The 168,442-nt window shown below is 45.5% G+C and carries 156 protein-coding genes, 1 pseudogene and 1 riboswitch (1 of these 158 only partly in view); of the genes and pseudogenes, 62 read left to right on the plus strand and 95 right to left on the minus strand.

Annotated features, from left to right (window positions below; genetic code table 11):
- The 3 genes from ACOV1R_RS00840 to ACOV1R_RS00850 form a co-directional block, all read left to right on the plus strand.
- Positions 1-958 carry the 3' portion of a VanZ family protein gene (locus tag ACOV1R_RS00840; protein WP_003646586.1) on the plus strand. 206 nt of this gene lie to the left of the window's left edge, so the window shows 958 of its 1,164 coding nt (coding positions 207-1,164); its start codon lies beyond the left edge, outside the window; the stop codon is at positions 956-958.
- A gap of 83 nt (positions 959-1,041) precedes the next feature.
- Positions 1,042-1,950: a magnesium transporter CorA family protein gene (locus ACOV1R_RS00845; protein ID WP_003646585.1), complete on the plus strand. Its 909-nt coding sequence runs from the start codon at positions 1,042-1,044 to the stop codon at positions 1,948-1,950.
- Positions 1,951-1,964: 14 nt separating this feature from the next.
- On the plus strand, positions 1,965-2,312 hold the full coding sequence (locus tag ACOV1R_RS00850) for a DUF1801 domain-containing protein (RefSeq protein WP_003642707.1): 348 nt from the start codon (positions 1,965-1,967) through the stop codon (positions 2,310-2,312).
- A 150-nt stretch (positions 2,313-2,462) separates the two neighbouring features.
- On the opposite strand, the gene ACOV1R_RS00855 is transcribed toward ACOV1R_RS00850, so the two are convergent.
- From ACOV1R_RS00855 to ACOV1R_RS00870, 4 genes are all read right to left on the minus strand, one after another.
- Positions 2,463-2,972, minus strand: coding sequence for a MerR family transcriptional regulator (locus ACOV1R_RS00855; RefSeq protein WP_003642706.1), 510 nt, complete (start codon positions 2,970-2,972; stop codon positions 2,463-2,465).
- A 48-nt stretch (positions 2,973-3,020) separates the two neighbouring features.
- Positions 3,021-3,845 (minus strand): SDR family oxidoreductase, encoded by an 825-nt coding sequence (locus ACOV1R_RS00860; RefSeq protein WP_011101829.1) that lies wholly within the window; start codon positions 3,843-3,845, stop codon positions 3,021-3,023.
- Between the two features lie 38 nt (positions 3,846-3,883).
- Positions 3,884-4,399, minus strand: a complete 516-nt coding sequence (locus ACOV1R_RS00865) for a polyketide cyclase (RefSeq protein WP_003644685.1) — start codon at positions 4,397-4,399, stop codon at positions 3,884-3,886.
- Between the two features lie 317 nt (positions 4,400-4,716).
- Complete coding sequence (locus tag ACOV1R_RS00870; RefSeq protein ID WP_003642703.1) at positions 4,717-5,778, minus strand: aspartate-semialdehyde dehydrogenase; 1,062 nt, start codon at positions 5,776-5,778, stop codon at positions 4,717-4,719.
- A gap of 230 nt (positions 5,779-6,008) precedes the next feature.
- On the opposite strand from ACOV1R_RS00870, the gene ACOV1R_RS00875 reads away from it, so the two are divergent.
- Positions 6,009-6,962 carry a linear amide C-N hydrolase gene (locus tag ACOV1R_RS00875; RefSeq protein ID WP_021357016.1) on the plus strand — a complete coding sequence of 318 codons (954 nt, stop codon included), beginning with the start codon at positions 6,009-6,011 and terminating at the stop codon, positions 6,960-6,962.
- Positions 6,963-7,010: 48 nt separating this feature from the next.
- Here ACOV1R_RS00875 and ACOV1R_RS00880 read toward each other — a convergent pair whose 3' ends face one another.
- Positions 7,011-7,229 (minus strand): hypothetical protein, encoded by a 219-nt coding sequence (locus tag ACOV1R_RS00880; RefSeq protein ID WP_003642701.1) that lies wholly within the window; start codon positions 7,227-7,229, stop codon positions 7,011-7,013.
- Positions 7,229-8,005: a TMEM175 family protein gene (locus tag ACOV1R_RS00885; RefSeq protein ID WP_015380681.1), complete on the minus strand. Its 777-nt coding sequence runs from the start codon at positions 8,003-8,005 to the stop codon at positions 7,229-7,231. The genes ACOV1R_RS00880 and ACOV1R_RS00885 overlap by 1 nt, the downstream gene beginning before the upstream one ends.
- 5 nt (positions 8,006-8,010) lie before the next feature.
- On the opposite strand from ACOV1R_RS00885, the gene ACOV1R_RS00890 reads away from it, so the two are divergent.
- Positions 8,011-10,695, plus strand: coding sequence for an MMPL family transporter (locus ACOV1R_RS00890; protein WP_217203180.1), 2,685 nt, complete (start codon positions 8,011-8,013; stop codon positions 10,693-10,695).
- Positions 10,696-11,156: 461 nt separating this feature from the next.
- Here ACOV1R_RS00890 and ACOV1R_RS00895 read toward each other — a convergent pair whose 3' ends face one another.
- Complete coding sequence (locus ACOV1R_RS00895; RefSeq protein ID WP_219033493.1) at positions 11,157-13,199, minus strand: SpaA isopeptide-forming pilin-related protein; 2,043 nt, start codon at positions 13,197-13,199, stop codon at positions 11,157-11,159.
- A 362-nt stretch (positions 13,200-13,561) separates the two neighbouring features.
- The gene (locus ACOV1R_RS00900) at positions 13,562-13,999 is read right to left on the minus strand and encodes a GNAT family N-acetyltransferase (RefSeq protein ID WP_003642697.1); all 438 of its coding nucleotides are present in this window, start codon (positions 13,997-13,999) and stop codon (positions 13,562-13,564) included.
- A gap of 190 nt (positions 14,000-14,189) precedes the next feature.
- On the opposite strand from ACOV1R_RS00900, the gene ACOV1R_RS00905 reads away from it, so the two are divergent.
- Together ACOV1R_RS00905 and ACOV1R_RS00910 are read left to right on the plus strand one after the other, a co-directional pair.
- On the plus strand, positions 14,190-16,340 hold the full coding sequence (locus ACOV1R_RS00905) for an LTA synthase family protein (RefSeq protein ID WP_054519243.1): 2,151 nt from the start codon (positions 14,190-14,192) through the stop codon (positions 16,338-16,340).
- Between the two features lie 382 nt (positions 16,341-16,722).
- Positions 16,723-18,516 carry a glycerophosphodiester phosphodiesterase gene (locus tag ACOV1R_RS00910; protein ID WP_003642695.1) on the plus strand — a complete coding sequence of 598 codons (1,794 nt, stop codon included), beginning with the start codon at positions 16,723-16,725 and terminating at the stop codon, positions 18,514-18,516.
- Between the two features lie 1,113 nt (positions 18,517-19,629).
- Here the strand turns inward: ACOV1R_RS00910 and ACOV1R_RS00915 are convergent.
- Complete coding sequence (locus ACOV1R_RS00915) at positions 19,630-20,625, minus strand: NAD(P)/FAD-dependent oxidoreductase (RefSeq protein ID WP_003642692.1); 996 nt, start codon at positions 20,623-20,625, stop codon at positions 19,630-19,632.
- Positions 20,626-20,748: 123 nt separating this feature from the next.
- Here ACOV1R_RS00915 and ACOV1R_RS00920 point away from each other — a divergent pair, with 123 nt between their 5' ends.
- Positions 20,749-21,510 (plus strand): alpha/beta hydrolase, encoded by a 762-nt coding sequence (locus ACOV1R_RS00920; protein WP_003642691.1) that lies wholly within the window; start codon positions 20,749-20,751, stop codon positions 21,508-21,510.
- A 272-nt stretch (positions 21,511-21,782) separates the two neighbouring features.
- Positions 21,783-23,399 carry an Ig-like domain-containing protein gene (locus ACOV1R_RS00925; RefSeq protein ID WP_128484973.1) on the plus strand — a complete coding sequence of 539 codons (1,617 nt, stop codon included), beginning with the start codon at positions 21,783-21,785 and terminating at the stop codon, positions 23,397-23,399.
- A 122-nt stretch (positions 23,400-23,521) separates the two neighbouring features.
- Here ACOV1R_RS00925 and ACOV1R_RS00930 read toward each other — a convergent pair whose 3' ends face one another.
- Together ACOV1R_RS00930 and ACOV1R_RS00935 are read right to left on the minus strand one after the other, a co-directional pair.
- Complete coding sequence (locus tag ACOV1R_RS00930; RefSeq protein ID WP_003642687.1) at positions 23,522-24,406, minus strand: polyphosphate kinase 2 family protein; 885 nt, start codon at positions 24,404-24,406, stop codon at positions 23,522-23,524.
- A gap of 20 nt (positions 24,407-24,426) precedes the next feature.
- Positions 24,427-24,987: a nitroreductase family protein gene (locus ACOV1R_RS00935; protein ID WP_011101839.1), complete on the minus strand. Its 561-nt coding sequence runs from the start codon at positions 24,985-24,987 to the stop codon at positions 24,427-24,429.
- A 199-nt stretch (positions 24,988-25,186) separates the two neighbouring features.
- Here ACOV1R_RS00935 and ACOV1R_RS00940 point away from each other — a divergent pair, with 199 nt between their 5' ends.
- Both ACOV1R_RS00940 and ACOV1R_RS00945 read left to right on the plus strand, forming a co-directional pair.
- Complete coding sequence (locus tag ACOV1R_RS00940) at positions 25,187-26,143, plus strand: nucleoside hydrolase (RefSeq protein WP_003644692.1); 957 nt, start codon at positions 25,187-25,189, stop codon at positions 26,141-26,143.
- A gap of 147 nt (positions 26,144-26,290) precedes the next feature.
- Complete coding sequence (locus ACOV1R_RS00945; RefSeq protein ID WP_128484972.1) at positions 26,291-27,187, plus strand: ribonuclease H family protein; 897 nt, start codon at positions 26,291-26,293, stop codon at positions 27,185-27,187.
- A gap of 86 nt (positions 27,188-27,273) precedes the next feature.
- Here ACOV1R_RS00945 and ACOV1R_RS00950 read toward each other — a convergent pair whose 3' ends face one another.
- Entirely contained in the window at positions 27,274-28,044 is a 771-nt protein-coding gene (locus tag ACOV1R_RS00950) for a Cof-type HAD-IIB family hydrolase (protein WP_003642683.1), read from the minus strand.
- An 18-nt stretch (positions 28,045-28,062) separates the two neighbouring features.
- Positions 28,063-29,001: a LacI family DNA-binding transcriptional regulator gene (locus tag ACOV1R_RS00955; protein WP_003646569.1), complete on the minus strand. Its 939-nt coding sequence runs from the start codon at positions 28,999-29,001 to the stop codon at positions 28,063-28,065.
- Positions 29,002-29,161: 160 nt separating this feature from the next.
- Here ACOV1R_RS00955 and ACOV1R_RS00960 point away from each other — a divergent pair, with 160 nt between their 5' ends.
- A complete protein-coding gene (locus ACOV1R_RS00960; protein ID WP_003644694.1) occupies positions 29,162-30,025 on the plus strand; it encodes a MurR/RpiR family transcriptional regulator in 864 nt (287 codons plus the stop codon).
- Positions 30,026-30,120: 95 nt separating this feature from the next.
- Here the strand turns inward: ACOV1R_RS00960 and ACOV1R_RS00965 are convergent, their stop codons facing one another.
- A complete protein-coding gene (locus ACOV1R_RS00965; RefSeq protein ID WP_225914096.1) occupies positions 30,121-30,600 on the minus strand; it encodes a hypothetical protein in 480 nt (159 codons plus the stop codon).
- A 50-nt stretch (positions 30,601-30,650) separates the two neighbouring features.
- Between ACOV1R_RS00965 and ACOV1R_RS00970 the strand changes: the two genes are divergently transcribed.
- On the plus strand, positions 30,651-31,574 hold the full coding sequence (locus tag ACOV1R_RS00970) for an IS30 family transposase (RefSeq protein WP_097558168.1): 924 nt from the start codon (positions 30,651-30,653) through the stop codon (positions 31,572-31,574).
- A gap of 30 nt (positions 31,575-31,604) precedes the next feature.
- Here ACOV1R_RS00970 and ACOV1R_RS00975 read toward each other — a convergent pair.
- Both ACOV1R_RS00975 and ACOV1R_RS00980 read right to left on the minus strand, forming a co-directional pair.
- Positions 31,605-32,143: pseudogene (locus ACOV1R_RS00975) on the minus strand (Gfo/Idh/MocA family protein); the annotation flags it as partial.
- A gap of 225 nt (positions 32,144-32,368) precedes the next feature.
- On the minus strand, positions 32,369-33,388 hold the full coding sequence (locus ACOV1R_RS00980) for a Gfo/Idh/MocA family oxidoreductase (RefSeq protein ID WP_003646566.1): 1,020 nt from the start codon (positions 33,386-33,388) through the stop codon (positions 32,369-32,371).
- Positions 33,389-33,609: 221 nt separating this feature from the next.
- On the opposite strand from ACOV1R_RS00980, the gene ACOV1R_RS00985 reads away from it, so the two are divergent.
- The 3 genes from ACOV1R_RS00985 (at position 33,610) to ACOV1R_RS00995 (ending at position 38,625) form a co-directional block, all read left to right on the plus strand.
- Entirely contained in the window at positions 33,610-35,613 is a 2,004-nt protein-coding gene (locus ACOV1R_RS00985; RefSeq protein WP_015825788.1) for a Na+/H+ antiporter, read from the plus strand.
- Positions 35,614-35,882: 269 nt separating this feature from the next.
- Positions 35,883-37,634, plus strand: coding sequence for a 1-deoxy-D-xylulose-5-phosphate synthase (locus tag ACOV1R_RS00990; RefSeq protein WP_097558167.1), 1,752 nt, complete (start codon positions 35,883-35,885; stop codon positions 37,632-37,634).
- 436 nt (positions 37,635-38,070) lie between these two features.
- Positions 38,071-38,625 carry a cysteine hydrolase family protein gene (locus tag ACOV1R_RS00995; RefSeq protein ID WP_003642674.1) on the plus strand — a complete coding sequence of 185 codons (555 nt, stop codon included), beginning with the start codon at positions 38,071-38,073 and terminating at the stop codon, positions 38,623-38,625.
- Between the two features lie 60 nt (positions 38,626-38,685).
- Here ACOV1R_RS00995 and ACOV1R_RS01000 read toward each other — a convergent pair whose 3' ends face one another.
- Genes ACOV1R_RS01000 through ACOV1R_RS01010 form a run of 3 tightly spaced genes read right to left on the minus strand, consistent with a single transcriptional unit; the run spans position 38,686 to position 40,529 of the window.
- Positions 38,686-39,459, minus strand: a complete 774-nt coding sequence (locus tag ACOV1R_RS01000) for an ABC transporter permease (RefSeq protein WP_003642673.1) — start codon at positions 39,457-39,459, stop codon at positions 38,686-38,688.
- The gene (locus tag ACOV1R_RS01005) at positions 39,449-40,159 is read right to left on the minus strand and encodes an ABC transporter ATP-binding protein (protein ID WP_003642672.1); all 711 of its coding nucleotides are present in this window, start codon (positions 40,157-40,159) and stop codon (positions 39,449-39,451) included. Before ACOV1R_RS01005 ends, ACOV1R_RS01000 begins: the two co-directional genes overlap by 11 nt.
- A complete protein-coding gene (locus ACOV1R_RS01010) occupies positions 40,140-40,529 on the minus strand; it encodes a GntR family transcriptional regulator (RefSeq protein ID WP_003642671.1) in 390 nt (129 codons plus the stop codon). The genes ACOV1R_RS01005 and ACOV1R_RS01010 overlap by 20 nt, the downstream gene beginning before the upstream one ends.
- Positions 40,530-40,716: 187 nt before the next feature.
- Here ACOV1R_RS01010 and ACOV1R_RS01015 point away from each other — a divergent pair, with 187 nt between their 5' ends.
- On the plus strand, positions 40,717-40,998 hold the full coding sequence (locus tag ACOV1R_RS01015) for a bacteriocin immunity protein (protein WP_003642670.1): 282 nt from the start codon (positions 40,717-40,719) through the stop codon (positions 40,996-40,998).
- A 354-nt stretch (positions 40,999-41,352) separates the two neighbouring features.
- Here the strand turns inward: ACOV1R_RS01015 and ACOV1R_RS01020 are convergent, their stop codons facing one another.
- Positions 41,353-42,276 carry an alpha/beta hydrolase gene (locus tag ACOV1R_RS01020; protein ID WP_054519118.1) on the minus strand — a complete coding sequence of 308 codons (924 nt, stop codon included), beginning with the start codon at positions 42,274-42,276 and terminating at the stop codon, positions 41,353-41,355.
- Between the two features lie 116 nt (positions 42,277-42,392).
- On the opposite strand from ACOV1R_RS01020, the gene ACOV1R_RS01025 reads away from it, so the two are divergent.
- The 3 genes from ACOV1R_RS01025 to ACOV1R_RS01035 are packed head-to-tail and all read left to right on the plus strand — an operon-like array spanning position 42,393 to position 45,487.
- A complete protein-coding gene (locus ACOV1R_RS01025) occupies positions 42,393-44,192 on the plus strand; it encodes a M3 family oligoendopeptidase (RefSeq protein WP_021357113.1) in 1,800 nt (599 codons plus the stop codon).
- Between the two features lie 17 nt (positions 44,193-44,209).
- The gene (locus tag ACOV1R_RS01030) at positions 44,210-44,626 is read left to right on the plus strand and encodes a helix-turn-helix domain-containing protein (protein ID WP_003642665.1); all 417 of its coding nucleotides are present in this window, start codon (positions 44,210-44,212) and stop codon (positions 44,624-44,626) included.
- A gap of 9 nt (positions 44,627-44,635) precedes the next feature.
- Entirely contained in the window at positions 44,636-45,487 is an 852-nt protein-coding gene (locus tag ACOV1R_RS01035; protein ID WP_217203105.1) for an SAM-dependent methyltransferase, read from the plus strand.
- A 127-nt stretch (positions 45,488-45,614) separates the two neighbouring features.
- On the opposite strand, the gene ACOV1R_RS01040 is transcribed toward ACOV1R_RS01035, so the two are convergent.
- The 3 genes from ACOV1R_RS01040 to spxB form a co-directional block, all read right to left on the minus strand.
- The gene (locus ACOV1R_RS01040; RefSeq protein WP_027822933.1) at positions 45,615-45,971 is read right to left on the minus strand and encodes a DUF6483 family protein; all 357 of its coding nucleotides are present in this window, start codon (positions 45,969-45,971) and stop codon (positions 45,615-45,617) included.
- Positions 45,972-45,985: 14 nt separating this feature from the next.
- Positions 45,986-46,300 (minus strand): LasU family protein, encoded by a 315-nt coding sequence (locus ACOV1R_RS01045; protein ID WP_003642662.1) that lies wholly within the window; start codon positions 46,298-46,300, stop codon positions 45,986-45,988.
- Between the two features lie 462 nt (positions 46,301-46,762).
- On the minus strand, positions 46,763-48,520 hold the full coding sequence (spxB, locus tag ACOV1R_RS01050) for a pyruvate oxidase (protein ID WP_011101858.1): 1,758 nt from the start codon (positions 48,518-48,520) through the stop codon (positions 46,763-46,765).
- A 232-nt stretch (positions 48,521-48,752) separates the two neighbouring features.
- Between spxB and ACOV1R_RS01055 the strand changes: the two genes are divergently transcribed.
- Positions 48,753-49,148 (plus strand): hypothetical protein, encoded by a 396-nt coding sequence (locus ACOV1R_RS01055; protein WP_021357055.1) that lies wholly within the window; start codon positions 48,753-48,755, stop codon positions 49,146-49,148.
- 58 nt (positions 49,149-49,206) lie between these two features.
- Here ACOV1R_RS01055 and ACOV1R_RS01060 read toward each other — a convergent pair whose 3' ends face one another.
- The 5 genes from ACOV1R_RS01060 to ACOV1R_RS01080 all read right to left on the minus strand — a co-directional run bounded on the left by ACOV1R_RS01060 (position 49,207) and on the right by ACOV1R_RS01080 (position 53,360).
- Positions 49,207-49,992: an alpha/beta fold hydrolase gene (locus tag ACOV1R_RS01060; protein WP_021357056.1), complete on the minus strand. Its 786-nt coding sequence runs from the start codon at positions 49,990-49,992 to the stop codon at positions 49,207-49,209.
- A 163-nt stretch (positions 49,993-50,155) separates the two neighbouring features.
- Positions 50,156-50,476: a thioredoxin family protein gene (locus ACOV1R_RS01065; RefSeq protein ID WP_003642657.1), complete on the minus strand. Its 321-nt coding sequence runs from the start codon at positions 50,474-50,476 to the stop codon at positions 50,156-50,158.
- Between the two features lie 71 nt (positions 50,477-50,547).
- Positions 50,548-51,669, minus strand: a complete 1,122-nt coding sequence (locus ACOV1R_RS01070) for a PLP-dependent transferase (RefSeq protein WP_217203103.1) — start codon at positions 51,667-51,669, stop codon at positions 50,548-50,550.
- A gap of 447 nt (positions 51,670-52,116) precedes the next feature.
- Positions 52,117-52,416: a hypothetical protein gene (locus tag ACOV1R_RS01075; protein ID WP_003642655.1), complete on the minus strand. Its 300-nt coding sequence runs from the start codon at positions 52,414-52,416 to the stop codon at positions 52,117-52,119.
- A gap of 281 nt (positions 52,417-52,697) precedes the next feature.
- Positions 52,698-53,360: a hypothetical protein gene (locus ACOV1R_RS01080; protein WP_021356250.1), complete on the minus strand. Its 663-nt coding sequence runs from the start codon at positions 53,358-53,360 to the stop codon at positions 52,698-52,700.
- A 440-nt stretch (positions 53,361-53,800) separates the two neighbouring features.
- On the opposite strand from ACOV1R_RS01080, the gene ACOV1R_RS01085 reads away from it, so the two are divergent.
- Positions 53,801-54,307 carry a DUF2798 domain-containing protein gene (locus ACOV1R_RS01085; RefSeq protein WP_003642653.1) on the plus strand — a complete coding sequence of 169 codons (507 nt, stop codon included), beginning with the start codon at positions 53,801-53,803 and terminating at the stop codon, positions 54,305-54,307.
- A gap of 589 nt (positions 54,308-54,896) precedes the next feature.
- Here ACOV1R_RS01085 and ACOV1R_RS01090 read toward each other — a convergent pair.
- The 9 genes from ACOV1R_RS01090 to ACOV1R_RS01130 all read right to left on the minus strand — a co-directional run bounded on the left by ACOV1R_RS01090 (position 54,897) and on the right by ACOV1R_RS01130 (position 63,496).
- Positions 54,897-55,346 (minus strand): hypothetical protein, encoded by a 450-nt coding sequence (locus tag ACOV1R_RS01090; RefSeq protein ID WP_003642652.1) that lies wholly within the window; start codon positions 55,344-55,346, stop codon positions 54,897-54,899.
- 33 nt (positions 55,347-55,379) lie between these two features.
- The gene (locus tag ACOV1R_RS01095) at positions 55,380-55,760 is read right to left on the minus strand and encodes a hypothetical protein (RefSeq protein ID WP_003642651.1); all 381 of its coding nucleotides are present in this window, start codon (positions 55,758-55,760) and stop codon (positions 55,380-55,382) included.
- Between the two features lie 13 nt (positions 55,761-55,773).
- Positions 55,774-56,787, minus strand: a complete 1,014-nt coding sequence (locus tag ACOV1R_RS01100; protein WP_097558166.1) for a lipoate--protein ligase — start codon at positions 56,785-56,787, stop codon at positions 55,774-55,776.
- A gap of 501 nt (positions 56,788-57,288) precedes the next feature.
- Positions 57,289-59,646: an SH3 domain-containing protein gene (locus ACOV1R_RS01105; RefSeq protein ID WP_054519116.1), complete on the minus strand. Its 2,358-nt coding sequence runs from the start codon at positions 59,644-59,646 to the stop codon at positions 57,289-57,291.
- Between the two features lie 479 nt (positions 59,647-60,125).
- Positions 60,126-60,548 (minus strand): PTS sugar transporter subunit IIA, encoded by a 423-nt coding sequence (locus ACOV1R_RS01110; RefSeq protein WP_011101864.1) that lies wholly within the window; start codon positions 60,546-60,548, stop codon positions 60,126-60,128.
- Position 60,549: 1 nt separating this feature from the next.
- Entirely contained in the window at positions 60,550-61,365 is an 816-nt protein-coding gene (gene agaD, locus ACOV1R_RS01115; RefSeq protein ID WP_011101865.1) for a PTS galactosamine transporter subunit IID, read from the minus strand.
- Entirely contained in the window at positions 61,355-62,164 is an 810-nt protein-coding gene (gene agaC / locus ACOV1R_RS01120; protein WP_011101866.1) for a PTS galactosamine transporter subunit IIC, read from the minus strand. Before agaC ends, agaD begins: the two co-directional genes overlap by 11 nt.
- Positions 62,165-62,647: a PTS galactosamine transporter subunit IIB gene (agaB, locus tag ACOV1R_RS01125; protein ID WP_011101867.1), complete on the minus strand. Its 483-nt coding sequence runs from the start codon at positions 62,645-62,647 to the stop codon at positions 62,165-62,167.
- Between the two features lie 30 nt (positions 62,648-62,677).
- Positions 62,678-63,496, minus strand: a complete 819-nt coding sequence (locus tag ACOV1R_RS01130) for a GntR family transcriptional regulator (protein WP_021356256.1) — start codon at positions 63,494-63,496, stop codon at positions 62,678-62,680.
- A 605-nt stretch (positions 63,497-64,101) separates the two neighbouring features.
- On the opposite strand from ACOV1R_RS01130, the gene ACOV1R_RS01135 reads away from it, so the two are divergent.
- Complete coding sequence (locus tag ACOV1R_RS01135; protein ID WP_003642648.1) at positions 64,102-64,563, plus strand: universal stress protein; 462 nt, start codon at positions 64,102-64,104, stop codon at positions 64,561-64,563.
- 85 nt (positions 64,564-64,648) lie between these two features.
- Positions 64,649-65,551 carry an RluA family pseudouridine synthase gene (locus ACOV1R_RS01140; protein WP_128484971.1) on the plus strand — a complete coding sequence of 301 codons (903 nt, stop codon included), beginning with the start codon at positions 64,649-64,651 and terminating at the stop codon, positions 65,549-65,551.
- Positions 65,552-65,715: 164 nt separating this feature from the next.
- Here ACOV1R_RS01140 and ACOV1R_RS01145 read toward each other — a convergent pair whose 3' ends face one another.
- The 3 genes from ACOV1R_RS01145 to ACOV1R_RS01155 all read right to left on the minus strand — a co-directional run bounded on the left by ACOV1R_RS01145 (position 65,716) and on the right by ACOV1R_RS01155 (position 68,993).
- Positions 65,716-66,870, minus strand: a complete 1,155-nt coding sequence (locus ACOV1R_RS01145; protein ID WP_217203101.1) for a DUF6287 domain-containing protein — start codon at positions 66,868-66,870, stop codon at positions 65,716-65,718.
- A 94-nt stretch (positions 66,871-66,964) separates the two neighbouring features.
- Complete coding sequence (locus ACOV1R_RS01150) at positions 66,965-67,840, minus strand: zinc ribbon domain-containing protein (protein WP_015380705.1); 876 nt, start codon at positions 67,838-67,840, stop codon at positions 66,965-66,967.
- Between the two features lie 34 nt (positions 67,841-67,874).
- Positions 67,875-68,993 (minus strand): zinc ribbon domain-containing protein, encoded by a 1,119-nt coding sequence (locus ACOV1R_RS01155; RefSeq protein WP_027822333.1) that lies wholly within the window; start codon positions 68,991-68,993, stop codon positions 67,875-67,877.
- Positions 68,994-69,395: 402 nt separating this feature from the next.
- On the opposite strand from ACOV1R_RS01155, the gene ACOV1R_RS01160 reads away from it, so the two are divergent.
- On the plus strand, positions 69,396-69,716 hold the full coding sequence (locus ACOV1R_RS01160; protein WP_003642643.1) for a helix-turn-helix domain-containing protein: 321 nt from the start codon (positions 69,396-69,398) through the stop codon (positions 69,714-69,716).
- A gap of 162 nt (positions 69,717-69,878) precedes the next feature.
- Here the strand turns inward: ACOV1R_RS01160 and ACOV1R_RS01165 are convergent, their stop codons facing one another.
- The 5 genes from ACOV1R_RS01165 to ACOV1R_RS01185 all read right to left on the minus strand — a co-directional run bounded on the left by ACOV1R_RS01165 (position 69,879) and on the right by ACOV1R_RS01185 (position 76,023).
- Positions 69,879-70,076, minus strand: coding sequence for a DUF2929 family protein (locus tag ACOV1R_RS01165; RefSeq protein WP_003645904.1), 198 nt, complete (start codon positions 70,074-70,076; stop codon positions 69,879-69,881).
- 209 nt (positions 70,077-70,285) lie between these two features.
- Positions 70,286-71,434, minus strand: a complete 1,149-nt coding sequence (locus ACOV1R_RS01170) for a glycosyltransferase (protein WP_043993034.1) — start codon at positions 71,432-71,434, stop codon at positions 70,286-70,288.
- A 404-nt stretch (positions 71,435-71,838) separates the two neighbouring features.
- Complete coding sequence (locus tag ACOV1R_RS01175; RefSeq protein WP_003642640.1) at positions 71,839-74,205, minus strand: phosphoketolase family protein; 2,367 nt, start codon at positions 74,203-74,205, stop codon at positions 71,839-71,841.
- Between the two features lie 229 nt (positions 74,206-74,434).
- Positions 74,435-75,283 (minus strand): alpha/beta hydrolase, encoded by an 849-nt coding sequence (locus tag ACOV1R_RS01180; RefSeq protein ID WP_015380709.1) that lies wholly within the window; start codon positions 75,281-75,283, stop codon positions 74,435-74,437.
- 14 nt (positions 75,284-75,297) lie between these two features.
- The gene (locus ACOV1R_RS01185; protein ID WP_003642638.1) at positions 75,298-76,023 is read right to left on the minus strand and encodes a GntR family transcriptional regulator; all 726 of its coding nucleotides are present in this window, start codon (positions 76,021-76,023) and stop codon (positions 75,298-75,300) included.
- Positions 76,024-76,147: 124 nt separating this feature from the next.
- Here ACOV1R_RS01185 and ybaK point away from each other — a divergent pair, with 124 nt between their 5' ends.
- On the plus strand, positions 76,148-76,651 hold the full coding sequence (ybaK, locus tag ACOV1R_RS01190) for a Cys-tRNA(Pro) deacylase (protein ID WP_003642637.1): 504 nt from the start codon (positions 76,148-76,150) through the stop codon (positions 76,649-76,651).
- 4 nt (positions 76,652-76,655) lie between these two features.
- Positions 76,656-77,435, plus strand: coding sequence for a hypothetical protein (locus ACOV1R_RS01195; protein ID WP_015380710.1), 780 nt, complete (start codon positions 76,656-76,658; stop codon positions 77,433-77,435).
- Between the two features lie 172 nt (positions 77,436-77,607).
- Here the strand turns inward: ACOV1R_RS01195 and ACOV1R_RS01200 are convergent, their stop codons facing one another.
- The 3 genes from ACOV1R_RS01200 to ACOV1R_RS01210 form a co-directional block, all read right to left on the minus strand.
- Positions 77,608-78,264 (minus strand): HD domain-containing protein, encoded by a 657-nt coding sequence (locus tag ACOV1R_RS01200; RefSeq protein ID WP_013355812.1) that lies wholly within the window; start codon positions 78,262-78,264, stop codon positions 77,608-77,610.
- A gap of 9 nt (positions 78,265-78,273) precedes the next feature.
- A complete protein-coding gene (locus ACOV1R_RS01205) occupies positions 78,274-79,023 on the minus strand; it encodes a LytR/AlgR family response regulator transcription factor (protein WP_003642634.1) in 750 nt (249 codons plus the stop codon).
- Between the two features lie 176 nt (positions 79,024-79,199).
- A complete protein-coding gene (locus tag ACOV1R_RS01210) occupies positions 79,200-79,724 on the minus strand; it encodes a DUF1836 domain-containing protein (RefSeq protein ID WP_003642633.1) in 525 nt (174 codons plus the stop codon).
- Between the two features lie 150 nt (positions 79,725-79,874).
- Here ACOV1R_RS01210 and ACOV1R_RS01215 point away from each other — a divergent pair, with 150 nt between their 5' ends.
- Positions 79,875-80,237 carry a hypothetical protein gene (locus ACOV1R_RS01215; protein ID WP_003644709.1) on the plus strand — a complete coding sequence of 121 codons (363 nt, stop codon included), beginning with the start codon at positions 79,875-79,877 and terminating at the stop codon, positions 80,235-80,237.
- A 270-nt stretch (positions 80,238-80,507) separates the two neighbouring features.
- On the opposite strand, the gene ACOV1R_RS01220 is transcribed toward ACOV1R_RS01215, so the two are convergent.
- The gene (locus tag ACOV1R_RS01220) at positions 80,508-80,927 is read right to left on the minus strand and encodes an Hsp20/alpha crystallin family protein (protein ID WP_003642631.1); all 420 of its coding nucleotides are present in this window, start codon (positions 80,925-80,927) and stop codon (positions 80,508-80,510) included.
- Between the two features lie 28 nt (positions 80,928-80,955).
- Positions 80,956-81,297: a hypothetical protein gene (locus tag ACOV1R_RS01225; protein WP_003642630.1), complete on the minus strand. Its 342-nt coding sequence runs from the start codon at positions 81,295-81,297 to the stop codon at positions 80,956-80,958.
- 238 nt (positions 81,298-81,535) lie between these two features.
- Between ACOV1R_RS01225 and ACOV1R_RS01230 the strand changes: the two genes are divergently transcribed.
- Both ACOV1R_RS01230 and nrdI read left to right on the plus strand, forming a co-directional pair.
- A complete protein-coding gene (locus ACOV1R_RS01230; RefSeq protein ID WP_003644710.1) occupies positions 81,536-82,903 on the plus strand; it encodes a hemolysin family protein in 1,368 nt (455 codons plus the stop codon).
- Between the two features lie 307 nt (positions 82,904-83,210).
- Complete coding sequence (gene nrdI / locus ACOV1R_RS01235; RefSeq protein WP_003642628.1) at positions 83,211-83,696, plus strand: class Ib ribonucleoside-diphosphate reductase assembly flavoprotein NrdI; 486 nt, start codon at positions 83,211-83,213, stop codon at positions 83,694-83,696.
- Positions 83,697-83,803: 107 nt separating this feature from the next.
- Here the strand turns inward: nrdI and ACOV1R_RS01240 are convergent, their stop codons facing one another.
- Together ACOV1R_RS01240 and ACOV1R_RS01245 are read right to left on the minus strand one after the other, a co-directional pair.
- Positions 83,804-85,396, minus strand: a complete 1,593-nt coding sequence (locus ACOV1R_RS01240; protein WP_011101877.1) for a cation:proton antiporter — start codon at positions 85,394-85,396, stop codon at positions 83,804-83,806.
- A gap of 157 nt (positions 85,397-85,553) precedes the next feature.
- Positions 85,554-86,717, minus strand: a complete 1,164-nt coding sequence (locus ACOV1R_RS01245) for an MDR family MFS transporter (RefSeq protein ID WP_003645896.1) — start codon at positions 86,715-86,717, stop codon at positions 85,554-85,556.
- A 331-nt stretch (positions 86,718-87,048) separates the two neighbouring features.
- Between ACOV1R_RS01245 and ACOV1R_RS01250 the strand changes: the two genes are divergently transcribed.
- The 4 genes from ACOV1R_RS01250 (at position 87,049) to zwf (ending at position 90,813) form a co-directional block, all read left to right on the plus strand.
- Positions 87,049-87,426 carry a MerR family transcriptional regulator gene (locus ACOV1R_RS01250; RefSeq protein ID WP_013355818.1) on the plus strand — a complete coding sequence of 126 codons (378 nt, stop codon included), beginning with the start codon at positions 87,049-87,051 and terminating at the stop codon, positions 87,424-87,426.
- 85 nt (positions 87,427-87,511) lie between these two features.
- Positions 87,512-88,456, plus strand: coding sequence for an NADP-dependent oxidoreductase (locus tag ACOV1R_RS01255; protein WP_015380713.1), 945 nt, complete (start codon positions 87,512-87,514; stop codon positions 88,454-88,456).
- 407 nt (positions 88,457-88,863) lie between these two features.
- A complete protein-coding gene (locus ACOV1R_RS01260) occupies positions 88,864-89,211 on the plus strand; it encodes an SdpI family protein (RefSeq protein WP_003642623.1) in 348 nt (115 codons plus the stop codon).
- Positions 89,212-89,328: 117 nt separating this feature from the next.
- Positions 89,329-90,813 (plus strand): glucose-6-phosphate dehydrogenase, encoded by a 1,485-nt coding sequence (gene zwf / locus ACOV1R_RS01265; RefSeq protein ID WP_217203100.1) that lies wholly within the window; start codon positions 89,329-89,331, stop codon positions 90,811-90,813.
- 223 nt (positions 90,814-91,036) lie between these two features.
- Here zwf and ACOV1R_RS01270 read toward each other — a convergent pair whose 3' ends face one another.
- Positions 91,037-92,401, minus strand: coding sequence for a PLP-dependent aminotransferase family protein (locus tag ACOV1R_RS01270; protein ID WP_003642621.1), 1,365 nt, complete (start codon positions 92,399-92,401; stop codon positions 91,037-91,039).
- 97 nt (positions 92,402-92,498) lie between these two features.
- On the opposite strand from ACOV1R_RS01270, the gene ACOV1R_RS01275 reads away from it, so the two are divergent.
- The 3 genes from ACOV1R_RS01275 (at position 92,499) to ACOV1R_RS01285 (ending at position 94,687) form a co-directional block, all read left to right on the plus strand.
- The gene (locus ACOV1R_RS01275; RefSeq protein WP_016527267.1) at positions 92,499-93,671 is read left to right on the plus strand and encodes an aminotransferase class I/II-fold pyridoxal phosphate-dependent enzyme; all 1,173 of its coding nucleotides are present in this window, start codon (positions 92,499-92,501) and stop codon (positions 93,669-93,671) included.
- Between the two features lie 4 nt (positions 93,672-93,675).
- Positions 93,676-94,482, plus strand: a complete 807-nt coding sequence (dapA, locus tag ACOV1R_RS01280) for a 4-hydroxy-tetrahydrodipicolinate synthase (protein WP_015380718.1) — start codon at positions 93,676-93,678, stop codon at positions 94,480-94,482.
- Between the two features lie 70 nt (positions 94,483-94,552).
- Complete coding sequence (locus ACOV1R_RS01285) at positions 94,553-94,687, plus strand: hypothetical protein (protein ID WP_003645890.1); 135 nt, start codon at positions 94,553-94,555, stop codon at positions 94,685-94,687.
- A 244-nt stretch (positions 94,688-94,931) separates the two neighbouring features.
- On the opposite strand, the gene ACOV1R_RS01290 is transcribed toward ACOV1R_RS01285, so the two are convergent.
- A complete protein-coding gene (locus ACOV1R_RS01290; RefSeq protein WP_003644715.1) occupies positions 94,932-95,705 on the minus strand; it encodes a sulfite exporter TauE/SafE family protein in 774 nt (257 codons plus the stop codon).
- 126 nt (positions 95,706-95,831) lie between these two features.
- Here ACOV1R_RS01290 and ACOV1R_RS01295 point away from each other — a divergent pair, with 126 nt between their 5' ends.
- Entirely contained in the window at positions 95,832-96,728 is an 897-nt protein-coding gene (locus ACOV1R_RS01295) for a LysR family transcriptional regulator (RefSeq protein WP_003642617.1), read from the plus strand.
- Positions 96,729-96,886: 158 nt separating this feature from the next.
- Here the strand turns inward: ACOV1R_RS01295 and ACOV1R_RS01300 are convergent, their stop codons facing one another.
- Entirely contained in the window at positions 96,887-97,528 is a 642-nt protein-coding gene (locus ACOV1R_RS01300) for an SDR family oxidoreductase (RefSeq protein WP_003642616.1), read from the minus strand.
- Positions 97,529-97,664: 136 nt separating this feature from the next.
- Between ACOV1R_RS01300 and ACOV1R_RS01305 the strand changes: the two genes are divergently transcribed.
- Positions 97,665-98,189, plus strand: coding sequence for a GNAT family N-acetyltransferase (locus ACOV1R_RS01305; RefSeq protein ID WP_003642615.1), 525 nt, complete (start codon positions 97,665-97,667; stop codon positions 98,187-98,189).
- 132 nt (positions 98,190-98,321) lie between these two features.
- Here the strand turns inward: ACOV1R_RS01305 and addA are convergent, their stop codons facing one another.
- The 11 genes from addA to pyrR form a co-directional block, all read right to left on the minus strand.
- Entirely contained in the window at positions 98,322-102,071 is a 3,750-nt protein-coding gene (gene addA / locus ACOV1R_RS01310) for a helicase-exonuclease AddAB subunit AddA (protein ID WP_015825811.1), read from the minus strand.
- The gene (locus ACOV1R_RS01315) at positions 102,064-105,666 is read right to left on the minus strand and encodes a PD-(D/E)XK nuclease family protein (RefSeq protein ID WP_097558153.1); all 3,603 of its coding nucleotides are present in this window, start codon (positions 105,664-105,666) and stop codon (positions 102,064-102,066) included. The genes addA and ACOV1R_RS01315 overlap by 8 nt, the downstream gene beginning before the upstream one ends.
- A gap of 397 nt (positions 105,667-106,063) precedes the next feature.
- Positions 106,064-107,173, minus strand: coding sequence for a DMT family transporter (locus ACOV1R_RS01320; RefSeq protein WP_011101884.1), 1,110 nt, complete (start codon positions 107,171-107,173; stop codon positions 106,064-106,066).
- Positions 107,174-107,188: 15 nt separating this feature from the next.
- Positions 107,189-107,827: an orotate phosphoribosyltransferase gene (gene pyrE, locus ACOV1R_RS01325; RefSeq protein ID WP_015380724.1), complete on the minus strand. Its 639-nt coding sequence runs from the start codon at positions 107,825-107,827 to the stop codon at positions 107,189-107,191.
- Between the two features lies 1 nt (position 107,828).
- Entirely contained in the window at positions 107,829-108,542 is a 714-nt protein-coding gene (gene pyrF, locus ACOV1R_RS01330; protein ID WP_003645882.1) for an orotidine-5'-phosphate decarboxylase, read from the minus strand.
- Positions 108,539-109,456, minus strand: coding sequence for a dihydroorotate dehydrogenase (locus tag ACOV1R_RS01335; RefSeq protein ID WP_003645881.1), 918 nt, complete (start codon positions 109,454-109,456; stop codon positions 108,539-108,541). The genes pyrF and ACOV1R_RS01335 overlap by 4 nt, the downstream gene beginning before the upstream one ends.
- Positions 109,457-109,498: 42 nt before the next feature.
- The gene (gene carB / locus ACOV1R_RS01340) at positions 109,499-112,675 is read right to left on the minus strand and encodes a carbamoyl-phosphate synthase large subunit (protein ID WP_003642608.1); all 3,177 of its coding nucleotides are present in this window, start codon (positions 112,673-112,675) and stop codon (positions 109,499-109,501) included.
- Positions 112,668-113,762: a carbamoyl phosphate synthase small subunit gene (locus tag ACOV1R_RS01345; protein WP_011101887.1), complete on the minus strand. Its 1,095-nt coding sequence runs from the start codon at positions 113,760-113,762 to the stop codon at positions 112,668-112,670. The genes carB and ACOV1R_RS01345 overlap by 8 nt, the downstream gene beginning before the upstream one ends.
- Positions 113,759-115,051, minus strand: a complete 1,293-nt coding sequence (locus tag ACOV1R_RS01350; RefSeq protein ID WP_003644720.1) for a dihydroorotase — start codon at positions 115,049-115,051, stop codon at positions 113,759-113,761. Before ACOV1R_RS01350 ends, ACOV1R_RS01345 begins: the two co-directional genes overlap by 4 nt.
- Before the next feature lie 3 nt (positions 115,052-115,054).
- A complete protein-coding gene (locus tag ACOV1R_RS01355) occupies positions 115,055-115,990 on the minus strand; it encodes an aspartate carbamoyltransferase catalytic subunit (protein WP_011101888.1) in 936 nt (311 codons plus the stop codon).
- A gap of 146 nt (positions 115,991-116,136) precedes the next feature.
- A complete protein-coding gene (gene pyrR, locus ACOV1R_RS01360) occupies positions 116,137-116,679 on the minus strand; it encodes a bifunctional pyr operon transcriptional regulator/uracil phosphoribosyltransferase PyrR (RefSeq protein WP_003639428.1) in 543 nt (180 codons plus the stop codon).
- 951 nt (positions 116,680-117,630) lie between these two features.
- Here pyrR and ACOV1R_RS01365 point away from each other — a divergent pair.
- From ACOV1R_RS01365 to ACOV1R_RS01375, 3 genes are all read left to right on the plus strand, one after another.
- Positions 117,631-119,220, plus strand: coding sequence for a PucR family transcriptional regulator (locus ACOV1R_RS01365; protein ID WP_003645875.1), 1,590 nt, complete (start codon positions 117,631-117,633; stop codon positions 119,218-119,220).
- Between the two features lie 101 nt (positions 119,221-119,321).
- Positions 119,322-119,420, plus strand: a riboswitch (purine riboswitch).
- Between the two features lie 59 nt (positions 119,421-119,479).
- On the plus strand, positions 119,480-120,820 hold the full coding sequence (locus ACOV1R_RS01370) for a nucleobase:cation symporter-2 family protein (RefSeq protein ID WP_003645874.1): 1,341 nt from the start codon (positions 119,480-119,482) through the stop codon (positions 120,818-120,820).
- 344 nt (positions 120,821-121,164) lie between these two features.
- On the plus strand, positions 121,165-122,472 hold the full coding sequence (locus tag ACOV1R_RS01375; protein WP_003644722.1) for an NCS2 family permease: 1,308 nt from the start codon (positions 121,165-121,167) through the stop codon (positions 122,470-122,472).
- A gap of 98 nt (positions 122,473-122,570) precedes the next feature.
- On the opposite strand, the gene ACOV1R_RS01380 is transcribed toward ACOV1R_RS01375, so the two are convergent.
- A complete protein-coding gene (locus ACOV1R_RS01380) occupies positions 122,571-123,473 on the minus strand; it encodes an NmrA family NAD(P)-binding protein (protein WP_003645872.1) in 903 nt (300 codons plus the stop codon).
- Positions 123,474-123,783: 310 nt separating this feature from the next.
- Between ACOV1R_RS01380 and ACOV1R_RS01385 the strand changes: the two genes are divergently transcribed.
- The 3 genes from ACOV1R_RS01385 to ACOV1R_RS01395 are packed head-to-tail and all read left to right on the plus strand — an operon-like array spanning position 123,784 to position 126,460.
- Positions 123,784-124,608: an EAL domain-containing protein gene (locus ACOV1R_RS01385; RefSeq protein WP_003642599.1), complete on the plus strand. Its 825-nt coding sequence runs from the start codon at positions 123,784-123,786 to the stop codon at positions 124,606-124,608.
- Complete coding sequence (locus ACOV1R_RS01390) at positions 124,601-125,119, plus strand: hypothetical protein (RefSeq protein ID WP_054519010.1); 519 nt, start codon at positions 124,601-124,603, stop codon at positions 125,117-125,119. Before ACOV1R_RS01385 ends, ACOV1R_RS01390 begins: the two co-directional genes overlap by 8 nt.
- Positions 125,120-125,131: 12 nt before the next feature.
- Positions 125,132-126,460: a glycosyltransferase family 2 protein gene (locus ACOV1R_RS01395; protein ID WP_015825817.1), complete on the plus strand. Its 1,329-nt coding sequence runs from the start codon at positions 125,132-125,134 to the stop codon at positions 126,458-126,460.
- Positions 126,461-126,649: 189 nt separating this feature from the next.
- Here ACOV1R_RS01395 and ACOV1R_RS01400 read toward each other — a convergent pair whose 3' ends face one another.
- The 16 genes from ACOV1R_RS01400 to ACOV1R_RS01475 form a co-directional block, all read right to left on the minus strand.
- Entirely contained in the window at positions 126,650-127,318 is a 669-nt protein-coding gene (locus ACOV1R_RS01400) for a methionine synthase (RefSeq protein ID WP_021357035.1), read from the minus strand.
- Positions 127,319-127,496: 178 nt separating this feature from the next.
- Positions 127,497-128,738: a phosphoribosylamine--glycine ligase gene (purD, locus tag ACOV1R_RS01405; RefSeq protein ID WP_027822325.1), complete on the minus strand. Its 1,242-nt coding sequence runs from the start codon at positions 128,736-128,738 to the stop codon at positions 127,497-127,499.
- A gap of 19 nt (positions 128,739-128,757) precedes the next feature.
- Positions 128,758-130,290 carry a bifunctional phosphoribosylaminoimidazolecarboxamide formyltransferase/IMP cyclohydrolase gene (purH, locus tag ACOV1R_RS01410; RefSeq protein WP_011101892.1) on the minus strand — a complete coding sequence of 511 codons (1,533 nt, stop codon included), beginning with the start codon at positions 130,288-130,290 and terminating at the stop codon, positions 128,758-128,760.
- 1 nt (position 130,291) lies between these two features.
- Positions 130,292-130,870 carry a phosphoribosylglycinamide formyltransferase gene (purN, locus tag ACOV1R_RS01415; protein ID WP_003645867.1) on the minus strand — a complete coding sequence of 193 codons (579 nt, stop codon included), beginning with the start codon at positions 130,868-130,870 and terminating at the stop codon, positions 130,292-130,294.
- Complete coding sequence (gene purM / locus ACOV1R_RS01420; RefSeq protein ID WP_015380733.1) at positions 130,863-131,888, minus strand: phosphoribosylformylglycinamidine cyclo-ligase; 1,026 nt, start codon at positions 131,886-131,888, stop codon at positions 130,863-130,865. Before purM ends, purN begins: the two co-directional genes overlap by 8 nt.
- The gene (purF, locus tag ACOV1R_RS01425; RefSeq protein WP_027822324.1) at positions 131,885-133,339 is read right to left on the minus strand and encodes an amidophosphoribosyltransferase; all 1,455 of its coding nucleotides are present in this window, start codon (positions 133,337-133,339) and stop codon (positions 131,885-131,887) included. Before purF ends, purM begins: the two co-directional genes overlap by 4 nt.
- Complete coding sequence (purL, locus tag ACOV1R_RS01430; protein ID WP_217203097.1) at positions 133,324-135,489, minus strand: phosphoribosylformylglycinamidine synthase subunit PurL; 2,166 nt, start codon at positions 135,487-135,489, stop codon at positions 133,324-133,326. The genes purF and purL overlap by 16 nt, the downstream gene beginning before the upstream one ends.
- Positions 135,482-136,162, minus strand: a complete 681-nt coding sequence (purQ, locus tag ACOV1R_RS01435) for a phosphoribosylformylglycinamidine synthase subunit PurQ (protein ID WP_015380736.1) — start codon at positions 136,160-136,162, stop codon at positions 135,482-135,484. The genes purL and purQ overlap by 8 nt, the downstream gene beginning before the upstream one ends.
- A complete protein-coding gene (gene purS, locus ACOV1R_RS01440) occupies positions 136,162-136,416 on the minus strand; it encodes a phosphoribosylformylglycinamidine synthase subunit PurS (RefSeq protein ID WP_003642588.1) in 255 nt (84 codons plus the stop codon). The genes purQ and purS overlap by 1 nt, the downstream gene beginning before the upstream one ends.
- Position 136,417: 1 nt before the next feature.
- A complete protein-coding gene (purC, locus tag ACOV1R_RS01445; RefSeq protein WP_003642587.1) occupies positions 136,418-137,149 on the minus strand; it encodes a phosphoribosylaminoimidazolesuccinocarboxamide synthase in 732 nt (243 codons plus the stop codon).
- Positions 137,150-137,151: 2 nt separating this feature from the next.
- Positions 137,152-138,282 carry a 5-(carboxyamino)imidazole ribonucleotide synthase gene (gene purK, locus ACOV1R_RS01450; RefSeq protein WP_027822323.1) on the minus strand — a complete coding sequence of 377 codons (1,131 nt, stop codon included), beginning with the start codon at positions 138,280-138,282 and terminating at the stop codon, positions 137,152-137,154.
- The gene (gene purE, locus ACOV1R_RS01455) at positions 138,266-138,748 is read right to left on the minus strand and encodes a 5-(carboxyamino)imidazole ribonucleotide mutase (RefSeq protein ID WP_003645861.1); all 483 of its coding nucleotides are present in this window, start codon (positions 138,746-138,748) and stop codon (positions 138,266-138,268) included. The genes purK and purE overlap by 17 nt, the downstream gene beginning before the upstream one ends.
- Before the next feature lie 569 nt (positions 138,749-139,317).
- The gene (locus tag ACOV1R_RS01460) at positions 139,318-140,613 is read right to left on the minus strand and encodes an NADPH-dependent oxidoreductase (protein ID WP_003644728.1); all 1,296 of its coding nucleotides are present in this window, start codon (positions 140,611-140,613) and stop codon (positions 139,318-139,320) included.
- A 14-nt stretch (positions 140,614-140,627) separates the two neighbouring features.
- Positions 140,628-141,236, minus strand: coding sequence for an NADPH-dependent FMN reductase (locus ACOV1R_RS01465; RefSeq protein ID WP_003642583.1), 609 nt, complete (start codon positions 141,234-141,236; stop codon positions 140,628-140,630).
- A gap of 230 nt (positions 141,237-141,466) precedes the next feature.
- Positions 141,467-142,477 (minus strand): lipoate--protein ligase, encoded by a 1,011-nt coding sequence (locus ACOV1R_RS01470; RefSeq protein WP_003644729.1) that lies wholly within the window; start codon positions 142,475-142,477, stop codon positions 141,467-141,469.
- A gap of 11 nt (positions 142,478-142,488) precedes the next feature.
- Positions 142,489-143,280, minus strand: coding sequence for a tyrosine-protein phosphatase (locus ACOV1R_RS01475; protein WP_015380740.1), 792 nt, complete (start codon positions 143,278-143,280; stop codon positions 142,489-142,491).
- 297 nt (positions 143,281-143,577) lie between these two features.
- Between ACOV1R_RS01475 and ACOV1R_RS01480 the strand changes: the two genes are divergently transcribed.
- Positions 143,578-144,213 (plus strand): carbonic anhydrase family protein, encoded by a 636-nt coding sequence (locus tag ACOV1R_RS01480; RefSeq protein ID WP_015380741.1) that lies wholly within the window; start codon positions 143,578-143,580, stop codon positions 144,211-144,213.
- A gap of 22 nt (positions 144,214-144,235) precedes the next feature.
- Positions 144,236-145,045 (plus strand): alpha/beta hydrolase, encoded by an 810-nt coding sequence (locus ACOV1R_RS01485; protein ID WP_011101900.1) that lies wholly within the window; start codon positions 144,236-144,238, stop codon positions 145,043-145,045.
- Positions 145,046-145,222: 177 nt separating this feature from the next.
- Here the strand turns inward: ACOV1R_RS01485 and ACOV1R_RS01490 are convergent, their stop codons facing one another.
- The gene (locus ACOV1R_RS01490; protein WP_003642578.1) at positions 145,223-146,197 is read right to left on the minus strand and encodes an asparaginase; all 975 of its coding nucleotides are present in this window, start codon (positions 146,195-146,197) and stop codon (positions 145,223-145,225) included.
- A 489-nt stretch (positions 146,198-146,686) separates the two neighbouring features.
- Here ACOV1R_RS01490 and ACOV1R_RS01495 point away from each other — a divergent pair, with 489 nt between their 5' ends.
- From ACOV1R_RS01495 to ACOV1R_RS01520, 6 genes are read left to right on the plus strand one after another with little or no spacing between them, the layout of a single operon-like run.
- Entirely contained in the window at positions 146,687-147,445 is a 759-nt protein-coding gene (locus ACOV1R_RS01495) for an ABC transporter ATP-binding protein (RefSeq protein WP_027822319.1), read from the plus strand.
- Between the two features lie 30 nt (positions 147,446-147,475).
- Positions 147,476-149,257 (plus strand): FtsX-like permease family protein, encoded by a 1,782-nt coding sequence (locus ACOV1R_RS01500; protein ID WP_021356952.1) that lies wholly within the window; start codon positions 147,476-147,478, stop codon positions 149,255-149,257.
- A 22-nt stretch (positions 149,258-149,279) separates the two neighbouring features.
- Entirely contained in the window at positions 149,280-149,555 is a 276-nt protein-coding gene (locus ACOV1R_RS01505; protein ID WP_003642575.1) for a hypothetical protein, read from the plus strand.
- Between the two features lie 27 nt (positions 149,556-149,582).
- A complete protein-coding gene (locus tag ACOV1R_RS01510) occupies positions 149,583-149,954 on the plus strand; it encodes a GntR family transcriptional regulator (protein WP_003642574.1) in 372 nt (123 codons plus the stop codon).
- Positions 149,951-150,829: an ABC transporter ATP-binding protein gene (locus ACOV1R_RS01515; protein WP_003642573.1), complete on the plus strand. Its 879-nt coding sequence runs from the start codon at positions 149,951-149,953 to the stop codon at positions 150,827-150,829. Before ACOV1R_RS01510 ends, ACOV1R_RS01515 begins: the two co-directional genes overlap by 4 nt.
- Positions 150,819-151,628, plus strand: a complete 810-nt coding sequence (locus tag ACOV1R_RS01520; protein WP_011101902.1) for an ABC transporter permease — start codon at positions 150,819-150,821, stop codon at positions 151,626-151,628. Before ACOV1R_RS01515 ends, ACOV1R_RS01520 begins: the two co-directional genes overlap by 11 nt.
- 115 nt (positions 151,629-151,743) lie before the next feature.
- Here ACOV1R_RS01520 and ACOV1R_RS01525 read toward each other — a convergent pair whose 3' ends face one another.
- On the minus strand, positions 151,744-152,214 hold the full coding sequence (locus ACOV1R_RS01525; RefSeq protein ID WP_003644733.1) for a universal stress protein: 471 nt from the start codon (positions 152,212-152,214) through the stop codon (positions 151,744-151,746).
- A 204-nt stretch (positions 152,215-152,418) separates the two neighbouring features.
- On the opposite strand from ACOV1R_RS01525, the gene ACOV1R_RS01530 reads away from it, so the two are divergent.
- Positions 152,419-152,655, plus strand: a complete 237-nt coding sequence (locus tag ACOV1R_RS01530; protein WP_003642570.1) for a hypothetical protein — start codon at positions 152,419-152,421, stop codon at positions 152,653-152,655.
- Between the two features lie 77 nt (positions 152,656-152,732).
- Positions 152,733-153,149, plus strand: coding sequence for a GtrA family protein (locus ACOV1R_RS01535; protein WP_003642569.1), 417 nt, complete (start codon positions 152,733-152,735; stop codon positions 153,147-153,149).
- A 138-nt stretch (positions 153,150-153,287) separates the two neighbouring features.
- Here ACOV1R_RS01535 and ACOV1R_RS01540 read toward each other — a convergent pair whose 3' ends face one another.
- A complete protein-coding gene (locus ACOV1R_RS01540) occupies positions 153,288-153,761 on the minus strand; it encodes a hypothetical protein (protein ID WP_003642567.1) in 474 nt (157 codons plus the stop codon).
- Positions 153,762-153,937: 176 nt separating this feature from the next.
- On the opposite strand from ACOV1R_RS01540, the gene ACOV1R_RS01545 reads away from it, so the two are divergent.
- Positions 153,938-154,264 carry a hypothetical protein gene (locus tag ACOV1R_RS01545; RefSeq protein WP_013355839.1) on the plus strand — a complete coding sequence of 109 codons (327 nt, stop codon included), beginning with the start codon at positions 153,938-153,940 and terminating at the stop codon, positions 154,262-154,264.
- Positions 154,265-154,632: 368 nt separating this feature from the next.
- Here the strand turns inward: ACOV1R_RS01545 and ACOV1R_RS01550 are convergent, their stop codons facing one another.
- The 3 genes from ACOV1R_RS01550 to ACOV1R_RS01560 all read right to left on the minus strand — a co-directional run bounded on the left by ACOV1R_RS01550 (position 154,633) and on the right by ACOV1R_RS01560 (position 157,503).
- Complete coding sequence (locus ACOV1R_RS01550; RefSeq protein ID WP_015380746.1) at positions 154,633-155,829, minus strand: MalY/PatB family protein; 1,197 nt, start codon at positions 155,827-155,829, stop codon at positions 154,633-154,635.
- A 327-nt stretch (positions 155,830-156,156) separates the two neighbouring features.
- Positions 156,157-156,657, minus strand: a complete 501-nt coding sequence (locus ACOV1R_RS01555; RefSeq protein ID WP_003645850.1) for a hypothetical protein — start codon at positions 156,655-156,657, stop codon at positions 156,157-156,159.
- Between the two features lie 207 nt (positions 156,658-156,864).
- A complete protein-coding gene (locus tag ACOV1R_RS01560; RefSeq protein WP_097558155.1) occupies positions 156,865-157,503 on the minus strand; it encodes an LVIS_2131 family protein in 639 nt (212 codons plus the stop codon).
- Between the two features lie 192 nt (positions 157,504-157,695).
- Between ACOV1R_RS01560 and ACOV1R_RS01565 the strand changes: the two genes are divergently transcribed.
- Positions 157,696-158,013, plus strand: a complete 318-nt coding sequence (locus ACOV1R_RS01565) for a hypothetical protein (RefSeq protein WP_003642562.1) — start codon at positions 157,696-157,698, stop codon at positions 158,011-158,013.
- 269 nt (positions 158,014-158,282) lie between these two features.
- On the opposite strand, the gene ACOV1R_RS01570 is transcribed toward ACOV1R_RS01565, so the two are convergent.
- Complete coding sequence (locus tag ACOV1R_RS01570) at positions 158,283-160,007, minus strand: glycoside hydrolase family 13 protein (RefSeq protein WP_015380748.1); 1,725 nt, start codon at positions 160,005-160,007, stop codon at positions 158,283-158,285.
- Between the two features lie 143 nt (positions 160,008-160,150).
- Between ACOV1R_RS01570 and thrC the strand changes: the two genes are divergently transcribed.
- The 3 genes from thrC to ACOV1R_RS01585 all read left to right on the plus strand — a co-directional run bounded on the left by thrC (position 160,151) and on the right by ACOV1R_RS01585 (position 163,163).
- A complete protein-coding gene (gene thrC / locus ACOV1R_RS01575) occupies positions 160,151-161,644 on the plus strand; it encodes a threonine synthase (protein ID WP_011101905.1) in 1,494 nt (497 codons plus the stop codon).
- Between the two features lie 14 nt (positions 161,645-161,658).
- Positions 161,659-162,456: a Cof-type HAD-IIB family hydrolase gene (locus tag ACOV1R_RS01580; protein WP_015380750.1), complete on the plus strand. Its 798-nt coding sequence runs from the start codon at positions 161,659-161,661 to the stop codon at positions 162,454-162,456.
- Between the two features lie 71 nt (positions 162,457-162,527).
- Positions 162,528-163,163, plus strand: a complete 636-nt coding sequence (locus tag ACOV1R_RS01585; RefSeq protein ID WP_015825830.1) for a pentapeptide repeat-containing protein — start codon at positions 162,528-162,530, stop codon at positions 163,161-163,163.
- Positions 163,164-163,342: 179 nt separating this feature from the next.
- On the opposite strand, the gene ACOV1R_RS01590 is transcribed toward ACOV1R_RS01585, so the two are convergent.
- Genes ACOV1R_RS01590 through ACOV1R_RS01610 form a run of 5 tightly spaced genes read right to left on the minus strand, consistent with a single transcriptional unit; the run spans position 163,343 to position 165,893 of the window.
- The gene (locus ACOV1R_RS01590; protein ID WP_003644736.1) at positions 163,343-163,945 is read right to left on the minus strand and encodes a sugar O-acetyltransferase; all 603 of its coding nucleotides are present in this window, start codon (positions 163,943-163,945) and stop codon (positions 163,343-163,345) included.
- 14 nt (positions 163,946-163,959) lie between these two features.
- Positions 163,960-164,526 carry an NUDIX hydrolase gene (locus ACOV1R_RS01595; RefSeq protein ID WP_043992886.1) on the minus strand — a complete coding sequence of 189 codons (567 nt, stop codon included), beginning with the start codon at positions 164,524-164,526 and terminating at the stop codon, positions 163,960-163,962.
- Between the two features lie 15 nt (positions 164,527-164,541).
- Positions 164,542-164,910, minus strand: coding sequence for an HIT family protein (locus tag ACOV1R_RS01600; RefSeq protein WP_003642555.1), 369 nt, complete (start codon positions 164,908-164,910; stop codon positions 164,542-164,544).
- A 15-nt stretch (positions 164,911-164,925) separates the two neighbouring features.
- On the minus strand, positions 164,926-165,672 hold the full coding sequence (locus tag ACOV1R_RS01605; RefSeq protein ID WP_003642554.1) for a 3-oxoacyl-ACP reductase: 747 nt from the start codon (positions 165,670-165,672) through the stop codon (positions 164,926-164,928).
- Positions 165,672-165,893 carry a DUF2829 domain-containing protein gene (locus ACOV1R_RS01610; protein WP_003642553.1) on the minus strand — a complete coding sequence of 74 codons (222 nt, stop codon included), beginning with the start codon at positions 165,891-165,893 and terminating at the stop codon, positions 165,672-165,674. The genes ACOV1R_RS01605 and ACOV1R_RS01610 overlap by 1 nt, the downstream gene beginning before the upstream one ends.
- A gap of 164 nt (positions 165,894-166,057) precedes the next feature.
- Between ACOV1R_RS01610 and ACOV1R_RS01615 the strand changes: the two genes are divergently transcribed.
- The gene (locus ACOV1R_RS01615; protein WP_027822737.1) at positions 166,058-167,149 is read left to right on the plus strand and encodes a DUF871 domain-containing protein; all 1,092 of its coding nucleotides are present in this window, start codon (positions 166,058-166,060) and stop codon (positions 167,147-167,149) included.
- Positions 167,150-167,176: 27 nt separating this feature from the next.
- Positions 167,177-168,358, plus strand: a complete 1,182-nt coding sequence (locus ACOV1R_RS01620; protein WP_015380756.1) for a GNAT family N-acetyltransferase — start codon at positions 167,177-167,179, stop codon at positions 168,356-168,358.
- The last annotated feature ends 84 nt before the right edge of the window (positions 168,359-168,442 follow it).

The following is a 168,442-nucleotide window of genomic DNA, read 5'->3' on the forward strand; positions in this document are numbered from 1 at the left end:
GGCAGCAGCCTACTTACTAATTATTCTGCCACTCCCGACTCGCTCATCCGTGGCTAGCCTAACAACTGCTGAGTATAATTTACAACCCTTCTACTTTCTCACCCAGTTGAAGGCACTCACGCCGTTTGAACTCGGGGACCCCAGTACTTGGTTAGCCGCCTTCAAATCTGACACGTTCTTCCAGCCGTTCTTCAATATTCTATTATTTATGCCGATCGGTGCCTACTTAAAGTGGCGGCACCGCTGGCCGCTCTGGTTGATCACCCTGACGAGCTTCTCGATTTCATTGTTCTTCGAAACCACGCAGTTAACCGGATTATACGGCTACTACTCACGAGCCTACCGGATGTTCGATGTCGACGATTTAATGATGAACACACTTGGTGGGATTGTCGGTGCTGGGTGTCTACATCTGATTCCTAATCAGTGGCGCAATCGCGACCACAGTACCCGGTTGAATTGGCAGGAACACCCCATCAATTGGCGCCGCATTGGGGCGTTGGTCATCGATTGGCTCGCAATTGCCGCCTTTGACACCGTCTACTTCGTCTTAGTCAAACATTTTAATTGGCCATTACCACATGATTTTCGCTGGCTATACCTGGCCGATATCATCCTCTTCTTCATTGGGCCCGCCTGGTGTTGGCATGGTAAAACCATTGGTGGTCGCCTGCTCAATAGTCAGATCGTAACCATCAGTGGTCACCAGGCCAATCTCTGGCAACTGCTTATCCATTACAGTGGGCTCTACCTAATCGGCCTGCCACTTTTATTCTTGGATTTATGGTTATTCAATCGTCTAGGCAACGTTCCTAGTGCCACCCTTAACCGCCTGGATGTCTACCTCGTCGTCGTTTCAGTCATTTTACTGATTATCAGTTATGATTTATTGTTAGCGCTTTTCAGTCGCAGTCACCAGTTATGGTGTGAAAAGTTAAGTAGAACAACTGTTAAATAATTAGGTGGCCTTAAAACTTCCTTTGCGTTGTCTCGCAACTCATGTTAAATTGAAGATATCTCAAAACGCTGGAAGTAAAAACAATGATAAAAGTCCATGAACTAAGCGACGATTTTCGCTGGGTCGCTGTTAATAATTACACTGAAAATGATTATCATCAACTCGTAAGTGAGGAACACGTTACCGACGAAATGTTAGGCTACGCAACCGATCAACACGAACGAGGCCGGTTGGAATATGACGCCAAAAGTGCCATCACGACCATTATTTTTGACGTGGTCACAGAAGACGTTGAGGAAGGTACTTATACCGCCCAAGTCAGTTTCATGTTGATTGACCACACCCTACTGACTTTTACGACCGATAACACAATATTCGTTGAGGATATGTTGGCAGACGAAATCGATGCCGATTGGGAAGATGTCCTGCATCCATACGACCATATCTTTAACGTCTTGTACAAGCTATCACGGCAATATTTTTCGGCCATCAACAAGATCAATAAACAACGCCAAGACATTCAGATGAAGATGAAAAAGCAAATTCAGCGTTCGGTCATTATTCAATTGATGGACTTAGAAACAACGCTAGTCTATTTCCTCACGTCCCTTAAAAGTAATAACGACATGTTGCAGTCACTCAAACGGTTTGTACCGGTCAAATTCTCGGCGGCCCAATTAGAACGGCTCGACGATATTATTGTCGAGGCACAACAAGGATTGGAAATGGCCAACATTGCCTCAGACATAATCGGCCGGGTGTCGAACGCCTACTCGAACATTCTAGACAACAGTTTGAACAACACGATGTGGGTGCTGACGATTTTCTCCATCGTCCTGACAATGCCCAACATTGTCTTCGGTTTTTTCGGGCAAAACGTCGACTTACCGTTCATGAAGAATCCATTCGGTTGGGAGATTACGGTATTCATCGCCGTTGCACTATGTGCCCTAACCATTTGGTTGCTACGACGCAATTCATTTCGTAAATAAAGGAGGTTTTAAAAATGCCTAGTCGAGTTAAAGTCACGGACACCAACGATTACATCAATAAAGCTGCAATCGCTGCACAACCAATCTTGAGCACCCTTGCCCAACTGATTACATCGGAATTGCTTGACTTTACTGCTAAAATCAAGTGGAATTTGCCGTTCTATGAACATGACAAACAATACGTTAGCATTGCTGCTTATCAGGCCCACGTCAGTCTAAGTATTTCAGCCGACCTTGACGATGCGACCCTCACTGCTGCTAAAACTGCTGGTTACGCAACCGGTCAAAAGCGGCTGAACATTGGCCTGGATCAACCCGTACCAGTGGCGCTAGTTAGACAAGTCTTACAACTAATTGCTTAAATATACGCTGCTTTTAATTTCAAAAGGTTCCGAACTGTCAAACAACTGACAATTCAGAACCTTTTATTTTGGTTATTCTTATCCAATATCCAAGCTATCAAAACCAGTTTTTCTGTACAGTTTCATCGATTAAACTGAAACTGCTAAGGACTATCGCTTGCGCAACCGATAATCCTTTACATTAGCAAATCGAGACAGCTCAACCAGTTGACCGGTCGCCTTCAAATACGCATCATATTCCTGGTCAAGACCGGGAAGAACTTCATTAGTACCCGGTACAAAATGAATATCCTCATGTCCGGCAGCCGTAGCGGTCTCATAATACCACTCCTTAAACTTCAAATAACTCATCGTATCCTGTAAGTCGGTAATCCGCTGTTGTAATTCCTGCTCATGCGTTTTGAGTAATTGGTAACGATCGTTTAATGTCGTATCACCTTCGAGTCTGAGCGCAATAAAAGTAGCAATGTCAGCTACTGACACACCCGCATTTTTGAGACATACAATGGTCCTCATCAAATGTAGATCATTATCAGTAAATTCACGCCGGCCAATTGAATTACGCTTCACGAATGGCAGTAATCCCGACTTATCATAGTAACGAATGGTATCAATCGTCACTCCTAACTTATCAGCTACTTGTCCGATTGAATAACTCATACTGAACTGAACCTCCTCGATTGTCGTTTAACCACTATCTTAACGCAGCTAATCGTCTGTCGATAATGAAAGGTCCTCACGTGACTTAATTTCACTAACAATGCTTTGTAAATTAGCGAGTCCACCTTGATAGGCAAATTCACCTAATGGCAAGTGTGCCGGTACTTCTGCCAAATTGGCCTGATCAAACATAACCTGAGCAATTCGGTGCGGATTGCCCGGTGCCTGAGTAACCGAGTCCGATACCGTCGTAATCGCGTCACTAAACGCGGCGTAATCTGCAATTGTCGGTACCATCTTTTGGGATGACCGCCCTGACCACTGCGTTCGAGCGCCACTTGGTTCAACCGTCATAATTTGAATCCCCAAGTCTTTTACTTCTTGCCGCAAGGTATCACTATACCCCTCAACTGCATACTTTGTCGCACTGTAAAAGCCCATAGTTGGTAGTGTCGTCAATGCCAACGCCGATGATAAATTAATAATTATCCCAGCATGGTGTGCCCGCATGGTCGGTAAAACGGTCCTAGTCACGTTAGCGAGTCCCATAACGTTAACTTCAAACATGTAGCGAACTTTCGCCATATCACTTTCTTCAATTGTTGAAAAATAGCCTAAGCCAGCATTGTTCACTAAAACATCAATAGTTCCAAAACGTTGAATCGCTTGAGCGACCCCAGTTTTAATTTGTGATTCATTTGTCACATCAATGCTTACTTTCTCAATACGCGTCGCGTCAAAAACATCTAGATAGGCTAAATCATCGGTGTGGCGGGCAGCCGCAATCAGCTGAGTGTCAGACTGCCGTGCAACAATTGTCGCGAGTTCCTTTCCAAAACCACTTGAAGTTCCTGTAATGAACCATGTTTTCATCTTTTAATCACTCCTATTAATCTTGCTGAGCTACTACTTTACTCGGTCATAGTCCTTTTAGCAGCCTTGACTAACCCATCTAACCAGCTTTGGTGACCATTTAACATCGGATTGGGTGTTTGATTAGCTAAGTCTTTAGCAGGCTGTCCAACTTGCGATTCTTGTGTTAATAATCGAATCCGGCCATCTGTCAACTTTTCAATTAGGAAAGCGTGATAGACATCAAACTGAGTATCTGCATCACCATTTTGCCAACCATGCCATGCTAGTCGTGCTGTTTCACCATCCGTCGGTTCAACGAGTTCCATGACCTGGGCATCGATAGGAAAACCAAATGTATCAAATCGGAAATGTTCCGCAAACTTTAGTTCAGTATTCGTTTGATCATCCAAAATAATGTTAGTCGCATTGTCATAATACGTCGTCCACTTCGATGTATCGACTAAGTTTTTCCAAACAGCCGCTAAAGTCACACCGTCTGTAATGACCTCGTTTGACACGAAATTATCAGTATGCCCTGGTAAATAGTCCGTTGACCAATTAATTGATTTCATTATTAATTCCTCCATATTTGCGTTAAAATTTTATTCTAGCTAGCAAATTAACATCATGACATCTCATTGACCATTCACTAACTTTGAATAAACTTAGCTTATATGCTGGAGCTGACTCCAGGACAAGGATAAAGGACACTCATCAGTTTTAGCTTAACAAATTCTTAATATTGCTTTCTAAAACGAACCTAATTTCAACATGACGCTTATTATATTTTATCTGACTCTAACGCTCGAATAATTCGACATCAAAAAAAGCTGGTCGCCAGAATATTGATTCTAGCGATCAGCTTTTCATTACCCTTAACAAATTAGTTTTATTGCATGTGCAATAAGCCCATCTTGTCCATTGTTTCCGCAATCTGAACTGAGTTCCAAGCAGCACCCTTTAAGAGGTTGTCGGAAACGTTCCACATGTGGAAGGCTTGTGGCGTTTCTTGATCAGGACGAACCCGACCAACGAACGTGTCTTTAGAACCTTCCGCATTATGCGCTTGCGGATAAATTTGGTTATCAGGGTCGTCTTGTAAGACCACGCCTGGTGCAGCTGCCAAAGCATCTTGAATGCCCTTGACAGTTGCCTTAGGATCTTCAACTTCAAAGTAAACTGATTCGGAGTGACTCACTGGCACCGGAATCCGCACACAAGTTGCCGTTACTTTGATATCCTTACTGTCCATGTCGCCGCCACACATAATCTTTTTGGTTTCATGGATCATCTTCCATTCTTCATGGGTGTAGCCATCTTCTTCAAACACGTCAATTTGTGGTAACGCATTGAAGGCAATTGGATAATGCTTTTTGTCGCCCGCAACAGGTAAGATATGAGCTTCCATCTCTTCACCTTTTAAGTAGGCTTCCGTCTCATCATGCAATTCCTTCAAGGCCCGGTTACCAGCACCACCAACGGCTTGATAGGTTGAAACAATGACCCGCTTCAAACCAAATGCCTTGCGCACTGGTTCCAAAGCAACGACCATTTGGATGGTTGAGCAGTTCGGGTTAGCCACGATTCCATGATGAAGCTTCAACGCTTCAGGGTTAACTTCAGGAACAACTAACGGAATCTTTGGGTCCATCCGGAAAGCACTCGTATTATCAACAACTACGGCACCCCGTTTGACTGCTTCAGGGGCGAACTTCTTAGATACTGAGCCACCCGCTGAGAAGAGGGCTAAATCAATTCCTTCGAATGATTCAGGAACGGTCTCTTCAACAGTTAAGGCTTGACCATTGAACTGTAATTGTTTACCGGCTGAACGGCTTGATGCCAAAAGTTTAACTGAGTTGACAGGTAAACTCGTCTGTTCCACCATTTTGATCATCCGCGCGCCAACTGCACCAGTTGCACCGACAATCGCGACGTTATATCCACTCACTATGAAGACCTCGCTTTGATAGTTATTGAAACCTCATTATAGCACGTTTGTAAAGATTAGAAAATAATGAGTTCCATCCGACCATAAATTAATCTGTCACTGATTGCACTGCCAGCTGTTTTGCACACGCAGATCATCAAAAAAGTAACCGTTACCATCGTTAATTAAACAGTCATTTAGCTGTCGCCCATTTTGACGTATAATGAACCTAATTAAAAGGAGGCCGCGCCATGTGTACCAGCTTAACTTATCTTGATACTGACAATCACCGCTACTTCGCCCGCACCATGGACTTTCCAACAACGACACCTTGGCGGCCAATTTTTTTGCCGCGCCGTTATCCGTGGCCAACTGGGTTAGCGACGACGCGTATGACGCAGTATGCCATTCTCGGTGGTGGTCGGCTACCTGACCACTTTAAGGCTTGTTTGATGGCTGACGGCATTAACGAAGCTGGTTTGGTGTGTGCTGAACTGTACTTGCCCCACGCCGTTGAATACGCCACTCAACCACAAGTCAACCAAATTAATTTAACACCCCAAGCCTTCATCAACTGGGCTTTAGGTGAACACCAATCAGTCGCAGCCGTGATCGCCGATCTGCCAAGTGTTAACCTGGTCGGTGCGTCCTGGGGTGATGACACTGGTGAAGTCTATCCCTTTCACTGGTATCTCAGTGATGCACACACCAGTGCCGTCATCGAACCCACTGGTGGCCCACTGACGGCGCAACCGAATCCAGCCGGCGTCCTGACCAATACACCAGTCCTAAGCGACCATCAGCGCCGACTAAATCGTTATTTAGCAGTATCTGGCAACCAGATTACAACTGCCACTCGTCAGGCTGCTCAGCACGTGATTCAGACTAAGCAACCATTACCGAGCGGGCCGATTCCCACTGATCGTTTCATTCACATGGCACTTCGACGACTGGGAACACCGCAGCTAGCACCGCAACAAGTGCCGACCACTTTATTCCGCTGGTTACAAGAAGTAAGCTTGCCATACCACGCCGACCGTCGCCATCTCATCAGCCACAACTACACGCACTATCGTTGTTTGATCACGTTAGCGACTCGTACTTACCGCTTTATTCCACGCACGACTGGTCACGAACAACGACTGACACTAACACCTGAAATGGCAACAACCTGGCGAACACCGTACCTCTTTCCTGCCGATTGAAACTAAAAAATCACGATGTTGAGACTGAACTCACATCGTGATTTTTAATTAATGACGCTGCTTCAAAAAATGATCAAATTCCTGATTGATTGCTGCTCGTACTTGGGGCTCATGTAAATCAGCTTGCGCTGCATTCGGACCACCCGTAACTTGACTAACCACTTGCAAATAGCCGAACAAGACCTGGCTGGGGTCAAGATGATACTGCTTGGCTAACGTCACGGCTAGATCATAACGATCAGGTCCTAATAAACTTGAATAATCCATTATGCCGTCCCTCCCTTCGCCTGTTCTAGCTGGCGACTCATCCGTAAGTAGGCCAAAAAGTGAAAAATGATGCCACCTGCTAGTAAGATTGCACCTAACCATACCGACCAAAACGTTGCCACGATGGCTAAGCCATAAATCGTGACACTTCGAACCGGATCAAACTTAATTGCGGTATAAAAAGCCATTGAGATTCCCGGCTTCTTTAGATCCTGGTGATGATGCAGATAAGCGTACATGAAATAAAATGTCGCCGAAATAAACAGGGCAACCAAATCATAAACAATAAATGCCGTTTGCATATCCTGTCGATTACCAGTTGTCAACGCATCTGCCACTAATGACATCGGGTAATCCAATAAGGTGATACTAAAGAGCATTAATAAGTTTAGCATATTAACGTTGCGATCAATTCGTTGTAGCATGTTGAAATAATCATGATGAAATAACCACAGCGTGCCAACGTAGAAATACGAAAAGACGTACGACAAGATCAACGGCCATTGCGCTAATAGTGCCGCCAGTAAATGTCCCGGTTGGTAATCAGGAATGTGAAATTCTAAGACTAAAATTGTAATTAAAATGGCAAAAATACCATCACTGAACGCCTGAAATCGATCTGTTTTCAAAATCAGCACCTCCCACAGCGTTTTAGGATACCATAACTCACAAGTAATTACTGTAATTAACTTTTCAAACTGACGACCAAACCGCTTCTCTAACACCTGATATGGTAAGATTAAGTCAAAATAAAGTAATTGATGTGGGGGCGTCAAGACGAATGCGAAAATTATTAAAACCAAAGTGGTTGTTCTTATTTTTCTGGGGAATCGTGGTGTTTGCAAGTATTCTGATTTTACCGAACATTACCACGTTTGTGAATGAACAAACCGCAATGCCACAAGATGCAACAACGAGTCCTAAATATCAACAACAATGGGGTCACGGGTTAACCAACAGCCAGTCCTTAACGTTAGTCTTCAACAATTCAAATGGTAAATTATCCAAACAGCAACGCCAACAAATCTCCACGACCCTAGCCAAACTTAATCGCCGAGCCGATGATTATGGCATTAACCAGCTTCGAACGCCAACCGGTATGACTAATGACCGGCACTTATTACGTTCCAATGATGGTTCCACCGAATTAGCCCTTGTCGCCGTTCAGACATCCCGGGCTGACCTATCTGTGATTGCAAATCAACTTAATAATGCGATTGCAATCGCCGACCTCAATACGAGTGTCACCAGTACGGACTTGATCTACCAACAACACGTGCAACAACAACGTCGCAACTTGCTGATTAGCATGCTTGTCGGTAGTCTGCTCAGTTTAATCATTCTCGGCCTCATCTTCCGCTCACTGTTAGTGCCATTACTGAACTTACTGTGTCAAGTGGTCACTCTGATCACAACGATTAGCTTTATCACTAACGCGCGTTTAGCTTGGCATTGGCCACTGACGGCTAATGCGCTGAGCCTTGCTAGTCTAATCAGTTTAATACTGACTAGTCTATTGACATGGCACTTTATGTACGCGTATTGGCAATCGAGCGCACCAACCGCACCGACCACTGTCAGTCTCAAAATTCTGACACTTCAATATCGACAGTGGGCACTTGTTTTTATCCCATTAATACTCATAACCATCACTTTACACTGGACTGCCTTCATCTCATTAGCCGCTGCTTGGGCCATTACTGTAGCGCTTGGAATCACCTTACTGGCGGTACCGCCGCTCAATTACGCCTTTACCGCTTGGCTCGGTGATAATTTATTTTGGCCAGGAACAACGGCTTGGCCGACCCGTCCACGCAATCTATGGGGCCAATTGAGCAAGTTCGGCTACTGGCAGCCAGCGCTTGGGAGCTTGGCCGTCGCACTGTTACTACTCCCCGGCCTCATTCTTGCTAACGGCCAGTTTGCCGATGACAACTTACGACCCTGGCGCCAAAATCAGCTTAGTAATGCTGAATTAGGTCAGCAATTAGTCCAAGCTCACTTCGGTACCGGTGCCACGGCGCCAATCACAATTACACTACGAGCACCGCAGAATTTAACGCAGCAGCAATCATTACAAACAATCGATCACCTGACGACTAAACTGCGGGCCGTACCAAATGTGGCTCAAGTCATCTCAGTGACCCAGCCCACCGGCCAACCACTAAGTAATTTCTACGTTAACCAGCAACTTGCGACTATCAACATTGATTTGGCTGGTAAACTGACGAGTATGGCGAAACTCAAGAGCCAACTCACGACTGACCAACAAAGTCTGGAACAAGCAGCGACTAGTCGCCATACCAAGTCGGTCGACCAGTTGTCCGACCGCATCAATGATTTGGCTGAACTGAATGATCAAGTGCAACGGCAATTACAGGCTATTGACACGACGCTAACGACATCAGCTGAGGCTGAACCCGATTTAACCAAAGTCAATCAGCAGGTCACCAAGTTAGATCACCTGACTGACCGCATGACAACCGCACTAAATCACGTGGTAACGGCCCAAACTACGGTCGCAACCGAAGCTGGACACGTTGATCAGCGTGTTCACCACGTCAACCAATCATTGAAGCAGACCGTTCAACCCTTAACCACCTTACTCGCTTCACTGAAAAATACGAAGACCTATCTACATGATTTAGCCGCTAGTCAAGTTGGCCGGAGTTTTTACCTGCCTGCTAACGCGGCTACTAATCAGGCCTATCAAAACAGTCTTTTTACTAATATTAGTAGTGATTTAAGCATGACACAGCTAACGGTCACTTTGAAATCAGCGCCGGCTAGTGCGGCTAGTCGCAGGACCCTGCAACGACTTCAGGCAGTCACCCACGACAGCCTACTCGCCACGCCCTTAGCGCACGCCAAAATCCTAACAACCGGGGTAACACAGCAACAGCACTATCAGCATACCCTGATTGCGACCCACGCACTGAGATGGCTCACACTCGGATTAATCATCGGCATAGTTGTTTTATGGTTCGGCCTGCGTTCATTGACCTTCAGTCTGTTAATGACCGCGTGCTTAACTGGCGTGACGTTAACTAGTTGGGGTTGGACTCAGTTAATATTAACACGCTGGTTGCAAACCGGGCCGCTCAGTAGCAGTGTCTTGCTTGGTAGCTTGATGTTGTTGACACTGCACTGGCTAATGATTACCACCGCAACCGGTCACCGTCAAAGTTGGTTACGGCACTTGGATCCCGCTCATCTGCAACAGCACTTTTATACTAGTGGACGATTCGTTTGCCCGGTAACAATGATTGAATTGACCTACTTACTGCCACTGCTTTTGACGACCGCACCAACCTTAAAGGGGCTTGCACTCATGAGTCTCATTGGGATTACGATAAGTAACCTCATCGTTCCATTGGGATTTTCAGGGTGGACACGTTGGGCTAATGAGCCACCAGCTATAGCCACGCTTTGGCAGCACTTTCGCCCATCATCTACCAACCGCTAGCAATTAGTTAGCCTAATCTTTGAGTAAAAAAAGTTGCGTTTCCAGACGTCAAATCTGGAAACGCAACTTTTTTACAATACTAAATTGAATCGTAGCAAACTGCCAGTCGTTTATACTTAATGATTGTGTGAGCACCGGTAATCTGATAGTCACCGCTGACTAACTCAATATCGTCATACTAGCAACGACAAAGACTAATAAGGTCATCGCCATCCGCCATTCACTGTGCCAAAGATTTTGCGTGTGCCACCACACGGCTAACAATCTCCACATCAGCTAGCTAGACCATATTGCTTAATCGTAACTCACACGATGATTCAAATTTATTGATTGAAATTCTGAACTGCCCCCGTAAACAATGTTAGCTCTACACATAACCAAAACAATGCCCCAGAAGCCATAAAATTTCTGGGGCATCATCAATCCCTACATGATACTTTAATAAATCAATTCATGCGTCTTCAAGCACGACGGCGATAACCGATTCCCACCGCGGCAATTAACAAGCCCAAAAGCCCGGCAAAAATCACCCAAATCGGCGACTGCTTCTCGCTGGTTTGCGGCAAAGTTCCGTGGTTATAGCCAGCTGATGTGCTTTGGTCACTACCAGTTGGCGTTCCAAAGCCGTTCATACCAGTTGTCACACCATTACCCACAGTGCCACCAGCACCATTGACACCCGTGCTTGGTTGCTTGATCAGTCCTGGTAATGCCGGTTGACCTAATCCAGATTGTCCCGGTTTAGGTGCAGCGGGTTGGCTTGGACCGGGTACAGCTGGTCGTTCCGGTTGTGGCGCGGTTGGCCCCGTGGTTCCAGGGTTACCTGGCTCAGTCGTTCCTGGTTCGCCTGGTTTGCCTGGTTGGCTTGGTTCAGTTGTTCCTGGTTCACCCGGTTTACTTGGCTCAGTCGTCCCTGGCTCACCCGGTTGGCTTGGTTCAGTCGTTCCTGGTTCACCCGGTTTACTTGGCTCAGTTGTTCCTGGTTCACCTGGTTTACTTGGTTCAGTCGTCCCTGGTTCACCTGGTTGGCTTGGTTCAGTCGTCCCTGGTTCACCTGGTTTGCCTGGTTCAGTTGTTCCTGGTTCAGTGACCGGTTCATCAGTTGCTGCTACCGTTACCACTGCCGTTTGATTCGGCTTGATTGTAAATGATAACGGTGCCGCATTAAGCTGATAACCACTAGGCGCTTTAGTTTCAACAAATTGATAATTGCCCGCGGTCAGACCAGATACGGTAAGTTGACCAGTGGTATCCGTCGTTAATCCCATCTTGAGCACTTTGCCAGTGGCATCTTGCAATTCATAAACGGCCCCAGCCAATGCCGCCTTGGTCGTGGCATCAGTCTTGGTTAACGTGACATCATCCTGACTTACCTGAAAAGCAACCTCTGACTTAATACCGCCGAGAGTAAATTTTACTGGGGTGGTATTAAGTTCATACCCAAACGGAGCCTTGGTTTCAACGAACTGATAATCACCAGCACGTAGATTTTTGACAATCAATTGTCCCTGCGAATCAGTCGTCAACCCAGTTTGGATTACCTTGCCCGTACTATCTTGCAATTCATAAACGGCTCCAGCCAACACGGCCTTGGTTGCCGCATCATGCTTCGTTAATTCGATGGTATAGGTCATCCCTGCTGTTCCATTGCCACCATAGGTAATATCGGCCGTCGCATCAACGCCTAGTCCGTCCAGTGCAGCCGTATTATGCCATTTAGCTGTGTCAGCCGGATTAAAATTCTCAACCTTAGTGTTATAAGTAATCACAAACGGCGAATGAATGTTGTTAAACGTAAAAGTAATCACGTTACCATTAGTTGCAACAGTCGGTGTTAACGGTTGCTGTGGCACTTGGATACCATTGATAATTTGCACGGCCTGTGCCGCAACCGAATCTGGAATGAATGTCTGATTGGGCCCTAGCGTATCTGTAACCACAACCGTCGAGTTATTGCCCGGTGTCACGGTAATGTGCCACCCCAATACCGTTGGCGCACCATCACTTCCCGACGAAACAACCAAGCCACTTTTAGCAATTTCGGCTGATCCTTCCGTCGCCGTCGCATTGCCCTTCGCATTCATGCTCAATGTGCCAGCCCGACTATTGAGTGTACCCAACGCATCCGTAAACGTGATTGTCCCAGTACTGGCACCTTTCGTATACGTAAACGTGCCCAAGGTTTGCCCGGCAGAATCTGTTAACGGCATCACAACATCATGATCGATACTGACGTACGTTGGAATCTCAACGGTTGCTGTATCACCGGCCTTAATCACTTCAGAATCTGGAATACTCCAATGATACGTTAATTGGTAGCCAGCCTTATCATTCAACGTACTTGTGTCAGTAACGGGCTTGCCATTCGCATCAAGTACGATGGCATTGCCAGCCGTTAAACCCGTAACACTGATTTCTTTAGCATGTGCAGTACTCCCCAGCATAAATAGCGCTAATATTACCGTTAACATGCTTAGCATATACCCAACTAGCTTTCTTCGCATACGCTCCTCCCCCATTCAAAAAAAGCTTTGTCTTTGTCATTCTCACAACCCAACACACCCTCACAGTCGCGTATGATTGTCAGGGTCGGCCACCAGTTAGTGATTCACGCTAATCAGCTCCATATGTACAATACTGCAACCAACTAGTTTACTACGAATCAAAACTTTTATTTGCGAACTATCCGAACTAATCGTTTAGCAAAAAAGGCCCCTAGAACTATGCCTAGAAGTCTACCGGAAATTCCATTTACATTGTCTCGCTAAAAAATAACCACAAAGCTAAGCCTTAAGCTGAAGGCCCCTTTATTCTGGAATATAACTCGAATCAACAACCTAACCAACTGAAAGTTAAGCCAATATGCTTACGACAATGTCAATATCATCGTCTGATGTCGCAAACCCGCCTCCATAAACGGGCGCCCTTGTGGCTGATACCCTAATTGTGTATAAAACCCTTGTGCAGTGACTTGAGCGCCTAGTACCAACTGTCGCCAACCACGGCTCAGCCCATCCGCTGCAATCCGTTGAAGCAATTGTCGTGCATAGCCCTGCCCTCGTGCCGCTTTCAACGTAGCAACTCGTTGAACATGCCCCGTCCATTGGTCGCTAGGTGTCACTCGCGCTGTGGCTACCGCCTGCTTTTGATCATCATACAAGACGTAGTGCCACGTCGCTGGAGTGACCGTATCAATTTCCAAAGTTTCATCGATATGTTGTTCCTGCACAAAGACTGCCCGCCGGATTGCAATGGCATCCGCATAAACTGATGAATCAACCTGGTTACTCATTTTTATCTGCATCACGTTATCACCCGTTCTTCTGAAATACTTTGAGAATACGCGTTTCACCGGTTATCGTCAAACTAACTCGAAACGAAATTAACGCATTCTTAAAATTGTTAGCGATTACGAGTTCCGATGTTATGTTAAAATGATTTGATGACTGGTTATCGAGTCATATCCAAATTTGTTAAAAATGAGGTCTTTATCGATGTTTACCAAATTTCGCCAATACGTTAACACGCGAATTGGATTTTTTTGGCTACTAGTCTTCTTATTCTGGGCCAAAACGATCTATGCGTACTTAACCGAATTTTCACTAGGCGTTGCCGATCCACTCCAGGCATTCCTGATGCTCGTGAACCCGATTGCAACGACGGTCTTTCTGTTTAGTCTGGCGTTCTACATTCGTAAAACCGGTGTATATTACTATATTTTGCTATTCATTGATGCACTCGACACCATTTTACTGTATGCCAACGTTATCTACCATCGTGAATTCACGGATTTCATGACTGTTAGTACGATTACCGGCGTGTCCAAGGTCAGTCAGGGACTTACCGGCTCATCGTTAGCCCTAGCGAGTTGGGGCGATGTTCTTTACTGGGCGGATATTATTGTCATTCTGGCCTTGGTCATTCTTCATCGGATTAAGCAAGACACACGACCAATTAAGAAACACACGGCCTTTGCGTACACCTCTGCCGCGATTGCAGGTTTCGGTCTTAACTTGACCTTAGCAGAATCCAACCGACCACAACTACTAACCAGAACGTTTGACCGCACTTATATCGTCAAATATCTTGGTATAGATGCTTTTACAGTCTATGATGGTATCAAGGATGAACAGACCAATCATCAACGCGCCAGCGCAAAGAAATCAGAATTAGATACCGTTAAAGATTATACTGAATCACACTATGCCGCGCCAAACGCTAAGATGTACGGTCTGGCGAAGGGTCGCAACGTCATTGTGATTCATCTAGAAAGTTTTCAACAATTTCTTATTGATCAGAAAGTCAACGGTAAGGAAGTTACGCCGTTCTTAAATAAACTGTATCATAGCAACTCAACTTACAGTTTTAAGAACTTTTTCCACCAAGTTGGTCAAGGGAAAACTTCTGATGCCGAAAATATGCTTGAAACTAGTACTTACGGGCTCTCAACTGGATCATTGTTCTCCCAATTAGGCTCAGATAATACGTTCCAGGCCGCTCCCGCGATTCTAAACCAACGGGCCAATTATTCCTCCGCCGTCTTCCACGGTAACGTGGCCAGTTTCTGGAATCGAAATAACACGTATAAGAATATGGGGTACCAATATTTCTTTGATGCCAGTTATTTCGATACGACTGGTGATAAATCAACTGGATATGGTCTAAAGGATAAGCTGTTATTTAAGAATTCAGTTCAGTATCTTGAACGGCTACAACAACCGTTCTACGTCAAATACATCACGGTAACGAACCACTTCCCATTCACACTTGATAAGGAAGACACGACGTTTAAGACAACGGATACTAGTGATTCCGCCATTAACGGTTACTTCCAGACCGCCCACTACCTCGATCAATCCGTCAAAGAATTCTATACCTACTTGCAAAAGGCTGGTTTATTAAAGAATTCGATGATCGTACTCTATGGTGACCACTACGGCTTATCCAACAGTGAAAACTCGACCTTGGCACCTATTCTCGGTAAATCTGCGGACGATTGGACTTCCTTTGATAGCGCCCAGCTTCAACGTGTGCCATTCATGATCAATATTCCAGGAATCAAGAGTGGTAAAGTCGAATCGACTTATGGCGGTGAAATTGACGTCCTACCAACGATTCTGCACTTACTAGGGATTTCAAGCAAACGTTATATTCAGTTTGGGACCGACCTCTTCTCTAAACAACACGATAGTACCGTTGCGTTTAGAAATCGCGATTTCGTCACGTCTAAATACACCGTCCTTAGCGGCAAAATTTATGACAACGCAACTGGCGAAACGATTGATGATGAGGCAGTTCAGAAGACTGTTGATAAAGATCAGAAGAAAGTCGACAAAGAATTAAGCCTCTCTGATTCACTTAACAATAAAAATTTGTTACGTTTCTACACCCCTAAGGGCTTCAAGAAAGTCGACGCTTCTAATTACAATTACGCCGATGGCCTTGAAAAAGAAATTCAGATTCAAAATAAATTAGCTGGCAAGTCAACCAGTCTCTACTCGAAGAATGGTAATAAGTCAACGGACTCGTTGTATACGACCGACGCACCGGAAGCTTCGCATAAGAAGACTGATTCTACTCGTATCAAGATTACCAACCCTGATGATACGGATAGTACCACGACTAGCTCTAGCAGTTCCAAATAGCAACAAGCATTCCATTTACAATGCAAGGCGCGACGGCAATTTATTTGCCATCGCGCCTTTTTATGATCTCCTTTAAATATGACGCTGCCCTCACCCATCTGGCATCGTTTTCATGATAAAATACTGATTACGGCTTGTCTCATGCTTGCGCATTAACGATGATTACACGTGCCATCTCTTAAGTTCAGTGGCCGTTCATCAGCCATTCGCACGGATTACCGAAACGTGCTCGGTAGCCCCATTATGCTTAGTTGAAAGTGGTTTCCTAGAGTGACTAATCTAAGCAATTATTTAGATAAAAATAACTAACACAATGCGTGTTACAATAAAATTAATAATGACTTGATTCGTCAATGCCGGATCAAGGGAGGAGGCACCACGCATGGGCGCTTGGCGTTTTTGGTGGGATAGTACCCGCCGCTTTTATAAGAACTGGGGCAGTTACGTTGCCCTGATATTTAGTACCAATTTGGTCATTAGTTACCTAGCAATTCCTTTTTTTAATTGGGTGCTAGAAATGTTACTCAAGTGGCAACGGGTCAGTTATGTCTCGTACACGAATATCGGTAGTATTATTATTCACCAACCACTGGCCGCACTCGGTATGGTGGCGATCTTATTAGCCATTATTATTTTAGTTTATTGGCAATTTGCGTTTCTGCTACTGGGTATTATGAATATCTTTCGTGGCCGACCACAAACTGTACGCGCGGTCTTGCGGTCAACGGTCACTAGTCTGACTGGCACCTCACCCAGCACTTTCTTATTCTTTATCGGCTACTTTATTGTGATTTTGCCATTTGGAAGTTTCATCTTTACAACACCATTACTCAACAAGGCCAAAATTCCAGCCTTCATTGTCAGCTATCTCATGGAAAACCCGTGGATGACGCTCGGCTTGGGGTGCTTCTACTTGCTGGCTGGTTACCTTGGAATTCGCCTAATTAGCCTATTACCGCTAATGATTGTCGATCGGCTTCCATGGAAAACGGCCGTTACTCGTAGTTGGCAACAAACGCGCCACCATCTTTGGCGCTACTTATGGACCATGATTGTGACCTTATTTATGATTTTTCTGATCGTCACGACCATTTATACGTTGATTTACGTAGCCCAGCTTCAATTCGATAAAACAAGTTTTGCCATGGCCGCTGCCACTGTTAATCTCTTTATCATGGAAGCAATCACCGAAATTATTATTTGTTATACCACGGCCATCTTCATGATGTTAATTATTGTTTGCTATCGTCAAGACTTTACACTCCTCCGCCAACAACCGCAATACTTTAACGAGGCACCACGGTTGCGCAAATTGACTCGGGCGAGTGTTGCAATTGGCTTGCTGTTAGCGACAAGTTTGCTAGTTGCCGTTAATTTAGTCTACTTAAATGGACTAGTAATTACCAAGCCAATCATGATTTCCCACCGCGGCGTCGATAACGGTAACGGCGTGCAAAACACAATTCCTGCACTGATCAAGACCAGCAAGGAACATCCGGATTACGTTGAGATGGACATCCAAGTCACCAAGGACCATCAATTCGTTGTCATGCATGATCCAACCTTAAAAGCCTTAGCTGGCGTTAAGAAAAAGCCATCTCAATTAACATTAAAACAACTAGAAAAAATTACTGTTCGTGAAAATGGCTATCAGGCAAAGATTCCAAGTTTCGATGCTTACCTGAAAGCGGCTCACAAGCATCATCAAAAACTATTAGTCGAAATCAAGACCAGCTCGGCTTACACCGCCGCCGATACTAAACGGTTCATCGATCGTTATGGTGCGACCCTACTGGCTCATCATGACCAAGTCCATACGCTTAGTTTCAAAGTCATGCGTGACTTGAAACGCTTAGATCAAAAACAATTCGTTAGTTACATCTTGCCTTATAATCTCACGTTCCCGCATACAGTCGCGAACGGCTACACCATGGAGGTCACCACATTAAACGACCAATTCGTTGACAAGGCTGACCGCAATCACAAGACGGTTTACGCCTGGGACATTGATAATACGGACCAAATGGATCAAATGATGTTCATGGGCGTCACCGGCGTAGTCACTGATAATCTAACGGAAATGCAGCAAGAAGTTAAGAGCAACACCGACCATCCCAGCTATGCCAAACTCTTATTGACTTTTATGAATGAATTAAGTCTAACTAGCAACGAGTAATCCACATTATTTCAAAGTTGCTGTCACAGCGAGTGCATAAATCATTCAGCAACCACGAAAATTCTGAATGATGTCGTTGCTGAAAAAGTGACTTCCAGCTGATGACGAATCGTAAGCGCCATCTGAATGCATAAGTGCATTTGGATAGCGCTTTTTTTGATCTGATTAGCCGTCGCGGTGATTGAGATGTTGGTAAAAAACTGTATTAAAGTGCTCAGCGCTCCGGGTTATCTGCCATTTTAATTTCTAAAGCGCACGAATGCCGATAGTTGATCAGCCACTGATTTTTAATACTTTTACCGCCAATTAGGTGCTCATATGGAATGACCCAGAAACAGGGTCTGAACCATGAAGTCCTTTGATGACAGTACGTTATCAGGGACGTCAATATTAGATAAAAACCAGAAAGAGCCATGAGTTATCATGACTCCGTAAGCAACAGATTGGTAGCAGTTCGTCCTACTTTTGCTTGTGTCTCAACACAACAACCGAAATACCTAAAATTCCAAGAACTATTGGAACATCGATTGCGGTAACCGGCAATCCAAATTGCGATAAAATGTAAATGAAGCATACTATTAATAAAACACCACCGTATTTTAAAAAAAACCGATAATTACATTGTCTGGATAACGCTTTTTTAAATACAGTAATAGAAAAATAAAACACAAATAAAGTATCGTATGCTTCACAACACTTAGTGACATATAAAATCTAATCATCTAAACTAACACACCATCAATAATGGAACCTTTTGCCATAAACAGAATCATCCTCTCAAATTCTACGTTAACAACAGGCAGTATGTTACGAATTTATCTTAACAACAGCGTTTCTTTATCGTTATCAATTTTCAGTAAATTTTGTGTATTTTTTTGTACAAACTTATACATTGTAAAAGTTTAGTCGGAGCGACCGGTTGTTTTTTTATTTTAAGACACACCAAAGCTATCTAGATTGAAAAAAACATTTGCCTTTCTACCACTTCATGGTACAACAGGCCGCCAATAAAGCGGGTTCTTAAAGGAACAAGCAAATAGGACGAGAAGCCAAGATTCGGTTTCTCGTCCTATTTGCTTGTATAGCGCCAGTTATATCGCAGCTCTTTTAAACTTACATTTTTTCAAACACGGTCGTACTATGCAGTGGACTCCGTCGTTCGGGATACAAGGTCATCATTAACTGATTGACCGCGTTAGGAGCTTCCCCGAAGCCACTGGCAATCAAGCCTAACTTGCCCGCGTAAGTCACCGTATCACCAATAGCCGCAATCCCAGGTACGTCGGTATTCATCTCCGTATCAACGGTGATGAGTCGGTGGGCCATGGTTGGGGTCACGTGCCAGTTTCGGATGACTTTATTATCCGCGATAAAGCCATAGTTAACAATCAAATCATCAACGGCCAATGTTTCTTCAGTTGTGCCGCGAACCTCTTTCATCGTCAGCTGTAACTGTCCGGTAGCCGTCTCTGCAAGTTGCTTAATCAAAAATGGCGTCTTGATTTCAACGGAAGACGCTTTTAACAAGTCCACATTGTGTTCCATCCCACGGAACCGATCACGCCGATGCATGATATAAACGTGCTTAGCAACGGGTTCAAGCATCAAGGCCATATCGATGGCTGAGTCGCCACCACCCGCAACTAGTACCGTTCGATCCGCAAATTGCTTGACACTTGGAATGTGGTAGAATAATTGCTTATTCTCAAATTCAGCCGCATTATCGACTGCTAAGCGCCGGGGTTCAAAAGCCCCACTCCCAGTCGCTACGATAATCGCTTTGGAATGTGACTGCTGTCCACTCGCCGTGGTAATCGTGAAATCACCCATCGCTCCCGTGACATCCGTCACCGGGCTCGCCAATTGAATGTCAATTGGAAATTGTGTGAGTTGCTTTTCAAGTTGTGCCACCAGTTCGCGGCCCTTGATTGCCGGATATCCCGCAACGTCATGAATGATCTTCTCAGGATACAAAGCCTGAACCTGCCCCCCTAATTCGGGGAGACTTTCTAATAACTGAACCCGTGCATTACGCATACCAGCATAGAAGGCTGCAAACATGCCGACCGGGCCACCACCAATAATTGTTAAATCATATTCTGCACTCATCGTTTCCCAGCTCTCTTCTATGTAGACTTATTGCTTCTCATTCTAGTGGATTCGGCGAAGGTTTGCAAAAGCAATTTTTACTAATTCGACTATAATAGGATTCAAAGGCGAGGTGGATCAGTGATGCGACGAATTAAAATTATTAAAATCATGGCCATTATTAGTGCGACCCTGGTCGTAGGGATTGGATCCTATTGGCAACATCGCTTGACCCCATTACGAAAAACGCGGGTCGCCCAAACGAGTATTCCGACCATCTTCGTCGGTGGCGATTACGCGCGCGCATTTTCTACCGACGGCTTTGTGCACCGCTTAACCGCGGCACACCTGATGACGAAAGGATTGGTCGTCCATGTTAGTCACGCCGGCCACGTGACTGTCCAACAGTTCGGACCACTAAAAAACAACCCAACGATTCAGGTTATCTTTGCCGATAATCATCATGCGAAACGTCAAGCTCGGCAGTTTGCTACTGTCATGCAAGGGCTCGCAAAACGCTACCACGTGACCCGCTACAATGCTGTCGGTCACTCATCTGGAGGTAATATCATCTTTGATTATCTGACAGCGCAAGTCCCCCAGCGCGCACAAATCAATAAGTTTGTGACCATTGGCTCGACCTATCCGGGCTTGACCACTCAGCAGTTAAACCGGTTACCACGGTCCTTGCCGATATTGAATATTGCCGGCCATGTTTGGCATACAAGTGGTGATGGCGGCGTCAATTTACAAGCCGTACTTAAATTCAGCCATCAATTATTGGCAGCTGGTTGGTCACCAAAAACCCAAATCATTCACGGTAGTCCCCTGACCGCCAGCCACTCAATGTTGCATATCAATCCACAGGTCGACTTACTCATCATCCAGTTCTTGTACGGCAACTGATCAATTCATCGAGGCGTGCTGCCAATCAACCTGAAGCACGCCACACTTCTAATTTAACAGGATTCGGACACCCTTACGTCCCTTGGATGGGATGGCAAATGGTGTCTTTTCTGGTATCCTAAAACATCACATATCAGTTAATAACGCAATCACAAAAAAGTCTGCTAAATCTGGCCGCATACCGTTAGTTAAGCTAGCAAACGGTGTTTTGTCAGCGATTTCCATGTACAATGGTGGTAATATATGGGTATATCTTAATGGAGGCGATTACCATGCGCAAAAAATGGCGATGGTTATTATTAGCACTCACTGGAATTTTCTTTTTGATGTTCGGGCCACCCTTAGTTAGTCAGGCCCGCAACGTAATTGAAGCAACGGGCAACGATGTTAATAGTGCGGTTATCAAAGATAGTAAGGGCAAGATAATGGCTCACGATGCACAATTGCCAGAAGACCAAGAATACACAGTCAATTACAACTGGCGCATCCCTGATAACCTCAAGATCAAGGTGGGCGACACGATGGCTTTCCAAGTCCCCGAAAACGTTCGTATTCCGCATGACGAGGCTTTTCCAATGAAAGGAACCACTGCAGGTAACATCGGAACCTTCTTCATTGCTGCCGGCGCACATACGGGTCTCGTCACATTTAATCAGGCCTATCAAACCAGACCACGTAATCGGAAAGGGTTTGTTCAATTGGACGCCTTCGGAACCGTTCCTAGTCATCCTGGTAACTTAGCCCCAATTTTATTAGAGAAATCAGCTGAATGGGCTGACGAAGCTAATCCACGGCGGATCAACTGGACAATTCGTGTCTTGCCTAATAACAATCAGCTCGTCGATCCCACCTTTGTTGATACGTTGAGTCCGAACCAAACGTATGTCAATGGCAGCGCCGTCCTACGCGATGAGACAGGTAATATTATTCCCGTCAATACGAGCGTGAATGGTAATCAATTGACGTTTAATGCCACAGGGTCGTTTACGTCAGAGTTAGCTTTGACCTACCAAACTAAGACTAACGAACCCACTGGCGACGCAACTTTTGAAAATAATGTCACCTATACTGACAAGAACGGCAACAAGGGATCCGCGACAGCCACGATTTCACGGCCAGTCACCGAACCGGACGTTCCCGAAAATCCAGGTATTTCGGAACCAACAGATCCCGATGAAGATGAGGAACCAGGAGTTACTGAACCGGAAAAACCTGGGACTACCGAACCCGAGAAACCCGGAGTCACCGAACCAGAGAAACCTGGGACTACCGAACCCGAGAAACCCGGAGTCACCGAACCAGAAAAACCTGGGACTACTGAACCAGAGAAACCCGGAGTCACCGAACCAGAAAAACCTGGGACTACCGAACCCGAGAAACCCGGAGTCACCGAACCAGAGAAACCTGGGACTACCGAACCTGAGAAACCCGGAGTCACCGAACCAGAAAAACCTGGGACTACTGAACCGGAGAAACCCGGGGTCACTGAACCAGAAAAGCCGGGTACCGTCTCACCAGAACAGCCGAGTGGTCCTAAGCCCACCAATCCAGGAACCGTAACACCTGAAAAACCAACGGCCGTCACTCCAGCCGTTCCAAATGAGTCGTCTCCATCGACCCCCGAACCAAGCGTCAGTGGTAATCTGTCAGCACCTGCCAATCCAGCGACAAATTCGACTAACACGACCGCCACAACGGTTCCGGCAACTAATCCCTTACCAGCATCGGCAGCTACAGCTTTTGCAGGCTCAGCACCGATGAATAAGTCGTTGCCACAAACTAACGAACACTCGGCAAGTTGGTCAGTAGCTATCGGTCTCGCCTTATTGATTGGATTACTCGGTAGCGCTTTTGTCCTGACACGCCGAACTAAGCATCGGCATTCATAATTAGCTTGTCACACCGTCAAAAAAATGAGCTGCTCACGTCGCGTTGAACTGACGATCAACGGTGTGAGTAGCTCATTTTTTATAATTTCAACTTGCTGCTAGTAACACTGCGCGATACTTTGTTAGTCGGTCTCACGATCTAGTTGCTCCAGCGCCGTTTTTAATTGTGCTTGCGCACTCGCATCCAGTGAGGGATACGCTAATGGCAATTCCGACAGGCGTTGATTGATGATTTCCGAAACACAGAGCCGCGAATACCACTTACTATCCGACGGAATGACGTACCACGGTGTCGCTTTAGTAGCCGTCTTGGTGATAGCATCATCATAAGCACGCTGATAATCATCCCAATACTGCCGTTCCTGAATATCGGCAGCTGAGAATTTCCAGTTGTGACTTGGAATTTCAATACGGCGAATAAAACGTTGCTTCTGTTCCGCCTTTGACATGTGTAAGAAGAACTTGAGCACTAAGTAGCCGTTGTGTTGCAAGTAATCTTCAAAGTACCGAAGATCGTTAAAACGACGTTCAAAAAAAGCATCATCCACTTGTTTCTTATCGTTAATCTCACCGACGTGCTCATTCACAATAATTTCCGGATGGACTCGACTAACAAGTACGTCTTCATAATACGACCGATTGAAGATCCCAATCATGCCGCGTTTGGGGACCCGATCATGAATTCGCCATAAATAATCATGCGCAATTTCTTTAGTAGTTGGTTGCTTGAACGATGTGACTTCACAGCCTTGGGGGTTGACCCCACTCATGATATGGCGAATCATACTGTCCTTACCCGCCGCATCCATCGCCTGAAAAATGACTAAAACACCAAATCGGTCTTGTGCATATAACTTACCTTGCAGTTCAGTCAGTTGCTTAATATTCTTGGCGATTTGCGCCTTGATGACCTTTTCGTCTTCAAATTCTGGATCAACCGCCGTTGCTAATTTAGTTAATCCTAATTTTTGCTTTCCAGTATATCGGTAGTGCTTTTCAAAATTCACGTTCTAGCTTCCCCTCAATATTATCGATAATCAACTAATGTCGCTAGCGGTTGATGATCTGCTGGCTTGCCAGCAACGGCCGCTTTGCCAATTGAAACGAGCAATAGTGGCCGATACCGCTGGGCGTCAAGTTCCAAAATAGACGTGAATCCGGCAGCATCAAACCCGGTCATCGGATTCGTATCAAAGCCATGATCTTTAGCCACTAACATAAATTGCATCGCAATCAGGCCAGCATCTAGGGCGCCAATGGTCTCGTCACCAGTATCAAATTGTTGCCCCTGACTGGCCTGAAACGCTGGCGCTTGGTGTTGGTTTTCACGATCCAGCACAAATAAGACGACGGCACTGGCCGTAGTTAACTGACTGGTATTACCAGTCGCGGCACACAACCGTTGTCGCAAGGCTGCATCCTCAATCACCAACGCCCGAATCGGTTGTTGATTCAATGCGGTTGGTGCCAAAAATGCGGTCTGTAACATCGCGGCCATTTCTTCACGCCCAATTTTAGTTTGGCCGTCATATTGCCGAACCGAATGGCGCGCATTCATGATTGCTTCTAATGGACTATTCGTCGTCATCAGCTTCACCTTCCTTAATTGTCAGTATAAAACAGCCTTCAACATTTCGCCAGTAAGCGTGGTCGTGAAATATTTCCGAACATTTTTCTGTTCAATGTTAATTTAATTCGCCGCTAGCCGTTGTCAGCATCAACTGAAACGTTTACAATTAAAACATAGCTTTATAGCGCTTCAGACCTAATCAGGGAGGATGTTTTACATGGCAAAACGTAAAATGATTTTAGACTTAGACACCGGGATTGACGACGCAATGGCCATTGCCTACGCAGTCGGTGCACCCGACGTTGATTTAATTGGGATTATCAGTTCTTATGGGAACTGCCTAGTGGATCAGGCGGCGATTAACAGTTTACAAATTCTAGAACTACTAGGTGCCACTGACGTACCCGTCTTTCTAGGTGAACCCCACTCCAGTACGACGGAACACTTTGACGTTATGCCGATTTCACAGCAGATTCATGGCATGAACGGTATCGGCGACGTGAACCTTCCTGAACCGAAACGCGCCGTGGAAAAGCAGTCCGGTGTCGACTTTTTAATTGATGCCGTTCACCAATATGGCGCCGATCTGACCCTAGTGCCAACCGGTCCCTTAACCAACTTGGCCGAAGCACTCGAAAAAGCACCAGACATTGCCAGCACCATTGGTAATGTGACCTTAATGGGTGGTGCACTGACTGTTCCAGGTAATGTCAGTCACTACGCTGAAGCCAATATTAATCAAGATGCCGAAGCGGCCAACGCCGTCTTCACCAGTACGATGCCTCTTACGATGGTCGGACTCGACGTAACGTTACGGACATTATTAACCAAGACTGAAACACAACAATGGCGGGACTTAAAGACAACTGCGGGCGAAAAATTTGCTGACATTGTTGACTATTACATTGCGGCTTACGATATTACGAGTCCTGACTTACACGGTTGTGCCTTACACGATCCACTGGCAGTCGGCGTTTCACTCGATCCAAGTTTTGTCACCACGTTAGACCTGAATATGTACGTCCAGGCTAGTGGTGAAGATTATGGCCGGACAATTGGTGACCCTGCGCGACTCAATGACCCAACTAACGTCACGGTTGCGTTAACGGTCGACAAGGATCGTTATTTGAAGACATTCATGAATTACCTGACGACATTATTTAAAGCCCATTAGTTATATTTCATCATGGCAACCGGATCACAGAAGTTCGCTTCCGTGATCCGGTTGTTATTATTTATTTACAAGTCTGCTAATTTTTCATTTTTCCCCGGCAATTTATGTTAAATTAGCAGTATCACCATTCAGAAAGTAGGTATCGCCATGGCACAAAAATATTACGCTGTTCGTAAGGGACGCCAACCTGGTATTTACCGCACCTGGCCCGAAACTCAAAAGCAAGTTAGCGGTTATCCACAAGCACAGTACAAGAGCTTCACAAGCGAGAAAGACGCTCAGGATTTTATGGCTGGTAAGGCCAGTCCAACCCGACTAGCTCACTCAAAATCAATATCTAATCAAACGCCGGTCAACGCAGCCATTACTGTTTATACTGATGGCGGTTCGCGAAATACCGGAAACGTTGCCGGTCAGCACGTGCACCAAGATGATAAGGCTGCCTGGGCTTATCGGATTGAAATGCCCGACCAACTCGTCACTGACTCTGCCGGCGAATGGGGTGCCACCAATAATCGCATGGAAATCATGGCCTTCTTACGAGCTCTTGAACAATTGCAACAGCTTGGCCAAACTAAGACTGGGATTCTGTTCGTACTTGATTCACAGTATGTCCTCAACGCAGTCACTAAGGGCTGGCTGGCTGGTTGGAAACGACGCGGCTGGAAACGCAGCAATGGTCCGTTAGTTAACGCTGAGTTATGGCGTGAAGTCGACCGGTTGCTTCCAGCATTCACTGCACTTAATTACCGCTGGACTAAGGGCCACGCTACCAATCAGGGCAATGTCTTTGTCGATCATTTGTTGAATCAAACTATGGATCAAATGCACGCTGGTCAGCCGGCTCAAGCCTCGACTGGTGCTAAAATTAGTCCACAGCCAGCTAAAACTAGTGTGCCACAGCCGACTATGTCGAACCCAACACCAACTAAGTCTAATCAATCGGCCACTGTACGCTCGACACCAGCTGAAAAAAAGCCAGTTGATCCCGAACAAGTCGCCCGTTCAGTAGCGGCGATCAAGAAGATGCTACGCAATAACTAATCAAAAACTGTGACCCCAACATACTGATTGCTGGAACCGAATTCCGCAAGTCAACTGTTTGGATTACAGTTTTATTTCATTAAAATTTATAGCCAACCAATTTTTTTTAGTCCATTGGCGATGCCATCGTGATCACAATCGGTCGTCGTAATGTCTGCTAATGCTTTAATCTCAGCTTTCGCGTTACCCATAGCGACCCCAATACCGGCGCTCTGAATCATCTCTCGGTCATTATCATTATCACCAAAGGCCGCAACGTTACTCGAATCGACATTAAGTGCCGCTGCCAGTTTTGCAATTCCTTGCGCCTTAGATCCCACTTTGGGAATGATATCAACCCCGCGTTCATGAAAACGAACAAAGGAAAACTCATCTGGATGCGGCAACAATCGATTTTGGACATCCGGGTAAAACATCATGGCCTGATACACATCATGGTGCTGATAGTAATCAGGGGCATAATCCAACTCAGGTGCCCGAAACGTGTTCAACACCTGGCGCGTCGTGGTGGACGGATGTGTGTGGATATGTAGCCCATCCAGTGATTCGACCACAATATCAATATTCTGTTTATCCGCCGCCGCAACCAATTTGCCAACATTGTCTTTAGATAAGGTGTGTTGATGAATTTGTTGGCGACCAGCAAACGCTGCTGAACCATTGCACAGTACATAATCTTGTAATTGTAAGGCATTAATAACTGGCCGGGCCATCGCTAAATTGCGACCCGTGGCGATGGCTACATGAATCCCGTCATCTCTAAGTGCTTGAATACTTTCAATGGTGCTCGGTAATAATTGCTTATTGCGAGCCAATAGTGTGTCATCAATGTCAAAAACTGCTAATCTTGCTACCATATTAATTGCTCCTCCAAGTTATCGCGGGATAAATTCTGATTTAATCAATTCATGGGTACGGGTCTTGCCGATTGCCAATCGAAATGCTGACTGACCCAATGATTCTAGATGATGGTCGATCGTCGAAAACTTTAATAGTCGACTCGTCAGCAAGTTCTCCTGCCCAATCACTGGAATGGGGGCTAACCCGTGATCCATAAAATATTGATAGGCGCCCGCCCCAATATCATCGCCATTTGCAAAAATCGCGGCCACGCGAGACGCTTGATTGGCAAAATACTTACCAGCGTGGTAACCGTCTTCATAAGTGGCAGCACCGGTATAGAGTCGCTCGTCATCCAACTGACCATATACTTCGTGGTAGGCTCGCCGCGTAACCCGTGTACTAGCACTAATGACGTTATTACGGCTCAAAATAACGCCCATCGTCGCATAACCTTGTTGCTTCGCCCACCGTAATGCCGTAACATATGAAGCCATGCGGTCCGTATAAGCTGCGGCCAATGCCCGGTCATCACCTGGATCTTCACAACAGACGATTTGACCATACTTGCGGTAACGTTCCAGTGTATCCAGTGAACTACTACGTGACGTAAAAATCAGCGCATCATAGGCTTTACTTCTTAAGTCTTCTAAATAATGGCGTTCAATCGTCATATCATAATTAGTCGGTAGCAACATGATTTTATAACCCGCCGCAAAGCCTGCACTGACGATACCATCAACTACCCGTGCGAAATACGGGTGATTCGCATACGGTAGTACCACGCCAATTGTCTTCGTCCGCCCCCGACTTAAATCACGAGCGACCCGGTTAGGTACGTAATCCAGTTCTTGCATAATAGCCTCAACTTTGGCCCGTTTATCATCCGCAACGTACTTCTGATGGTTAATTACCCGCGAGACTGTCGAAACGGAATAACCCGATAGTCGCGCAATATCATGTATATTCGTCATCACAGAACTTCCTCTCTCAATTGATGATACCACGTTGTTTCATATAATTACCATAATTTATGAAACCGGTACCAGGTCAAGCTGATTTTACTCAGTTTTATGATAATCGTCGCTTTTTTCCAATATTAACCGTATGATACTAACTATGGAGGTCGATGACATGTCAATATTAATTGCCTTGCAACAACAGTCAGACTTTACTAGTACTGAACAGCGGATCAGTAGCTATATTCTGGCACATCTAGATCAAATGCCAACTATTCTGATCAAAGACCTAGCCGCTAAGACGTACACATCCCATTCAGCAATCATTAGGTTGGCCCAAAAATTGAACTACCGGGGCTTTCGCGATTTCCAACGGAAATTGACTGCCGAAAGCATTGCCCAGGCACATCAAGCCGCCACTGTGGATGCCAATTTTCCGTTCTCGGCGACAGATTCGGTCGCCACAATCAGCCAAAAGATGGCCGCCTTGAATATTCGGGCCATTCAGACAGCCCAGCAGCAACTTGATACGAACCAATTAGCCCAAGCTGCTGACTTATTGACGCGATCAAAACGAATCTTTATCTTCTCGCAAGGTGACTCACAACTACGGGCCCGTAGTTTTCAAAATAAACTCGTCAAAATCAATCGTTTTGCTATAATCGCCGAAGAATATGCTGACGAATCCTGGAACGCAGCCAACTTAACAGCTGATGATTGTGCTCTGATTATTTCATATGCTGGTACTACTAAAATCCATCAGCAAGTTGCCACCTATTTTCACGCTCATCAAATTCCCATGATTGTCCTAACAGGTAATCCACAATCACCACTCATCAGTCAAGCGACCCAGCACTTGCTCACCGTTCAGAGTGAATATAATTTTGCCAAAATCGGTACTTTTGCATCCCAAGCGGCGTTTGAATACGTCTTAGACAGTCTTTTCGCAGTCATGTATGCACATGATTTTCATCACCATTTACAAGACCTGCGACAAAAACAGCACCTAATCCAGGACGGCCCGCTCACCACAAAATAACACATCTAACGGCTCAAAAGCGCGTCCTACAGTTTCTAGGACACGCTTTTTACAATCTCTTCTATTTATTGTGCAGCCACATTAGCAACGACGCATTAGCCCAATTGCAATCCCGCGCTCGCTAACGCTTGGTCAACAACTTCCATGACCGCTTGGGAATGATCTAATTGCCGCTTAACGGTTACCATATCGTGATTAGCAATAAGACGTTCAAACGCCACAAACTCAGCATACATCCGATGCTCAGCTTGATTAAGCGCTAAATCAGTTGTCGTTCCATCATGTGCAATTTCAGTGATACTTTCGACCGTATTAGTAGGACCGTTGACAATGATCGAACCAGTCGTCCCCTGAATCGTGGAACGTACCGGTGAAGTCGAATCCTTGGCACCGATACAAACGACTTTAACATTCGGATAGGTCAACACTAAGATGCCTGATGTATCAATATTTCGTTCAACATTAGCTAAATACTGCACGTGCGTTGGTGCGCCTAACAAGCCAACCACAAAATGAATATTATAAGGCAGATTGTAAAATTTAAGTTGAACATTTAAGTAGACAGAAAAACCCATCAAGGTCCTTAATGGTGTTACCACACAATCCATTAGAAAGAAGGACCTTGATGAGCACCACTATTTTATCATTCCAGAACCGTGTTGTCATTGAAACGCTTCATAATGAAGGACGTTCCTTGCGATACATCGCTAACTACTTAGGCTTTAGTAAGACCACCATCTTTAACGAACTTCACCGGCTAAATAGTGAGTACCAGGCTGGGCTAGCGCAAACTGACTTTGAACGAAAGGTTAGTCAACGGGGGCGGAAGTCTTCGCTCACTAAAAACCTTAAACACTTAATCGAGGAAAAAATTCAAGTCCAGAAGTGGTCCCCTGAACAAGTTGCCCATGTAGTTGGGATTGCCTACAAGACGGTCTATAACTGGATTGATCAAGGATGGCTTGATGTACAGTTACCCGATTTGCCTGATCATGGAATTCGTCGTCATCGTGCTAAAGAAAAGCGTGGTACGTTCAGTCACGGCCGCTCCATTGAGGAGCGTCCTCATAAAGTCGAAACTCGCCAGGAATTCGGCCACTTTGAAGCTGATACCGTACTTTCTGGCAAACGTAAAGGTCAAGCTGTGGCTACTTTTGTGGAGCGTAAGAGTCGCCTGACAATTGTTAAACGGCTCCATGGTCGCGATAGTCGGTCCATGACTCAAGCCGTACTTGAACTAGCTAGTCAACTTCAAGGCAAGCTCAAGACGCTTACCGTAGACCATGGTAAAGAGTTCGCTAACTATCAGACAATTGAGCGGCGAACTGGTACACAGGTTTATTTTGCCCATGCCTATTCACCACATGAACGAGGCAGTAATGGAAATCGCAACCGAGTACTACGCCGCTTCATTCCCAAAGGTCAACCGATTGATGAGATTACCGATGATGAATTGATTCAAATTAATTGGTATTTGAATTCACGGCCACTTAAATGTCTTAATTGGCATACACCAATCGAGATCTTCTTGCTTAATTTACGTCATTAAATTCGTTCAAGTTATTTCTTGCAATCTGCCATAAATATTCAAGTCCATCAGGGCGCCCCCACCAAGCTTAGGATTAAAAGCTGGTAAGATCGTTCCGGCTTTAAACTGATCATAACGTGATGAATACTGCGAATAGTTGCATTCGATAATTTTCAAGTCGCCCAACTTGGTCAAATCACGTTTGATTGCCTGATAGTTTTCCAAATACTGATTCGTAATTGCTTCGATTAACACTAAGTCTTGGCGACCTGCCAATTCGATTAGTTCCGTTAACTGAGATGCCACTAACGTAAACGGCTTCTCACAAATGACGTTCTTCCCCGCTTCGCATAGTCATAATGTAACGAATTCGGCAAAGCGACGTACACTGTATCAATTGTCGTATCGGCTAGCAAAGCTGCATAATCTGTGTAGACCGTTCCAATACGATACGTGGCTTGCAGCTCGCGTGCTCGCGCCACACTCCGCGGCGTTGACAGCAATCCCACCAATTCAATCACGGGAATGCTCTTCACCATTGGCAAGAAGTCCTGAACAATCTTGCCTGTTCCTAAAATTCCTAATCGCATCATAATCCTCCTCATAATTTATATTAACGAATTAATACCGGCCAAATGAAATCAGCTAAGGCCCACTGAAAAAAGCTCAAGTTTGCGTAAACATGCTTAGCCAGCGTCGGCTTGCGCCGACCGCCAACAATTGGCACCAACCTCCTAGGACGCACACCGGTAGCCGAACAACAATCTAAAGCTGACACGTACCAATAGCTGGGCTAGTGCAACACTCAAGAAGCGCTAATGTCGGCATTGTTGAATACCAGTTTCTAACATTTTCACTTGCAACAACGTTTCCTCATCTTTGACTAACTTAGGTTGTCCATTGATGATGCTGTCGTAAACGCCGGCGTAAACCCGACTGTAGTCACCAACTTCCGAAACGACTGCCTCTTCGTGATACTGACCCGCATCGTCGATATAAGTTAACGTGCCATAGTTTTCAGGTTGATCAATGCCAAAGTCAGCGTGATTCGGCATGTAAAAATGTTTCAGATCGTATTCCTGACGATCCTTAGTCGCCTTTACGAACATGCCCTTTTTGCCATAAACCACGAAGCTCGGCCGTGATTTAATGCGGAAATAGCTAGATTTTACAGAGACTTTCAAGGCACCGTAATACAGATCGATATCAAAATAATCATTCATCCGGTCACTTCCCAATAGTTGCCGAACATCATAGTGCACGTCATCCGGCTCCCCGAAGTATGCAATCACTTGGTCTAAAGTATGGCAAGCATGACCATATAAATAACTCGTATCTAATGAAAAATGGTCAACATTGGTTGGAACCTCTGGCCGGAAATAATCAAAGTGCATTTCGACTTCCAGCAAGTCACCGAGGACGCCGCTTTCAATGACCTTTTGTGTCGTCAAATAGTCCGAATCAAAGCGCCGATTCTGGTAACACTGAATAAACAAATGCTTTTGCTTAGCCAATTCAAAAAGTTCGCGGGCTTCCGCTGATGTTTCCGTAAATGGTTTTTCCACCAAGACATTCTTACCATGGTTCAAGACATCCTTAGCTACCGAATAGTGCGTATGACTAGGTGTTGAAACAACTACGAGCTGAATATCAGGGTCCTCATAAATATCTGCTAACGTAGTCGTGTAATGCACGCCCGCAATTGGTTGCCAATTCTGGTGTCCTGAACGTGAATAGATGGTCTTCACCTTAATTTGATCTTTGAGTTTCAGTGCAAATGGTAAGTGATAGCGGTTAGCACTCTTACCGTTGCCGATATAAGCAATTGTTAACATCGCGATGTCCTCCAGTTAAGTTGATAATTTCATTATACTGACTTAGAACGTCACGCCAAGCTAATGACATACTTTAGGTCAAAACGTTCAATAATTAACTTCTAATCGGTCTTTTTTTAAACATTAGGTCCAGCCCCAAATTAATCATTGCAGATAATACTTTTATTCATATGATTGCGTTAAAATTAAACTACTTTACAAAATCTAGGAGGAAATTTGGTTTGCAAACCGTTTTCTTAGTCTTATTACTCGTTGCGGCTGTCGTCGTTGCTAACGCCGTCTACGCACGTTTCAATCAAATTCCAGTCGCCTTTTTACAAATTGGGGCTGGGTTAATCTTGTCTCTGATTCCGTTGTATCGAAATTTTGAATTGGAACCTGAAATTTTTCTATTCGTCATTATTTCGATTTTAATGTTTAATGATGGCCAAAACACCAACATTCGCAAGCTCAGTCACCAGTTTGGCACGACCCTTTCGCTTTCGGTAGTGTTAGCCATCGTGACCATCCTAATTGTTGGTACGGTCACTCACTTACTGATTCCTGAGTTTTCGCTGGCACTTGCTTTTGCCCTTGGCGCTATTATTACGCCAACCGATGCCGTCGCGGTCTCATCGATTACGACTAAAGTTGCGATTCCAAGAGCAGTCATGACGACGCTTGAAAATGAATCACTGTTCAATGACGCCTCCGGAATCGTGGCCTTTAACTTAGCGATTGCTGCGATCGTCACTGGTAAGTTTTCAGTCTGGCACGGAATCACTAACTTTTTATATGTCTTTGCCGGTGGAATCTTCGTCGGCCTAATCATCGGTTATGTCATTGTTGCTGTCAGGATTATGCTGATTCGCATGCGGGTCGATACACCTTCTGTGATCGTCCCCTACACATTACTGACACCGTTTGTCGTCTATTTCTTAGCTGAATCGTTAGGCGTTTCCGGTATCTTGGCTGTTGTTGCCACCGGTCTCATTCATGGTGTCCAGTCCGATCAATTACGGTTGACCACTTCCCGGCTACAAATCGTGATGACAACGACTTGGTCAATCGTGGCTAGTATTTTGAACGGTATCGTCTTTGTGTTATTAGGTGTGTCGTTGCCAAGTGTCATCAACCACTTACAGCAACGTGATACTAGTTCGGTCGCGGTATTAGTCGGTCTGGGAATCTTGCTCTACCTAATCATGACGTTCGCCCGTTTTCTCTGGACGCGCTTCGACTTAGCCCGTATTCGCGCGTGGGATAATCATGAAAAGACCCGTAATGCATTCGTGATGGGTCTGAGCGGCGTTCACGGCACGATTACGCTGGCGATGGCTTTTTCATTACCACTAACACTCAACGGCAGTGCTTTTCCTTATCGCAACGATATTATTTTCGTTGCCGCAGTGGTCATTCTAACTAGTCTGCTGGTGCCAACACTTTTGTTACCGTTGACGTTGCCAAAACAAGTTGTTAAGGTCACTGAAGATGAATTGGCAACCGCCAAAGCTGACATGGTAACTCACGCTATTGATCTCATGCAAGCACGCCATGGTAATAATGCTGGCACTAGTAAAGTGATTGCGATTCTGTCCGGCCAACGAGTACTAGATGGTCGTCCTAAGCGCTCGCAACTGGCGAGCTTGTTCGACGCCACTTTCAAAGTTGAACAAACCACTATTGATGAAATGGTTGCCAACAATGAAATCACGCCCCATGCCGCCGAAAAGTACATGCGCGTCGCTAGTCAGACGCGTCTGCAGAATCAACAAACTTTCTTCGAACGCTTGAAATTATTTTTCCGGTTTACACTCAGCAAATGGTCGCTCAGCAAAAAAGCTCGTGCCCGACGTAAAATGTTCCGACAATACCGGCCCCGTGGTGGTCAGAGTCGAACTGAGCTCATGACTCGTAATCGGCAAATGTGGCAACAAATGCGACAGATCGAACAAAAGCCGTATGAGGCCGTGTTAGCTTATTTAGCCGACACGATTACTGCTGACAATCAGCAAGCTATCGGGATCGTTCGCCGCGCCTATGATGAACGTCATCGCCGCCTATCTGGTGAACGGGATTTCCAGGAAACTCAAAATGAGCTTCTAATTGAAGCATTCCAGTTGGAATATAACTTCATTCAGACCCAATTAGCCAATAAAACATTCAGCTCAGAACTTGGTAACCAACTCTATGAACAAATTTCAACTGATCAGTTAGTTTACTTGCAATCGATCAATACCGACTAAATTCGTTTAGTAATGTCAATAACGTGACCAACTGTCCACACCACTATTTGGGCATCGGGTCCGTTACACTAACGTTGTACCATTGGTCGAACTGCCAACTGAACGTCTCAACAAGCCCCCCAATCTTGTGACCATGGTAACCTAATGACGCCTGACAACTTGTCGGCGTCATTTTTTATGATATTTTTGAAACAAAACACTTGTCTTAGAGTGGCTCTAAGGTGCTAATCTATAAAAGTATTCATGAATGAGAAAGTGAGCGATAGATAATGGAAACACCGATTTTAGCACGCATTGATCAGCCGGCCGATCTGAAACAATTATCCTTGCCGGAATTAACACAACTCGCAAGCGAGTTACGTCACGTCCTACTCAATAAAGTTAGTCAAACTGGTGGTCACGTTGGCCCTAACTTGGGCGTAGTCGAATTAACCATTGCCTTTCACACCATTTTTAATTCACCAGTTGATAAGGTTGTATGGGATGTTTCACACCAATCCTACACACACAAGATTCTAACGGGCCGAAAGCAAGCTTGGCTTGACCCCGCTCATTATAATGATGTCAGCGGCTACACTGCCCCAGAAGAAAGCCCCCACGACTATTTCAATATTGGTCATACTTCAACCTCGATTGCCTTGGCAACTGGCATGGCTGTTGCTCGTGACCTTGAGGGCAAAACAGGCAATGTCATGGCAGTGATTGGTGACGGCTCATTATCCGGTGGTTTAGCATTGGAAGGTCTAAACATCGCGGCCACCTTAAAGTCTAACCTCATTATTCTGGTTAACGATAATGGCATGGCAATTGCAGAAGACCATGGTGGCATTTACCAAAATCTCCGTGAACTCCGCGAAACTAACGGCACAAGTTCCCATAACTTGTTCAAAGATTTTGGCCTCGATTATCGCTACGTTGATGATGGTAACGACCTTGAGACCATGCTAACGACTTTTAAGGAAATTAAGGATGTTGACCACCCAATCGTGTTGCACGTCCATACCGAAAAGGGTCACGGCTATCAACCCGCGATCACTAATAAAGAAGCTTTCCACTGGCACGTGCCGTTTGACCTAGCGACCGGTCAGACGTTGCATCCCAACACCAAGGAAACGTATACGGATGTCATTCATGCCACGTTAGCCGATGAGTTAGCAGCCAAGACGCCTATCACGGCAATTACGGCGGCTGTTCCAGGAACTTATGACCTCAAACGCTTTGCTCGCCAATATCCAGACCGGTACTTTGACGTCGGCATTGCCGAACAAGAATCGATTACATTTGCTGCCGGACAGGCCCAACAAGGCTTACGGCCAATCGTCTTCCATTCTGGTACCTTCTTGCAACGGGCCTATGATCAACTATCTCATGATCTTGGCATCAATAAATTGCCCGTTACGATCATGGTTGCCGGTGGCCGCATTAACGCAGGCGATCCAACTCATCAAGGTACCTTTGACGTTGCCATGCTCAGTAATATTCCTAACTTAACTTACTTAGCGCCAACGACCAAGGAAGAACTTCAAGCCATGATGCACTGGGCTCTCCATCAAAATAACGGTCCGGTTGCCATCCGGGTACCAAGTAATGACGTCCAGTCAGTACCTCTAGCGCCTGATTTTGACGCAACTAAGATGCACACATTACACGCTGGTCAGCAAGTTGCTTTACTCGGTGTAGGCAGTCTCCTGCCTTTAGCAACAGCCGTGCAACAACAATTAGCTGAGCAACACATTGACGCGACGCTCATTGATCCCCGGGACATTTCTGCCCCCGATACGACGACTTTGGCCAACTTAAAGGCCGACCATCAGTTAGTTGTCACGGTTGAGGAAGCCAGTCTCAGCGGTGGTTTTGGTGAAAAAGTTAGTCGCTACTATGGCAACAGCGCTATGCGCGTTCTGAACTTTGGTGCTGCCAAACGCTTTAATGACCGTGAAACAACTAATGAACTGCGGCATGAATTTAAGCTGACCCCTGACCAAATTGTCACGGCAATTACTGATCAACTAGCAGAATAATCATCAGGCCAGCGACTCAACTTTCGTTTACCCACCAAAAGTCTAGCCAGTATGTTGTCGAACTCAACACGCTGGCTAGACTTTTTATATTTAACTGACAATAACCCAATCTCAGTTTAACGATTGGGAAAACAGGACGGCGGCTACTGTGCCAATTTGGGGCAAAAATCAGCAATTAGCAAACAGAACACCGGCTAATAAGTCGCCATTCGCAATTATTTATATTAACGCCCGATACCTGGCGCCTTGGTCGGCCACAAAATATTATTAATATTTTATTGTTCAGAAAAGACTTTCAGCAAGCTGCTGTCCTTATAGCTCCAAATCTCATTAATATAATTATTTAGTCAATCCAACGCTAGTTAAACAATTGACAGTCCCATCAGAGTTGTTTACAGTAAAACCAATCTCAAACCTAATATTGGAGGCCTTTATTATGGCAAGTCACCAAGCCTTACTGATTATTGATTATACGAATGATTTTGTGGCTGACGGCGGGGCACTCACTTGTGGGCAACCCGGCCAAGCGCTCGCACCAACGATCGTCAAACTCGCCAACCAAATGGCTACGGCAAGCGACTGGGTCTTACTGCCAACCGATGTCCATACCCCGCATGATCCTTACCATCCCGAAAGCAAGTTGTTTCCACCTCATAATGTTCGGGGTACCTGGGGTCGTGAACTCTATGGGCCACTCAAAGATTGGTACGCTGATCATCAAGCCGCCGATAATGTTTGGGCATTCGACAAGACGCGTTACAGTTCATTTGCGGGTACTGACTTGGATTTACGTCTGCGAGAACGCCATGTTGACACCCTGCACTTAGTCGGTGTTTGTACCGACATTTGTGTCCTTCACACGGCTGTTGACGCCTATAATTTGGGTTACCAACTCGTCATTCATCAGGATGCCGTTGCTAGTTTTGACGCCGCTGGTCACGAATGGGCGTTGCGTCACTTCAAAAACAGCTTAGGTGCAACCATCGTTTAAAAAATGCGCAATAAAAATCACTCATTCAATACGAATGAGTGATTTTTTAGGATTACTAAATTAATTCAAGGTTGGCTCAACCCATTTTTGCAACATCAAGGTATTTAACACACCTTCAACTAAGATAACTGCCAACATGACGAGACTACCGACCCATAAAGAATCGATTTGTCCCTGGTTGACTAGCTGACTGGAGAGAAAGCTGACCATGCTAATCAACAAATTAGCTAAGCGGAAAGCTACGTAAATGACCACCACCGTGATAATCACATTGACGAACCGTTGCCGAAATCGTGGTAAAAAGCCCTTGGTCGCATTCGTAACAAAATGGCAAAGCGTTATCGTGCTCCAAATCAGAATCGTCACAAGAACTAAGACTAGCAACGTTCCGAGTGCGAACTGCACGGCACTACCCGCATCAAACTGGCTAAAGAACAGCGACGCTGATGTTAAGCCTCCCATCAGTTCATTCCAACCAATCCACAGAGTTAAGCAGAATAAAATCACTTGGACCAACCAAACATAAACAATATCAACCAACGAAACGACTAAATTAATCGTATAGCGTCGCCAATCGCTAATTGGCAATAACCAGAACGTCCCCGCCCGGAAGAATTTTTCATTTGAAACTGCCAATAAGATAAACCCAACGATTAAAGGTAACGCCATCCAAGCACATAAATTATAGAATAATGTGGCAGCTGTGAAGTTTCCTTTGATGGCAGTCCACAAACTAGTGACAATCACCGCCAAAGCTTCGATACCAATCAATAAACTCATTTGCTTAAAGCGTGGCCAACTGAGGGCCTTAAATAGTGACCAACTACTTGTCATCCGTCACACCTCCCATATATAAGCTCTCATAATAATCTTCAAGTTCCATGCCATGTTCGTCGCGAATCTCATCTGCACCCTGATGAACAACAATTGTTTGGTCCTTAACGACCACGATTTCATCAAGAATCGGCGCGATTTCAGTGACATAATGATCACTAATCAATAATGTCGCTTCGGCAGGCGTCCACTTGATAATACTGTTAATAATTTTTTTGCGGCTCATACTGTCGATCCCACTAAACGGTTCATCTAATAAGTACAAAGCCACTTTGCGACTCAGGGTCAGCGCAATGATTAATTTCTCGCGGGTCCCCTTAGACAACTCACCCAATTTTTGTTGTTGGTTGAGTTCCAGAAAGTCAACCAGCTCTTGATAGCGTTTGGCGTCAAAATCAGGATAAACAAGTTGATAAAATTGCGCGATTTGTTGTAATTTCATACCGGCACTAAAACCAGTCAAATGATCCGTGAAACTTACCTGCTGCTTACGGGCTACGGCAGTTGTCGCGCCATTGATCACAATACTGCCCTGACCCTTGGCACTACCCGTAATTAGTCGCATCAAGGTCGTTTTCCCCGCCCCATTTTCACCTAATAAACCGACAATCTTGCTGGGCGCCAGGGTTAATTGAACATTTTGTAAAATCATTCGTTGATTATGTTTATAACGTAAATCCTTAATCGTCAATGCTGTCATGATTGTGCTCCTCTCGTTGGGCAATGTATTGTTGCAGACTCGCCACGATTTCGGCGTCACTTAAATTTAGTGCGTGCAATTGGTCGTACGCTAATGCTAATTGCTCGTTCACCAGTGTAGTCCTCAATTGCATAATATGCGCCTGATCTTCCGTTACGAAATTCCCCTTACCTCGTTGGGACGTCAGAGTGCCTTCCGTAATCATCTCACTGAGTGCCCGCTGAACTGTATTAACATTAACCGTCAAGTCCAACGCAAGCTGCCGGACTGCGGGCAACTTTGCCCCTGGTGGTAACGTTCCGTCAATCATTTTATGATAAATATACTGTTTGATTTGATAATAAATCGGAACCTTGTCATCAAATTTCAATTTAACGGCCTCCTTAGTGTTCTATTTTTCTATTACAATATAACACAGCTGATACCAAAAGTACAATAATGATCTACCGTTACTTGTGATAGCGGTTACATTTGTAACTTGAATCTCAATTTAGGAGCGCTATACTTAAATTAGGACGTGGACTAAGTTCGCCACATCACAGGAGAGGGATGGTAGCATGTTAAAAAACGAAAACGCCATTGCGCTAATTCGCGCCATCGATGTCGCTTATAGTGACCCCGAAGTACGCGCAATTCCCGAATTACAACAAGCCTTAGCTAAGGCCGCACAAGACTTAGACTGTGTTGCGGACCACCATCAAGTCGCTAGCCGCCTAAACCAGTTGCTAACTACTTGGGGGGCTCGTCATTCACAAGGCCCCGCCGTGCTTGACCAGTTATACCTGATCACACTCAAAGATGGCGTCGATGTACCTTGCCAGGTCCCATACCGGGCATAATTATCTTAATATCACAAAAGCTCCCAGATCGAATCGATTTGGGAGCTTTTGTGATATTAGGATGCTAACTTTCAAGGACAAAAGCAGCCAGCTATGGACCACTGGAAAAAGTGCGAGTTAGCGTAACCTTGCTTAGTTAGTTCGTCCTACGCCGACTTCCAGGCATTTCTGCTAATTGCCGGAACGTGGCGGGTTGGGCACGGGCTCAAATCGACGTCGGCTTACGTTCCAGCAATTGTCACCCAGCCCCAGAGGTCGGAATCGGACGATTATTGCTGACGAACAGGAATCAAACAAACGGCCTCTTAATATCACGATTCATGACAAATCAGTGCTAATTCAAGCAAGCTAACATTACTGCACGTATTGTTCCAAGAATGCAGCGACGTGACGCTTGTAACGTTGGTAATTCTGAGTAATGGCCGTGGTGTGGCCGGCTCCCTTCACCAACCATAAAGACTTGGGTTGGTGAGCATTGCGGTACAGCGTCTTGCCCATGCTAGTCGGGACAAAATCATCCCGGGTGCCGCTGATAATCATGATAGGCAAGTGGTTTTTACGAATCTGAGCGATTGCATCCGCCTCTTTGAAGCTATAACCAGCACGTAATTTAGTAATGAGACTGGTTACGTTGACTAACGGAAACGCGGGTAAATGATAGAGTTGCCCCGCTTGATAACTAATAATCGCATCAGCACTCGTAAACGGACTATCGACGACGTACGCTTTGATCTGTGGCAACTGCCGTTCACCACTGGCCATCGTCATCCCGGCTGCACCCATACTGATACCGCTCATCACGATTTGAGTTGTGGCCGTTTTATGTACGACGGTTTTGGCCCACTGCAAGTCGTCGCGGCGCTCCAGCCAGCCGTAGCCGACCGCTTTTCCCTGGCTCGCACCACTTGCTCGGGAATCAGGAACCAGCACGTTGTAGCCGAGTTCATGATACATCCCCGCCCACGCACCCATCAAACCCTTATTCCCAGCAAATCCGTGTGCCAAAACAACAGTCCTCTTAGAATTTTTAACTGGAATATACCAAGCAACCAACCGTAAATGATCCGATGACTCAATAGTCCAAGTTTGCTTACGCGCATGTAAATACCAATACTTTTGGTGATAAACCGAACTTTTTTTCGATAGCTTTGTACTCTGCGTAACAAATGACTTATCACCACGGGCAATTGCCACGTGGTAAAAATAACTGCCAGCACCAATCACAGCTCCCGCTACCAGAACAACGAGTACCCCCAGTGTGTTCCACCATTTCTTCATTAAAATTCACTCCTTGATGAGACAAAAATCTGTTTTGAGCGGGAAAATTTCGCCACTACTTCATAATAACCGTTATAATTAAAGATAACTAGACCAGATTGAGGAGGCTTCTTTTTATGCACTATTCCGAAACGTGGGATTTGGACAGTATCTTTGCTGGTGGCATTGATTCCCCAGCACTAACTGCAAAAATGTCCACGATTAAACAGCAGTTGACCACGACAGCAGACACCTTAGTTCACTGGCGTGCTGCCGCTGACACACCAGACGCCGACTGGTTTACCCAACTCGTCAACAGTCTGCAAGCCATTCAAGCCGGTATTGACCAAGCTACCGTTTTCGTGGTTGCTTATCAATCCGCACATGCGGACGACACCAAAGCCGCCCCACTATTGAACCAAATTTATCAACTTGATAATCAGTTAAACAATTTATTAACCCGCTTCAAGAAGCAGCTCGTTAAGTTAGATCAAGCCACCTTTGACACGCTCGTGCAACAACCGTCACTACAAGCCATCGCCTTTAACTTAACCGAAATGCGTCAGCAAGGCTTAGCGCTCCTAGATGACGACACTGAAGCCCTAATCAATGACTTAGCACTCGACGGTTTTCAGGGTTGGAGTGACCACTACGACACGTTAGTTAGCCAAATTCAAGTGCCCTATACCGATGAAAACGGAATAACCCAGCAACTATCCGCGGGTCAAGCTCAAAACATGTTAGCAGCCGCCATGCCGAACGCTCAACGCGCCGAATTAATGCGCAACTGGGAGCACGCTTGGCAAACTCACGCCGCTCCCTTTGCTGATACGTTGAACCACTTGGCGGGCTTCCGACTTGCCAATTATCGTGCGCATGGTACGACGAACTTCCTACAAAAACCACTAGAACTCAACCGCATGAGTCAAGCGACACTAGACACAATGTACCAAGTTGTCGCTGACAGCAAGGACATTTTACTAAGTTACCTGAAGCGTAAGGCCCAGTTACTCGGTAAAGATCAACTAGATTGGCAAGATATTGAAGCCCCACTAACCTTGGGACAACTTCCTAACCAAACTTACGATCAAGCTGCCGATTTTGTCATTAACAACTTTCGCCAATTTAGTCCAAAGATGGGCGCTTTAGCCCAACACGCCCTTGAACATCGTTGGGTCGAAGCTGAGAACCGCCCTAATAAGCGGCCTGGTGGCTATATGGAAAATCTACCAGAGACCCACGAATCCCGAATTTTCATGACGTTTACGGGTTCACCTAATGACACAGCCACCCTCGCCCACGAATTAGGGCACGCCTTTCATGGCAGCGTCATTCAAGATCTGCCACTTTGGCGTCAAGATTACGCGATGAACGTGGCCGAAACCGCCTCAACATTCGCCGAACTGATTGTCGCTGACGCCAGTGTCAAAGCGGCCGATGATGCCAAAACCAAATTAACTTTATTGGATGCTAAAATGCAAAATCCGTTAGCCATGTTTCTGGATATTCGAGCCCGCTTCCTGTTTGAGACGCGCTTCTATGCCGCCCGTCAGCACGGGATCGTCACTCCTGATACTTTGTCAGACTTGATGCTAACCGCCCAAAAAGACGCCTATGGTAATGCCTTAAATACTTACCACCCGATGTTTTGGGCTAGCAAGTTGCACTTTTACATTGACGACGTCCCGTTTTATAACTTTCCATACACATTTGGCTACCTTTTCAGTCTCGGTATCTATGCTCAAGCTAAAACACAATCGGACTTTGAAGACCGCTACATTGCCCTATTGCGAGACACCGCCAACATGTCGACCGAAGCCCTAGCTGCCAAACACCTCGGTGTTGATCTGACCAAACCAGCCTTCTGGCAAGCTGGTGTAGCTTTGATCAAGCGGGACATCGATGAATTCATGGCGTTATCCGCACCGTTAATCTAAGGAATGGAAGTGAGCACATGTTTCCAGAACGTTTAAGAGCACTACGTCGGGGGCAAAAAATGACCCTCGCTCAACTCGCGGCGGCCCTCAATCAAATGCCGACCGCAGACAAGACGACTCGTCAAAATACCGCGGCTCAAATCGGTAACTGGGAGCGGGACTTACGGACCCCGTCCTACCTAGAAGTTCGTAAATTAGCCGAATTTTTCAACGTCACGACCGATTACTTGTCAGGTAAATCAGACCAAGAAGAGTATGACCTCGGTCGCATCTTTTTATCGGGCAAGCCGTTGACGTTTAATCAAGAACAATTATCCAGTGAAGACCGCTATGAACTGTTTCAGTTGATGGATGGTTACTTACATGGTCGCCAGCATCGAGTTTCAACGGATGCGACCGGCCAAGAAGAATTAGACTTACACTTTGATGACTAGGAGTTTTTTATGAATCCCAAGAAGTTAAAACAATTAAAAAAGCGGGTCAAAAAGCAAGCCGGTGCCCCGTATATTCAACAGTTAATGAAGTACCGCGACTTATTTAAGGATGATCCCCAAATTCTAGTGCTGATCAATAATGTCTTGGAAAGTGACCGCTTGCTGGCAACCGGCTTAGCTCCCCAACAATTGCCAGTCTTAGAAATCCCTGATGATTTTCAGGACCATCTCTTTGAGCGCATCAATCAGCAATATGCCATGGGTGATCCTGCTGGTGATGCGGCTTGGAACCAACTATCAGCCGCTCTCCCAAAAGTTGACCAACTTCTACGCAACTTTCGAGACTATATCGAAGATCAGTATGGGATGTGGGCCTACATCAGTGCGCCATTTCTGAAAGACCTAGCTGACTTCACCGGCAGCGCACCAGTTCTGGAAGTCATGGCCGGTAACGGCTATATTTCCAAGGGCCTCAAACGTCTCCATCCTGGTCAGCCAATTTATACCACGGATTCAAAGGATTGGACACACGAAACTGGCAATCAGACGGGACGCCACCCAGTCACGACGATTGAAGCGTTGGATGCCGTCAGTGCCTTCAATAAGTACGCCGCAACTATTAAATACGTCATTATGGCCTGGTCACCGGACAAATTGACTATTGATTGGGACTTGTTACAAGCTATGCGGCAAAGTCCTTACGATATCCCATTGATCGTCATTGGCGAAAAATACGGCGCCACGGGTTCCAAACAATTTTGGGACCACGCTAATTATCAGGATAACGAGGCCGTTACCAAGTTAAATGCTCATTTCCGACCATTCGACCTGATTCACGACCACGTCTATGTGATCCGATAATTGAACACGCGTTAAATTAAAAGTCGTGCTTTCAGGATTAAATTCTGAGAGCACGACTTTTAATTTTTCCGTCATAGCTGAATCTCTTTTTTGCCAAATTCATTCGTGATTTGCTTAAATCTTAGCATCACATTTTCAATTGTTGCAGTTGTTCCAATCCCGCCACCAACGATGTTCGTGAAATTCCCCCGGCAGCGAGACTTTGGTCGTCAAATTGATTAAGCGTCGCATAAAACCAAATTCCGAGCTGCAAGAATTCAGCTTCCGTCATTGCAAACTGCAACGCTAACAACCGCTGAGCGGCTTGAGCATAAGCCTTTCTGTCAATGAGTTGTGCCAATTCGACTTGATGTGGCAACGGCTGATTTTGATTTTGCGGAAACACCACCTCAGTTGTGCCTCCCTTATGACGACTAAGCGTGTACCCTAACCCCGTTGCGAACGCATGTAACTGCCGCATTAACCAATCACTTTCATCTTGCATTAGCATTAATCCCCCTAATTGTGTGCCATCCAATAAATCGCTAAAATTGTCAAAATGACTGATAACGTACACATATACCAGTAAAATTGTTTTTCCGGTACTGTTCGACCATGATTTCCCTGATAGGCATCCGCCATACTAGTGATAAACGTCGCCAAAATTGTATATAAGATCAATAACGTAAACGCGTAGGCCGTCCAAGCCGTCCCCATCGGTTGGTGCATTGCTTGCAAGCCCCAGCCAATCAACCATCCCACCAATAAAAGACCCGTAGGCGCTGCAATTAACCGTCGCTTCATCCTCATCACTCCCCCTAGAATTAGCTTCATTATCCGCTTTTAAAACTCCCAGACCAAGCAGAATGACGCCTAAAATTATATCCGCATAATACCAAGCCTTTTCTGCACGAAATATTGTTAAAAGGTTCCGGTTTAAGATCAAAAGTAACCAGTTAGGCCCGCTGGAAAAAGTTCGAATCAGCGTAAACATGCTTGGTTAAACGCGTCCTACGCCGACTTCCAGGCATTTCCGTCAATTGCTGGAACGCGGTGGACACAGATTTAAGCCGCAACCCACGTCTTAAATACTGGTCTTCCACTAACCAAGCAAAGGACGCTTGCTAAGTGAAATTTCACCGCTGAGCATTGACCGAAACGCCTTCCAGTCGGCATAGGACGCGCACCGGCTGACGAACAGGAATCGAGTTAACCGGAACCTTTTAACAATCATTCCTGACCTATCCTAGAACGAAAAAGCCTGCAATCAATTGATTGCAGGCTCGTTCACACTGACTATTCGACGTTGAACTCCTTGAAATAACTGGTTAGTGGTTTCAATTCGTTCGCGTCATATTTTTCTTTGAAGGCACTGACAGAAGCATCCGATGTCTTGGTTGGATCAACATCAAGGATTTCAACTGGTAACCCCCGTTTGTCCGTAATCTTGGCATCAATTAGGACCGGACGACCAGCCTTTAATTCGGTCATCGCAGTTTCGAAGGCTGCGTGCAGTTGATCAAAATGTTCAACACGGATACCTTTGACGCCCATTCCTTCAGCTATCTTAGCAAAATCAGCATCAATCAAGTCGATACCATAATATGGTTGCGGCACATCTTCTTGTTCTGATTTAATAAAGTTCAACGTTTGGTTAGACGTGACAATATTAAAGATTGGCAAGTGATACTTAACTTCGGTCAATAAGTCTTGCATGACCATTGAGAAGGCCCCGTCGCCAGCAATGTTGAAGGCTTGCCGATCAGGATAACTCATCTTCGCCGCAATCGCACCGGGAACACCGGCACCCATCGTGGCAAATAGTGCTGAAGTCAATAATTTTTGCTTGGGATTCATCTTTAGGAAACGGAAACTATTAATCGTATTGTCGCCAACATCCATTGAGAAAACTGCATCATCGGCAGCGACCCGGTTGATTTCTTGGTAGACTTGTTCGTATTCAAGTGGATCGGTCGTCCGTTCACTCAGCTTCTTCAAATACTGTTTCCAGTCAGCCATATCTGCTTTAGCCGCTTGGTAGTATGGCGACGGTGACGCTGGTTCACTTAATGCCAAGGCCCGTTTGATGAAGACTTTAGCATCGCCATTAACCCCGAAATCCAAATGATGGTGCCGACCAAACTTGCCAGGATCCAGTTCAATTTGCACATATTTGAAGTCGTGAGTCGTGTACATAATCTGTGCGAACGAATAATCTGCGCCAACTGAAACGACCAAATCGGTAATCCCCATCAGTTCATCCGCCGCTTTCGAGGCTGCCCGATAAGCGCTTCCCATATTACCATCAAAACTATCAGGAATGACGCCCTTGGCTAACCCAGTGATAATAATCGGTACTTGCAGACGCTCCGCTAACGCCATCATGTCCTCGGTTGCACCACGCGTCCCTTGACCAACGTGGAAGACGGGGTACTTGGCGTTCTTGATCATCGTTAATACCGTCTTAACTTGTTCATCATCAATAGTAGGAATGCCGGTCAGTTTAGCAGGGACACTTGCTGAATCGTAATTAAGATCAGGAATTTCAACATATCCAAAATCATTAGGAATTGTCACCACCGCAACCCCATTTTCACGATAAGCCGTCCGAATGGCCTTATCGACGACGTATGGTAAGCTTTCTGGTGTCATGACGGTTCGATTAAAGACCGCCACATCACTAAAAATCGGTTCTTCAGCGAATTCTTGGAAATAATCATAGTTCATATTAGTGTGAGCAACTTGACCCACCAAGGCAAGTACGGGCACGTGATCTTCCTTAGCATCATACAACCCGTTGAGTAAATTAACGGCACCAGGACCGGCCGATCCAAAGGCGACCCCGATTTTACCCGTCAACTTTGCATCCGCTGCCGCAGCGAGGGCCCCCACTTGTTCGTGACGTACCTGCACATATTGGAGCCGTTCTTGCTCAACATCCAACGCGTGCATGGTTGAGTTAAACGATCCACCAGCATAGCCGTAAATCTGTTTAACATCCCAAGCTTCAATAACTTTTAACATTGCAACAGACGCTTCAATCATCTTTGCCATAGTAAATGCCTTCTTTTTAAAATTATTGTATACGTTTTCATTTACGGTTATCAGAATACATCTAAATTGTTCAAAATTCAATTGTAAACAATCATTATTTTATAAATATTTTCTTAACTAACCAAATTCGATGACCTGACACTGGTCCGAAATCGTGTTAGCCTGCCGTTGTTCTGGAAAATATCGAACGCTTATCCATCGGCTTAATCTAACCAATCAGCAAGGTGAAATAATGATGAAAGATAAAGCAATTAATATTCTGACTGCCGAACTGTCAGCACTCCCCGTTTTAATAATGACGTACTATGCGCTTACCGCGAAACCGACCGGACAGTGGCAGCTGACCTTTAGTCTCCCCGTTTATTGGCTGATCAGTTCCGACCTGCTAGCCTATCCCTGGCTCCTCATCCGGATTCCCCGCTTGCGCCACAACCCTCTCAAAATGAATTCACTGGCTCTAAAGGCAAGCTCAAGATACAACTGCCGGCTCAACGAACGGGTCGCGCGCTGGGATGATGAGATGAATCTCGCGATTTTCTTACTGGAACGCGGTTGTCTAATGTTACTGTCAGAACCACTACTTTTAGGCGATTTAGGCTATCATAGTGTCCGACGGTTATGGTATTGATGGCAATAAAAAGCACCCATGCTGTTCAGTTTTATGAACAGTGTGGGTGCTGTGTGCATTATTTAAGAATGTTGGTCTCCAAGAAGGCGACAGCAGCTTCTTGAATCTTGTGAGGTACGTGGTGAACGCCACCTTCAGCGCGTTTAAAGACAGTTGCCTTCAGGGCTGGCTCATCTTTAAAACGGTGCTTAAAATCACGCATATACTGATAAGGTACCATTTGATCGGCCGTACCGTTGAAAAAGAACATTGGTCGTCCCGCCAGTGCTTCTGGGTGTTCAGATAAGTCAAACTTTGCCAATTGTTGATAAGTTTGTTCAATTAGTTCTGCTGGGAGCTTAGCTTGTAATGCCGCTGGTAATTGTGCAACTTGATCGGTTGCAAAGGCCACCGGTTCTGGTGAACCAATTAACGAGACACCAGCAACTACCGTGGGCTGCGTTGCCATAATACCGGCAGCGGTAATACCGCCCATCGAAGTTCCCATGACACCGATTTTATTAGCATCACTAATTCCAGCAGCCACTAAGGCCGCGACTAATTGTGGAAATTCCGCAACTGAATGTCCAACAATCGACCAAAAATGTTCAGGATGCCGATCGAGATCAGTCCCATCATTTCGACTGCCATGTAAATACGCTGTCGGGAGAATGACTCGAAAACCCGCGCGTACTAACTGATAAGCCGTACCCAGTTCAGTCGCTGTCTGATTTGTCCAACCATGATAATCGATGATCGTTGGTAATTTAGTTTGTGCTTGACTAGCTGCAAACACGTGTAATACGGGCAAATCACCAAATTTGTTCGTCCGCACCACCACATCTTCAAATAAATTTGTTGTCATGTTTATCACCGTTTCCAAAATTAATAGTTAATAGTGTAGCAGAAGCCCAAACGAAAACCAACCCAAACGCGTCCATCGTGGTTAAAGCTTAACCATCATGGACGCACTCGAGTTGGCTCGTTTTAACACGGTTAGTTATCAGCTAACGTCATGCCTTTCAAAACTACTTTTCAAGTGTATCTAAGAAATCTTCAACTTGCTTTTGGGTCTTACGGAATTTGTCAACATATCGACCAATTTCTTGACCATCTTCGATCCCAACGAAACTAGGAATCCCCATCACACCCATGTCTTGGGCAATTTCAATGTTGGCGTCACGATCAACCGTGATCCAGTCATATTGATCGTACTTCGCTTCGATTTGGGGCATTACTGGTTTAATAAAAGCGCAATCCGGGCACCAGTCCGCCGTAAAGAATAACATGTGTTTACCCGTCTTGATACGTTCGCGAATTTCTTCGTCGCTTAAAGTTGCAGTTGCCATGAAAAATGCCTCCAATATCTTTATAATAATTATAGTTTACCACATACTAAAAGTAAGTAAAGTCTTTTGCTTTATTTTGTTGCTCGGATCAGCGCTTGCTTGAGATCCGCTGCTAAATCGGCACTATTTTCGATCCCAACGGATAGCCGCAATAAGTTAGCGGTGATCCCCTTTGATTGTCGTTGCTCTTCCGTTAAATCTGCGTGTGTCTGAACTGCCGGAACTGTTAACAGGCTCTCGACACCGCCAAGACTTTCCGCAAACGAGATTACGTTCAATGCTCGTAAAAAGGTATCGACGTCGGTACCCGTAGCGAGATAAAAACTAATCATTCCACCACGTCCTGGATATAAGACACGTTCAACGTGTTCATCTGCCTCAAGGACCGTAACGAGTTCCTGCGCATTAGCCTCCTGCTGATGCAAACGTAATGGCAAAGTCTTCAAGCTCCGTAAGAGCAGCCAAGCGTCGAACGGGTCAAGGACCGCACCAGTCGTCACCAGATTAAATTCAAGCGCATCAGCATCCGCCTGCGACTTGACTACCACTGCACCGGCTAAAACATCATTATGACCGGCTAAATACTTAGTTGCGGAATGAACGACGATGTCTGCGCCTAGATCCAGTGGCTTTTGAATCAACGGTGTATAGAAAGTATTATCAACGATTAACTTGAGGTCATGGGCGTGTGCGGTAGCCGCTGTGGCCGTAATATCTATGACCTTCATGGTTGGATTCGATGGCGTTTCCAACCACAGGGCAACGGTTTGATCGTCTGCCAGTGCTGCCAATGTCGCTTGATCCTGCCCATCCCAGACAGCAAAATCCAAATGATAATGGTCGTGTAAGAGGTCAAAGAAGCGGTACGAACCCCCGTATAAGTCATCAGACACAATAATTTTGTCACCACTATTGAAAAGCGTGAAAACGAGCTGGATTGCCGCCATGCCAGAAGTCAGCACATACGCAGCGATGCCGTGTTCCATCTCTGCCAGCACTCGTTCCAAAATACAGCGGGTCGGTTGGGCCTCGCGCGGGTAGTCAAATCCCGTAGATTGTCCTAAACCAGCATGTCGATATGCTGTCGACAAGTAGATGGGCGCCGAAATTGCCCCGGTCTTCTCATCATCACTCCGATTACCAGCTTGTGCTAACCGCGTTTCAATGTGTAATTTCTCAGCTTGTTTTGTCATAATCTCAATCCCATCCAATCTAGTTATGGTCGGGCAGTCTACAGAGAGGCCAGTGTAAAAATGACTACAAAAAAAGCCGCCATCTTCAAGGGACGCCGGTCGCGTGTTACCACCCAAGTTCAATTACGGGTCACCCCGTTAAACTCATCAAGTCATTATTGACTCACTGGAGTATCGGCCAGTCCCGCCAGTACAGCCTTGCGACCGCAACTGGGCATTCCGAGTTCATCTTCATCAGGCGCTACCTTACCGCTTTACACTCCCCACGGCTCCCTGTCAAAGGTATAACCTGACTACTCTTCTCATCAACATGTTATTTAATGATATTTTCATCTTACTCTCATAATAATAGGAGCGCAAGCCCCAATCTTATTTCAGCACAATAAAAAATGGTGCCAGCATTATCCTGACCACCATTTTTACAGAAACGCATTCGACACTGCCTAGCTATCCCAATAATTTCAAGACAATCACAAAATATCCTAAAATCAAAATACTCAACCCCAGCGTCTTCAAGAGGGCTAACCACTGGCCCCCTGCAGTTCGACCTTTAGGGCCCAGACAAATCGCAACGCCGCCACAAATCACGGCCAAGGTTCCTAGCTCACGGCCCCAGTTTGCATTCAATAAGTAAATGAACGGTCCCACTAAGCCGCTGACAATCGCGACGATCCCCAGTATTTTCAGAATCAAGCGGCCCAGTCGCTTATCCTGTTCGTCATAAATTTCATGTTTCTCTTTTGCCATCAAACCAGCCACCAATCTTTATGAACTACTTTCAGTATGCCGTATTTGGTCACAATGAGCAAGAAGGCGGTTACAATATCCTGGTCAAATTACTGAGGCATCACTAGGCTAGCTTGTCATACCTTACCTTGGGCCCTGCCGGCACTTACCCGTGATAACAGCTGAATCAAGCTACCAAATTGACCATGATGATACTAAAAATTAGGTGTTCAAAATTGACACCCGCTGAACACCCAATTGGCAATAACTATTTTTCAATTGTAACCTGCTAAACGACGCCATTATGGCTGTGTTGCAACAACTTGCCATACGTTCCCCTTAGCCAACTGCTGTTGTTCCAATTGACCTTGGGCGTTAATCCGAAAACGACCCGCTAAGTGTGCGACATCGGCGTTGGTATTTTCATAAACTTCCACGTAAACTAAACCACCGCTTTGATACTGATTAAACACAAAGTTTTGCTTATTGGCGGTTGTTTGTTGATAGTCCTTAGCCACTTGTTGCCAAGCCCAATCATTAATCTGACTAGCTGTTAACTGCTGTGGATTGGTCGTTTGCTGGCCGCTAGTTGATGATGAGGTCGCGGATGCAGACTGCCCGGTAGTTGTTTGACTAGTTGCAGTGGTATTTGAATGTCCCTGCGAGCTAGCTGCAGTAGCTGTCTTACTACCCTGACTAGTCGTTGCACTAGCTTCGGATTGTGACTCATTAGCTGAAGTTGTGGAAACTGACGATGCTTTAGTTGACGACGATTTAGCAGCTGTCGATTGCTTCGTCGACTTTGCTGAAGATGACGCGTCTTTTTTAGCCTTAGTCTTTGACACAACTGATTGTGTTTCACTAACCCGCGACTGACTAGACTGATGGTCGGCTTCTAAGTAATAACCGCCTCCCAGCGCAATGATCCCAGCAATCACGGCTGAACTAACTAACATTTTTTTCAAGATAATCAACTCCCCAAAGATTAATTGTCTGATGCTAACTACAGCATACGCTATGTTGTCTCACTTTACCAACGTTTACCTGTTCTGGATCGAAATTTAACTTTAAATTATATTTGGCTCAGTTGGTCCATTTTTGGGCACCTAAGATTCATTGTGCCATCCTTTTCTTGACTACGTATCTCCTCAACAACAACCGTGGCATCAGCAGAAATGAATTTTGTTAACTTGAAAGCTGTTTCCACAACCTTATTTCTTTAAAGTTCATTTTGCCATCATACTGCCCCTTATAAGTATATCGTAAATGACACCCGACTACGGCCCAAAACAGGCTAACAATGTAACCGTTTCATAATTTGTCATCAAATTGTTACTTATGTGAGGCCCCCTTCGCATGCTATAGTAATCAACCGATACAAAAAAACTAGGAGTGTGTGAATAGAATGCCACGTAATTTAAAAGAAGAAGTTGTCTTTACCGCCATTATGGCCGGTTTAATGGTCTTTGTGATGACCGCCTATAACGTTACCCTTGCTCAAGGTTTCAGCAACGGGTTAGTAATGGCAATCCTTAGTGGCTACCCACTCGGTTTATTCGTTGCCATCATTTTAGACTTATTGGTCGTGGGACCAATTGCCAAACGATTAGCTTTCAAATATATCATTAATGATTACATGCGCAAACGGGTTGTCTTGATTGGGATTACCATCTCCGTCTTGATGGTTCTTGGCATGGTAACTTGCATGTCCCTCTTCGGGATTGCAGTGGAAGGTGAATTGTCCGGAAGTCACGTTTTAGCGACTTACGGTCACACTTGGATCTTTAACTTGATTGTTGCATTACCACTCCAACTCATCATCGTCGGCCCAATCGCCCGCGGTGTGCTTGGAAAAATGCAACGGGCAACTGCTAACACCGAGTCAGCAGCTGCAATGAACGAAGAGGACTAATCTTTCAGTCCATTGACGGACGGTCGCCGGGATAATCTTATCCTGATGGCCGTCCGTTTTATTTTACGACTATCCAGTCGACCACCGCTTTTGCCGAATAGTCCACCCTATGAAAGTCTTATGCGTGATCTGTACGCAAAAAAAACGCGTGTCAGCCATCCGAAAATGGTTAACACGCGTTCATCGCGGCACTGGTAAAACCAGCGGGAGTGACACTCCACAATGTCAGTGACCCAGACACTCTGAAATACGTCAGAGAAACGTGCCCCGCTATCAATATTAGTCACTAGCCGCTCGCGCGGAACCGTTATTGCTAACGATCTGACTCTATCGACTCATCGCATGGACTACCATATCATCTTCATTGATAAAATGCAAGTCGCACCGCCACAAAATTCGTGGCTCCTACTCACCACAGTTGGGCCGCAGTACTTAACTTTTCGCAACCAAAAAAATTGAGTATCCCGTTCGATTTAATGAACGACACACTCAATTCCATTGGTATTTTGATTTTGGCTTGGCTCCAATATCAATTCTTACCTTACCATAGTCATGTAAAGATTTAGTAATTAACTCGTAAAGATTACGTTTAAGCTTCCGCCGCCGTGATCTGGTCTAAGCGATCAGTCTGAGCCGTCAGCCAATCGGTTAATAACTTTTCAGCGTTGGCTTGATCAGCGAGCACGTCGGCAACGCTTCCCAGCTCATCAATTCGCAATCCTGACGGTAACGCATCGGATTCTGCAATCATGTAAACGTTGATTGGCAGCGTATCCTCTGCCGCCGTAACCTTTCCAATTTCGGTCAGATTAGCCAGTGGCAAATTAATAACACTCGTCTCCAACCGAAAGCTGATAGCTGGCTCATGCTTAGCCGTCAGCGTCACTTGGGCAAGCTGGTCGGCATTGAGTGCCGCTACCAGCTTCGCCAGCCAAGGCTTAACCTTGGTCGCTAGTTTGGCATAGGTACCAGTCAAGCTATCCTGCGTAACCTTGTCAGCCGTAACATCATCAATAAAAGCTTGTACGTTTCGTTGCATAAAACATTATCCCTCATTCATTATTCAATTTCGTTAATTTGCACGTCGCCAGCGAGTCAGTAACACCAACGTATAAAAGTTGATTCCCAATCCAATCACACCCATAACTTCTAACGCCAGTTTAATTTCCATGCCAGCCGTACTCTGATAGCCCGACATTAAGGCGCTGACAAGTCCTAAGCTATATATCAGTACAACTAACCCTAGGACGTAAAAACCCAGCATACGATTAATATACACTGCTAGAACGCCTAGAAAATATAAGACTAGGGCAATCAGCAACCCCTGCCACATTTCCGCTACCGAAATATTTTTTGCCTGCAGGTGAAAATGGCTAGTCGACATCATCCAATTGACGATACCGTAACAAAAAAAGGACACAAACGCAAATGCAACTAAGCGAGTCAGTTTCAACAAATCACTCCTATTATTGGGCAATTAAGTCAATAACGGCTGACCGTTCAATTCCCGTGAAGTACTGATTTAAATCAATATCTGCCAGCGCTTTAGTGATGGCCTCATGGTCGTACCGCACACCTTTAAGGGCGGCTTCAATATCTTGAACGTTGCCACTACCAAAGAAATCACCATAAAATTTAATGTTATTGATCAAGCCGTCATCAACCGAGATCCGCGCATCAATGGTTCCCATATCAAAGTGTTGACGCCGCTTAACCGAGAATTCCGGTGATTTACCGTAAACCCAATCCCAATTAGCATAATAGTCTTCGTAAATTTTATCAATAGCTTTTTGTTGTTCAGGTGTCACGTGATATTCCTTATCCGCAATCTGATCCAACGAATCAACATGGAACAACTCTTTTAACAGGGCATCCTGAAATTCTGGCACCGTGATATTCTGATATTCTGGCGCTAAATAAGGCCGTAAATTCGTGACCCGACTCCGAACGGACTTAATACCTTTGGAAGCAATCTTGTCGGTCGGGACTGTTAGCGCATGTGGGACAACGTTTAAATCAACATTCAACATCAAAGTGCCATGGGAGAACGTCTTGCCATTCCGTGAATACATGGCGTTACCGGAGAATTTCTTACCATCAACGAGCAAATCATTGCGACCACTGACCGTCGCTGTCGTCGCCCCCATATCGTGAAGCGCATCAATGATTGGCTTGGTAAATGTCTTAAAGTCGCCAAACTCTTGACTGTCACTATCCACCACAAAGCTGAAGCAGAGGTTACCAAGATCTTGATACACAGCCCCACCACCAGAGAGACGCCGCGTTACGGTAATGTGATGTTCCCGGACATAGTCGGCATTAATTTCTTCAAGGGTGTTCTGGTTCCGACCAACAATGATGCACGGTTCTTCATAGTAGAACAAAACTAATGGTTCATCGAAATCCACGTTATTCATTAAATATTGTTCGGTTGCCAAGTTACGGCCAATCTCATGATCTTTCATTGCGACATAATACATGTTTTAAAATCTCCTTCAGCTTTAGGTTACTTTAATCATACAGCAAGATGAAAAAAGGACCCACAATGTGAGCCCATTTTTTGGAAGAATCATACAAAAAGTTTGGCGTGGCATTCTTCACACCACAAGATGACTGATTCACTATCCACATCCGTGAACGTTTGATTGGCGGCAATCCGTTCTCCGTGGACATAACCGTGCCATCAATAGATGGAGGTTGGGCCAGTCAGTTATCCGAAATTAGCGGAAACGCTGCTATACTGCACTAGCTATCACTTGACGGGTTTGTTACAACAATTGGGTAACAGTTTGATACTGACCTGTGACTCTTCCGATAAATCCAATATAGCATACAATGTAAGCGATTGCAAACCGAGTAAAAAAACAACCTAGTCAGCCGAAGCCAACTAGGTTGCCGAAACATTAATAGCGGTCGTAATCGCTATTCCATTTCAATATCCTTAGTATAAAGCCATTTGGACGCCGGAACAACTAATATGCCTAGCCTTCAAGCTTAGCAACATAGTGCGTTGCACCGGAGCGACTCAGATATCGGAGCCACGTGTAACCCTCAGCTTGAACCGTCCCATTGTAATAAACCGTTTCACCTGGGTTATATTCACCGACAACGCTTGCGCGCGTACTTGGCGCCGTACGAATATTAGTCGTCGTTACGAAGCGGAACGCCCCTTGACTGTTTGTTACCGGCTTAGACGTCGTATTTCCGGTAGCGGCATTACCACTAATCGCTACGTAATGTTGGGCGCCCAAATAAGACAAATACCGTAACCAAGTCTGGCCGTTAGCCGTTACCTTAGCGTTGTAGTAGACTGTATCACCAGCACTATAGGTACCGACACTTGGGGCATTTCCGGCCGGTGTATTCTTAATCGCCGTTGTTTGCGTAAAGCGATAACTACCACTTTGAGGCGTTACTTGCGGTTTATCAACATTGGTCGACGTACTCTCACCACTAATTTGCACATAATGCTGGGCACCTGAGTAAGACATGTAACGTAACCAAGTCTGACCATTTGTCGTCACCTTACCATTGTAATAGACCGTATCGCCAGCATTATAAGACCCAACCGTTGTCGCACTAGTTGCAGGTGAACTCTTGATTGCTGTCGTTTTCGTGAAACGATACGACCCACTGGTTGCAACCACGTCCGGTTTAGCCACAGCACCAACCTCATCACCACTCATAGCCACGTAATGCTGAGCGCCTGAATAGGATAAATACCGTAACCAAGTTGTCCCACCCGTGGTAATCTTGCCATTATAGTAAACCGTCTCACCAGCATTATAAGTGCCGACCACTTGAGCCGTTTTGCTTGCGGCTGATCGAATGTTGGTCTTTGCGGTAAACTTATACGACCCACTAGCTGGCGTAACTGTCGCCTGGTTATTATTATCATTAGTTGTTGTTTGACTAATCATCACATACCGTGATACGCCAGAATAGGACTGATAGCGTAACCAAGTTGCATTACCGACCGTTAACTTACCATTGTAATTGACTGTTTCACCAGCGTTGTAAGTACCCACTACGGCACTCGTGGCGTCCGGCGCATTGTGAATTGTCGTTGTCTTAGTAAACTTATGTGTACCACTGGTTGGGGTGACGTCTTGATCAGGCTGAACTTGGTTATTATCATTTCCGCCACTTGCCTGACCACTGAGCGCTTCTTGATCCCACTCGTGTAGCTTGTTATATTCAATGATGCTGATCAGCGAACTCGCGTACGTTGGCGCGGTTGCGTAGCCGTCTTGTTGCAAGAGACTGGCAACGCGCCGATAATCGGTAACCCCAATTAAATTGCTGTAACGCGGATTGACAACCAAAAAGGCGCCATGATCTTCAACACTAGCTGACCAATTCGGGTACTTCCGAAAAGCGTCTTGAATCGTAATGTATTGTGAGCCATTCCATTCCTGGGTTGGGAAGTAGATTGATTGCCCTTGATAACTTCCCTTGATACCGAATAAGTTGTTTCCCTGAGTTGCAAGTTGTGATTGTCCCCAACCACTTTCCAGAATTGCCTGTGCGGCCGTGACTGATGGCAAGACTTGATACTTGTTCCAACCAGAGATTGCCCCCGCTTTAATCTGACTCAGGAAGATTTCCTGACTAGTCATTGCCCGCGTGGACCGTGCCATCATCGCTGATGACTGGACCGCATCAGCCGCCACAGCCGTCTCAATCTTTGGTGAGATTTTCGCGGCTACCGCCTGCTCAGTCGCTTGCTTAGGTGCGGCTGACGATGCGGCTGATTTGGCTACTTCACTCGTCACAGTCGCGCTGGATTGGTCCGTAGTGACATGACTATCCTGACTTGCGGCCGCGCTGGCTTTAGCCGTCTCATTAGTCGTACTGTGACTGGCTTGGCTCGTGGCTGCACTAGCTTTGGCCGTTTTATCAAGTTGATCAACAGCACTAGTTGTGGAGTCCGCCGTAGCACTAGCAGCCGCGTTATCCTTGGCAGCTTCACTGGCGGAGGACTGGCTTTGCGGTCCTGTACTGTCAGCTTTAGCGGCTTGACTGGCTGCCCGCACTGTGACACGACTTGTTGCACTGGTAGTAGCCGTCGTCGTGCTGGTCGATTCAGCTTGATCGTCAGTCTTGGCACCGTCACTGGCAACTGATTGGTCAGTCGCACCGGCCGCTGTCGTTTCCGTCTGACTGCCAGCACTTAAGGTCACTTGTTGGCTTGCAGCTGAAGCAGCGCTGTTTCCCTTAGTCGCAGCTGCCAGTTTTTGATTTGCACTTGCCGTATCAGCTTTACCACTCAACATCGGCAGCAAAGCGGTACTTAGCAATAATGAAGTTACTACTTTTTTTGTCATTCCAATTTTCAATTTTAAAATCCCCAAACTTTCCGTGAGTTAGCTGTTAACACAACCGATTTAATTCCCCTGTAGCACCTGCTATTACAGAATAATATTAGCATGTCGAAGAGGGACATTCAAACGAGATCGCTTCGAATTATTTTATTAATATCAATTGATTGACACCGTTATCATTTTAAATTATTAACCAATTACCAGTTAGTTATCATTATTAGTATCGTTACTTGCCTAAATCCCTTGATAATATTAACTTTGTTAAAATTAACTTCACTTTTAAACACTTGAAACTAATTAAAGATAGCTGGTTATCCAATAGACTTCACTCACAATTGTTAATTTTAAAAAAACACTCTGTAACCAAAAAAGTCATAATTCTTTATCTTCATCAAAATATTTATAATGTGCACTTTTTCTATTCAAAATAACATATTCCAAACAAAAAATCCGATCAACAGATAACTTGTTAATCGGACAATCTGTATATTTCGCTAAATACCTTCTACCCCATCATCAACTTGAATAGCTTGATGATGAAAAACTTTAGTTTGTACCTGGCTGATTTTAACTAATTTTTCAGCCAATTTTTTAGCCGGAGCTGAATATGTTGTAAGCTCAAAACCCACTTCAAGCAATGCACCAACATTGCAACCACTTGTAACCGCAATATCTTTTTCACTCACTTGACTTAACTTAACAGCTTCCTTGAATGGCGTACCACCTAGTAAATCGCACATAAAGACAACATTATTCTCACCAATTACAGCACGTTGAAATCGCTCACTAAGCTGAATATCATCCATGTTATCAGTAAAATCTATATACTCGATATTGGCAATATCACCTGCTAACAAATGAATTGTTGATTGTAGTCCACTTGCATAATTTCCGTGTCCACTAACTATTATCTTCATTCTAAAGAACCCCCATCCATGAGAAAAGGATTGCCAACATAAATGTTCCTAATATTAAGACTACGGGACTCACATTTTTCTTCTTTAATAGCCAATACAATAAGAAGGTATACCCTAATGGCAATAAATTAGGGAAAATCCGATCAAAAAATTGTGTTTGAATTGCAATCGTATGCCCTGCTGAAACTGGAATCTTTGTTTTAACCGCAATTTGTACATAAGTAGCAATTAATCCCCCAATAACAGTGCACCCCAGAATGCTAGCACAATGTGATACGATTCCTGAATTTTCGCGAATTTTTGAAATAGCTTTTGTGCCGGCGTTGTATCCCAATAATGCAATTGGCGCCCGTGCTACAAACATTGCTAAATAGACTAGGAAAAAAACTAATGGGCCAAGAATACTGCCCTGTTTAGCAAAAGACGCTGTAATTCCAGCAACAATTGGTAAGATTGTGAACCATGTAATCGCGTCCCCGATACCAGCCAATGGACCAAACAATGCAATTCTCAGTCCGTCAATTGTCGATCTTTTTTCGCCATGTTCTTCAAGAGATGCTTCTAAACCCATCAACAGCGGTGCAGCATAATTATTAGTGTTAATAAATTGCAAGTTTGATTCAAGAGCAGCAGCTAGGCCCTCTTTATCATTACCATAAATTTTTCTTAGTGATGGCAACATTGCCAATGTCCAACCATCTGCCTGCATCCGTTCATAGTTCATTGCAGACTGATTAAACAGTGATCGCCAACCAAGCATTCGTACATCATGCTTCGTTAATCTACCTCGTTCTGATATTGGTGAATTAGATGCCATCGCCATCATCTCCGTTTCCACTGGCACTTTCAATCATTGATTTAAGTTTTTTCTCGTTATCGGTTTGTTTTTTATTGTGATAAAACTCAATAAAAGCAAGTGAAATCCCAATTACCGCAACCGGCATCAAATTACCAAACTTAATAAAGCACGCCGCTGTAAAACCAAGTAATAAATATGGGACGTATTCAGCTTTTAACATACTTTTAAGCAACAATCCAAATCCAACTGCGGGTAAGATATTACCTGCAATTTCAAAGCCATGACTTAACCAGACGGGCATAGAATTAACCAATGCCTTCATTGGTTCTTGAGCACCATAAACACACAGAAAAGCAATCACACCATATGTTAATGCAACAAGTACTGTAGGTAACAGCGCTAATCTTGTGAATTTTTTAGTTTCAACATTCGCCGCATATGCATCTAATTTTTTAGTAAGGACTGAAAACGCCGAATAATAAAACAAAATGATATATTGCATTAAAATACTAAATGGGAGTGCCAACCCAATAGCCGTTGAAGGTGTTTTTCCGGTGGTATACGCCAATACGACTGTCATAATTCCTGCCATAATTGGATTAGGTGGCTGTGTCCCACCAACTGGTGTTAACCCAGCAAAAGCTAACTCTGTTAAACCACCAGCAATAATACCAAGAGTCAGATTACCTAAAATAGCACCAGTCACTGTACATACGATCATTGGTCGAAATATATACAAGCCCTCTAGCCAAAAATCAATACCTGCAATTAAAGCAAATAGTCCAATCAGGAGACCCTGAATTAAGGTGACTTGCATCTAGATCACCTCTTCCAAAGGTTGTTTTTTATCTTCCGGAACTTCTTGAACATAAACATTCACACCATGATCCGCACAATATTTTAAATCAGCCTTGTCCTGATCATCCATATAAGTATACTTGGTTACTTGGACCTTTCCCTTCGAAAAATGCATATTTCCAAGATTCAGATTTTTTACTGGAACACCACCCTCTACTAATCGACGAGCATCTTGAGCATTGCGAATCACCAAAAAGATATGTTGTCGCGGACTTGCTTTATGAATAGTACTGATAGTCTTGTCAATTGTCCAAAATCGAATTCCAACTCCAGATGTTTCAGCAGTTGCTGCCATCAGCTCTTGTTGCAATTGATCATTGGCAGTTTCATCATTAGCAACCAATAATAAATTGGCTCCAACAGAGGAAGTCCAAACAACACCAACTTGTCCATGAACTAGTCGGTTATCGATTCTTGTAAGCACAATATTTGGTTCACTCATATTTATCCCTCTATTCACAGCGGATAGTAATTAACCTACGATATACATAATCAGATTTCCTACCACGGCTGCTTTTCTATAGTAAATTATTTCTTTCTCTTCTATTCCACGTGTCTGCATATAAATCATTGGATCGCCAACATTTAAGTCAAATTCTTTCCGGTTACTTTTAGTAATTAACGCAGGTTGAGTATGTGAAAAGAAACTAGCCTTTAGTCCATACTTTTTAACCAAAAAAGGCATCAAATCATTATTAACAATCTCGCTGTTAAAAATACGTGGGAAGCGCTCAAAAGGTAAATAGACTTGTTCATGGAAGACAGGTCGATGATCTGCATAAACCATATAACGTAGATAATACAAATAAACATCGGAGTTTATTTCCATTACTTTTCGAACATCAGACTCCGAACCATCCACAATCAATTTAAACGCTTCAAGTCTTATTTCTGGAACAGCATTCATATTTTCAATTGCTTTGCGGACATCTAGGTAATGAATACCTAAATCAATGTCCTCTTTGTTTTTTACAAACGAACCTTGTCCTTGTTTTTTGTAAATATAATCTTTATTTTCCAGCTCTGCTAGTGCGCGTCTAACAGTAATCCGGGAAACATCATACTTTTCACCAAGTTTCTGCTCTGATGGTAACTTAGCATTTTCTACCAACTCACCAGACTCAATCTGACGAATCAAATCATTAAGCATGCTCTGATAAAGTGGAACAATTTTTGAACTAGCCATTTTGTTTTTATCTCCACGACTTGTCATGTTGTTATAACAACCTACATCAATATTAAACCACCCTATTCTCGATATGTCAACGCTTACATTGACGATCTTTTTCATGTTTTAGAGATTTCAGATGTTTTAATGCTAACAACAAACAAGTTTCTTTTCTTCGTTATAGTTATAAATACTTACATTTTACGTAAAGCAAACATATCAACTTTAGTTTAAACCTTATCACGGCCCGTTACGATTGCCAATTTGCGTAAAATAAAAGTCCAGCACTTTAATAGCCTAAATAAACTACTCACTGTTAATATTTATGATTAACAAAACATATAATGTTATTGTGACATCGTTTTGAGACGTCACAATTGCAAAATATAACACCATAACTATCCACTATTGTTAGAACATTCAAACAACCGTATCTCAATATATTAGTCGGTATTTCCTTAGTACATACTTCATAATTACGTATTTGTTTGCTAAAAGTTGAGTAATAACAGCTACATCAATCCCAATCTCTTCACTCGCAGATAATCATCACTGGTGCTAATACTCCTCGAAAAATGCTTTCCTTGCTATTGTTACTCAATTGCTACCTAACTTAGACACTCCAGCTAAACGTACCTAATCATAAATCGATTTTAAATGCTTACATTGCTGAAAATTAATGCTAAAATATAGTTATTAACTAGCCATATCAAACGGGGGTAACCATTATGTTACAACAATATCAAAATATCCTGGTACCAGTTGATGGCTCCAAGGCTACCGACGAAGTTCTTCGGCGGGGCATCGAAGTCGCTAAGCGTAACAAGACCCATCTCGACATTTTAAACGTGTTGGAAGTCAACCAATTTAGTGACACGTACGGCGGTGCGGTCAGTGGTGATGTCATCTACAAGTTGTCGGAAGACGTTCAAAAGCGCTTGGAAGAACTCAAGCAACAAACAATTGACGCTGGGGTGACCGACGTTGATGTCCATGTTCGTTTTGGTAATCCCAAAACGGTTATCGCGCGTGAATTTCCCGCTGACCACCATAATGAATTAATTATGATTGGTTCAACCGGCTTATCTGCCGTTGAACGTTTGATGGTCGGTTCCGTAACCACCTACGTCAGTCGCAACGCAATTTGTGACGTTTTGATCGTTAAGCCGACCGCTAAAAAAGAAGACTAACAAAAAAGTCTGGATACGTTCCAGACTTTTTTAGTGGTTTCCGTGCGTTGCCCGTCTTCTTCCCCGTTATAAAGGAGCTTTATTCATGACCTGGACTTATCAACTCACTATCCCGTCTAGTTTGAATCAACAGTCGATTCGGGCTTGCCTTCGGACTTGGCTGATTCCAAAGCGGATTCAGGGCCAGTTACGCCAAACGCGGCGGATTCAGCTGAACGGTACACCAACGTCGATTGCACAACTCGTCAATACTGGTGATTACCTGACGCTGACGTTTATCCCCAGTGACTTTCGGACTCCGACCTCGAACTATATTGCGGCTGCCACGGCCCCAGCCACGATTTTATATCAAAACAGCGATCTGTTAGTCGTTGATAAACCCGCTGGCGTGAAATCGCATCCTAATCAACCAGGTGAAACCGGATCAATTTTAAATGACCTAGCAGCCACACTCCAACCAACTCAGCAGGTGCCATACATGGTTCACCGGCTCGACCAGATGACTTCTGGTGCGATGCTAGTCGCATTGAACCCGGTCGTCGTCCCGATTTTAGACCGCTTAATCAGTGACAAGCAAATTCGCCGGACTTATTATGCCTGGGTACGTGGTCACTTTGCCACGCCAACTGGGCATTTCACCGCGCCAATCGGTCACGATGCTACCGACAAACGCAAACGCTGGGTCAACACGGCCGATGCCCAGCCAGCACTCACCGACTACGAAGTATGTGCAACAACCGCCCATCAGAGTTTAGTTAAACTGACCCTGCATACTGGCCGTACCCATCAGCTACGGGTCCACTTGGCCGCCAGTGACCACCCGATTATCGGTGATCCACTTTACGACTCGCAAGCGGAGTCGGCACCTCGGCTGATGTTACATGCCCAATTGTTGGATCTACAACTTCCATTTAGCACCACACGGGTGACGGTACCGGCCCCATTGCCAAGTTTATTTAATAGTCCGCATTTAATTGAGCGCTACTGACTAAGCAAGTTCAACTTCATTCAGCTGGCTACCGACGCTTGCCATCAAACTGTTATGAAAGTATCTATCTTGAAGGGTCCAAAAAGGAAGCTCAGTGAGCTTCCTTTTTTTGACACCTGCATATTTATCTTAGCCACAAAGAGCTTAATTATGCCTCTAAACTGTTAATTTGAGCGATAATAAATCTTATCACTTGGAATGTTTTGGGGATCATTTTGCGTTCCTAACGCCGCAATACGGTCCCGACTACTATCACCATTATTTAGGTCAGCATTATTTCCACCGGGCATAAATACCACATCATAAAGTCCGCCAGATGAGCCTGATATTGAAAAACTGCCTTGAAGCATGCTGGCACCGTTTGAGGTTTGATAAGTTAATTGTTGATGATACTTCAATCCATCAACCGTCTTAGAATTTCCTTGCTGATCATCTAATGATGGCACATCCATTTTGAGTTTAGTAATCGTCCCCGGAGTAGCGTCTTGCGTCAGGCCAAAATCTCTAAATTTCATCCGCTGATTATGAATCTTGATTTGATTTCCTTGTCCATTTTGCCAAGTCCCATTCAAACTTGAATAATCACCAGTTTTAATCTGGCCGAGCGCCATTGTCGACTTGCGGTTTCCCGTATTGGCGGCGGTCGTTTGACGTTCAAAAACTTTTACATAAGAATTATTACTTGTGCGCGTTATGATTCGCTCAGTATCCGTCTCAATGGTGGCAGGAACGTTATCACCCCAGCCACTGATTGCAACTCCCTTTGGATAAAACCAGTACGTGACGGCAGCTGCACCGATATCACCATCGATATGCAGTGCGCCTTTTTCCTGTTTGATGGTAGTAGTAACAGCCTCTTCATCACCATTCGCATCTTCAAATTTCCCGCTTGCTAAGGCCATTTCACCGTCACTGATTTTCGTGTCTTTTACGGTTAATTTAGCGCCAGCCTCGGGAGATTGCCAAACATCGCCCTTAGTATCATGCTTATTGACACTACTAGCAACTTCCTTCCAGTCACCTAACAAACTCCCATAGGAGCCCTGACTGATCTCATTAAGATTCATAGTCGTAGCCCCTCGTTGTTGAGACGTTATTTTTGTCGACTGAGAACTTGCGTTGACTGACGTACTCGTTGCCTTAGTTGCATCATTTGTTTTGTGCGCCTTATCAGTAATCACTTTGGGCTTCACTTTGACCACACTAACGCCATGCTTCTTATCCGCATGTGACGCTTGCGAGGCCTGCTGTGAGCTACCACAACCGCTAATAAATAACAGTAACAGCAGACTGATACAGACAGTTTCACTTTTTTTCAAAATCTGGTCCCCTTTTTTTCCGCTCTGAATCCATGGCATCGTCTCTTTAAAAATTAACTAATCCGTCACGGCGGTAATCCGACGGTACTAACGCTTACGAAAATAGTGACGATAGTTGTGAGAAAAGCATATTGCCACCTAAAACGGCTAATATCATGACATAAACAGATAGTGCAAAACCTAATGCGATTTCAGCAATGATTAACGCATAAAATTTGTCAATATGGGGCTTCACAACATTATCAATAATGATATAAATAAATGCCAGATTCATAATCCCGATGGTTGGGATCATAAAGAAGAACAATCCAGTCATGCCAGAAAAATTACCAGTTCCAGTGAGAATCGTCAAAAGCAACGTGAGTAGATTAAAGATTAGAATCAAATTCGTAATTGCTGCAAATTGATTGATAAAATCACTAAATTGCATCGAACCAGTATTAACAACGCGGCGAAAGGCATAGGCAATGCTAACATAAATCGCATATATCCCAAGAAACATGAAAAACACCAGCATACTCGTTTTTAGGATAAAGCTGCCAGCATGAATCGCAGCTTCCGAACTACCACCAGTCAATGAACTAGTAAAATCATTGGCGACATTTTGTGCCTTACGTAAGATTAACGCAATTGATAAAACCAGTAAAAAGGCCTCAAGACCGATCGAAGTTAGTCCAAAGTACCGATTAGTCGGTTCAATCGGATGACCGGGATGCCGGATCGTCATCTTAAACCACGAAAAGTAGCTTCCAGAGAACTTTTTGACATGTTGGACGGTATCTGTGGTCAAAATTTTATTGACGGTATCATCACTACTACGTTCAACCGTATTCTCGGATTCGGCAACTGACTGCCCTTGATCCGGAATTTCCTGGTTTGGGGCAACCACAGCACCACATTTCGGGCAAAACTTCGCCCCGGCTTTCAGTTGATTGCCACACTGCGAGCAAAAAAGTGCCTGCTTATTCATTTAAACATCCTCCAAATTAATCATAAATTTCTCGTTAATCATTTGAATCTACCGTTTCAAACTTACCGGTACTCGTGTTGTAGCGCGCTAGAATATCATTAACATCATCATATCGATAAGTATCTGCTAAATCATTAGTACCACTAACATAGCATTTAATTTCATACACATCCGTGTGTGGTTCACTCGCCGTATAATCATAATCACTAATATCCCCACCGGTAGCCGCGGCAATTTCTGACATAGCTGTCTGAGCTGAACTAGACAAATCATCATAAGCACTGCCCGTACCACTCTGCGATTCATTCTCGCTGTTGATTAAACTCGAGTCTGATTCATCACTGGCAGTGGTAGCTTTGGTGTCAGTATTCGCCGTTGACGTTGTCGCTGCCTTTTTATTCGCAACTAACGAAATTAATTCATGGACGTTCGCGTGCCCCATCAGATTAACCTTGTGCGTGATTGTCGTGTCAGAATTACTTAGTTTAAACATATAGGTCCCCGGAAACAGCGGACCAACCTTATAAGTGGCATGCGCACTTTCGGTGGTCACCAATTCGATGTCATTTGCTTCCAGTGTGGCATTTTTTAGATTGGTCGTGATTAACGGCTGCATCGTGGTGACGCGTAATTTGTAAGTTGGGAATAGTGTCCACTTAGTTCCGATTTGCTTAACAACAAACGTGTGATCACTAGAATAACCGTTATGCTGTAAGTCTGTTTTCAGATCTTGTGCGTACTGGGGATGTTTTTGGATATAGGTCATTAAGGGCTTTACGGACTGTTTTGTGATTTTTAACCCAGTATTATCGCTAACTAAGTGTTTCGACAATGTCGTGGGCTTATTACTAGTCATCATTTCGACTTCCGCGGCAATCTGCTGATTTTTACCAGTGTGATATTGATAAAACCCAAATCCACCTCCCACAATAATGACGACTGCGAGCACGTTTCCACTGATTCGCAACCACCTTGATTGCTGCGTCTTAGCTGGTTTATGAGCTTGATATTGCCTTGAATCCCCGAGTTTCTGCTCCGTTCCACTGGCTTGCGTTCGTTCAGCACTGTCAATATGAGTCAGATCCGCTCCGCAATTTTCGCAAAAAACATTATCAGCCTCATTTTCATGCTGACAATTTGGACATATTTTCATTTTTGGTACACTCCTCCATTAATTTGACATCCGATGAAATAAGCTCCTCCCAACACTCTGATTTCTATTCTGCTTTGCAAGCTATACTAATTATTTAATAGCGTTATAGCAAAGCTTTAATAACATTATATACGACTAAAAGAAGTATTTAAAGACCTTTATAGTATGTTGCTATTTTATCATTAACCGTAACCTAATAATTGCTTTGTCACATTCAACGGATCACAAATTCAGCATGAGTTCGATAACTGAAAGCAAAGTAACGTGATTTAATTAGCATCACGTATCAAAAGCTTTAATGACCTTATAACGGTACTTATAAGGTACTTACAGCTCTGTTTCAAGCATAGCGAAACCTCTAAAATTAGTGCTAAGACGCTTAATGGATTAAGGAGGATTCCCATGTTAACCGAGATAGGCAAAATCATTCGGCAACGCCGACAGCAACACGGCATCACCATCGAGCAATTGGCCGAACAATCGAATGTTTCAATCTCGCTAATTTCTCGACTCGAACGTGGTAAGGTCGATAACATTAAACTACAAAGTTTGACCGCAATCGCTGAAACTCTGAATTTAAAAATAGCGGACTTCTTTCGCGACGAGCTTCTCCAATCACCTAATGTTGTTGCATTACTCGACTACCTGAGTGATCTGCCAGCCCATCAACGTGAAGAACTTGCCGGTACGTTACTCAAACTACTCCGACTATCCAAATCGTGAGCATTTGCGCAACGCACTCCGGACAGTTAGTTCACCATTGAACCCCGTGATTCATCTACACTAAAAAATGATTCACCTTCCTCTGACAAGAAGGCGAATCATTTTTAATTTATCAAGCTTGTTAACGGTCGGCTAAGCGCCCTTAAAGCCAGCATACAGTTCTTAATGGTGCGTTGTCACTAATAACCCACTCATCACTGCCAATATGATACCCACCGCCATGGCTTTGAGTGGTTCACGAACGATGGGGGTGGCGGTCAAAGCCTCGACCATCGCCCCACCTAAATACGTTACAACGAGCCCCAATACGGCGCCCCAAAAGATTGTGACTAGTAAACTAGCCAGCCACGTTGTCTTCAATAGCAAGCTCCTCCAATGCGGTCAGGCACGGCTGACCTTTTGATTGAGTGTATCAAAGTCGTCACGCGTTTGCAAATTGATTAATAGAATTCATAATTTTTATATAATAGTTCTATCCAAAGAAAATCCCCACCATCAATGACAAAAAAGCTCAGCACCAACCATTCAGGTCCTAGGTACTGAGCGATTATCATGACCGCTATGACAGGCTAATGTCCCCCACTACTCAAATCCGCAGGCCAATTTGATTCGACGACCGTTTGCGGAACATATTGGCGATTCAATAGTGCCAGCCACTGCCGGACAATCTTGCTCAAGGTAAAGTCATGACTGCGTTGCCGAGCGCGCGCGGCATATTCAGCGCGACATTCAAAATCAGTTAACAGTGGCATTAAGCCAGTAATCAGAGCATTCACATCGCGGGCCGGAGTCAACACACCGTACTGGCCACCCTGCAAGTACTCGGCTGAGCCAGTATTCCACATTGAGACGATCGGTAACCCCATCGTCATCGCTTCCCCCATAACTAATGGCATCCCTTCCCAACGCGAAGTCATCATGAAGACACTCGCCTGTTGATAATGCGCCCGTAACTCAGTATCTTTCAGTGCACCCCGATAAATAATGCGGTCACGAACATCGAGTTCAGCCATCAACCGATTGAACGTTGCTAATTGGTCTTCGGGACCAGTCCCCGCGACTGCAATTTGCCAATCATCGGGCAAGGCTCGCGCAACTGTCAACAAATAATCGAGCCCCTTATGTTGCAGGTCAATACGACCAGTGTAGGCAATGATATGTTGCGCCAAGTCGGCCTGCTGACCATGAGCTTGCATGGTCGGTGGATTATAGAACTTGACCGTATGGGCGTTAAAACGTGAGTAGCCTTCCCAATCATAATCGGTCAATGTCACGACCGTATCAGCCGCTAAGAGCCCTGCGACCAGTTCATCTTGCATTTGGACGTAATACTGATTGAGGTAGATATCAACATTATTGTGCATCCACGCAATGACATTGACCCGTGGAAAACGCTGTTTGATTGCCGGAGCAAAACTCGTCAGTAAACCTCCCGGGAGAATAACGGCATCGTAAGCTCCCGACCCAATCGTCGTGAGTAAATCATCTATTTGAGGCGCATAAACGGTCAACGGATCAGCGCCAAAGTAATTAAGTACCGTCGCACTTGCAGGCCGGCGCGCCGTGATAAGCGGTGCGCTCAGTTCATAGAAAGACCGGGGTTGGGCCAAGGAGTAAAAGGCAACTTCGGCTTGCGAGGTCAACGCATTGCCGAGGACCGTCGCCGCTCGTTTGACACCATCCATCACTAAATTCTCGACTGTTATCAAAATTTTCATTAGCATCGTTGACTGGCGATTAAACAACCAGTCGCTCCTTTCCACATAAACTCGGTTCATGGAACCGGAATCGACGATGTTAGGCTGAGCTGATTGCGTCAGACCCGTTCATCCTTAACTAATCACCATCACTAGTATCAGCTTAGGTAGCGTTATTATAACAGGAATAATTAAAAACCAATTAAAATATGCTCACAATTCACATTATGCTAGTCATTGCAAGTTGCTTCTTGATTAAACGTCAGTTAGCTAGGTTCTGATTAAGACGTCATAGGCTACATTCCAGCACCAATCAGCACTTGTGACAGTATCCAATCGACACAATTAATAGCGCACAAAAATAGCGTTGCTACTGGAGGCACAGGCCAGTAGCAACGCTATTTTCAAATTAAGATTTTAACTGCTTATTTTAAACCCTTCCATTGCCAATCATTAACTTCTGGCAAGTCAGTTCCGGCATCCCGGATATAGGCATTGTGTTTAGCAAGCATATTATCCATGGATTGAACGAAGGCCGCACCAGTGTTTTCCATTGCTGGTTGCGCCGCAATTGCCGACTTAGCTAAGTCGAAGCGGTCCATCTGGTTCATGACCCGTACGTCGAATGGTGTGGTAATATCACCATTTTCACGGTAACCGTGGACGTATAAGTTATGGTTGTGACGATCAAAGAAGATGTCACGAACTAAGTCTTCGTAACCGTGGAAAGCAAAGACCACTGGTTTGTCCTTAGTAAAGTAATGGTCAAACTCAGCATCTGACAAGCCCCGCGGATCCTTTTCAGGACTACGTAACTTCAAGATGTCGACCACGTTCACGAAACGAATCTTCATCTCTGGAAAACTGTCGTGTAGTAATTGGATGGCAGCCAACGTTTCAAGCGTTGGTTCCGTCCCAGCAGCTGCAAAGACAATGTCTGGTTCGCTACCTTGGTCCGTACTTGCCCAATCAATGATACCAAGACCATTGTCAACTAATTGCTTAGCTTCTTCAATGCTGAACCATTGTTGACGTGGGTGTTTTGACGTAACCACGTAGTTGATCTTTTCTTGGCTCCGGAAAATGACGTCACCGACAGCTAATAACGTGTTGGCATCGGCTGGTAAATATTCACGAATGTATTCTGGTTTCTTTTCGGCCAAATGAGTTAATGCACCTGGATCTTGGTGGGTATAACCATTATGGTCTTGTTGGAATACAGTTGAAGCCGCGATAATGTTAAGTGATGGGTACTTTTTACGCCAATCAAGTTCATTGGCTTTACGTAACCACTTGAAGTGTTGCGTCAACATTGAGTCCACAACGCGTAGGAAGGCTTCATAACTGGCAAATAACCCATGACGTCCAGTTAAGACGTAACCTTCTAACCAACCTTCAGCTTGGTGTTCAGATAACTGAGCATCTAAGACCCGGCCAGCTGGTGCTTCATATTGGTCACTATCTGGATGAATGTCTTCCATCCATTGACGATTAGTGGTTTCGAAGACACCATATAAACGGTTAGACATGGTTTCATCAGGTCCGAACAACCGGAAGTTATCAGGATTTTTCTTGATGACATCCCGCAAATAGTCTGACCAAACGATCATATCTTGCTTAACATTCGCGCCTTCTTTGGACGTATCGACCGCATAATCACGGAAGTTTGGTAAGTTCAAGGCTTTCGGATCGACCCCACCATTGGTGATTGGGTTAGCAGCCATCCGACTGTCCCCAGTAGGAATAATTTCTTTAATATCATCCTTCAAAGAGCCATCTTCATTGAAGAGTTCTTTTGGTTGATATGATTCGAGCCAATCAACTAAAGCATCCGCATGTTCCATGTCATTTTGATCAACAGGAATCGGAATTTGATGAGCACGGAATGAACCTTCGATCTTATCACCGTCCCATGACTTCGGACCAGTCCAGCCCTTAGGTGCGCGGAAGACAATCATTGGCCATACTGGCAATGTCGCATCGTCATTTTCGCGAGCATGCTTCTGGATTGCCTTGATCTTTTCAACGGCTTCATCCATGGCCTTAGCTAAGGCTGGGTGAACCTTTTCAGGATCGTCACCTTCAACGAAGATTGGTTCCCAATTCATGCTTTCGAAGTATTCCTTAATCTTAGCATCAGAAGTCCGACCAAAAATCGTTGGGTTAGAAATCTTAAAACCATTTAAGTTCAAGATTGGTAAAACAGCCCCGTCGTTGATTGGGTTAATGAACTTCGTTGATTGCCATGAAGTTGCTAATGGACCCGTTTCGGATTCCCCATCACCAACAACAACCGCGGCGATTTCGTCAGGATTGTCAAGAATTGCCCCAACCCCGTGTGAAATTGAGTAACCAAGTTCGCCACCTTCATGGATTGAACCGGGTGTTTCAGGTGCCGCATGGGAAGCAACCCCACCTGGGAATGAGAATTGCTTGAAGAGCTTTTGCATCCCTTCAACATCCTGCGTAATTTCTGGATAAATATCGGTGTAAGTACCGTCAAGGTAAGAGTTTGAAACCATCACTTGACCACCATGACCTGGACCTTCAACGTAGAACATCTTCAAACCGTACTTGTTGATGACCCGGTTAAGATGAGCATAGATAAAGTTTTGACCGGCAATCGTCCCCCAGTGACCAATTGGATGAACCTTAACGTCACTGGCCTTCAATGGCCGTTGTAATAGTGGATTATCTTTTAAATAAAGTTGACCAACTGATAAGTAGTTGGCAGCACGCCAGTACTTATCAACTTTTTGCAAATATGCTGGTGATGAGTAATCTGTTGTCATTTCAAAAACACTCCTTAATTTGCTTTTCACTTGAACGCTAACTGTTTAAATGTTTTCGTTTACAAGTTCTATTTTAACAACTCATTTCAAAAAATCAACCTTTTTGTTAATTGGAACGGTCCAATTTTATAAATTAAAACAAAAAAACAAGGCTCATCCCTTGGGACACCTTGCTTTTAGATTAATATATTTTTTAATAATTTGTACGCAGAATGATTGAAGCAGCCCATCAATTAGCTTTAATATGCCCAGAATTAACACCGGCGCCCTGATTAGTTAGTGGCAACCAGTTCAGTGCTTTTAATAGATAGCGGTCCCAGAAATCCCACTCGTGCGCTCCAGAACCGACCAAATATTCATGCGAAACTTTTTTGGTCGTTAGAAAATGATCAAATTCATCATTCGCTGACTTTAAGCCGTCCTGATCGCCAATCGCCATAAAAATCGCGGGTAAAGCGACGTGAGCTGCCAGTAATTTAGTTACGAGCACTTGCAGGTTTAATTCCGAATGACCAGCAGCTGCTAGATCTGGGCCAAAAACGCCATGCTGATATGCGACTGTTTCCGCAAACCACTGAGGCTTTGCCGGTAACTTTTCCATTCCGGGTCGCACATTCAGTCCGGCTGATAAACTCACAATGGCCCCAAAAGTATCGTGAAATTTTAGTCCGTTATACAGCGCCCCGTAACCACCCATTGATAATCCGCCAATAAAAGTTTGGTCACGCTGGTGTGATAGTGGAAACGTCCGGCGTGTAAAATCAATCAATTCCTGACCAATAAATTGACTATACGTCTCCCCAGACCAAGGATGATCAGTATAGAAACTATTCTCGCCCGCTGGCATCACGACAGCCAGATTCCGTTCGTCGGCCCAGCGCTGGATTCGTGTGCCACTAATCCAGTCGACTTCACTACCTAAGATACCGTGCAATAAGTACAGGGTGGCAAACGGACCCTGAATCGGGCGCGGCACGCCCTGCTCATCTGGAACCAATTTATCAGTTGGTAAACACACCATCAGGGGAACGGTCCGGTGTAAACTAGCCGCCATAAAATTAATACGAATCAGTGCCATGACACCTCAGACTCCTAACTATTCGTTGACACAAACGTTGTATACTTCATATATTGATAATGTAATCGCATATTAGACACTTCAAAGGGTGTCCCATCATCTAAAAAGAAGATCCCACTCATCAGGCCCACCGGTTCATTCGGCTGCAAATGTAGCAACTCTTGATCAGTCGTATTGGACGCATCGGCCGCAATCGATAAGAATGATTTGGTCACTGCGGCGTGCAAGGTCTTTTGCACGTAATTAAAGATCGATCCACTGACCACTTGTCGGTTCAACTGGGGCACAAGCTTGATTGGAATATAGCCACTTTCAATCATGAAAGGCTGGTCATCCAGTAATCGCAGCCGTTTGATTTCATAAACAAACTCGTCAGCAGTTAAAAATAAGTCTTGTTGCAACTCTTGACTTGCAGGAATGACGCGAAAGTCTAATAATTGAATACTGGGCTTAGCACCCTCAGTATTTAAACTGTCCGTAATTCCTAGGTTAGTTCCTTCATACTTAAACGAAGATTGATTTTTAAGATATAATGGATTAATGAACGTTCCCGAACCCCGCTTCTTGAAAATCAGGCCCTTATTGGCTAGCACGTTAAGCGCGCGCTTAATCGAGCTACGACTTACCTGATACTGTTCGCTAAGACTACGTTCATCTGGAAGCTTCTTATCAACAAATTCATTCGCCATGATCCGTTTATTGAGATCATTGATGACTTGTTGATAAACTAGGTCAGCCATTGTAATCCCTCCTTTGAGGTTATTTCATACCTCAAGTATAGCAGAATTAATGGCGTTTGGGTGAATTGTTCCGGCCCATTTATAAAATTGGACCGTATTTTTAATAAATGTGAGGTTAACAATAATGTCAAAAAAGAAGAAAAAAGATCAATTAGGTAAAACACTTGTTGAAAAGATTTTGGATAAAGCAAATATCAGCTATCAACAATATGAATTCCCAACCGAAACGGAAGGCGACGTTCAACAATTACAAGTCGACCACCTCGGTGTTGACGAACATCATATCTACAAGACCTTAGCGCTGATTGGTAACAAGACCGGTCCCGTCGTCGGCGTCTTGCCGTTAGATGAGCACCTCAGCTATAAAAAATTGGCTAAGCTATCCGGCAACAAAAAAGTTGGCATGATTCCATTAAAGGACTTGGAACGGACTACCGGATACCAACACGGCGCCAACACACCAGTTGGTATTTGGGAAACTAAGAAGTTTCCCATCTACTTAGACGAGACCGCTAAGCAGCAAGGTAAGATTCTCGTATCTTCGGGTAAAATCGGGCGTTCAATTGAAATCGACGCTGATGATCTACGCAAGCTCGTGCACGGCACTTTTGGTCCAATAACGGAGTAGCCTCGTGGATAACTTGATCAAGAATAACGGCATCGTCTTGCTGGTCATCATTGGTTTACCCGGACTATTTGCTTGGTTACTGACGATTATCAACCGACAAACCAAAGCGAATCTGGTCAACCACTACGGTATTAACAGTCAGGTCTACTGTGGTTTTCTGGGCATCATCATCCACGAGCTTAGCCATCTAATCCTCGCACTGATTTTTCGCCACGGCATCCAATCGGTCCGGCTGCTCAAACGCCCTCACCTCCATCCTGAAGATGAGTCGGCGGATGATCTGGCACTAGGCTATGTTAACCATACTTGGAATCGGCACAGCCGGTATCAAGTCATTGGTAACCTGTTCATTGGTGTCGCCCCCATCTTCGGATGCACAGCGGCACTCCTTGGACTAGACTGGCTACTCGCTCCTGGCCTATTTCAAGCCATCTTCAAATTAGCTGATACACCCGAACAACCACAATGGGCTGCAAGTTTTCACTCGTTAACCAGTACGCCAACGAGTTGGTGGCAACTATTAATGTTGCTCTTTCTAACCCTCGTCATTGTGATTGGTGGCTTCGATCTAAGTCCCGCTGACTATCAGAATAGTGCGATCGGGTTGTATAGCACCATCGTCATCATTATCGTGCTGACTACCTTACTGACGTTCATCGGTATCACCGGTTGGATCCATACGTTAGTTACTTGGGGACTAATGGTCGCCATTATCTTGGGTTACTCACTACTCGTGTCCCTACTAGTCATGTTGGTAACCCATCTTCTGACCAACCGTGCCTGATTTAGATTGCCAGCCTTAAAACCAGAATAAGAGCTAAAAAGGCCATCACAAGAATTCACGATACATTCTTGTGATGGCCTTTTTCGTTAGCCAATATAAATGGTAATTGCATCATCTGATAACATGATCTCAGCTCAAAGAACTAGTGACTCAACTAGACGTAGGGATGCCATTACGCCTTATCATCCGCCGTCCACTCAGCCTTAAATTGGTCAACAAACTCGTGCATCACCGCTGTCCGGTGGGCTGCCAGTGCTTTGGCAGTATCCGTATTCATGAGAGCTGCTAACTTGAACAACTTTTCATAGAAGTGATTGATAGCCGTGCCGGGCTGGTGTCGATATTGTTCACGCGTCATATGTTCACGTGGCGCAATTGCCGGGTCATAGATTTTTTCACCGACATGACCTGAATAATACAACGCCCGGGCGATCCCGATAGCGCCAATCGCGTCTAACCGATCCGCATCCTGAACGACTTGCCCTTCAAGACTTAATTTTTGAGGGCCGTTGAAGGATTTGCTGAATGACATGTGATCAATAATTGCAAAAATAGCCGTTTGATCGGCAGCCGTAACATTTTGCGCGTTCAATTGAGCAATCAAATCTTGATGCGCCTTCGCTGGGTCGGCCATCAATTTATCGTCGATCACATCATGCAGCCAAGCTGCCGCTAAAGTCAGATTTAAATTTGCCCCTTCGGCTTTTGCCAGCCGGCGTGCTAGCCGGTTGACCCGCTGCAAATGATCGCGACCATGCCCACTATGATCGTGAGCAAGCTTTTGCAAAGCATACGTTTGAATTGCCGTTAATTGTGTTTCAGTTATCATACACTCATCCTATCCCTGGGTCTGGTAGTACGCCCGTAACTTCTTGATCGTTCCCCGGCTAAAGGTCAAGTGATCATGATTGTCCATACTAATCACGCCCTTATTAAAATCAACCGTAATCACATGGTCAAGGTTGAGGGCATAACTTTGAAACTCATTAAAAAAATGCATCGCTGTCAGTTGTTCCTTAATCGTATTTAAATTCTTATGTACGACATAGGACTGGGTCGTCGTCACGATTCGCGTGGTCCGCAGCCCATGTTCCTTCTCACAGTAGATGATATCTTTAAGCTTCAGCGTTAATAATAACGCACCACTTCGAATCGTTAAAGTCGGTTCAGCAGATTGCTGTAACATACCTAACCGTTTTTTTACGACTTGTAGGACTCTTTGTACTTCTGGAACAAACTTTGCCTTATCGAACATATTTGTTTTTGAAATAAACCCGGTTGGTGTTGTCATCGCACTCAACGTATCCGGGATCATGTCATCACGCACCGTCACATAGACAATAAACCCATCAGGATCATAATCACGAATCTTAGAGGCCAATTGAATGCCATTGATTTCGCGTTGTAAAACGATATCTAAAAAATAAAGATTTGGTCCGCCGCCATCCTTTACCGCCGCTAACACATCGGTCGGCTGCCATACTGAGACTAACTCATAATTAAAGTGCAATGCCTCCAGCTGTGCCGTAATGATGTCGTTTAACCAGAGACGCTGTTGTTCTTGATCGTCACTGATAAACACCTTCATATCAATCACTCTTCCCAATGTAAAGCAGATTAACAAACAAACCACTGTTGATCCACTCTATCCCAATTTAAATTGCTTACAATCATTTTATATGATACTAAAGCCCCGTCATTCCAGCAACCAAAAAAACACGTATGGACCAAATAACTGACATTACTTGGTCCACCGCATTCAGCTTATTTTTCAATTTGTTGTGGCTTGGTCTGTACTTGATTAAGTCGCAATAATTCATCCGTGCGCAATTTATTAACAATCAGTTGAGCCGCTGCGGTTGTTAAACTGTGACTGAGATCCTGATCAGAAATCGTAATTGGATCATCGGGATGATGAAGTTGATTCGTTAATACCGTAATAAAATTGTCGTAAGCTCGCTTGGGATAGCCAGTCGCAGTCACTTGGTCGATTCCCTGACGAATTTTATCCAGTGGATAACTCGGTTTTAGTAAGCTAATGACAATAATATCCGCCAATTGCATAATTTGATATTTCTTCTTGACTGGTGACAAGATCACTTTATGTTTGACATAATTATTGATCATTGCGGCAGTAACTGGATCAGCACCTAATGGCTGCAACGTTTCATTAATTAATAATAGGACCTGATCCATATATAAGTCAAAGTTCGGTAACTCGATCCACTTCGGCAGAATCACCTTTGCCATGCGGGCTTGCCAATCTGCATAAGTCTCATTAGCTGCCATGCTGCGTCCTCCTCTGATAAATAGGTTACATTAATTATACCTAGATTAACTAGTCTTGTAAACTAGATGACATTGTAAATCACATTAATTTCTGAATATGGTATCATTTATGGGTTAATGCAAATACAAATGAAAAGTAGGTTATGTAGTATGTATGAAATGACCAAAAAGCTCCGTGTCGGTGATGATGTTAAAGAATTGATTCCACAAGCAGTGATTGCCGGACTTTGGGACCGTCTCAAAGCGATGCGCAAAGAGAAATTATTGATTGATAGCACGATGGCCATCATGTTCAGTGACGACTACGAAGACAATAAAATTTTCTTCATGACACTTCAAAAATCCGGCTCATTCGCCAATGAATATGAAATGGCCTATGATGGGCCCAAAGACTTCCTCGGCCATGGGACGATTGTTATTATCAAAGACCGTCCCCGTACGATTCAAATGAGCATCTCGGACGCTAATAAAGCTGAAGACACCAATGACGATGCGACTGATGAGCAAAAGTAGGCTCGCACTTTAAATCACATCATGATTGCTAATAAGCTGCTCAGGTGGTGACCGATGTTCACTGACTACCCCGCGCTGAATTGGTACCTGGTTATGCTACAGACTTTCAGATTCGTGCTCACTAGGTTGTCACGACTGATTGCTAGCTCTGTCAACTAGTTGAGACAGCACCTTGCTAACAGCACCCCTAAGTGTGCAAAAAAATCCGTTGCCATCAATGTGTATGTATCGAATAAAAGCACCGTCAGAATTCGCTGACGATGCTTTTATTTATTGTATTTCTATCTTACCTTCGCTATCCGCAACGGTTTTTGGCAACGTCACGGTCAGCAGTCCTGCTTGATAATGCGCTTGAATCTCTTCGCGCACGACATTCGTTAGATGAAACTTCCGGGTAAAGTCCGCGTCCATCCGTTCGCGATGGAGTACGCGCCCGTCATCGTTACGATCGTCTTGCGACCGGTGCGCCCGAATAGTTAGCCATTCGTCAGCATACTTCACCGTAATAGCGTCCTTATCAAAACCGGGTAATTCTGCCGTTACGGTGTAATCATCGTCATGTTCAACCACGTCCGTTTTCATCCCAACGTGTGCGTTTAAGACGTTCTCTGCTTCCCGGTGAGCCCGCTTCAATAATTTGGTGGGCTTTAGTAGATCATCCAGATGATGACCGAATAATTGCTGGCGCATGTCAATAACCTCCGTATCAAATCAATTCTTAGTAAGCCTGTTGGTGAATGGCTTCAGCAAGTAAATCTAAGGCATGGTCACGCGTGCCAACTTGATCCATATCAAAGATGATTGAGTCAATGTCGCCACCCTTGAAATCAAATTGTTCGAAGTAGATGTACGGGTCTTCGCCTTCCACTTTTAGGAAAGCGGCTTCAATCTTTTGATCAAAACCGGCCGCCCAATCCGCATCGTCCATCTGATTGAAATCTGCACGGGTCACGTAACCACGGTCACGAATTAAATCCATCGCTTTTTTGACATCACTATCTTGATAAACCAATTTCTTCGAATCCTCATGAATCTTAGTTTTCGTTTCTACTGGCATCATTAAAGATCTCCCTTTACTTGGTATACCCTTAGTTTAGCACCATTCATTGGAAACGTTAACCATCTTTCTCGCGATTGCATTATTGGCGCTTAAAAGATTGCCAGCAGGCCCGCTGACTACGATAGACCAATTAATTAACCGTCACGGGGGCTGACAAAACGGGTGATAGGCCTTATAATATTAGCTACTTCGCGTTATACTTAAAGTAACTAATATTTATGAAATGAGGAATGTTTCTTTGGACAGTGGCCAGATAATTTTAAATTTAGTCATTATTGTCATTACGTTCTTCGTCGCAGCTTTCTTTGTGGCCTGTGAGTTTGCACTCGTTCAGACCCGCCCTAGCGCTCTCGAAGAAGAACAAAAAAAACGTGATAAACCGTCAAAACGGATCGCAACTTCTTTGCACATGGTCCGCAACCTTAACGAGTATCTTTCAACCACTCAAGTGGGAGTCTCGTTAGCTGGTATCATTTTAGGTTGGATAGGTGAACAAACAACTGAACATTTTGTGCTTGATTTCTTATCCCTCTTCAACCTATCCGTCTCAACCGCGGTATTACGAGGTATTAGTATCGTCATTGGGGTTTTCCTACTGACCTACTTAGAAGTGGTCTTAACCGAAATCGTGCCTAAAAATATCGCAATCGACATGCCACTCAAAGTAATGGCGGTTATTACGACACCATTACGGTGGTTCCACGTGATGTTCTACCCCTTCGTATGGTTGTTGAATGTCTCATCAGCTGGCGTCGTCAAAATGTTAGGCATCCCAGTTGCGAATGAAGATAACGATGTTTATTCACAAGCCGAAATTCTTAATCTATCACGAAATGCCGTAACTGGCGGTGAGCTTGAACGTAACGATTACCTTTACATGGAGCGGGCATTTGAGTTCAATGACAAGATCGCTAAGGATATCATGATCGACCGTACTCAGCTAGTTGTGATTGATATCAACGATACCGTCAAGCAAGCCATTCGCGTTTATTTACAGAAACGCTTTAGCCGCTTACCCGTCGTAGCTAACAATGATAAGGACAAGATTCTGGGTTACGTTTATAACTATGACTTAATTCGCCAAGGTGAAGTTGACGATGATATTCGGGTCAATAAGTTATTGCGTAATATCATTACAATTCCTGAAACTACACCGATTCAAGCCATTCTCCAAAAGATGATCGACAAACAAACGCCGATCGTCGTCGTGGTTGATGAATATGGTGGGACCAGTGGGATCGTCACTGATAAGGATATTTACGAAGAACTTTTCGGAACCGTCAATGACGAAATCGACAATGTTTCTAACGAATACATCGAAAAGCAGGCCGATGGCACTTACCGCATCAGTGGTAAGATGACCATCTACGACTTTGAACGCTACTTCAAGACCGACTTACAAGAATTTGAAGATTCCGATGTTGTCACTTTGACCGGTTATATTTTGGATAATTTTCCTAAAATCCAAGCCGGTGATACGATTCAAATCGGTAACTTCAATTTCAAAGCGCTTGATTTTGAAAATGCTTATATCAATTGGTTTGAGGTTAGCGCCCAGACGGATAGCACACCTGACGATCATAATGACGATCAAACACAAGACTAAATATTTACACGCACTACTTAAAATGGCACTTAAGAAAGTTGATTTCTTAGGGGCCATTTTTTTGTATCCGGCGAACTTCAACTGGTCAACTTTGGTACTTTTATATGATAAGTCGTGTGAATTGCCACTAACCTGTTGTACATAAATTGGATGCGGTTGATTTAAGGGAAAGCCTACTAAAAATTAAGTTTATCTTAAGCCGGCCGTTATCACGACAAACTGCGACGATTCGGAGCCGCAGTCGTTTGCAATTAAGTAGTGCCCAGCGTAAACTAAAACTAATGTAAAACAGAAATGAGGAACTGCTGTGAGTGAATCAACAATCAATATCATTTATATCTCCATTGAAGGCAATACCCGCTCATTTGTCACCGGTATGCAGGATTACGCCAAGACCCAGCATGCAGCTGATGATAGCAACCCGTTAATTACCTTAAAAGAAATCACCGAACAGTCAGACTTTGCCATTGAGACTGAACCCTACTTCGCCTTTGTCCCAACCTACCTTGACGGTGGTAACGGCATTGACAATGGGGTTAAGGAATTGATGACCAACGTGTTAGGTGAATATCTTAACTACGATCAAAACTCACGGTTCTGTCTCGGAGTTGTTGGTTCTGGTAACCGTAACTTTAACGATCAGTACTGTCTAACCGCTCGGCGTTATGCTGAACAACTTGACACGGACATGATTGCGGATTATGAGCTTCGCGGGACTGCCGTTGATACTGAACGCGTCTATAACGTGATGAAAGACCGTTTGGCCGCCTATTTAGACAATCAAACCTTTTAATCGAATTAACCAAACAATCAAGGTCCAAGTTAGTTTTCGCTAACTTGGACCTTGATTGTGTTCACAGCACGAAGTTGACCAATCGCCTCAGTAACGACGATTTCACGCTATTCCGTTGCCTTATCCTTATCAAATATCGTGGGGCCGATGACTAGTGATTCCGCTAATAAGGTTTCATTGTACAATTTAAAAACGTACTTCTGATACTTGACCTCTCGTTGTGAAATCATATCCAAATATTGCCGTTCTTGTTCGAGCGCATTCATAAATGCCCGCATCTCTAATTCTTTTTCTGCACCAGTAAATTCCGGTCGCCGAACAACGTCAACCCAGGCCCGTGCAAAATCACGAGTCCTAGTCCGTTGTTTCTGGGTCATCAAATCAAAAATGACGGATTCTTTCACATTCGGCGGCAAATACATTTTCTGAACTGTATCAATCGCGTGGTGAACCATCGCCACCCGAATCTGATCAATCTCACTAGTTGCCTCATCATCAGTCAACGCCGGCTTTAGCAACCAGCGAAAAATAATCGTCGGCACGACCATACTCAGAATAATCAACGTACTGGCAGCCATTAGAACCAAGTTAAAGTCACCACGTCCGACCGCAGTATCGGTTAACGTATAGGCTAAGGCCAGCGTTACCGCACCGTGCACGCCACCTAGCGCAAAAATCCATGCGGGCCGATTTTTGAAACTCAACCGCAACCGACCGTAGCTGTAACGCACCAGCACATTGCTAATATACAGAACAAGCCCAATCAACAAAAAGTTCAAGGACCCATGCCCGAATTGTTCGTTAACAAGAATTTTGATAAACATGAATCCAAGAACCACAAACACCATGCTATTAAAGATTTCAGTAATCATGCTCACCAAGTCAAAAGCAAAATGAACTTGTTGTGCATTAATTAACCGGCTTCGTTGGGCTTCCGCATTATGCACTAATCCCGCAACCACAACCGTAATGATTCCAGAAACGTGAATCGCCTCAGCAGCATAATACAAAATAAAGGGCGTAATCACGTACATCAACAGCGACGCATTCAACGAATTATACGAAGAGCGTAACAATACTTGCCGAAACAGAACCATGATCCAGGCACTGACAAAACCAAAGAGTACCCCACCCACAGCTGAAATAATAAAATCAATAATCGTTTGCCCATAGTTAATATAGCCATTAGCATACCAGAGAACCGCCATGTTCAATAAGATGATGCCAGAAGCATCATTAAACAACGACTCCATTTTTAAAAAAGTTCCCTCAGTTGATGGCATCTCCAAACCGTTCGTCACCGATTCCATTGCCGTGGCGTCGGTCGGCGTACTGATAGCCGCTAGAATAAAAGCTAACGGCAAGCCGACTAATCCCAGCCCTGCCAAGCTAAATCCCGCGACAATTAAGGCAAGAATGACTAGTCCAACTGTCGTTTGGATAATGTGCTTTAATTCCTTACCAACAGCATTCAGTCGAGTGGCTTGTCCTTCAAAAAACAGGAGTGGCGCAACAATCAGGCCAATAAAGATTTCAGAATTGAAGTTTTCAATATGATTGCTCAAAACTGGAATAAAAAACAAGCCAATACCGACGATCAGACTCAAGTAGTTCACAGATATTTGCGGCATTACCCGGGAAATAAAAATACTAACAACCGCAGCCAACACCAGAATAAAACTGGAAACCATCAAATTCACGTACTCACCTCATTTTATTAATTAATTCATTTATTCTATCCGATAATGCTCAAATTGTATCGTCAATCGTCTCCATCATCACTTTCAAAGAATCAAAAAAGCTTTCAAGGCATTTGACCTTAAAAGCTTTGTTAATATCACGGGGCCCACCTGCTCCTTAACCATTTAATAAGTGTTCTCGCCGGGCGCGCCACAAGACTAACGCCAAACTACCTAACATTAAGATAGTCACCGTAATAAACAATAACGAGTAGGAGAACTGAGCCACCATCATGCCACCGAACAATGGTCCCACAGCTCGTCCCAATGACAAAGCCATGTTGTATCGACCTTGATATTTTCCGCGCTGATCATCAGCCGCCATATCATCGACCCAGGCGGGTGCAATCGGTAAGCCAATGACCTCACCGATCGTTAAAACCACCATGATAATAATAAAATCAACGTATTGCCGGGCAAACACTAATCCCAAGAATGATAAGGCAAATAGCGTAATGCCCAAGCCAATCTGAGTGCCAATCTTAAATCGTTCGTTGAATAACGCCACGATCGGCTGACTCACAATAATTAATAGCCCGTTAATCGTCCAAACTTCACTATACCGGCGGAACGGAATCCCCAAGTTGGTCATGTGCACGGAAAGAATACTTTCCCATAAGGCATAACTCAGATAAATGGTGAAAATCATCAAACAAATCATCCAGATTAATTGACGGTGATTTTTAGGCGTCACATCCCGCTTCTGCGGCGCAGCTTTCTCTGTCCGAACAGTCGGTGTGACGTTAAAGGTACTTAGCGTAATCGCCATAAGGCCAAGGTAGCAAACTGTTGCCACCATGAACACCACATTGATACCTAGTTCCAACAAGTAACCGACCAATAATGTCCCAATAACGACCCCAACGTTGAGTGCTAAATAAAGCATGTTAAAAACATACCGGTTGGATCTAGTCGTTACCGTTGCGGCATAGGCATTGACGACTGTCATGCTGATACCATCACCAAAGCCGACAATGATCAAGCCAATCGCGTAAGGCCACAAACTATGCCAGAAAATCAACGTTGTTAAAATTGCGGTCGAAATACCACCACCAAGTAGCGCTGTATAATATGGTCGCCAGTGATCAAACAAGCGCCCGCCAATAAAGTTACCAGCAATCATAGCCAACGACATCAAAAAAAGAATAATTCCCGAAAACGTCAAGCTTTGTTTGAGATAATTATGCATGTAGACCGTTGTTAATGGCCACATAAAAGCGGCACCCGCATTATTCAGCAAATTGGCTAGAAACAGCCACCGTAACCGAACTTCTTTTTGCATCTCCTCACCACATTTCTGATTTAAGTTTATTCATTGAGAAAACAATACCCTAAATAGTATACGCCGCCTGACCGTTTTTACCTACCAATCAGGTCGCAAAAGGTGCTGAGTAGTCTACGAAATCATTTTTACTTAAGCCGCGCTTAGCATCAAGTCTTACACTGCATGTTGTTTACAATCGCAACGCTGTAGTCGCAGCCTAGGCCCGTGCTTTGACCATTTGGTGCATTCTAAATGCGGCCCCCACTCCGCGGATCCGTTTCATCCGTTTTAGTATTGTTCCGAGAAGCACTGACCACGTGTATACTAAAGTCAAAAAGGAGCAATTGACATGAGACTTTTCACCATTCCAGCCGAACAAACGGCATTTAGTACCAAAGAGGTTGTCGCCATCACCGGTATGACCAAGGACGCCCTCCGTTATTATGAACAACAACAGTTGATTGGGCCCGTACCACGCAACCACAACAACTACCGACAGTATTCACGTCAAAATTTAGAGCGTCTACAATTCGTTGCCACTTTTCGGCAATTAGGCCTTGATCTAAAACTACTCAGCGGTGACGGCAACATTCCAAACCGGGCCCAGCGAATCCAAGAACTGAGCGCATATCGTGCTACTGTGAAAAAGCAAATCGCTCAATTACAGGCAACTGATCAGTTTTTAGCACATAAGATTGCTTACTTTGAAGCTTCTCCAAATCATTAACCAACTTTTTTACTTTTTACTTGCTATCGTGTGGACACCATAGTTTATACTAACGGCACACTTAATCAAAGAAGGTTACGATATTATGAAAACAATTGCTATTAACCAATACGGTTCCGCAGATGAATTTACGATGGTCGACATGCCCACGACCGAACCACAAGCTGATGAAGTTCAAGTTGCGATTCACGCCTTTAGTCTCAATCCCATGGATATTGCTGGCCGGATGGGAGCCCTATCCTCACCTTTTACTGACTTATGGGCCTTTCCATTGGTCTTAGGTTGGGATTTCGCTGGTGTCATTACCAAAATGGGCAAGGCCGTCACTGGTTTTAACATCGGTGACGCTGTGTTTGGTTCCGCCGCGCCTGCCCACGCAGCTAATAACGGCACTTATGGTGAATTTATTACTGTTAATACTAAAGAATTAGCCCATCTCCCAGCAGGCTTATCATTTGATCAAGCTGCTGCTTTGCCAATCGCTGGGCTAACCGCTTATTACGGCATGAAGCACAATCTTAAGCTGCAATCCGGACAGAAGATTCTGGTGCAGGGTGGAGCTGGTGGTGTTGGCCTCTTTGCAATTCAAATTGCTAAAGCCTTTGGCGCTTACGTCGCGACCACCGCTAGTGCTAATCACCGTGACTTGTTAACTCGCCTAGGGGCCGATGAAGTCATTGATTACCATGAAACCGATCCTGCCGCCGTCTTGCACGACTATGATGCCGTTTTTGACACCGTTGGTGATATTGATACTGGTCTCAAGGTCCTAAAAGCTGACGGCCAGCTTGCAACCATTGCCGGTCAACCGACGGACGAGCAGCAACATGATCAACAGAAAAAAGTTGCCTTTCAGTTCACCCAAGGCTCATCACAAGACCTAGCCGACTTAGCCCACTTAGTTGTCAGCGGTCAAGTGAAGCTAACCGTTGCGACATTACCGTTCTCCGTAGCCAATGTCATTAAGGGTCATCGATCCATCGAAAGTCGCCATACGACGGGTAAAATCGTCATTCACGTGACGGATTAACCAATCCTGCTACTCAATAAATATCTTCCGGCACCATTCTTAGTAGCTAGTCCCACTGTAAAAATGAACGTTCAGAGTTCGAAGGACTTCTGAACGTTCATTTTTATTTTAGCGGCCCAATTAACCATGGCACACTTGGTAACAAACCAACCAATTTAATTTAATGAATCACTTTAAACTTCCCAGCACACTTAACAACCAGTTATAATTCACGATGCCATGATGAATTTGGACTAAGTTCAAACTGTCTCAACCAGGTTGTACTAATATTAATTCGACAATCCATAAAAATTAATATTGAAATGTCCGGTTTTTGAACCTGATTGTCGACTACCACCCCTGATGATTGTTATAATATAATTAAACACTGCCAACCGGTGTAATCTTTCAACAATTGAGGTGACAACATGGCGAATAACAACTTTGGCTTGGCGTTAGGCTTCCTAGTGATTCTGTTGCTCTGGATCTATCAACGCGTGCGAATGCCTAAGATGCGCTCACTCGCTGGCTACATGTCGCGACGTGCGATTGAAAATGAGGAAACATGGCGGTTCGCACAACGCTTCTATTCAATGTTTGGCATCGAAATCTTTTCCATTTTGTTAATCGGCGCGATTATTGGTGGTCTGTTCAAGATTCCGCTATTGCAAAGCTTTAATTTTCAAGCCATCGCCTTAGCGGTTGGTTTGATCATGCAAAACGTTGCAACTGAGCGTGAACTGAAACACCAGTTCCCAAAATCTCCGCAACATTAGTACTTTATAATTGACCATCACCACGTATGGTTTAATATTAATACGGTAGTTTAATCTGAATTAATGCTTATGAACAAGTACTTGGTTTAAAATATTCTTAGTAAAGAAGTGAAATTGATGAGTAACGAAAAAATTGCCTTATTCACCATCTTTGGCGGTACTGGTGACCTCGCACAGCGTAAACTGTACCCGTCACTATTTAAGCTCTATCAAAAGGGCTATCTCAAGGACCACTTTGCCGTTATTGGGACGGCTCGGCGTCCTTGGACTGATGATCACTATCATGAAGTTATTAGTGACTCCCTAGCTGATCTGAATGCTGATCAGGAAACGGTGACGCAATTTGCGAGCCATTTTTATTATCAATCGCATGACGTTACTGATGCTGAACATTACCGAACTTTGAAAAAATTATCAGAAAAGCTGGACGCCCAATATGGTTTACAAGGCAACCGGATCTTCTACTTAGCAATGGCACCAAACTTCTTCGGTACGATTGCCCAACACTTACGTTCCGAAAATATTCTGACAGATAACGGTTTTAACCGCGTCATTATCGAAAAGCCTTTTGGTTATGATTATGAAAGTGCCAAGGAACTTAACGACCAATTAACGGCTACTTTTAACGAAAATCAGATTTATCGAATTGACCACTACCTTGGTAAGGAAATGATTCAAAATATCACGGCCATTCGTTTTGGCAATAATATTTGGGAATCATTATGGAACAACCGTTACATCGACAATGTCCAAATTACGTTAAGTGAAAAACTGGGTGTCGAAGAACGGGCCGTTTACTATGATAACAGCGGTGCCTTGCGGGATATGGTCCAAAATCACATTTTGCAAATTTTGAGTCTGTTAACAATGGATCAACCAGTTGAATTCACTGAAAATGATATCGACGTGGAAAAGGTCAAGGCTTTACGGAGCTTACGACCACTTAAACCAGAAGAAGTCGCAACCAACTTTGTCCGTGGTCAATACGGTGCCGGCGATGATGCTAAAGCTTACCGCGACGAAGATAAGATTTCATCAGATTCTAACACCGATACTTTCGTCGCTGGTAAAGTCATGATCGATAATTATCGGTGGTCCGGAGTGCCGTTTTACATCCGGACTGGGAAACGCTTAGCCGATAAGTTCACGCGAATCGACGTGGTGTTCAAACGGCCAGTCGTCAATATCTTCAATCATGAAGACGTCCGAGCTAATGACGACGCAGCAACCAGTCTCGATCCAAACATCTTGACAATCAACGTTGAACCGACTGAAGGCTTCGAGCTCCGCATGAATGCTAAAGCAATCGGCCAAGGCTTCGCAACCACCCCGGTCAAGTTGAATTATTCTCACGATGCTGAAGCCACGGCTGGTAGCCCAGAAGCTTACGAACGTTTGCTTCACGATGCCTTAAATGGCGACGCAACCAACTTTACCCACTGGCAAGAGGTTGCCGATTCGTGGAAATTCGTTGACGTCATTCAAAAATACTGGGATGAACATCAACCCGAATTTCCAAACTACCGCCCTGGTACAATGGGACCAGATGCGGCCGATGAATTATTACGTCAAGATGGTCACCGCTGGGTCTACCGCAACTAGCCGTCCTAGCGTATTCACTTAAATGGCTTAATTAAAAGAACCAGTTACCAACACTTGCCTAACAACGTGTTGATAACTGGTCCTTTTTATATCGCTTTAACAATTGGATGGGTTGCTGCCCATCGGCAATACACGTTTATTTTGCTCTTCGGGATTGCGCCTGCGGATTAGCTTAACTAGCGTCGCAATAATCCCTAACACCACCCATTCCGCTTATAAACGCCTACCCTACCAGTTGTTCACAAACTTGAATCAACCGTTTGACACCGGTCGTCAACTCTGACAGTGTCAGCCCGGCAAACCCTAACAAGTAATAGTCCGCCGTGGGCATGTCGCGCCAATTGGAGTTAAGCGGATAAATCCGAACCTGTTGCCGTTCTAGGGCTTCTAATAATTTAGCCTGTGCAATGCCTGGAATCTGAACAACTAAGTGTACCCCCGCGCCGGTTGCAATTGGTCGGATCTGCTTAGTTTGCGCTAACTGGTGACAAAGTACCCGATACTTTTGTCGATTAGCAGCTCGGTTTCGACTAAGGTGCCGATAATACGCCCCATCTTCAAAATAATTAGCCATTGCTTGTTGTAACAGGCCGGCCACCATTTCAGCCCGATATTGATACCGTTGATGATAAGTTGCCACCAGTTGTGGTGGTAAGACCAAATATCCCATCCGTAATGTCGGATCAATTCCCCGCGAAAATGTCCCCAAATAAGCCACCTGATTAGCCGTTGCTAGCGACTGTAGCGCGGGTAATGGGTGCGCACTGTATCGGTATTCACTATCATAATCATCCTCAATGATGAGATGCTGAGTCCCCGCCCATTGTAACAACGCTAATCGTTTCTCGATGGGCAAGACGACTCCTAATGGAAATTGATGGCCAGGGGTCGTATAAATGATCTGAGGATTACGCGCACGAACTTGTGTCAAATCGAGCCCATCTTCCGTCACTCTGATGGGGACCGCCGTCTGTCCATAACTAGCCGCCAATTCGGATAAACCGCGGTAGCCTGGATTCTCAATTCCGACCGTTCCGCGTGGCAAGATACTAAGTAGAATACTGAGACCTGCCTTAGCCCCACTCGTGATGACAATCTGGTCCGCTGTGCACCGCACACCACGAGTCGTTTTCAAAAATCGAACCAAGTTTTCACGTAAAGCCGGTAAGCCCTGCGCATCCGGATAAACGGCCGTTGGTTGCTGCTCAGTCTGACGCAACGCTAGTCGGACAGCCCGTTTCCAAGCGTTCCAACTTGGCGATAACAACTGAGTCACACCATACCGAAAATCATAAGTGAACGCCCTGGGTTTAGTGGGCTGTGGCACAGTCTCCAGCGCCTGTTTAGCTGCTGGCCAGTGTGTCCGATCGCGATAAAAGTAGCCACTCCCGGGAACGGTATAAACATAGCCCTCTGCTAGCAACTGATCGTAAGCTTGTTCGACAGTGGTCTTGGAAACTCCCAAATTTTGTGCCATTTTACGAATTGACCATAACTGGTGGTTGGCTTGAGTAGCATCATAGTCATCACGCATCTGCTGGTATAACTGAATATATAACGGTGTCGTTGACTGACGATTTAATGGCATCACACAACTGTCCTTTCATTTTTATCAAAATTGTCTATTTCTAACCGGACGATTGTTGTTTATTATAAACGGTAATCACGTTGAGAGGAAGGTCCTAATGATGAATACAAATATTCGGATCCAACAAATTCAAGTCTCTGGCATCCGACGCTTCGATGAAGCAATCAGTCAAATTCCCGATATTATCAGATTAACGGTCGGCGAACCTGACTTACCCACCCCAAGTCACGTAAAAAAAGCGGCAATTCAAGCTATTCATAATGATTGGACACACTACTCGCCACTAATGGGATTTGCCGCTTTGCAAGATGCTGCGAGTCACTACTTTCAACAGAAATACCAACTCACCTATGCACCTGAGCAAATCATTGCAACAGTCGGCGCTAGTGAAGCCGTGGCAACGACCCTGCTCACTTTACTTAATCCTGGCGATACCGTCTTATTGCCAACACCGGCTTACACGAGCTATCAACCCGTCGTTGACATCGCAAACGCACAATTAGCTCCCATTGACACAACCGCAACGGGTTATAAATTAACACCCAGTGCGTTACAAGCTGCGCTAGATGATCACCGTCGCGACCACGTCAAGGCCTTAATTCTAAACTACCCGACCAACCCCACCGGCGTCACGTACACTGATGATGAATTACGGGCTTTGCAAGCCGTCATTGCTACCGCCGGAATCTACGTTATTAGCGATGAGATTTACAGTGAACTAACCTATGAACAGCCCCATACTGCTTTTGCCACACTATATCCAAGCAAAACGATCACAATCAATGGCCTCTCCAAATCGCATGCCATGACTGGTTGGCGACTGGGATTCATCATGGCCCCAAGTAACTTGATTACCGAGATGAAGAAGACCCACCAGTACCTCGTTACTTCAACGAGTTCAATCACCCAAGCGGCTGGTATCGAAGCACTTACCCATGGTCTGGATGATGGCTCAGAAATGCGTGACGTCTATCAAACACGCCGCGATTACGTCGTCAAACGTCTGAGTGAAATTGGATTCAATTATATCTATCCGACGGGCGCATTCTATATCTTTGTCCAGCTACCACAGGATTTCCAAGGCACCAGCTGGGACTTTGCGACCCGACTCGCACACGAGGCCCAAGTTGCTGTCGTTCCTGGCTCAGCATTTGGTACGAGTGGCGAGGGTTGGTTCCGGATAAGTTATGCAGCCAGTCAATCGGCACTACGCGAAGGGCTAAATCGTTTAGCCTTATGGCGCGCCCAAACTACCACACAGGAGGATTAGCCACATGAATTTAGCATCCGCACACCTGATTACCGCTATGGTCACCCCATTTGATGACCAACAACACATTGATTTCCACCGCTTAGAGCAACTGATCGAACACTTACTTGCAACTGGCACGGACGGCTTATTAGTCGGGGGCACGACTGGCGAAGGCCCCACGTTGATCATCGCTAATACGGGGACCAATGACACTGCCGCCACAATTCATTTCACCCACATTGTCAGTCAAATCGAGGGCATCGACGCCGCCCTCGTCGTTGTCCCGCCCTATAACAAACCCAACCAAACCGGGATGATGGCGCATTTTACAGCCATTGCCGAAAAATCAGACTTGCCCATTATAATTTATAATATTCCCGGTCGCGTAGGCGTTAAGATGACGGTCACGACGATTCTCACGTTGGCCCACAACCCCAACATTATTGGGATCAAACAATGTGGTTCCGATGAAGAACTGGCCGCAATTGTTGAAAAGGCGCCTAAAGATTTTCTCGTTTACACGGGCGAAGATGCTCAGAGCTTGACCACCCTCGTCTTGGGTGGTCAGGGAACAATTTCAGTGGCGAGTCATTTATTTGGAAATGAAATGGCGACGATGCGTCGCGCCTTGAACCACGGCGATATCACCCAAGCAGGGCAAATTCAACGACGTTTAATGCCGAAGATGGCAGCACTATTCACACAACCCTCACCGGCACCCGTCAAAGCGGCGCTGAACGCCCAACACTGGTTAGTCGGAAGCACACGCCTACCAATTTTACCGTTAACCACCAATGAACAAAGTCAACTACTCAACAGCTTAAAATAATGCAGAACGGTTGGTAGTACCTGGCAAAAGCGCGTATACTGAACCTAAAATAATTAGGAAAGTGGTGACCATGATGTGCGGTTGGGCTTTTACTGGCGGTATGCCCTTTATGTGGATGGGTGGCGGCTTGGGCATTATCAGCTTACTGATTCTGTTAGCCGTTGGTGCTTACTTTTTAGGGACACGTTCACGCCATCACGATTAAAGTTCTCATTGGGATAATCAAAAAAGACTTTCAAGGCACGGCTTGAAAGTCTTTTTTGTTTCATCATCAGGGATCAGCCAACCGGGTCAAGCCCTCCCCATTTCAGGTTACCTGCAGTTTTGCCTGATAGCATCAGCCCAAACGCTGATTTAGACTCGATGACTTAATTTCAAGACAGTAACGTAAGTAAGTTTACCAGCCTTAACATTGCTATTGAGTTTGTCCCCACTAACTTCATTTTCACTCACAATCCATAAGCCGATTTGAACAAACTGGCCGCCAGTCCCAATGCCCCGATTCCAATCACAATTTTAAGTAATCTGGCAGGTAAGTGGCGTACAATTCGTGGTCCTAGGCTACCACCAATCAGAAAACCAATGCCTAAGGGTAGTACATAGCGCCACTGAATTGGCGTTTGCAAGCCATAAACGACGGCTGAAACAATATTGGCTAATCCCAACGCCAGATTTTTCTGAGCATTATAGACGACGAATGGTGCGGCACTCGTGAAAGACAGGATCGACAACATCAAGACACCACCCGCAGCACCAAAATACCCCGTATAAGCCCCGACTAAAAAGATGCCCAACCAAGCTAAAGCCGTCATCCATTTAGGTGTCACAACAATTTCACCGGGCTGTTTAATATGAATATGACGAGGAATCAGCACTAAAATTCCCGCAATCAAAATAAAAAATGGGACGACCTTCGCAAAGGTCGCTGCCGGGATAATAAATAACAGAATTGCCCCAACAATACTCCCAACTAAAGTCAGCGGGATGAGCGTCTTCAATTCCTGACCATGCCCCCGTAGTTCCCGGCGTGAGGCCGGCACGGCTCCAAAGCTAGTAAAGACTAAACCCACGGTGTTAGTGACATTAGCCGTAACGGGCGGCAGTCCCAGCGCCAGTAGGACCGGGTACGAAACCAGCGACGCTAACCCCGCTGCAGTGCTAACGATACCCGCAACAATCCCAACAACGACTAAAATAACGATTAACTCTCCGAACGTAAACATGTACAACGTTCCCTTCTCTCTTAATAGCCCTACAATAGCCACAACGATTACCATAGTCAAATAACCATGTTATAATAACAAATCATAATACTAACAATTAAGCATCAATTAAATAAGGACTTTAAGATGAATATTAAAGATTTGCAATATTATGTTTCGTTAACTCAGCTGAAAAATTTTTCATTAGTTGCAGCCCAATTTCACGTTAGTCAACCGACCATTTCGGCTGCTATTCGGCGCTTGGAGACCGAACTGAAAACACAATTACTAATTCGGGCTAATCCCCACTTACCCGTAGCACTCACCACGACCGGGATTCAAGTCCAACGACACGCCAATCAGATCCTATTAGAGCACCAACTGATGTGCCAAGAAGTTGCCCACACCACAACCGATCAACTTGTTATCGGGATGCCGCCAATCATTGAAATCAACTACTTTCCCCGGATTGCAAGTCAATTACCACAGGCTTTATTCAGCCAGATTCAACCTATCAGTCAAGGTTCACTCGCGGCGCTCAAAGGATTAAAAAACGGACAATTAGACTTAGCCGTACTTGCTTACCTCAATGAATTCACGGATACGACCATTCAACTCACGACGTTTGACACCCAGTCATTTAGTATTGTTGTACCAACTGACGATCCGCTAGCAACCAACTCACAACTTCAGTTCAGATCGTTGCGTCATCAGCATTTTGTGGCGCTCAAAGATAACTTTGTCCACCGCCAGGCGTTTCGTCAACTCAGTCATCAAAATCATGTTCGGCCAACGATTGTCTTTGAATCCAACGAAATCGGCAGTATCTTAAACATGGTTCGTCAGCATGTGGGCATTGCCTTATTGAGTAACGCCGTCCAATTACCGGCGGGATTACAGCGGCTCCCCCTAACTGACGCGCAAGCGCCCACGTTCAATGTCGGCGTTGCGTACCGCCACTCAATGACGTTTAGTCCAACCCAAGCCGACCTGATCCAACGACTGACCGCTGCTTTTCAATCCGTCGATTGGCACGCATACTAACCAGCACCTAAAAATCCACCGTGTAAGTTTATCAATATGATAAGCTCACACGGTGGATTTTATAACGACTGTACGTCAAGTTAGGTCGCCAAATGCAGGTCATTAAACAGACAAGTTTTAGTAACCTATCATGGTCGCTAACCCGTCTCAACCTCAGATTAAGCTTGTTGAACAGCCTTTGAGATTGGGGTATCGCCATTGATCAACGCAATGGTTTTACCGACCGTTGCAGGGGTGTGTAGCGTTTGAACTGTAAAAGTTGCGACATCATCACGCGTAATCTCACCGCCAACGTCAGGGTTAACGGTTACTTTGCCAGTACCGGCATCATTGATCAGCGTACCTGGTTGTAAAATGGTGTAATCCAATTGGGTTCTGTTTTTTAACCATTCGTCAGCATAATACTTTGCCACGTAGTACGGTTGTAATGCTCGTGGCCAACGACTCCGATCCGGTGTAAATTCAGCACTAATAATTACGTAGCGTTTAACGCCGGCAATTTTGGCTGCGACCATTGATTTGACAGCCCCATCCAAGTCAATCATTAAAGTCATATCATAACCCGTTTGACCACCTGATCCGGCTGCAAAAACAATGGCATCCATACCATTAAAAGCCAACGCTAAATCTTCAGGCTGAGCCATCAAATTGAATTGTACTGGCTGCGCACCAGCATCCTCGAAAGCCTCAGCCTGTTCTGGTTGGCGAATACCCGCGTACACTTGGTCACCTTGGGCAACTAACTTGGAAACGATTTTCTTACCAATCTGCCCATGGGCACCAATCACAAAGATTTTCATCTGGGTCACTCCTGTCCTTTAGTTAAGTTTCATTATAAAGCTTACCAGGACAAAAAAGTATCATTCTGTTCCTGATTTGTCCAGTTTACAAAATTGGCTTATAATATGAGCATCTAAACGAGAGTAGTGATAATTCATGTCAAAATATATTCGTCAAGCTACTAGTGCTGACTTACCAGCCATGATGGCTATTATCGAACAGGGCAAACACGCCTTGGCTGCCGATCAGATTCCCCAATGGCAAGATGGTTACCCGTTAGCTGCTGATATTCAGGCTGACATTGATGCTAGAATTGCCTGGGTACTCATTGTCGATGATCAGATTGCTGGGACGGCTGCACTGCTAACAACACCTGACCCCAATTACGCTATTATTTATGATGGCAGCTGGGCGCCTACTGAGAACCACCGCTATGCCTCGATTCACCGTATTGCTATTGCCAATGGTTACCACGGACAACATCTGACTGACTTTTACTTTAGCAATCTCATTACCATGAGTTACCAACTCGGCTTTCGTCAACTCCGAATTGATACGCACTTGTTAAACAAGCGAATGCAACACATTATTACCAAAGCTGGCTTCGAATACCGTGGTATCGTCTACATGAATCATGACAACAACGATCAACGGAATGCTTATCAGTTACTACTATCCTAATATTTGTCAGCCACGCGGCATTTGGCTTTAAACATGACAAACGCTTTAATTAAGACCAAACTCAACAAAAAGCACGCCAGATTATTCTGACGTGCTTTTTCCAATTTTGTAAACACCACCTGACAGCCAAACTTAATTAACTGGCACAAACACCTGTTGTGGCAGTGAGTACAAATACTGTTTAGTCACCTTTCCTGGATACATCGACGCTAGCGCTGCTGCATATAGTTTAACTTGACCAGCGTAGCGCGTCTTCAATTCTTCAGGCCGCTTGACGTGGTCCGTCTTATAATCAAACAAGGTTAACCCATCAGCCGTTTCTAAATAGCCGTCAATAATTCCATGAATCAGGACTTTTCCCGTCTCATGTTCATCAACATCGAAAATCTGACGTGCTGGAATCAGTAACGAGAATGGCACTTCGCGGTGCACCTTCGCCGGATTATCCAAAATTTGACTGCCCAGCGCACTCTGGTAAAAAGCCACGATGGTGTCAACTGCAATCAATTTCGCGACATTGGTCGTTAAGACCCGGTTAGCCACTAACCCATCAATCGTACTTTGAACCGTCGTTTCATTGACCGGTTTGGTCAAATCAAGTTGTTCTAAAACTAAGTGGGTCGCACTCCCAACTTCCGCACTGGTTGGCGCCTGCATAGTTTGTAAAAATTGTGGTAACTCCAGTGACCCTGTCACAAACCGGGATGTCGGTCGTGAACGCCGCTGACTAACAGTCGGGTTCGCATTCATCAGCGGAGTATCCGGATCTTCAAAGATTCGTTTCACTTCTGATACCGATTGATATGCCGTCGTCGTCGTGGAAGCCTGGTGTGGATAATGAAAATTCAGTAACGTGGTCAGATAATCACGCGTTACTTGATCAACATCGATGGTGACTTGCTGTTCAACTAGTTCAAGCGCATCAGGTTGAGTATCCGTTACCGCTTCACTTTGCTCCGCCAGGACGGTGGTGGCATCTCCCAATTCAACGGCTAGCTTGGTCGGATCATCCGTCAATTCGTAATTGGGCCATTCATCTCCCCAATATGCCTTCATGGCCGGATGCCGTATCACGGCCATACCGACCCAATCTAATTGATTAGTCGCAGCAATTCGTGCCTGAGCACTCAAAACGCGCCCGTCGCTAGCAAAGGCCTGCCGCCATTTTTCGGTCGCGGTATCAATATCCTTGATTGTTCCAACCAAATAGAGCTGTTGTTGAGCTCGCGTCATCGCGACATATAGTTTCCGCATCTCTTCAGCGCGCATCTTCTTGCTGACTACCTGCTTAGTCACAACTTGTGGCAAGGTCGGGTACTTCACACGCGTTTCTGGGTCCAAATAAGTAATCCCAATCCCCGCTTCTCGGTCCAATAGCGCGCTCGAGCGCGTATCAGTCTGATTGAACTGCTTATCCATATCCATCACGAAAATCACAGGGTATTCAAGCCCCTTGCTACCATGAATCGTCATTACGTTGACCGCTTCCGCATCAGTCTCGGCCACGGCAGCTGCCAAGTCCTGATCCTTTTCCTGCATCCGGCGAATAAAACGAACGAACTGAAATAAGCCCTTAAAACTGCCCTGTTCATACGTATAAGCACGTTCATATAAAGCGTGGAGATTAGCCTGACGCTGTTTACCAGCCGGCATGCCGCCAACGTAGTCTAAAAAGCCAGTTCGTTCATAGATTTGCCAAATCAGGGTTACGATTTGATTACGTCGTGCCAGATCTCGAAATTCAGTCAATTGTGTCAAGAAGGTCTCGATCTTAGCATAAACTTGATCACCATATTCAGTCGCCGGACCAGTCGGATAATGATGATAAAAGTCCTGGACGGCTTGAAAATAATCACTCGTTTTATTCTGGATACGCAAATAAACTAATTGATTTTCGTCTAATCCGACAATTGGCGAGCGTAGAACCGCCACTAACGGAATATCTTGATATGGATTATCGATAATACTGAGTAGTGCCATCATGATTCGAATCTCAGTGGTTTGAAAATAATTCTGGGCATCATTGACCACAACGGGAATGTGATACCGTTTGAAAACATCAATAATTGTTAAATTATGATTACGTGTTGGTACTAGTAACGCCACGTCGCTGTAACGAAACGGCCGGTATTCCCCATTAGCACGTTCATAGATTGGCTTATCTTGGGCCTTAAGTGCCAAAATCTTTTGGGCGACCATCGTGATACTCCCAACGGCAGGATCATCAATTGAAAAATTGGTTTCATCCGTGGAGACATCTTCTGTCGACTTGTCAGTTTCCGTCTGGTAAAGTAATAGATTCGTCGTTTGTGGCATATCGGCCGGATAATCCTTGGGCCCATACTTGAGGTAAGCCGCTTCATCATAATCAATTTGCCCGACCGGCGCGTCCATCAGCTGACTAAAGATTAGGTTAGTCAAATGATCGACATTCGCCACCGACCGGAAGTTTTCAGCTAATACGATTCGTTCCCCGTGTTCGGGATTCGTCCCAAAATCGTGATACTTGTGCAAAAACAATAACGGATCAGCTAATCGGAACTGGTAAATCGACTGTTTGACGTCTCCCACCATGAACATATTTCCTGGCTGGTCGCGCGCCAACAGCTGCAAAATACTTTCTTGCAAAGAGTTAATATCTTGATATTCATCAACCATAACTTCTTCAAATTGGGCCCGTAACTGCGCCAAAGCTGCCTGACCACTTTCATTGTCACTCGTTAAGATTTGCAACGTTAGGTGTTCCAAATCCGAAAAGTCCAGGACGTGTCGCCGCCGTTTTTCAGCTGCAAAAGCCGTCTTAAACTGCTTGGTCGCATCCACTAGCTCAGTCACAATTGACTTTGCCCCTACCATAATATCTAAGACTTGCTGCTCATCGGCCGCAAAATAGGTCTCGCTAAGGGTGGTCATTTGTTTCTTGACACCGTCCACAAATGTGCCCATAGTTTTGGCCCGCGCAGTCTTCTCCGGCTCGTCCTTATAAGTTTTTTTGAGAGCTCCAATCTTGAAAGTAGCGACTTGAGTACGTAACTCATTCCAACTTGCCGTTGCCAATTGTTCACGGAGCGTCGTCAGCGTTTTTTGTGCTGTAGCGAGTACCTCAAGCGTTTTCGGGACTAAGTCAGCATCCGTCGCAACTTTTTGTGCCTGTCGTAATTTCATTTGCATCCCATCGACTTCATTAATGAGCAATGGTAATAATTGTTGTTGATAAAAGGCACTGGCCGTTAACGCTTCCTCATCCACCTGATAAGGTTCCGGTAACTTGCTCAGCCAGCCTTCCGGATCCGGGGTCGACTGGGCAAAATCAAATAACCGAAAAATCAATCGACTGAGACCATCATCACTTCGATCATTAGAAAAATTCGCTGTTAATAAGTCAAATAACGTACCATCTTCATCATATAATTGTTCACGAACACTGTCCCAAACCTGATCACGAATGAGTAACCCCTCAGTGTTGTCCGTCAATAGGCGAAAAACAGGATCCAAATCAATAACGTAGTAATAACGCTGAATCACGCGGAGACAAAAAGCATCCAACGTACTAATGTTGGCTACCCCGAGCAAATTTAATTGCTGCCGTAATTGCCGAATCGCTGGTGACGCCGTGGTTTGCGCCGGATTGTCCGTCATTAACTGTGATATTCGCTTATTGATTTGCGATTCCAGCTTTTGTTTCATATGCTTGGCAGCTAAGTTTGTAAACGTCACCACGAGTAACTGGTCAATATTCGTGCCGGCCAATATCTTGCGCATAATACGTTCGATCAATACGGTCGTCTTTCCAGAACCAGCCGAAGCTGAAACTAACAAGTTATTTCCCTGCTGTGCGATAACAGCTTGCTGGCTAGGTGTATAGTTTGTACCCTCACTCATGGTTTTCTCCACCTTTCTGTGTCTTCAGTAAATCAAGAACCTGTTTGGCTGATAATGGCGGTAGATCCCGATAAGCATTTTCTGCCAACATTGCATCAAACTGCATAATTGATAGATACGGCGAATACTGTAAAGCAGTTGTCTTATCGTTCAGCCGAATTGGATTTAGTTGAATTTCTCCAGCGAAAATCGCTTCAGCAGCTGCAATAATCAATTGACTATTATGCTGTAATAATCGTTCCAACTGGTCATTCGTCACCAGTGAAGCTGCACGCCCCCCACTATACGCCCCGTCCTTTTTACGTGCGAATGGGTAAACTTTCGAGGTCCCGTTACCTTGTTGTAGTTCGCTATCTAAATGTTCCAATAACTGCGGATCATCGAGCAAAATTCCCTTATACTTGTTCTTCTTTAGGAGTGCTGCTTCAAAACCGCCCTGAATATCTTTTGGTTTCAGAGTTGGATTTTGAATGTGCATGTAAAGTGCGCCAGCTAATTTAACCGCAGCTTGATCAGAACCGACTAAAGCTTGCTCGTTATGCAGCACAGCGTCCAAATAAGTTAACATTTGCATTGCGAGACCATAGTAAGCCTCTTGAAAATCAAATTTATGTTGGGATGACTTATAATCGACGATTCCCAGGTAACTTTGATCTGCCATTTGAATTTGGTCGAGACGGTCAATCTTCCCCCGCACGTGCACACTATGCGTTGCATCAATTTGAAAATCGAGCGCTTTTAATCCGTGTTCCTTGCCAACGTTACCAAATAAGACCTCGGTTTGCTTCGGTTCAGCGGCTGACAGTTTACTTTGATTGCGAATCGCAAATGCAATCTGCCGGACTGTGTTGATTAACTGCCGTTGCAAGTAAGCCATCCGGTTAGAACTCGTCAAAATTGTAAACTGTGGTTGATCTAATATTTGACGGGTCACAGTCTCTAAATACTGTCCTAACTGCTGATCACTGGCTTGGGCCAATGGGATTTGATCAGACCGTAACGCCTTGATGAGCCCATCTAAGACAGCGTGGAAAAACTCCCCAGTACTAGCAGCTGATAACTCGAACACATCACGCTCACGCAGTTTGAGCCCATATTTCAAGAAATAAGCGTACTGATTACGATAAAATTCTTCTAGTTTTGAAATTGACGTATAAATTTGATGCCCATACAAAGCCTCAACGCTGGCTGGTGTCAGCTTGACAGGTTGATTGCGATAGCTTAATCCAGCCATCAATTGACGTGCTAGCTCACCGAATTGGGGGTCACGCGTCAATTGTTGCCGTAACCACACCCACACCGGAGCAGGTTGTAATGGTGCGCCAACACGATTACGGTCAGTATTCGTCGTTAACACATCGCGGTAAACCTGAATCACATGACTAATCGTCCGGCGCTTAGTCCCAACAAATGGCCGCGCATCGGCATTAGTCGGATCAGGCGTCCCAAGATAAGTATGTTCTCGCAAATTGAACTGGCGTTGAATTCGCCGCACATAGTTGGACCAATTTAAATCTGTTTCTTGATCATCTTTTAACGGGGCGCTGAAAAACAAGTGTCGACGGGCACTTAAAAAGGCCAAATAATTCAGACAACTTTCATCACCGAGCTGAACGACAGCTGAATCATTTAAATAGTGGTCACCATCTAACGAACTGAGCGTTGGTTGCAAATTTTCTTTATCCACATCACTCAATAAGTTGTTCGTCATAATCCGGTCAGGCATCACTAAATCGGTTGCCCCAACCATGAAGACAACTTTATGGTCCTGACTTTGAACCATTCCGCTCTCTGAAATTAACACCTGGTCCAACGTCGACGGAATTTGCGAGTAACTAGCACCTTCAAAGCCCGCTTGTAATAGTGCCAAAAAGTCCGTAATTTCAAATGGCTCTGCACCTAAAATCGTCACGTATTCATCTAGCATCCCACAGAAAGTTTGCCAGGTCTGCTCAGGCTCGGCAGCTGCCCGGACATCTTGGCGATCCAAGGCTTGATCACGCCAAGCTAATAGCTGGTCCGTAACGCCCTGGCTTGTCAAAAAGTTGACCAGCAATGTCACGGCCGCTTTGCCATCCGGTGCTTGCCGCATTTTTTTAAAAAACGGTGGTAACGTTTCAGCAACAAAGTGATGAATCAAGTTGATTTGTCGCGAAATTTCAGCATTTTGGTCCGTCTCGACCCCGGCATCACCCTCGGTTAATTGAAAGTATTGCCAATCTTCCCTTTGTACCCACCGCTGGCCGTGATAACCACTTTTAAGGATAAAGTTTTCGGTCAGATCTACTGCTTGGCGGTAGGCTTGCCGATCCATCGGTTGCCCATTGATATTTGGCATCAACAGCTCGGTTTTCAACACTCGCATAACATCACGATATTGATACTGCTGTGCGTCGATATCAAACAACGCGTTAATCAACTCAACTAACGGATGGTCGGCCATTGAACGCTGTAAATCAACAAAGTATGGTATTTCTAATTCATGAAAAGTCGGCGCTAACATCGTTTGGTAGGCATCTAAGTGCCGTGTCATGATCAAGAAGTCCCGATAATGATAATCGTCGGCGGGATCGGCATGTTTTTTCGCGACCATTGCCCGAATCATGCGGCCAACTTGTGCCAATTCGGTCTGTCGACTATCGGTCCGGAATAAATGCACATTCGTATTCGGCTCCTCGTAACCGGTAGCCGCTTGGGGCTGACCACGCCAAAAATCATCGAGAGCCACTAAGCCGGGAGCCACGCGCGGCGTTTCAGCATAAATATCTTGGCTAACCGGAATCTGACGAATACGGGCATACTGATAAAGCCGATAATAAAGCCGACCAGATTGATAAAACAGCGTGCCATTTTCTGGCGCCCGGTCAACGACTTTGTGATCGAGCATCAAACTGATTGTCACGTCCGCGCCCTGTTCCAGCATAGTCGTGACGATTCCCTGTTCCTGGGCCGGTAATTGGGCAAAGCCAGCGAGTTCCACATAAACGTGCGTTCCGTGCAAGTCTTGACGCCGTAAGTAAGCATTCAATTGAACGAGAATATCAGCGGGCTTAAGATACTTATCTGCAGTCGCCGCCACGAAGTCTTTGTAAACGATCGCCAGATCATGTAGCTTAGCCTGCAAGTCACCCGCCTGAGCATTCGCTGCCAATTGAACCACATCTTCTGGTTGCAAATTAGCGGTCTGTAACTCATTAATTTCACGAGCTAGTTGAGTCACAAAACCCGTTTGCGAGATTTCACCACCAAACAATCGCAGCTCATCGGCATGTCGTTGTAGAATGCGATATAATAGCATGTCAATCCCAGCAGCGGAGAGTCGTGGTACTTGATAAGCTGCTTCGTTCTTCATCAAGTACCAAGCAAGACGGGTAAATGAAAAGACCTGAACCTGAGTCTGGGCATACAAATCTGGTTGCCCAAATGCCTGTGCCAAGCGGTTCAACACGTCAACTTCAGTATCGAACTTAATATGGTTCGGTACCAAATAAAAAAACTGATCTTGTGGCTTAGCCATCAAGGTTGCCACTAACTGCGCCACCATGGTACGGCGATGGTCCATCTTGGCTGGTCCCAATACAAATTGTAAGCTCACCACTAATTCCTCCTCTGAACTGAACAAACGTTCTCATTAAGTTAGTCTCATTATCGCATATTTAACCGGCTAAAAAAACACCTAACCCGTAAGTTAGATGTTTATTATCGCGTCCATTAAATACCACGTTATTCAGCCAGGCGACCCGTGTGCTGCACGTCTTAATTCTCAACGTTGACGGCCACTGCTGCCAGATGTGCGTCGGATTTATAATGGCTTATCGTGCCCGGCATCCAGTACCGTTTTGTCATCCTGATTTGAAATTTTAGAAGCTTTAACGAACGTGGTCACGGCTTAATGTGGTCAACTCGCACGGTCGCTTATTCATCCGGCTGCAAGTCTCGACCTCAAAACACCTTACCGATCACCCGGTGACACTCGCCAATCCTCAGAGTGCTTAAAAGACGCGAATTAGCACAACCCCCACAATCATGACGAGCAAGCCCATCAACTGGACCCCCGAAATTGGGTTCTTTTTTGAAGCAAACCAGCCAAATTGGTCAATCATTAAACTACCGGCCATCAGTCCGACTAAAACAATGACGACCGCTAAACCAGTGCCAACGACCGGAACCAAGTAAACATTACCCAAAACATACAGCGCGCCAATCATGCCACCAATCCACATCCACCAAGGATTAGGCGTCTTAGTTGGCCTAATCAATTTGAATTGAGGTCGCAAGACTAACACGATGACGATCAGCCCCAGAGTACCAACTAAAAAAGAAACAAATGCCGCGTGCACTGTGGAGCCAAGCACCCGACCTAGGTGCCCATTGACCGCAGTTTGCATCGCACTGAGCATTCCGGCAACCACACCTAGTGCACGCCAAATTCCAAGGCCACTTTGGTCAGTGTCAGTGTCAGTAGCTGTATCTTTTTCCGCTGTTTCAGTGATTCGATTATGCCGCTGTTCGAGCCACCCCTGAGCCGCAACGGTGATGATGACTCCCGCCAAGACTAAAATTGCACCCAAAAATCGGGTCATCGTCAATGTACTTTGGGGTGAGTCGAACCAACCAAAATTATCAATCAATAGCCCGGCCAAAATTTGACCAAGCACGGGCATAATAACGGTTTGAACACTACCCAGCTTCGGAAACAACAAGATATTGCCAGTTAAGTAGACGACCCCCAACAGCCCACCCAGCCAAATCCAAACCGGTTGACTCGTAAATAACGTCGTCGAAAATCCTAAAGTATGGACATCAATTAGTGTCATTATCGCCAAAAACAACGTCCCCACAGCAAAAGATATTAGGGAGGCACCAAATGGAGATCCCACTGAATTGCGCAATCGCGAATTAATACTCGTTTGCATTGGTAACCCAATCCCGATTGCTAAGCCAACTAAAATTGCTAACATCGAATATTCCCTCATTTCTTTATCTTGTCTTAACAATCTGTCACAGGTTAATATTAGCACGAGCCGGTAACTAAAATAGTCATGAAAATCATCTGGATAATCCAGCTTAATTTTCATGACTATTTTAAATATGCCAGCCATTTATGGCGCGTAATCCTAATCAGTCACTCCCCAGTGTTCTGGGTCCTGACGCCACGTATGCAGCGAAGCTAATTCCTCGTCATCAATGTAATCTGCTTGGCGAGCAACTTTGATTAGTTCAGGATAGTTGGACAAACTGAACAGCGGTAATGACACAACGGCAAAATTTTGCGTTGCCGCATCCAAGGCATAACTGAAGATTGCCCCAACAGCCTGAATATCGCCACCTGCTGCTTGAACGGCCTTGGCCGCCTGTAACACACTGCCACCCGTCGAAATCAGATCATCCAGCATGACAACTTTTTGACCGGGCTTTAACACCCCTTCGATTTGGCGTCCAGCACCGTGATCCTTGGGTTTAGCACGAACGTAGATCAATGGTAGATTTAACAATTCCGCCACCCAGGCTGCATGGGGAATGCCAGCCGTTGCGACCCCCGCAATCACTTCGGTCGCCGGGTATTCACGCTTGATGATGGCGGCGATTCCGTGCGCGATATGCTGACGGACCGCCGGATAAGAAATCGTCAGCCGATTGTCCGTATAAATTGGACTTTTAATGCCACTGGCCCAGGTGAACGGGTCGTTTGGTCGTAGTGTAACGGCTTTAATCGTCAACAAATCAGTGGCGATAGTTGCTGCAATTTCACTCATATTAGTTACTCCATTCTGTCATAATGTCTCGGTAAGCTTGAACTGGTTCTGCAGCCTGCGTAATTGGCCGCCCGATGACGAGACCGTTGCTCCCAGCCTTAGCAGCGGCAGCCGGTGTCATCACCCGTTGCTGGTCATCTGACTGCGCCGACGCTGGCCGAATTCCCGGCGTAATTCCGAGAAAATCGGCACCGACGGCCGTATGAATCGCCTGAACTTCTTGGGCGGAACAAATGACGCCATCACAGTCACTCGCCCGTGCTAGTTTGGCATAATGCACGACACTCGCCCGAATCGTTCCCATGATTTGCTGGTCCTGATTCAAAATAGCTTGATTAGTCGAAGTTAACTGCGTAATCGCTAATAACTTGGGGGCAGTGACTCCAGCGGCCATTGCACCCGCGACCAATCCTCGTTTGGCGGCTGAAAGCATCACGTGCCCACCCGCAGCATGAACCGTTGTATAGGTTACCCCTAACCGCCCGATCACCCGCATTGCGGATTCGACGGTATTGGGAATATCATGTAGTTTCAAATCTAAGAAAACCGCATGGCCGCGAGCTTGCACGTCCGTCACAATACTCGGTCCCGCTGCATAAAATAACTCCATGCCGATTTTGACAGTGACATGTAAATCAGCCGGAAATTGGTCTAAAAAAGCTAAGGCCCGTTCGGCGGTGGGAAAATCTAACGCAATGATAATTGGTCGCTTCATCCTTGGACCTCCTGAATCAACGCTTGCAAGCTGGTGATCCCGTACTGATCCATCGCCGCCGGTAATCCAGCAATAATGTCTGTACAAGCAGTCGGGTGACCATACGTTGCGGCCCCAACTTGAACAGCATTTGCACCAGCCAGGTAAAATTCCAACACATCAGCCGGCGTGAACACGCCACCAACGCCAATAATCGGCAACTTGGTATGTTGACGCACGTCATGGATCATCCGAACAGCAAGTGGATGAATGGCTTTTCCAGATAAACCGCCCGTACCATGCGCTAAGATCGGTTGACGTGTGGCTAAATCGATGCCCATACCCGTTAACGTGTTAATCATCGTCAGTCCAGCCGCTCCACCAGCTTCGGCAGCGAGTGCAATTGGGACAATATCAGTGACATTCGGGGTCAGCTTCATGAAAACTGGTTTATCGACCGCGGCAACAATCGCCTTAGTCAACGCCGTTACCGTCGCTGGATCAGTTCCAAATGCTAGGCCGCCATGGTCGACGTTTGGACATGAAATATTGATTTCCAATAATTTGACGTTAGGTGCCGACGCCATTTTTCGTGCGACTGCCACGTATTCATCAAAGCTCGCCCCCGCGACACTCCCAATAATCGGTAAATCCGGATAATGAGTCGCTAACCACGGTAATTTATCGGCCAGCACATTGTCAATTCCGGGATTTTTGAGTCCAATTGCATTGAGCCACCCCGCGGTTGTTTCCGCGGTCGTTGGTCGTGGGTTGCCCGCTTTCGGTTCGGCGGTGGTCGACTTGATGACCAAGCCCCCCAGCGCACTCAGGTCTAACTGTTGAGCCATCTGTTGACCATATGCCGCCGTACCACTAGCCGGCATAACCGGATTTTTGAACGTGACACCGGCTAAATTTACTGTTAATCGTCCCATCGTTTTCCTCCTATGATCAAGCTTATCGGCGGGTGTCCTGATTTAGAGCGCCTGCGTTACAAATGATTGTGATTCTCGTACTTGCAAAATTGCCGCGACCGTATCTAAGGCCGTAAACAACGGAATACCGTGCATAATTGACGTGTTTCGAATCAGGGTACCATCATTTTCAGCCTGTTCTTCATCCGAAACCGTATTAATGACGACTTGAATTTCGCCAGCTTCCATGCGATGCAGTAAATCATGCTCGCCACTATCGATCTTGTCGACGGTCGTAACGGGTAACCCGTGTGTGGTCAGAGCAGTCGCCGTTCCCCGAGTCGCTAGCAATTGGTAACCCAACGCATGGAACCGCTTGGCTAACGCCACTGTTTCTGGCTTGTCTTCATCCCGGACAGTCAAAAGTACGTTACCATGGCTCGGCACGTGTAGCTTAGCCGCTTCAAAGGCTTTGTAAAGCGCCTTTGCCATCGTGACATCGCTGCCCATGACTTCACCCGTTGACTTCATTTCTGGTCCCAACAAACTATCCACACGATTCAACTTTGAAAATGAAAAGACCGGCGCTTTGACGTGTACTAAGGGACCCGGTGTGACCAAGCCAGTCTGATAACCTTGTTCAGCCAATGACTGGCCAAGGATTGCCCGAGTCGCAACTTGAGCCATCGGAATGTTCGTGACCTTGCTTAAGAATGGCACCGTCCGGCTCGCGCGCGGATTGACTTCAATCACATAAACTTGGTCGTCGTGGATTACGAATTGAATGTTCATCATCCCGACACAGTTGAGCGCAATGGCTAATTTTTCAGTATAATCCACAATTTGTGCTTGGACCGCCGCCGAAAGTGACTGTGGCGGATAAACGGCCATCGAATCGCCAGAATGGACACCCGCCCGTTCGATGTGTTCCATAATTCCCGGAATCAAGACTGTTTGACCGTCACAAATGGCATCAACTTCACATTCCTTCCCGACCAAATAACTGTCCACTAAAACGGGGTGGTCGTGCGACACCTTGACCGCGTTATGCATGTAATAGTCTAAGTCGGTCCGCTTCTTGACAATTTCCATCGCCCGGCCACCAAGGACATAACTGGGCCGGACAAGGACGGGATAGCCCAACTTATCCGCAATAGCTAGCGCGGTTGCTTCATCACTTGCCGTATCACCAGCCGGTTGTGGAATAGCTAAAGCTTTGATGACCTTATCAAATTCGTCACGGTCTTCCGCGCGGTTGACATCCGCCACACTCGTCCCTAAGATTTTGATACCATGGTCAGCCAATGGTTTCGCTAAGTTAATCGCTGTTTGACCACCAAATTGCACAATCACGCCCACTGGTTTTTCAAGTTCGATCACGTTTAAGACATCTTCAATCGTCAGTGGCTCGAAGTACAATTTGTCTGATACTGAGAAATCAGTCGAGACGGTTTCCGGATTACTATTCATGATAATCGCTTCATAGCCAGCTTTTTGGATGGCTTTAACGGAGTGAACGGTAGCATAGTCGAATTCCACCCCTTGCCCAATGCGAATCGGCCCTGACCCTAACACTAAAACGGATGGGCGTTTCGTGACAATACTCTCATTTTCAAACTCATAAGTGCCGTAGTAATAAGGTGTCTCCGAAGCAAACTCACCGGCACAAGTATCGACCATCTTATAAACGGGCGCTAGTTTGTGCGCTAAGCGGAAGTCGCGAACCTGATCGATTGTTTCGTGCCAATAGTCAGCTACCGTTTGATCGGCGAAGCCATTGCGTTTAGCGACAGTTAGTGTCTCTATGTCATCCGTATGGGTACGCAAGGCTTGTTCGATTTCAATAATGTGTAATAGTTTATCCAGGAAGAACACGTTGATCTTGGTGAGTTCGGCTAATTCATCAATCGGGTAACCGCGGCGAATTGCTTCCGTTAAGTAGAATAACCGATCATCCTGCGCATGAATGAGCTTATCGCTGAGTACATCATCGTCAACACTACGCAAAGCGGGTTCTTCAACGTGGTGCACCCCAATTTCTAGTGATCGGACCGCCTTTAGTGTGGCTTCTTCAATATTGCGCCCAATCGCCATGACTTCGCCGGTCGCCTTCATCTGAGTGCCCAAACGACGATCAGCATGGGTGAACTTATCAAACGGCCAGCGAGGAATCTTGCAAACCACGTAGTCCAACGCTGGCTCGAATTCAGCGTAAGTGGTTCCCGTCACCGGATTTTTAATTTCATCCAAATGTAAGCCGACTGCAATCTTGGCAGCCATCTTAGCAATTGGGTAACCAGTCGCTTTGGAGGCTAACGCTGATGAGCGACTGACCCGCGGATTTACTTCAATAATATAGTAATTAAAACTATTCGGATCGAGGGCCAACTGAACGTTACAGCCCCCCTCAATCTTCAACGCCCGAATAATCTTCAAAGCAGCATCCCGTAATAATTGCACTTCGCGATCTGCTAACGTTTGAACAGGTGCATAGACGATTGAATCACCGGTATGAATCCCCACGGGGTCAAAATTTTCCATATTGCAGACGACCATCGCATTATCCGCAGCATCACGCATAACTTCAAACTCAATTTCTTTGTACCCGGCAATACTTTGTTCGATCAGAACTTGGGTCACTGGTGATAACGCCAACCCATTTTCGGTAATGTCGTGTAACTGTTGGGGCGTCTCGGCGATGCCACCGCCAGTCCCCCCCATCGTAAAGGCTGGTCGCACGATGACCGGATAACCAGCTTGCTCAGCGAAAGCCAACGCTTCGTCAACCGTCCGCGCAATACCAGAAGCTGGCACGGGTTCGCCCAATTCTTCCATCAGTGCCTTAAACTGTTCCCGGTCTTCCGCCTGATCAATTGCGCTGAGCTTCGTTCCTAACAGTTCAATGTGCAACTCATCGAGAATACCCGATTTAGATAATTCCATCGCCATATTCAAGCCCTGCTGGCCGCCTAAAGTTGGCAAAATCGCATCCGGATGTTCTTTGCGGAGAATCTGTGAAACAAATTCAAGTGTAATTGGTTCCAAGTAGACCTGGTCCGCAATTTCTTTGTCCGTCATAATCGTTGCGGGGTTAGAATTGACCAAGACCACTTCATAATCGAGTTCTTTTAATGCCAGGCAAGCTTGTGTCCCAGAATAATCAAATTCTGCGGCCTGACCAATAATAATTGGTCCTGAACCAATTACCATAATTTTATGAATATCTGTCCGTTTAGGCATTGAATTGGCTTCCTTTCTGGGTTGCTTGATTAGCCGCCATCAAATCAATAAATTCGTCAAAAATATGATCAGCATCGTGAGGACCCGGCGCTGCGTCCGGATGATATTGCACGGAAAAGGCCGCGTAGTCGCGATGCCGCAAGCCTTCCACGGTACCATCATTAATCTCCTCATGGGTGATTAACAAGTCAGTCTGCGCTAATGAATCCCGATCCACCGCGTAACCATGGTTTTGCGACGTAAAATCAATCCGCCCAGTTGCAATCTCACGAACGGGATGGTTAAACCCACGATGTCCGAACTTCATCTTGAACGTGTCCGCACCGTTTGCTAGCGCAAAAAGTTGATGTCCGAGACAAATTCCAAATAGCGGCACATGTTTTTCCACTTCTCTGATCATCTCTAAGGCTCCCGGAACATCTTTGGGATCACCAGGGCCGTTCGTCAACATCACACCATCCGGATTCAAAGCCATGATTTCACTCGCCGTGGTATTGTACGGCAACACCGTCAAGTTACATTGACGCTTTGCTAATTCGCGTAAAATCGAATGCTTCAACCCAAAGTCGACGACGACCACGTTGGGGCCTGTCGCTGGGTTGGGATAGGCGTTATTCGTTGAGCTCTGGGCAACAACGGCCCGATTTAATTCCGTGACTTTGAGCCGGTCAACCGTATCTGGTAAGACGTTATCGACGATGGTGGCCTTCATCGCGCCCTTCGTTCGGATATGTTTAGTGACCGCCCGCGTATCAATATCCATAATGCCAGGAATCGCATTCTGTTTTAGATAATCGTCCAACGACTGAGCATTACGCCAATTACTGGCTCGTCGGGCAACTTCGTGAACAACAACGCCCTTACAAGTTGGCTTGATTGACTCATGGTCATCCCGATTAATGCCGTAATTTCCAATCAAAGGATACGTAAACATCAAGATTTCGCCATTATAAGACTGGTCTGTGATCGACTCTTGATAACCACTCATGCCGGTATTAAAGACTAATTCACCAACCGTGGCCGTTGTCGCACCAAACCCCGTGCCGGGGTAAATCGTACCATCTTCAAGTACTAAGTATCGTTTCATGCTTGCGTTTCCTTTCCATATGCCAACTTACCGTCAACTAGTGTCATTAAGACGTTGCCATAAACGGGCCAACCGATAAACGGGGAATTGTGCCCCTTCGATAACATGGTGGCCGCTTCGATTTCATATTGATGATCTAAATCAATAATGGTTAGATCAGCCGGTGCCCCCACTACCAACCGGCCGGCTGTATTTAAGCCAAATAGTTCAGCCGGACGCGTGCTCATCAGTTCAATTAAACGACCGAGCGTCAGTAACCGGGTCTTGACCAGCGCCGTATATAGCGTGGCAAAGGCAGTCTCAATCCCAGTAATCCCGAAGGCTGCCGTCTTCATGCTGCCCTGTTTTTCGGCATCAGTATGCGGCGCATGGTCCGTCGCAATCATGTCGATCGTGCCATCCAACAATCCCGCAACTAACGCTGCGCGATCCTTGGCTGAACGCAACGGTGGATTCATCTTTAACATCGGGTTATCCATCGTAATATCTTCATCACAAAGGAGTAAATGATGGGGCGATACTTCACAAGTCACGTTGATGCCAGCTGCTTTCGCATTGCGAATCACGCGTAAACTTTCCGCCGTTGAGACGTGACAAACATGGTAGTGAACCCCACTCGCTTCCGCCAACATGACATCACGAGCCACTTGGGCCGCTTCTGAAACATTATTGATACCAGGCAATCCTAGCCGATCAGCAACGGGCCCCGCGTTCATCACGCCATGATGATAAAGCGAATCATCCTCAACGTGTGCCGCTAATGGCAACCCAACTTTAGCAGCACCTTGCATGGCTGCAAACATGGTTCCGGCCGTTTGAACACCGGAACCATCGTTACTGACGGCAAAGGCCCCCGCAGCTTTGATGCCGGCAAAGTCAACGAGCTGTTCACTAGTCCGCCCAGTCGTAATGCTGGCATATTGTGCGACGTGAACATGTGCTTCCTGCTGATTACGCGCCACCATCGTCGCGACCCGCTCAGGTGTATCGGGTACCGGATCCACATTAGGCATTGCTCCGACCGTTGTGAAACCGCCATGCGCCGCGGCTAACGTTCCGGTCGCAATCGTTTCCTTCGCTGTTTGACCAGGATCGCGTAAATGGACGTGTACGTCGACAAAGCCCGGACTAACAAAGTGCTGATCGGCACAAATGACGTGATCCGCCGGTCCAAACTGATCGTGCAGTTGATGCCCGATCGCCTTAATTCGGCCCTCGGCAATCAGGATATCCGTTGTTTGTAACTGCCCTGCTTGCCACACTTGAGCATTCTTAATTAATGTTGTCATGCGTTAAACCTCCACTTGAGTTGCTGAAATTAATCCTTGATGAGCGAGGACGCTCGCCACCATTGCCATCCGAATATAAACACCATTCGTCATCTGCTGAAAAATTCGTGATTGCGGCGCTTCAACTAAGTCACTCGCTAGCTCAACACCTCGATTAACGGGGGCCGGATGCATGATAATCGCATGCTTGGGCATTCGTGCGGCGCGCTCAGCTGTTAAACCATACTGTTGATGGTAGGCAGACGCATCGAAGGTCTGATTGTTCACTTGCGATAATCGTTCGTGTTGGACACGTAATAACATCATGACGTCCATCGTTGCGACTAACTGGTCCATCGTCTGATATTCGCCGTATGCTTCAAAGTCACGGCCATACCATTCTTTGGGGCCGCCAAAGTAAACCTGGGCTCCTAGTTGCGTCAGTAACGCCATATTGGAACGGGCCACACGTGAATGGGCCAAGTCACCCACAATAGCTATCTTTAAACCATCAAAATGACCAAATTCTTCATAAATAGTTAGCATATCCAACAACGATTGTGACGGATGTTGCCCACTACCATCACCAGCATTGATCAAACTCATGTCAAACCCGGCGTCGAGAAGTGGTTGATAATAACGATCGCGTGGATGCCGAACCACTGCCAAGTTGACGCCAATGGCTTCAATCGTTTTCAAAGTATCCAGCAAGCTTTCGCCCTTAGTCACGGAACTAGTCTTTGGGTCAAACGGAATCACCTGTAATCCTAATCGTCGTTCGGCCATCTCAAAACTTGTATGTGTGCGGGTGCTATTCTCAAAAAATAAGTTCATCGCAAACGTTGGCTGTGACAGTTGTACCGTTTTCCCATTCTTGAAAGCTTGGGCCAACTTCAAGTAGGCCATCACGTCCTGATTACTAAATTGTTCAACACTAACTAGGTTTTGACTCGTTTTCATGGCTATTGCCGTCTCCTTTGTATATAAAAAAAGTCTAGCTTCCGCAAAAATGTTTGCAAAGAGGCTAGACTCCGATTAAGTGGTCACGCATGACCAAACCGTTTCGTTCCTCTCTGGAAACAATTAAATGGTTTTATTCAATTAAATCATTCTTCTAATTTTTCAATACTAATTCCATCATGTCCGTCGTGTTCTTCAAGGGCGACACTGACTTGTTCATCCAAGGCCGTTGGAATATTTTTACCAATAAAATCAGGCCGGATCGGTAATTCACGATGTCCACGATCGACTAAGACCGCTAACGAAATCTTTGCGGGACGTCCATGGTCCATCAAGGCATCTAGCGCAGCCCGAACTGTCCGGCCTGTAAATAAGACATCATCGACCAAGATAACGTGTTTGCCATTGATATCAACCGGAATATCAGCACCATTTAGCTTCGCTTGACCGGCAACATCAACCGCATGATGATCATCCCGATATAACGTGATATCTAACGAACCAACTGGCACGTCAACGCCTTCCAACTGTTTCAATCGTTGCGCTAACCGTTGGGCCAAAAAAATCCCACGAGTCTTGATACCGATAAATACCAGGTTACCAACACCCTTATTCTGCTCAATAATCTCATAAGTGATCCGCGTCAGCGCGCGGCGCATGGTCATTGCATCAACGACTTCTCGTGCCATTAGTTTGTCAGCTCCATTTCTGTAATTTCACCTTAATCCACGGGGTAAAAAAAGAGTCACCCTGTTTTCCTGCGAAAAGCGTGGGAGACCCTACATGACCGTTCCCCTTGTTAGCCTCACAGGACTAAGTTAAAGGTGCTTGTTTAATTGGACTAAGTGTAACGAACTCCACCACAACTGTCAAGGACTAATCAACTTAAGTCGCGTTAATTATCTGACGACTTTGGTCATTTGCCCTTTATGTTGACAAGCATCATTGAGGAACCTGGCGAGTTCAATAGATTTCCAATCGTGACACGTGATCGTCTTATTCCGGCCTCTAAGAATAAATGATGAGCGGTCGCCTAATATTAGTACCATTGGTCGTTGAATCCGTTGATATTAGAACTTCAATTAAAGCTGGGAGACCATCAATTCACTTTAATGACTGTTTCAATCTTAACGTGCTAATTTAGCAACAAATGGTCTATCAAAATATCATTATATGCGAAATCTACCCTTTATGAGCAACAACAAACTCAGCAAAAGTTAAGTCCACCCATCACTTGAACACCACCTCGACTGAAAGGCGTTGCTGACAATACTCAGCACTGGAAGCCGGTGAAGTTCAGACGGGTTGAAACTGAAGATTATCTCAACGGCAACGTTGAGGGGTGAACTTTCACTTAGCTAACTGGAAGTCTCAACCCGAGCGAATCCCGTTTCTGTATGTCGGCATCCAACGCCCTAACCAGGTGAATTTACACTAAACAAAACTTTCTTCAGCAGTCCTGCGCCGGCTACTCCTGCGCTTAAATGAGGATAAACCTTTCCAATACTTAAATTCCTTAACCCATAACACTGGTTCGACGCTTCATTTGTTTTTAATCTATTTTTCATTTAATTATAGTCAAACTGCCAAATTATCGGTATACTACTTGTTAAAGATAACTAATTGTAGGGGGACTTACCATGCGTTTACAAACACTATTACAAACACCATCAATGCAACATATGCGGGTAATTGCGGGTGAACGCGGTCTCAAACGCGAAATTAGTAATATCGGAATGATCGAGTCACCTGACATTGCTGACTACCTTGCTAATGGTCAGTTTTTGATTACGAACGGCTATCCCTTCGTCAATACAACCACCGACCCACTAACTTTGATCAAGGCGATGCACAATGCCAACTGTGCTGGTCTCGGATTTAAGGATCATCGTTACGTTGACCATTTACCAAAAAAAGTGATTGAATTAGCGAACGAACTCGCTTTTCCAATCATTATTACGCCCGGTGATGAGTTGATTTCTGAAACCATGCGCAAAATGCTGAGCATCATCTTAAAGTCACAAACTAATGAGCTCAGTCGCATCGTCAAGGCAAACCAAACACTAGCGGATTTGTTGCTCAAAGACCCAACCAACACCACGGTCTTGAATAAATGTAGCGAGCTAATTCATCATCCTCTCTTCTTAATGGATAGTCATTTTCGGGTGGTCAGTGCTTCCCAAGATTTACCGATGACCCGCAATACCTTGACTGATTTTTTACGCAATCAAACCGATATCGACTATTTCAACCTCAATACCCGCGTCATTCTCCCTTACCAAGCAAATGACCTGACCATCATGCCACTATTTTCGGCTTATAAGGAAAATAAGGCCTTTGTAGGCGTCGTCGACTTGGACCCGGCCAACTCAACTGATCAGATGCTGACGCAAGTCGTCTTAAACACCTTGAGTTTCGTCAATGGTCGGGTGGACATGTTAAACGAATCCGCATTCCGCAACCAAAGTGGTTTCTACTTAAACGTAATGGATGGCGGTATTTCAAACGACCTCGTGAATAAGACTCTGAAAGCCCGCAATATTGATCCGAGTACGAAGTTCCACTGCGCCACCATTTTAGTCACGACTAATCACCAGGCCCTCTTAAGTAACCATCTCTTGGAACAGGTTCAGCAACTGACACTGTGGTTTATTAAAGAATACCAAGCATCCGTCATTGTTTTTTCATTAAAGCAGCAATTGGTCTTATTAATCAATGACCAGCAAAATGCCCAGCACTTTCTGACCGCCCTCGTTCAATTTATTCAGCCAAAGTTGGACAGACAGGCGCGTTTGATTGCTGGTTACAGTTATTCGACTCTACCACTAACCGAACTCGCAACAACCTATAATGAAGCGGCAGAAGCCTTGGCACTCAGCAAAAACAGTCCCCACGCAGTCACGATCTATCGGCCCAAGTACGTCAAGGAACTAATTTCACTGATTCCACAAAATGAAGCGCGATCGTTTGTCGAACGGGTTTTAGGTGGACTCGTCAGTGGTGTCAGTGCGAATGAACAACTTAATCTACTCACGACCCTGTATGGCTATTTTTATTACCATCAAAACATTGCCGAAGTGGCCGGCCACCTAGATATTCACCGCAATACGGTGATTTACCGCCTTAAAAAGATCGAAAAAATGCTAACGTTGAACTTGGACGATCCTGAACAGACCCAAACACTAGAAATGGCAGTGCTACTTTGGCATAATCAACAATCACAAAAGTGAACGTTTTCATTTTCATCTTCCAAAAAAATATCGTTTTCACGAACATTAATTTATTCGGCTACATTTGTATTCGGTTTTCATCTGTGCTAGAATAAGTCTCATTCAAATAAGTGGTAATTGCCTATATAATGTCATGATATGGTTGACGAGTTTCTACCCAACCCCGTAAAGGTTGGACTATAAGCAAACGAGGTCATCCCGTTTGCCGGGGTGACTTTTTTTATAGGCAAATCAGCTTAATCGAGAGAGGAAGATTGATTTGAAGGAAGTATCCGCAGCACCTAAAATTACCAATGTTAAGGCGGCCATTTTAGGGTTTCAACATCTGTTAGCTATGTATTCGGGTGATGTGCTCGTGCCATTATTGATTGGCGCGGCCTTGCATTTCAGCCAAGAACAATTAACTTACCTAGTCTCAATCGACATTTTCATGTGTGGGATCGCAACGTTCCTACAATTAAAACGTACACCACTAACAGGAATCGGGCTTCCCGTCGTGCTTGGCTGTGCCGTTCAAGCCGTCAATCCGTTGATTCAAATCGGTAAAACATATGGGCTGGGGACCATGTATGGCTCAATCATTGGTGCTGGTATTTTTATTTTTCTGATTGCCGGCTTATTTTCAAAGATCAAGAACCTCTTTCCACCAGTCGTTACGGGATCGCTAATCACAATTATTGGATTCACGCTGATTCCGGTCGCCTTCCAAAATCTTGGTGGCGGCGACACCAGTGCCAAGGATTTCGGTAACTTGCAAGCACTTGGCATTGGTTTTCTCACCATCGCAATTATTTTATTAATTAGCGTGTTTGCACGTGGCTTCATGAAATCCGTCTCGATTCTGATTGGTATTTTAGTTGGGACTTTGATTGCCGGGGCAATGGGGATGGTTTCTTTAAAACCCGTCGCTGAAGCTAGCTGGTTCCATTTACCGACCCTCTTTTACTTTGGGACCCCGCACTTTGAATGGTCATCCATTTTGACCATGATCCTCGTCTCCTTAACAACGATGGTTGAATCGACCGGGGTCTTCTTTGCCCTTGGCGACATTACCGGTCGTAAAATTGAAGGCGACGATTTAAAACGTGGTTACCGGGCAGAAGGAATTGCCGTCATCCTCGGTGGCTTGTTCAGTACCTTCCCCTATTCAACATTTTCTGAAAATGTCGGCGTCGTTCAATTATCTGGTGTCAAGACGCGAAAGCCAATTTACTTTTCCGCTGCGTTCTTAGTTGTATTGGGCCTACTGCCTAAGATTGGTGCGCTAGCGACGATTATCCCCGACCCAGTACTTGGTGGCGCCATGGTCGTCATGTTCGGGATCGTTGGCATTCAAGGGATTCGAATGTTAGCTCAAGTCGATTTCCGCAATAACAATAATTTACTCGTGGCAGCCGTTTCGATTGGTCTTGGTTTGGGCGTCACGGTGCAAACCAATATCTTCCAATTCTTACCTGGTGCACTTCAAATCATGTTGAGCAACGGGGTGGTCGTTGGTAGTGTAGCCGCAGTTGGCCTTAACTTACTCTTCAACCGCCACGCAGCCGAAAACACGGTTGATGATGAATCAGTCGGTCTCAATGAAACAGAACAACCTTAATTATGACGCTTAAAAGCAGCGGTTCACAGTCCTAATCTGGCAGTGAACCGCTGTTTTTTTGTTCTGCTACTTAATAGCCGCTCTCATTCTATTGATTGCTTTATACTGCCATTTTTTGCTGAATGTCAACCGTCGTACCGGTGAAGACTTTTTTTAAAGTAACTTTCTTTCGACTTGGCATAAAACTTGCCCATGCTGCCGAAGAGTCATCTAAACCTGGTCCATTCCAAAAACAAGCCATCGTGAGGCAATAAACTGATTAATCCCCTGTTACCCTAAAAATCAGTATGTTATACTAGACAATTGTTGAATTGTTAGTTTTTTATTAATTTTAGGAGTGGGTCATTATTCTAGAACAATTATTTCATTTGCGTGAAAACCGCACTTCAGTCCGCCGCGAGTTGATTGGTGGTCTGACGACCTTTTTAGCCATGTCATATATTTTAGCCGTAAATCCCGAACTATTGGGAAGTACTGGTATGAGTAAGACCGCCGTCTTCACCGCAACGATTTTAGCGGCCATTGTTGGTTGTCTCTTGATGGGGCTAGTTGCCAACTTTCCCGTAGCATTAGCACCGGGGATGGGGCTGAATGCCTTCTTTACTTATACAGTTGTCCAGGAATGGCACATTCCTTGGCAAACCGCTTTGGCGGGAGTCTTTGTTGCCGGAATTCTTTTCATCCTACTAACGCTCTCCAAGTTACGCGATAAACTGATCAACTTGATTCCAAGTGCGCTAAAATACGCCGTATCTGCCGGAATTGGCTTGTTCATTGCTTTTTCAGGACTACAAACCTCTGGGATTATCGTTGCGAATAAGTCCAACGCGGTCGCCCTGGGTAACTTGCACAGTCCCACCGTTTTGTTGGCGATTTTCGGGATTATCGTCGGCATCATGCTAGTCACCGCTAATGTAACTGGTGGTATTTTCTGGGGCATGTTCATCACCGCCGCAGTCGGAATGATCTTCGGTATTATTCCCCTACCAACTGGGATTATCAGTGGGGTTCCGAGCGTTCAACCGATTTTTGGTCAAGCTGTGACACACCTTGGTAATATTAATTCGTTTCAAATGATCATTGTCATCCTGACGTTCTTCATCATTGGCCTTTTCGATACGTCGGGAACCTTGGTTGGGGTGGCAACCGAAGCCGGCATGGTGGACAAAGAATCCGGCGAAGTCAAAGGCGTTGGTAAAGCGCTCTTTAGTGGTGCACTCGCCACAACTTTAGGAGCAGTCTTTGGCACGTCACCGACGACGGCTTATGTTGAATCGACTTCCGGCGTTGCCGTGGGGGCCCGTACTGGGTTATCTTCCGTCTTCGTTGCCCTCTTGTTTGCCATCGCCGCCTTTTTCTCTCCAATTTTGACGGTGATTACGTCCGCGGTGACCGCTTCAGCCCTGATTATCGTTGGTATTTTAATGTTATCAAACGTTCAATATATTGATTGGACCAAGTTTGAAATCGCCGTCCCAGCCTTTTTCACCATGATTATGATGCTACTAACTTACAGTATCTCAGAAGGTTTGGCCGTTGGCTTTATCTTCTACCCAATCACCATGACGGTCAAAGGCCGTTGGCGTGAAGTAAACGCCCTCATGTGGACGATGATGGTCGTCTTCATTCTCTACTTTGCATTTGTCGCTTAGAACTGATGGTTCGCTAAGCAATGATGGCAGTCTAAAACACCCCTGAGTCGTTTAACTCAGGGGTGTTTTTTAGTAGGCACGGCTGCATCTAACGCCTACTAGTGTTTAAGAACTTGTTGATTATGGTAATCTTCAGCGTAGACTTGGGCAAAGTCAGCAAGTTTAACATCGCCTAATCGAGGTTGATGTGCTCGATAATCCGCGTAAAAATCGTGGTCACGCTGGTAAGCGACCGTTTTAACATATTCCCGTGCAAATGCGACCGGGGTTCCGGCAGTCACTAAATGATCTTGCATGACCTCATCAGGCACTTGTGAAACGCGCAAATCCGGCATTTTAAGAGCCTGTGACAGTACGGAAGCAACTTCCAAATAAGTTTTCTCATCACTCGCAACATATGTCACCGTTTGCCCCGGTGTCGGTTCGGTCAGCGCCTTAATCAGTACAGTTGTAACGTCGACCGGCGCAACCCACACGTTCTTAACAGCCAAATTGGCATTTGTGTAGATTCGATGACTCTTTTTAACGGTTGGCACACTGCTCAGTAAATTATAGTACATTGCCGTTGGGCGGATAAACGTTAAGTCCACGTCTGGTAAAGCGGTTGTTAACGTTTGTTCGATAATATGATACATGTAAAGTGCACCGACTTCTGGTCCCAAGTCGGCCCCCACGCTACTCAGATTCACCACTCGTTTTACGCCGGCTGCCTTGATCGCAGCGGCATAGATGTCCGCTTGTCGTTTGGCAGCGGTATAAAGATCATCACTCGCCGCTATACCAGTTACCATGAGGTATACCACGTCAGCGCCCATGAACGTCTTGGTCAAAAACGCTTCGTCATCAAGTCGACCAATGGCAGGGGTTGCGCGAAAAACCTTTATCAAACTACTGCGAATTGCTTGATGACTGATGACCGTCACTTCATGACCAGCATGGGTCAGCTTAGGTACCAAGGTCTGGTTAATACGACCGATTGAACCCGTTAAAACAATTTTCATTTTATGATAACCCTCTTCTATACTTATTAAAATATCCGTCAAAGTCATTATCGATTATAAGCGACCACTAAAACCCCGTCAATCACTGGTGGTTTAGTTGGCTAAACAGTGTTGATGTGCGGTTGCGCGATTCGTTCATAAGACAGGACTGATTAACGCTAATCAAAAATTATTTCTATTTATCAAGAGATAATTTTTGTTGAAACTGTGCAAAATTAGGCCTATAATGTCAAAATGTTTGACACTGTCAACTACGACGGTTAGTCGCCTTTCCTGTTACCATAAGTTTTTCTTACGGAGATTATATTAGATGAGTCTAGCACAATTAGAAATAGGATTACTGTGGTTGACAGGCTCAATTGCGGTCATCTTCATCCTGACGATTGGTACTTACTATTGGTACTCCCGCAAACGTTCCAACAATTACCTTGAAAATGATGATTTTAATCTACGCTACTTTATTCAAAAACAAGTCGATTTTCGTGGCCGCACTACCGGCTATGAATGTCTCCTGCGTCAACAAAATACTGATGGTTCGTGGTCATTACCACCACAACTTGACTCACTTCCACTTCAGCGGGTGATCTTCCTGCTTGAAGATACCTTTAAGGCGCTACCTGATGAAGCGATTACGTTATCAATCAATTTAGAATACGAACAAATCATCAGTCCCGAATTCCGTTATTTTGTTCGCTGGGCAATTGCGAACATCGAACCGATGCACTTGGCAATTGAGTACACACCTCAATACCAACCACGTCGTATCAATAAACGCCTATTTCGGCGGCGAATTCGTGAAGCCCGCGGTTACGGCATGCAGTTTGGAATCGATAACGTCGGTGCAAGTCTAGCCAATCTTAAAAACATTCAGTGGCTTTTAAAAGATATCGACACGCTCAAATGCTCAATGCGCTCATTTCGCAAGGAAGACCCATCCGTCTGGCTGGACCTGAACCTCCAATTCTGGAATCAGCTCTCTAAGGAAAACAATATTGATCTAATTCTAATGGGAATCGAAAATGAGGCCGATGAACAGCTCGCCGAGCAACTGCAAATCAGCATTCGCCAAGGCTACTTATTCGGCCATCCAATCAATCCCCAGCAATCAACCACAAAGGAGAACCACGATGCCTAAACCAACCACTGATGATGTTAATCGGCAACAACTATACTCTGATGCGTACTTTGACACTGGCCATTGGGGACTCAAGATTCGCCAAACGATCGTTGGTATCGTGGGTTGGCTCGCAGTGATTGTGCCCATCACCGTGACAGTCCTTTCCATTTGGTCAAGTTATAATCCACACATTCCGCGTTTCTGGCACTACCATGAAGGTCTTTTCGAATTTAAGTTCATCGGTATCTTACTAGCCTTTTGCTTTGCACTCGCATCCCTTTTTGCAGTGACCATGACCATTATACAGAATCGTAAGCGTGAACGTGTCGTTGAACAGTGGCCAACCTTTAATCCCATTAATCAGAAAAAACGGCAGCAACTGCTCGCTCAGTTCATGGCGGACCGTTTCGGCAATGCCGAATTTCGTGAATATACCCGCCACTACCGGGTCAAGCCAGAACAAAATCTCGATACTAATCAGATTCAGCAACTTTATCAACAAAATAATTTAGACGATATTAACGATTAACCAGGGGGCGCCATGACAAATATTTTTATTGACCACATATTCGCCGCAACCTTATTTAAATCGGTAATCAACATCGCACTCCTGATTTTATGCCTCTACCCCATCGTTGGCTCTTTTTTCTGGTTCGCCGGCGCGCTATCCTACCGCTTTATCAAGACCAATAAGCGTGATGATGACTGGCAGTACATTCCGGCTGAACAGCAACCAATGATTACCATCATGATCCCGGCGCACAACGAAGAAGTCATGATTGAAGAAACCATCACATACTTATTTACCCAGCTCAATTATACGAACTACGAGGTCCTAGTCATGAACGATGGTTCGACCGACAAGACGGCCGCCATTATTCAACGGTTGCAGTCCGTCTATCCACGGCTACGAACCGTTGAAATTGAGAAAAACAAGGGCAAGGCCCACGCCTTCAATATTGGCATGTACTTTGCCCAGGGTGAGTATATTCTCAGCAACGACGCTGATACGATTCCAGAAAAGGACGCCCTGATGAAGTATATGAATTTCTTCATCCATGACCGCGATATGAATACATCCGCCGTCACCGCCAATATGGATGTTCAAAATCGAACGTCGCTTTTAGGTAAATCTCAAACCGTTGAATTCTCTAGTATCGTCGGTGTTATCAAGCGGAGTCAAACTTCCATCAACGACTCTATGTACGCGTATAGCGGGGCAAATACCCTCTACCGCAAACAATTTCTAATTGACGTTGGTGGCTTTCGACAAAATCGCGCGACGGAAGATATCAGTATTGCCTGGGATCACCAAATGGTGGGCGCCGTCCCGCGGTTTGCCCCTAACATCGTCTTCCATATGAACGTCCCCACCACAATCCGAGACCTTTATCATCAACGCAAACGTTGGGCACAGGGTGGCACGGAAGTGTGGTTAACGAACATTAAGAAATTCATTTTCCACCCAATCGTTCATCGCTATCAACTATCAATGTTCGTCGATTCGACGTTGTCAATCATCTGGTCCTTTTTCTTCGTCATCACTTCCTTGATGTTTTTGATTCTGATGGGTTACTTCCTGATAACCGGCAATTTTGAACGAGTCTACCACGGCTTGATGTTGTCATTTGTCTTTGTTAGTTTTGAACTATTGGCCGGGTTCATGCAACTGTTAGCGGCACTCCTGTTGGACCATCATGGTGCGAAACTAAAGTACTGGTTCTTCGCCCCACTCTACATGTTATTTTACTGGATGATCAATCCTATCACCGTCGTTGCAACGTTTATTCCTGCACTCAAAACCATTCTGGGCTTTGGCTCCGGAACGTGGGTCAGCCCGAAGCGGCAGTCATTGCAGGGTAAAAAGTAAAACGGTGTCTTAACACTTTCAATAATTGATGACGGGGCTACTGGTGCGAGAACTTGCAACCAGCCCAACCAAAAACGTGCACTTACCTGAGTGATAACTGACTCAGGTAAGTGCACGTTTTAATATTAATCCCTTTTGATCGTTTTCTTAGCTATGCAAACGGAGCTGCCCAGGCCACCCTGTGACTAGCTACGCTGAGTAACAGGTCCCATGTGTCACGTGCCACTCAACGCAGAGATCGGCAGGTAAATCACGAACGGCCTCACGACTTACCTGTGTGCCAAGTTCAGTAATTGAGCACCCTTGCTGACTGCCGAGGCCCTGGCGATTCAGCTGAATCGTCCGCGCACCAACTCGATACAAGTCACTCATGATCTGGTGGTAGGCTGCGGCCAAGTCATGCACCATTTCCGTATCTGATTGATAGACTCGATTAAGTGCGCGCGCATTATCGGACCGTTTGAGTTCTGCCAAGCACAGCTCGGGAGCGGGCAAAATTTGTTTATCCACAGTTCCACCACTGATTTGATTGCCCATGAATTCAAAATGCGCAACGGCAGGATGGTTGAAGCCACTGATTTTACCGGTCAACGCGAGCGCCGGCACCAAACCTATCCCGGATTGGGTGATGCCTTGTAGCCCCCAGAAAAAGTTAAAGTGCCACCAATTTAGATTATGCGACTTATCAACCGGTTTCCGAATATGATGCATAAAAGCAGCGTCCTCCATCCGTTTAAGTCCCGCCGCGTTAATATTCAACGTTGTTGTGCCCCGATGCAACCCTTTTTGAGACCGCATTGCCATTTGCCAACCATGTACACGGTGCCTAACCATCATCATCAATGTGCCAAATTCCATGCCCGTTTAGCCTCCAAATTAATTGCATTCTGCCAATATAAAAATCGTCCCCTACTGCTTAAAAAGGACGATTTCAACGTTTGGGTCAGCCTTTAACTGCCAACACCAACCATTATTCTTTTATGACGAATTTAAGTAATGTTTCCAGCATAGAATGGTGCTCACCGAATGTCAAGCGCTAATCGTGGGACGCTGTCATCCCCTTAACGCCAATATCAGTTCGGTACACTAGATTACCGACTCTGAGTTGGTCGATTTGTTGATAAACAGCCCGCTGTGCTGCGACCAAGCTCGGGGCACTTGCGGTAACCATCATCACCCGGCCACCCGCACTGACTAATTGATCCGGGGTACCCGCAACGCTAGCATAATCCGCACCAGCAACCGTCGGAACCGGTACACCGGCTTCAGTTGGTCCCGGATAACCGGGAGCAGCTAGTACGACGCCAAGATAAGTTGCCGTCGTTTGCCACTGCGCGTGTGGTTGCCGATGTTGCAGTAAGTCGACGATGACTTGATAAAAATCACTCTGTAGTTGTGGTAATAAGATCTGCGTTTCAGGATCACCCAGTCGCAAATTATATTCAATAACTTGAACACCGGTCGCAGTCAGGATTCCCCCAACATAGATGACCCCTTCAAAGCTTAACCCATCGGTTTTGAGACCTGCAATCGTCGGTTCAATAATTGTCGCAATCGTTTGATCGATAACCGCGGGCGTGATTTGCGGTACTGGTGAATAGGCCCCCATACCACCCGTGTTCGGTCCCCGGTCATGGTCCTGTAACCGTTTATGATCTTGGGCGGTCGGTAATAACGCATAGTGCTCACCACCAACCAAAACCATTTGGGAAAACTCAAAGCCAGCAACGTAGTCCTCGATCAAGACCGTCGAACTAGTTTTAAAGGCCGTCTTAATCGCTGCCGCGGCTTGTTCATAACTCGTCGCAACCGTCACCCCTTTACCAGCTGCCAGCCCATCGACTTTGATAACTTGCGGCACCGCTTGTTCATGACTATAAGCTAGTGCCGAATCCAATTCATGAAATTGCCGGTAGTCGGCCGTCGGAATGTGATGGCGACTCATGAAGGCCTTCGCAAATACCTTAGAACTTTCCAACTGTGCCGCAACTTGGTTGGGGCCAAAGATAGCCAGGCCGGCTGCTTGAAAGTAATCAACAATGCCCGTGGCTAGCGGTACTTCGGGTCCGACGAAGGTCAGGGTAACCGTATTGGCCCGTGCAAAGTTGACCAACCCCGCAAAGTCCATTTCGTCAATCGCTAGTGTCCGAATACCATCCCGGATCATGCCTGGATTACCGGGTGCACAATAGACGGTACTGACTTGCGGACTTGCCATCATTGCCTTGGCAATGGCATGTTCGCGACCACCACCACCAACTACTAATACGTTTGCCATGCACGCACCCATCCTTTCATTAATGCCGGAAGTGTCGAACACCAGTGGTGACCATCGCAATACCATAACGGTCGGCCATGGCAATCGAATCCTTATCACGAATACTACCACCTGGTTGCACGATTGCACGAATGCCGTGCTGCGCAGCATATTCGACGCAATCATCCATTGGGAAGAACGCATCCGAAGCTAGGATAGCATTTTCGTAGCCAGCTTGTTTCATCGCCTTACCAATGGCAATCTTAGTTGAATCGATTCGATTCATCTGACCAGAACCGATTCCCAATGTCCGATCTGCGGTAGTTACAACGACCGCATTGCTCTTAACGTGCTTCACAACTTGTTGGCCGAAAGCGAGTGCTTTTAGCTGCGCAGGTGTCGGTTGGGTTACGGTAACTACGGTAAAATCAGCTGGCGTTTCGAAGGCCGCGTCGACCTCCTGACGTAGTAAGCCCCCACCGACTGAAATCGTTTCAAACTTATCGGCCGTGTGCGTTTGCTCAAAGTCAACCGTCATCAAGCGCAGATTCTTCTTCTTGGCCAAAATAGCAAAGGCATCGTCATCAAAACTCGGGGCAATAATAATTTCCAAGAAGAGTGCGTGCATCTTCTCAGCCGTTGCGAGATCGACTGGTCGATTTAAGGCAATGATTCCCCCAAAGATTGAAATCGAATCGGCTTCATAGGCTTTGTCCCAAGCAGCCTCAATCGTCGTACCCAAGCCAACCCCACACGGATTCATGTGCTTCATTGCAACTACGGCCGGCTGTTGATATTCACTGACCATCCGCAAGGCAGCATCCGCATCCTTGATGTTATTGTAAGAAAGCTCTTTCCCATGAATTTGCTTGGCACCCGTAATCGAGAAGTGCGTCGGTAAAGCATTTTCGTAAAAGGCAGCCTTTTGATGGCTATTTTCACCATAACGCAGGGCCTGCTTCTTATCATAAGTAAGGGTCAACTTTTCTGGAAATTCTTCAGTCGTTAAATATTGGGCAATCAAGGCATCATAGGCCGCAGTATGTTGAAAAACTTTGGCCGCTAATCGTTGACGGAGTGCCGGTGTGACCGCGTCCGTCTGCAAATCAGCCAGAATCTGCTCATAATCAGCAGGATCAACAATTGGCAGTACCGCGGCAAAGTTCTTAGCTGCGGAACGCAGCATCGACGGACCACCAATATCGATTTGTTCAATAGCTTCAGCTTGTGTGACGTCTGGTTGTTGAATGGTCGCTTTGAATGGGTACAGGTTAACCACGACCATGTCAATCGGTTGAATACCAGCTGCTTTTAGTTGCGCCATGTGCGCTGGCAGGTCACGTCGTGCTAATAGTCCGGCGTGAACCTTAGGATGGAGCGTTTTGACCCGACCGTCAAGCATTTCAGGAAAACCGGTCACTTCTTCGATTCCGATGACTGGAATATCAGCTGCTTCCAGTGCCTTTTTGGTCCCACCCGTTGAAATCAATTCATAGTCAAGGGCAACGAGGCCCTTCGCAAAATCAGTTAATCCCTGTTTATCAGAAACACTTAACAACGCACGTTTTGTCATCTTAAATTGCTCCTTCATTAATGAGTGTCTGTAATACATCTGGATAAAATTGGTGTTCACAATCATGAATCCGGGTCGCCAGGCTGGCTAGCGTATCGTCTGGTGCAACCGGAACGACCCGCTGGGCAATAATTTGCCCGGTATCGATTCCGGCATCGATATAGTGAATGGTAACGCCCGTCTCAGTCACACCAGCGGCAAAAGCATCCTCGATGCCGTGACGACCAGGAAACTTTGGTAACAATGCTGGGTGAATATTGATGATTTTATGAGCATACGCATTCAAGAGGGTCGGACCAATAATGCGCATGTACCCGGCCAATAATACCAGTTCAATTTGCCGTGCTTGCAAGGCCGTCAAAATGATTGCTTCCGCGGCCGCTTTATTCGCATAATCATGAAAATCAACAATTAATATCGGTACGTTAGCTGCCCGGGCCTTGTCAATTACCGGCGCTGTCGGTTGATCACACACAAGTAACCCAATCACTACCGGTAATTGTCGTTCAATAATCGCTTGGTGGAGTGCAACAAAGTTGGTGCCATTACCCGAAGCAAATACTGCAATTTTATTAGGCATGCTCAGCCTCCTCAAAAACAACGGGTGTCGTACCAGTTTGGACTGTTCCAACTCGATAATAGGACTGAGCGTTGGCCGTCAAATTAGCCGTCACAGCTGCCACTTGGTCGGAGTGAACGATCAGAACCATTCCCAAGCCCAAGTTAAAGGTCGACCGAAGATCCGTAGCAGTCAGCCCACCGAGTTCGGCCAATAACGTCATAATCGGCGGTGCCGGCCATTGACCCAATTCAAGGTGCGCACTCAAGCCCGCCGGTAACGCTCTGGCGACGTTCTCAATCAAGCCGCCCCCGGTAATGTGGGCGATACTCGTCACTAATTTCTGCTGTAATAATGGTTGAACTGCATCAACGTAAATGGTCGTTGGTCGTAAAAGTTCCGTTTGTAAATCATGACCAAGTTCGTCAAAAACCGTGGTCAATTGGTAGTCGTGTTGTTTGAATAAAATATCACGAACTAGACTAAACCCATTCGAGTGGAGGCCATTAGACGGCAACCCAATCAAGACGTCCCCAGCCCGAACATTTGCTGGTGATAACAGGTCCGCGCGGTTCGCAATTCCGACCGCAAAACCAGCGAGGTCGTAATGGTCCTGACCATACATATCGGGCATCTCCGCAGTCTCGCCACCAATCAACGCTGTATGGGCCTGCTGACAGCCCGTGACGACGCCAGTCAAAATGGCTTTGACCCGCTTCTGATCCGTATGTCCAAGACCTAAGTAATCTAAAAAGAACTGGGGGGTCGCGCCTTGTGCCAAAATATCATTCACACACATTGCGACCAAGTCAATTCCAATCGTGGTATGTTGATCAGCAGCGATTGCGACTAAGAGCTTAGTCCCCACACCATCCGTCCCCGCTACTAACACGGGATCGTTGGCAGTTGCATCCGGACTAAGTGGAAACGCCCCCCCAAACGCGCCTAATTGCTGATTGCCACTCATTTGTTTGACCGTCTTTAAGACGTCGTAACCAGCGTTGATATCAACGCCAGCCCGCTTATACGCATCGCTCACTTGATCACCCCTTCATGATTGGCTTGTAATTGCGCAATTTCCGCATCATACTCGGCTTGGTAATCATACAGGGCCGTTGGATAATCCCCATTAAAATAGGCCATGCATAGTCCACCATACGGTTCGGTGGTCGACAAGCCAACTGCATCAACGACGCCCTGTTCACTGAGAAAACCAAGTGAGTCCGCACCAAACGTCTGACACATCTCCCGAATCGTTTGCTGAGCCGCAATCAATTCATTAGTCGATTGAATATCGATACCGTAAAAACATGGATAGCGTAATGGTGGCGATGCAATTCGTAAATGAACTGACTTTGCACCCGCATCTTTCAATAATTTGACGATCCGCCGACTGGTGGTACCACGTACAATCGAATCATCGATTAAGACGACTCGTTTACCAGCGACAACACCTTTGACCGCTGAAAGCTTCATCCGAACCCCCTGTTCTCGCAATGCTTGGGTCGGCTGAATAAAGGTCCGTGACGAATATTGATTTTTAATTAATCCCATCTCGTAAGGCAGGCCACTCGCTTCCGCATAGCCGGTCGCCGCTGATAAAGATGAATTGGGTACCCCGACAACAATGTCGGCGTCCACGGGCTGTTCAACAGCGAGCTGAGCACCCATTCGTTTACGTGCAGAATGGACGTTGACGCCGTGAATATCAGAATCTGGACGTGCAAAGTAGATAAACTCCATTGAACAAATCGCCAACTGTGTATCAGTCGTATAATGGTCGATCGTCAAACCATGATCATCGATCGTTAACAATTCTCCCGGCTGAACATCTTGAACAAACGTCGCACCAATCGTATCAAGCGCGCAAGTTTCACTACAAACGACGTACCCGCCCGTGGGTAACTGACCGACGACTAATGGTCGTAACCCGTTAGGATCCAAAGCGGCAATCAAACAATCATTCGTTAGTAGTAAGTAAGCAAAGCCTCCGTGGACTTGACGTAAAGCATCCTTAACCTGTTCCGTTAACGTTGCTGCGGGGCTGCGTCGAATCAGATGCATTAAAATCTCACTATCAGAACTAGCATGAAAAATGGCACCATGCTGTTCCAACCGTCGCCGCAGTGTCACCGCGTTCGTCAAATTGCCGTTATGTGCGAGTGCAAACTGTGAGTCGCTAAAATTAAAACCCAAGGGTTGAATGTTTTCCAATCCATGATTACCAGCCGTGGCATAACGTACATGGCCGACTGCAGCTTGACCCGTCAAACGTGCCAACCGCCGTGGGTCCCGAAAGACATCAGCCAACAACCCTAGTCCGCGTTCCGTCTGCAGTTTGCCGTGATCATTCGCCGTGATACCGGCTCCTTCTTGCCCCCGGTGTTGTAACGCATGGAGCCCAAAGTACGTTAATTGGGCGGCGTCCGGCGAGCCCCAAACCCCAAAGACGCCACATTCTTCATTCAGACTTCTTACTTCAGTAGGCATGGTAAGGCCCCTTCCCACAACTGTTTGGCGAAACTAACCTTAATATCAAACGCCTGATCAGCAGTTTGAACGTGTAGCCGATCCGTTGCAGTTGTTCGTCCTAAATAGGTCACATATGGTTCCATTAAACTTTCAAACGCGGCTTGCTGTGCTGGTGTCACCGAGATAACAAATCGTGACTGCGTTTCCGCAAAGAAGTTGGCAGCGGGCAAGTCACTGGCCAGTTCCACCCCGATATTTTGTGGAAAACATGATTCGGCAATCGTCGTAATCAAGCCACCTTCAGAAACGTCGTGGGCACTAGCAACTAGTCCTTTTTGAATCGCAGTTAACAATAGACGCTGATTACGATTTTCAGTCACAAGGTCAAAATCAAACAGCTCGCCACTGATTGTTCCCGTCAACATCTTTTGCAGCTCACTACCATTGAAATCGGCTTCTGTGGTACCTAACACGTAGACTGCATCGCCAGCGTGTTTAAAATCGCTAGTCGTAATATCTTTCTGATGCTTAATTAACCCGACCATCCCAATCATTGGGGTGGGATAGATGGCTTCCCCGTTCGATTCATTGTTCAACGAGACATTGCCAGAAATCACGGGCGTATTGAATAATTGGCAGGCACGAGCGATGCCCATCGCCGATTCGTCCAAATCGTAAAATTGTTCAGGTTTCTCTGGATTACCATAGTTCAAGCAATCAGTGATGCCTAAAGGTTGACCACCGGAAGCGACAATGTTTCGAGCAGCTTCCACATCGGTGGTGACCGCCAACGCCTTATCCGTATGTCGAATCCGTATGACCCCCGCATCGGAACCCGGCTTGACGACCGTATTCGTTTGGACCTGCGAGTCATACGTTCCATATAACGACGCTTTGGAAGCAATCGTTGGCTGTTGGAGCATCTTCTTCAATGTGCCAGTTGCATCAACTAGTCGTGGCATAAATTGATGATGGCTCTGATGGTTCAAGCGCGTTGGTCGTTTCTTTTCGCGTTCATAGACCGGCGCTTTGGTCGCAAGTGCATCGACGGGAACATCTGCAACTAACTTACCATGATGGAATAATTGATACTGGTGGCCGGCTGTCACTTTACCAATTGTGACAGCATCAAGACCGTACTTTTCAAAGACTTGATAAATTTCTGCTTCGGCACCAGCTTTGACACATAGTAACATCCGCTCCTGTGATTCAGAGAGCATCAGTTCAAACGGCGTCATGCCAGTTTCACGTTGTGGTACCAAGTCAAGATTCAGTGACAACCCACTGCCTGCTTTGGACGCCATTTCGGCTGAGGAGGAAACTAGGCCCGCCGCGCCCATATCTTGAATCCCGATTAAAACATCACGATGATCATGAATAACCTCGAGACACGCCTCCATCAATAATTTTTCCATAAAGGGATCACCAACTTGAACCGCGGAACGCTGGGTTTCATTGGCGTCATTAAATTCAGCAGAGGCGAAGGACGCACCGTTAATGCCGTCACGCCCCGTTTTTGCGCCGACATAAATAACGGCGTTGCCAATTCCTGTTGCTTGGCCCTTCTGAATATCAGCTTGATCCAAGATTCCAACACACATGGCGTTCACCAACGGGTTCTTCTGATAACTCGCATCAAATACCGTATCACCACCGATTGTCGGAATTCCAATACAGTTGCCATAACCGCCAATGCCGGCGACTACTTGCGAAATCAAGTATTTCGTATGAGCATCAGTCGGTTCCCCAAAGCGAAGACTGTCCAGCAGCGCAATCGGCCGGGCCCCCATCGAAAAGATGTCCCGTATGATACCACCCACACCCGTTGCCGCACCCTCATAAGGTTCAACTGCAGACGGATGATTATGACTTTCAGCTTTAAAGACCACGGCCTGACCATCACCGATGTCGATAATACCGGCGCCTTCACCAGGCCCTTCAAGTACCTGTTCACCCTGCGTCCAAAATTTTTTCAAGACTGGTTTTGAATTCTTGTAGGAGCAATGTTCGCTCCACATGCCGGAAAACAACCCGGTTTCAGTCTCGTTAGGTAAGCGTTGAAGGACCTTATCCGTTAATAATTGATACTCAGCATCGGTTAAGCCCCAATCCCGATAGACCTTAGAATCGCGAACATCTGTAGGTGATAATGGTTGCTTTTTAAGCATGGGTGACCTCCTCTTGACTCGCAATGACCGATTGAAAAATTCTGAGACCGTCCGTGGAACCTAAGATCATCTCCACGGCCCGTTCCGGATGGGGCATCATCCCAAGCACATTTCCCGCTTCATTTGTAATGCCAGCAATATTAGCCGTGCTGCCATTTGGATTCTCGACGTATTCGAAGATGATTTGATGATTAGCACGTAATTGCGCCAAGGTGGCCTCATCACAATAATAATTGCCTTCGCCGTGGGCAATCGGTAAACTAATTTGATCTGTCGATCCGTATGCGGTGGTAAAAATCGTCTCATGATTGGCAATTCGTAATGGGCTGTCCTGACAAATAAACTTCGCTGAGCGATTGGCCTGCAATGCACCAGGTAATAATCCGGCTTCGGTCAAGACTTGAAAGCCATTGCAGATTCCGATGACTGGTTTACCAGCGTTAGCAAATGCAATAACGGCCGGCATGATGGGCGCAAAGCGGGCAATCGCACCACTCCGTAAATAATCACCGTACGAAAAGCCACCAGGTAACACCACCGCGTCATAACCTGCTAATGAGGTCGCTGTCGCCGGAATCAAATCAGCCGTAACGTGTAAAATATCGCGCAAGGCATTCACCATGTCATGATCACAATTAGAACCAGGAAAGACTGGTACGGCAAATTTCATCATTACAAAGCCTCCATCTCAGTAATTTCGTAACGATAAGTTTCCATATTAACGTTGGCTAACAAGCGATCACACATCTCGTCGATTTCAGCGGCAACTGGCCGATCATCCGCGTGAATTTTCACCTCAAAATACTTACCTAATTCAACGGCATCGACATTCGTATATCCAAGTCGGTGTAAGGCATCATGAATCGCCTCACCCTTGGGGTCTAGAATTGATTGCTTATAAGTCACATAGATTTTAACTAAGTACATGTTAGGCCTCCTCAACGGTTGCTAGCCGCGTCAATACTTCCTGATAAACACTAGTCAAGTCGCCTAGATCCTTGCGGAAGACATCCTTATCAAGCGATGCACCGGTCTTTAGGTCGACTAACCGACAACTATCTGGTGAGATTTCATCAGCCAGCAAGACTTTACCGGTGGTCGTCAACCCAAATTCGATTTTAAAATCAACGAGCTGTACCCCCATCGCCGCAAAAATTGCCGTCAAACGCTGGTTAACCTGTAAGGCCTGCCGTTTAATTTCCGCCACGATTGCCGGTGTTGCAACATTTAGCGCGTGGATTTGTGAATCATTGATAAATGGATCATCCAGCTGATCACTCTTATAGAAAAATTCCAGTACTGGTTCTGCAAATTTGGTTAAGTGTGGCACGGCAAATTTACGCTCAAAACTACCCGAAGCCGCATTCCGAACAACTGTCTCCAAGGGAATCATGGTCACGCGACGGACAAGTTGCACGTAGTCTGAAGGTTGCTCAATAAAATGGTTGGCAATGCCGTGATTGGCTAAGTCTTTGAAAATCAAACTCGCGATGCGATTATTCAATCGGCCTTTCTGGTCAATGGGAACCTTCCGCTTACCATTTAGCGCTGTTGCTTGATCTAAGTATTCGACCCATAGAATTTCAGGATCATTAGTGGCATACATCGCTTTCGCTTTACCCGTGTAAAGCAAAGCTTGTTTCTCAATCGCTGCCGTCATTATTATTGTTCCCCTTTCAAATTTGCCACCGACGCTAATGCTGCGTCAATATCGTGATTTAATACGGTGACATGACCCATCTTGCGCTGGGGCTTAATGGCCGCCTTACCGTAGTCGTGAAAATGCCATTCTGGGTGTTCAACCAACTGTTGACGTGCCACTGTTAAGTCATCACCTAGCAGATTACGCATCACTGCCGGACTGGTCTGCGTAATGGCCGGAATCGGTAAGCCACAGATACTTCGAATATGGGCCTCAAACTGCGAGATGTTGCAGGCCTCAATCGTATAGTGACCAGAATTATGTGGGCGTGGTGCCAGTTCATTGACTAATAAAGTATCATCCGGTAAAACAAAGAATTCGATTCCTAGCACGCCGCGTAGTTCCAGGGATTCAGCAATCGAAACCGCAATTTTGCGGGCCGCACTATGAACACTGGGCTGAACATTAGCTGGGGCAATCGTTGTGTGTAAGATATGATGTTGATGCTGATTTTCAACTAACGGAAAAGTCGTAACAACACCAGCAGCACTACGCGTCACCATCATGGAAACTTCTGTTCGAAATTTCTGCCGCGCCTCTAGAATGCACGGCTGTGTCAATAAGGCACTAGCGGATTTTGTCACCACTGCTGTGTCTAGATCCGTTTGTCCGTGACCATCGTAGCCACCTGCCGCCGTTTTGAGAATTGCCGGCGTACCAACACGGTTGAGGGCGTAATTTAATGACTGTAAATCCGTCACCGGTGCGAAAGATGTGACTGGGATGCCATGATCATGAAGAAATTGCTTCTCATTAAGACGATCTCCAGTAATATGCAGGAGTGCAGTGCCCTGCGGTAACTTTGCATAGGCTTGCGCAGCAATCAAAGCATTCTCATCAACGTTTTCAAACTCGTAGGTCAAGACATCACTACGGCGCGCTAGATCAAGTAAAGCCGCCTGATCATCATAAGCCGCAACAATCTGAAAATCTGCGACCTGGGCTGCCGGTGCTTTGGGTGTCGGGTCAAGGACACCTACCCGATAGCCCATCGCCTTCGCGCTAAGCGTCATCATCTGACCGAGTTGACCGCCACCAACGATTCCGATCGTTGCGGGTGGTAAGAGTGCTTCCTTAAAATTGGCGTTCACTTTGTTCAGCCTCCTGACGTTGACGAGCACGAAATTCTCCAATTGCATGTTGTACTTGTGGTTCCCGTAAACCGATAATTTGGGCGGCCATTAGCGCACCATTCTTAGCCCCCGCATCACCAATCGCCATCGTCGCCACGGGTACGCCAGCTGGCATCTGTACGATTGACAATAACGAATCAACTCCGTTCAACGTATGGGTCTTAATGGGCACCCCAATTACCGGGAGTAGTGTATTGGCAGCTAGCATCCCGGGTAAATGGGCAGCGCCCCCCGCACCCGCAATAATAACTTGAATTCCCCGTGACGCTGCTTCTTCACCATAGGATTGTAATGTCTGGGGCATTCGGTGGGCCGAAATAACGTGACGCTCATAAGAGACTCCCAGTGCCGTTAACTGTTCTGCCGCTAATTGCATGGTCGGCCAATCAGAAATTGACCCCATAATCAAACCAACTTTCGCCATCATGATCCCTCTTTCCCTGTTTTCACCATTAGTTTAGCAATCAGGCGGGACACTGTCAACGAATTTCTTAACTTTATCTATTAATTAACGTTTTAATGTTCGTGTTAATGAAATTGATAATTAGATTAATGCTACCTCAACATGTACGAATTACCTCACTGTTTGCAGGTTTCCGGTGTCTGGAAAAAGTTATCAACTGATTTCAAGCGACTATTTTGATAATATTATTAATATTGAAATTTCCGAACAATCCGTCATCATCTAAATTCCACCATAACAAACTTACTGCTACCATTATCAACAACTATCCGTTGAAACGGGCCATTAACTTTTGTCGGTGCGCACCAACAATTAACAGCAATGACTGGGAATCGGCGTAGGACGAGCAACTAAGCATGTTTATGCTAACTCAGACTATTTATAGCGGGGATAAACTGACTGCCGCTGAACTTAAAAACAATCAACAACTTAATTTGCGAACGCTTTCCTAAAGGATCGGATTGAAGTGACCAAAATAACGCAAAAAAAGTCTCAAGGAAGCGATTCCTCGAGACTTTTTAAGGTACTAATTATTTTGCTGAAGCGCCGGAAACACTATCGACATCAGGTGCTTCAGGCTTGGTTGGTGCTTCTGGTGCGGCTTCCGTATCGGCTGAAGCGCCAGAGACATCATCCACCGCTGGGGCAGCATCAGGCTTCGTTTCCTTCGCCTTCGATGAAGCTCCTGAAACGGCGTCCGTCTTAGCATCTGGATCAGGTGCTAACATCTGGCCCGTCTGCTTCAGGTAATACTTCACGATTGGTAAGAGGTCGAGCACAAACTCGTTGATACCTTTGTACTCACCCTTATCGTCATGCAAAGCTTGATAATAGTGCATCACATACTTATTAGGGATACCAGGTACCGGTAACTTGAAGAGATCAGTCTCACCGGTTCGTAGCATGTGTACCGCTCGCTTAACACCAGGTACGGCCCGCTTTGGATGACAGTCAGCTAGTGGATTACCGGCTTGAGCAGGTGTCCGTGAAGCTAACATCTTGTCGCCATCCATTTGATGGTTATAGTATAAAAATTGGTTGTTGGCATCGGCATACGTCAATTCCATTGGCATCGAGTTGAGGAACCAATTTAATTGGTTGACGGTCAGCACACCCCGATCGAGCTTAACGTAGTCGTCACCCTCAGCCGCATGGGTCTTGGCAGCCGCTTGTTCGACCCAATCAGCCGCATGCATGTTGACGCCCTTGATTGTCGTTTCAACTTCGCCCTTAGCCTCAAGGTCTTCATTCTTCCAATCATCAGCGTGTGCTTCCGCATCCATCGCGTTGACCATCTTTACAAACTTCAGAAACTTGCCTAACGTTTCTTGTAAGAACGAGACAGTCCGAGCATCCTTCAGATTGTTTTGGTCATCGAAAGCCTGCTTAACTTCGCCGAGCAAAAATTCATTACCAGGCATGACCACAGCATCAACACCCGGTGACTCTAAAATCTGGCGTAGATTCAACTGTGCCCGCGACGAACCTTGATCATAGTAAGAAGCGCCAACGATCAATACGGGTTTCCCTGACATCGGGTGAATTTTAAACGACAACCATTCGATCACGCTTTTAAGTGCAGCAGTAATTGTATGATTATGTTCAGGTGTCGCAATAATGACCCCGTCCGCCTGCATGATCTTTCGTTTCAAATATTGAACAGCTTCACCTTCTGTTTGATCATCACTCTGATTAAACATTGGTACATCTTGAATATCCAAAATTTCAATATCAACCATGTCACTAAAATGATTAGCAATAAACTTTAACAGTAACCGATTATAAGACTTATCTTCAATTGAACCCGCAATTCCAACTAATTTCATCGTCGTCGCCCTCTCTATAATTTTTCCCAATCCATTTCACGAACTTCTTCATACGTCGTCGCGTTGGCATTCTTTAATTTTTTCGTGATTTCGACAAAGACTTGGAAATCCTTGAACAACCCATCGAGCTTCGTCGCTTTCTGTTGGTCCGTTAAATTCCCCTGGTCATCAAAGGCTTGCAATGAATGACCAAGCATAAATTCTGAACTTGGCATGATCCGCGCCCGTAATTCTGGTGAATCCAAAACTTGCCGCAGATGTGCTTGAGCCCGTGATGTGCCGAGTGCCCCGTATGAGGCCCCAATAATCATGACGGGTTTGTCCACGAAGGGCTGGATATGGAATGATAACCATTCGAGAGCATTCAGTAATGCCGCGGGAGCCGAATGATCATACTCTGGTGTACTAATAATCACACCATCAGCTTGTTCGATCTTATCCGCCATTGCTTGCGCCTGTGCCGGAATTTCATGATTTTCGGGCTTATTGAAGATTGGTAGACCCTTGATTTCCATTAATTCAATCTCTGCTTGATCCGCATAGTGGGACTGCATATATTGCAACAACTTACGGTTGGTCGACTCATCTGAATTAGTTCCAACCATCGCGATAAATTTGTGCATTGAGAACAACTCCTTCTATGATCAAATAGTCAAATATTATATAATTTCTTAGTCAATAACTATATTGTAGTAGATTTCACTAAAGAAAGCAAAATAATTTTAAGCGCTTTCAGTTTTACTATGCAAACAACTGAACTCACTGATATTAGGCTTATCCGTGCAATCAAGTAAATTCAGTATCCGCGCAACGTTGCCGCAATTATATCTGCTTAACAAATTTTTTCACAAAGCTACGACGCTACGATCAAATCAATCAAATCCGCCGGGGCAATTCGACCAAAGTAATGGGTTAAGTCCAACGGTGCTAGCGCCGTCATAATCGCCTGCCGTTCATATTTCACACCAGTCAACCGTGCAACGACGGGAGCAATCGGTTCTGCACCGAAGAAATCGCCATAAATCGTAACTGCTTCGATGCGCCCTGCCACCACGTTTAACTGAAACTCGACGGTCCCAGCATCAAAATGCCGGCGCTGCTTAACTGTAAACGCTGGTGACTGACCGTAAATCCAATCCCAGTTGGTAAAATATTGTTGGTTCAGTGCTGCTACCCCTGCCAGTGCCGTTTCATCTAACTGATACGTCTTAGCTTGACTCAAATCAGCCACGCCCAGGATTTCACGGGCCAACGTATCGCGAAATTCCTCAATCGTCAAGTGCTGATAAGCCGGCGCCATGTACGGTTTCAAGTTCGTGACTCGACTTCGGACCGACTTGATACCCTTAGAGGCCAACTTATCGGTCGGCACCGTAAGAGCTTTCGCAATTTGCGTCTGGTCGACATCATACATCAGCGTTCCATGGGAGAACATCCGGCCATTCTCAACGTGCATGGCATTTCCTGAGAACTTCTTGCCATCAATCAATAAATCATTGCGGCCACTCATCGTCGCACCAGTGGCCCCCATCGCGTGTAAAGCCTTTAGAACTGGTGCTGTGAACCGCTTAAAGTTACCAAAACCGTCCCCGTCGTCCTTAGTAATAAAACTAAAACTGACATTTCCAAGGTCATCATAAACCGCTCCACCACCAGAAGTTCGCCGCGTCAATGTAATGTGGTGTGCGTCAACATAGTCCTGGTTAATCTCTGCCTTGACATTTTGGTAACGGCCAACAATGATGCAGGGGGCGTTAATGTAAAAGTATAGAATCGGTTCCGTCAAATCGGCATGTTCCATCAAGTAAGTCTCAATGGCAAGATTCGTGCGAATATCATGGCTGGAGCTTGCAAGATAGCGCATCGTCACACTTCCTATTCTAAATAAATCCGTTGCAAATCATTGATTTCATTGTTAGTTAATTTAAGCTCAGTGTGTAAATAGTGGTTTAAATTACCCGATTGTCGTTTAATTTCGGTCATAGCGGCGTCCAAATAAGCCGCATCAACTGACCAGAGGGCCCGAATACTTTCGACCGTTGCATCTGATGCGCCCTGAGCACGTGCTTCGGCCATCGCACCATTGATCCGGCCAATCGAAGCCTGATTAGTTAAGAGATAATCCTGCTTGATCGTTTCAAAATCGACTCCGAGTGCGGTTAACAGGTATACCGCCCCCATTCCGGTCCGATCTTTTCCCGCAGTGCAGTGAAATAGTAACGTCGAATCGGGTTGATCATTTGCAAGTAGATTATCAAAGAACCGGCGATACTCGTCCTTGGCATGTTGCTCGTCGGCCACCATCTGATAGACCTTTAGCATGTGCTTGAATCCACTATCTGGATGCTTCTCCAAGTTAGCCGTCATCTTGTCAGTACCGTCAGAATTCCGCGTTTCGTCCACATTGAACACTGGTGCGTACACGTACTTAGCATTGGCAGGAATTCGATCTGGCGCATCTAAGACTTCTTGTGGTGAACGAAAGTCAATATCGTAGCGGACGCCATAATCATCCAGCAAAGCTTGGCCGGCTGGCGTTAATTGATCAAGTCCACCAGTCCGAATGACCTTATGCCACTTGATTTTTCGACCGTCTTTAGTCGAGTAACCACCGAGTTCACGGAAATTAATGCCACCTGGTACAGTTAATACACGTTGATTTGTCATTTTTGAAACCACCTATCTGTTAACTTTTCATTTTCTATTCTAACATTATCGGTCAGTTTAACGGTGCCCCAATCACCGAATCAGTCGCTTTATTTCCAAGATAATTCGTTAGCACCATCGACACCAACCGACATCAACGCGTGCTATAATGTAAGTTACATAGCCAGCGACGGCCCGTCGAATCCAGAACACGTTTGCTGACAAACAGCATCACAACCTTGGACCGATTAGCCATAAATTTCCATACTGGCACTAAATAAAAAATATTCACTGAATAATATAACGGAGGATCTTTCGATGACATTTGATTATGCACACCAAACTGATTGGCCCATGACTAGTGGTCAACATCAGTCACCAATCGATATTCAAACACAACACGTTCAGTCTTCACAGCTATCCGCCATCAGCTGGCGAGGCTTGTACCAAGCCAAAACGATTACGGGCGAAGCGACAACTTTGAAGGCTAGTGGAATTGGTGCCGCTTATTTGAACGACCGCGACTTTGCCTTTCAACAGATTCACTTTCATACGCCGGCAGAACACTTAATCGATGGGCAAGCCGCACCAATCGAATGGCATCTCGTTCATCAAAGTGCTACCGGCCAGCTCGCCGTCGTCGCCGTTTTTGGACGGATTGGCAAGCCTAATTCTAGTTTACAAGGCTTACTTGACCAGTTCACAGCCCAAACGAGCCATGAACTGACAACACCGGTCAACTTAACTGAGCTCCTCCCAGATACCGGGACGGTCTATCACTACTTGGGCTCATTGACGACGCCGCCACTAAGTGAAACCGTTGAATGGTATGTCTGTGCCGATACTGTCATGATTGGTGAACAACAATTAGCTGCTTATCAGCAATTATTTGCCGCTAATAACCGCAAGATTCAACCGTTAAACGATCGGCCAATCATTGCCGAACGTTTCTAAATAATTTTAATGGGGTGAGCTGATGCCTAAGAAAGTAATCTGGGGCTTGATTGCAAGTGGCCTATTTCTTTTATTGATCGTCGGTCTCGGACTGACAACACAAATCCATCAAGATAAAGTCAGTCACGTGATTACTGCGCAAAAACGGCCATTGATCATGATTGGAGGTAGTAGCAGCACGCGGACTGACTTTGATGACATCGTCCGTTCACTTAATGAGCAACAGCACCATCCGCTCATCACCCTGACTGTTAAGGCGAACCAAAAATTGGCGTTTAAAGAAAAACGCGTCGAGAACACCAACCTTAACGATGCCCTCATCGTGATCTTTTTCGAAGATAGCACGGACTCAACAGAGAACATTATGACCCAAACGAACGGCTTAGCCAAAGCTATTCGTTATTTGCAACGTCACCAACATCTCACCACGGCCAACGCACTCGGTTATTCAAATGGTGGCCTGATCTGGAGTCGCTATCTAGCAGGTTTGAGCTCGTCCAAACCATTAGCAGTCCACGATTTGATGTTGATTGGCACCCCATTCTTGGGTACTGATGCTGCACATCCTGATAAAACGCTCTATACACCACTTCTTGATCACAAGAACCAATTCAAGAAATTGCATGCGGTCATCAACATTGCCGGTGACACTGGCGAGGGTAACGACGATATCGTACCGCTCAGCAGTGTGAACGCTGGTGGCAACTTATTTATGAACAATGTTACCCGCTATACCGCCATGACTGTTAACCAAAAATCAATTAGTCACGGTGACCTGCTTCACGAAGCATATGTTGCCCGGCTCATTCGTCAAAATCTGATCAATCAATAGTATCTTTAGCTTTAGCTGATAAAAAACTGAGCCACCCTTCATAATGATGAAGTGATGGCTCAGTTTTTTTATGATTGATCGTCCGCTATGACTACTGGCGATCAAACTATCCAACAATTTTGTGTCACGAGTAGCCCATACACGGGTTGCGCAGGGCTCAAAGGGGCGCCACGTCGATTATGAATTGGCAGTCGCTACAAATCGAGCTAGCTCATCGGTCGACATACCGGCACTGACACCCACCAGTAACTTAATCCGGGCTTTTTGTCCATTCAATCCCTGACAAAAAATCACACCCATTTGTTTTAATTGAACACCGCCACCTTCATAAGCATAGACATCCTGAGCGATACCGTTGAAGCACCGGGAAACCAGTACAACCGGAATCTGCATGTCTAATAATTTTTGCACAGCTGGTAACGTCGCCGGCGGCAAATTCCCCGCTCCCAACGCTTCAATGACTACGCCATGAGTCGTGGGTTGCGCAATGGCGTCAAATAGTTCTGGTCCCATCCCGGCATATGCTTTGATCAGAAAAACATTATCTGTGACCGTTTGAATCGGGCAAACCGTTGACCGTAGTAATGATTCAAAAAAGACAATGCCTTTATTAGCGACTAACCCAATCGGGCCAAAAGTCGGTGTTCTAAAAGTGGCCACGTTGGTCGTATGCGTCTTAGTGACGTAGCGGGCCGAGTGGATTTCATCATTCATAACCACTAAAACACCTTTTTCGGCCGCATCCGGTGTACTAGCCGTTTGAATCGCCGTTTCGAGATTATGCAGACCATCCGACCCAATCTCATTGGCGGACCGCATTGCGCCGGTAATCACAACGGGGAGCTCATTCGGTAAAGTAAGATCTAGAAAATACGCCGTTTCTTCTAGCGTATCCGTACCGTGAGTCACAACCACCCCATCGACCCCTTCGTGTGCGGCCTTATCGATCCGTTGCTTTAACTGCAACATCCGTGCCGGGGTGATGTGCGGCGACGGCACGTTAAAGACGTCCTCAGTCTCTAACTCAATATCCGTGCCAAATGAACTCTGATAATTGTCTAAAGGATTTTCATCTCCGGGGGTCACATTGCCGGATTCATCAGCCGACATCGCAATGGTGCCACCAGTGTGTAATACCAAAATCTTCTTCAAGAATACTCCTCCTCATCTTTTCACGTGCCTACGCACATCTAACAGTAAAATTATTTTAGGCTTGCCATCGCCTAATTGCAATCCACCCTCACTGGTTCTTCATGACAACTTCCTTAGATTCTCATACAAGTGATATCAACTAAAAAAACTATCAACCATTCAAACAATTTACAAAACCTAGCAACCAGATCAGTACGTTTTATTAGCCTACATAGTGCTAGTCACTCAATTAGTTCACTTATCAACTAGTTCGTTAATCGGTTCGTCGGTTAGTTACCCCTTCAGGACGAAGTCACTAACCTCAGTGCACCTTATTACTCAATTTCAGTCTCAGGGCTAACCGATTGACTACTCGCTAGACGTTGATAAATCAGCGTTTGACGTCCCAATGACTATCAAGCGAGAAAATAATGATTGACACTCGCGTTAGTTGCCTTTATAGTTAGTTACATAAGTAATTAACCAAATAACTTAAGAGAGGTATTTAAAATGACAACCACACCAATCATGACCGTCAGCGACCTGCACAAAACGTATGGTAAGGCGGGCAGCAAACAATACGAAGCGTTAAAAGGCATTAATTTCAATGTGCAACCAGGGGAATTTGTCGGAATCATGGGCGTATCTGGTTCAGGGAAAACCACCTTGCTCAATATGCTGGCCACACTGGACCAACCAACTAGCGGTGAAGTGACTATTCATCAACAACCGATTACACATCTGAAAGGCAATCAACTTGCTGATTTCCGGGCCAAAGAGATTGGGTTTATCTTCCAAGATTTCAACTTATTAGAAACTATGACTGCTTACGAGAATATCGCCCTACCATTGTCGCTGCAAAATACGCCAGTCAAAAAGATCAAGCCAGCTGTCGAAAAAGTCGCACACCAATTGGGAATTGAAGAATTCCTATCAAACTATCCTAATGAATTATCTGGTGGTCAAAAGCAACGTGTGGCAGCCGCACGAGCCTTAATCAATGACCCCGCTATTCTATTTGGTGATGAACCAACTGGTGCCCTTGATTCTAAGTCAGCGCGTGAATTACTCGACCTGTTCACCAAAATCAACCAAGAACGGGCTGTCTCTATCTTGCTGGTGACCCATGATCCATTTTCAGCTAGCTTCTGTCAACGAATCTTATTCATCAAAGATGGCCGGATTGGGCAAGAACTTAAACGTGGGGATTTAAGCCGCAGTGATTTTTATCAACAAGTCCTCGACAACCTAGGGACGTTTGAACAGTAAGCCGAAACAGTAAAAGGAGTCCTTTAAACTATGTTAACTAAACTTGCCATGACCGGCTTAAAACACCGTTGGCGCGACTACCTCGTTCTCTTTTCAGGACTGATCATGTCTAGCGCAATCTTCTATATGTTTGAAGCACTGGCCACTAACCAAGATTTCTTAAAACAAAATACGAGTATTAGTATGGTCGGCCTCATCTTCCAATTTGGTTCCGTACTACTCACAATCATCACATTAGTCTACATTGGCTATGCTAACTCATTCTTATTAAGTATGCGTAAGCGAGACCACGGGCTCTTCATGCTCGTTGGTGCACGCAAAAGTAAGATTGGTCAATTAATTTGGCTGGAAACACTACTTGTCGGTATCACTGCAACCATTGTCGGCATTCTTGTGGGAACAGCCTTAACTGTCGGCGTAAGCCAGATTCTGATTAACAGTCTAGGCCTGACGCTTCACCATTTTACAGCCTGGTACACGCCAGCTGCCATTGCGACACTGTTACTCTACGTTGGATTGTTCTTAATTGCCGGTTTATTCAACCTGCTATCCCTGACCAAGACACCAGCCTTGAAATTACTACACAGTAATGATCAACCTAACCGGCCACAACTAAAACCAGCCCGTCAACTCATCGAAATTGTCGTCGGTGTCATTTCAATTGCAATTGGTTACTGGTCAATGGCTAACCTGAAAATTTTGCAACTGATGGGAATTGGAATTGCGCTCGTCACAATTGTTCTTGGAACTTATCTGCTGTTTAACGCTATTTTTGTCTGGTTAATGGTCGCACTCAAACGATTCTCATTTGCCCAACGTGGTTTGAATGGCTTCACCTTATCACAGCTAAGCTTTAGAATTCGTAATTACACTAAGATGCTGTCAATTGTCGCAATGCTATTCGCACTAGCTCTCGGCGCAATTACAGTTGGAATGGGCTTTCACAGTCAAATTCCATCAATGGCTAATATTAATAACGCTTATGATATGGGACTGGTCAACGCTAGTACCGCTGAAAAAGCACAAATTGCAGCGATGAAGCCCAAGACAACGGCGACCTATCATTTCAAAGCAACCAAGAAAGTCGTTTATTTCCAAGCTGCTGAATTCAATCGGCAACCATTCACGACTATTCATACTCGCAATAAGAATCAACTGACTTTTAATACCGTTCATAATAATGCGGCTAAATTACAAAAATCAGAAGATAATTATCAACTGATGCAGCTTCAGAGTGGTGTCATGGCAACCGCAACACCCGTATTTTTATCAAAAACGGCGTACGCGAAACTTGCCCAGCCTGAACAGCGACTAACTGTGTTTACTACCAACAACGTTATCGAACATCGCGTTGCATTGAACAAACTGGCCAAACATCACTTTCACACTACCAGCCCTGAACAATTTGGAGGTCGCTATGCGATGTATCTAATGGTTAACGGCATGTACTCCGGGCTGGAATTTATGGGTATGTTCCTCGGAATCGCCTTTCTTGCAATGCTAGCTAGTTGCCTGATGTTCAAGATTCTGTCTGGTGCCGATGCTGATCAACACCGTTACAAGATGCTCGATAAAGTTGGAACCACTAGACGCCAGCTCAACGGTGCCATTAACAAAGAAATTGCTGTGCTCTTTATTCTTCCTGGAATCGTTGGTATTGTACACGTCTTGTTTGGGTTACAAATGTTCAAAATCATAATGGTTACCTCACCATATACCGGAATTTGGTTACCATTCTTGATTTTTGCCGGTCTCTACCTACTTTACTATCTCATTACGATCACCATCTATCGGCGAATCGTTTTACAATAACCTTTCGGAGGAGGGAAAAATCATGGTATACTTTGGATTAGTCGCTTTATTAATCGTTATTACACCATTACACCGTTACGTGCTCGCAAGTCGTCGTCAATTCTGGTTAGGGGCGCTCATGCCGCTTCTGTGGCTGAGCGTTAACTTCGGTTTAGCCACCCAGATTATCTTTGAACATCAAGACATTCTACTGGCCGTACTGGGCACCCTCCTCCTACTCTCTAGTTGGATTGCTGCCCGGATCGATCGTACCGAACGACAACTGCACCAGCCGCAACAAAAGGCCACAACGAAATAGGGCAATCACTGCAATGAGGTGAATAAAATGCAGTTCAACTTTAATAGCACGGAACCAATCTACTTGCAGGTTGCCGACCAAATTGAAGAAGCTATCTTTACGGAAACCTTCGCTGAAGGTGAACAAATTCCTTCGACAACCGAGATTTCTAAAGAATTTCATATTAATCCTGCGACCGTGCTTAAGGGCATGAATATTCTAGTTGATGCCCAACTGATTGAAAAACGGCGTGGGGTCGGGATGTTTGTCATCGCCGGTGCACAACAACGAATCGTTGAAAAGCGCCGGGATCAGTTCTACACCGACTACGTTAAAAAACTAGTCGCTGAAGCACAAAAGCTCCACATTACGCAAGATGAATTAGCTAAATTAATTGAACGGGGGTTTTCCGAATCATGAGTATTCAAGTTCAGGCTGTCCAGCAGGCCTTTCGCGGTCAAACCGTCCTGGATAATCTTAACCTAACGATCAAACCAAACACGATTTACGGTTTGCTAGGCCGCAATGGTGCTGGTAAAAGTACCTTGCTGAACATTATCAGCAATCGTATCTTTGCTGACAGCGGAACGGTCACCATGGACAACGAATCCATGTGTGATAACGACCGCACGTTAGGAAAGGTTTACTTGATGAGTGAAGTTAACCTCTATTCTGAGCGTTCCCGGGTCAAACAACTGTTTAAAACCACCGCACTACTCTATGGTGATTTTAATGACACTTATGCTAAAAAACTAGCACAAACCTTTGGCCTCGATTTAAACGCGCGATTTGGCAAATTATCGACGGGTTACCGAACAATTTTTAAACTGATTATTGCGTTATGTGTACCGGCTGAATACATCTTTTTAGATGAACCAGTCCTCGGTCTGGATGCTAATCACCGCGAAATTTTCTATCAAGAACTGATTGAAACCTATAGTGACCATCCCCGCACATTCGTGATTTCGACTCATCTCATTGAAGAAATTACGAACTTGATTGAACATGTCTTTGTGCTGGACCATCATCATATTATTGTTGATGGTGATGTCACCGACATCCTAGGGCAATCTTACGCGGTAACTGGTCCACAAACTGATGTCAGCACTTATACGGATGGTTTAAATATTATCGGCAAGGATCATCTTGGCGGAATTACGGCCCACTACGTTTACGGGCCATTAGATAACGACCGACCAATTCCTGATACGGTCACGGTCGAGCATCTGGACCTACAAAAACTATTTGTTAACCTGACTAATACCAAGGAGGAGGCCGCCGCTCATGTCAATTAAGGTTCGCAACACCACCCGTTATTTATTAACGGAACAATTGAAAATGACGGGGTGGTCGGTACTCGCTTTATTCGTCGTATTCGGAATACTACCACTACTATTTGCAGTTATTACGGGTAATATTCGGCAGTATTCTCCACTTGGTAATTTTGCTAGCCTAAGCCTCGGGCCACTCTTCTTCATGCTTATCTTTATTGTGGGGTCACTCACTTACGACAACTTTAAGCTCTTAATCCAAAATGGGATTTCCCGACAAACCTACTTTCAAGCTCGAGTATTCGCATTACTCATGCTTAGTGGTTTGCTTGTCATCATCAATGCCATTTATTACTACGGTATTCATGCTCCGTATTTACACTGGAGCACCAACACCGCGTTGATGAGAACGGGCTATTCGCTGTATAGCCATGCGCTGGGAAATCAGGTCTGGCTAAACATTTTAGCTAGCTTATGCTTTAACTGGATTTTCTACATTGGCGTTGGCCTTACCGGCATCGCTTGTGGGACCTTACTCGCGTTATTTGGTAAATGGGCCAAAACGATTTTAATCATTGGCACTCCCATCATTGGCATGCTTATTATTTGGATAATGGTCATCATTATGACTCGCAATCAATCGAACTATAATTACACGGGGCTTGAAAACTTCTTGAAATTTATTATTGGTTATCCCAGCCACGGTGAAGCGACAACTGGTTACTTTAACCCAACCATGCCATTCATCACAATGCTGGTAGGTTGCGGTATCATCGGTGGTCTCGCCTATCTGTTCAACCGTAAGTTAAGAATCAGAAATTAAGCTGATAATCTAAAAAATGAAGCAGGTCGTGAAGTTATTGACTTCACGACCTGCTTCATTTTTTAATGGTTAATACAAACGTCACACCATTCGAGAAGTGGTTTTCCCACTAACGCTACTTTTCAACCTGCGTATTTTGCAAATCCGTCTTAACCACGATTACATCAGTCAACGCATTACGCTGCACATACGTTGTAACCGAGCCTTCCAGCACGCGTTCAACGGCATTTAACCCGGTTGCCCCCATCATGATCAAGTCATTATGATGATCCTTGACGAAGTCCTGTGAAATAATTGGTTTCGGACTTCCCATTCGAATGTGGAAGGCAATGTCCGTAAAGCCATCCTTTTTGACTTGATCAACCGTTTCTTTTAAATAAGCTTCAGAATCCTGAACCAATTGATACGTAATATCACCATCCGCCAAACCAGCTAAATTATACCCAAACTGACCGGGATCAATGACTGCTAACACGTCGATATGTGCCTCATTACGTTTAGCGACTGCAACTGCTTTATCAAGCGCAATCTCAGCTTGTTGTGAGCCATCGAGGGGAACTAAAATATTCGAATATTCTTGTACCATTGACGTCACGCCCTTTCCATCTGTTAATTCTATTTTACCATTTATCAGCGTTGGTTGCGTTATCATTTATATAAACTAACTACCAGTTATGCACAGCAGCTCGCCGGCTAGCAGTGTCGGGTTTACATAATATTTACAACAACGACATCTGATATTTACAGTTACCCCTTACAATTGGAGTTAATCCACTTGGGGGTGAATAGTATGCTTTCTTTAGGTATTCGACCAGGCCTAATCGCCAGCCATACAATTGTAATCAACGATGCCCTTTCATATCAAATCCGGTTAAGCAAATTGCGTCTCGGACCCGATGTCTATCGGCTAGACATCCGTGCAACCACTACACTGGGCCGCTTGACCGTGTCCCACGCACATTACCATAACTTTGCCACGGCCCAGCAAGCCTTTAATCATCAGCGCCACCAACTTGAATCGCACTAAAAATATCCAACACGCAGCCATTTAATTATGATAGGATGGTACCTAGTAATAATCAGCTAAAGTGAGGGTATTCATCTGTGGGACAACTTATCAAACAACTCTGGCAACGCTATCAAAGCGTCCTTTCCTATTTAATCTTTGGGGGCTTAACCACCCTAATTAATATTATTGTTTTTGGAATTTTCAACCAATTCTGGCCCTACTGGATAGCCAATACGATTGCCTGGCTCATCTCAGTGCTATTCGCCTATATCACGAATAAAATTTGGGTATTTGACTCACAAACACCTACTTTCCGTGCTGTTTTAATTGAAATGACATCATTCTTCGGATTCCGCCTACTCAGTTACTTTATTGACCAGGGGATTATGATTGTCGGTATTTCGGTTCTGCACGGAAACGACCTTATCGTCAAATTAATTGATCAAATTATTGTGGTATTACTCAATTGGTTCTTCAGTAAACTATTTATTTTCAAGGATCGTGGTCATTAAAGCGAACCAACTTAAACATCAAAACAAGCGTCGTAGGAATGTCCGAAAATTCCTGCGACGCTTATTTTATTCATAATAATTACCGACCCATCTTTTTTCTGATACTTAACTTAGCTACTATTTTAGCAACCATATTTTTCACCCAAACTGGCGTTGCACCGTATGTAACGTCGCTAACTTTGTGACCACATCATCAATATTGACCCCATCCCAATTATAAAAAATATATTGGCGACCACAGCGCATCTTAATCACCAAATGACGTGCTGATGAAGCATAACCATTGCGAACTTCGGCCTGATCCGTCGTCAATGCATAGTATTGAATGTCATCCGTATTTAAAGCTAACTCTCCAATTCGTATCATGACTTGTTGACTGACCTCAGTCGGCGGTCGAACTGACAAACAAGTCCCATCATGGTGCTGATACCGTAACTCTACCGCAACTAAACCGGCCGCGGTTAGCTGCGGTCTAAAATAAAACTCCGCGCCAATATGCAACGCACTTGACGGCCAAACTGCGGTTAGCCGAAATTTAAAATGCCGGCCATGAAAATCAGTCAGGATGCCTTGGTCGTAATCTGGTTGCATTACCGTAATATGCCCAATCATGACGATTCACTCCCTTCACTTAGTTATTGATAATGTATCACGCTTCACAAGCATAGTTGTGTTTAAAACCCATAATCAGTCGTTTTTACCATTTTTTATTAAAATAGTAATTAAATTATCCTTACTCATGCTAATATTTGAGTTAACCAACTTTATTGATCGGAGGTCCCATTTTGATGACATTTACAAATCAAGAAACTGACTATCTTATGAACCTACTAACCAACCAGTTAATGGCCCTACTAAGCCGCGTCACGCGCTGGCAGACGCACAGTCTGAGTCAACACCAATATAACCAACAAGTACACGAAACGCTCCAACCCGAACTGAACATGCTCACGCAAATCACTGCTAAACTCCAGGGACAAGCCCGTGACCAAACTCAGCTAGGGGCCATTCAAACTGGTTTGAAGAAACTTCAAGTTGCCACCACCTATCAGCTAACTGCCGACCAACTTGCACACGCTAATGAACGCCGGCTGAATCGCCGATACCGCGATTAACTTTTACAACATCAGCATATTTACCAGGAGATTCAAAACTATTTCGCAATCCTTAACAGAAAATTCAAATTTCAATCACGAGTTAGCTACTTTTTCTCGGTACAATGGTTTTATCAACTCATACAACCACTTGACTGAAGGAGGGCTTCCATGTTCTTAATTGTTTACTGTACGTTCGCTATTGCAGTTTTTTTCTGGATATTCGGTTACGTTAAAACCGCCGTCATCATTGGTATACTGGCACTGAGCTTGATTGCTTACTCCTTCATTCGCCGAGAGATTACTCGACGACGTTTGCTCAAGCGACGCACGGTTACCAATAAAAGTCGTTAAAAAAATTCCAACACGCCGGTGTCGGAATTTTTTGGTTATTTTTGCATTTGTGATAAACAAGTGACGATCCGCTGAGCCGCCTCACGCACATTTTGCGGATTAGTCGCTAAGTTCAAGCGAACAAACCCCTGATCATCAGGACTAAAACACTCACCAAAGTCAACTGCGAGCTGACATTGATCTTGAATAAACGCTTTCGTTGCAGCTGGCTGAACGTACGCGCGTAAATCTAGCCACGTCAAATACGTCCCCTGCAAATCGGCTAAAACCAACTTAGGCGCGTGGGCGGCAAAGGTGGTGCATAAATAATGATAATTATCACGGACGATTGCCAAAATCTGGTCTAACCAGGCCGCGCCCGATTCATAAGCCGTTTGGCCGGCAACCTGGCCTAAGACGCTGATCTCAGTCTGGCTGAAGCGCCCGATTTGTGCATCATAGCGTTGTCGTAATTTTGGATTAGGAATTACTAGATGTGAGTTCAAAAGCGCCGCCAGATTAAACGTCTTAGACGGTGCATTGACGACAATCACCCGGTTACTAAACCGCCCATTGGCTACCGTTAACGCCGATTTGAACGGATGGTTGGTCCGATCAATTTCTAAATCCTGGTGAATTTCATCTGAAATAACAAGCACATGATACTGTTCACATAATGCTAACAGCCGTGTCTCTTCATCTTCAGACCAGATCCGCCCCACAGGATTATGTGGCGAACATTGAATGAACAATCGCACCTCGTTCGCCTTAATTTGCTGTTCCACATCTTCAAAGTCAATCGTATAGTGACCACGATCATTGCGTAACTCAGATGTGACCAGCTGACGATGATTATCCCGCACCGCGTTGAAAAATGGATAGTACACGGGCGTCAGAATCAAAACGCCATCACCTGGTTGCGTTAAAATATTAACGAGCGCGTACAACGAATTGACCACGCCACTACCAAATCGAATCCAATCGTGTTTCAATGTCAGACCATGGCGTGCCTGTTCCCAATCGATAAAGGCTTGATAATAACGATCAGGCGTAATGGAATAACCATAAATGCCATGCGCCACTCGTTCTTGTAGTGCTTGCGTAACTTGTTCTGGCACTTTGAATTCCATGTCAGCGACCCACATTGCCAACAAATCAGGATTGCCATACCGAGCTTGTAGTGCGTCCCACTTCAATGAATCCGTATGCTGGCGCGTTGTTGCGTACTTCTTAATAAATGCTGCTTGTTCCATCTTAAAGGCCTTCTTTCTCAACAAAAAAACTTCGTCCTTAACTTACTAAGGACGAAGTTTATACTCCGCGGTACCACCTATTATTACAGTCTTGCTGTCGCTCACGCAACGTACTCGTTACGTTCAACCCAATTATCGGTGGTCAATCCGGGCTAATAGCATCAACCATTAGCCAACTCCGAGTTCATCTTCACAATAAGCTGATGGTCAAATTACACCACTACTTTGACTCGCTAGGCATCAACTTATTGTTACTCTTCTCATCAACATTTAATCTTCACGTTGCTTCTAAGTTACAACGTGAAGATTAAAAAGTCAACAACGTCTTTAAAATTGCGCTTGCTCTAAAACCTGGTAGCCATCGATTCGTTGGTCAGCGGTAGGAAACGCCCCGGTCTGTAAGAAACGCTTGGCCTGCATGACCCGCGGCGAACTATTCGACCAATTTAATTGATCAAGTGGCACTCGAGCGGCCCCCGCCGACATTGATTCGGTGTAATGCGGTCGTTTGAGCAACAAATGGCCCCCCACCGGTTCCAGTAAATAATAAATATTAATTAACGTTGCTGGCAATTCTAATGTTGTTAAGGCTGGAATCGTAAGCTGGACGGTCCCAAGTTGCTTTGAAATAACAGTTTGTAGTCCTGTTTGAAGTTGTGCAATCTGACTAACGGCCTCACTCAACGTGGCCCGTGTCGTCACTGGTGCGGTTACTAAATCATAACGGTTCTTGAACGGCCCGGTTAAGGATTTATTAAGGACCATGGCCGTCGAATCACCAATGATACCACAAACAAATAGTGGACTAATTGCTGGTTCGTTAATCATCAATCTTTTCCTTCTCTCAGTCATACGATTAAATAGATAAATTAATTAGCCTATAAAAATATAACAGTTACATTTTACCTTAGAATTATGATAAGGTTCCTAAAAAAAGCATGCGAATATGAATATTTAACAACTTTTAATAATTCTATGAAAAAAACCGAATCTTGGCTACTAAAACGCACAAGGTTCGATTACTTTTTTTGTTATTTAGTTAGATTGCACATCGGTCGTATTAATAAATGACTGGGCTGGCACACGAATTAACCACCGCGTCATGGCTTGATGCCCCACATGGACACCTAAGCCATTCCAGAATGACGGCTGATAAGTGGCTGTCAGCTTCACTGCGTAGGCTTTTTCGTGCTGCCGGTCTTCTTTAACCAGCTGCTTTTGTGCCCACGGAATACCCGCATCCGCCACTTTAACTTGCGAAAGATTAGTCACCACGGTCGCCTTGTTACTTGAAACAGTATATTTCGCACCATTAACCCAGTAATTATAAATATGCACGGGTTTTTGGGTCGTGCCCCGATCCACCGCGACATAGTAGGAACCATTAGTCCCAACTCGCAAAACCAGTGGTTCAACTTGATACGTTACCTTAACGTCCTTAGCATCTGACAGGTCGACCTGGTGATTGAAAGTCACGTATCCCATGCCAACTAGTAATCCGAGACTAACGATTAATTCAACGGTGGTAATGATAAGATTTCCCCACTCAAACGTATGCTTACGTTCCACGATCATCTTGATGCGTCGTACGCGAATATGATGAAATACCCACACGACTAACGCCAAAACAATGATCCACGCAATGATCCCAATCCAATTCCATGCAAAAGTCATTGATTGCCAACCCTTTCTCAATTACATTATTATGTTCTAATTGTAAATAATCCAACCTTAAATAACAAGTAATCCAGCAAATTCAACACAATCATTCAGAAGCAGATTGTGAAAATAATCACTGAAACGGTGCCAATGTAATCGAATTCATGGTAAAATAAAGTTATTAACTTGTAGAAAGAAGGAGTACACATGATCGCGTCACTAATTTATTGGGTCGTCGTTGTTGGCTTGATTGTTTGGGGTGTTTGGATGGCCATCCTTTCCGCATATTGGGCCAGCCAAAAACAAAACGGCAACATTTTCTTTATTGCAATTATGAATACATTAGGTGCCTTGGCCGGCCTCTTAGTATGGTGGGTCTTCAACAATCAAGACTGGCAGTACTACTGGTTATCCAGCACCGTTAAGACAACCAACCTCTTAGGCATCGTCCTAATCTGCTACGTTGTCTTGATTGTCATCGAATTCATTCAAGGCCGGGGCATCAAGCCTGAGACAGCTAAATAATGATTATTTTAAACGCCAAGCAAGTTGCTAGGCGTTTTTTATTGTCAAATGCGGCAACAATCTTGCTCTTCAGTGTTTGTTACGGTGATAACATTTGATTTGTCATGCTGCATGCTTCATCATGATTAATAAAAAAAAAACGATTCTCAAAGACATTGAGAATCGTTTTTTTATAAGCGACTGTCCTAATGGCGGCTATCGGTCTTGAAGATTTCAACTGGGAAACACACAGAACGCTCCACCAGTCGACTTGTGACACTACTTCACAACTAAGCCACGGTTAATTCAAAGCCTCCCGGTGCCATCTCATTTGCGGTAATACCCGCTGTTAAGATTGGCGATACGCCACTTACTGTTGAGACTGTCTGTGCACCTAAATTAAAGCGGCCTTGAATCGTCTGTTCAACATCCGTCCGCGTTAAGATTAAGCAGTGACCATCAATCGTCCATGTCAATTGGCTAGTTGCTAAAAAGTCGGCCTGTTGCCGGCGAAACTTGATCAAACGCGTGACAAATTGTCGAACTTGTTGTTCTTGCTCGTCTGGTTGCCAGTTCATGCACCGACGATTGTCAGGGTCGGCACCACCGGCCATGGCCACTTCCGTTCCATAATAAATACACGGGCTCCCCGGCAATAGCATCAGTAGCGTGAGTGCAGATTTAAATTTAGTTAACTGACCATGCAACGTGGTCAGTAGCCGTGGCGTATCATGCGTATCCAACGCGTTGAACATCGCCTGTTGATTAGGTTGACGATACATCATTAATTCCAGATTGGTTTTACCAACGTAATCTTCAAGGTTGAGTTGACCATTAAACAACGCCAGAATTGGTTGTGTCAGTGGATAATTCATAACCGCGTTAAACTGGCCGTTACCGACTAACGATTGACTACTATGCCAAGACTCACCTAATAGGTACACATCAGGTTTGATTGCCCGCAAGGCACCACATAACGCTCGCCAGAAACCATGGTCGACCTCATCAGCAACATCAAAACGCCAAGCGTCAATCCCGAATTGTTCGATCCAATATTTGGTCACATCAATCAAGTAAGCTTGTACCGCGGGGTTCTGGGTGTTAACTTTCGGCATCGCTGCTCCCGTCGCAAAGGTTTCATAATTAAGCCGCTTCGTCTTCGGATCACGTCCCACCGGCCAGCCATGAATATGAAACCAATCAGCAAACCGTGACTGCTCGCCATTTTTAATCACATCTTGCCACTGTGGTGACTGCTCGCCAAAATGATTAAAGACGGCGTCTAACATCACGCGCATACCGCGCGCATGGGCGCCATCGACTAGCGCCTGAAAATCGGCTTTCGTACCAAAGTGGGGATCGATTTCAAAATGATCGATCGTATCATACTTATGATTAGATGGTGACGTGAAAATGGGACACAGGTACAGGCCATTGACCCCCAGTGCAGCCAAATCATCTAAATGCGCTGTAATTCCGGGCAAATCCCCACCATAAAATGAATCACGGTGAACACGCCCAGCACCCCACGGTTGAACATTAGCCGGGTCATTTTGCCGCACACCATTTGCAAACCGTTCAGGAAAGATCTGGTACCAGACCGTCTCCTTAACCCATGCCGGTGGCAGCTCCGCATCACTGACGTGCATATATGGCATGTGAAAATAGTTGCCCACTGTTTGCCAGTTAGTGGCAACGTCGTCAAAGAAGCCACCCTCACCATAGCCAACCGTCGCACCGGTCGTATCCGTGATCAGAAAGGCATAGACCACCCGGTTAGTCGGTACGGTCAGCGTCGTCTGCCAGTACTGGTTGCCCTGCGTCGCTAATCCGGGCTGCATTATCCGCCGCTCTAGCGCTGTTGTTCCTTCTTGCCATAAGTAAGAATCGGCAAACAAAATCTCCACTTGGGCAACATCGTCACGCGCAGTTTGTAGTCGTACCTGTAGTTGATGTGCGGCTAAGACGGCTGTATCTTCACTTTCAGGGCGGTGCCTAATTCCAGCTAGTTGCATTGTAAGATCTCCTTTTGTGTAAACGATTACATTATTAACTAGACCATTTACGTCAATTATCCTCATGATTTTGGTGAAAACGTCCCCGTTCGCCTCGATTTTAGTGTATCATTTAGTCAAAATCAGTTGAAAGGACGTTATCCATGAAAACACTTTATCGCAGTACCCGCGAAACTGCAAGTCACACCATGACGTCATCACAAGCCGTACTTCAAGGCCTGACGCCGGATGGTGGTCTCTTTGTGCCCGTAACGCTACCGACCGCTAATTTTGACTTCGACCAGCTCGCCACGATGAGCTACCAAGAAGTTGCTTACGAGGTCCTTAAACTCTTCTTCACGGATTATACCGCTGATGAATTACACGCCTGCATTGACGCGGCTTATGGTGATCAGTTTGATGACCCCCAAATTGCGCCGGTCACCAAGCATGGTCAGCAGTATTACCTTGAACTTTTTCATGGACCGACCATTGCATTCAAAGACTTGGCCCTTCAAATCCTACCGCATTTGATGACAACGGCAGTTAAAAAGAACCATTTACAAGCCGAAGTCGTTATTTTAGCGGCCACCTCGGGCGATACTGGTAAAGCTGCCATGGCCGGGTTTGCCAATGTTGATCAGACTCGCATCATCGTCTTCTACCCAAAAGATGGTGTCAGCGCAATCCAAAAACAGCAGATGGTGACCCAAACCGGAGCCAATACTAGTGTTGTTGCGATCAACGGTAACTTCGATGAGGCCCAAACAACGGTTAAAAAACTGTTAAACGACCACCAATTACACGCGGAATTAGCCACCCACCAGTTCCAATTCTCAAGCGCTAATTCCATCAATATTGGTCGTTTATTCCCACAAGTGGCCTATTATGTCTACACCTACGCTCAACTTATCAAGCAGGGGCAAATCAAGAACGGTGATGAGATTAACTTTAGTGTTCCAACTGGGAACTTTGGGGATATTTTAGCTGGCTACTATGCCAAACAACTGGGCACGCCCATTCATAAACTGATCTGTGCTTCCAATCGCAATAACGTTCTCACCGATTTCTTTAATACCGGGACTTATGATAAAAACCGTGAATTCTTCTTGACGAGTTCACCGTCCATGGACATCTTAGTCTCAAGTAACCTGGAACGGCTCCTCTTCTACTTGACAGGATCAGACGCCACGGCGACTGCTAAACTAATGACTGATTTGCAAACGACCGGCCGTTATACGATTACACCGGCAATGCGTGCCAACTTAGCTGATTTTTGGGCCGGCTTCGTTACTGAAAGCCAAGATCAAGCTGAAATTCATCACCTGAACCATGCCCATCACTACACAATCGATCCACATACGGCCGTGGCCTCGGCGGTTGCCAAACAGTATCAAGCCGCAACCAGAGATCAGCGGCCCATGGTGGTTGTTTCAACCGCTAGTCCGTATAAATTCCCACAGGCCGTCCTAACGGCAATTACTGGTGAGCTTAGTGCGGTAGATGGCCTAGCCGCAGTTGATCAGTTACATGAGTTGATTCAAACGCCCATTCCAGCAACGGTCACAGCCCTCCGTACTGCGCCCGTGCGCCATAAGCGGGTTGCGGATGTTGATGATATGGGAACGACCATTAAAACAATTTTAAATCTTAACTAGAAAGTGTGACCAAGATGATTACGACCATTGCGTTAGACCTAGATAATACGTTACTAACTTCTGAGAAGACGATTTCTCCGCGAACTGAAGCAGTTCTCAAACAGCTGCATTCGGCCGGCAAACGGATCGTACTGTGTACTGGGCGACCAATTAAGGCGATTCAACCATACTTACAACAACTTGAACTCAACCAACCAACTGACTACGCGATTACCTTTAATGGTGGGCTCGTTCAGCAAAACACGACTGGTGACGTCCTTGCTCGTACTAGTGTGACCAAACAAGATTTACAACCCTTATTTGAGCAAGCCCAGCGCGATCATTTCTACTTAGACGTGATTGATTTGAAGCAAGTCTACTCCATTACGGATCTAGGCAAGTCACCGTACGAAGAATTCTTGCAAGGCTTAATGCCATTTAAGAATGTTCGTTTTGCCGACCTGCCTGCTGATGATCTATTCGGTAAAGTCGTTAGTGCTGGTCAAGATGCTAAAACAGTCCAGGCCAAATTACCAAGTCAAATTACCGATTTCTTCCACGTGGTCCCATCCCGGCGGACTTTGTTGGAATTCTTACCACCGCATACTGATAAGGCCAGTGGTTTGAAACAACTCCTCGGTCACTTTAATGAAGACTATGACAACTTGATGGCCTTTGGGGACGAAGAAAACGACCTAGGAATGCTAACCGCCGCCAAAGTTGGCGTAGCGATGGCGAATGCGATTCCTGCGGTCAAGGCCGCAACCACCCATGCCACCCTGAGTAATGACGAGGACGGGGTCGCCGTTTTCCTAGAAAATTACTTCAACTGATCCCAAACTGAAGCCTGTAACGGGCTTCTTTTTTAGCACAACCACTCAAAATCAAACTAACGAGGTGTCCCATGCAAGATCCCCGCATTATCCCAGCAGAATTAACGACTGGCGCTTTTTTCGATATTTTAGCAGATGAGGACCACAGCTTAAGTTATATTCAGGTTAGTGAAGAAGACATGAGTCACCAGCACATCGATCACCCCATGCTGGATCACGTGCACTTCGAAAATGTCCGGTTTACGGCCAGTCAATTTGAACGGCTTGACTTGACCGATGCTGTCTTTATCAATTGTGACTTTTCTAATTGCCAGTTTGAAAAAGCCAGCTGGCTACGCGTTCAATTCAAAGATTGTAAGCTCGTCGGTGTCGACTTGAACGAGGCTGCCCTCAATAACGTCGCCTTTGACCACTGTCAGCTCGACTTAGCCATGCTGTGCGACATGCGGTTCAAAACCGTGACCTTTGATCACTGTCGGCTGAATGGGGCCAGCTTTATGAACAATCGACTAACGACCGTCAAGTTTAACGAAACCAACCTTGACCAAGTCGCTTTCAACGATACCGCCCTCAAAAATATTGACCTAAGTACCTGTCAATTCGAGCGTCTCGAACTTGATACTGCCGCAGCACGCGGTATGATCGTCAATATTGATCAGGCTGCTTATTTGGCTGCTGCTTTAAACGGCATCAAAGTTAAACCCTGATACCGGTGGAACAGTCACCGTATGAGTGACCAACTCACAATGCCAAGGACGATTAAGCTGCTGGCTGGTAAATCTTCTAATAACACTGCACGTATCTGTCAGAATACTTTTCACGCGCTGAACACAAAAATACCACCTCCGTCAGGTAACAACCTGCGAAGGTGGTATTTTGTCGTTCATCATGACAATTCGAATTGCGCCCCGGTGTAACCAGTGCGGTCGGCCGCCGTGATTGGTCGAATAACTTGGCAAGGGTTGCCAGCCGCAATCACGTTAGCTGGAATATCGTGGGTTACCACGCTCCCACCACCAATAATCGTGTTAGCACCAATGGTCACTCCTGGTAATACGGTGACGTTAGCGGCTAGCCAACAACCATCACCAATTGTGATTGGTCGGGCGATGCAGCCGCCCCTAATTCGTTCGGTTGCATCAAACAAGTGGTTGCTCGTGTAAAGGCCGACTTTTGGCCCCAACAAGACCTGACTGCCGATCGTAATTGGCGCCCCATCTAACATTACACAATCATAGTTGGCATAAAAGTTATCACCTAGATGAATGTTCCGTCCAAATTCAACGCGAAAATTAGGATTTACAAATGGCTTGCGACCAGCTGAACCAACCAATTGTCGCAATAAAGTTTCTTTAGTCTCTGGATCAGCAGTCGCATTGACCGCGTTCGTTGTCAACGTCGCTTGGTCACGCAACGCCGTTAGTTCTGCATCCGTATCTCGATACGGCTGACCAGTCGCCATATACGCAAACTTCTCATCTAAATTCATTCCGCACCCCACTTCTATCGAATAAAATTCAAGTACCATGTTATTGCGCAGATTCCTTGTGCTGAACGAATCTGGCCATTCTTTAATAGGTCAATCACTTTACTGAGCGGGACAAGTTGCGTATTCACGTATTCGTCCGCGTCAAAATGTCGTTCGCCATGTTCTTGCGGATCAATGTGAGTCAAAATCAAGCTGACCGTTTCGTCCGTAAAACCTTCCGACGAGCTAATTTGCGTCATAATTTGTGATTCATGGGCAATGTAGCCCGTCTCCTCTTGTAATTCACGGGCCGCGGCCGTTAACGGATCTTCCCCCGCATTAATGAGGCCAGCAGGTAAACTAATCGTCTCGGCATTGCGACCGACCCGGTACTCTGAACCTAGCACGACTTGGTCATCCGCGGTGATGGCTAAAATCGTGACGGCGTTCCCATGCTGAATCAAATCGCGTTTTACTTCTAATCCATCAGGTGTTTGAATCGTTTGTTTGACCAAATCAAAAATCGGCCCATGATACACCGGTGTCGTTGATAGGACCTTACCGCGCCGGCCAACTTTCTCAAATAAATCTGCCATACACATTCACTACTCCTTAATCTATCTCAAATCCGGTACACCATCCGGCAGCATCTTACGAATGCCACCCGCGGGGTCTGGCACGTCACCTTGATATCGCGGTATCAGATGGAGATGACAATGCATTACGGTTTGGCCCGCAGCCGGATCAACGTTAATGCCAATATTATAGCCATCCGGATGATTGTGCGCATCTAGGTACGCTTTTGCTTGGGTCAGTAAGGCGAGCATCGCATTCCTGGTCGCCGTGGGCACATCAAAATACGTGGCATAATGTGCTTTCGGAATAATCAACAAATGCCCCGGACTCACCGGCTTTTTATCGAAGAAGGCCGCTGCTAGGTCATTCTCCAAAATATACGGCAACGGCTGACAAAAAATACAAGCCATACCAAAGTCCCCTTCCTATTTTGCTAACCAACCACCATCAATTGGAACCACCGTCCCATGAATATAATCAGCGTGCTGACTCGCTAAGAATAGCGTCAGATCTGCAACTTCCTGCGGTTGGGCCCACCGTTTTGCGGGCGTCTCACTGGCAACCCATTTCGCCATCTTACCATCGCCAGCAAAATCAGCGGCATTCATCGGGGTATCGATAGCCCCCGGCGCAATGCAGTTGGCGCGAATTCCCTGAGCCGCATAGTCCAAGTCAAGTTGTTTCGTATAACCAATGATGGCGTGTTTGGCTGCGGTATACGCTGCGCCGCCTCCGCCACCCACCAGTCCAGCGATCGATGCCATATTCACGAAAACGCCGTGTTGTGCGGCTAACATTGCAGGTAGCACCGCATTAGTCACGATAAACTGGCTTGTCAGATCCGTCGCCAAAATATCTTGCCACGTTTTCAGATCCGTTGCTAAAGTTGGTTGATAGCCGTCTAACTTACCGGCCGTATTGCACACGACGGTTGGCTTGCCGAGTACGTTAACTCCTGATTTAATCGCCGCGACGAGCGCATTAGTGTCGGTCACATCAGCAATTTCATAGCGCAGGGCTGACGTCGTTACTAGCGCTGATGGCTGTGGTTGCCGATCAATGGCAATCACGTCAGCCCCCTGGGCTAGGAAACTCTGGACCTGGGCTAAGCCAATCCCGGAGGCAGCTCCAGTAACCAAGACAGTCTGTCCACGATATTCATCAAATTGCATTAGTCAACCAACTGCCAGTCCGTCGCTAAAATATCACAATCTGTTGGTGACCACATACTATAGGCTTCATCGGCCGTTTTGATTAAAAAGTACGGGTTCAGCGGGTCGCCGTTGAAAGTGGTTGCCGTCTGTAATTCGACGAACAATTCGGTCCCTTCCCAACCAGTCCGAACAGCGCGCTTACCAGCTTTTAATTCAGGTAAAATAGCTTCAAATGTCATCATGATACCTCCAATTATTAATACCCGAATCGTATCATAATCCCGCGTGGAGTGACAGGCAAAAATTGGTACCAACAAATTGTCTATTTTACTGGTACGGACCAATTATTTGTGCGATAATGTAAGCGAATACAGAAACTAATTATTATTTGGAGGAATTTTAAATGAGTAAACTCGGTGTTTCCGTTTATCCCGAACGATCAACCTTTGAAAAGGATGCGGCATACCTCGATTTAGCCGCAAAATATGGCTATCAACGGGTATTCACTTCACTGCTTGAAATCAAAGGGGACCAAGCCGCAGTGGTTGCCAACTTTAAAAAAGTGATCACTTACGCGAACCAATTAGACTTGCAAGTAATGGTCGACGTCAATCCTGACCTCTTCAAACAACTTGGCGTGTCCTATGACGACTTGTCATTCTTCCACGACCTCGGTGCCTGGGGTGTCCGCCTCGACCTAGGATTCACTGGTCAAGAAGAAGCCCGGATGACGCACAACGAATTCGGCATTAAGATTGAAGTCAACATGTCCAAAGGGACTCACTATGTTGACACGATTATGGATTATTCACCTGAAAAAGATAACTTACTAGGCTCACATAACTTCTACCCACAACAATACACTGGTCTTGGTTATGATTATTTTGTTCAGACTTCTGAACAATACCGTCAGTATGGCATCAACACCGCCGCGTTTGTTTCATCAAATGATGCGACTTATGGGCCTTGGCCCATGCAAGACGGGTTATGTACCCTTGAAGATCATCGGGGGTTACCGATTGCGGCACAAGTTCAACATTTGAAAATGACGGGGCTGATCGACGACGTTTTAATTGGTAACGCCTACGCGAGTGAAGCCGAACTAAAAGCGGCTGCTGAAGTGTTCTTTAGTCCTTACCCACTGCTACACGTCGAAACCGTTGCTGATCTATCGGCAGTTGAAGAAAAAGTACTCTTTGCGCAACCACAGACTTATCGCGGTGATTTTTCAGATTACGTCATTCGTTCTTCTCAGACCCGAGTCATCTACAAAGACGAAGCCTTTCCTGCTCATCACCTAGATGCCATTCATACCGGTGATGTCTTGATCGATAACGATGAGTTTGGGCAATACAAAGGTGAATTGCAGATTGCACGCCAAAATCTTGAAAATACTGGCCGAATCAATGTGGTTGGTCATATTACTAAGAGTGACTTACCTTGCCTTAACTTGCTACAACCATGGGCCGACTTTAAATTTGTCGCTGCCAAATAGTACTCAACGAATGGAGGGGTCGCATTAATGACAACTGATTACCGTTTAACTAGCGATGCTGACCGCGAAGCTTTCTACCAACTTTACCAATACGCGTTCAATAATCACGATACCCCCGCGCGGCGGCGATTTTTCATGGATCGCTACCAACATGGCTGGATCTACGGCCGTCACGATCATGGTCAACTGGTTAGTGGGCTATACAGTCTGCCACTAGCAGTCAACTTTCATGGCGTCACCTACCGGATGAATGGTATTGGCGATGTGATGAGTGCGCCTGAATATGCCGGTCAGGGTGGCGCGGGACAGTTGCTAACGACGGCGCTGACAGAAATGGCAGCCAACCACGTGACGCTGTCCTACCTTGCCCCCTTCGCGTACGGTTACTATCGTCGTTTTGGCTATGAACACGTCTTCGACCACGCGCACCAAGTCATGGCCGCTCCAGACCTACCACGTGTCAAACCGACGGACTGGTCTGGTACGATCACCCGCTATGGCAATGACGGGCTGGCCCAAATCAACGATTTTTATGCACGACAACCGCAAAATCAGCGTGGTGGTCTGATTCGACCAGCCTGGTGGCAACATTACCTGACTCTCAAACATCATTGGTCGGTCGCAATTTACCGCAATGCGGCTGCCAATATCGAGGGCTATTTGATCTATGAACGGCAGGCCACTAACTTTGCGATTCAAGAATGGGTGACTAGCACGCCGACCGCTTTCGAACGATTGGCTAACTTTATCACTAAGCATGGCACCACCTTTGAAACGTTTAGTTATGATAGCCCAAGTGCGACCAACGGCTTGGACCTACTAGCCGACCCATACCGTTTAAAAGTGACTGTCCAGCCGTACATGATGGCCCGCATTGTTGATTTATATGACTTTATCAAGCGCTATCCGTTTCTCACGGACATCCAACCAATTCGCCTAGCAGTCAGTGACGCTACCCTCCCTGCTAATCAAGGAATCTGGTCATTGATGCGGCACAACGGGCAAGTAACGCTCAATCGGGTTAGCGACCAATTAACTGGACCGGCTGACATTCAGTTAACGATTCAGCAATTAACCACTGCTTGCTTTGGCACCCAGAGCTTAGCCCGGGCGTACCAACACGGATTAATCACCGGTGATGTGAATGCAATCAACCGACTTGACACTAGTCTAGTTAAAGAACGACCAGCACTTATTGACTACTTCTAAGTGCTTAATTTAGATAAGCAGCATGACTGACTCAAAGTGGGGCGCCCCAAAAAAAAAGCTGGCGGCCCCCGATTTGTTGAGCCC

Source organism: Lactiplantibacillus sp. YT640, assembly GCF_049745435.1.
Lineage (GTDB): Bacteria > Bacillota > Bacilli > Lactobacillales > Lactobacillaceae > Lactiplantibacillus > Lactiplantibacillus plantarum.

Excerpts from the sequence above, each read along its gene's own strand:
- ACOV1R_RS01140 (WP_128484971.1), top strand. The coding sequence starts at position 64,649 with ATGACCTGGACTTATCAACTCACTATCCCGTCTAGTTTGAATCAACAG.
- ACOV1R_RS01585 (WP_015825830.1), top strand. The coding sequence starts at position 162,528 with ATGCAAGATCCCCGCATTATCCCAGCAGAATTAACGACTGGCGCTTTT.
- ACOV1R_RS01135 (WP_003642648.1), top strand. The coding sequence starts at position 64,102 with ATGTTACAACAATATCAAAATATCCTGGTACCAGTTGATGGCTCCAAG.
- ACOV1R_RS00905 (WP_054519243.1), top strand. The coding sequence starts at position 14,190 with ATGTTTACCAAATTTCGCCAATACGTTAACACGCGAATTGGATTTTTT.
- pyrR (WP_003639428.1), bottom strand. The coding sequence starts at position 116,679 with ATGGCACGAGAAGTCGTTGATGCAATGACCATGCGCCGCGCGCTGACG.
- ACOV1R_RS01590 (WP_003644736.1), bottom strand. The coding sequence starts at position 163,945 with ATGAATTTAGATGAGAAGTTTGCGTATATGGCGACTGGTCAGCCGTAT.
- ACOV1R_RS01550 (WP_015380746.1), bottom strand. The coding sequence starts at position 155,829 with ATGGAACAAGCAGCATTTATTAAGAAGTACGCAACAACGCGCCAGCAT.
- ACOV1R_RS01555 (WP_003645850.1), bottom strand. The coding sequence starts at position 156,657 with ATGATTAACGAACCAGCAATTAGTCCACTATTTGTTTGTGGTATCATT.
- ACOV1R_RS00890 (WP_217203180.1), top strand. The coding sequence starts at position 8,011 with ATGCGAAAATTATTAAAACCAAAGTGGTTGTTCTTATTTTTCTGGGGA.
- ACOV1R_RS00850 (WP_003642707.1), top strand. The coding sequence starts at position 1,965 with ATGCCTAGTCGAGTTAAAGTCACGGACACCAACGATTACATCAATAAA.
- ACOV1R_RS01600 (WP_003642555.1), bottom strand. The coding sequence starts at position 164,910 with ATGGCTTGTATTTTTTGTCAGCCGTTGCCGTATATTTTGGAGAATGAC.
- ACOV1R_RS01205 (WP_003642634.1), bottom strand. The coding sequence starts at position 79,023 with ATGAAGGTGTTTATCAGTGACGATCAAGAACAACAGCGTCTCTGGTTA.
- ACOV1R_RS01475 (WP_015380740.1), bottom strand. The coding sequence starts at position 143,280 with ATGACAAATCAACGTGTATTAACTGTACCAGGTGGCATTAATTTCCGT.
- ACOV1R_RS01345 (WP_011101887.1), bottom strand. The coding sequence starts at position 113,762 with ATGAAACGATACTTAGTACTTGAAGATGGTACGATTTACCCCGGCACG.
- ACOV1R_RS00935 (WP_011101839.1), bottom strand. The coding sequence starts at position 24,987 with ATGACGACGAATAGTCCATTAGAAGCAATCATGAATGCGCGCCATTCG.
- ACOV1R_RS01200 (WP_013355812.1), bottom strand. The coding sequence starts at position 78,264 with ATGATAACTGAAACACAATTAACGGCAATTCAAACGTATGCTTTGCAA.
- purE (WP_003645861.1), bottom strand. The coding sequence starts at position 138,748 with ATGGCGAAAGTTGGTTTGATTATGGGGTCAATTTCTGATTGGCCGACC.
- ACOV1R_RS01320 (WP_011101884.1), bottom strand. The coding sequence starts at position 107,173 with ATGGCTGGCATATTTAAAATAGTCATGAAAATTAAGCTGGATTATCCA.
- ACOV1R_RS01210 (WP_003642633.1), bottom strand. The coding sequence starts at position 79,724 with ATGGCAGCTAATGAGACTTATGCAGATTGGCAAGCCCGCATGGCAAAG.
- ACOV1R_RS01070 (WP_217203103.1), bottom strand. The coding sequence starts at position 51,669 with ATGACAAAACAAGCTGAGAAATTACACATTGAAACGCGGTTAGCACAA.
- ACOV1R_RS01175 (WP_003642640.1), bottom strand. The coding sequence starts at position 74,205 with ATGACAACAGATTACTCATCACCAGCATATTTGCAAAAAGTTGATAAG.
- ACOV1R_RS01505 (WP_003642575.1), top strand. The coding sequence starts at position 149,280 with ATGGTATACTTTGGATTAGTCGCTTTATTAATCGTTATTACACCATTA.
- ACOV1R_RS00900 (WP_003642697.1), bottom strand. The coding sequence starts at position 13,999 with ATGCAGATAAAAATGAGTAACCAGGTTGATTCATCAGTTTATGCGGAT.
- ACOV1R_RS00995 (WP_003642674.1), top strand. The coding sequence starts at position 38,071 with ATGGCAAGTCACCAAGCCTTACTGATTATTGATTATACGAATGATTTT.
- ACOV1R_RS01560 (WP_097558155.1), bottom strand. The coding sequence starts at position 157,503 with ATGACTTTTGCATGGAATTGGATTGGGATCATTGCGTGGATCATTGTT.
- ACOV1R_RS01485 (WP_011101900.1), top strand. The coding sequence starts at position 144,236 with ATGCCTAAGAAAGTAATCTGGGGCTTGATTGCAAGTGGCCTATTTCTT.
- ACOV1R_RS01025 (WP_021357113.1), top strand. The coding sequence starts at position 42,393 with ATGCACTATTCCGAAACGTGGGATTTGGACAGTATCTTTGCTGGTGGC.
- ACOV1R_RS01565 (WP_003642562.1), top strand. The coding sequence starts at position 157,696 with ATGATCGCGTCACTAATTTATTGGGTCGTCGTTGTTGGCTTGATTGTT.
- purD (WP_027822325.1), bottom strand. The coding sequence starts at position 128,738 with ATGGCAAACGTATTAGTAGTTGGTGGTGGTGGTCGCGAACATGCCATT.
- pyrE (WP_015380724.1), bottom strand. The coding sequence starts at position 107,827 with ATGAGTGAAATTGCAGCAACTATCGCCACTGATTTGTTGACGATTAAA.
- agaD (WP_011101865.1), bottom strand. The coding sequence starts at position 61,365 with ATGGCATCTAATTCACCAATATCAGAACGAGGTAGATTAACGAAGCAT.
- purF (WP_027822324.1), bottom strand. The coding sequence starts at position 133,339 with ATGCCTACTGAAGTAAGAAGTCTGAATGAAGAATGTGGCGTCTTTGGG.
- ACOV1R_RS00875 (WP_021357016.1), top strand. The coding sequence starts at position 6,009 with ATGTGTACCAGCTTAACTTATCTTGATACTGACAATCACCGCTACTTC.
- ACOV1R_RS00860 (WP_011101829.1), bottom strand. The coding sequence starts at position 3,845 with ATGAAAACATGGTTCATTACAGGAACTTCAAGTGGTTTTGGAAAGGAA.
- ACOV1R_RS00965 (WP_225914096.1), bottom strand. The coding sequence starts at position 30,600 with ATGGGTTTTTCTGTCTACTTAAATGTTCAACTTAAATTTTACAATCTG.
- ACOV1R_RS01580 (WP_015380750.1), top strand. The coding sequence starts at position 161,659 with ATGATTACGACCATTGCGTTAGACCTAGATAATACGTTACTAACTTCT.
- ACOV1R_RS01065 (WP_003642657.1), bottom strand. The coding sequence starts at position 50,476 with ATGGCAACTGCAACTTTAAGCGACGAAGAAATTCGCGAACGTATCAAG.
- purS (WP_003642588.1), bottom strand. The coding sequence starts at position 136,416 with ATGTACTTAGTTAAAATCTATGTGACTTATAAGCAATCAATTCTAGAC.
- ACOV1R_RS01515 (WP_003642573.1), top strand. The coding sequence starts at position 149,951 with ATGAGTATTCAAGTTCAGGCTGTCCAGCAGGCCTTTCGCGGTCAAACC.
- ACOV1R_RS00945 (WP_128484972.1), top strand. The coding sequence starts at position 26,291 with ATGGCACAAAAATATTACGCTGTTCGTAAGGGACGCCAACCTGGTATT.
- ACOV1R_RS00845 (WP_003646585.1), top strand. The coding sequence starts at position 1,042 with ATGATAAAAGTCCATGAACTAAGCGACGATTTTCGCTGGGTCGCTGTT.
- ACOV1R_RS00950 (WP_003642683.1), bottom strand. The coding sequence starts at position 28,044 with ATGGTAGCAAGATTAGCAGTTTTTGACATTGATGACACACTATTGGCT.
- ACOV1R_RS00910 (WP_003642695.1), top strand. The coding sequence starts at position 16,723 with ATGGGCGCTTGGCGTTTTTGGTGGGATAGTACCCGCCGCTTTTATAAG.
- ACOV1R_RS00895 (WP_219033493.1), bottom strand. The coding sequence starts at position 13,199 with ATGCGAAGAAAGCTAGTTGGGTATATGCTAAGCATGTTAACGGTAATA.
- ACOV1R_RS01520 (WP_011101902.1), top strand. The coding sequence starts at position 150,819 with ATGTCAATTAAGGTTCGCAACACCACCCGTTATTTATTAACGGAACAA.
- ACOV1R_RS01385 (WP_003642599.1), top strand. The coding sequence starts at position 123,784 with ATGAGTCTAGCACAATTAGAAATAGGATTACTGTGGTTGACAGGCTCA.
- ACOV1R_RS01020 (WP_054519118.1), bottom strand. The coding sequence starts at position 42,276 with ATGAAGAAATGGTGGAACACACTGGGGGTACTCGTTGTTCTGGTAGCG.
- ACOV1R_RS01610 (WP_003642553.1), bottom strand. The coding sequence starts at position 165,893 with ATGACATTTGAAGCTATTTTACCTGAATTAAAAGCTGGTAAGCGCGCT.
- ACOV1R_RS01615 (WP_027822737.1), top strand. The coding sequence starts at position 166,058 with ATGAGTAAACTCGGTGTTTCCGTTTATCCCGAACGATCAACCTTTGAA.
- ACOV1R_RS01290 (WP_003644715.1), bottom strand. The coding sequence starts at position 95,705 with ATGTTTACGTTCGGAGAGTTAATCGTTATTTTAGTCGTTGTTGGGATT.
- ACOV1R_RS01015 (WP_003642670.1), top strand. The coding sequence starts at position 40,717 with ATGTTAAAAAACGAAAACGCCATTGCGCTAATTCGCGCCATCGATGTC.
- ACOV1R_RS01470 (WP_003644729.1), bottom strand. The coding sequence starts at position 142,477 with ATGCGCTATCTTGCAAGCTCCAGCCATGATATTCGCACGAATCTTGCC.
- carB (WP_003642608.1), bottom strand. The coding sequence starts at position 112,675 with ATGCCTAAACGGACAGATATTCATAAAATTATGGTAATTGGTTCAGGA.
- ACOV1R_RS01150 (WP_015380705.1), bottom strand. The coding sequence starts at position 67,840 with ATGAATAAGCAGGCACTTTTTTGCTCGCAGTGTGGCAATCAACTGAAA.
- ACOV1R_RS01355 (WP_011101888.1), bottom strand. The coding sequence starts at position 115,990 with ATGAAAACGAGTCAAAACCTAGTTAGTGTTGAACAATTTAGTAATCAG.
- ACOV1R_RS00980 (WP_003646566.1), bottom strand. The coding sequence starts at position 33,388 with ATGTTAACAATTGCTTATATCGGCAACGGTAAGAGTGCTAACCGCTAT.
- ACOV1R_RS01545 (WP_013355839.1), top strand. The coding sequence starts at position 153,938 with ATGACATTTACAAATCAAGAAACTGACTATCTTATGAACCTACTAACC.
- ACOV1R_RS01620 (WP_015380756.1), top strand. The coding sequence starts at position 167,177 with ATGACAACTGATTACCGTTTAACTAGCGATGCTGACCGCGAAGCTTTC.
- pyrF (WP_003645882.1), bottom strand. The coding sequence starts at position 108,542 with ATGAAGCGACCAATTATCATTGCGTTAGATTTTCCCACCGCCGAACGG.
- ACOV1R_RS01270 (WP_003642621.1), bottom strand. The coding sequence starts at position 92,401 with ATGCCATTAAATCGTCAGTCAACGACACCGTTATATATTCAGTTATAC.
- ACOV1R_RS01160 (WP_003642643.1), top strand. The coding sequence starts at position 69,396 with ATGTTAACCGAGATAGGCAAAATCATTCGGCAACGCCGACAGCAACAC.
- ACOV1R_RS01365 (WP_003645875.1), top strand. The coding sequence starts at position 117,631 with ATGCGTTTACAAACACTATTACAAACACCATCAATGCAACATATGCGG.
- ACOV1R_RS00990 (WP_097558167.1), top strand. The coding sequence starts at position 35,883 with ATGGAAACACCGATTTTAGCACGCATTGATCAGCCGGCCGATCTGAAA.
- ACOV1R_RS01245 (WP_003645896.1), bottom strand. The coding sequence starts at position 86,717 with ATGCAAAAAGAAGTTCGGTTACGGTGGCTGTTTCTAGCCAATTTGCTG.
- ACOV1R_RS01335 (WP_003645881.1), bottom strand. The coding sequence starts at position 109,456 with ATGGGACGATTAACAGTAAATTTAGCCGGTGTCACGTTCAAAAATCCG.
- ACOV1R_RS01180 (WP_015380709.1), bottom strand. The coding sequence starts at position 75,283 with ATGGCACTGATTCGTATTAATTTTATGGCGGCTAGTTTACACCGGACC.
- ACOV1R_RS01595 (WP_043992886.1), bottom strand. The coding sequence starts at position 164,526 with ATGTGTATGGCAGATTTATTTGAGAAAGTTGGCCGGCGCGGTAAGGTC.
- ACOV1R_RS01390 (WP_054519010.1), top strand. The coding sequence starts at position 124,601 with ATGCCTAAACCAACCACTGATGATGTTAATCGGCAACAACTATACTCT.
- spxB (WP_011101858.1), bottom strand. The coding sequence starts at position 48,520 with ATGGCAAAGATGATTGAAGCGTCTGTTGCAATGTTAAAAGTTATTGAA.
- ACOV1R_RS01030 (WP_003642665.1), top strand. The coding sequence starts at position 44,210 with ATGTTTCCAGAACGTTTAAGAGCACTACGTCGGGGGCAAAAAATGACC.
- ACOV1R_RS01480 (WP_015380741.1), top strand. The coding sequence starts at position 143,578 with ATGACATTTGATTATGCACACCAAACTGATTGGCCCATGACTAGTGGT.
- ACOV1R_RS01040 (WP_027822933.1), bottom strand. The coding sequence starts at position 45,971 with ATGCAAGATGAAAGTGATTGGTTAATGCGGCAGTTACATGCGTTCGCA.
- ACOV1R_RS01035 (WP_217203105.1), top strand. The coding sequence starts at position 44,636 with ATGAATCCCAAGAAGTTAAAACAATTAAAAAAGCGGGTCAAAAAGCAA.
- ACOV1R_RS01170 (WP_043993034.1), bottom strand. The coding sequence starts at position 71,434 with ATGAAAATTTTGATAACAGTCGAGAATTTAGTGATGGATGGTGTCAAA.
- ACOV1R_RS01075 (WP_003642655.1), bottom strand. The coding sequence starts at position 52,416 with ATGGCAAAAGAGAAACATGAAATTTATGACGAACAGGATAAGCGACTG.
- ACOV1R_RS00940 (WP_003644692.1), top strand. The coding sequence starts at position 25,187 with ATGGCAAAACGTAAAATGATTTTAGACTTAGACACCGGGATTGACGAC.
- ACOV1R_RS01130 (WP_021356256.1), bottom strand. The coding sequence starts at position 63,496 with ATGAAAAAGATCGTCAATGTAAGCGTTGACATATCGAGAATAGGGTGG.
- ACOV1R_RS01500 (WP_021356952.1), top strand. The coding sequence starts at position 147,476 with ATGTTAACTAAACTTGCCATGACCGGCTTAAAACACCGTTGGCGCGAC.
- agaB (WP_011101867.1), bottom strand. The coding sequence starts at position 62,647 with ATGAGTGAACCAAATATTGTGCTTACAAGAATCGATAACCGACTAGTT.
- ACOV1R_RS01495 (WP_027822319.1), top strand. The coding sequence starts at position 146,687 with ATGACAACCACACCAATCATGACCGTCAGCGACCTGCACAAAACGTAT.
- ACOV1R_RS01465 (WP_003642583.1), bottom strand. The coding sequence starts at position 141,236 with ATGCACAAATTTATCGCGATGGTTGGAACTAATTCAGATGAGTCGACC.
- ACOV1R_RS01260 (WP_003642623.1), top strand. The coding sequence starts at position 88,864 with ATGGCGAATAACAACTTTGGCTTGGCGTTAGGCTTCCTAGTGATTCTG.
- purL (WP_217203097.1), bottom strand. The coding sequence starts at position 135,489 with ATGCTTAAAAAGCAACCATTATCACCTACAGATGTTCGCGATTCTAAG.
- ACOV1R_RS01605 (WP_003642554.1), bottom strand. The coding sequence starts at position 165,672 with ATGCAATTTGATGAATATCGTGGACAGACTGTCTTGGTTACTGGAGCT.
- ACOV1R_RS01055 (WP_021357055.1), top strand. The coding sequence starts at position 48,753 with ATGATGAAAGATAAAGCAATTAATATTCTGACTGCCGAACTGTCAGCA.
- agaC (WP_011101866.1), bottom strand. The coding sequence starts at position 62,164 with ATGCAAGTCACCTTAATTCAGGGTCTCCTGATTGGACTATTTGCTTTA.
- ACOV1R_RS01525 (WP_003644733.1), bottom strand. The coding sequence starts at position 152,214 with ATGGTACAAGAATATTCGAATATTTTAGTTCCCCTCGATGGCTCACAA.
- ACOV1R_RS01225 (WP_003642630.1), bottom strand. The coding sequence starts at position 81,297 with ATGATGCCAGTAGAAACGAAAACTAAGATTCATGAGGATTCGAAGAAA.
- purN (WP_003645867.1), bottom strand. The coding sequence starts at position 130,870 with ATGCCTAATAAAATTGCAGTATTTGCTTCGGGTAATGGCACCAACTTT.
- ACOV1R_RS01380 (WP_003645872.1), bottom strand. The coding sequence starts at position 123,473 with ATGAAAATTGTTTTAACGGGTTCAATCGGTCGTATTAACCAGACCTTG.
- ACOV1R_RS01060 (WP_021357056.1), bottom strand. The coding sequence starts at position 49,992 with ATGACAACAAATTTATTTGAAGATGTGGTGGTGCGGACGAACAAATTT.
- ACOV1R_RS00925 (WP_128484973.1), top strand. The coding sequence starts at position 21,783 with ATGCGCAAAAAATGGCGATGGTTATTATTAGCACTCACTGGAATTTTC.
- ACOV1R_RS01255 (WP_015380713.1), top strand. The coding sequence starts at position 87,512 with ATGAAAACAATTGCTATTAACCAATACGGTTCCGCAGATGAATTTACG.
- ACOV1R_RS00915 (WP_003642692.1), bottom strand. The coding sequence starts at position 20,625 with ATGAGTGCAGAATATGATTTAACAATTATTGGTGGTGGCCCGGTCGGC.
- ACOV1R_RS01005 (WP_003642672.1), bottom strand. The coding sequence starts at position 40,159 with ATGACAGCATTGACGATTAAGGATTTACGTTATAAACATAATCAACGA.
- ACOV1R_RS01305 (WP_003642615.1), top strand. The coding sequence starts at position 97,665 with ATGTCAAAATATATTCGTCAAGCTACTAGTGCTGACTTACCAGCCATG.
- purH (WP_011101892.1), bottom strand. The coding sequence starts at position 130,290 with ATGACAAAACGTGCGTTGTTAAGTGTTTCTGATAAACAGGGATTAACT.
- purQ (WP_015380736.1), bottom strand. The coding sequence starts at position 136,162 with ATGATGAAATTTGCCGTACCAGTCTTTCCTGGTTCTAATTGTGATCAT.
- ACOV1R_RS00920 (WP_003642691.1), top strand. The coding sequence starts at position 20,749 with ATGCGACGAATTAAAATTATTAAAATCATGGCCATTATTAGTGCGACC.
- ACOV1R_RS01100 (WP_097558166.1), bottom strand. The coding sequence starts at position 56,787 with ATGTATTATGTCGCAATGAAAGATCATGAGATTGGCCGTAACTTGGCA.
- ACOV1R_RS01570 (WP_015380748.1), bottom strand. The coding sequence starts at position 160,007 with ATGCAACTAGCTGGAATTAGGCACCGCCCTGAAAGTGAAGATACAGCC.
- ACOV1R_RS00880 (WP_003642701.1), bottom strand. The coding sequence starts at position 7,229 with ATGGATTATTCAAGTTTATTAGGACCTGATCGTTATGATCTAGCCGTG.
- ACOV1R_RS01295 (WP_003642617.1), top strand. The coding sequence starts at position 95,832 with ATGAATATTAAAGATTTGCAATATTATGTTTCGTTAACTCAGCTGAAA.
- thrC (WP_011101905.1), top strand. The coding sequence starts at position 160,151 with ATGAAAACACTTTATCGCAGTACCCGCGAAACTGCAAGTCACACCATG.
- ACOV1R_RS01110 (WP_011101864.1), bottom strand. The coding sequence starts at position 60,548 with ATGAAGATAATAGTTAGTGGACACGGAAATTATGCAAGTGGACTACAA.
- ACOV1R_RS01400 (WP_021357035.1), bottom strand. The coding sequence starts at position 127,318 with ATGGAATTTGGCACATTGATGATGATGGTTAGGCACCGTGTACATGGT.
- ACOV1R_RS01090 (WP_003642652.1), bottom strand. The coding sequence starts at position 55,346 with ATGCAACGAAACGTACAAGCTTTTATTGATGATGTTACGGCTGACAAG.
- ACOV1R_RS01215 (WP_003644709.1), top strand. The coding sequence starts at position 79,875 with ATGTATGAAATGACCAAAAAGCTCCGTGTCGGTGATGATGTTAAAGAA.
- ACOV1R_RS01300 (WP_003642616.1), bottom strand. The coding sequence starts at position 97,528 with ATGAAAATCTTTGTGATTGGTGCCCATGGGCAGATTGGTAAGAAAATC.
- ACOV1R_RS00855 (WP_003642706.1), bottom strand. The coding sequence starts at position 2,972 with ATGAGTTATTCAATCGGACAAGTAGCTGATAAGTTAGGAGTGACGATT.
- ACOV1R_RS00970 (WP_097558168.1), top strand. The coding sequence starts at position 30,651 with ATGAGCACCACTATTTTATCATTCCAGAACCGTGTTGTCATTGAAACG.
- ACOV1R_RS01395 (WP_015825817.1), top strand. The coding sequence starts at position 125,132 with ATGACAAATATTTTTATTGACCACATATTCGCCGCAACCTTATTTAAA.
- ACOV1R_RS01000 (WP_003642673.1), bottom strand. The coding sequence starts at position 39,459 with ATGACAAGTAGTTGGTCACTATTTAAGGCCCTCAGTTGGCCACGCTTT.
- ACOV1R_RS01045 (WP_003642662.1), bottom strand. The coding sequence starts at position 46,300 with ATGAAGCTAATTCTAGGGGGAGTGATGAGGATGAAGCGACGGTTAATT.
- ACOV1R_RS01540 (WP_003642567.1), bottom strand. The coding sequence starts at position 153,761 with ATGATTGGGCATATTACGGTAATGCAACCAGATTACGACCAAGGCATC.
- ACOV1R_RS01530 (WP_003642570.1), top strand. The coding sequence starts at position 152,419 with ATGCTTTCTTTAGGTATTCGACCAGGCCTAATCGCCAGCCATACAATT.
- ACOV1R_RS00865 (WP_003644685.1), bottom strand. The coding sequence starts at position 4,399 with ATGAAATCAATTAATTGGTCAACGGACTATTTACCAGGGCATACTGAT.
- ACOV1R_RS01220 (WP_003642631.1), bottom strand. The coding sequence starts at position 80,927 with ATGCGCCAGCAATTATTCGGTCATCATCTGGATGATCTACTAAAGCCC.
- ACOV1R_RS01285 (WP_003645890.1), top strand. The coding sequence starts at position 94,553 with ATGATGTGCGGTTGGGCTTTTACTGGCGGTATGCCCTTTATGTGGATG.
- ACOV1R_RS00955 (WP_003646569.1), bottom strand. The coding sequence starts at position 29,001 with ATGACGAATATACATGATATTGCGCGACTATCGGGTTATTCCGTTTCG.
- ACOV1R_RS01085 (WP_003642653.1), top strand. The coding sequence starts at position 53,801 with ATGCCACGTAATTTAAAAGAAGAAGTTGTCTTTACCGCCATTATGGCC.
- purC (WP_003642587.1), bottom strand. The coding sequence starts at position 137,149 with ATGACGGCAGCGATTGAGAAACAAGCTTTGCTTTACACGGGTAAAGCG.
- ACOV1R_RS01185 (WP_003642638.1), bottom strand. The coding sequence starts at position 76,023 with ATGGCTGACCTAGTTTATCAACAAGTCATCAATGATCTCAATAAACGG.
- zwf (WP_217203100.1), top strand. The coding sequence starts at position 89,329 with ATGAGTAACGAAAAAATTGCCTTATTCACCATCTTTGGCGGTACTGGT.
- ACOV1R_RS01275 (WP_016527267.1), top strand. The coding sequence starts at position 92,499 with ATGATGAATACAAATATTCGGATCCAACAAATTCAAGTCTCTGGCATC.
- ACOV1R_RS01155 (WP_027822333.1), bottom strand. The coding sequence starts at position 68,993 with ATGAAAATATGTCCAAATTGTCAGCATGAAAATGAGGCTGATAATGTT.
- ACOV1R_RS01250 (WP_013355818.1), top strand. The coding sequence starts at position 87,049 with ATGAGACTTTTCACCATTCCAGCCGAACAAACGGCATTTAGTACCAAA.
- addA (WP_015825811.1), bottom strand. The coding sequence starts at position 102,071 with ATGAGTGAGGGTACAAACTATACACCTAGCCAGCAAGCTGTTATCGCA.
- ACOV1R_RS00960 (WP_003644694.1), top strand. The coding sequence starts at position 29,162 with ATGTCAATATTAATTGCCTTGCAACAACAGTCAGACTTTACTAGTACT.
- ACOV1R_RS01510 (WP_003642574.1), top strand. The coding sequence starts at position 149,583 with ATGCAGTTCAACTTTAATAGCACGGAACCAATCTACTTGCAGGTTGCC.
- ACOV1R_RS01350 (WP_003644720.1), bottom strand. The coding sequence starts at position 115,051 with ATGACAACATTAATTAAGAATGCTCAAGTGTGGCAAGCAGGGCAGTTA.
- ACOV1R_RS01460 (WP_003644728.1), bottom strand. The coding sequence starts at position 140,613 with ATGAAATTAGTTGGAATTGCGGGTTCAATTGAAGATAAGTCTTATAAT.
- dapA (WP_015380718.1), top strand. The coding sequence starts at position 93,676 with ATGAATTTAGCATCCGCACACCTGATTACCGCTATGGTCACCCCATTT.
- ybaK (WP_003642637.1), top strand. The coding sequence starts at position 76,148 with ATGTCAAAAAAGAAGAAAAAAGATCAATTAGGTAAAACACTTGTTGAA.